Below are 182,499 nucleotides of genomic sequence, written 5' to 3' on the forward strand. Positions count from 1 at the left end.
ATTTTTTCTATCGAGTTATCTCTTCTACCACTTAGCAGAGCTTGCGGGCTCCGTCGGAGATGACAACGTCGTATACCTTGGGCATACGGCCATAGGTCTCTTTATAGCGGGCTTTGGCCGTTTCGATAAAGTGATCGTAGAGTTCGTTTTTCACCAGATTGATGGTGCAACCGCCGAAGCCGCCACCCATCACGCGCGAACCGGTCACGCCACATTCTTTGGCTATTTCGTTCAAGAAGTCGAGTTCTTCACAGCTCACCTCATAGAGTTTGCTCATGCCATAGTGAGTCTCGTACATCTTCTTGCCCACGGTCTCGTAGTCGCCGCACTCGAGGGCGTCGCACACGTCGAGTACCCGTTGAACCTCACCGATTACATACTCGGCACGCATGTAATCCTCGGCCGTAATCTCACCCTTCACCTCGTTGAGCATATCCATGTTGGCATCGCGCAGGAACTCTACGTGGGGGTGTCTCTTCTGGATGGCAGCCACTACATTCTCGCACGATTTACGACGGTCGTTGTAGGCCGACGAAGCCAACTCGTGTTTCACTACCGAGTCGAGCAATACCAGACGGTAGCCCTCGGGATTGAAGGGGAAATATTGATACTCGAGCGAACGGCAGTCGAGACGGATAAGGTGGCCGGCTTTACCGAATACCGAGGCAAACTGGTCCATGATGCCACAGTTTACTCCGCAATAGTTGTGCTCGGTAGCCTGCCCAATCTTGGCCAACTCGAACTTGTCGATACCACAGTCGAACATATCGTTCAAGGCATAGGCATAGGTGCTCTCCAAAGCGGCCGACGAAGACATGCCGGCACCCAGAGGCACATCGCCGGCAAATGCCGTGTTGAAGCCGGCAATCTTTCCGCCGCGTTTGATAATCTCGCGGCATACACCAAAGATATAGCGTGCCCAGCTTGCCCGGGGAGCATCCTCCTCGTTCAAACCGAACTCTACATAATCTTTCAAATCTATCGAGTAAGCCCGCACTTTGTTGGTTCCGTTTATTTTGAGCTCAGCTACCATGCCTTTGTCGATTGCGCCGGGAAATACGAATCCACCGTTGTAATCGGTGTGCTCGCCAATCAGGTTAATACGTCCGGGAGAAGCATATACCGACCCCGTAGAGCCATCGAAGTGTTTGATAAAACGACTTCTTACAAATTCTATATCCATAATACTAAATTAAAATGATTGTAATTTATATAACTGATTATTTTTGAATCGAAAACTTGAACTGGGTGTGACTTTCGAATTTCTCGTGCGGACGTAAAATGACCGACGGATAGTTCTCATGGTTGGGACTGTCGGGGAAGTGTTGGGTCTCGAGACAGAGAGCGGCCCGCATGGGATAGCGCTGGCCGTTCTTGCCGATGAAATTGCCCGTCATCCAGTTGCCGGTATAGAGCTGCACGCCGGGTTCGGTCGTATACACATCGAGCACGATGCCCGTCTTGGGCGATATGCACTCGGCACAGAAGGCAAACTCGCCCGGGTGTTTCTTGTTCAGTACGTAGGTGTGGTCATAGCCCTTGCCGTAGATGAGCTGAATGAAAGGCTCGTCGATGCGGCTCCCCACCTCGTAGAGTTTTCTGAAATCCATCGGGGTTCCCTCTACGGACGATTTCTCGCCATAGGGAATGGCTGTATCGTCGGTAGGCAGATAGTAATCGGCATCGATGCACAGCAGATGGTCGCCGATGTAGGGATCGCCCGCTCCCGAAAGGTTGAAGTAAGAGTGGTTGGTCAAGTTGAGAATCGTAGCCTTGTCGGTCTCGGCCAGATAGGTAATATCCACGGCGTTTTCGTCGGTGAGTTTGAAGGTGACCTTTACCCGCAGGTTGCCGGGGAATCCCTCTTCGCCGTCGGGCGACAAGCGCGAGAACTCGATGGTCTGGCCATCGATCTGGCGGGCATCCCATACCTGGAAGTTAAAGCCCTTGATACCGCCGTGCAGCGTGTTGGGGCCGTTGTTGATGGCCAGCTTGTCGTACAGCACACCGTCGATTGTAAACTTACCTTTGGCAATACGATTGGCATATCGGCCGCACGTAGCACCAAAATAAGGTTCTTCCGAAGAGAGGTATTCCTGTATATTGTTGTGACCGGTAACTACATCTGTCATTTTCCCCGTTTTGTCGGGAACCATAAGCGAAACGATACGAGCCCCGTAATTCGTCAAGGCCAGTTCGCATCCGTTCTTGTTCACCAATACATAGAGGGCTGTTTTCTTTCCATCGACAACTCCTTGGAAATGTGTCGGATTCAAGCCTGAAAGAGTCATATCCATATTCTTCTTTTTAAGGTTAACTGAATTATTGATTGATTGTGTAAAGTTAATGTTATCTTTTTTTCTTGCAAAAATTTTGGGCGGCTTTTACTTAAAATTATTCCGATTGTTAATATTTAACAAAATTTTATACACCAAATCTTGAAGGAACTTAGTTTCCTCACAACACCGATAGAGCTTCTCGGTCAAACGGCTCTATCTAAACAGCTTATATGAAAAGCTTTTCTCCGGGCCCATGGCCATGCCCGGTACTCTCCCACCCTCCTGACTCGGCAGAGATTGTTCTTCACGGAATATGGATGAGTTTGTGTGTCTGGAGCGAAAGTCGCCACTCGGGATGCTCCTTGATATAGGCCACGGCTCCATCGAGCAGAGAGGCATTGCGGTCTGCATCGCCCGTATCGCAGGGTTGCAGACTACGATAAGCCCCGTACGAACGGGCCATCGCCTCATAGGGAGCCATATCCTGCCCCTCATAAACCACCTTGAGCTCATCGACCCGCCCGATTTTCACGGGCAGAGCCTTGGGCGAACAGGTAATCCAGTCGATTGCGGCGACCACATCGGGCTCCAAAGCTATCGAGCCATTGGTCTCGATTTGTACGAATTTCCCCGCCTCATGCAGTTTATCGACCAGCAGGCGAGTAAGTTGCAAGGTAGGCTCACCGCCGGTAATCACCACATGCCGGGCCGGATACGAAGCAATGGCTGCCACAATATCGTTTTCGGTATAAAGAGTATAATCGTCGTGGCGGGTATCGCAGAAACTGCAACGCAGGTTACACCCCGACAACCGGATAAAGATGGCCGCCGTGCCGGTGAACCGACCCTCGCCCTGCAGGGAATAGAAAATTTCGTTGACTCTCATAGGGCAAAATCGTCATCGGCACAGTCGTCTACCCGATAGACGGCAATGTTTCCGCCGCTCTCCTGTACCTTGGTCTTATAACATTCGGGTATCTGCTCGGTTATCCAGCGGGCTATGTTCTCGGCCGTGGGGTTGAAGGGCAACAACTCGTTGAGGTTACCGTGGTCGAGATAGCCGTGAATCTTGTCCTTGATGTGCTTGAAGTCGCACACCATACCGTCGGCATTGAGCTCCCGGGCCTTGCAATAGACGGTAACAATCCAGTTGTGGCCGTGCAACTGCTCGCACTTGCTTTCGTATGAGAGCGTCAATGCGTGCGCTCCCGCAATCTCCATAGTCTTTGCAACGTAATACATATCGATGCTCTGTTCTTTTGTTATTCTTCGTATTCGGTAGGGTCGTCGATTCCGGCATCGCGCAGGGCCTCTTTGCGCTCGACACAGGTACCACACTTGCCGCAATGCTTCTCGCCGCCCTTGTAGCACGACCAGGTCGCGGCATAGTCGACGTGCAACTGCTTGCCCCGGCGGGCGATGTCGGTTTTGGTAATCTCGGTATAGGGAGCCAATATCTCGATGTGCTCGTAGGTTCCCTCGCGCATGGCTTCGTTCATGGCCCGAATGAAGGAGGAGCGGCAGTCGGGATAGATGGCATGGTCGCCACCGTGATTGGCGATGAGTACCCGCTTGAGCCCGTTGCTCTCGGCTATGCCGCAGGCTATCGACAGCATGATGCCGTTGCGGAACGGCACGACGGTGCTCTTCATGTTCTCGTCGGCATAATGGCCCTCGGGTATCGCCTCGCCCCCGCTCAGCAACGAACTTTTGAAATACTCCTTCATAAAGGCGAGCGGTATGACAATGTGTTTGATGCCCAACCGCTCGCAATGGAGCCGGGCAAACGGTATCTCTCTGGCGTTGTGATTGGCCCCGTAATCGAACGATACCCCCAACGCTATGCGGTCGGCATACTCGTGCAGCAGTGTGATGCTGTCCATGCCGCCCGAAACGACTATCAACGAATCTTTCATACTCTTCTTTTCATTAAATTCTCCCGGGTAAAAACTGCCTGTCCCCACAACCCGGATATAATCAGGAACTCGCGGCGAGCGACAACCGGGCCTCTTCTACATACCCAAACGGCTCACTTCAAACCTTGCCGAACGGCTGTCAACCTTCGTTATGTGCAAAGATAAACTAAAAATTGCAATACTCCCGGCAAATAGCTCATAAGCCTTTCAAAAAATAGTTATCTTTGTAGAAAAGATAAAGCGGCCAAAGCAAAGCATCACAGGCTCGTCAGACTTTTGCCGTCGGCTGCAGACATCGTTACAAAAGAAGGGGGATACTTTCGGCAAAAGGGTACCGACAGACGGGTCACCCGACCGACGACTTCCCCCCTTTTGCTTCATGTACCATCAAATTCAAACCCGCAATGAAAGCCAAGACACGCGTTCGCATCATATTCCTTACCCTCACCGCACTGGCCGTCGGTTTTCCGCTGCTGTTTCTCACGGCGCCGCCTGTCCCGCATCCGGTGGGACCCGAGGTGATTGCCATCTCGTTTGTCGAGAACCTCACCAACGCCAATTTCGACGAAGCCCGCAAACTGGTCACACCCGAATCGGTCGAGACCGTACACCTGTTCGAGACTCTGGTGGGAAGCCAAAGCGACGAATTGAAGAGCGAACCCACTCACTTCACCGTATCGCGTTCGGAGATGAATGCGACACAAGACACCCTCTTTATCGATGGGAAACTATTCTTTTCGAACAAGCATAAAATCATACGGCGCATCAGTCTCGTTCTGGTCAATCGCGAAGGACGTTGGTTGGTCGACTGTCACGACAACAACATCTTTTAGCACAACGAACCAAACGACTCGCACAGCCGTTACTTGCACGATTATATATCGATTGTTTAATACTTATTGCAATGGGAAAATTTCAGGAAATTATTGCCGGCAACACGCCGGTATTGGTCGACTTCTTTGCCGAATGGTGCGGCCCCTGCAAAATGATGAAGCCGGTACTCGAAGAGTTGAAACACAAGATGGGCGACAGACTCATTGTCCTTAAAATCGACATCGACAAAAACCAGCCGATGGCCATGGCCTACCAGATTCAATCGGTACCCACACTCATCCTTTGGAAAAACGGGCAGATTGCCTGGCGGCAGTCGGGGGCGCTTCCCCTGTACGAGCTGGAGCAAATTCTATCGTCCTATCTCTGAGAAGAGAGTCCACGGCGAGAGAGAGTTACCAAGTTTTCCATCACGGAAGAGTAGCTTTTTGTCGCGTGTACCATATTATTTCGTACCTTTGCAGCGCCTAAAAAAGAGGGGCCAGGCGATTGTGACCCATAGCCTGCCCCTGTTTTGTACTCATATCGAACAGAGCAAAAGCCTATGAAAGCAGGTATATATCTGAAACTATTTACGTCGTTCCTGAAGATAGGAGCCTTTACCTTCGGAGGCGGCTGGGCCATGATACCCATTATCGAACGGGAGGTTGTAGACAAGCAGCAGTGGATCAAGCGCGAAGACTTCATCGACGCTCTGGCCATCGCCCAATCGCTGCCGGGTATCCTGGCCGTAAACATCTCGATTCTGGTGGGCAACCGGTTACGGGGCCTGAAGGGCAGCCTGACCGCTACGCTGGGCACGATACTCCCCTCGTTCCTGATTATCCTGGCCATCGCCATCTGGTTCGTACAGGTCTACGACAACCCGGTAATCGAAAGCATCTTCAAGGGTATACGACCGGCCGTAGTCGCACTCATCGTGTCGCCCGTACTCTCGACCGCCAAGACAGCCCGCATCAACCTCAAAAACGTAATCATCCCTATCGTCGTAGCCCTGGGTATCTGGATGGGAGGCATCTCTCCTATCTGGTTCGTCCTGCTGGGTGGTATCGGCGGCGTCATTTATTACAATCACATCATCAGTCGCATCAAAAAGCGGTATAACGAGAAAAAGAAATAAGCCATGTGGATTGTCTATCTTAACTTGTTCTGGGCCTATTTGAAGATTGGCCTGTTCGGATTCGGCGGCGGATACGCCATGCTCTCCCTCATTCAGCACGAAGCGGTCGAGGTCATCCACTATGGCGAAAGCCAACCGTGGCTCACCCCTACCGAGTTCACCGACATCGTGGCCATTTCGCAAATGACCCCCGGCCCCATCGGTATCAACAGTGCCACCTATGTAGGCTATGTAGCCACGGGCAACAGCGTGTGGGGCTCGCTGGTAGCCACCTTTGCCGTGTGTCTGCCCTCGTTCATTCTGGTACTGATGATCAGCCACTTTATCCTCAAGCACAAAGAAAATCCTATTATCAAAAGCATATTTGCCGGTTTACGTCCCGTAGTCGTGGGGTTGATTGCCTCGGCAGCCCTGCTGCTTATGAACAAGGAGAATTTCCCCGACTACACGCTGAGTATCTCCATCGCGGTCGTCTCGTTCGTGCTGGTGCACTACACCCGGCTACACCCCATACTGGTGATTGTTCTGGCCGGTGTGGCGGGATATGCTCTCTATTAAACAGACGATCATGAACTACGAAGAGACTTTGGAATATCTATACCGGCAGCTCCCGGTGTTTCAGCAAGTAGGGAGCGCAGCTTACAAACCGGGATTGCAAAACAGCGAAGCACTCGACGAGTACTTCGGGCATCCCCACCGCAAATTCCACACCCTGCACATCGCCGGCACCAACGGAAAAGGTTCAGTATCGCATCTGCTGGCCTCGATACTGCAGCTCAACGGCTATAAAACGGGGCTGTATACATCGCCCCACCTGGTGGACTTCAGAGAGCGCATACGCATCGACGGCCAAATGATTCCCCGCCAGGAGGTCATCGATTTCGCCGAAAAGCATCTGGCTCCCACGCTCCACATTCACCCCTCGTTTTTCGAGTTGACCATGATGATGGCCTTCGACTATTTTGCCCGCCAGGCGGTCGACGCAGCCGTCATCGAGGTAGGATTGGGCGGACGTCTCGACAGTACCAACATCATCACTCCCGACTTGTGCGTGATTACCAACATCAGCTACGACCATGTGCAGATGCTGGGGCACACCCTGCCCCAGATTGCCCGCGAGAAGGCCGGCATCATCAAACACGGCATCCCCGTAGTCATCGGTGAGGCACAGGGCGAGGTCAAACAGGTATTCATCGACAAGGCCAGCGAGGTGGGTGCCCCTATCTTCTTTGCCGAGGAGTGCGTGCGCTTCGACTCGGCCCGGCAGAGTGCCCGCGGATGGGAATTCGACTCGCCGGCATATCCCCACCTCTTCGGCGAACTGGGCGGCCTCTGCCAGGAGAAGAATGCCGCCACCGTGCTCACAGCTGTGGCTCGTCTGCGCGAGCTGGGCTATCGCATCACCGACCAATCGGTCTACGAAGCCTTTGCCCACGTCACCCGGCTCACCGGATTGATGGGCCGCTGGCAGCAGTTGCAGGCATCGCCCCGACTCATCTGCGACACCGGCCACAACACCGGCGGCATGCAGTATATTGCCCGCCAACTACGCAACGAGCACTACGACACGCTGCGCATCGTCATCGGTATGGTCAACGACAAGGATATTTCGGGGGTACTGGCCATGCTGCCCAAGGAGGCTACCTACTACTTTACCCGGGCCTCGGTTCCCCGAGCCCTGCCGCAAGACAAACTCGAAGCGCTGGCTACCCAGGCCGGGCTGAAGGGGCGGAGCTTCCCCACGGTAAAAGAGGCGGTAACGGCCGCACAAAAAGAGAGCCGCCCCGAAGACCTTATCTTCGTAGGCGGCAGTACCTTTATCGTGGCCGATTTGTTGCAGTTTATGCCTTTACCGCAATAACTTCGATTTCGACCAGTGCCAGCTTGGGCAACTCTTTGACGGCGAAAGCCGAACGGGCCGGGAAGGCTCCCGAGAACTGTTGGGCATAGACCTCGTTCATGGGGGCGAAGAGCGACATGTCGGCCAGGTAGACCGTGGTCTTGACGATGTGATCGACCGTACAACCGGCCTCGGCCAGTATGGCCTTGATGTTTGCGAACGATTGGCGGGTTTGCGCCTCGATGCCCTCGGGCATGGTGCCCGTAGCCGGGTCGATGGGGAGTTGTCCCGAAAGGAAAATCATACCGCCGGCTTCGATAGCCTGGCTGTAAGGCCCGATGGCCTTGGGTGCTGCAGTCGTGGAAATTACTTTTTTCATATGTCCGTAGTTTATTTTTGCGGGAGTTCCACACGGCTCTCCTCGATTTCTAAATCTTTCAAACCAACCTTGTCGCCGGCCTCTTCCATGAGCCGACGGGTATCAACGATAACCCGCCACTCGCGGGGAAAGTCGTCCTTCAAATTATTGATGAAGTCTTCATCGCCCTCGCGATCGATAGCCCGCAACAGATAGCCTACCGACAGTTTATTGATGTCGATAGCCGGCTGGTAGGCAGGCACCCGCTCCTCCTCCGAGAGGGTTTGCGACACGACACCGGCCTCTTCCAACGTCTCGACTGTCCGCTCCACCAACTGTATGGGTATGGCATAACGGCGCGAAATCTGCCCCTTGGTCAGGGGCGGCAGCCCGTCTCTGAAACGATGCACGATGACCGTAGCAATAACCAGCACGATGTAGTCGGAGTAGCGGCGCGAAATCTGGTTGGTCTCCTTCTCGAAATTGAAATTGACTACATTCTGAGACGAATAGGTAAGCACCGCCCCGAACAGACAGATGAGCCACGAGAACTGCATCCAGATAAGCAACAGCGGCAGAAATGCGAAGCTACCGTAGATGGCATTGTACTTCGACACCCATATCTGTCCCGATATATATATGTATTGAAATATCTGGAAAGACGTTCCGCAAATGAGACCCGAGATAAAGGCATACTTGAACTTTACCTTCGTGTTGGGGATGAAGATATAAATGGCGGTAAAAAAGAGGGCCGTAAGGATGTAGGGGGCCAATCGGAAGACCCAGCGCAGCAGCGGCGTCATGAACTCAAACACCACCGACGAGTTGAGCATGGTAGACATGAAGAGGGAAAAACCGCTCGAGGCCACCATAAGGATGGGCAGAATCAGAAACATCGAGGTGTAGTCGGTCACCTTGCGATAGAACGAGCGACCGCCCTGCACCTGCCAAATATCGTTGAAAGCCTTCTCGATATTCGATAGCAGACTGATAAGCGTCCACAGCAGAAAACAGAGGCCTATCCCCACAAATACCCCACCCTTCATCTGGTCGAGGTATTGGTCGACAAAACTCAACATATACTCCAGCGCCTGACGCTGGGCCGGGAAATAATCGAAGAGCTGGCTCTGCATGATGTGCTGGAAACCGAAACCCTTGCAGATGGCAAAGAGCATGGCCAGCGCCGGCACAATAGCCAGGATGGAACTGAAGGTCAAAGCCGAAGCCTTCTCCTGCAACTTCTCGTTCAGGAAGCAGCGGACCGACAGGTTCAGGGTTTTGAGTATATGGATGTGCAGTTTATACTCGGTAATATGCCATATATCGACCGAGACAAATTGCCAAAACCACCTCACCCACGAACTGACTCGAGCAAAAAACGAGGGTTTCTTCTTACGCTTAGCCATATATTTATATTGCTCGGAACATATTTCACAAAAAAATACAGCAGGCCTGTAAGCCGGGTTATGTACTCCCTTGCGGGAGCGTCTGTCATTTATCTCGACCCTGTGTCACCACAGGGCTCTAGCGGTTTACCCCCCGGCATCGGGCGAGCAACCCTACAACGCCGGTATACATAACCTTACAACCCATAAGACGTACGGCACTCTACATTGCTGTAAAGCCCGGTGAGCTCTTACCTCACCTTTTCACCCTTACTGCTTGCGCAGCGGTTATTTTCTGTTACGCGACTCTACCCTCACGAATAGCTTCCCGTTAGGAAATATGGTGCTCTGTGTTGCCCGGACTTTCCTCCCGCACAAGGCGAGCGACAGACCGTCCTGCTGTACGAGACAAAGATAAGCATAAAAATGGCAAAGAAGGCAAAAGTGTCAGCCGATTTTTGACAAATAGATAATTTAACAGTCAATCTGACATACCAATCACCCCCTCAAGTTCGTTTTTTACTTGTGCGCCGCGTTAACCCCTGTTAAGCCGCTATCCCGCTTATTAAAAGAGCTTAAAAAGAGGTTGGCACGATTATAATGGCACGAGAAATGTATTAAATTTAACGTCACAAAAACTTAAATACAACAGAATATTAACACTTAAAACAAATAGATTATGAATTCTTACGGAAAAAAATTGATGGGTATTGCTTTAGTGGCAATCCTAAGTTCCGGGGTTACCATCGGAGCATTCAGTTTAATCAATAGATCCGCCAATTCAAAAATCGAGGATCAACCACTCGAAAGCGGTTATGCACAGCCCACCCGCTTCACACGAGTTGCCAACCATCCGGCTGTCGAGACCGACTTTACCATAGCGGCCGAAAACACGGTCAATGCCGTGGTGAGCATCAAGTCGACCTCTACCCCCAAGCAAAGCCAGATGGGCGGATTTACCGATCCCTTCTTCGAATACTTCTTCGGACAGGGCGGCCGTAACATCGAGCCTCAACCCCGTACGGGTCTGGGTTCGGGTGTAATCATCACCCCCGACGGATATATCGTGACCAACAACCACGTGGTCGAAGGGGCCGACAAGCTCGACATCACCCTGAACGACAACCGCACCTTCAACGGCCGGGTAATCGGTACCGACCCCTCGACCGACCTGGCCCTGATTAAAATCGATGCCAAAGACCTGCCCATCGTCAAATTCGGCGATTCGGACAATCTGAAAGTGGGCGAATGGGTATTGGCCGTAGGTAACCCGCTGGGACTTACCTCGACCGTGACGGCCGGTATCGTCAGCGCCAAAGCCCGTAGCATCAGCGCTCTCAACCCCCACAGCCAGAAGATGGGTATCGAGGCCTTCATCCAGACCGATGCAGCCGTGAACCCCGGCAACAGTGGAGGTGCCCTGGTCAACACGGCCGGCGAGCTGGTAGGTATCAATACCGCCATCTACTCCGAGACCGGTAGCTATGCCGGCTACTCGTTTGCCATTCCTACCTCGATCGTGAGCAAGGTTATCGCCGACCTCAAGGAGTACGGAACCGTACAACGTGCCGTGCTGGGTATCGGATATGTCGAAATCAACTCCGACGTAGCCAAGGCCAAGAACCTCGAGGTTCAGGAGGGTATCTATGTAGGGGAGGTCTATAACCGCAGCGCTGCCATGGAGGCCGGTATCAAAGAGGGCGATGTAATCACCTCGATCAACGATGTGAAAATCAAGAACGGCGCCATGCTCTCCGAGCAGTTGAGCAAATACCGTCCCGGCGACAAAATCAAAATCGGGTTGCTGAGAGGCAAAGAGTCGAAGACCGTATCGCTCACCCTCAAGAACAGCCAGGGTAATACCGAGATCACCAAAATCGCCGGTATGGACTCGCTGGGCGCCGGATTCAAGGAGCTCGACGCCAAGAGCCTGAGAGAGATGAATATCCGCTACGGTGTACAGGTTATCGGCCTGAAGAACGGCAAATTCAAATCGGCCGGTATCAGAGACGGGTTTGTCATCCTCGAAATCAACAACACCCCCATGAAATCGGTAAGCGATCTGGAGAGCATGTACGACTCGATTGTGAAGTCGAACCAACCCCAGAAAGTAATGTTCATCACGGGTGTATACCCCAATGGAAAGATGATGTACTACGCCGTAGATTTGGCTGACTAATCATACCGGGGATAAGGCTCGCGAGGGCCTTATCCCTGTTTCTGTATACAAATTCCAAATATCATTAACGAGGGAAACAGAACGAACCATCGAGCGTTGTATTGATGCGGATGATAAAGCCTCGGTTCTCAAATCGAGGATTTTACCGACACGCGTTCAAAATTAAACATTTTTTGTTACGTTATTAACAACAAATATACTATATTTGCAATCCCAAATCTCTATATTGCAAGATGAGACAATTAAAAATTACAAAATCGATTACCAACCGGGAGAGTGCATCTCTGGATAAATACCTGCAAGAAATCGGACGCGAGGACTTAATTACGGTAGAAGAAGAGGTAGAGCTCGCCCAACGCATCAAAAAAGGCGACCATGCAGCTTTGGAGAAGTTGACGAGAGCCAACTTGCGTTTCGTTGTTTCGGTTGCCAAACAATATCAAAATCAGGGATTGAGCCTCCCCGACTTAATCAACGAAGGAAACTTAGGATTGATCAAAGCCGCCGAGAAATTCGATGAAACCCGAGGTTTCAAATTCATCTCTTATGCCGTATGGTGGATTCGTCAGTCCATTCTGCAAGCCTTGGCCGAGCAATCGCGTATCGTACGCTTGCCGCTCAACCAGGTAGGCTCGCTCAACAAGATAAGCAAGGCGCTGTCGAAATTCGAACAGGAGAACGAACGTCGCCCGTCGCCCGAAGAGCTGGCCGAAGAGTTGGATATACCCGTCGACAAAATCTCCGATACGCTGAAGGTATCGGGCCGTCACATCTCGGTCGATGCCCCGTTTGTCGAGGGTGAAGACAACAGTCTGCTCGACGTGCTGGTCAACGACGACTCCCCCATTGCCGACCGCTCGCTTATCAACGAGTCGCTCTCGAAAGAGATAGACCGGGCACTGAAACAACTCACACCGCGTGAAAGCGAAATTATCAAAATGTTCTTCGGCATCGGTTGTCAAGAGATGACCCTCGAAGAGATTGGCGATAAATTCGGTTTGACCCGTGAGCGTGTACGCCAAATCAAAGAGAAGGCCATCAGACGGCTCCGCACCGCCTCGAGAAGCAAATTGTTAAAAACTTATTTGGGTTAACTGCCTGCCCGTAAAGACAGTAAAAAAACCGACCTGCATGCAAGTCGGTTTTTTTATTTTAAATTTTTTTCTTGCGCTTCGATTGCTTAATCGCCAGAAATCCTCTATCTTCGTTTTCACAAAGCATATCATTATGAACAAATACCTATATCGTATCTTATTGCCGGTTATCCTGTTCGTTTCGGTACAAAATGCAACAGCACAAGAGTCGACCACAGGTTTTGAAGACGGCAACAACCAGTATGTCATGCGGGAAAGCAACCTGGCCGACCTCGGTGAGGCCAAAAAGATAAAACCCTTTACCTTCGGAGCCGAGGTAGGCGCCTCGATCGACATGGCAGGTAACGACCTCTCGACCTTCGATGTCGACATCTTTGCCGGCTATCGCTCGTCGATGATCAAGTGTCTGGGGCTGGGTGTTGGTCTGCACAACTCCTTCTCGAGCAATCGCCAGTACCTCCCCATCTATCTGCTGTTCCGTAGCAACCTGCTCAAAAACAAGTCGCTCTTCTTTGTCGACTTTCGGGCCGGTTACTCAAGCAATCAGATGTGCAAGGGCGAGAATCAAGGCGGATTTTTCGGATCGGCCGGACTGGGTATCAACCTCTCGGTAAGCAAACGATTCGGGTCGCATCTGCTCATCGGTTACAACTTTTACCAGGTATCACCCTTCACCGACGAAAAGGGAGCCTTCCAGGACATCAACGGGAATCACTTGGTATCGGTACGGTTGGGGCTCAGTTTCTAAGAGCCCGGTTTCGAATTGCAAATAGATACGTTTTAGCGGAAATCGATTGCAAAAAACCAACCTATCTCAATAAAAACAGTCTTTTTATTTTGTTTTCTCGAAATAATAATTATCTTTGCAATCGCATCAATCCAATACGACATGACTATATCGCTGCTAAATAACCTGATTATTATTATTGATCTTCTATCGAACAGTCCCGACGAGAAGTGAGAATCAGTGTTGCGCAGTAAACCGATAAAGAAACGTATATAGCCTTTCTCACGAATATGTTGGGAAAGGCTTTTTTATTAACCTCATATATGTGTAAAAGTATGTCAGACAGATTGTACATTTTCGACACTACCCTACGAGACGGCGAGCAAGTGCCCGGCTGTCAGCTCAACACCGTAGAAAAAATACAAGTGGCCAAAGCGCTCGAAGCCCTCGGGGTCGACGTCATCGAAGCCGGATTCCCGGTATCCAGTCCCGGCGACTTTGCATCTGTCGTAGCCATATCCAAGGCCGTGACATGGCCCACCATCTGTGCCCTCACCCGGGCAGTCGAGAACGACATCAAGGTAGCGGCCGAGGCCCTGCAATATGCCAAGCACAAACGCATACACACCGGTATAGGCACCTCGGACTACCACATCAAATACAAGTTCAACTCGACTCGCGAAGAGATTGTCGAGCGGGCTGTCGCTGCCGTCAAGTATGCCAAACGATATGTCGAGGATGTACAATTCTACGCCGAAGATGCAGGCCGTACCGACAACGAATATCTGGCTCGCGTCGTCGAGGCCGTCATCAAGGCCGGGGCCACCGTCATCAACATACCCGACACCACCGGCTACTGCCTGCCCGACGAGTTCGGCCAGAAGATTCGCTACCTCATGGAGCACGTCGAGGGGATAGACCGCGTGGTCATCGCTACCCACTGCCACAACGACCTGGGTATGGCTACGGCCAACACCATGGCCGGCATCCAGAACGGAGCCCGGCAGGCCGAGGTGACCATCAACGGCATCGGCGAACGGGCCGGCAACACCTCGCTCGAGGAGGTAGCCATGATTTGCAAGTGCCACCACGACCTGCAAGTCGAAACCAACATCAACACCCAGAAGATTTACAGCACGAGCCGCCTCGTATCGAATCTGATGAATATGCCGGTACAGCCCAACAAGGCCATCGTGGGACGCAACGCCTTTGCCCACTCGTCGGGCATCCATCAGGACGGCGTGCTGAAGAACCGCGAGAGCTACGAGATTATCGACCCCAAAGAGGTGGGTATCGACGAAACCTCGATTGTATTGACCGCCCGCAGCGGACGAGCCGCCCTCAAGCACCGCCTTCACCTGCTGGGCATCGAGCTCGACAAAGAGGCGCTCGACAAAGCCTATGAGGCGTTCCTCAAACTGGCCGACCGCAAAAAAGACATCAACGACGACGATATACTGATGCTCGTGGGTAAAGAGCGCACGGCCAATGCCCGCATCCGCCTCGACTTCCTGCAAGTAACGGCAGGCGTAGGCATCAAGTCGGTAGCCAGTATCGGGCTCGACATTGCTGGCGAAAAGTTCGAGGCTGCCGCTTCGGGCAACGGACCCGTCGATGCCGCCATCAATGCCATCCGCTGCATCATCCACCGCAAGATGGTGGTGAGCGAATTTCTCATCCAGGCCATCACCCGAGGCAGCGACGACGTAGGCAAGGTGCACATGACCGTCGTCCACAACAACGCCTCCTACTACGGCTTCTCGGCCAATACCGACATCGTAGCCGCCTCGGCCGAAGCCTTTATCGACGCAATCAACAAATTTATCATATAAATCACACGACATGAACACGTTATTCGACAAGATATGGGACGCCCACGTAGTTACCTCGGTAGCCGGTGGTCCCGATCAGCTCTACATCGACCGGCACTACTGCCACGAAGTGACCAGTCCGCAGGCTTTCAACGAGTTGCGCGAACGTAAGTTGAAGGTATTCCGCCCGCAGAAGACCGTCTGCTCGCCCGACCACAACATACCCACGCTCCACCAGGACCAGCCCATTGCCGACCCCGTGTCGCGCAACCAGGTCGACACGCTCGCCCGCAACGCCCGGGAGTTCGGCCTCACCTACTACGGTCTGGGCAACGAGAAGAACGGCATCATCCACGTAATCGGACCCGAGTACGGGCTCACCCTGCCGGGCATGACTATCGTATGCGGCGACAGCCACACCTCTACCCATGGAGCCTTCGGCGCCATCGCCTTCGGTATCGGTACCAGCGAGGTAGCTATGGTACTGGCCTCGCAGTGCATCTTGCAGCCCAAACCCCAAACCATGCGTATCAACATCGAGGGACAACTCGCCCCCGGTGTCACCGCCAAAGATATAGCCCTCTATATCATCGCCCGGATGACTACAGGCGGGGCCACCGGCTACTTTGTCGAGTATGCCGGCGAGGCCATCCGCGCCCTCAGCATGGAGGAGCGCATGACCGTATGCAACCTCAGTATCGAGATGGGAGCCCGCGGCGGACTGATTGCCCCCGACGAAACCACCTTTGCCTACGTCAAGGAGCGCGAGTTTGCCCCCAAAGGCGAAGCCTGGGACCGGGCTCTCGCCTACTGGAAGACGTTGCACAGCGATGCCGATGCCACCTTCGACCGCGAGGTGACCTTCCAGGCCGCCGACATCGCGCCTCGCATCACCTACGGGACCAACCCCGGCATGGGTATTGCCATCGACGAGGCCATCCCTACGGAAGAGAGTATCGACGAGAGCGGCAAGCTGTCGTTCCGCCAGGCGCTTCGCTACATGGGCTTCGAGGCCGGAGAGAAGCTGCTGGGCAAAAAAATCGACTACGTCTTCTTGGGCAGTTGCACCAACGGTCGCATCGAAGACTTCAGAGCCTTTGCCCGACTGGTGAAGGGGCATCGGAAAGCCGACCACGTGACCGCCTGGCTCGTGCCCGGTTCGCAAGCGGTAGCCCGCCAGATCAAGGCCGAAGGGCTCGACCGCACGCTGGCCGAAGCCGGGTTCGAGATACGTCAGCCGGGCTGCTCGGCCTGCCTGGCCATGAACGACGACAAAGTGCCGGCCGGCAAATATGCGGTATCGACCTCGAACCGCAACTTCGAAGGACGTCAGGGCCCCGGAGCCCGCACCATCCTGGCCGGGCCGCTGGTAGCGGCAGCCGCAGCCATCACGGGTGAGATAACCGATCCACGAAAATTTTTATAACTTTACACTGCCATGATTGAAAAAATAAATATCATAACCTCGTCGTGCATTCCCCTTCCCCAGGAAAATGTCGACACCGACCAAATCATTCCGGCCCGATTCCTCAAAGCCGTATCGCGCGAGGGATTCGGCGAAAACCTCTTCCGCGACTGGCGCTACGACAAGGAGGGGAAACCTGTGGCCGACTTCGTGCTCAACAACCCCGCCTACTCGGGCCAGATACTGGTAGCCGGCAAAAACTTCGGCAGCGGCTCGAGCCGCGAGCATGCCGCCTGGGCCATCGCCGGGTATGGATTCCGGGTGGTGGTGTCGAGCTTCTTTGCCGACATCTTCAAGAACAACGCCCTCAACAACGGGGTGTTGCCGGTCGTAGTCTCCGAAGAGTTCCTGGCCGACCTCTTCCGCCATATCCAGGCCAACCCGAAAGCGACCGTGACGGTCAATCTCGAGGCGCAGACCATCACCGACAACACCAGCGGCGTGTCGGAACATTTCGAAATCAATCCCTATAAAAAGAGCTGCCTGCTCAACGGTTACGACGACATCGACTATCTGCTCAGCAAAAAGCCGCAAATCGAAGCGTGGGAAGCCACACACCAGTAAACGATTGCCTATGTTTATAGAAATCATGGATACAACGCTGCGGGACGGCGAACAGACCTCGGGGGTATCTTTTGCCCGGCAAGAAAAATTGAGCATTGCCCGGCTGCTCCTCGAGGAGTTGAAGATCCCCCGCATCGAAATAGCTTCGGCCCGAGTCTCGTCGGGCGAATACGAAACTGCCACCCAACTGTGCGAATGGGCCCGGAAACGAGGACACATCGACAAAATAGAGATTCTGGGATTCCTCGACAACGGAGCCTCGATCGAGTGGATACGCTCGTGCGGGGCCCGGGTGATGAACCTGCTCTGCAAGGGCTCGGAAAAGCACTGCACCTTCCAGCTCAAAAAGACGGTACAGGAGCATATCGCCGACATCAAGGCAGCCATAAGAAAGGCTCGGGAAGCCGAACTGAAAATCAACCTCTACCTCGAGGACTGGTCGAACGGCATACAGCACTCGCCGCAATATGTCTACCAACTGGTCGACGCGCTGAAGAACGAAGCCGTAGAGCGGTTCATGCTGCCCGACACGCTGGGCATTCTCAACCCGCTCCAGACCCTGAAGTATTGCCGGGCCATGCGTCGCCGCTACCCCAACCTGCGGTTCGACTTCCACGCCCACAACGACTACGACCTGGCCACGGCCAACACCTTCGCAGCCGCCCTTACCGGCATACAGGGGGTGCACTGTACCGTCAACGGACTGGGCGAACGGGCCGGGAACGCGCCTCTTACCAGTGTATTGGCCGTGCTGCACGACCAGGTGAAGGCCACGACGGGTGTCACCGAAAACATGCTCAACAAGGTGAGCCGCATCGTCGAATCCTACTCGGGTGTGCGGGTAGCCGCCAACAAGCCCATTATCGGCGAGTCGGTCTTCACCCAATGTGCCGGCGTCCATGCCGACGGCGACAACAAGAACAACCTCTACTACAACGACCTGCTGCCCGAGCGCTTCGGCCGCAAACGCGAGTATGCCCTGGGCAAGACCTCGGGGCGGGCCAACATCCGCAAGAATCTCGAATCGCTGGGCATCGAGCTCGACGAAGAATCGATACAGCGGGTTACCCAACGGGTGGTCGAGCTGAGCGACAAAAAAGAGATGGTCACCCCCGAAGACCTCCCCTACATCATCTCCGACGTGCTGAAGCACCAGACCATCGCCCAGCACGTGAAGGTGGTCAACTACACCCTCAACCTCTCGCAGGGGCTCAAGCCGGTAGCCATTATCGCCATCGACATCAACGGCCAGGTGTACGAGGGGGCATCGACCGGCGACGGTCAGTACGATGCCTTTGTAAAGGCCATCCGCAAAATCTACAAGGAACAGCTGGGCCGCACCCTGCCCCTGCTCACCAACTACACGGTGAACATTCCGCCGGGCGGTCGCACCGACGCCCTCGTGCAGACCGTCATCTCGTGGGACTACAACGGCGGCGTGCTGAAAACCCAGGGCCTCGATGCCGACCAGATGGAGGCCGCCATACAGGCCACCATCAAAATGCTCAACCTCATCGAAGATAAAGAACACAAGGAACACATCATAGCAAACTCTTAAAACACAACCGCATGAAGGAATTACATATCGCAGTATTACCGGGCGACGGCATAGGCCCGGAGATAGTGGAACAGGCCTTGAACGTGACTCTGGCCGTCGGTAAGAAATTCGGTCACACCATCTTGCACGAAACGGCCCCGGTGGGAGCCTGCGCCATCGAAGAGACCGGCTCGCCCTACCCCGACTCGACCCACGAGTTGTGCATGCGCTCCGACGCCGTACTGTTCGGTGCCATAGGCTCGCCCAAATACGACAACAACCCCAACGCCAAGGTTCGCCCCGAGCAGGGATTGCTCGCCATGCGCAAGAAGCTGGGGCTCTTTGCCAACATCCGCCCCATCACCACCTTCCCGGGGCTGATTCACAAGTCGCCCCTGCGGGCCGAACTGATTGACGGGGCCGACTTCATGTGCATCCGCGAACTCACCGGCGGCCTCTACTTCGGCCGTCCGCAAGGCCGCAGCGAAGACGGCAGCGTGGCCTACGACACCTGCATGTACAGCCGCGAAGAGATTACCCGCATCGTACAGCTCGCCTACGACTATGCCATGCGCCGACGCAAGAAGGTGACGATGGTCGACAAGGCCAACATCCTGGCCACCTCGCGGCTCTGGCGCGAAGTGACACAAGAGATTGCCGCCGAATATCCCGAAGTAGAGACCGAGTTTCTCTTCGTCGACAACGCCGCCATGCGCATGATTCAATGGCCCAAGAGCTTCGACGTCATCGTGACCGAAAACATGTTCGGCGACATCCTCACCGACGAGGGGTCGGTCATCACCGGCTCGCTGGGCATGCTGCCCTCGGCCTCGATCGGGCTGCACACCTCGGTATTCGAGCCCATACACGGCTCCTACCCGCAAGCCGCCGGCAAAGACATAGCCAACCCGCTGGCCACGATTCTGTCGGCCGCCATGATGTTCGAATACGCCTTCGATCTGAAAGCCGAGGCCGACCTCATCAGGCAAGCCGTAGCCGAGTCGATGAAAGCCGGCATCGTGACCGAGGATATTGCCGACCCGGGAGTCCCCACCTGCCACACCCACGAGGTAGGCGAGTGGATTGTAAAATGGATTGAGCAACATTAAGACCGAACCGAGTCGCACTACCGACATACAAAAAGCGGGTGACCTGCACACAAGGTCACCCGCTTTCGCATTAAAAACAGACTCTGTTGTCACTGGGCCGAACCGGCAAAGACGACGATGCGGTTCCAGTTATTGTTCTTCGGATACAGTTGCGAGTCGCTGCCGTTAGCTACGATTTGTATCCGTTTTTTATCGATGTTGTATTTCCCGGTGAGCAGCTTTACCACCGATTCGGCACGGCGTTGGCTCAGTTGCTTGTTATACTCGGGAGTACCCGTATCCTTGTCGGCATACCCTATCACCGAGATATTGCACGAGGGGTTGCTCTTGAGCCACTGGGCGATGTTGTAGACGTTGACCATCTCTTCGTCGGAGACCACGGCACTGTTGATGGTGAAGCGTACCACACCGGTCAACTCCTGGTTGCAGCCGGCCGGCTCAACAACCGTTACCTCCTCGACAACCGGTTCGGGACAGGGCGGGCACTCTACCTCTTGCGACTCACACTCCTCGAGCTGGCCTCTCAACCGGTTCACTTTGTTGTTCAGCTGGTTAATCATCATCTGGTCGGCATACGCATCATAAGCTTTGAAGCGCTCTTTACCGAACTTGATCGAGAAACCGCCGACAGCCGAAACGACACTCTCAACCTCTTTTCCCTCGACAATACCGTTGAAGTGGTCGCCAATGAGGTTGCCACGACCTTCGAGGAAGAAGTCGACATAGTGCGACAATCTGAAATTCAACTTGATACCGGCCGTAATGGGGAAAGCATAGGTCTTGCTGCCATACGGCGTATTGTGGAACGAATAGATACCACCGGCACCGGCAAAAGGAATAATCGAGAAGACACGACGCTCGTTATAGCCGTGGAAGGTGTTGAACATATCCCACATCAAATCGCCATAGACTGCAGCGTAACGCATGTGCGTCATCACCCCTTCGGAGAATGGCCAGTTGGTATGCAGGGCTCCACCCATAGCCGACAGACGGAATCCCAGATAAGGGCTTATCCACTTGCCTACGGCAAAGTTCATGGCCAAGGTATATTGAGCATCGCCCGTGTGCTCGGTCAAGAAAGTCTGACCACCGGCACCCAACGAAATGAACCAGTTGTTTTTATGGCTATCGGAGTAGTATCGAGGCTTGCCGGGCAGAACCTCGGTCACCGAAACATCTTCTTCGACGATAATCGCTTGTGCCGAAGCCGATTCGACATATCCGCAAAGCGATGTTGTAGCCGCAGCTACTGCTAAAAAAAAGAATTTTGTTTTCATCTTCATGCGTTTTAGTTATACAATTTTGCTGTTTACAGTTCAAAAAGAGAGCAGCCGGTCGTCGCTACTATCTGTTTTTGTAACCTAAAACAACCGGATAAAAGAATGTGTTCACCGGCCGAAGAGAAAAGAATAGGAAAAATCCATACTATTTAGCCCTTGTAAGCGTCTCATAAAAAATGAAAACAGCATATAGCGGTTGGTAATAAATTACTAAATTTGCACGTAGCCGATGAATATCATACCTTTATAGTAGCAAACAGAGTCATAGAATCTATGAAACGAAATAAAAAGAGTTCCGATTTCTTTCCCCGGAAACGCTCCAAATACAAACTGACCTTCTTCAACGAGAGTTCGCTGGAGGATGTGTGGACCATCTGTTTCTCGCGGACGGGAGCCATCATAACCGCCATACTACTCGTTGCCCTTATCGTCATAGCCATACTCTCGATTATCGTAGGTACCCCGGTGAGGAATCTGCTGCCCGGCTACCTGAAGGCCGAAGAGCGTATCGAGATGGTCGACAAAATCCTGCGGGTCGACTCGCTGGCTGCCGAGGTGCAACGGCGCGATGCCTACATCGAGAACCTCGCGGCCATACTCACGGGCGAAATCAAAATCGACTCCATCGGCCAGCAGGCCGACAGTCTGCTCTCGACCCGCAGAGATACCCTGCTGCCCCAGTCGCAACGGATGAAAGAGTATGTAAAGCAGTACGAACAGGAAGAGAAATATACCCTCAACGTCTTTACCCCCACCACCCCTATCGACGGCAAACTCTTCTACACGCCGCTGAAGGGCGAAATCGTGCAGGGCTACGACCCGCATGCGGGACACTTCGGCGTAGAGGTGCAGTGCCCGCGCAATACGGCTGTATCGTCGGTGCTCGACGGGACCATCGTTTCGGCCGGATACACTCCCGACTATGGCTATGTGGTGGCCATACAGCACAGCAACAACTATCTGTCTATCTACAAATACAACTCGGGCATCCTGAAAGCTATCGGCGAAAAGGTGCTGGGCGGCGAGAAAATTGCCGTTACCGGCTGGGGAAAGGGCAAATCGTCGAAACAATCGTGCACAGCCGAATTTCAGTTATGGCACATGGGACAATCGCTCGACCCCGAAAAATATATTACTTTCTGACCTCGATTCGCAGAAGATAGACTTTATTTTATACCTTTGCATAGTTTAACCCGAGGATTCTGACATCTTAACCCGAATGAAAAAACAATTAGCCATATTAGGTTCGACAGGCTCGATCGGCACCCAGACTCTGGACGTGGTTGCCGAATATCCCGACCTGTTCGAAGTATATACCCTGACAGCCAACAACAACGTAGAGCTGCTTATCGAACAAGCCAAACGATTCAACCCCGACTCGGTAGTCATTGCCAACGAGGCCCACTACCCCCGGTTGAAAGAGGCCTTGAAGGAGTATCCCATCAAGGTCTATGCCGGCGACGAGGCCATAGCCCAAATCGTCGAGGCTGCCCCCATCGACATCGTGGTTACCGCCATGGTGGGCTACGCGGGGCTGAGACCGACCATCCGCGCCATCGAGGCTCACAAGACCATAGCCTTGGCCAACAAGGAGACCCTGGTTGTGGCGGGCGACCTCATCAAACAGCTCGCGCTCGAATACCACGCCCCCATTATTCCCGTCGACTCGGAGCACTCGGCCATCTTCCAATGCCTGGTAGGCGAGTGGGACAACCCCATCGACAAGATTATCCTCACCGCTTCGGGCGGCCCCTTCAGAGAGTTGACAGCCGAACAGATGAAACACGTCACCAAAAACGACGCCCTCAAGCATCCCAAGTGGAACATGGGGCATAAAATCACCATCGACTCGGCCACTCTGATGAACAAGGGATTCGAGATGATTGAGGCCAAATGGCTTTTCGACGTCGACCCCAAAGACATAGAGATAGCCGTGCACCCGCAATCGATCGTGCACTCGATGGTACAGTTCAAAGACGGTACGGTGAAGGCTCAACTGGGCGTGCAGGACATGAGGCTGCCCATACGCTACGCCCTCTCCTACCCGGCACGACTCGAGAGCCCCAACTCGAAACTCACTCTCGAGCAGTATGCCCACCTCACCTTCGAGCGTCCCGACCTCGAGCGGTTCCCCCTGCTTCGCTATGCCTTCGACGCCGTAGCCGAGGGGGGCAACATGCCCTGCATCATGAATGCCGCCAACGAAATAGCCGTGGCTGCCTTCCTCCACGATGCCATCGACTACCCCAGCATTGCCCGCATCGTGGCCGAAACGATGGCTCACATCGAGTTCATCGCCTCGCCCCGATACGAAGATTACGTACACACCAACCAGCTGGCTCGCGACTATGCGACCACGCTGCTTCAATAACCCGCTAAAACAATTTGTATACGCCGATGGAAACATTCCTCATAAAAACCGTACAACTCCTGTTGAGCCTCTCGATACTGGTCATCGTACACGAGTTCGGACACTTCATCTTTGCCCGCCTGTTCAAGGTTCGAGTCGAGAAGTTCTACCTCTTTTTCGACCCCTGGTTCTCGCTCTTCAAGTTCAAGCCCAAAAACAGCCACACCGAGTATGGCGTGGGCTGGCTGCCGCTGGGCGGATATGTGAAGATTGCCGGCATGATAGACGAGTCGATGGACCGCGAGCAGATGAAACAGCCCCCCAAACCGTGGGAGTTCCGCTCGAAACCGGCCTGGCAACGGCTGCTCATCATGGTGGCCGGCGTGGTCTTCAACTTCATCCTGGCCATCTTCATCTACTCGATGATTGCCTACACATGGGGCACCACCTACATCCCGTTCAAAAATGCCTACGCCGGCATGGAGTATTGCCAGTCGGCCAAAGAGATAGGATTCCGCGACGGCGACATACCCTTGACGGCCGACGGGGCTGACCTCGGATTCATGTCGAGCGAGACCCTGCAGCAAATCGTAGAGGCCAAGCAGGTACAGGTGCTGCGCAACAACGACACGGTGACGATTGCCATACCCAAGGACTTCATGCTGCGCCTTATCGACAAGGAGGAGCAGTTTGCCATGTACCGCATTCCGCCGGTCGTTTATGAAGCCTCGGCCAATACGGGTGCCCAACGGGCCGGATTGCTGAAGGGCGACCGCATCCTCTCCATCGACAGCCTGGCCACCCCGTCGCTCGACGAGCTGCACCAGGTACTCTCGACTCGCCACGACACCACCGTGACCGTAGCCTACCTGCGCAACGGCGCGTTGCAGACCACGGCCGTAGCCACCGACTCGGTAGGCAACCTGGGCATTCTCATCTCGCCCCTGGTCGAAAGCTACGAAGTGGTAACCGAGCACTACGGCTTCTGGGAGTCATTCCCCAAAGGTATCGAACTGGGTGTGAGCAAACTGACAAGCTACGTCAACAGCATGAAATATGTCTTCACCAAAGAGGGAGCGCAAAGCCTGGGGGGCTTCGGAGCCATTGGCAGCATCTTCCCCGAGCGGTGGGACTGGGAGTCGTTCTGGAGCATGACGGCCTTCCTGTCGGTCATCCTGGCCTTCATGAACATCCTGCCCATACCGGCCCTCGACGGCGGCCATGTGCTCTTCCTGCTCTACGAGGTGATAACCCGCCGCAAGCCCAACGAAAAATTCATGGAGTATGCCCAAATGTGCGGCATGATTTTCCTGCTGGCCCTGCTCATCTATGCCAACGGAAACGACATCGTCCGCTTCTTTTTCAAATAACCGATTATGAACTATACGAAAATAACATTGAAACCGGGTAAGGAAGATTCGTTCCACCGCTTCCACCCGTGGGTATTTTCCGGCGCCATATACCGCTTTGAGAAACAGCCGGAAGAGGGAGAAATTGTCGAAGTGACCGACCACCAGGGCAACTTTATCGGTGTCGGGCAATATCAGATCGGCAGCATCGCCGTGCGCATCCTGTCGTTCAAACCCGAGACCATCGACGAGGCTTTCTATGTGAAGCGCCTGCAAGAGGCCTACAACGTGCGGCTCAGTCTGGCACTGCTCAACGAGCACAACAACACCTGCCGCCTGGTACACGGCGAGGGCGACAACCTGCCGGGCCTCATCGTCGACCTCTATGACCGCACGGCCGTCATGCAGGCCCACACGCCGGGCATGCACTATGCCCGCCACCAGATTGCCGAAGCGTTGAAAACCGTCCTGGGCGACCGCATCGACAACATCTACTACAAGTCGGAGACGACCCTCCCCTACAAGGCCGAACTCGATGCCGAGAACGAATATCTGCTGGGAGGCGACGCCCCCAACATCGCCACCGAAAACGGACTGAAATTCTATGTCGACTGGGTGCGCGGACAAAAAACCGGCTTCTTTGTAGACCAACGCGAGAACCGTGCCCTGCTCGAGCGGTATGCCCGCGGCCGTTCGGTGTTGAACATGTTCTGCTACACGGGTGGATTCTCGTTCTATGCCATGCGAGGCAATGCCAAGCTGGTGCACTCGGTCGACAGTTCGTCGAAAGCCATCGACCTCACCTGCCGGAACGTGGAGCTGAACTTCCCCGGCGACAGCCGTCACCAGGCCTTTGCCGAGGATGCGTTCAAGTTTCTCGACTCCATGGGCGACCAGTACGACCTCATCATACTCGACCCACCGGCCTTCGCCAAACACAAGAAGGTGCTGAACAACGCCCTGCAAGGCTACCGCAAGCTCAATGCCAAGGCCATCGAGAAGATTCGCCCGGGCGGCATCCTCTTCACCTTCTCCTGTTCGCAGGTGGTAAGCAAGGAGAATTTCAGGCTGGCGGTCTTCAGCGCGGCGGCACAGACGGGGCGCAACGTGCGCATCCTGCACCAGCTCACCCAGCCGGCCGACCACCCCGTAAACATCTACCACCCCGAGGGCGAATACCTGAAAGGGCTGGTTCTCTATGTAGAATAAACCAATTTCAAAATCACATTATATGAAAAAAATCGTTTGTACCATGGCTTCATTGCTAATCTTGGCCTCGTGTGCTACCCAAGAAAAGAAAGACGACTTCGACTACACCGTAGAGTCGTTTGCCGATCTGGAAATCCTGCGCTACAAAGTACCGGGATTCGAAGAGTTGACACTTCAACAGAAAGAGTTGGTCTACTACCTCTCCGAGGCTGCCGCCTACGGTCGGGACATTCTCTATGACCAGAACGGAAAATGGAACCTGGCTATCCGCCGTACCCTCGAAGCAATCTATCAGGACTATACCGGCGACCGCCAAAGCGAAGACTTCAAGAACTTCGAAGTATACCTGAAACGGGTATGGTTCTCCAACGGTATCCACCACCACTACGGATGCGATAAATTCGTGCCCGGTTTCTCGCAAGAGTTCTTTGTCGATGCCGTGAAATCGCTCGACCCGAAGAAACTGCCGCTCACCGAAGGTGCTACGGTCGACGACCTGCTCAATACGCTGGTGCCCGTTATCTTCGACCCCACGGTCATGCCTAAACGGGTGAACCAGGCTGCCGGCGAAGACCTCATCGCCACCTCGGCCTGCAACTATTACGACGGGGTAACCCAAGCCGAAGCCGAGGCCTTCTACAGCAACATGAAGGACCCCAAAGACGAGACTCCCATCTCTTACGGACTGAACAGCCGTCTGGTAAAACGCGACGGCAAGATTATGGAAGAGACCTACAAAGTAGGCGGCCTCTACACCGAAGCTATCGAAAAGATTGTATTCTGGTTGCAGAAAGCAGCCGGCGTAGCCGAGAACGACCAACAGAAACAGGTCATCGAGAAACTCATCGAATATTACCAGACAGGCGACCTGAAAGACTTTGACGAGTACGCTATCCTGTGGGTAAAAGACCTCGATTCGCAAGTCGACTTCGTAAACGGCTTTACCGAGACCTACGGCGACCCGCTGGGCATGAAAGCCAGCTGGGAGTCGATTGTCAACTTCAAGAACCTCGAAGCCTCGAAACGCACCCACACCATCAGCGAAAACGCCCAATGGTTCGAAGACCACTCGCCGATAGATGCCCGCTTCAAGAAAGAGGAGGTAAAGGGTGTATCGGCCAAGGTCATCACCGCTGCCATGCTGGCCGGCGACTGCTACCCCTCGACCCCGATCGGTATCAACCTGCCCAACTCCAACTGGATTCGCCACCTGCACGGCTCCAAATCGGTAACCATCGAAAACATTACCGAGGCTTACGAGAAGGCTGCCCAGGGTAACGGATTCAACGACGAGTTCGTATGGAGCGACACCGAGCGCGACCTCATCAACAAATACCTGCTCCAGGCCGACAACCTGCACACCGACCTGCACGAGTGTCTGGGTCACGGCTCGGGCAAGCTGCTCCCCGGTGTAGACCCCGATGCCCTAAAGGCTTACAGCTCTACGCTCGAGGAGGCTCGCGCCGACCTCTTCGCCCTCTACTACATGGCCGATCCCAAAATTCTGGAACTGGGTCTGCTCCCCTCGCCCGATGCTTACAAAGCTGCTTACTATCAATACATGATGAACGGTCTGATGACTCAGCTCACCCGCATCGAGCCGGGCAAGAATATCGAAGAGTCGCACATGCGCAACCGTCAGCTCATCGCCCGCTGGGCCTATGAGCACGGCAAAGCCGACAAGGTAATCGAGTTTGCCAAACGCGACGGCAAGACCTACGTGGTAGTGAACGACTACGAGAAACTGCGCACGCTCCTCGGACAACTGTTGGCCGAAGTACAACGCATCAAATCGGAAGGCGACTACGAGAGCGGCAAGAATCTGGTTGAACAATATGGTGTCATCGTCGACCCCGAACTGCACAAAGAGGTTCTGGCCCGTTACGAGAACCTGCACATCGCTCCCTACAAGGGATTTGTCAACCCCGTATACACGCCGGTTACCGATGCCAACGGCAACATTACCGACATCAAGATTTCGTACAACGAAGGTTATGCCGAGCAGATGCTGAGATACTCGAAAGATTACTCGCCGCTGCCCATCTGCACACCCTTCCCGGTTAAGAAATAAGTTCTTATCCCGATAACCCGCTCGGCCCGACATTTCCAAAATGCCGGGCCGAGTTTTTTTTGCCAACTATCTTGTGTGCTCCCTTGTTTTTAATTCGTATCTTGCGGAAAAATTCTGAAATCGTCATGCAACAAAAACTCAAAGAGATAAAAATCAAATTCCGGCATGCCATGAACGGCATCGTGTCGCACAACATGAGAAGCCAGGGTGCCGACTACAAAATAAACTTCGGGCTCACCCTGCCCCTGCTGAAACGGATTGCCGCCGAAACCCCGACCGATGCCCAACTGGCCAACGCCTTGTGGGCCGACACAGCCGTGCGCGAGTCGATGATGCTGGCCCCGCTGGTCTATCCGATCGACGAGTTCACCGAGGCCGAGGCCAATCGTTGGGTGGAGACCATGCCCAACACCGAGGTGGCCGACATCTGTTGCAAATTCCTCTTCAGCCGGCTTCCTTTCGCACGGCAAAAGGCTTGCGAATGGAGTTGCAGCGACCGGCCGCTGACCCAATACACCGCCTTCCAACTGGCTACCGCCTGGCTCGTCGCTCACCCCGAAAACACCGAAGCCTCGAACCTCGGGCCGGTCATCGATGCCGCCATTGCCCAGGCCACGGGGCAGCGCGACAACCGGGCTTTTGCTGCCGTCAACCTGCTGAAACAAGCCATGCACAACGACGCGTTGGCTGCCCACATTCTGCCCCTGTTACAGACCAAGGCCAAGGCCGACACAGCGGCCCAACCACTGCTCGACACGCTGACCGAAGAGCAGACGCTGTACCGCGAATTTTCGGGCCGCGATTCCCGCTGATTTTGTTTTGCTTGTAATGCAAAAATCGCTAAATTTGTAACATAGGTTTTTGATCATGCCAGAAGAAAAATCGAAAGAAACTGTAAAACAGTTGTTTATACAATTCTTGGAAGCCCGAAAATTGCGTAAGACTCCCGAGCGGTTTGCTATATTGGAAAAAATATATACCACTACCCAGCACTTCGATGTAGAGACACTGTACGAAGCCATGATCGAGAACGGATACCGGGTGAGCAAAGCAACCGTCTACAACACGATAGATCTGCTGCTCGAGGCCAACCTGGTGCGCAAGCATCAGTTCGGCGGCAACCTGGCCCAATACGAGCGGGTATACAATACCAACCACCATCACCTTATCTGCATCAAGTGCGGCAAGGTGCGCGAAGTGAAAGACCTGGACCTGATGTCGAGCCTGAACACCCGTAAATTCAACAAATTCACCACATCGTACTACACCCTCTATGTCTATGGCATCTGCAGCCGGTGTAACCAGAAGAGCAAAAAAGAGAAAGACAAAAACGAAAAAAAATAAACCCAATTTAAACATTCACGAAACACACTAAGTTATGAAAGTAGATGTTCTCTTAGGATTGCAGTGGGGCGACGAAGGCAAAGGCAAAGTCGTCGATGTATTGACGCCCAGATATGATATTATCACCCGTTTCCAGGGAGGTCCCAATGCGGGTCACACATTGGAATTCAAGGGCGAAAAATATGTATTGCGCTCCATCCCCTCGGGTATCTTCCAGGGTGGAAAAGTCAATATCATCGGCAACGGTGTCGTATTGGACCCCGTCCTCTTCAAAGAGGAGGCCGAGAGCCTGGCTGCCAGCGGTCACGACCTGACCCAATGCCTGTGCATCTCGAAAAAGGCACACCTCATTCTGCCCACACACCGCATACTCGATGCTGCCTACGAGGCCGCCAAGGGTAAATCGAAAATCGGTACCACGGGCAAAGGTATCGGCCCCACCTACTCCGACAAGATAAGCCGAAACGGTGTGCGGGTTGGCGACATCTTCCTCAACTTCAAGGAGATTTATGCCAAAGCCAAAGCCCGGCACGAGAACATACTGCGTTCGCTCAACTACGAATACAACATCGACGAGCTGGAGGCCAAGTGGTTCGAAGCCATCGAATACCTCAAACGCTTCCGCATCATCGACAGCGAACACGTCATCAACAACTACCTGAAAGAGGGCAAGTCGATTCTGGCCGAAGGAGCACAAGGCACGATGCTCGATGTCGATTTCGGCTCCTATCCCTTTGTCACCTCGTCAAACACCATCTGCGCCGGCGCCTGCACGGGTCTGGGCGTAGCTCCCAGCAAGATAGGCGAGGTATACGGTATCTTCAAAGCCTACTGCACCCGCGTAGGCAGCGGCCCGTTCCCCACCGAACTGTTCGACGAGACCGGTAAGACCATCCGGGCCATCGGTCACGAATATGGAGCCGTGACGGGTCGCGAGCGTCGCTGCGGCTGGATAGACCTGGTAGCTCTGAAGTATGCCATCATGATCGACGGTGTGACCAAACTGATCATGATGAAGAGCGACGTGCTCGACAACTTCGACACCATCAAGGCCTGCGTGGCCTACCGCATCAATGGCAAGGAGGTGACCGAGTTCCCCTACTCGATCGAAGAGGGCATCGAACCCGTATACGTAGAACTGCCGGGCTGGAAAACCGACATGACCAAGATTCACAGCGAAGCCGAATTTCCGCAAAGATTCAAAGAGTACATCGCCTTCCTCGAAAAAGAGTTGCAGGTACCTATCTACATCGTATCGGTAGGTCCCGACCGCGAGCAGACGATTGTCCTCTCCAATAAATAACCTATAAACTTATTACTATGGCAAAGATTAAACCGTTCAAAGGATTACGTCCGCCGAAAGAACTGGTCGAGCAAGTGGCCTCGCGCCCTTACGATGTGTTAAACTCCGAAGAGGCTCGCCAAGAGGCTCAAGGAAATGAAAAATCGCTCTACCACATCATCAAACCCGAGATCGATTTTGCCCCCGGTACCGACGAACACAGCCCCGAGGTATACCACAAGGCAGTAGACAACTTCAACATGTTCCAGCAGAAAGGGTGGCTGGTACAAGACAACAAGGAGCACTACTACATCTATGCCCAGACGATGAACGGTCACACCCAGTACGGACTGGTCGTGGGGGCTAACGTCGACGACTACATGTCGGGCGTCATCAAGAAACACGAACTTACCCGCCGCGACAAGGAGGAAGACCGCATGAAACACGTGCGCATCAACAACGCCAACGTCGAGCCGGTATTCTTCGCCTACCCCGACAACGACGAGCTCGACGCCATCATCAAACGCGAGACGTCGCGCGCGCCCGAGTACGACTTTATTGCCCCCGACGGATTCGGCCACCACTTCTGGGTCATCGACGACGACAAGACGATAGGCCGCATCACCGAAATCTTTGCCCATATTCCCAGCCTCTACATTGCCGACGGTCACCACCGTACGGCTGCAGCGGCTCTGGTAGGCAACGAGAAGGCCCAGCAGAACCCCGAGCATCGCGGCGACGAGGAGTACAACTACTTCCTGGCCGTATGTTTCCCGGCCTCGCAACTGAAAATCATCGACTACAACCGCGTGGTAAAAGACCTGAACGGGCTCACTCCGCAAGAGTTTATCGAGAAATTGAAAGAGCACTTCACCGTCGAGGAGAAAGGCGAACAGATTTATCACCCCGCCAAACTGCACAACTTTGCACTCTACCTCGAAGGTAAATGGTACTCCCTCACGGCCAAAGAGGGCACCTATGACGACAACGACCCCATCGGGGTACTCGACGTCACCATCTCGTCGAACCTCATCTTGCGCGACATCCTGGGCATTACCGACCTGCGCACCGACAAACGCATCGATTTCGTGGGCGGTATCCGTGGCCTCGAAGAGTTGAAACGCCGGGTCGACAGCGGCGAGATGAAGATGGCCCTGGCTCTCTACCCCGTTTCGATGAAACAGCTGATGGACATCGCCGACACGGGCAACATCATGCCGCCCAAAACAACGTGGTTCGAACCGAAGTTGAGATCGGGTCTCATCATCCACAAACTGGATTGACGCCAAAGACCCTGATTTCCTGAAATATAGAAATAGCGGTTCTTTGTATAATATTCTTTAACAAAGAACCGCTATTTATTTTTTTACCCTCATGCAGCAAAAAGAGCTCGAATTACGTCTACCTAATAGTAGTTGTTATTCGGGCCGAGTAAAATCGGTATGGACGAGAAAAAGTTGATAGAAGCTTGCAAAAATAACGACTCTCGAGCGCAAAGGCAACTCTATGAAACCTTTGCGCGTAAAATGATGTCGGTATGTTTGCGCTATGCCGGCAATCGAGAAACCGCCGAAGACTTTCTGCAAGAGGGCTTTATCCGTGTCTTCTCGTCGATACAGAGTTACAACTACGAGGGTTCTTTTGAAGGTTGGATGCGACGTATTTTCGTGAACACGGCTTTGGAAGCGCTGCGCCGAAACGACTTGCTGCGCAACGGAGTAGAGCTGGAGGCACTCGAACCTCAGCAAGAGGCCGACTACTCGGCCGTAGACCGTATATCGGCCGACGAGTTGATGGAGCTTATCGCCCAGCTACCGCCGGGATTCCGCACCGTATTCAATATGTTTGCCGTCGAGGGTTACTCCCACCGGGAGATTGCCCAGGCGCTGCACATTACCGAAAGCACCTCGCGATCGCAATATACCCGGGCCAAAAGGCTGCTTCAAAAATGGATTCAAGAACTGGAACAATAGGTATTAACGACTATGCAGATAGACGACCGACAATTTGAAAAGACGATACAATCGAAACTGGCAGGGCACGAAGCCGATGTCAGAGGCGATTTGTGGGCGGCTATCGAGTCGAAGTTACCCCAGAACGCTCCGCAGATTGCGACCCGTAGAGTTCCGCTCTACCGGCGTATCATCGCCTACTCGGCAGCCGCTGCGGCTGTGGGTATAGTCGTCGCTGTCGTATGGTGGCAGACGCCCGAGAAGCCTCTGGTTACCCCGATAGCCAACCAGCTATCGACTGAGGGGGTGGAGATGGTACAACCGGCAACAAACGACAGCGAGCAACCCCTCATTGCAGCAGCTACTCAACCGCAAACCACACACCCGGCACCCCGGGTTGCCCACAGCAAAAGGGCAACAGCTCCCGAAACTCAATCGTTGTTGGGTCACGAAGCTCTTGCCCAACCGGCTAATCCGACGACTCCAACCCAGGTTGTCGCTCAACCCGAAGCAGCTACCTCCTCTACCGCTGCACAAAAATCGAACAACACCGACGCAGACTATCGCCGCAAGCTGGACCAGTTTGAAAACGACGGTCGGGAACTGAAAGAGAGCGGACTCACGGCCGACGAGTCGACGAAGAGAAAAGGCTCCGGCATTCAGATAGGCGTGATGGCAGCTAATGCCACTACCGACAAAAGCCAGAATACGGCAACGGCAATCCGCACCAAGACACCCATGCTGTTGTCGCGACGCAATCCCGTCTACCACTTCGAGCACAGAATGCCCATATCGGCGGGTATCACCATATCGAAGACCTTACCTAAAAACTGGGAACTGGAATCGGGATTGGTCTACACCTACCTCTATTCGAAATACAGTTCGACCAACGGCAACGGCAGCCAAGAGCTGCACTATCTGGGTATCCCCCTCAACGCAGTCTACCGCTTTGCCCGCATCAAGCGCCTGTCGTTCTACGCGGCAGCCGGCGGACAGGTAGATTTCTACCTGGCGGGGAGACAAAAAGACGAGGGATACGACGAGGGTATATCGGGTTCGGGATATAAGGAGCTGAAACACGAAAACGTGCAATTCTCAGTACAAGCCAATCTGGGCGCAGCCCTCACGCTGTACAAGCAGACCGAGCTCTATCTGGAACCCTACATGGCCTACTACTTCGAAAACAAATCGGAAATACATAATATCTGGAAGGACAAGCCTTTCAACTTCGGCTTGACCTTTGGCATAAGAACCGGATTTTAATCATAACCTAACTACCAAAATAGCAAACCAAACAATCTACAAGAAAACAATGAAAGCATTGAAATTTGTATCGGCTCTATCGTTGCTTTGCGGCGTCTTAACCCTCTCAAGCTGTCTGGGCGAAGGTGGCAATACCTTGTCGGTATACACCACCGGCAGCATCTACAAAACCAATACGGGCACCTCGTATATGTACCTCGACCGTACCGGACTGTCGGTCACAAGTAGCGAATTGCAAAGCGAAGATTGGGAGGAGGGCGACCGCCTGTTGGCCACAACGACTATCGACTTCGACAACCAAGGTACCCAAGTGTCGAACTACATCTATAACGCCACCATCTCGGGTATTCATCAATTCGATTGCAAAGACTATCTGTACAATGGTGCCTTCGGTGCATTCCAGAGCGATACCCTCCCCTCGCTCTACTCGATAGAGCCCTTTATCAACTATCGCAAAGACGATACTATCCTCACCTTTGCCTATGTGAAATACGAGGTTGAAAGCGGTGAAGCCGGTTCGCTGGAACTGATTCAGCCCAAGATGTTCGACTTCGAGACCAAGACCGATACTCTCTATCTCGTCTACAACAAAGGAAATATCAAGGAGTCGAAAAGCTCGGACTACATCTCGTTCAAGCTGCCGCAATATCCGGTCAATACCGACATCAACGTGGTTGTGAGATACCAGGCAGCCAGCTCGAACTTCTCGACCGGTGGCAACGACAAGACCAGCAGATACTTCTCGTTCACCTACAACCGGCCCGAGACCTTGGAATAAAATCGAAAGAAAGCAACTTTTATTTTTGATGTTTATAATTTCAGACGGGGGTGTCCGTGAGGATACCTCTTTTTTTTATACCCTCTCGCGACCCGGGTTGCCATGAAATAGAGCAATCTTTAAGCCTATCAGCACAAGTCTGTCTTCAGAATTGCCGGCTCGACCCGGCGAAAGAATTGATTGCGCCATATCCCAGATGCGGTCTGCATCAATATAAGCACACACTACATCAACACCTCGAAATAAAAGCTCAACCTACTTATATTGGAGTTAGGCCGGTTTCCTCACGAATTGCCCGCCAACACGATCGCAACGAAAAGTACCTTATTCTTTTAACAGCCCGAAAAAACTTCTAACTTTGTACCATCAAAAGCAGAACGGGGACATAAAAAAACTTTCAGTATAAAATTATACCTGATGAACAATCACAGAAAAATCGTATACCTATTGCTCTGCATGGCAATTCTCGGGAATTCCTGCCGTCCGGAACAGCAATCAGAAACTCAGTTTATCGATAAGGCTCAACAGTTATTGACCCTGAATGACGAAGGTATCATACCCGATACGGCGGTAGACCAATTTTTTGATTTGATCCGAGAGAATCCTCAATCCTTGGATTCTCAATTAACCGATAGGAACCATAACATAGAGTCCATGGAGATAGCCACCTCGCCCGATGGCAATATGCGAACATACAGCATCGAACTATATGGCTTTGGCGGAATACCTTCGTATGGATTCGAGACTCGCACCTTGCTTCAATATCGGGCCAACGATTCGGTCGTTTGTTTGGAACTGGACAGCATTCAAGGATATGTATCCCAGATAATCCGAATAGAGCCTTCGAAATCGCTATATATGCTTGCCGACTGCGAAGAGTTTAACACGCAAGGGTCTCATGTTTACATGAATCTGTGGGGCCTGCAGATAACCGACCAAGGAACTATTGCTCCGGCTCCGATATTTAAGAAGGAGACACATCTATTGACACATCTCGATTGGAGATGGGACGAATATGGTTACAATGACGAAACCGACCAAATCATCTTCTCGGCCGAGTTGTCCAAGCCGTATGAAATAGCTTATGATACCGTTTCGAACGAATTACATCTTCCTTATATCGTAACACATGGCGAATATTCCATAGCTACAGAAGCACATCGGGTATACCGGTGGAATGGAAAATATTTTGTAGACAAAGGGGTTGCTCCCCTGTTCGATTTGCATAGTGACGACTTCCATATTATCATCGATATACAGGCCAATGGCAATTACCGATATAGGTGTTGGAATAAGGGACGCAAAATCGATGACAAACCCGACTTGCAAATTGAAAACGGCATTAGAAAATGTTGGGACCAAGACGGAGAAGTCTTTGATTACAATGCTTTTTGTGAAAATTTTCAAGCCAAGCCTGCCGGAAAAATATATCTATTTTATAACCAGGGCTTTCGATATGAATATCACATAGGAGATATTCAAGGTAAAGTCGTCAACAAGTTGTGTATCTATAATCCTCAGAACAATCTGATTTACGAGCAATCTTACGATTGACATCCATTTCTGAAAAATCGCAACAAAACAACGACAGCCAACCGATTCAGAAAGAACCGATTGGCTGTCGCTATATGACTGTATAGGAATTACGGATTACCGATACATCTCGGCATGATCGGCCGTGTACCAGTCGTACATCTTCTGTACGCCCTCCTCGATTTCGATTTTGTGGTGCCAGCCCAGGTTGTGCAGTTTGGTCACATCGGTGAGCTTGCGCATGGTACCGTCGGGTTTCTCAGGGTTGAAGCGAACCTCGCCCTTGTACCCGATAACCTCCTGGATGCGATGAGCCAGAGCGGCGATGGTAATCTCCTTGCCGGTACCGATGTTGATGTGGCAGTTGCGCACCTCGGGATTGTCGCCCTTAACATCGGCAAAATCGACATGCTCGAGAATATAGACCGAAGCGTCGGCCATCTCCTCGCTCCACAGAAACTCACGCAGCGGTTTGCCCGTACCCCACAGCTCTACCCGGTCGGGATAGATGCCATACTTGGCCAGCACGGCAAGGATAGCCTCGTTGGTAGCTTTACCGTCTACGCCCTCGACAGGTCGCAACGAGAGGTCTTTGCGCACAGCCTCCCAATCGTTTTCCATCAGACACTTGGCCAAATGTATTTTACGAATCATAGCCGGGAGCACATGGCTGCGCTCGAGGTCGAAGTTGTCGTTGGGCCCGTAAAGGTTGGTGGGCATCACGGCGATATAGTTGGTACCATATTGCAGGTTGAAGCTCTCGCACATCTTCAGTCCGGCAATCTTGGCAATGGCATAGGGCTCGTTGGTATACTCCAGCGGCGAGGTGAGCAGCGCATCCTCCTTCATCGGCTGCTGGGCATCGCGCGGATAGATGCAGGTACTGCCCAGGAAGAGCAGCTTCTTCACGCCATGACGGAAGCTCTCGCCGATGACGTTTTGCTGAATCTGCAAATTCTGATAGATGAAATCGGCCCGATAGATGCTGTTGGCCATGATACCCCCCACATGAGCGGCGGCCAGAATCACATATTCGGGTTGCTCCTCGTCGAAGAAGCGTTTCACGGCTACCCCGTCGAGCAGGTCGAGCTCTTTGTGCGAACGGCCGATGAGATGGGTATACCCTTTTTCCTGCAAGTTTTTCCATATAGCCGAACCCACCAGACCGTGGTGACCGGCTACATAAATCTTGGCATCTTTTTCCATGATAAATATCTCCTATTTAACAATACCTTTTTCCAAATATTCGGCCAGGTTCATGCGAATCTCGTCGCCGGCACGCTCGACAGCCACCTTGGCCATATCGGCATCAACCATAATCTTCACGAGCTCTTCGAACGAAGTCTTCATCGGGTCCCAACCCAACTCGCGCTTGGCCTTCGAGGGATCGCCCCACAGGTTCACCACGTCGGTCGGGCGATAGAAATCGGGCGAAACTTCTACGAGCACACGGCCGGTAGCCCGGTCGATGCCCTTCTCGTTCTCTCCCTCGCCTACGAAATCGAGCTCGATGCCCACGTGGTGGAAAGCCAACTGGCAGAACTCACGAACGGAGTGCTGCACACCGGTAGCAATCACGAAATCTTCGGGCTTGTCGTTTTGCAGAATGAGCCACATGCACTCGACATAATCCTTGGCATAACCCCAGTCGCGCAACGACGAGAGATTACCCAGGTAGAGCTTGTCCTGTTTACCCTGAGCAATACGAGCGGCAGCCAGCGTAATCTTACGGGTTACGAAGGTCTCGCCACGACGCTCCGACTCGTGATTGAAGAGGATACCCGAGCAGCAGAACATGTTGTAAGCCTCGCGATACTCCTTCACAATCCAGTATCCATACAGCTTGGCTACGGCATACGGGCTATACGGGTGGAACGGAGTCTGCTCGTTCTGAGGCACCTGCTCTACCTTGCCATACAACTCGGAAGTCGAAGCCTGATAGATGCGACAGGTCTCGGCCAATCCGCATTGGCGAACGGCCTCCAGAATACGCAATACGCCTGTAGCGTCGACATCGGCCGTGAACTCGGGAGCATCAAACGACACCTGTACATGGCTCTGGGCGGCCAGATTGTAAATCTCGTCGGGGCGCACTTTGCCTACGACCTGAATCAGACTCATCGAGTCGCCCAAGTCGGCATAATGCAGGTGGAAATGCGGACGGCCCTCCAGGTGGGCGATACGCTCACGATAATCGACCGACGAGCGACGAATGGTTCCGTGCACGTCATAACCCTTTTCCAGCAGGAACTCTGCCAAGAACGATCCGTCTTGACCGGTAATACCGGTAATCAATGCTGTTTTCATCTTGTATGCTTATGTTTGATTGTTTTCTTTTATTATAAAACTCTGTTATCTGAACTATATTCGTCGATTACACGACTGCAAAATTATCTAAATTCGAGAGAATTGTCAACCTCAATCGGGCTCTATTTACGACCAACGACGAGGATTCTATTCGACCTTGCCCGGCAACTTCTTGCGCCGGCGTTTGCGATTCCACTCTTGGACGAGCAACTTGGGCAACGACTCGATAATCAGCCAGCAACGACGCAACTGCTTCTTGGGCTCGCAATAGATGCGATGCAGGAACTCGAGGTGGGCCCGCACCATCCAATAGGGCGCCCGGTTCACATCGGTACCGCTGTAAAATTTAAAAGCAGCTCCCACGGCAATCATCACCCCACTCTTCAGGTAAGGCTTCAACTTGCTCATAAAAATCTCCTGCTTGGGAGCCCCCAGTGCTATCCAGATAATCTCGGCACGATCTTTCTCCAGCATCTGGGCAATGGCCGGATAGTCAAAATCGTCGACCGCCTTGTAGGGCAATGAGTAGAACCACATGTCGTTGATGCGCGGGTCAATCTCTGACAAATGACGTTTCAGCCCGTCCAGCGTCTGCTGTGTAGTACCCAGAAAGGCCATGCGATAGCGCCGCTGATGAATGATATCCATAAAAATCTCGCTACCGCAGTACTGCTTGCGCTCGATACCATAGATCCATCGCAAATACAACGGCACATAACCGCTGTCGCAAATCGAGAACATCGACCCGTCTACCACCTGACAATAAGCCGGGTCGCGATTTACCGTAGCCAGAATCACACCGTCGGATACACAAATATACCCTGGCTTCTTCATTAACAACGCCTCGTCGATAGCCCGAAAAACTGCATGCTTGTCGAACTCGTACCTGATGTTGAAATACTTCTCCATAAAAAATGATGTGTAAAGTTACCGTCGAGACTCCCCTAATCCCGACTACAAAACAATCTCGTCTCTTTTGGATGAAATCGAGTGAACAGATATTCGCTCCACTCGATATTCAAGTGAATTATACCTTATTTTTTTGAAAATATCTATTTAATTACCAAGATGATAATCCGAACTTATACCCTTATGTCCCTATACCACTTGTTCACGCAATCTTCAACCAACGGAACAGTATATCCTTTGCCCATGCCATCACAAACGAACCAGCGAAAAGAATAGGCACTATTATAAAGAAATAGATTCCAAACTGCGACTGATTGACAAAATAGCGCTCCATGAAATAGGGATAGACCAACGCATCAAATATATAACAACAGAGATACATATCGAGCGACAACAGCGAAATCTTAGTCAAACTCTTGCGCAACACCAGCGACTTGAAATCGGTCTGATAGAACAACAAGAAAAAGGCTATTGCCACAACTGTCCCGAATACTCCCCAAGGGCCACCGGCTATTTGAATCAAAGTATGATTGTGAACAAACAACACATTAAATACCGGATTGATCATACACAACAATAACATTATCAGCCACAACTTCCAACTATCTACACGAGGTCTATACTCGTGAATATAAGAACCAGCAAAGAAGAATGTCAACGGATAACAAGATGCCCAAAAGCCTGGGGCCAAATGCAATCCATATCGATTAAACAAATCGGGCAAGGCGGTCATCACATATAGAGTCAATATCAAAATCTGTTTCTGCCGCTGAGTGGGTATCGCCTTGTACATCATATTCAAGAAAGGGGTCAACAAAAACAACCCTATCCACATCTCGATGTACCAGGCATAAGGTATTGCCGAAAAATCGAATATCTTTAGAATCCACTTCAACCACGACAAATCTTCGTGCAAATAATACTTACGAAACAGAATCGTTATGATCGAAAAGAAGAGGTAGGCAACCAATACCCGTATACAACCCTTGTAATATCGCTTTGATACGGTCTTATTCGTATTCAAATAACCTGTCAACAAAAGGAAAAGAGGAACACCAATTCCAAAAAACATACGAAAGATTGACTGGATAAACAATGCCGTTCCTTCAAAAATTGTATTCTTAAATGGGGTATTCAACCAAAAGTGCCCAGATATCACAAACAAAATTGCAAAACTACGAATTAAATCCAATCCTATAATTCGAGTCTGGCACGATTTTTGCCCCCCCTAATTTGTTGTATCATATTGTATTATACTATTACTCTTTTACCAATTCTTGAAACAAACTATCCCACTTCTTATAAATTACCTCCGATGAGTATTCCCGTTGTAACTTTTCGAAAGCCATCTGCCCCAATCGTGCAATCTCATCTGTATTATTCCACAACGAAACGATTTGCCGTTCCAAATCGTCGAGATTATTAGGCTCGAACAATTTACCAATAGCCGAATCGCCCCGACCGATAATCTCGATAAATCCCCCATGTGCTGGCCCGATTGTAGGCTTACCATAGCAGGCAGCCTCGAGAATGGCCATAGGGAAACCTTCGTAGCAACGACTGGGCATCACTACAAAGCGAGCTTGACGGATAAAATTGGCCAACTCTTTTTTTTGTAAATACCCCATAAACTGTACATTATCGGGAATCTCAATATCGGTCTGCTCACGCTTGGCTCCGGCAAATCGGAACTGAATAGCCGGATTTCGACGGGCAACTTCTACCAACAGATCATATCCCTTTTCATAGCTTAATCTTCCAATATAAGCCACATAATTCCCATCGGTCGGCAAATAGGACTCTGGAGCATCTACACTATTGGGAATCACCCGTATCTTCTGTGCATCATACCCGGCAGCAATCAACTTCTGCCGCTGAAAATCAGTAATACAAGCAAAGGCATCTACATTCTTTCGATACGCCCCAGTCCAGCGAGCATAGACATTGCGAAGAGTATATCCCAGCGACTTCAAGCGACTATGTTCGCAGTTATATCGCACACAACTCCATTCATTCCCCCGCTCCAAACAAGTCTCACAAGGCATACCATTGCGCATAAACAAACCCGTAGGACAAATCAATCGAAAGTTGTGAACCGTCATTACTACTGGTACCCCAGCCTTTTTACACTCAAAGAGAGCCGCCGGGCTAATAAAGGGATAGAGATTATGTACATTCACCACATCGGGACGCTCCCGACGCAACGCATCTCGCATTCCATGCACCCCGGAGGGAGAATAGATACCCGATAAGAAGCCTGCCACCTTACCGACAGCCGACTCCCTCACCCCCTCGGTCGTTCGGCGATAAAACGCCACTTCATGACCGTGAGCCGAGAGCATTGCAGCCATCTTATCGACCACAGCCTCCTCGCCACTATACTTCCCATAATTGTTATGTACCAGTAGGATTTTCATTATCGGCCAATACAATGATAAACGAAACCTAATTCGCTCATCTCCTGTACATCATATATATTCCGACCATCAAACACCACAGGGAGTTTCATAGCCTTTTTAATAACCCCCCAACTAGGCATTCTAAATTGTTTCCATTCAGTAAGTAATACCAATGAATCCGCATCCAAAACAGCATCATACATATCAGGAGCATATTCTACAACCTCTCCTATTCGCCTTTTACATTCATCCATGGCAATAGGATCATAAACCTTTACTTGACAACCTGCCTGCAAAAGATTCTTTATCATTACCAATGAGGTTGCCTCACGCATATCATCAGTCTCTGGCTTAAACGAAAGGCCCCAAATAGCAATAGTCTTTCCATTTAGTTGATTCTCGAAATATCGTTGCAACTTCTCAAATAAAATCGATTTCTGATGCTCATTAACCTCTTCAACAGCTTTCAAGACTCGCATATCATAGCCATTAAGTTCTGCTGTTTTTATCAAAGCCTTTACATCTTTCGGGAAACAGCTACCTCCATATCCGCAACCTGGATATAAGAACTTATTTCCAATACGAGAATCAGCACCAATACCTTTTCGTACCATATTTACATCAGCCCCCACCAACTCACAAAGATTTGCTATATCATTCATAAAGCTAATGCGAGTAGCCAACATTGAATTTGCAGCATATTTAATCATCTCGGCCGACGGTATATCTGTAAAAATAACTCTAAAATTATTCAGTAAAAATGGACGATACAACTTGGTCATCAATTCTTTTGCGCGATCCGATTCTACTCCAACGACCACTCTGTCGGGGCTCATAAAATCCTTAATGGCAGCACCCTCCTTCAAAAATTCGGGATTACTTGCCACATCAAATTCTATCTTTACATTACGTTTATCCAACTCCTCTTGAATGGCAGCTTTGACTTTTTTAGCAGTTCCTACAGGGACTGTACTCTTTGTGACAACCAAAAGATATTTATTCATATAGGTGCCAATTGTATGAGCGACCTCCAATACATATCTCAAATCGGCACTACCATCTTCATCGGGAGGAGTCCCCACGGCACTAAATACAATCTCCACATCATCTAAGCATGTTGATAAATCAGTCGTAAACTTCAGACGTCCTTCCCGATAATTTCGAAGGACCATTTCGTCAAGTCCCGGTTCATAAATCGGAATCCGTCCATTTTGTAGATCTTCGATTTTCTGCTTATTGACATCTACACATATTACATTTGCCCCCATTTCGGCAAAACAAGTACCTGAGACCAGACCAACATATCCGGTACCAACAATTGCTACGTTCATAATAACTAAATATGTAAGATTTTTCTAATTTTACTATATATTCTCAACAACATCGAATGATAATGATAACACTCCTTTTCTATTTCCTTATTTGGTAAAATATTCCTATCAAAAGAGAATTCAAATGAAGGCTCCATATCCATATTGGTTTTAAAACGGGAATATCGTTGCTTACAATTCGTTGCATTCTCACCAAAGCCCTCATTATTCACTTTGGAAAGAAACGGACATATCGAATACTTACCCAACTTGAACTGATTATAACAGAATCGTATCGCCCAAGAATGGTTACGTTCCTCCATATAATCTTTCAACATGGCAAACATATCACTTCCATTCTTATTAAACGCCTTCTGTCTTTTCCTATCAACAGTCAATTGATTCCAGTCTTTAATCTCCCAATCTATCTGTTGCCACCGATCTTTCCATGTAGCCCATCCCCAAGACGAAGACCGACCAGATAAATAGACATCCCCAAGATAGTCTTTAGGACGCTTTATTTTAAGGCCATATCCACATATAGAAATAATACGATTATCCGTTTCATAAAAATCCAAAGCCGCATTCATATAAGACAGAAAATTGGGAGTAAAGACTAGATCGTCCTCTAAGACAATAGCCTTACCATATTTCTCGATAACAGCACTTACTCCTGCGATAATTGATTTACCCAATCCTTTATTAACCGATGATATGAACACATTCGGTGTGACTGCTTTTGCAATTACAATAACCTCATTGACCTTATCTCGATCATCATCTGTTCGAGGTCCATCGACATATATAAATTTCTCCGACTCTTCATACAAAGGGTTCTGCCTCAAAGAGGCTATCATCCTCTGTAATGAATTTGGTCTATTAAATGCAAAAATGACAATAGGAGCTAACATGATTGTTTATTCTAATAAGTATATCCGCTTATATAAATCGATATATTCCAAAGCCTTATCTCCCATTCTAAATAGATTGCTTTGTTTTATATATGTAATGGAATCACACGTCCCTGTCGTTTCCTTCTCTTGATAAAGTTCATCAAAACGTCTTACCATATTATCTATACTATCTACTATATTTCTCTTATCTCCAATAACTTCACAAATTCCGCCACCATCATTTAAACAAATTGTAGGCTTTCCTTTATGCAAACACTCTAATGCAGCCAAGCCAAATGTTTCTGTAGTTGAAGGAAATACACAAACATCCATAATTTTCTGATAATACGAAACCTGTTTTTTATGCCCTACGAATAAAACTTTTTCTTCTATCTTTAAATCTTTAGCAAGTTGCTCTAAATTTTTCCTTTCTCCCCCCTCTCCAACAATCAATAAACAAACATTTGTCTTATTCCTACACCATATAGAAAAAGCCTTTATCAGTATATCAACTCTTTTCAATCTAATAAGATTGCACGTGGTCCCTATTATAAACTTATCTTCCAGGGTAAATTTCTCTTGTTCTGTAACTTCACTTTGATCGAATGGAGGTTCTATAAATTTTGCCCCATTATATATTAAACAATTAAACCTGGCATGTAATCCATAACTTTGCCAAAAAGACTTCGTATAAAGAGAATTATACACCTCACAATCAACCCTATGATTAATAAACCATTTAAAAAGGTTCCATTTAATACAATCAGTTCTATGTCTTACTCGACCTTCACCCAACACACTATGATGAGTAAAAATATACTTTCCCTTATCAAAGAATGAAAAGTAGCATAGCCCAGGTATAAATACATGCCAATGAACTATATCATATTGTTTTTGTATATTTCTAAAATACCTATATTGTACAAAATTTATCCTCTTCGGTTTTATATTTCCCCAATAGATTGGGACTTCCAAATGGTTAAAAGCTTTCTCCCATTGGGCTTTTTCATGCGTACATATAAAAATAGCCACAGATACATCTGGAACTTCTTTTTGATACGATACAATATCTAAGACAAATCTTTGAATGCCTCCGATTTGTAAATTAGGAAGTATATGCAAAACTTTCATCCGATAATTCTTTTAAATAAATCGTTAACAATCCTTACTGGTAAAAACCATAGCACTAAATATATATAAATCCGCCACTCGCTCGGATTATAATAAATAGTTCTATAAATATTGACAATTGCATTTTTACGTTCACCCCCTCTCAAAAACAAACTAGCTCTTATTTTATACCACCTACCAATATATTTTTTCAATGATTTTTTTCTTTTCCCTAAAGAAGGATCAAATAAAAGGGTTTCCAGTCTTTCACCTACAATATTCCCCTGAGGTATATTTACAGGTTTAGAATTAACTCCATAATCGACTTTAAGACAATATATAGAACAGACTTGACGAGTATATGCAATTTCATTTCTAACCGCTAAATTTGCCCATGTCAATAAATCCTCTCCATGAGATACATCCGTTGGGAATCCTCCTATTTCCTGTATTGCCGATTTCCTTACCATAATAGAAATAGAACATATTGGAGGATGCGAGCAACTGGCTACCTCAAAATAATTAGAGAGGATTCCATCTTCACCTGTAAAAGGTAACTTACGAATAATCGTCGGAGTTACTTTCCCCTCCGTATCTCGAAATTCATAATTACAAGCAAAAACATTGCAATCGGGATATTTTTGAGAAAGCTGATACTGGGTCTCCAAATACTCCGGCTTCCACTCATCATCGGCATCCAAGAAAGCTATCAAATCACTTTTTGCCTCCTCAATACCCCGATTCCGCGCATCCGATACCCCGGCATTCACCTGATGAATCAATCGAATTCGTGAATCACTGAATTTTTCTACCTCGGAGACACTACCATCAGTAGAGCCATCATCAACTATCACGACTTCAAAATCTTGAAAAGTCTGATTAAAAACGGACTGCAATGTATGAGCAATCTGTTTCTCTTTGTTGTATAAAGGAATAACTACGGATATCATTATTATCTACCTTCACTTTTAATCAATCCCAACATCATACCATAAAAACCGAATGGATAGGAAAGTGTAGCCATCGAATAATTAACCACATTGTCACTATACAAAGTAAGGGCAACGCCAGCTATGCTACTTCCAGCCACAATAGCACATATTTTTATGGCTATACTAGAGGCCCTTTGATAAACAATAAAACTATGAACGAGTACAGCCAATATTACCAATAAATATAAAACGAGTCCTATAATTCCACTATCACATAACATTTGTACATAATCACTATGTGGCACTTTCAATCCTCCAAATACAAAATTACTATACATATAGCTCTGCACACTACCTATTCCAGAACCGATTAACTCTTTCTCCTCATAAAAACGATTCTCCAAATGCTCCCACATGGCAAAACGGGCATTACTCTCAATATCATCTTTAGAGAGTTCACCTTGCTGAAATTGCTCAATAGAAACATTTTTGCTATCCTTAAACATCTTTTCCTTTAGGCTAGGAATAGTAAATACAGCTATAACTGCAACCAACATAATACCCACGATAACTGGCAAAGATTTCAGTTTATACTTGAAGAAAAAGAAGGTCATCAGGGCCAATGTTGTTCCCATAATACTGGTACGGAATACCCATAATATACAAGGTAGCATAAACAAGATACATAACAAAAGATTCTTTTTCTTCTCTTGTGTATAATAAAACAGAGCCAAAGAGAAAACACACATGGATATATAATTGATAGCTCTTGCTGTTCCATACCAAAATACTCCCGGGAAAAGGCGACCAATATAAGGAATAAATGCTACTGCAATGGATATAATTGCTACCATACGAGCCCCTATTCCTGCCTTAAGGAATACTTCCTTATCACGCACAGCAGCCGAAGCAAACAGCATAATCAGTAGCGGATAGAGATACTTCAGAATAACCCGGAATCCATATCCGGGTGCCGGGGTATAGCTCAACCCTACCACCAACCAAATAATATAAATCAGATAAAATATAATGGCCGGACTCCATTGGGGAGTTCGTTTACAAATGAACAGTCCTACTAAGCAAAACACCTCCAAAACCATTAGGCGAATAGCCATCAAATCCAATCCGGCAGGAGCCGAAAAAGCCAACAATCCGGTCGAAAAGGTCAGTACCCAAAACATCTCGGGTCCATCCATCACCATCTTCTGCTCCCGATTCAGAGGATTGATCATTACCCCTTGCTTCATTGTCAGGAACTTTAACCCGACCAAAGTGATTATCAAGAAATATAGATAATTGAGTAGATACATATTTATCTATTCATCGGTATCAACCGCTTATACAAATCGTTAAACAACCGGGAATATCGGTCGAACCCATATCGGCCCACATACTCCAAGGCAGCCGTCGAATAGCGCTGTAACAAATCGACATTCCCCACCAACGATTCTATCTTATCGACCATATCGTCGATAGATTCAGGGGTATGCAACAGCCCGATTTCCCGATCTCGCACAACCTCGGGCAGGCCCCCCGTGCGCGAGGCCACTACCACACAACCGTTGGCCATCGCCTCGATTGCCGTAAGCCCGAATCCCTCGCTACGCGAAGGCATCAGCACAACATCCATATGACTGTACCAATCAGACAACCGCTCCTGAGGCTGCCGTCCGGCCCATTCAATGCCATCAGCACAACCCAATTCTTGAGCCTGATGCTGCATTCGTGCTCGTAATGAGCCATCACCTACTACAATCAAGCGAGTATCGGGATATTTGGCTCTTATTCGGGCAAAAGCTGGAACCACCAAATCCATGCCCTTAATCTCTTCCAATCGACTGACAACCCCTAAAGTCACAGGCCGGCTGAAACTGCGAGCCTCCCGCCGAATCGAAAATTCGGCAGGAAGAGCGTTGTAAATCGTAAAGTGATTACGTCGTTTCAATGGTGTATTCTCACTATACAGCTGCGAAGAACCGAAGAACGATTGCTCGGCCAGCTCGGTAATGCAAGTAAACGCTCTCACACAATGTCGCTGAATGAAATGAACCAACCGCAGATTGGGATATATATCGGCCGCCGTATGAGCCGTAGCAATAATTTGCCGAAACCCCAACAATCGCAAAAGCAAAATGGGAATAGCCCCAGGCGCCATATATTGCACATGAGCCACATCGGGCTTATATCGTTTCAATACCTTTCGCAGACCTTTATAAAGAAACACGATTCCTCGCCAGCCCCCAACCCGAGCACCCGTCGGACTAAGACAGACCACCTCACTGCCCGACCAACGAAACCGGGCGACCATATCATCGCTATACTCAAAATAGCAAACAGTCACCACCCGATGCCCCCCAGCTACAAGAGCCTGAACGAGATTCAACGTCTGTATCTCCGTTCCACCTGTCATCAAGCATGGTATGCAAACAAGGATTGTCATATTCTATGAATGCAGCTTTTGTCTAAATTTACATTTATAATAACACAATACAGGATTTAGATCCTTAAAATTGATATTGATAAAACATTTCGTTCTCAAAAAGTCTCTTATCCATGTCCATAATGAGATAGTACCATCCTTTACATAAAGAAAATCCAAAGAATAATTCATCATATATACTTCGTGGACTTTATTTTTATCAATTTCCATATCCGGAGTTAAATATAGGGCATGCAAATTTGCACCAGCTACTGTTGCAGCATATGCCAATCCCTCATTCCGAAAATTCACCTCCATAAAATAATTTTTATTGTCTTTATGTAAAAATTCCACACTAAAAGGGCCATAATAATTAGACCGTTCCAGGAAATGAGAAACGCCATGTACATCAATATCCAATTCCTGTATAGGTTTGAACAATCCATAAGCGCCAGCTCCTACTAACCATGGATAATGACGAATCTTTCTCACAGCACCGGCAATATAAACTTCCTTCTCTGTTCTCACTCCTATACAATCCAGTTCATACTCTTTATCAATAAACTCCTGCACAATAAAATCAGAACAATGACTTTCCTTGTCCAAAGCATCTTGAACTTCACTCCGATTCTGACAAATATGAATATCTCCTTTTTCTCCTTTCGTACTATTAAGAGGTTTTAAAAGAATCGGATACTTCACATAAAGGTCTTCAAAACGATCAGAGCGATGGAAATTTATAGACTTAGGGACTGTTAATCCACATTCTTCTGCCAATTTACACTGTGCATCTTTATTAAACAACCCTCCTATATGTTTTCCCCGTGCGGGAGTCTTATAATAAGGCGATAACTCAGACTCTTGACTGTCTATAAACACCGCGGCTTCATCAAAACTGCAAATTATATATTGTATCCATTTGTTATCTCTCAATTGTTGCAATATGGACAAACACTCTTCTATTTTTTGAATATGATAGGTCTTACTTTTCTTGAGATATTTACTTTTCGACACAAAACAAATATCCTCATCACATTTAAGAATCAAAATTTGGTCAATATGAGCTTCACCGAGGCTACGAACAACACTTAATGTATTATTTGTAGAATCACCTATAATAATAGCTCGCCGTCTAATTTCTTTCATTATTTTATTCTAAAATAAAGTTCTTTTCTCCATCGATTTGCCCAAACAAAGACAGAAGGTAAGACTCCTGACCAAGGATTGCCACAAGGAGCTTTCGGCTTTATGTAGGCATCGATTGCTTCATTCTTACGAGAGAGCTCCTCTTCAGTCATCGTTAAGACAAATGCCTTTTTTCTATCGATATTCCAAACATTGTAATACCAAAACCACACACAATATTCATAAAAAGAGACACCAGACGTCTCTCCTGCTAATTTTCGAACGATTCGTCCTGCTTCCAAATGATCGCTCCACCCCTCACCTTTATGAGGCACAAAAATCGCCTTTGGCTGTAACGTCTTAATCAACTTTTTCAGGAGATCTGTTTCTGAGCAATCAAAAGCGATACAACCATCTGGATAGTCTAGGAAATGAAGATGCTCCAACGATAGACCTAATATCTCAGCGGCTTTTCGAGAGAGATTACGTCGAGATTCTATCAAGGTAGATTCATCAATTTTACAACAACCGGCATGACTCTTGCCTCCTCCCGATAAGATAGCGACATCTACTTGCTTACCTTCATTCAACAATCGTTGTATTAACCCCGAGCATCCCAACACCTCATCATCGGGGTGCGGTGCTACAATCAATACGCTATTCGGCATTACCAATTTTGAAGAATCTTGGAATAATACACGAAAAAGTAAGACTCTTATTCGACGAATAAAATCTTTCACGACAGTAGTTCTTTATAAAGGTCTACAACTCTTTGTGATGAAAAGTTTTGATATAATAGATTTGTATCATACTCTTCAAAAAGTTTTCTCTGCTCCCAACTCTGATAAAGTTTCAATAACCCCGACTTGATAGACGTATACTTTTCGTTATTAACCGCAATACCACCACCATATTGAGATAGCATGTCTTTTGCAAAACCTTCTTGAGGAGAAACAGCTAAAATTGGTCTGTTTAGTTGTGCATAATCGGTAAATTTACTAGGGAAAAATATACCCTTGTTCATCTTAGCTTCCAACAAGACAAGCACATGATAAGACTGCATTTTTTCCAATGCTTCCAAATAAGGGAATCCTCCAATAAATGAAACATAACCATTTAATGAGTATTTCTCAATCAATTGTTGAGTATAATCATTTATATGCCCCATAATATCCAGTTTTATCAATGCATATCCTTCATCTATCAATTCCCGAATAGCTTTAAACAGCAACTCTGGATTTCGCTCCGAAGATAAATTGCCCGAGTGACACATATATAATTTATCATCGTTAGGAGAATTTTTCATTCCATGTAATAAACTATCGGGCATTGCTATATGTGGTATTACAGCATTCCTTTTATTCTTCAAAAATGGATAATACTCCTGAAAGTGATTCAATAACCAATTAGAGGGGAATGTATTGATTGTTGCATGAGACAGACAAAGCTTATTATATCTATCCAAAACACGATATACTCTCTCCGAAAAATGATGAGTATATGGTTCTGGCCAAATTGTAGAAGCAGGATCATTCCAGTTAGCCACCCATTTCACCCCTGTCTTTTTTGCAAACTTGTATCCCACAATATGAGGTATATCATTGGGAGATCTTGTAATTATCACATCGTAGTGGTTCTTTTTATGTAACTCTAATGCTTTTTGATATGCCCTTCTAGCCCAACGAATGCCATTAATGGGGAATCCACACATGACCATGCTCGATGTAAGCAAATCATACATTCTACTCAATTTTCCACCTAAAGGATAAGAAATTTCATATGTCTGTTCCTTCAATGCTAACCAAGGAGCTTGCCACTCTGTACTATATGTAGGACCTTCATCTTTCTTAGAAATAACATCTATATTCCATCCGGCCTCTTGCAATGCGTAAACAAGCTTACCATTACATAAGTTTTCTGAAAATGTATATGGTAGATAGCCAGTTGCTATAAATAAAACTTTCATCTATGCACGGTTTATATTATAACCTATAGAAATCACTTTATCAGTTGCTCTACGATTCTTTCACATGCCTTACCGTCTCCATAAGGATTCACAGCTTCACTCATAGTTTGATAGTATTGAGCATCCTCTATCAATTGTGAAACCTCTTTCACTATCTTATCATAGTCTGTTCCAACCAGTTTAACAGTCCCTGCCTCTAAAGCTTCTGGACGTTCTGTCGTATCGCGCATAACCAATACTGGCTTCCCCAATCCCGGAGCCTCTTCTTGAATACCTCCGCTATCGGTCAAAACGATTGCTGATTTTTCCATTAAATATACAAACGACAAATATTCAAGAGGCTCAATAAAAAACATATTTTCATACTGCTTCCCATCGAATGCTTCATGAATAGGCTTCCGCACATTGGGATTCAGGTGCATCGGATAAACAAAATCTACATTAGGATAGGTTTCTACCAATGTCTTTATGGCTCGACAAATTTGGGTAAATCCATCCCCGAAATTCTCACGACGATGCCCCGTAATCAAAACCATCTTCTTGCCTTGCGATAAACGGACTACATCATATCCGTTTTGCAAAAGCTCATTATTTAATGTTCGATCCAACTCATCGTCGTTTTTTATTCTATCCACAACCCAATAAAGAGCATCAATGACCGTATTCCCCGTCACAAATATATGATTCTCATCTACCCCTTCATGTAACAGATTTTCACGACTTAAAGGGGTCGGTGCAAAATGATAAGTAGCAATACGACCTGTCAATTGACGATTAATCTCTTCAGGCCATGGACTATATATGTTGTGCGTGCGCAAACCGGCCTCAACATGTCCAACTGGTATTTGTTGATAGAATGCCGCTAATGCTGCGGCCATAGACGTAGTTGTATCTCCATGAACCAAAACCACATCAGGTTTCACATCCCGTAATACGTCTCTTAACCCGACCAATACCCGAGCAGTCACATCATACAGATCCTGCCCTTGCTTCATAATATTCAAATCATAGTCGGGCTTAATATCAAAAATCTGTAAGACCTGATCTAACATCTCCCTATGCTGACCGGTCACACATACAACTGTCCTAAAATCGTTCGGGTATTGCTGAAATTTTTTTACCAAAGGAGCCATCTTGATGGCTTCCGGGCGTGTTCCAAATACCAATAATATTGTTTTCATTTTTTGCCTAATTAAGGAATTTATTATTCAGTAAAACATCTAATTTAAATATATAACCTTTTTTAGATCTCCCAAAATTTTATCCGATAAAACACGAGCTTTACTAAATAAAGACACTCCAACCTGATCAAGCTCAGATTCAATGTTATCAAGTTTATTCATTAATATTTCACTTGAAAGATTTTTATCAACTACACAATAAAAAGAAACCGAAAACTGCTTCATAAACTCCTCGGTTTTAGGATGATAAGCTATACCAATAAGAGGAGTTCCAGTAGCAAGAGCAAAAATTGTTGAATGAGTTTTGTGTCCGACAAAAATTTGACATTTCGCAACTTCTCGTAAATGTTCATCTGTAGGTAAATCTCTATCAATAAAATCGCACTGGTTTTTATTATCAATCCTACTTATAATATCCAATATGACAGGCCGATCATCGGGCAAAGAATTTTTCAACTCCATAGGGAAAAATCGAACCAGATACCCCTTATCTATCGCATAATTTACGAATGATGAAATACACTCTACATATTGTTCTCTATTTTCCTCTTTAAGTTGTGTACTATATATAGCTATTCCTATTCTCTTTTCTCTCGCACTAGGATACTCATACGTCTTAAACAAAGAATTCAAACTCAAAACAGACTCATAAGTATCTTTAATTTTAGAACTTGATATACCTAATTGGAGCAAATATTGTCGAGCAACATCCTCTCTTACATATAAAGATATACACTTTTGCAAAATTTTCTGCGTAAGAATCTGATTTCTTTTATTATAGAAAACAAATGGGCCAAATGATTGAGAAAAACAACTCAAATTTTTTCCCACCGAAAGAATAGCCATCGCATCAAAATTTATAGAAGAGACCAAGTCTCTCGACAGAATTGTCGTAAAATGATGACCTCCAACACTGATGACTACATCTGCTTTTTTTGCGATTCTATAAAATATCGGATTGATTAATAATGTATTAACTAATCTGGAACATCCATTTAAATAGCATTCCCGCATAAGTGTAAATGTATATTTTTTTAGTCGATTAATCTTATTCCAATACCATCGACATCTATCAATCCTCTCATAATCCCAAGCTGATGGAATAAATTCTATTTCTTGTTCCTTATAATATTCATAGTTATCCCACAATTCCGGAGAAGAAGTGGAAACACTAATATGAACCGAGTTGTCCAATGATTTTATCATAGAGCACATCGCGAACAAGACAGCTCTGTCACCCTTGTTCCCAGCATACTGATGAATTAATAATATATTCATTCTACATTTTTTCTTATAGGTGTTAAATAACGATATAAAGGATAACCAAGTACGGCACAAAAAACAATAATACAATCATCAGGAATAGACAATAAACTTTTTAATTGAAGTTCTTCTTGTTTATTTTTTTGAGCCCAAGACAAAACAGTTCCTGATACACCAAATGTTTCTGCTGCTAAAAAGAGATTCTGAGCCCCTAAACTCACATCAATATAAGGTAAATACATCTCACTGGGCCAGACATACCCTCTGACATTTGCAGTAAACACCCAAAAAGAAGGTATATAATCGCTAAAACCTGTACCGCCTTTACAACATGCCAAACACTTTTTTGATAAGTCAGGATTATTCGTAACAAATAGTTGTATCGGCTGTTTATTACAACTACTTGCAGCCCAATTTGCGACCTCTTTCAAATGTCTTATCACATCTTCTGAAATTCGTTGCTCCTTAAATACCCGATTAGACCGCCGTTGCTTAATTAATGAAAATAAATTTTCATAACTAATTTGCGATGTTACAGATTCTCCACAAAATGGTTCAAATGATTTAGGATCTCGCTGAAGCATTTCATACTTTTTCAACTTCGACTCTGCCCATATATATGTGGCATCTTTACTATATTTTGTTTTAGACAATTTTCCTATCAGTAATTTCAAGTTCTCATATACACTTTTACTATGTCCTGGTTCAGCATCTCTTCTATGCAAGCCCTTATCTAATATATGTGCATATTTACGCATCAAAAGCACATCTTTTTCAGGACTATCTAGCAAAGATAGATTCATATACTTTTCGGCATCCTCTATAATTGATTTATAATATGATGGAACTATAATAAATCCATTTGCAACCAATTTATAATACTTAAATGGTAACAATCGTCTTAATATTTTAGCAACAAATGATTTTAATCTTTTCATTTCTTTTTATTTATAAATCTATATAAAAAATTTTTCATTCCCGATGTAAATACAAATAATAAAATCATGCTACTAATCGAATATAACAATACGATTATACCAGCATACAAAATCCAAGAGAGAAAAGAGTGCGATGGATTTATATCAAGTATGGGTAAAAAGAATAACTCAATAGCAATCCATGGAATAAATATCAACATCACATATTTTATCCAAGTTCCCCAATAATAGAATACACTTTCTTTAAACCCACAATGATATAAAAAATAAGGCTTCCAAATTCCAACAATGAGTATTTGACTTACTATTCCACCCATTAGTACTCCTGGTAATCCATATAACTTACCACAAATAATAGCAGTCCCAAGATTTAACACAATCTCTGCAACAGGAGCCCAAACATCACGAAATAGACCATACCCATATAAGAATTGCATTACACCTCCTCGAGTATAACTTATAAATATACTAATCGTTATTAAAACAAGAATTATATGATCTAATATATACTCTTTTCCTAACCATAAAACAATAAACGGGTCTATTAAATGATAGATTGAGAAACAGATCGTTCCAGCAATAAAATAACGTGCACTGAGCAACTCCCAAAACACAGATTTTATTTTAGACTTATTCCCTTCTGCTATTAAATTTCCAATACCAGCCCCAGTACTTTCCAAAAATGTATTCACAAAAACAGCCAACTTATCTGTTATAATTGTATAATTACCATAGAAAGCTACTACTTTTAGATTTACAAATGTATATATCAAAAACGGAGTAGTTTGCCATTGAACTATGCCACTAATTTTTTGCACAAACAACTGCTTGGTGTATTTCATCACCTCCGGATACTTTTTGAACAACTGCTTACCCAAGCGGACTTCACTACGAAGCCAAGGATAAACTTGATTGATCTTCCAATTAAGTATAAAGGAGTAGATAATACCAAATGTCAACTCTATAGCGACCCACAGATAGTAGCTGCCCGTGTAGTAGGCACTTGCCATTTGGATAAGGGTCTTGATAATCGTTGCCGTTTGGAAATAGGCAGTGACCACGTAGTTCTTCTGATCGGCTCCTAAAAGGGTTTGCTTGTAGTTGGCAAAATAGCCGATTAGCGATGATGCCAAAAAGGAGAAATAGGCAAAGAAGATGATGCCCATCTCGAATTGGGTATTGGGAAATATCAGGGGGAGGAAACAAGCCAATACAAGACCAGCGCCCAAGATGATAAATCCTATCCAACGATAGAGATACCCAAAGACAGAAATAATTTCGGTGATTTTTTCTTCATCGTGATCGAATAGTGGTTTGTACAATACATACCCAATAGCTGTACTAATACCCAATTCGGCCAAGTTTAAGAATCCAAGGAGATTCTGCAGCGTTCCTGTGAGACCTACGAAGTCGGCACCCAGGGTATCGAGAAATATTTTCCGCGAAAAGAACGAAAGGATAAGAGTCAAAAAGTAGAATATGAGATTGACTCTCGCATTCAACAGTGACTTTTTGACCCGCGACTCTTGTTGAGGCATAGACTACTACTCTCTTACAAACTACGATTAAAGTGATACTACAAACAAGATTATCCTCTAAAAATACGGACTATCTTATGCGCCCATTTATAGACGACGTTACGTTTTTTCTTTCGCCCTTGATCGGCACCATAGCCATAGCCGTAGCCGTAACCGTATCCATAGCCATATTTCTTGCTCTCCATATCGATGCCATTGAGCACGACGGTGAGGTTTTTGAATTTGTTCTCTTTGTAGAGTTTCTCCAATTCGGGCAGATAGCGACGATCCAAGACACCAGAACGGATAACATATATCGTAAGGTCGGCTACACGACCAATGATACCAGCATCGGCAACAACCATGGCGGGTACACAGTCGAGGATGACATAATCGTACAATTTCTTCAACTCTTCGATCAAGGCCGGGAAACGGTCGCTCATAAGCAGTTCTGAAGGATTGGGCGGCATAATTCCGGCCGAAATCATATCGAACTGTTTGTGAATATTACTGGGTTGTATCAGTTCGGCTACGTTGTTGTTTTTGCCCGACAGCCAAGTAGATACGCCATTTTTCGTAGTCAAGTCCAACGTCTTGCTCAAGGTCCGTTTACGCAAGTCCATATCGAGCAGGATAACTTTCTTGTTGGTCATGGCCAGTGTTACCGCAAAGTTACGAGAGACAAAGCTCTTACCCTCACCGGGAATAGTCGAGGTGAACATAATCACACGGGCTTTGGGCGCTACAAAATCCATATTGGAACGCAACAGACGGAACGACTCAGCTACACTGCTGGTCTTATTCTCGGCCACGACAATAGCTTGCTCTCCCTTCTCCTCTTTCATTGATGGAATCTCGCCCAAGATAGGCATCGACGTATAGTCTTCCACATCCTTACGACCTCTTACGCTCGTATTCCACATCAGGCGCAGCAACTGGATAGCCAAGGGAATAATGAGACCTATGATAAATGCACCCATCAAGAACATTCTACGAGCCGGAGCTACGGGTGCCGACGAACCAAACGGAGTTTCTATCACTCGAATATTGGCTTCGGTAATAGCCAACTGCATGGCATTCTCTTCCCGTTTGTTCAGCAAGAAGGTATAGAGAGCCTCTTTTATGTTTTGTTGACGCATGATACCCAAGGCCTGCTTTTCCTGTTGGGGTACCGACTCGATATAATTCAAAGTTTGTTCCTCGACCTTGCGGGCCTTCTCCAGCTTCAGTTTCAACGTAGAGATGTAGTTGCTCAACGAAGAGGCCAAGTTGATTCTAACCGAAGCCAAGTTCTTGTCAAGATCACGTACCAAAGGGTTGTTCTCTCCCGAATTGGCAGCCAGGCGCTCGCGTTGCAGCAGCATCTCATTGTAGGCTTCTATCTGGCTTTGCAAACCAGCATCGCCCACCCCCGACACATTCGGTATCAGCTGTTTATTGTCTTTATCATTGGTGAATGCCCGCTGTACGGCTTGCGCGATAGCATACTCGGTTTCAAGTTGTACCAGTTCAGTACGCATCTGGCTGTTCTCACTCATAAACTGATTGGCTGAAGCATCGATACTGACAATACGATTTTTCTGTTTGAAATCGGTCAATTCATTCTCGACATCGCCCAACTCCCGGCTGATAATCTCAACCCGCTCGTTGATAAACTTGGCCGTACTGGTAGCTATGCGGTTTTTATCTTCGATAATGGTTTCACGATACACATCGATTAAGGCCATCAGAATAGCTTCGGCACGAGAAATATTGGAGTCGACACAGTTAATCTGGACCAATGTCGTACGCTCACCAGCCAAGGCAGCCGAAATCAACGAGTGATAAATATCGGCTGCCGTATTCAAATCCATACGGGAAACCTCGACCGGGACATTGTAATATGCCGGGAGGAACTCGGGAACCGACTCAACTACAATGCGACCTGCATCCGAAACAAGGGTATCGCCAAAAGCAATCTGCTGGTTGCCTTCGTTGGTTTTCTTTCCTCCTACATTCAACTCCTTCAACGCATAATGATTCTCATCAATCGGCGATACTTTCATCGAAACCGGCAACGTATAGGCATCGAGGAAATGGGCCCGAAGGGGGGACTCGGCATATAACTGCTTGTTATGTAAGAAATCTTTTACCTGATAGGTTACGTCAAGATTCAGACGCTCCACGACCTCGCGCATCAGTTGACGCGATTGCAAAATATAGATTTCGTTTTCTACACCGCTACCCGATATACCGCCATTCAACTCCAGGAGAGCCGACATATCGTTATTCGATTTATTTTCGGCTTTGACCAACATTACTGCACTCCGCTTGTACAGAGGTGTCTGCATGGACAAATAAATCCAAGCAACCGAGACACACACGGCAACCGATAATACAATCCAATACCAGTTGTCGAATATCAACTCGACGATATCACGCAGGGTTATACCCCCTTCATTCTTCTTCTCGTTTTTAGTTTCTTGAATGAGCTCCATATATAGAGAAATTACTTGTCTTTTAATACTATAATCATTGATACGATAGATAATACCGAAGCGATAACCGATAAGATACTGCTACTGGCCGAAACAAACGACAGGGTAGCACTACCCTTCACCCCTATCGACTTGTTGGGCTGTACATACACAACATCGTTTTGCTTCAAATAGTAACAGGGCGAAGTCAGTACCTTTTCGCTCGAAGTCAAATCGACAACATAGCTTACTCGCTGGTCACCCTCCTCGCGGACAACCAGAATATTATCACGTTTTCCCGACGGAGTAAGGTCTCCCGCCATTGTCAAAGCTTCGAGAATCGTCACCCGATCGCCTGATATAGCTTGAACTCCCGGACTGTTTACCTCACCCATTACCGTCACCTTGAAATCTTTAAGTTGAACTGTTACCGTCGGATCATTCAGATACTCACCTTCAATCAATTTGGCTTCAATAGCCTTGGCCAGTTCACCGCGAGTCAATCCGGCAGCCTGCATCTCGCCCAAAATAGGAACCTCGATTTTCCCTTGCTTGTCGACCCGAAGGCCTATTGCCTCCTGAATATTTGACGAAGAGCCCGAACTTCCCAACACCTGACTATTGGCAAAGAGCTCCAACAACTCTTCATCTTTGCTGCTGACCGTAATCAGCAACTGGTCATCGGGAACTATCTTCAACTCATAATTCTGCGCGATGGTTTGAGGCGTTCCAGACATCTCTTCGGCACCTTGCAGATAAATCATTTTCTTGGAAGGGACACACGATACCAGTCCTACAAGTATCATGCACATGAAAACTCTTGAAATATATTTCATCAGATAAAAAATAACTGTTAGCAAATCAGCGTTTCGAATCAGAAGCAGCCTTTACCTGTTTTATCCGATGGGACAGATAAAGTTGCATCACGGTCCAAATAAAGATGTCCAGGAACAACAGGACGTTGATATTTACATGAGTAAGCAACAACAAGTTCATGGCGGCAAATCCGGCAGAGATGAGCAGAATCGTAATCATGGCTGCCCGGTGTGTAAAACCTAATGCCAAGAACTTATGATGGATATGATTTTTGTCGGGACTGAAGATATTTTTATGAAAACGGGCCCGGTGCAAAATGACCCGAACCACATCGAATACGGGAGTAATCAATACCGAAAAGGCAATGACAATCGCATCAGGAACACGATGCAACACCGTGACATCGGACATACTGAAACGAATAGCCAGGATACTCAACACAAAGCCAATCGTCAAAGAACCGGTATCGCCCATGAAGATTTTACGACCCCGAGCAGGGTTGCCGAACACATTGTAGTAAAAAAACGGAATAAGTGTACCCAGTGTCACAATCGCAAGCGAAGCATACAACCACTCTCGCTGATAGGCAAAGAGTACGGTAAAGAAGAGAAAAGCTATACCACTCAATCCCGAAGCCAAGCCATCGATTCCATCAATCAGGTTAATGGCATTGGTAATAAATACAATTGCAAAAACGGTAAAGGGAATACCCACCGAAGCTGGCAACTCATAAATTCCGAAAATACCATACAGATTGTTTATCCACAATCCCGAGGTAACCAGCAATATGGCACAGAATATCTGAACAATGAACTTTTGATAATAGCGAACGCCTATCAGATCGTCGGTAATACCGGTCAAATACAGAAGCAACAAGCTACTCAAACCAAACGAGAGTACGGCTGTATCACTGCCGCTAATTATCGATGGGAATACTTCCGGACCGTAAATTCGATTCAGGCCAGTCATCAGCGCCAATGTAAAAATTACGGCCGGGAAAAACGAAACGCCTCCCAAGCGAGGAATCACGCCTTGGTGCACTTTTCGCTCATCCGGTATATCGAACAGATGCTTTTTAAACGAAATCAATAAAATTCTTGGAATAATAAATATGGAAAATCCCAAACTGATAAAAAAAGACAACAACAAAATCGAAATATAACCCATAAAAATATTAGATTTAATTCCTCATTTTACAATATATTTTCAACACATTGACCCAATTCTATGCAGAAATATTCTATGAGACATAGACTTATTATTATCCCCTTATCGTAGAAGGAAAGAATCAGCTCTAACTGATAAAAAGCATTTCAAACAACCATTATACCGTTATAAACCAAACGGTTAGGCTTAACGGCCTATTTAAACACTTTTACATTCTCTGGGGACACCGAGAAGAGAATTTCCCGGTCTTCTAAAAAATCCAACACCAGCCAAATTCTCCTTTCCCTATCGCAGAAGAGAGGAGGCAATTTGGGTTTTGCCGTATGTTCTTTCATCTACCCAATTGATGATTGACAAATCGATCAAATCTACCGATGTATAAGAACTTTATTCTCCAAAACAGGGATGCAAACAGTGAAACAATTAGGACTAATTATCTCATCTAATTCCCCTATTTCCAACAGCTGCAAAGGTAAGGACAATTCTAAAAACAGCCATAAAAAAACTTATAAAAATATTATTATTTTACACTTTTCTCATAAATATCTTATTTATAGTAGATTATATAATTCCCCCATTTCTTGCAAAGCACCAACATACACCTAATTCACAAAATCGGCAGGCTCCATATGCAATTTATTTAGTTTAATTTTGTTAATATTATTTATATGTTTTCTTCCCGAAACATCTCTCTTTTCCTCTCTTGTCCCAATTCTTTCTCTGTGAAGGCTACAGTAGCCCGACAAACTATTATCTTTGGTCTCAAATTTTACCGAACAAACAAATTCTCTACAATGAAAAAGATTATAAACCCCTGGATTCGACTCGAAAACGAGGGATACAACTGCTTCGGCTGTGCCCCTCACAATCCCTACGGATTGAGAATGGAGTTTTACGAGGATGGCGACGACATCGTTTCGTTCTGGACTCCGACCGACAACTACCAAGGTTGGCTGCACACGCTGCACGGTGGCATTCAATCGCTACTCATCGACGAGATTGCCGGCTGGCTCGTAGCTCGAAAACTCCAAACCTCGGGCATGACTACCCACCTGGATGTCAAATTCAAAAAGTCTATCCCCACGGGGAGCGATATTACTCTGGAGATACGGGCGCATCTCACCGAAATCAAACACAACTTTGCCTTTATAGCCGCCCAAATCAGTTGCAACGGCCAGGTTTGTACACAGGGCGAACTGACCTACTTCTGCTTTTCGAAAGAGAAAGCCCAGTCGGAGTTCCACTTTACCCATTGCCCCACGATCGACGAGATTGAATAATCCCCTTTGAAAGCGCACGGCCCCCACGAGTTGAAATTCTCGCGGAGGCCGTGTGTCATATTCTCGATGCAGTCACTCCTCTCCCATTTCCGAGAGAGATTAAGCGAACTCTTACAGTTGATAAATCAAATAACCGGTATAGATCACATAGGCAAGAATCATTACAATACCCTCGGCACGAGTAATCATGCGCTCCTTGTGGTACTTTCCTACGAAGAACATCAATACCGAAGCTCCCAACAGATAGAGCAGATCGAAGTTGGTGATGCCACCCAGAGGCAGCGGCGAGATAGCAGCACTGGCTCCCAACACAAAAAAGACATTGAACAGGTTGGAACCTATCACATTACCGATGGCAATCTCGGGATTTTTCTTCAAAGCCGCTACCACCGAGGTTGCCAACTCGGGCAGCGAGGTTCCCATGGCCACCAGCGTCAGACCGATAATCGACTCGCCTACTCCCAGCGAACGGGCTATCTCGCTCGACCCGTCGACAAACAGCCGGCCGCCGAATATCAGAGCCGCAAGTCCGCCTATGATGTAAACCACACAACGCCACACGGGCAACGATTTGATTTCGGCCGACTCCTCGTCGCTATAGTTATGGGCAATAGCAAATGTATAGCCCAGGAAAATCAAGAAGAAGCAGAGCATAAGTAACCCGTCGGCCCGGTTGATGACATTCTCGGTGCCGGTACCCAAAAACAGGTCATTGGCACAAATGAGCACGACTACCGACGAAAGTATCGCCAGCGGAATCTCTTTCGTCAGCGTACCCCGGGTAATGCGAATCGGTGCCACTACGGCCGTCACCCCCACAATCATCAGGATATTGAAAATGTTGCTTCCCACCACATTACCAATTGCCAGTTCGGCACTGCCATTGATGGCCGAAACCACGCTCACCGTCAACTCGGGAGCCGATGTCCCGAAGGCTACAATCGTGAGACCTATCACCAGCGACGATATGTTGAAACGCTTGGCCAAAGCGGCAGCCCCGTCCGTCAAAAAATTGGCCCCCGACAGAATCAAAACCAACCCCACAAGCAGGAGTATCACATGTATTATCATACCTATTCTTTTTTTATGTTTTATATGGGAACAAAGATAGCGAAAGGCGAGAGCAGAGGCAAATGGAAAACGAAGTTTTCAACATTTGACTATGCCAAGCCGCATCCTATCTTATGTAAAGATAGCGAAAGGCGAGAGGAGGTGAGAGGAGAAGCAAACCAAAATGAAATTTCGAGTTTGATTATTCCAAACCGCCTCCTATCTTATATACATAAAGCAGAGAGGCAAAAAGAAAACGAGAGCTTTCCGTGTCCGGCATTACCATTCTCCCCTCTCCCGATACTGAAAAAGGCCGGTCCTCCCCGCAGAAAGGGAGGCTCCGGCCTTCGTCCATCTAACCAAACTTAACTTATTTATCTGATAAAAAGCAGTTCGCGGTATTTAGGCAACGTCCACATCTGATCATCGACAATCAATTCCAGTTTGTCGATATGGTAACGTATCTGTTCCAACATCGGGGCAATCGTGTCGTGGTAGGCTATGGCCTTCTCACGCTCATCGGCAATCTTGTTGGCCACCTTGCGGGCATCGATCATCGAGTCGACATGCTCCTTGATGTAGCTGGTATGCTCGGCAATCTTGCGGATAATAGCCAGATTCTCGGCCGAGAGTTCTCGAGTCTCCTCTTCCGAGAAGAGTCCGCGCATCTTATACACGTTGTCAATCAACTTGGTCTGATACTCGGTAGCAACCGGTACAATGTGGTTCATCACCAGGTCGCCCAATACACGAGCCTCGATCTGAATCTTCTTCGTGTAGGTCTCCCACTTCACTTCGTTACGAGCCTCGAGCTCCTTGCGGGTCATTACTCCGGTCGACTCAAACATCTTGATGCTCGACATCGAGAGGTAGTTGTCGAAGATTAGTGGAACACTCGTCTCGCAATCGAGCCCACGACGTTCGGCCTCGGCCTTCCACTCATCGCTGTAACCGTTGCCGTCGAAGCGGATAGGTTTGCTCAGTTTGATATACTTACGCAACACTTGAATGATAGCCGGAATCTTCTCCTCGCCTTTTCCAATCAGTTCGTCTACCTCGTTTTTGAAGATGACGAGCTGCTCGGCCACGGCGGAGTTCAACGCTATCATAGCGCTGGCGCAGTTGGCCTCGGAACCTACGGCACGGAATTCGAAGCGGTTGCCGGTGAAGGCAAAGGGCGACGTACGGTTACGGTCGGTGTTATCGATAAGCAATTCGGGGATTTGCGGAATATCGAGTTTCATACCATGTTTGCCCGAGAGCACTACCAAATCGTCGGCGGAACTCTCTTCCATGTGGTCGAGTACCCGACTCAACTGCGTGCCAAGGAACGACGAGATAATGGCGGGCGGTGCCTCGTTCGCACCCAGACGATGGGCGTTGGTGGCACTCATGATCGAGGCCTTCAGCAAACCGTTGTGACGATAAACCGCCATCAGCGTGTTCACCACGAAGGTGATGAAGCGCAGGTTCTCTTCAGGCGTTTTGCCTGGCGACATCAGCAGGATGCCCGTATCGGTACCCAGCGACCAGTTGTTGTGCTTGCCCGAACCGTTGACACCCTTGAAAGGTTTCTCGTGCAGCAGCACTCTGAAGCCGTGCGTGCGGGCTACCTTACGCATGAGCGACATCACCAGCATGTTGTGGTCGACGGCCAGATTGCACTCCTCGAAGATAGGAGCCAGCTCGAACTGGTTGGGAGCTACCTCGTTGTGACGGGTCTTAACCGGGATACCCAGCTCCAGAGCCTGTATCTCGAGGTCTTTCATAAAGGCGGCTACCCGCGTAGGAATGGCACCGAAGTAGTGATCCTCGAGCTGCTGGTTTTTCGAAGCCTCGTGTCCCATCAGCGTGCGACCGGTCAAGAGCAAGTCGGGACGGGCAGCATACAGACCCTCGTCGACCAGGAAATACTCCTGTTCCCAACCCAGGTAGGCCATCACCTTCTTCACGTCGGGATTGAAATAGTGACATACATCGACCGCAGCCTTGTCGACAGCGCGCAACGCCTTGAGCAACGGGGCCTTGTAATCGAGCGATTCGCCCGTATAGGCTATAAATACAGTGGGGATACAGAGGGTATCGTCTACCACAAAGACGGGCGACGAGGGATCCCAGGCGCTGTAACCGCGGGCTTCGAACGTGTTGCGGATACCGCCGTTGGGGAACGACGAGGCGTCGGGCTCCTGCTGCACGAGCAACTTGCCCGAAAATTCTTCCATCATACCCCCTTTGCCGTCATGTTCGACAAAGGCATCGTGTTTCTCTGCCGTGCCTTCGGTCAAAGGCTGGAACCAGTGGGTATAGTGGGTTGCACCCAGTTCCATCGCCCACTTTTTCATTCCGCGTGCTACCTCGTCGGCCATATCGCGGTCGAGGGTAGCACCGTGGTCTATCACATCGACCAAGCGGTTGTAGATCGATGTAGGCAGATACTTGAACATCTTCTCCCGATTGAACACATACTTGGCGAAATAGTCGCTCGGGCGTTCGTTGGGTACCGATACCTCTACCGGTTTTGCCTGAAAGGCTTTCTCTACTACTCTAAATCTCAACGTTGACATACTGTCTTAAATTTTATGGTTGGTTATTTATATAGCTTTCGTTTTAGATTCTCCGGTTTTTACTTTTTCCCGTAGGCCTCTTCGTGCACACCGGTCACGGCCCGGCCACTCGGCTCATTCATGTGGGCAAACGAGGCATCCCAGGCCAGGGCTTCGGCCGTAGAGCAGGCTACGCTGGGTACACTGGGCACACTGCGGGCTGCACTTTCGCTGGGGAAATACTCCTCGAAAATCGAGCGGTAGTAATACTCCTCCTTGTTTTGCGGCGGATTGATGGGGAAACGCTCGGCGGCGTGCTGCATCTGCTCGTCGCTCACGGCCTGTGCGGTGACGGCCTTCAGGGTATCGATCCAACTGTACCCCACCCCGTCGCTGAACTGCTCCTTCTGTCGCCAGGCCACCGTGTCGGGCAGCATGTCGGCAAAGGCTTCGCGCACGATGCGCTTCTCGATGGTCTTGCCGGGGCACATCTTGGCCTGCGGATTGAGCCGCATGGCCACGTCGAGGAACTCCTTGTCGAGGAACGGTACACGTCCCTCCACCCCCCAGGCCGAGAGGGCCTTGTTGGCCCGCAGGCAGTCATAGAGGTAGAGCTTCGACAGCTTCCGCACGGTCTCCTCGTGGAACGCCCGCGCATCGGGTGCCTTGTGGAAGTAGAGGTAACCGCCGAATACCTCGTCGGCCCCCTCGCCGCTCAGCACCATCTTGATACCCATGCTCTTGATGACCCGAGCCAGCAGATACATGGGCGTAGAGGCGCGCACGGTAGTGACGTCGTAGGTCTCGATGTAATAGATGACGTCGCGCACGGCGTCGAGCCCCTCCTGTATGGTGTAGTTTATCTCGTGATGTACGGTGCCTATATAGTCGGCCACCTCGCGAGCCTTGGCCAGGTCGGGAGCTCCGCGCAACCCGATGGCAAAGGAGTGGAGCTGGGGCCACCAGGCCTCCTTCTGTCCGTCGGTTTCGACCCGTCGAGCAGCGAATCGCTTGGCTATGGCCGAGATTACCGAACTGTCGAGCCCGCCCGAGAGCAACACCCCGTAGGGCACGTCGCTCATCAGTTGCCGACGCACGGCTTCCTCGAGCGCTTCGCGCAACTCGAATATCGAGGCGGGATTGTCCTTGACGGCATCGTAGCGGGTCCATTCGCGTTTGTACCAACGGACCATCTTCCCCTCGCGGCTCGAATAGTAGTGGCCGGGCAGGAAGGGTTCGTAGCGCTCGCAGAAACCCTCGAGCGCCTTCAGTTCGCTGGCACAATAGAGGGTGCCGTCGCTGTCGTATCCGATATACAACGGAATGACACCTATGGGGTCGCGGGCGATGAGAAACTCGTCGCGCTCTTCGTCGTAAAGGGCAAAGGCAAAAATGCCGTTCAACTCCTCCAGAAAGTCGATACCCTTGTCGCGGTAGAGTGCCAGTATCACCTCGCAGTCGCTACCCGTCTGAAACTCGTATTGACCCGCATACCGTTGCCGGATTTCGCGGTGGTTGTAAATCTCGCCATTGACGGCAAGCACCTGCTTGCGGTCGGGCGAGTAGAGGGGCTGGCCTCCGCTCTGAGGGTCGACAATCGAGAGTCGCTCGTGGGCCAGGATGGCCGAGCTTCCGCAATAGATGCCGCTCCAGTCGGGGCCCCGGTGACGAATCTTCTTGGCCATGGCCAAGGCTTTCTTACGCCACTCGGGCGATTGGCTCTTAATATTGAATATGGCTGCTATTCCACACATGACAAGGGTTGTTTTATGCTGTTCTATACTCCTGTTTCTATCGTTGGCCGGTAGTGCAATACCGGTCTATCTCCTGCGCGGCACGATGTCCCGAGGCGATACATTTGACCACCAGACTGGCACCCGAGGCGGCATCGCCGGCCACGAATACATTCTCCGGCAGGTCGGGCAACTGAGGCTTGAGGAATCCCATCGCCAGCAACACCAGGTCGGCCTTCAAAATCTCTTTCCGACCCGTGGGCCGCATCTGCGGGCGACCGCCGTCGGGAGCCGGCAACCAGTCGACCTCCTCGACCTCGACGCCGCACACCCGCCCGTTCTCACCGATAAAGCGGGTGGACGAGAGGCTCCAGCGACGTACGCATCCCTCCTCGTGGCTGCTGCTGGTCTTCAGCACAACAGGCCACTGGGGCCAGGGTGTCGCGGGGTTGTATCCTACGGGCGGCTTCGGCATGATTTCTATCTGGGTCACGCTGGCCGCACCCTGCCGGTTGCTCGTGCCTATGCAGTCGCTGCCCGTATCGCCGCCACCGATTACCAGTACATCCTTGCCGCGTGCCGTGATGCGCTCTTCGTCGCTGAAGGTCTGGCCTGCCAACACCCGGTTTTGCTGGGCCAGCATCTCCATGGCAAAATGGATGCCGGCCAAATCGCGCCCCGGAATATTGAGGTCGCGGGCCTGGGGCGTACCCGTGCAGAGACAGTAGGCGTCGAAACCCTCGGGCAGATGGTCGAGCTCGACGGCATGGTTCACCTCGAAGGTGATGCCCTCGGCCTCCATCACCCGCACCCGACGGTCGATGATGGGCTTGTGCAGTTTGAAGTTGGGAATACCGAAACGCAACAGACCGCCCACATACTCCAGCTTCTCGAATACGGTCACGTCGTAGCCCAGCCGGTTGAGCCGATTGGCCACCGAGAGCCCGGCCGGGCCCGACCCGATGACAGCCACACGCCTGCCGTTACGCTTGTAGTGGTGAGGCTTGACGAGCCCCTCGCGGAAGGCGGCCTCGATGATGGCAGCCTCGTTTTCGCGAATGGTCACCGGCGCCTCCATGCTCAGGTTGAGCACACAGCTCTTCTCGCACAGCGCCGGACAGATGCGCCCCGTAAACTCGGGGAAATCGTTGGTCTGGGTGAGCAGCCTGTAGGCCTCGTCCCATCGGCCCCGATAGAGGGCATCTTGAAATTCGGGCGGGCGGTTGCCCAGCGGGCAGGCCCAGTGGCAGAAAGGCACCCCGCAATCCATGCAACGCGAAGCCTGCAGCTTGCGTTCGCTGGTGTTGAGGGTCTGCTCCACCTCGCCGTAGTCCGAAATACGGTCGTGTACGGGGCGATATCCGGCCTCCTGCCGGGGTATGGTTAAGAATGCTTTCGGGTTTCCCATAATGCTTTATATCTTGCTATATCTAATCGTTCGTTTTTTTCGATAGGGTTAATAATCTCTCTGTACTTCGGCAATCTTCTCCTGGAGCTTGCGCATCTGCTCTTCGGCCAGAACCTTCTTGAACTCGATGGGGGTTACCTGGATAAACTCGTCGACATAGCGGTTCCAGTTGTCGAGCATCGTGCGGGCCAGCGACGAGCTGGTGTAGAAGTAGTGCTGGCGGATGAGCTCGTGCAGCTCCTTGCGGGCAGCCGCGTCTTCCAGAAGCGAGAGCTCGACCATATCCATGTTGCAGAAGTAGTCGAACTTGCGGTTCTTGTCCCACACGTAGGCCACGCCGCCGCTCATACCGGCAGCGAAGTTGCGGCCCGTCTCGCCCAGAACGACTACCCGACCGCCGGTCATGTACTCGCAGCAGTGGTCGCCCACCCCTTCGACTACGGCAATGGCACCCGAGTTGCGCACGGCAAAACGCTCACCGGCCCGGCCGTTGATGTAGACCTCGCCCGAGGTGGCTCCATAGAGCAGCGTGTTGCCGGCTATCGTATTGTCTTCGGCAGCAAAGGTGCTGCGCACCGGCGGGTGTACCGCAATGCGGCCGCCGCTCAACCCCTTGCCCAGATAGTCGTTGGCCTCGCCCTCGAGCCGGAAGTTGATACCCCGGGTGAGGAAGGCTCCGAAACTCTGTCCGGCCGAACCTCTGAACTTGACCTGAATCGTATCGTCGGGCAAACCGGCCTCGCCATACCGCGAGGCAATGGCCCCCGAGAGCATGGCACCTACCGAACGGTCGGTATTGCCGATGGTATATTCGAGCGAAACCTCGCGTCGGTTCTCGATGGCTTCGCGAGCGGCTGCAATCATGGTTACGTCGAGCACCCCGTCGATGTCGTGCTGTTGGGGCATGACCCGATGCAGGGCCGTACCGTTGTCGACCCGGTGCAACATGCGGCTGAAGTCGAGCAGCGAGGATTTGCTTCCCGGTTCGGCGGGAGCTATCTCAATCAGGTCGGTGCGACCCACGATGTCGTTCAACCGGGTGAAGCCCATCTCGGCCAGATACTCGCGCACCTCTTGGGCCAGGAACTGGAAGTAGTTGACCACGTACTGGTAGTGACCTCTGAAACGCTCGCGCAACTTGGGGTCTTGCGTGGCCACGCCCACCGGACAGGTATTGGCATGGCACTTGCGCATCATCACGCAACCCAGCACAATGAGGGCGGCGGTACCAAAGGCAAACTCTTCGGCCCCGAGCAACGCCATGCTGATGATGTCGCGCCCGGTTTTGAGCTGCCCGTCGGTCTGCAGGCGCACCTTGCCGCGAAGGCCGTTCAGCACCAGCGTCTGCTGCGTGTCGCTCAACCCGATTTCGGGTGGGATACCGGCGTAGCGCATCGACGAGGCGGGCGAAGCACCCGTGCCTCCCTCGGCTCCCGAGATGACAATCAGGTCGGCCTTGGCCTTGGCCACACCGGCAGCGATGGTGCCCACCCCGCTCTCGGCCACCAGCTTGACGCTGATTTGGGCCCGGGGATTGACATTCTTCAGGTCGAAGATGAGTTGGGCCAAATCTTCGATGGAGTAAATATCGTGATGGGGCGGCGGCGAAATGAGCGAAATGCCCGGTATCGAATGGCGGGTGCGGGCAATCACTTCGTCGACCTTGAAGCCCGGCAACTGCCCACCCTCGCCCGGCTTGGCGCCCTGTGCCACCTTAATCTGTATCTCTTCGGCATTGACCAGATATTCGGTAGTGACCCCGAAACGACCCGAAGCCACCTGCTTGGTCTTGCTGCAGAGCGAAATGCCGTCGTAGGTCTCGTGGAAGCGGACCGAATCTTCGCCACCCTCGCCCGTGTTGCTGCGGGTTCCCAGTTTGTTCATGGCCAAGGCAAGCGCCTCGTGGGCCTCCTTGCTGATGGCTCCGAACGAGATGGCCCCCGTCACGAAATGTTTTACGATCGACTCGACCGGCTCTACCTGGTCGATGGAAATCGGGTTGCGTTTGAAGCGGAAGAAGTCGCGCAGGAAGATGGGGCTCTCCTTGTGGTCTACCGCCTGGGTAAACTGTTTGAATTTATCGTAACTGCCCAACCGGGTAGCCAGTTGCAGCAGACTGATGGTCTCGGGATTCCAGGCATGTTTCTCGCCATCCTTGCGATAGGAGAACTGCCCGATGTAGGGCAAGGGCTCGTCCTCGTCGTCGAGCCGATAGCCGGCATCGTGGAATGCCTCGTAGTCACGGGCAATCTCATCGAGACGGATACCGCCCACCGACGAACAACGGGTACCGAACCAGCGGTTCAGCAGCTCTTCGCTCAACCCCACGGCCTCGAAAATCTTGGCACCGCGGTACGAACGTATGGTGCTGATACCCATCTTGCTCATGATTTTGTAGAGCCCCTTGCACACGGCCTTGATGTAGTTCTTCTCGGCCGTCTCGTAGTTCATCTGCACGTCGCCACGCTTTACCAGATCGTCGAGCACGGCAAAGACCATGTAGGGATTGATGGCGCTGGCACCGTAGCCCAGCAACAGGGCGGCGTGCATCACCTCGCGTATCTCGCCGCTCTCGACCACCAGAGCCGTCTGCACGCGCTTCTGCACCGAAATGAGGTGATGGTGCACGGCACTCACGGCCAGCAGGGCCGGTATGGCGGCGTGGTCGGCATCGATGTCGCGGTCGGTGAGGACGATGTAGTTTACCCCCTCGTCGACCGACTCCTCGGCCTTGCGGCAGAGGGCAACGAGCGCCTCTTCCAGTCCGGTTTTTCCCCGCCCGGCCTCGAAGAGCATGGGCAGTTTCACCGTCTTGAATCCCTTATAGCGGATGTTGCAAAGGATATCCAGTTGGGGGTTGTTGAGGATGGGATGCGGCAACCGCACCATCTTGCAGTGGCTCTCGTCGGGCAACAGAATGTTGTTGCCCACAGCGCCGATATACTCGGTGAGCGACATCACCAGCTCCTCGCGAATGGGGTCGATGGGCGGGTTGGTCACCTGGGCAAACTGCTGTCTGAAATAGTTGAAAAGCGATTGCGGACGTTCGGAGAGAACGGCCAGCGGCGTATCGTTACCCATCGAGGCGGTAGGCTCCGACCCGGTGGTACACATGGGCGTGATGGTGCGCTCCACATCCTCGCGGGTGAAGCCGAAGGCGCGCAACTTGCGTTCGTAATCGTCGACGGTATTCACCACCTTGCGGCCGCTCTTGAGGGTATCGAGCTCGATGCGGTTCTCGGCCAGCCACTGACGGTAAGGCCGGGCCGAGGCGAGTTGCTGCTTCAGCTCCTCGTCGTAATAGATGCGACCCTCCTGCGTATCGACCAGCAGAATTTTACCGGGTTGCAGGCGGCCCTTCTCGCGGATGGTCTCGGGGGCGAAGCTGATGACTCCCGCCTCGCTGGCCACCACCATCATGTCGTTACGGGTAATCAGGTAGCGGGCCGGGCGCAGACCGTTACGGTCGAGCATTCCGCCGGCATAGCGGCCGTCGCTGAAGAGCAGGGCGGCCGGGCCGTCCCACGGCTCCATCAAAATCGAATGGTATTCGTAGAAGGCCTTCAGGTCTTCGCTGATGGGGTTCTTGTCGTTGAACGACTCGGGCACGAGCATGGCCATGGCGTGCGGCAGGCTCAACCCCGACTGCACGAAAAACTCGAGCACGTTGTCGAGCGACGCACTGTCGCTCATGTCGGGTTGCAGAATGGGACGGATGTCCTTTACCGGTCCCAACAACGGTGTGGAGAGCACACTCTCGCGGGCCTCCATCCAACCCCGGTTGCCACGGATGGTATTGATTTCGCCGTTGTGCGCCAACAGCCGGAAGGGCTGGGCCAACCCCCAAGTGGGGAAGGTGTTGGTGCTGAAACGGGAGTGGACAATGGCCAGACCGCTGGTGAAATAGGGCTGCGTGAGGTCGCAGAAGTATTCGCGCACCTGCACCGACGACAGCATGCCTTTATAGATGATGGTCTTGCTCGAAAGCGAGACGATGTAAAAATCCTTGTGCGAAACCCGACGCTCTATCTTTTTACGAATGAGGTAGAGCTTGCGCTCCAGGTCGTCGGCCTCGCCGGTGATAAAAATCTGCTTGATGTCGGGCTCGGTCTCGGCGGCGCTCTTTCCCAGAATCGACGAATTGACCGGCACCGAACGCACGTGCATGAGCGAGAGCTTCTCGCGCTCGATCTCCTCGGCCATGATGTCGAGTATCTCGGTCTGATCCTTCAGGCTCTTGGGCAGAAACACCAGCCCCGTGCCATATTTTCCCTTCTCGGGGACCGGGATACCTTGCAACAAAATGAACTCGTGCGGAATCTGCAACAGGATACCGGCACCGTCGCCGGTCTTGTTGTCGGCTCCCTCGGCTCCCCGGTGCTTCATGTTCTCGAGCACCTTCAGGGCCGAATCGACCAACTCGTGCGACTTGTTGCCGTGGATGTTGACAATCATACCTACTCCGCACGCATCGTGTTCGTTAGCCGGGTCATACAGACCGGCCAATCCCCTCTGTGCTGCTTTCTCCTTTATCTCTTTACCTTTGACAAATGTAGTACCCTTCATCGGTTTACAGTTTCTTTTTATTTCGTCTTTCAAAATAAGCATTTCAATTTGCTTGCAAAAATAAATAACAGCTTTCAAAAACACAAACATATTGTAGATTTATTTGCAAAATAATCTATTTACAGTAAAACCTCTTACTTTTTACTACACTATATAATAGCAAGATATAGAGCTCTTAATTTTTATTAAAACCCTGGGGTATATCCCTCGGGAAAAAAATAATAGCTAACTTTGTGGTGTAACAAAGGGGTGCCTAAAAGCGGCTGAGATCATACCCTATGAACCTGATACGGATAATGCCGGCGCAGGAATTGTTCATAGTCCTATCTGTTTCGATACGGTTTTAAGCTACCCCCGAAGATAAAGCGAACCGTATGAAGACTTATCCCGTCGTATTGACCATAGCCGGCTCGGACAGCAGCGGAGGAGCCGGGATACAAGCCGACCTGAAGACCATGTCGGCCATCGGTGTGTTCGGCACCTCGGCCATCACCGCCATCACGGCGCAAAACACCTGCGAAGTGCGGGCCATCCAGGGCATCGACCCTTCCATCGTGCGCCAGCAAATCGAGGCGGTGCTCGACGACCTGCCCTGCCGCACGGTGAAGTTGGGCATGCTCTACGCCCGTCCCACCATCGAAGCCATTGCCGACTGTCTGGCGCACTATCCCCTCGACCACATCGTGCTCGACCCGGTAATGGTATCGACCTCGGGCTGCCGGCTCATCGAAGAGGAGGCCATCGAGGCGGTCAAATCGCTGCTGTTGCCCCGGGCTACACTCGTCACCCCCAACATTCCCGAGACCGAAATTCTGAGCGGCCTGCCCGTCACCAACGAGCGGGATATGGAGCTGGCGGCCCAACGGCTCTTCCGCATCGGATGCCGGGCCGTACTCATCAAGGGAGGGCATCTGGAGGGGGCCGAGTCGTACGACCTGCTCTTCACCCCGCATGCCGACCCGGTGCGCTACACCTCGCCGCGGGTTGCCACGCGCAACACCCACGGCACGGGCTGCACCTTCTCGTCGGCCATTGCCTCGTACCTGGCCCTGGGCCGCACGCTGCCCAACGCCGTTGCCGCCGCCAAGCACTACCTGACCCAGGCTCTGCAAGCCGGGGCCGACGTGACAATAGGCCACGGCCACGGTGCCGTAAACCATCTGTTCGCCCCCTGTGTTTTAACCTCACGGGACAACGAAGCACTGAACGAAAAAGAGAAACCCACTCATTGATACAATAATGAAAGTATATATCAACCAAAACGAAACCGAGGTACCCGAGGGCATCACCGTAAAAGAGTGGCTCGACCGGCAGCAGATTGCCGCCGAGGGTACCGCCATTGCCATCGACAACAAACTGGTACCCAAGAGCGAATGGAGCAACCGCACACTGGCCGACGGCGACAAGATTACCCTCATTCGCGCCACCTTCGGCGGATAACCGGCAAAACCGAACGTAACGCGATGAAATACATAGGTATCACACCCGAAGGTTTCTTGCCCGGCGAGGAGTGCTTGATAGCCGCTCTGCTCGACCACGGTCTGGACCGCCTGCACCTGCGCAAACCCGGGGCCTCGCGCCACGAGGTGGAGCAACTGTTGCGCACGATTCCCGACCGCTGCTACAGCCGCATCGTACTGCACGACCACTTCGAGCTGGCCGCAACGTACCGGCTGGCCGGGGTACACCTCAACCGTCGCAACCCCGAGCCGCCCGCACCGGCTGCAGACTACACCCCCGCCCTATCGCGCTCGTGCCACACCATCGCCGAGCTGGCCCACGGCGAAGGGTATGCCTATCAGTTCCTGAGCCCTCTCTTCGACAGCATCTCGAAGCAGGGATATACCGCGGGCTTCATCCCCGACGAGCTGACGGAGGCCGCCAGCCAAGGCATCATCGGCGAGCGGGTAATCGCCCTGGGCGGCATCACCCCCGAACGGATGGCTGCCGTGCGGGCCTGGCACTTCGGCGGAGTAGCCCTGCTGGGCTACTTGTGGCAGGACCCCACCCCCGAGGGAGTGGTGGCCCGACTGAAACGAATACGAACTGTTTAACACCATAGTCATGTTACAATTCATTACACACCAAACCCTGCGCTTCGGCATTGTCGAAGGCGCTGTCGCCGCCCTGAACGGAGGCTGCAAATGGATACAGCTGCGCATGAAAGAGGCTCCCCTCGAAGAGGTCGAGAAGACGGCCCGGCAACTGATTCCGCTCTGCAAGGAGCACGAGGCGATACTCGTTCTCGACGACTATCCTCAACTGGCGGCCGACCTCGACGTAGACGGCGTGCACCTGGGCAAACTCGACATGCCCGTATCGGAGGCCCGCCTGCTCATCGGCGAAAAGTACATCATCGGCGGTACGGCCAACACCTTCGACGACATCCAGAACCTCGTACGTCAGGATGCCGACTATGTGGGTCTCGGCCCCTTCCGCTACACCGAGACCAAAAAGAACCTGAGTCCCATACTCGGGCTCGAGGGCTATGCCCGCATCATGCAGCAGTGCCGCGACAACGGGCTGAAGATTCCCGTGGTGGCCATCGGCGGCATCACGGCCGACGACATTCCGGCCATTATGGAAACGGGTGTGGCCGGCATCGCCCTGTCGGGCACCATCCTGCAGGCCGAAGACCCCGAGGCCGAAACCCGAAAGATTATAGATTTACTCAACCAATATCGTAAAGCATGAAAAAATTAGTGATTGGAGGACGGGAATTCTCCTCCCGACTGTTTGTCGGAACCGGCAAATTCAGCTCGAACGAATTGATGGAAAAAGCCATCGAGGCTTCGGAATCCGAAATGATTACCGTTGCCATGAAACGTCTCAACATGACCCACGAAGCTACCGACGATATGCTCGCACACATCGACCGCACCAAGGTGCAGTTCCTGCCCAATACCTCGGGCGTGCGGAATGCCGAGGAGGCCGTGCTTGCCGCCCAGCTCTCCCGCGACTGCTTCGGGACCGACTTCATCAAACTCGAAATCCACCCCGACCCCAAATACCTCCTGCCCGACCCGGTAGAGACCCTGAAGGCTACCGAACAGCTGGCCAAGATGGGTTTCGTGGTGCTGCCCTACATTCAGGCCGACCCCGTGCTGTGCAAACGCCTCGAAGAGGCCGGTGCCGCTACGGTGATGCCGCTGGGGGCTCCCATCGGCACGAACAAGGGGTTGCGCACGCGTGACTTCCTGCAGATTATCATCGAGGAGAGCAACGTGCCCGTCATCGTCGATGCCGGTATCGGGGCTCCGTCGCATGCCGCCGAAGCCATGGAGCTGGGTGCCGACGCCGTACTGGTGAACACCGCCATTGCCGTGGCCGGTAATCCCGTAGAGATGGCCATCGCCTTCAAAGAGGCTGTTCGAGCCGGCCGCCGTGCCTACGAAGCCGGACTGGGTGCCCAATACCACTTTGCCCAGGCCAGCAGCCCGTTGACTTCATTCCTGGACTAACCGCTTCGAAACTTCACACATTTATGGATACACAAAAAATCATCAAAGACTCCTACCCCGGTTCCGAGAAGGTATATGTACCGGGTAAACTCTTTCCCATTCAAGTGGGCATGCGCAAGATCAACCTGACCGACACCGTGACCATCGAGAACGGGAAACGGGTACATACCCCCAACCCGCCGGTCTATGTGTATGACACCAGCGGTCCCTATACCGACCCGGCCGTAGAGGTAGACATCAACCGGGGCATCCCCCGCCTGCGCGAGTCGTGGATTCTCGACCGCGGCGACGTGGAGCGGCTCGACGACATCACCTCGCAATACGGGCGTGCCCGTCGCGACGACCCGTCGCTCGACCCGATACGGTTCAAAAACACACCGCTCCCCTACCGGGCCAAACCGGGACACGCCATCACGCAGATGTACTACGCCCGCCAGGGTATCGTCACTGCCGAGATGGAGTATGTGGCCATACGCGAGAATATGATGAACGAGCAACTGGGCATCAAGAGCCACATCACCCCCGAGTTCGTGCGCGACGAGGTGGCTGCCGGCCGTGCCATCATCCCGGCCAACATCAACCACCCCGAGGCCGAGCCGATGATTATCGGCCGCAACTTCCTGGTGAAACTCAATACCAACATCGGCAATTCGGCCCTCTCGTCGGGCATCGAAGAGGAGGTGGACAAGGCCGTATGGAGCTGCCACTGGGGCGGCGATACGCTCATGGACCTCTCGACCGGCGACCACATACACGAGACGCGCGAATGGATTATCCGCAACTGCCCCGTGCCCATGGGTACCGTCCCCATCTACCAGGCTCTCGAGAAGGTGAACGGCAAGGTCGAAGACCTCACCTGGGAGATTTACCGCGATACGCTCATCGAGCAGTGCGAGCAGGGTGTGGACTACTTCACCATTCACGCCGGAGTGCTCAAGGCACACGCCGACCTGGTGGGCGAACGGCTTACGGGTATCGTGTCGCGCGGCGGTTCGATCATGACCAAGTGGTGCGTTATCCACAACCAGGAGAGTTTCCTCTACACCCACTTCGACGAAATCTGCGAGATACTCAAGCAGTACGACGTGGCCATCTCGCTGGGCGACGGCATGCGGCCCGGCTCGATACACGACGCCAACGACCGCTCGCAGTTCCTCGAACTCGACGTGCTGGGCGAACTCACCGAGAAGGCCTGGGCACACGACGTGCAGGTGATTATCGAAGGTCCCGGCCATATTCCCATGCAGAAGATCAAGGAGAACATGGACCGCCAGTTGAGCAGTTGCCACGGAGCCCCCTTCTACACGCTGGGCCCGTTGACTACCGACATCGCCCCGGGTTACGACCACATCACCTCGGCCATCGGTGCCGCACAGATTGCCTGGCTGGGCACGGCCATGATTTGCTACGTCACCCCCAAGGAACATCTGGGACTGCCCGATCGCGAGGATGTGCGCAACGGTGTCATCGCCTACAAGATTGCGGCCCACGCCGCCGACCTGGCCAAGGGATTCCCCGGCGCCCAGGTGCGCGACGATGCCATGAGCAAGGCCCGCTACGAGTTCCGCTGGAAAGACCAGTTCAACCTGGCCCTCGACCCCGACCGGGCGCTCGAGTATTACAAGCAGGGCTCGTTCCACGACGGCAACTACTGCACCATGTGCGGCCCCAACTTCTGCGCCATGCGGCTGTCGCAAGACATCACCAACTGCATCGAGAAGGAGTAACCCGCCCGGTGTACCCGCGAGTGCCGGTGGCGCAGCGCCATCGGCCTCGCCACAAGAGAGAGAATAGAAAAGAAATCGACCAACTACCAACGATTGAATAAAGAAAAAGAAGAAAGATGTTTTCCGAAGAATTAGAAAAATATTCCTGGGACGACATAACCGCCTGCATCAACTCGAAACAGAGCCGCGACGTGGAGATTGCCTTGGGCAAGGAGCACTTGACCATCGACGACTTCATGGCCCTCGTTTCGCCAGCCGCAGCTCCCTATCTGGAGTCCATGGCCGCCCTGAGCCGACGCTATACTCAGGAGCGTTTCGGTAAAACGATACAGATGTATGTACCGCTTTATATCACCAACTCGTGCAACAACTTTTGCGTCTATTGCGGGTTCAACCACAACAACCCCATCTCTCGCATCATCCTCACCGAAGAGGAGATCGAGAACGAATGCCGCGCCATACGCAAGCTGGGCCCCTTTGAGAACCTGCTCATCGTCACCGGCGAGAATCCGCGCGATGCCGGTGTAGACTATCTGGAGCGGGCTCTGCATGTAGCCCGCCCCTACTTTGCCAACCTCTCGATCGAGGTGATGCCGCTCAAGAGCGAAGATTACTACCGGCTCACCAAGTCGGGCCTCAACGGTGTGGTTTGCTTCCAGGAGACCTACCACAAGGATCGCTACAAGACCTATCACCCCAAGGGGATGAAATCGATTTTCGAATGGCGTGTCAACGGCTTCGACCGCATGGGTCAGGCCGGCGTGCACAAGATAGGCATGGGTGTGCTCATCGGGCTGGAGCCCTGGCGCACCGACGTGACCATGATGGCCATTCACCTGCAATACCTGCGCAAGCACTACTGGCAGACGAAATACAGCGTCAACTTCCCCCGCATGCGGCCGTCGGAGGGGCACTTCCAACCCAACGTGGTGATGAGCGACCGGGAGCTGGCCCAGCTGATTTTTGCCTTCCGTATCTTCGACCACGACGTGGATATTTCGGTATCGACCCGCGAGAACCCCAACTTCCGCAACCACATTGCCACGCTGGGAGCCACCTCGATGAGTGCCGGCTCGAAGACCGACCCGGGAGGCTACGCCACCTATCCGCAGGCACTGGAGCAATTTGCCGTGAGCGACGAACGCACCCCGGCCGAGGTAGAGCAGGCCATCAAGGCCATGGGCTACGAGGTAGTATGGAAAGACTGGGATAAAATCTTCGATTGATGAACGAGCGGTACAGCAGACAGACGATGCTCCCCGAAATAGGCGAAGCGGGCCAGGAGCGGCTGCGCCAGGCGCGAGTGCTGATTGTGGGGGTGGGCGGCCTGGGTTCGCCCGTCGCCCTCTACCTGACGGCGGCCGGTGTGGGCTGCCTGGGGCTGGTCGACGACGATGTGGTGTCGGTGAGCAACCTGCAACGGCAGGTGCTCTATACCGAAGCCGAGGTGGGAGCCCCCAAGGTGGAGTGTGCCCGCCGGCGGCTGTCGGAGCTGAACAGCACGACCCGCATCGAGACCTACCCCACGCGGTTTACCCCCGAAAATGCCGCCGAACTCGTGGCCAACTACGACCTGGTGGTCGACGGCTGCGACAACGCGGCCACCCGCTACCTCATCGACGAGGAGTGCGCCCGCCAAGGCAAGCCCTACGTCTACGGCTCCATCGCCGCCTTCGAGGGACAGGTGTCGGTATTCAACTACCGGGGAGGCCCCCGGTACAGCGACCTCTACCCGCGCCCGGCAGTAATGCCTGTGCCGCAACCGGGCGGCGTGGTCGGGTCCATTCCCGGCCTCATCGGTTGCCTGCAAGCCTCCGAAGCCATCAAGATAATTGCCGGGTGCGGCGAGGTGTTGAGCGGCAAACTCTACTGGACCAACCTGCTCACCCTGCAGCACCAGATTATCGAACTATGAGTTCTTCGGCTCATAGTCTGTTGTATGGCTCAAAAGAGGTTTTCCAAAACCAATAGAGCGTTGACATAGAAACAAAAACGACAGCCTCGGCGATTTTCTGCCGAGGCTGTCGTTTATAAGTCAATTCGATATTCGATCTTCATCGTTGCTTACCACCAAAATTAAAAAGCCGGAATCTAATAAAAAACAATCGCAGCACTCTGTATTTGCGCAATTTTTCGATGATTTTACTCATTATGGCTAAGAAATTTTCTTGATTACATACTTTTATTCTATCAATAAGCATTCGCCCAGTTGTTCTTGCGAATGTTCTCGCGTTTCCACTTATCCTTGGGAGCAGTCTCGCCCTGCGGATAACCCATGGGGATGACGTTGAGCGGAATAATCTGTGCCGGCAAACCGAGTACCGAGCGAATGGCTTTTACCCGGCTCATCACAGGATAGGCACCCGTCCATACGGCTCCCAGCCCCAGACCGTGAGCAGCCAACAGGATATTCTCGGTAGCGGCCGAGGCATCCTGTATCCAATAGGTAGCCCCCTCGCCCTCGATGGCTTTGCTCAAGTCGCCGCACACCACGATGGCCACCGGAGCCGATGCCAGCATCTTGGCATTGGGCAGCGAGTCGGCCAACTGGGTCATCAGCGCCTTGTCGTCGATAACCACAAAGGCCCACGGCTGTTGATTGCGGGCAGTAGGTGCCGCCATGCCGGCGCGCAGAATCTGCTCGATTTTCTCGGGCTCCACGGCCTGGTCGGTATAGGCCCGCACACTGGCCCGGGTTTCGATAGCCTCGAGTACCGGCATACCCTCGCCGCTGCTCTTCGAATCGCTCTTGGTGGTCGAGAAGAACATCACGAACACGACTACCGTGAAGATGAACCACACGGCCAGAAAAATAAATAAAACTCGTTTCATCATATCTTGTCTGTTTTTTTTTAAGTTTACAGCGTCAGCAGTCCCTCGGGAATACTCATGTAGAGCCGGCGGTTCTCCTCGTCGATTTCGCTCACAAACTCGTCGACGGCCGGCACCAGCAGCTCGCGGCCGGCGTGGTCTATCTCGAAGAGCACATTCTCGGTCGAGTCGTCGACGGCCACAATCTTGCCCAACTCGCCCAGCTCGCTGTCGACGACGGTAAACCCGATGAAGTAGTCGCTCGGGACCTCCTCTTCGGCCTCCGTGTCGTAGTAGGATTTGGGGAAGTAGACATCGAGCAGCGAGAAGGCCCGGGCCTCGGTCTCATTGTCGACATCCTCGAGCTTTATCAAGGCCGTAGTGTCGCTCTTGAAGCGATACTCCTCGATGAAAAAGGGGACGAAGATACCGTCGATTTCGCAGACGATATAGGGACAGTCGGTGCGGTCGAACACATCGTCGGTAAAGGTGAAGGAGAGCTCCCCCTTCACCCCGTGCGGTTTGTTGAACCGCCCTATCTTGATCAATTCTTCACGTTCAATCATTGTACGATTTCTCTTGTTTTACAACCGGGTGATGCGCGCGCCTATGGCATTGAGCCGCTTGTCGATGTCCTGGTAGCCCCGGTCTATCTGGTCGATGTTGTGGATGCGGCTCGTACCCTCGGCACTCATGGCGGCAATGAGCAGTGCGATACCGGCCCGAATATCGGGCGATACCATGTTGGCTGCCCGCAGCGTGTGGGCGTGAGCCTGACCGATGACGGCGGCGCGGTGCGGGTCGCACAGGATAATCTGGGCCCCCATGTCGATGAGCTTGTCGACGAAGAAGAGTCGGCTCTCGAACATCTTCTGGTGGATGAGCACGCTGCCCTTGGCCTGGGTAGCCACCACGAGGAAGACACTCAGGAGGTCGGGGGTAAGTCCCGGCCACGGCGCATCGGCGAAGGTCATGATAGAGCCGTCGATAAAGGTCTCTATCTCGTACCCGTCGTGCTCGGGGATGTGGATGTCGTCGCCGTTTTGCTCGACGGTGATACCCATCCGGCGGAAGCTGTCGGGGATAATGCCCAGGTCGTTGTACGACACGTTTTTGATGGTGATGTCCGACCGGGTCATGGCAGCCATGCCGATGAAACTGCCCACCTCGATCATATCGGGCAGAATGGTGTGCTCGCACCCCTTGAGCGACGACACGCCGTGAATCGTGAGCAGGTTGGAGCCGATGCCCTCGATGCGGGCACCCATGCGGTTGAGCATCTTCGAGAGCTGTTGCAGGTAGGGTTCGCAGGCCGCGTTGTAGATGGTAGTGTCGCCCTCGGCCATGACGGCAGCCATGAGGATGTTGGCCGTACCCGTCACCGACGCCTCGTCGAGCAGCATGTAGCTGCCGGTGAGTTTGTCGGCCTTGATTTCGTAGCGTTGTGCCTTGGGGCAATAGGTGAACGTGGCCCCCAGTTTCTGGATACCCAGAAAGTGCGTATCGAGACGCCGGCGGCCAATCTTGTCGCCCCCCGGCTTGGGCAATACGGCATAGCCGAAGCGGGCAATGAGCGGCCCGATAATCATCACCGACCCCCGCAGGGCAGCTCCCTTCTGCAGGAACTCGTCGGTGTCGAGATAGTCGAGATTGATTTTATCGGCCTTGAAACTGTACGCATTCAACCCGATATGCTTCACCGTCACACCCAGGTCGCGCAACAGTTGTATGAGGTTGTTTACATCGAGAATATCGGGGATATTGTATATCTTCACCTCTTCGGGGGTGAGCAACGTAGCACAAAGGACTTCCAATGCCTCATTCTTAGCTCCTTGCGGTATCAACTCTCCATTCAGACGATGCCCGCCTTCAATAATAAAAGATGCCATACTCTTTCTCTATTAAGGTTAATGAGGGAAAGATACAAAAAAAAGCGGTTATTTACCCGCTTTTTTCGAATTATTTTTCGACTTGTTGTTTCGCTGCGGCTGCACGACGGGTTCCCTCACATCGCGCAGGTGATAGGTGGCGGGATCGAGGTCGATTACCCCGTGGGTATACTCCCGCAAATCCTTCAAAATCTTTTCGTCCTCGACCGAGTCCTTGTTCCACTGATAGTAGAGTTTCTTCATGTGGTTGGCCAGCATCGACACGAGGGCATCGCGCTCGGGTCCGGCAGGCATCTCCTCGGCCTTCTTCAACATCCCCTCCATGATTTTACCGTAATGACGGTATTTGATGGGGGTCGTGTGGTAAGGTATAGCATCGGGGTGCGTATGCAGATTCTCCTTTTTGACAATCTCGTAGGGATAGTCGATGTCGAGCTTGAAGTCGGACATGATGGCCAGGTGGTCCCACAACTTGTGCTTGAAGTCGTCGATGTCGCGCAAGTGAGGAAAGAGGTTACCCATAATATTGATAATGGTATTGGCGCAACGGGTACGTTCGGCACGATCCTCGATAGTCATGCAGTGGTCGACCATCTGTTGCACATTACGCCCATACTCAGGCAGAATCAGTTTCTTTAAGTCCGAAGTATATTGCATAATCTCTCTATATGATTTTCTTTATTTACAATACTTTGTTTTTGGGAGTGGTGGCGATGAACTCTTTCAGGTAGAAGGGCTCGAAATAGGCCACATCCTCAAACTGACCTTGCCGGTAAGCCCGCTCGGCAAGTGCCAGCATATCGGTAGCCAGGGGTACGATGTCGTCGACAAAGATGGCATTCTCGTGGCGGATGACCTCCTTGCACTTGGCAGCTCCGTTGCCCGAGAAGACGACACGACGGTCGGCCAACAAGTCGGCAAAGGAGTTTTCGTCGACCACACAGGCCTGCACGGGACGCACGGCGTTGAGCGCATTGTCGTAGACGGCGGTATAGACCTCCATGCGACGGGCGTCGATCATGGGACAATATAACACATCTTCGTCGAAATAGGTTTTAAACATGGTGGCGCAAGCCAGCAGTTCGAGGGTGTGCACGGCAATAAGGGGCACCTTCAGCCCGAAGCAAAGCCCCTTGGCCTCGGAGACCCCGATGCGCAGCCCCGTGTAAGAGCCCGGGCCGCTGCTCACCGCTACGGCATCGACCTTTATCGACTTGTCGCGGGCAAAGGTCATCAACTCTTTTACATAGGCTCCCAGCAGCGAGGCGTGCGAGGGGCCGTCGAAGTTCTCGAAATGGCATTGTACCACTCCGTCGGAAGAGAGCGCGGCCGAGCAGACCGACGTAGAGGTCTCTATATGTAGAATATTCGGCATAATTTTATCGGTAAACATACTGCCTCTCTGCCCTTTCCCCGGGCAAAAAGGTAAACAAACGTATTACAATCGCGTTAATGAGTGTACAAAAATAGCTCTTTTTTTTCAATAATATTGCTTTGGCATCGGAAATAAGATTAAATTTGCAAAAACATTTACAGACATGATACAATCGATGACCGGTTTCGGCAAGTCCGTGGTGGAACTGCCGCACAAAAAAATAACCGTTGAAATAAAATCGTTGAACAGCAAGCAGCTCGATTTGTCGACCCGCATTCCCCAACAATACAGAGAGCTGGAGATGGAGATTCGCTCGGAGATTGCCCGGCGGCTGGAGCGGGGTAAAGTCGACTTTCTGGTATACAGCGAGTCGATAGGCAAAGGAACCTCGGCCCAGATAAACGTGCCGGTGCTGGAGGGCTACTACCAGCAGGTGAAAGAGGCTTCGGAAAAACTGGGCATTGCCATGCCCGAAGACTGTTTCTCGATTTTGCTGCGCCTGCCCGACGCCCTGAGTACCGATAGCCAGGAAATCGACGAAACCGAAATCAACGCTCTGAAGAAGGCGGTCGACGAGGCCATCACCCACCTCGAGGAGTTCCGCATCCAGGAGGGGGCCATGCTGCAACACCTCTTTGAAGAGAAGATTGCCAACATTGCCCAGCTGCTGAAGGAGGTGGAGCCCTACGAGAAGGAGCGCATCGAAAAAATCAAGGGACGCATCATCGACGCCCTGACCAAAATCGACAACTTCGACTACGACAAAAACCGGTTCGAGCAGGAGATGATTTTCTATATCGAGAAACTCGACATCAACGAAGAGAAGCACAGGCTCGACAACCACTTGAAATATTTTCTCGAGACCATGCAGGCCGGCAAGGGCCAGGGCAAGAAGCTGGGCTTCATCAGCCAGGAGATGGGTCGCGAAATCAACACGCTCGGTTCCAAGTCGAACCAGGCCGAAATGCAACGCATCGTCGTGCGCATGAAAGACGAGTTGGAACAGATCAAAGAGCAAGTATTAAACGTAATGTAATGGAAAAGAGAGGCAAACTGGTTATATTCTCGGCACCCTCGGGGTCGGGCAAATCGACCATCATACAATCGCTGCTGAATCGCGACCTGAACCTGTCGTTCTCGATCTCGGCCACCAGCCGTGCCCCGCGAGGCACCGAGAAGAACGGCGTAGAATACTACTTCATCTCGCCCGAAGAGTTCAGACAACGTATCGCCAACGGCGAGTTTCTGGAGTATGAAGAGGTGTATGCCGGCAAGTTCTACGGCACGCTCAAGAGCGAGGTCGAGCGCATACTCGACAGTGGCCGCAACGTCATCTTCGACGTCGACGTGGTAGGCGGGCTCAACATCAAGAAGTATTACGGCGACCAGGCACTGGCCCTCTTCATCCAACCGCCCAGCATCGAGGAGTTGGAGAAGCGGCTCAAACACCGGGCTACCGATGCCCCCGAGGTGATTGCCAGCCGGGTGGCCAAGGCCGAATACGAACTCTCGTTTGCCCCGCGGTTCGACCACATCATCGTCAACGACATTTTAGAAAAAGCCCAGGAAGAGGCCTACCAGACCATACGGCAATTCCTCGACAAACCCTAAACCCATGCAACCTATCCAGACAGCTTTCTTTTCAGGCACGTTCAACCCCGTCCACACGGGGCACCTCATACTGGCCAACTACCTGTGCGAGTTCGAGGGGTTCGACGAGGTGTGGATGTCGGTAACGCCCCAGAACCCCTTGCGGGAAAAGCTGTCGCCCGAGGCCGACCGCCAGCGCCTCGAAATGCTGCGGCTGGCCGTGACCGGCAACCCCAAAATCGTAGCGACCGACATCGAGTTTTCGCTCCCCCTGCCCTCCTACACGATTCGCACGCTCGACCACCTCAGGAGCCTCTACCCCGACCGCGAGTTCACCCTCGTCATCGGGGCCGACAACTGGCTGCTCTTCGACCGGTGGCGCGAGAGCCGGCGCATCGTCGACGAGTATCGGGTGTGCATCTATCCCCGCCGGGGCTACGACATCGACGAGGCGAAGCTCCCCCCTACCGTGCGGTACTGCCGGGCTCCCCTCATCGAGATTTCGTCGACCCAGGTACGGCAGGGAATCGCCGCCGGCAAAAACATGAACTATTTTGTACCCCAGTCGGTATATACATACATTATCAACCACAGACTTTATAAAAACAACGAGTAATGGACGAACGCATCTATTCCAAAGATATTATCGAATTTGTCACCGTAGGTGCCGAATATTGCGCTTTCCTCGAACGTACTCCCGAACTGGAAAAAGATGAATTTATCGATAAAATCATAAAAATACTTCCGCTGCTCTACCTCAAAGCTACCCTGCTCTCGCCCGAAGAACCCGAAGAGGAGGCCTATACCGAACGTTTCGTGACCGAAAGCATGTACGAGAGTGTGCGCATGAGCATCGAGAGCCTCCTGGGCGAAGACGACAACTACCTGGAGGTGTTCCAGTCGGGCATGGAATACAGCGAAGGCCCGTTGGCGGCCAGCATCTCGGAAGGGCTCGCCGACATCTATCAAGACTTGAAAGACTTTATCTCGGTATATCGCCTGGGCAACGAGCCGCAAATGCTCGAGTCGCTCTACATCTGCTACGAAAACTTTGTCTCCTACTGGGGGCAACAACTGGTCAATGTACTGCGGGCGCTGCACCATGTAAAATATTCGCAGCACGACGACGATGACGATCACGACGACACATGCGACTGCGGTCATCACCACCATCGGTCAACGGCTGACGACCATTACACCGATATATTCGGTCATCAACAAGGGGACGACGATATTTTCGACAAACTCAACGATGATGTGGATTAACGCTTATGGATAACGAGACTTCTGACAAAATAAAAATTAGTAAAGAAATCATTGCAACTTTACCTATCGAATCATTCCCCGGACGAATCGTCGTGGTCGACAACGAAGCCCAGGTAACCGAAGCTACCAAATGTCTGGGCCACGAGTCGATTATCGGGTTTGATACCGAAACCCGACCGACATTCAAGAAGGGACAGAGCAACCACGTGGCCCTCATGCAACTCTCGACCCACGACACCTGCTACCTCTTCCGCCTCAACCGCATCGGATTCGCCCAGCCCTTGAAACGGCTGCTCGAAGACGACCACCTGCTCAAGGTGGGTATCTCACTCAAGGACGACTTCTGCATGCTGGGGCGACTCAACAGCGGGCCATTCACCCCGCGCAACTTTATCGAGTTGCAGAAGTTTGTCAAGCCCTACGGCATCGAGGACCAGAGTTTGCAAAAAATCTATGCCATCGTCATCGGGAAAAAGATTTCGAAAGGACAACGCCTCTCCAACTGGGAGGCCGACCACCTGACCGACAGCCAACAACTCTATGCCGCTACCGACGCCTGGAGCTGCATCAAAATCTACGAGGCCCTCAAATCGAAAGATTTCCAATTTCCCTCGATATTACAACAACCCCCTACAACACTCTAACTATTTTATTACAAATGAAACGGTACGACATTATTGCATTGCTCCTGGTTATCTATCTGGCCGTCATGGCCTACTTCGGTCGAGGTATGTTGCTGAGCGGCAACTATTGGGAATACTTCGGCATCATCGGCTTTACGCTCCTGATTATTCTGGCCTTGCGATGGGCCTTGAAACGCCGCGAGAAGATTCGTAACGAGCGCCGCCAAAAGCAAGATGTCATGGATCGCCGTACCATGCGCGACGACCACCACTCATAAAAAAACTCATTTATCTCCACGACTATGGTAAAAAAAGTTCTTCTTATCCTGTCGGTTATCACAGCGTTATCGGGCACCGCATCGGCCCAGATTCTGAAAAATACCTGGATTGTCAACCCCCAAATCAGCGGATTCAACCTGGGCAGCACCCACACCCGCGAGACGGGTAACGAAACTTTCGACCTGGGACTGCAGGTCGAAACGGGTAATTTCATCGCCAACAACCTGCTGTTCTATGTAGGAGTCGGCGGCAACTTTTCGTGGAACAAGGAGTACCGAGACAACAACATAGATCTGAATGTGGGTATCCGATACTATACCCTCACCACCCTCTTCATCGGAGTGAATACGGGATATACCCACGCCTGGTACAAACCCAAGGACGAATCGTCGGCCTGCGACGACTATCTCTATGTGGGCGCCGAACTGGGTTACGCCATCTTCGTGAGCCACAACATATCGCTCGACCCGGCTCTCTACTGGAAACACAGCTTCACCGACCAGCTCGACCAGTATGGATTGAAGGTGGGCCTCTCGGTCTATTTCTAAACAGCGAATCGATAAATCAAAACACATAACACAATGACAGAAAAAATGACTCAACTGATGAAGGACATCCCGGCCGTACGATGGACGGCTCTTGTCCTGCTGGCGAGCGCCATGTTTTTCGGCTATATCTTCATGGATATACTCTCGCCTCTACAAGAATTGTTACAAAACACGAGAGGCTGGTCGCCCGATGCTTACGGCCACTACGCCGGTTCCGAAACTTTTCTGAACGTATTTGTATTCTTCCTGATTTTTGCCGGTATCATACTCGACAAGATGGGTGTGCGTTTCACGGCCATACTCTCGGGTGCCGTCATGCTGGTAGGTGCCTCGATCAACTACTACGCCGTGAGCAATGCCTTCATCGGCAGTGGAGCCGAGGCCTTTATGAACCGCTTTATGAACCTGCCGCTGGAGTGGTGGAACGTCACCCCGTTCTACGAAGGGATGCCCGCCTCGGCCAAAATGTCGGCCATCGGCTTCATGTTCTTCGGATGCGGTGTCGAGATGGCAGGTATCACCGTTTCGCGCGGTATCGTCAAATGGTTCAAGGGTAAAGAGATGGCTCTGGCCATGGGTGTAGAGATGGCTATCGCCCGTGTGGGTGTAGCCGTGGTGGTACTGGGTTCGCCGGTACTGGCCAACAAGTTTGCCCCGGTCGACGTATCGCGCCCCGTACTCGTGGCCGTGATTCTGCTGGCCATCGGCCTCATCTGTTTCATCACCTACGCCTTCATGGATAAGAAACTCGAGCAACAGATGGGCGAAAGCGGCGAAGAGAAAGACGATCCCTTCAAAATCTCGGACCTCAAATATATCTTCTCGAGCAAGGTGTTCTGGCTGGTAGCGCTGCTGTGCGTGCTCTACTACTCGGCCATCTTCCCCTTCCAGAAGTATGCCATCAACATGCTGCAATGCAACCTGGGCTATACGGCCGAACAGGCCGGCTGGGTGTTCTTCGTCTTCCCGCTGGGAGCCGCAGCCATCACCCCCATCCTGGGCAACTTCCTCGACCATAAAGGCAAAGGTGCCACCATGCTCATCTTCGGTGCCGTGCTCATGATTGCCTGCCACCTGGTATTCGCTCTGGTGCTGCCCGCCTTGAAAGGTACCGTCACCGCCGTGATTGTGGCCTACCTCTCCATCATCCTGCTGGGTATCTCGTTCTCGCTGGTACCGGCCTCGCTGTGGCCCTCGGTACCCAAGCTGGTCGACAACAAGCTGCTGGGCTCGGCCTACGCCGTTATCTTCTGGATTCAGAACATCGGTCTCTACTCCTTCCCCATGATTATCGGTGCCACACTGCGCATGTCGAACCCCGGTATCACCGACCCGCTGCAATACAACTACACCGTGCCGATGCTCATCTTTGCCAGCCTGGGAGTCTTGGCGCTCATCTTCGGGTTGTGGCTGAAGGTCGAGGACAAGAAACGGGGATACGGTCTCGAAGAGCCTAACATCCAAAAGTAACATAAAGCCTATTCAATCGGCTCATTCCAAACCCCATACATGCGGCAGTCGGCATCGAAACCGGCTGCCGCATCTTGTTTTCTTTTTTATTCAACTAAAAAATATAGTTATAAAACTACCCTGTTTAGTTTTATTAACTACAAAAATTAGTTGAATAACTAAAACTTTTAGTTTATTTGCAAAGAGAAAAACGAAAACCTATGAAAGGACTTACCGCAAAAGAAGAAGAAATCATGAACTACTTCTGGCAAAAAGGCCCCCTGTTCGTGAAAGAGTTGCTCGATTTCTACGACGAGCCCAAACCCCACTTCAATACCCTGTCGACCATCGTGCGGGGTCTCGAAGAGAAGGGTTACCTGGCCCACAAGGCATTCGGCAAAACCTACCAGTACTACGCCGCCGTGAGCGAAGAGTCGTTCCGTCGGGGGACCCTCCGTCAGGTGGTGCGCAAGTATTTCAACAGCTCCTACCTGGGCGTGGTCTCGTCGCTCATCGAGGAGGAGGACATCTCGCTGAAGGAGCTGAAGGAACTTATCGAGAAAGTGGAACGAGGAAGTGAAAAATAAAACCGCCCAGCCATGAGTGCATTTTTTGTCTACATACTCCAGTCGGCCGTCTGCCTGGCGATACTGTTTCTCTTCTACAGCATTCTGCTGAGCCGGGAGACCTTCTACCGCTACAACCGGGTGGCACTGCTCTGCCTCATCCCCCTCTCGTTTGTGCTGCCGCTGTGCCACTTGCCGCTGTTTACCGAGAACGAAAGTGTGGCCCCCGTCCCCGTCGTGATACTCGACAACCTGTCGGCCTTCAGCTACGTGACCGACGATGTCGAAGCCACAGCCGCCCCGGTGCCCGTGGCCCTCGTGGCGGCGATAGTCCTCTACTGGACCGGTGTAGCGTTTTTCGTTGCCCGCTACATCGTTACCATCGTGCGCCTGCTGCGACTCATGAGCAGCGGCCGCCGGGTGACCGACGACGAAGGTCGGCAGATTATCGTCCTGCCCCGGTCTATTGCACCCTTCAGCTGGTTCGGCCGGATTGTCCTCTCCGAGGAGGACTATGCCGCCCACAGCCGAGAGATACTGCTGCACGAGTCGGCCCACATACGCAAGCGCCACTCCCTTGACCTGCTGGTGGCCGACCTCTGTACCTGGCTGCAATGGTTCAATCCTGCCGCCTGGCTGCTGAAACGCGAGTTGCAAACCGTGCACGAATACGAGGCCGATGCCGAGGTAATCGACCAGGGCATCGATGCCCGGCAATACCAACTGCTGCTCATCAAGCGATCGGTGGGCTCGAAATTCTACTGCGTGACCAATCACTTCAATCACAACAAACTTAATAAACGTATTACTATGATGCTCAAAAAGAAATCCAACCGCAAAGCGACCTGGAAGTATCTCTATGTGATACCCGTCGCACTCTGTACCGTCACGGTATTCGCCCGCCCCGAAGTATCGGAACGCCTCGACGAAATCGCATCGACCGACCTGCTGGCCATGCTCGACAAGGTCGATTCGCAATCGGCCACCGACCAGAGCCAAATGGTCATCACCGCTGCCAGCAACTCGAACCAGACAAACACCCTGAACGTCAACATCGACGAATCGGGCGACTCGAGCCAGGGGAACAAACTGAAAATCAATATCACCGAGAACGGGAAACCGGCCTCGATGGATAGTGCACTCTGCATCGTAGACGGGAAGAAAGTCTCGCGCGAAGAGATCGACAAACTCTCACCCGACCAGATAAAGAGTGTCACGGTGCTCAAAGGGAAAATGGCTGTCGAGAAGTATGGCGACGAAGCCAAAGGTGGAGCCCTGCTCATCAGTACGAAAGAGTCGGACGATACCCAACCGATGAAGATAACCCTCTCGAACGACGGGAAACAGGGCTTCCAAACGAGCTACTATGTCATCAACGGGAAGAAAGTCCCGGCCGAAGTGATAGACAATCTCTCGTCAGGCAAGTTCTCCTATATCATCAACGGCAAGGAAGTATCGGCCGAAGATATGGAAAAACTCAACCTGTCGGGCCAGGTCGGAAACATCTCGATACTCAACGACAACGGAGAGAATACAATCATTATCCATTCGAAAAAGTCGTCGCTGAATAATTGGCAGCAACAGGTAAAAGCCCTGTCCGACTCCATCCGTGCAGAGGTGGCCGTCACCAAAGAGGGGAAAGAACTCTCGCCTGAAGCCATGGCTCGCATCGAGGCCCTCTCGGCCCGGATAAGCGCCAATGCCGACTCCATCACCCGAGCCATCGACGAGAAAGGCATCAATGCCCTCTCTACCCTCAACCACCACACCGATTCGGTGTCGGCTTACGTCAAACAGATACCCAATATCATCTATGTTGTCGACGGCAAAAAGGTTTCGGAAAAGAAGTTCAACAAGTTAAGCCCCAACGACATTGCCAGTATTACAGTGCTGAAAGGCGGAGAGGCTAATAAGAAGTACGGAGCTAAAGAGAATGATAATGTTCTCATCATCACGACTCGAAAGAAGAAATAAATAAACGATACCCCCGACTGAAAAAAGACCAGGGCTGTGCTCGTGAGAACACAGCCCTGATTGTTTTTGTTCCTGTCCCTCCAGACGGCAATGCCCCGCCCTATTGCGGCAGCGTCACCTTGAAGTAGGGATTATCGACGTGCTGCTCGAATATGATTTGCTTCATGGCCTCGACCCGCTCGGGATACTGTGCGGCCAGGTCGTGGTCTTCGTGAATATCGTCGGCCAGGTTGTAGAGGTGGCACTCGCCCTTCTCGACAAAGAGTTTCCAGTCGCCCTGGCGTACGGCTATCTGGTCGGTCTCGCAAAACTCCCAGTAGAGGAAGTCGTGCTGTTTCTGTTTTTTATCCTTCCCCAACAAGGTAGGTGCAAAAGTGAGGCCGTCGAAGTAGTTGGGGCGCCTCTGGGCATACCGTTTCTCATAATTCTTCACCCCCGAGAGGTCGCAGAAGGTGGGCAAAATATCGTAAAACGCCAGTTGATGGTCGTTGACCGACACCGGCACATGGCCCGGCCAGCGCACAATGAACGGAATGCGGATGCCCCCCTCGTGGCACGAACGCTTCAGCCCCTTCAGCTTGCCGTCGCGGCCGAAGAAGGTAGGGTCGGCCCCACCCTCCTCGTGCGGGCCGTTGTCCGACGAGAAGATGACCATCGTATTTTCGTCCAATCCCTTGGCTTTGAGCTTAGCCAAAATCTCACCCACATACCGGTCGAGCCGCTCGATCATGGCCGCAAACTGCGCATGCGTGTGAGTCACAGGATTGTAGCGGCTCCAGTAGCTGCCGTTGTATATTCCCTTGTCGCCCAACCGCTCGCGGTATTTGTTGAGCAAAGAGTCTTCGGGCTGTACCAGCTCGGCATGCGGCAAGGTGTAGGTGAAGAAGCCGAAGAAGGGTTGGTCGGCCGACTGCCGGTCGAGCCAATCGAGTGCCGCCTGGTGAATGAGGTCGGCCGAGTATTGTTTGCGCTGGCCATAACCGGCGCCCCACATGGGATACCGTATATTCTCGTCGAGCGTAACGCGCACCGTAGCCGTATCGCCCAGAGCCGGGTTGTAGCGATTCAAGAAGTTGGGATAGTACAGATGCGCCTGAAACTGGCAGATGTAACCGAAGAACTCGTCGACACCCCGCTTGTCGGGCGTAGAGACCGAGCCCTCGTAACCACCGGCCCATTTGCCGAACATGCCGGTCGTGTAGCCGTTGTCCTTCATCACCTCGGTGAGGATTACGTGGTCGGGGTCATACGGGTGCTGCCCCACCACGGCATAGTCGGTATTGATGCCATAGCGCACCTCGCCGCTCTCGGGCCAATACTCCTTGTTGCCACGCACCTCGCCGTGGCCCGAATGTTGGCCCGTCATAATGCTGGCTCGTGACGGAGCACTCACGGGACTGCCCGAATAGGCCTGCGTGAAACGCATACCCTCCGAAGCCATGCGGTCGAGGTTGGGCGTATCGATATATCGCTGCCCGTAACACCCCAAATCGCCATATCCCATGTCGTCGCACAGGATAAAAATAATGTTAGGCTTGTCGCTCTTCTGCGCCAATGCCGGGGAAACGGCGGTCAACAATCCACCGCCCAGGAATAAAAGTCTGCCGTATTTCATCTGTTTCCGGTATGTGTGTTAGGATGGGATAAAGATAGTGAAAGGAGAGCGCAATAAAGCCAAACTTGTTTGAGTTTTTTGGCAGGATTCGGAACTTTTCCGTAAAAAAATTATCTTTGCGACGATAGATTGTGAGACGGAACACACTCTCTATACACAAACACGAAACGAAAAAGAATATGTTCACGATCATTTGCATCACCATTTTAGCCTATATGATTATGGGCAAAGATATCAAACGGCTTCTGGCCCGAGTAAAAAATGTCGATTGGCGCGACAAGATAAACCGCATATACATCAAGTTGCAGCCCTATGCCCTCAAGGTAGGCCGTGTGGCGGCTCGCCCGTTGCTCCAGTTCTACTACGTGATGAAGGACGAGAAGACCTCGACCCTCGACCGCATTCTCATCTATGCCGCCATCATCTACACCATTTCGCCGGTAAGCCTCATCCCCAGTGCCGTGTTCAAGTTCATCGGGGTACTCGACGAAGGGGCCGCCGTGCTCTATGTCTACAAAAAGATAAAGGGCAAAATCACCCCCGAAATCAACGCCCAGGTCGATGAAACCCTCGACCAATGGTTCGGCACCCGCTACGAAATGGTGAGGGAGTAATCCGCTTGTAAGATATTATAAAAATATTTCGAGCGAGGATAGTTTTTCTATTCTCGCTTTTCTGTATCTTTACAGATGATAAGAAAAACGTCACAGAGACTCGATTATGGAAAAGACACTCTATACCCCATTCGACCGAATCATGTATATCATGGCCAAGCCGGTGGGATCGATTTGCAACCTGGCTTGTACCTATTGCTACTACACCGAAAAGGCTAAGCTCTACCACGATACGCCTCGCCATATCATGAGCGAGAGTTTGCTCGAGAAGTTTATCAAGGAGTATATCGAGAGCCAGGCGAGCGACCATATCCTCTTCACCTGGCATGGCGGCGAGACGCTGATGCGCCCGCTCGACTTCTACCAAAAGGTGGTGAAGCTGCAGGCTCAGTATGGCCGGGGCCGTGTCATCGAGAACAGCATACAGACCAACGGTACACTGCTGACCGACAGCTGGTGCCGCTTCTTCAAAGAGAACAACTGGCTGGTAGGGGTGAGTATCGACGGCCCGCAGGAGTTTCACGACGAATACCGCCTTACGAAACAGGGACGGCCTACTTTCGTGAAGGTGATGCAGGGTATCAACCTGCTCAACAAGCACGGGGTGGAGTGGAACGCCCTGGCCGTGGTCAACGACTTCAACGCCGATTATCCGCTCGACTTCTATCACTTTTTCAAGGATATTCACTGCAAGTATATCCAGTTTACCCCTATCGTCGAGCGCATCAATCCGCACACCGACGGTCGCCATCTGGCGGCTCCCGACGAGGAGACGCGCGACGGGGTGACCGACTTCTCGGTCTCGCCCGAACAGTGGGGCGAATTTCTCTGCACCCTCTTCGACGAATGGGTGCGCAACGACGTGGGCGAGTACTTCGTGCAGCTGTTCGATGCCACCCTGGCCAATTGGGCGGGGGTGATGCCGGGCATCTGCACCATGGCCGAAACTTGCGGCCATGCCGGCGTGATGGAGTTTAATGGCGACGTGTACAGTTGCGACCACTTCGTCTTCCCCGAATACAAGCTGGGGAATATCTACTCCAAGTCGCTCATCGAGATGATGAACAGCCCGCAACAGATTGCCTTCGGGCAGAACAAGCGCGACGGCCTGCCGGCCCAGTGCAAAGCGTGCGACTACCTGTTTGCCTGCCACGGCGAGTGTCCCAAAAACCGGTTTGCCCGCACCGCTACCGGTGAGCCGGGGCTGAACTACCTGTGTGCCGGGTATCACCGCTTTTTCGAGCATGTGGCTCCCTACATGGATTTTATGAAACACGAGCTCGACAACAAGCGGCCGCCAGCCAACGTGATGCAGTGGATTCGCGAAAACGAGAAGAACGAAAAGCGATGCTAACGCTCCTGCCATAACGACAAGCCCCGAAGTGCTGAAGACCAGACTCCGGGGCTTGTTCTATTTTCTTGATTCTGTTTCGCGATACTCTCCTACTCTTCCTTGCGCTCCAGCAACACCACATTCTCTACATGGTGAGTATGGGGGAACATGTCGACCGGCTGCACGCGCGCCACGCGATACTTGGCATCGAGCAGCGACAGGTCGCGCGCCTGCGTGGCGGGATTGCAACTGACATAGACGATGCGACGCGGCTCGGCAAAGAGGATGGTCTTGATTACATCGTCGTGCATGCCGGCGCGAGGCGGGTCGGTGATGATGACATCGGGGCGACCGTGTTCACCGATAAACTCTTCGGTAAGAATATCTTTCATATCGCCGGCATAGAACAGCGTGTTGTCGAGGCCGTTGATACGGGCATTCTCCTTGGCATCCTCGATAGCCTCGGGCACATACTCGATGCCGATGACCTTGCGCGACTGCCGGGCCACGAAGTTGGCAATGGTACCCGTGCCGGTGTAGAGGTCGTAGACCAGTTCGTCGCCGGTGAGGCCGGCAAACTCGCGGGCCACCTTGTAGAGTTCGTAGGCCTGCTCCGAGTTGGTCTGGTAGAACGACTTGGGGCCAATCTTGAAGCGCAGCCCCTCCATGCTCTCCCAGATGTAGTCGCGCCCGCGATAGAGATGCACCTCCTGGTCGGTGATGGTATCGTTGGGTTTCTGGTTGACTATATAGAGGAGCGAGGTAATCTGGGGGAACTCGTCGGCCACGTGCTGCATCATCGCCTCTATACGCTCCCGGTCGGGCTCGAAGAAAACGACGATAAGCATGATTTCGCCCGTCGAGGCGGTGCGCACGATGATATTGCGCATGAGTCCCGTCTGCTCTCGCAGGTCGAAGAAGGGGTAATTGTGGTCGATGGCAAACTGCCGTATCGAGAGGCGTATGCGGTTGGAGATGTCGTCCTGGAGCCAGCACTTCTTGATGTCGAGCACCTTGTCGAACATGCCCGGTATGTGGAACCCCAACGCATTGCGGCTGTCGAACTCCTGAGCCGACTGCAACTGCTCGTAGGTGAGCCACGACCGATTCGAGAACGAGAACTCGAGCTTGTTGCGGTAGAACTGCTGCTTGGCCGACCCCTTCGTGGGCAACACCTCGGGCAAGGGAATCTTGCCGATGCGGGTGAGGTTGTCCTCGACCTGCTGCCGTTTGAACTGCAACTGGAAGTCGTAGGTCACATGCTGCCACTTGCAGCCGCCGCACACCCCGAAGTGTTCGCAAAAAGGCTGCACCCGCAGCGGCGAATAGCTGTGAAATTTCACGATACGCGCCTCGGCGTAGCTGTGCTTCTTGCGCGTCACCTGTAAATCGACTACATCGCCCGGAGCGGCAAAGGGTACAAACACCACCAGGTCGTTCACTCGTGCCAAAGCCTTTCCTTCGGCAGCCACACCGGTTATCTCAATCTGCTCCAGCAAGGGGAGCTCTTTCTTCTTTCGTGCCAAAACAAATAAGTATAAGAATAATAATGGTGCAAAGATAATGAAAGGTGAGAGTAGAGGCAAAAGAAAACGCAGTTTTCAATTTTGACTCTGCCGAACCGCATCCTGTCTTCTGAAAAGATAGTGAAAGTCGAAGGTAGAAAAGCAAGCTTGCTTGATTTTTATACTGAGACGCATCCTATCTTCGTGTAGCAAAGATAGTGAAAGGTGAGCGACAAGCAAAGAGGCTTGCATTATTTGCTTGGCCGAACCGCATCCTGTCTTCTGAAAAGATAGCGAAAGGTGAGCGCAGAGGCAAAGGAAAACGCACCCTTTTCAGCTGACCATGCACAGGGGTTATTACTCGCGCAGACGGAACTCGTTGGGGGTGCAACCCACCACCCGCTTGAACATGCGGCTCATGTGCTGGGGATACTGGAACCCCAGGCTGTATGCAATCTCGCTCATCGACTTCGAGGTTGAGAGCAGCAGCTCCTTGGCACGGGCAATCAGTTTCTTCTGGATGTGTTCCGATACGGTCATTCCCGTCTGTTTTCGAATCATATCGCCGAAGTAGTTGGGCGACAGATATACCTGTTCGGCAAAATACTTCACGGTAGGCAGCCCTATCTCCTGCGGAGCCTTGCTGTCGAAATACTCGTCGAGCAAGCGCTCGAAGCGCACGATAATATCTTTGTTGGGGAGTTCGCGCGTAGTAAATTGCCGCTCATAGAAACGCATGCAGTAGTCGAGCAACAGCCCTATGTTGGCCGTAATGAGCCGGCGGCTGTGTTTGTCGATATTGTGCCGCAACTCGGCATCGATCTTCTGCAGGCAATCCATGATGGTATCGCGCTCGCTCTCGGAGAGGTGCAGCGCCTCGCGCGTCTCGTACGAGAAGAACGAATACTTCTTAATCTCCTGCCCCAGCATGGTGCCCCGAATGAAATCGGGATGGAAGAGCAACCCGTGAGCCTTGGGACGAGCATCCTTCGCCATATCTACCTCGGCCACTTGACCGGGAGCAAAGCAGACAATCGTACCCTCGCCATAATCGTAGGGCTGACGGCCGTAGGTAATATCGCCACATTTCGTCTCTTTCAAGAACAGCGCATATACGCCATAACTGATTTTAAGGTGTTCGGGCCATTGAGTAGCTTGCGACAAGTCGATTACCGCCACCATCGGGTGCAAGGTTTCCAAGCCAAAAATCTTGTTATACTGATCTACACTATCCAATTTAATCCACTCTTCCATAACACAAAATTTAATCGTTACGGCAAATATACTATTATAATTCGATATATCCTCGACTCGGCCGTGGTATCCATGATTCGGGTACAACTATCCGTAATCGGTATACAAGATTTTGTCCGAGAAGCTCCTAACTCTCTTTCTATTACAAATATAGCATCTCACGTCAAGTAAAGCCAACCGCCAAAATCCACGGTTCGGGTAGAAACATCCGTAAATCGTATACAGAAATTCAGGTACACCCCTGCTAATTTTGTACCGGAAAAAAATCGAAACCATAAAAACAGATAAGGTATGAAAAAAAGAGTAATCTTTGCGCTTGTCGCACTATGGGTATTTAATAATGGTATAACAATTATGGCACAAGAAAACACAAAACAAACGGCTGGCCGCGACCAGCTCGGGGAGTTTGCCCCCAAATTCGCGGAACTTAACGACGACGTACTCTTCGGCGAGGTCTGGAGCCGCACCGACCGTCTGGGACTGCGCGACCGCAGCCTGGTTACCATCACCTCGCTCATCAGCCAGGGTATTACCGACAGCTCGCTCACGTACCACCTGCAAACGGCCCGAAAGAACGGAATCACCCGCACCGAGATAGCCGAAATCATCACCCACATCAGCTTCTATGCCGGATGGCCGAAGGCTTGGGCCGCTTTCCGTCTGGCCAAAGAGGTATGGGCCGACGACACGACCGGCGAGGATGCCAAAGCCGCATTCCAGAAAGAGATGATTTTCCCCATCGGCGAGCCCAACACGGCCTATGCCCGATATTTCGTCGGGAACAGCTACCTCGCCCCCATCTCGCGCGAACAGGTGATTGTGTCGAACGTCACCTTCGAGCCCGGCTGCCGCAACAACTGGCACATTCACCGGGCCACCAGTGGCGGCGGTCAGATGCTTATCGGCGTAGCCGGCCGCGGTTGGTATCAGGAGGAGGGTAAACCGGCCGTAGAGATTCGGCCCGGCACGGTTATCCACATCCCGGCCAACGTCAAACACTGGCACGGAGCAGCCGCCGACAGCTGGTTTGCCCACCTGGCTTTTGAAATCCCGGGCGAGTCGGCCTCGAACGAATGGCTCGAGCCCGTCACCGACGACGAATATAACAAACTGAACCAATAAACCTAACCCTAAAAACCTAACCCTACAATGGAAACCAGACTGAAATACAACATGTTTGTTCCTACCCGCGTCATGTTCGGGGCAGGAGCACTGAATAAACTGGGCGACCAACCCATGCCCGGTAAAAAGGCACTGATCATCATCTCGAACGGTAAATCGACCCGGGCCAACGGATACCTGGCCCGCACCGAAGAGCAGCTGAAACGGGCCGGTATCGAAACCGCACTCTTCGACGGCGTAGCCCCCAACCCCACGGTGGCCAACGTCGATGCCGGAGCACAGGCTGCCCGCGACAACGGGTGCGACTTTCTGGTAGCTCTGGGCGGCGGCAGCGTGATGGATTGCGCCAAAGCCATCGCCGTGATGGCTACCAACGACGGCGTGCTGTGGGACTACGTAGCCGTAGGCTCGGGCAAAGGACATCCCATCGCCCACACCCCGCTGCCCATCGTCGCCATCACCACGACGGCCGGTACCGGGTCGGAGACCGACAACGCCGGAGTCATCACCAAAGAGGATACGTTCGAAAAGGCCTTCATCGGCGACCCCTCTCTGTATCCCCACCTGGCTATCGTTGACCCGGAATTGATGCTGAGCGTGCCGGCCGGATTCACTGCCTTCCAGGGATTCGATGCCCTCTTCCACAGTGTCGAAGGCTACATAGCCAAAGGGGCCAACCTGATGAGCGACATGTATGCCTTGACCGCCATCGAGAATCTGGCCCAATACCTGCCCCGCGCCGTGAAAGACGGCAACGACCTCGAGGCCCGCACCCACGTGGCCTTCGCCAACACGCTGTCGGGGGTAGTGATGTGTCTGACCCTCCTCACCAGCGAGCACGGCATGGAGCACGCCCTCTCGGCCTACCACCCCAACCTGCCGCACGGTGCCGGCCTCATCATGATCAGCCGGGCCTACTATGCCTACTTCGTGCGCAACCACGCTTGCGACGAGCGCTTCATCCGCATGGCCCGCGCCCTGGGCATGCCCGAGGCCGACAAGCCCGAAGACTTCCTGACGGCTCTCACCCGCCTGCAAGAGGCTTGCGGCGTGGCCGACCTGAAGATGTCGGACTACGGCATCACACGCGACGAGGCCGAGAAGTTCATGCGCAACGCCCGCGAGGTCATGGGCATCATGTTTACCAGCGACCGCATTGCCATGAGCGATGCCGACATCGTAGCCATCTACGAGGAGTCCTGGCGATAACGTCCCATCGTTTCTTTTGAATACAGGGACTGTACCCGAACTCGATACACGAGGGGTGGGTACAGTCCCGCTTTTTTTTACCGGAAGAAGACGTCACGGCCAAGTCAAAGTTGAAAACTGCGTTTTCCTTTGCCTCTGCGCTCACCTTTCGCTACTTTTGTAGCCAAATAAACGAATCGGCTATGAATCACAACGAGAAATTCGGCATATATACCGACCAAGCGGAGAAACAGATCTCTTTGCTGAAATACTCCAAGAGTTCGTGTGGCGTGGACTTCCTGCTCAACACGGCCGAGAGTAGCGAGAAACGGGGCTGGTTCGATGCCGACAAACGATACAAGACCGATTTCTTCGAGTTCTATTTCTTCCGGCAGGCCGAGGGCTACCTGTTCCTGACGGGCGAAAAGATAGAACTGCACCCCGGCATGGTGCTGATTATCTCGCCTTTTCAGTGGCAAGAGTGGCATGTCGACCTCGACAAGCTGGACTATACCTTCCTGATATTTCAAGAGGAGTTTATCAACAACTTCCTCTCCGACAAATACTTCATGTACCGCTTGCTGTACTGCTACCAGCACGACTACCCTACCCACTTCGACCTGGAGGTGACGGCCATGGCTCCCTACCTCGACCTGCTCTCGAAGATGAAGCACGAGCTGCACGAACCCGTTGCCGACAGCTACCACATGATCGTGGCCTACCTCTATCAGTTTCTGTTGCTCCTCAACCGGCTGTATGCCGGGTTATTCGGCCTGCCGTTCGATGCACCGCTCAACAACTATGCCTACCAGTACAAAGAACTGCTCGAAAAACACATCGCCGAGATGACTCACGTGAGCGACTACGCCGATGCGATGAACATCAGCCGCATATCGCTCAACAAGGCGGTCAAACGCGAGTTCGGGCTGTCGGCCGTCCACCTGCTGAAACAGCGTCTGCTGCAAGAGGTGAAGAACGAATTGCTCTTCTCGGGCCGCTCGGTGAAAGAGATTGCCTTCAGGCTGCACTTCTCGGAACCGAACCACCTGATGCGATTTTTCAAACAGATGACCGGGCAGACCATTGGCGAGTTCTTGGCCTCGCGATTATCATAACAGACCTGTATCGACCTCATCGCAGCAAATCCGTAATCGGGGTACATAATGCGAGGATTTGTATACCGCACACCCTCTTTGCATGCTCTACTTTTGTATCGTGATTCCTGTCGGCCCCGGAAGTCACCGGGCACTCAGGGAGACCATGAGGCTGCAAGGCTGTTGTGAAGATGAAACCACTAACTGTAAAAACGATTGCCCGATGCAACCAGCTGTTGTCGACCCAAACGTCCAACCCGCTGGTGAGTGTCATTCGGTTGTCCGAGACAACCGACCGGCCCGACCTGTTTCAATTCGGGTTCTATACCATATGGCTGAAAGCGTGGTGCGGCTGTTGTCCGTCGACTCTCGGATGGCTGGCGTGCGATTTCAGCGACGGGATACTCTTTGCCCTGCAGCCGGGACGCCCCATGGCTCGGGAGCTGTGGCAATGCGATGCCGGTAAGGCCGAAGGACGACTGCTCTGCTTTCACGCATCGGTCTTAGACCCGCTGCGGGCGAAAGGTGATGGTCATTATACCTTTTTCAACTACAATACCGATGAGTGCCTGCACCTCTCTCGACGGGAGCGACTCCTCCTGGAGCGGGAGATAGACGAAATCGAGGAAGAATTGAACTGGGGCATCGACGAATACAGCTACACGATTCTGGCCGAAAGAATCAAGTTACTGCTCGACTACATTACCCGCTTCTACCACCGCCAGTTTATCTTGAGGCACGATGCCAACCTGCGGCTGGTCGAATGGACCGACCGGTATGTCGACGACTTTTTCAGGTCGGGCCGGGCCCGCTGCCATCCGTTGCCCACCACGGCCACGCTGGCCAGCCAACTCGGTTGCTCGCCCGACTACCTCAACGACATGTTGTGCCACGAAACCGGCAAATGTACCGCCGACTACATCAGGCTGAAACAGATTGCCCGGGCCGAACAGCTATTGAAACAGGATACCCGAAGTGTAACCGACATAGCTCGAGAACTTGGCTTCCCCACGGGGCAGGCCTTCTGTACCCTGTTCAAGAAACTCAAAGGGCAGACACCCGAAGATTTCAGGCTCTGCCCGGGCTCAGGACCTTTGAACCTCAACAACTGATTCATCGTAAAAACAGGAGAGACAAATTACCGAGATGAATATCGGGATTCAACATCCCCACAGTTGGAGAGCCCGTAATCTTAGCGACTAAACAACTCTAAAAACATATAACCTATGAAACGCATCCAAAATACCGAATTCGGTGGCGAGCGCCCGTTGTTCGCTTCGCACGATTTACAACTCGACCATGTCACCATCCACGCCGGTGAATCGGCTCTGAAAGAGTGCAGCCACATCGTGGCCGAAAACTGCCGCTTCGAAGGCAAGTATCCGTTCTGGCATGTCGACGGATTTACCATAAAGAACTGTCTGTTCACCGAGGGGGCCCGCGCCGCCCTGTGGTACTCGCGCAATCTGGAGATGACCGACACCCGGGTCGAAGCTCCCAAGATGTTTCGCGAGATGGAGGGCATCAAGCTCGAGAACGTGGAGATACCCGATGCGCAGGAGACGCTGTGGCACTGCAACAACGTGCACCTGAAAAACGTACGGGTAGACCACGCCGACTACCTGTTCATGCACAGCGGGAATATCGAAATCGAAGACTACGTGCAGAAGGGTAACTACTCGTTCCAATACTGCAGGAATGTGGTTATCCGCAACGCGGTCATCAACTCGAAGGATGCCTTCTGGAATACCGAAAACGTGACCGTCTACGACTCGGAGATAAACGGCGAGTATCTGGGCTGGCACTCCCACCACCTGCGCCTGGTCAACTGCAAAATATCGGGTACCCAACCGCTGTGCTATGCCCACGACCTGGTGATGGAAAACTGCACCATGGCCCCCGATTGCGACCTGGCCTTCGAATACAGCAGCGTGCAGGCGACCCTGAACGGAGCCATTCGCAGCGTGAAGAACCCCCGCACGGGCAGCATCACGGCCGACCGCTTCGACGAGATTATCCTGGACGAGAACATCAAGGCTCCCGGCGACTGCAAACTCACGGCCCGGGAGACGACAGCCGATTCCAACCTGTAAGCCTATGTACTACGATTTCGATGAAATAATACCTCGGCGGAATACCCGGTCGTACAAGTGGGACAGCACGGACGACGACCGGGTGCTCCCCCTCTGGGTGGCCGACATGGACTTCCGCACGGCACAGCCCGTTGTCGATGCCCTGGCCCGACGCGTGCAACACGGCATATTCGGGTATGTGCGTGTGCCCGACGAATACTATGCGGCAGTGACCGGGTGGTTCGCCCGTCGCCACGGCTGGCACATCGAGCGCGAGTGGATTGTCTACACCTCGGGGGTAGTCCCGGCCCTCTCGGTCATCATCAAGGCACTGACCCGTCCGGGCGACGGCGTGGTGGTGCAGACCCCGGTATACAACTGCTTCTTCTCTTCGATTCGCAACAACGGTTGCCGCGTGGTGACCAACCCGCTCCTGTACGAGGCGAATACCTACCGCATCGACTTCGACGACCTGGAGCGCAAAACGGCCGACCCAAGCGTCAAGCTCATGCTCCTCTGCAATCCACACAACCCGGCTGGCCGGGTGTGGAGCCGCGACGAGTTGCGCCGCATCGGCGAGATATGCCGGCACAACGGCGTGAAGGTAGTCGCCGACGAAATTCACTGCGAACTGGTATACCCGGGTCACACCTATACCCCCTTCGCATCCATCGACGAGAGCCTCCTGCAAAACTCCATCACCTGCCTGTCGCCCAGCAAAGCCTTCAACCTGGCCGGCCTGCAGATTGCCAACATCGTCTCGTGCGACGAAGCGGTGCGCCAGGCCATCGACCGGGCCATCAACATCAACGAGGTGTGCGACGTCAACCCCTTCGGCATCGAGGCCACCATAGCCGCCTACAACGAGGGCGAAGAGTGGCTGACCCAGTTGCTCGACTACCTGAAGGTCAACTACGACTTCATGTGCCGGTTTTTCCGCACCTTCCTGCCCCAGATTCCCGTCACGAAACTCGAGGGCACCTACCTGGTGTGGACCGACTGTCGGGCCCTGCGCCTCGACTCGGACACGCTGCAGGCCCGCCTGCTGAAGCAAGCCGGACTGTGGCTCAACAGCGGCACGATGTATGGCGCCGAGGGCGAAGGGTTCGTGCGCTGGAATATCGCCTGCCCCCGCTCGGTACTGCACGAAGCCCTGATGCGCTTCCGCTCGTTTGTCGAATCGTTGTCTGCAAACCGTTAACCACATGAGACGCATGGCACATACACGACACGGAGCGGCCGTTGTGCTGGCCTACTTCCTCATCTATGTAGTATGGGGCTCGACCTACTACTTCATCGGTGTGGCCCTGCACGACATCCCCACCTTTCTGCTGGGGGCCCTGCGCTTCTCAGCAGCGGGGCTCCTGCTGCTGGCGCTCTGTGGCTGGCGGGGCGAGCGGGTGATGCGCCCGCAGCTCATCAGGCGGTCGGCCGTGAGCGGTATCGTGCTGCTGTTTGTCGACATGGCCGTCATCATGCTGGCCCAACGCTACGTGAGCAGCAGCCTCGTGGCGATTGTCGCCTCGTCGACAGCCATCTGGATCATGCTGCTCGACGTGCCCATGTGGAAAAGAAACTTTCGCAGCCTCCGCACGATTGCGGGTCTGCTGGCCGGATTTGCCGGTGTGGGGCTGCTCTACCTAGAACAGCTGGCTGCCGACTCCCACACCTCCATGCACCACGAGTACGGCATCCTGATTCTGGTGGCCGGCTGCATATCGTGGGCACTCGGCACACTCTATGCCAAATACCGGTCGGCTGAAGCCGAGGCGGTAAACGCCTTTGCGGGGGCGGCGTGGCAGATGATTTTTGCCAGCATCCTGTTCTGGCTCTGTGCCTGGGCTGCGGGCGACACGACGCGGGTCGACTGGGCAGCGGTCTCGACCGGCTCGTGGCTCTCGCTGCTCTACCTCATACTCTTCGGCTCGCTGCTGGCTTACACCGCCTATGTGTGGCTGCTGAAGGTGCGACCCGCCACCGAGGTGGCCACCCACGCCTATGTCAACCCGGTGGTGGCGGTGGTCATCGGGGTATATATCGGCCACGAAGAGGTGAGCCTGCTGCAACTGGCCGGACTGGCCATTATCCTCGCCAGCGTGATACTGGTCGAAATGCGAACTCCACAATCTCCGAAACGACATGACAAACAATAACCTCTCCCCCATACGTTCGTCCGAACGGTATGTGATACTCGACGCCCTGCGCGGCTTTGCCATCCTGGGCATCGCACTGGCCAACTTTCCCGAGTTTTCGCTCTACACCTTCCTCCCGGCCGACGATGCGGCCCAGTTGCCCGCCTCGGGTGGCGACCGCGGCCTTCGCTACCTGCTCTATCTCCTGGTCGACGGCAAATTCTACACCCTCTTCTCCCTGCTGTTCGGCATCGGCTTTTCCATCATCCTGAGCAACGTGACCCGCAAGGGCGGGAATGCCCTGCGCGTGTTTTACCGGCGTATGGTCCTGCTGGCTCTCATCGGCGGGCTGCACCTAATATTTCTCTGGAGCGGCGACATCCTACTGCTCTATGCGCTGCTGGGCATGCTGCTCCCGCTGTTTCGCCACCTCTCCGACCGCCGGCTGCTGGCCGCAGCTCTGGCTCTGCTCTTCATCCCCGTGTGCATCGATACCGTGTGCGAACTTACCCACACCAACCCCTCGGCCCGGGTGGTAGAGCTGCAGCAGATATATTGTGCCCGGTTCGGCATCACCGATGCCAACTTTGCCTATTGGCTGCACGATGCCACCGGCTACAACGAGGTGTTTCAATTCCTGATTCAGGGAGCCCTGGTGCGGATGCAGGAGTTTATCGACGGCAACCGCTACTTCAAGGTACTGGGGCTCTTTCTCATAGGCTACTACATCGGGCGACAACGACTCTATGCCCGACTGGAAGAGAATAAGCCGTGGCTGAAACGGCTCTTTGCCGGTGGTCTGATGGTCGGACTCCCCCTCTCGCTGCTCTACGCCTGGAGTTCGATGAACGCCCATCCCTGGGGGCTCTCCATCCACAGCCTGCTCTACTTCGTGAGCGTCTATCCCATGGCATTTGCCTACGCCTCGGGGTTTGGTCTGCTCTATCTCGCACGCCCCCGTCTGAAGGCATTCACCTGGCTGGCCGCACCGGGACGCATGGCCTTGAGCAACTACATAGGGCAGTCGCTGGCGGGCATGTTCATCTTCTACGGCATCGGGCTGGGACTGGGCTCCACCATCAGTCTGGCCACGACCGAGCTGATTGTACTGGTCGTGTTTGTCGTGCAGCAGGCCTTCAGCCGCATGTGGCTGAACACCTTCCGGTTCGGGCCGCTCGAGTGGATCTGGCGCATGCTCACCTATGGCCACTGGATAGCCTGCCGCAAACCCCGGTCGGGCGTGAAACCTTAGAAGCTCCACGCTATCCGAATGAGCCAGACTGTTAAAAAACAGGATATACCGCATCGATTCCACCCCTCGGACCTTCTGCCCGAGACCGTAATACAAATAAAAAATACATAGCGTTAAAATTTGTAGCAAAATATTTTTGTTGTTTGCGCGAATCCTATATTTTTGCATAATGTTTTATGCCGGTTTACCAATCGGGTCATGAAGCCGGACACGAAAACAATTATATAAATATCATATACTTATTTATCTATGAAAAGAGTTTATACTTTTGGCAACGGTAAAGCAGAAGGCCGTGCCGACATGAAAAACCTGCTGGGAGGCAAAGGCGCCAACTTGGCAGAGATGAATCTCATCGGTGTTCCTGTACCCCCGGGATTCACCATCACCACCGAGGTTTGTACAACATATACTCAACAAGGGCGTGAAGCCGTCGTTAAGGAGATCCAAAACGACGTAGAGCAAGCCATCGCCCACATCGAAAGCCTCACCGGCACGAAGTTCGGCGACGCCACCAACCCGCTGTTGGTATCGGTTCGTTCGGGTGCCCGCGTCTCCATGCCGGGTATGATGGATACCGTGCTCAACCTGGGTATGAACGACGAGGCCGTAGAAGCCATCGCCAAGAAATCGGGCAATCCCCGTTTCGCCTGGGACTCGTACCGTCGTTTCGTACAGATGTATGGCGACGTGGTACTGGGCATGAAACCCAAGACCAAAGAAGACATCGACCCCTTCGAAGAGGTAATGGACAAGGTGAAAGAGGCCAAAGGCATCAAGAGCGACACCGAGCTGCAGGTCGAAGACCTCAAAGAGCTGGTTCGCCTCTTCAAAGCTGCTGTCAAGGAAAACACCGGCAAAGACTTCCCCACCTCGCCCTGGGAGCAACTGTGGGGTGCCATCTGCGCCGTATTCGATAGCTGGATGAACGAACGCGCCATCCTCTACCGCCGCATGAACCAGATCCCCGAAGAGTGGGGTACGGCCGTGAACGTACAGGCCATGGTATTCGGCAACATGGGCAACACGTCGGCTACCGGTGTAGCCTTCACCCGCGACGCCGCTACCGGCGAAGACATCTTCAACGGCGAATACCTCATCAACGCACAAGGCGAGGATGTGGTTGCCGGTGTACGCACACCCCAGCAAATCACCCTCGAAGGCTCTCGCCGCTGGGCTGCCCTGCAAGGCATCAGCGAAGAGGAGCGTGCCAGCAAATACCCCTCGCTCGAGGAGTCGATGCCCGAGTGCGCCAAAGACCTCATCGAGACCCAACAGAAACTCGAAGACTACTTCAAGGATATGCAAGACCTCGAGTTTACCATCCAGGATGGCAAACTGTGGTTGCTCCAAACCCGTAACGGCAAACGCACCGGTGCCGCCATGGTAAAAATCGCCATGGACATGCTGCGTGCCGGCATCATCGACGAGAAGACCGCTCTGAAACGCATGGAAGCTCAGAAGCTCGACGAGCTGCTGCACCCTGTATTCGACAAAGACGCCGTAAAACGCGTGAAAGTCGTGGCTAAAGGTCTGCCCGCATCGCCGGGTGCCGCTACCGGCCAAATCGTATTCTTTGCCGACGACGCCGAAGCCTGGGCCGAGAAACGTAAAAAAGTGATTATGGTCCGTATCGAAACCTCGCCCGAAGACCTGCGCGGTATGAACGTGGCTCAAGGTATCCTCACCGCCCGCGGTGGTATGACCTCGCACGCTGCCGTTGTGGCCCGCGGTATGGGTAAATGCTGCGTATCGGGTGCCGGCGAAATCAAGGTCGACTACAAGGCCCGCACCGTAGAGATGGCCGGCAAGGTATACAAAGAGGGCGACTGGATTTCGTTGAACGGTTCGACCGGCGAAGTATACGACGGACAAGTTCCCACCGTCGATGCCGACATGAGCGGCGACTTTGCTGCCATCATGAACCTGGCCGACAAATATACCAAAGTAGACGTTCGCACCAACGCCGATACGCCGCGCGATGCAGCCGTAGCCCGCAAGTTCGGTGCCCGCGGTATCGGTCTGTGCCGTACCGAGCACATGTTCTTCGAAGGCGACCGCATCAAAGCCATGCGCGAAATGATTCTTTCGAAAGATGAAGAAGGCCGTCGCCACGCCCTCGACAAACTGTTGCCCATGCAACGCGGCGACTTCGAAGGCATCTTCGAAGCCATGGACGGTCTGGGCGTAACGATCCGTCTGCTCGATCCCCCCTTGCACGAGTTCGTACCCCATCAACTCGCTACGCAGAAAGAACTGGCCGAAGAGATGGGCATGAGCATCGAAGAGGTAAAACTCGCCTGCGACTCGCTGGCCGAGTTCAACCCCATGCTGGGACACCGTGGCTGCCGTCTGGGTTGCACCTATCCCGAAATTACCGAGATGCAGGCCCGCGCCATCATCGAGGCCGCCCTCAACGTGAAAGCCCGCGGTATCGACGTTCACCCCGAAATCATGGTACCCCTCGTAGGTGTGGTTGAGGAGTTGAGAATGCAGGCCGATGTCATCAACCGCGTAGCCGCTCAGGTATTCGAAGAGCGCGGCGATACGGTAGCCTACAAGGTAGGTACGATGATCGAGGTACCCCGTGCCGCCGTTACGGCCGACCAGATTGCCGAGGTAGCCGACTTCTTCTCGTTCGGTACGAACGACCTCACGCAGATGACCTTCGGTTACTCGCGCGACGATGCCGGCAAGTTCCTCAAGATCTACAAAGAGAAAGGTATCCTCAAAACCGACCCGTTCGAAGTGCTCGACCAGAAAGGCGTGGGCCAACTCGTTCGCATGGGTGTAGAGAAAGGCCGTTCGACCAAACCGACCCTCAAGGTAGGTATCTGCGGTGAGCACGGTGGCGAACCCTCGTCGGTTAAGTTCTGCGCCAAACTGGGCATGAACTACGTATCGTGCAGCCCCTACCGCGTGCCCATCGCCCGCGTAGCTGCGGCCCAAGCGGCAATCGAAGACAAACTCTAAAAATCTGCAACGACGTTGATATTTTGCTTCCATCTGCATTTTATATGCAAAACATTTGTTTTTCATTTGTTTTCCCAATGGAGGCTAATCAACTCAATACCAGTAAGGCATTAAAGCGGCGCAGGCTGCGATAGAGGACACTCTCTAAGACTGGAAGCCCTCAGGCAGAATAGCAATTAAGATTTGTATCAGGCTGTAATCTACCGATTTACGCGGTAATTACAGCCTGAGTTGCGTTAAGACAGTTCGTGCAGTTGACATCAAAAAATGAGCCAAATGAGCGTATTTGTTTTACTCTATGTTTACCCCAAAAATCATCATGTTTACCCCTGTTTACCCCAAAGAATTTCTTGTATTTATCTAAAAAGGAAATAGGTATGACAACATTTAAAGCAACGGTAAAAAAGCCGAGAAGCGATGGCTTTTACACAGTTTACATCAGGATTACGCACCAGCGCAAATCCAGTTATATTAAAACAAATAAAATTGTAGACGCTGCTCATATTACGAAAGGTGGTGATCTCACTGACCCTGTTGTAAATGAGTATTGCGCTATGCTCATCAGGCAATATACGGACCGCTTGAACCGCGTGAATGCGACTTGTTGGGAAATAAAGGAAGTAATAGAGTTCTTGTTGAAAGACGATGAAGAAGCGTGCTTCAGCGATTACGCGCGAAAGTTCATAGACAGGATGGAAGCGGATGGACACGAACGCAATGCAAAGAATTACAGACTTGCGGTAAACCATTTAGAACGCTTCATGGGGACAACCCGACTTCTGTTTAGCAACTTGTCATCTTCTGCAATAAATCTTTGGATAGAGAGTCTGTCAAAAACAAACCGAGCCAAAGAAATGTACCCTACATGTGTACGACAAATTTTCAAAAAAGCTATAGTCGAGCTAAATGATGAAGAGCGTGGTGTTATACGCATAAAGTTCAATCCTTGGCTTAAAGTGGCAATTCCCAAATCTGACAATACAATGAAACGTGCCATCAGTGCGGAAGCCTGCCGTGAGTTCTTCAACCGTCCTCTTCCAAAAACAAAGATGCTGTCTCCCCTTCCGGAACTTGGCCGGGATGTAGCACTTCTATCACTGTGTATCGGCGGTATCAACACCGTTGACCTTTACGAACTCAAAAAGAAGGATTACAACAATGGCATTATCGGCTATAAAAGGGCAAAGACACGTCACAGCCGCAGAGACGAGGCATATATGGAAATGAGAATAGAGCCATTTATCCAAGAGACCTTTAATAAGTATCTCTCCAAAGATGAGGATGATGAGTACCTGTTCGTATTCCACAGCCGTTACAGCAATTCCGACAGTTTCAATGCTAACGTAAATATCGGAATACGCAAGATATGCGCCGACATGGGCATGAAAAAGGAGGACTACTACTGCTATTATACGTTCAGGCATACGTGGGCAACCATTGCCCAAAACGATTGTGATGCAAACCTTTATGAAGTTGCATTTGGCATGAATCACAGTCATGGGTTCAATGTAACAAGAGGCTACTTAAAACTGGACTTTACTCCTGCGTGGGAACTTAATGCCAAGATTATTGATTTCATTTTCTTCAGCAATAAGAAGAGTAAACAAGGCAAAGCTCGTGACCTTGAAGCTCCAGAGGAAAAACTTTTCCGCATTTCAAAAAAGATGATGATATACGGACGCGCTTATTTCAAAGGAGATGTTGTTGGTGAACTAACAGATATCGGTTTTAGTAACGTTGACGAAGTTATCTCCGAACTAGTCAAACAGCTACCCAAAGATATTCCTATCGGTTGTACAGTCCAGTTCAGACTTAAAAATTGTGATAGTCAAAGAGAGGTTGTCTATGAAAGAAGCAAAGGCAAAGGATTTTAGCCTGCTTGTCAGTTAGGTAAACACCTGACATGAGGGAAGAACACCTTTCCACCCGACTACAACACGAAGCCGTACCTGCCCGTCCGAGACAGGTGCGGCTTTGCTGCTTCACCCTTATCTTGAATCCGGCGGACGGTTGACACAACACCGCCCCAGGAAGATGCCGACCAACAGCAGTAATCCCTTCCATACAAGGACGCACACCTTCTTCAACAACCATCCGGCAAGCCGCAGCACGTTCCTTACCAGCCATAACACCAACCGCCACAACAGCGAAAGTATGATGATGACAGGCACCAGGTATATTATCAGTAACAGTTCAAACATATACTCAAATTTAAGTGAAACCATAAGCCATACGAGGCTATTTTCCACCATAAATATACTAAAAATCAGCGAGATATGAAAATATTCCGGCAACTTTATCCTGACAAAATCATTGATTGACAAACGATTGCCCATTGTGCTTCCATATCAAGATAGCTTTATACATATCGTTTGGAATATACTGGTGACAAGTGTCTGTATTTCCAAAATCCGAAATCATCAGGTGCAAAAAACTAGTTTTCTCAGGTCTGATGAGTGACTATAAAGTAATGTCAAGGTCGTCTTAGCCTTGGTCGGCCATTACATTACTACATTATTGCATCATGTTGAAATATCCAAGCTCATTACCAATCTGAAAAATCTGATGCCTGTGCTTCCTTTTCCCTCTTGTTATCGAACAAACGGATAATGATTCTAATAATTCACGAATAGATGAACTAATATAACCGGACACTTGAAACCAAAGTAAGCCCCATTTCGCACCTTGGATTACAAGATAACTGGATGACCCGATACTCACAGACCGAGGAAAATCCTATTCGATACACCCGGCAATCGGATGCTCTCGATATCCCGGTCAAAATGATATGTTCCTTGAAGAATAGTGTTGTGCATTTTGTACGGAAGCCCCTTTTCACGGTAATTTTGGCGCAAGAAAGACCCCGGGATGACATTGCCCTGCGTTGCAGGATTTTCCAAGCAAGTTGTACTTTTGTGGCCACAAAACTCCGTTTGTTCTCCCAAAAAGTGACTTGCCGGATGCCATGCACCGGAGCGGCACCGCCGCTGTTTCGCCCTGCGAAATAAGGTAAGACAATCCCGGTTGCAAACAAACCGGAACATGAAGGAACATAGGAACAAGTACATCAAGGTAAGGATGACCCCGGAAGAAGTCCGGGAGTTCAAGGAGAAATCGGCTGAATACAAGACCGTAAGCCACTACGTGCGCAAGGCACTCGAAGAGTATTCAAACGTAAGCGTCAGGCAGCAGCTTGAACTCATGCAGGAACTCGGTTCGTTTTACCGAAGATACCAGGGCGAACTGTCCCATATAGGCGGAAACCTCAACCAGGCAGTAAAGCGCGCCAACGAGCTGGCGGTTGCAGGGTTGCTGCCCCCAAGCTATATCCGGGAAGTTCTGTTGCCGCTCATCCGGGACACACAGGAAACCGTCAACGGGATAAAAAGACAACTTGACATCCTCACATCAAGAATAAACAAGCCTTAGAACCAGACATATCACCAATCCAGATAACACCACCCCAAGATGATAGCGACCATATTACCCGGAAGCGCGGACTTCCATACCGTTGGTTACAACGAACACAAGGTATCGAAAGGGCTTGCCCGGCTCATCGAGATGCGGAACTTCGGGACAATCGGTCTGGCAGGCAGACCCACCACGGAGGAGCTTACCGGCTATCTCAAAAAATACAGTTCCACCAACAGCCGCATCCGGAAACCGCAGTTCCATGTGGCCGTCAGCTGCAAAGGCCGTGAGATGACGGAATCCGAACTGCTGGATTTCGCGCACCGATACCTCAAGGAAATGGGATATGCCGAACCCGGACAACCTTGGCTCATCTACGCCCACCATGACACCGACAACACCCACCTGCACATCATCACCTCGCGTGTCGCCCCCGACGGCAGGAAGATAGCCTATAGTCACGAGCGCAGGCGTTCCCAGGAAGTCATAGACAGGATTCTCGGCACGGACAGGCAAAAGAAGATTGCCGACGACATGGACGCGGCCAGGCAATATACCTTCTCCTCTTTCGCCCAGTTCAAGGCAATCATGGTTTCTATGGGATATGAGGTATATAAGAAAGATGAAAACGTATTTATCAAGCATGGCGGCAAGGTGCAGCGGCAAATTCCGTTGGCCGAAGTCGAACAGCTTTTCAAAAGCGGCTATAGGGAACGCGCCCGTTGCCGCCAGCTGCGGAGCATCCTCAAAAAATACCGGGACGTGAGCGGCGGCAAGGAAGAGCTGCAGAAAGAGCTGAAGGAGAAGTTCGGCATCGACCTCGTGTTCTTCGGCAGGAAGGATGCGCCCTACGGCTACATGATTGTCGACCACGCCCACCGTACCGTCATCAACGGGGCAAGGGTGCTGGCCACGGAACAGCTTCTGGACTTCGCCACCCCGGAACAACGCTTCGCACGCATAGAGGACTACATAGACCGGCTGCTCACCCTCAACCCGAAAATCACGCAGGGCGAGATTTTCCAGAAGCTGAGGAAGCAGCGTGCCTATATCAAGAAAGGCGTCATCCACTTTGACGGACAGACACGCCCGTTAAAGCCGTTCATGGCGGAAGCCATCGACCGGAACAACCGCATCCGTTTCATCGAGATGTTCCACCCGGCCACAGAAGCTGAACGCGATCTGCTCTGCAAAATCTTCAAGGTGAACCGTCCTGATCTGGTGGACCTGTCAGGCGAAAGGCCGCAGTCCCATACGGATGCCGTCAGCCGCCTGCATGAAATCTTCAATGACGAGAACGTCTTTTCCGTGAAAAGTGCCCTTCATGAGGAAGGCTTCATCATCCGCGAGGAAGCGGGCGCGGCATATGCCGTCAACTTTAAAAGACACATCGTGATAGACCTTGCGGCGGAAGGGCTTGACACGGAACGGCTGAAACCCCGGCCACGGAAGCAACAGGCCAAGCAGACACATTCCACCGGAAACGGCGGAAAGAAGATACACATACACGGACTGAAGGATTCCGGTGCCGGAAGCCATGCCGAAAAGCGTGAGTGGGAAGTCGGCGGCAAGGGAGGCTACGATGACATTGACGACGGACGCAACCTTAAACGGTAGACCATGAGGAAAAAACGGAGACTCCCTTTTGTCACCTGTCTGGCCGCATAAGCCGTCATACCTTTTAATCCGCTGCATAAAATACTTCGGTCAGGCTGACCTGAAACACAAAAGTGTTGTGCATTTCGTTACCGTCCTATCCGGTGCATACTTTTGCACCGAACCAAACGACCGTGGACAAAATGATACAGACACCCGTCATCGTGACATTCGCCAACCAGAAAGGGGGAGTCGGCAAGACGACCCTCTGCGTCACCTTCGCCAACTACCTTGTGACGAAGGGCGTGCGTGCCGTGGTCGTCGACTGCGATTTCCAGCACTCCATCATGAAGTGCCGCAAGGCCGACATCAAGAAATACGGCGAGGAAGCCGTACCCTACGACGTGCTGGCCTACGAGGCCAACGACAAGCAGGCCATGACCGCGCTCATGGAGAAGCTGCACAACGACCCCAGCATAGACGTGGTGCTCATGGACTCGCCCGGCAGCCTGAAGGCGGAGGGGCTGATACCCATGTTCGTCAACTCGGATATCATCGTCGTGCCGTTCCATTACGACCTGGTGACCGTCCCCTCCACCGCGAGCTTCCTCCTGTTCATCGACCGTCTGCGCAAGGCCGTGGGCGGACGGATGAAAGCCCGGCTCTTCATCGTCCCCAACCTCCATGACGGACGGGTGGGCAAACGCTCCGAGCTGGAACTGTGGGAGAACACGGGGAAGACCTTCGCCAACTACGGGCTGGTGACGGACAAGATTCCCAAGCGGGCCGACATGGAACGTTTCAGCACGGTGGCGGAACTGGATATGCAGGCCGGCATCGTCAGTCCGGTGTTCGACAAAATATACGCCGGAATTTTCGTTGACGGCACCCCCAAAGACATAAACCATCAATGACCATAGCGTAATGAACAAGGAATTACAAATAGACGACCTCACCAGAGGCATCAATGACGACGAACCTGCATTCAAGGGAGAAGGACAAGCGGAGCAAGGCACCGCACATCCCGGTGACAAGTGCTGGCAGGACTTCATGGCCTACCTTGAAGCGCCGACGGACGGGAACGGCAAGGCAGACCGTCTGGTATGCAAACTCGACCGCGACCTGGCCGACTCGCTTGACGACTGCGACATCCGTGGCCGCTGCCGTTCCGACCTCGTGAACGCCATCATCCGCTCGTTCTTCGAGAACCACCTTTCCCTACTGGCGCAATACCGCCGCGAGAAGAAATCATTGTTCAACAACTATAACCCCGAATCCCATGCGTAGAATCGACTGGACAGAAACCATGCTCTCCCGGCTTGCCGAGCTTTATCCCGTGGAGACCACCGCACATACTGCCTATATGCTCCAGATAGGCGTGACGGCCGTGAAGGAAAAAGCTCGCGAACTCGGACTGGAGAAGCTGGCCAAGAGCCGGTGGCTGGAACGTGCCGGACATATCAGCCGCCACTTCGACAACCGTTCCTACGCCGAGATGGCCGGCGACCTGGGCGTCAGCCGCACCACAGTCAGCCGCATGGCACGCAAGCTGGGGCTGAGCCGGAGCAAGGCAAAGGGTTACGCGATGTCGTCCCGTGTCCGCAATGAGCTGGTACGCCGCGAACGGCGCAGGGCTGTATTCGGTCTTGACCCCCTCACACGCCTCAAGGTTATCTCACACCGCGCCAAGGTCAGGATACGCTCCAGGCTGAAAGCCAACGGATACATCACCGGCGTACACAGGAACATACTGTACTTCACCGAAGCCACATGCCGGAAAGCCCGGCTGGAAGCCAAGGCCACTAGACTTGGACTATCCTTTCTGCCTTTTCCCGAAGACAATACACCATTATCCAATGCCATATAGCCATGCAGTACGGACAAATCGTTTTTATCCTTTTCGTGGCAATGGCCTGCTATTACGCCTTCCTCATCTTCACGGACATCAGGAAAGCGCAGGCGGCCCGGAACGCGGAAAAGGAGAATCATACGGAAGAAGAGATAGACATATCGGACGAGGCAAGGAGCTTCCGTCCGACCAGAGTCAGCAGGGACGAGGAGAAGAAAGAAGAAGCGGTTAACCACGGGCAATCCGAACCAGACCCTCGACAAGGAAAAGACTTCCGCCGCCCCGGCTACCGTGAGGCCATCATGACCGACGGCATCCTTGTGGACGACCTCATCCATGAAATCGACAGGCTGGCGGAAACCGGCACAAGCGACCTCGGCCTTGTCATATACACCTGCGAGAACGCAAGGTGAGCAAATACACGTTCCTTTAGCGACTCCTGTTCCTTTGGCGATGAAACAACTATTTAATGATTAAAGAAATGCAGACACTAAAAAGAAAATGCCTACGTGCATTCGTCCGTTTCAAACAGTCAGCGTTCGCCCGGAAGGGCACGCTCGCCCTCGTGGCGCTCACCCTCGCCGCCGGCGACGTCATGGCAGGCAGCAAGGGGGCGGCGGGCTTCACCAAGGCCACCCAGGAAGTAAGCTCCTACCAGACTCCCGTCTCCAACCTCATGAAAGCCATTGCGGCGGTCATCGTCCTCGTAGGTGCGTTCAATGTCTATTTCAAGATGCAGAACGGCGACCAGGACGTCAAGAAGACCATCATGCTGACCATCGGCGGTTGTATCGCGTTCATCGCATTGTCAGAGGCTTTGCCACTTTTCTTCACGTAAATCATGGAAGAGAATAAGAGTAATCAAGACGGTTTTCCCGTGTTCAAGGGACTCCAGAAACCGCTGGAGTTCATGGGCATCCGCGGCCGCTTCCTCACACTGGCGGCGGTGGCCATAGGCGTGTCCTTCGTGGGATTCATCGTCTTCTCCATCGCCCTTGGAAAAATTGCCGGGTTCATCGCCATGCTGGTGATGGCCGCCGCAGGGCTGGCCACCATCTTCGTCAAGCAACGCAGCGGACTGCACAACAAGAAACGGGCGAAGGGCATCTACGTCTATAAGAACATCCGGAAAACGGATTAAAGAGAATTGAAGAACTGATAAAAACAGAAAGCATCCTATGGCACAGAACAGGAAACGGGCATTCGAGGGGCTTTACGCCCAGCTGGAAGAGACGGACGGCCATGCCGTCCTCTTCTCCGCCAGGGGCGAGCCTTCGGTCATATTCGAGACGGCCAACCCCGTGCAGCAGCTATGCACGGACGCGGAGCAGTACCTGCGCTTCCAAGACGTGCTCTCCAACCTCGTACAGACACTCGGCGAGGGCTACGCCCTGCAGAAGCAGGACATCTTCTGCAGACAGGCCTACCACCACGACGTGCCGGAGGATGCGGAGTTCCTGACGCGGAGCTACTTCCGCTACTTCGAGGGAAGGGAGTTCACCGAGATACGCACCTACCTTGTCATCACGCAGGAGGCGCAGCGCGGCCAGTTCGTGCAGTACGACCCGAAGAAGTGGGCGGAGTTCCATTCCAAGGTGGCCAAGGCGGAGGACATCCTGAGCGAGAGGCACATCCGCCACAGGCGGCTGACAAGGGACGAGGTGGACGAATACTGCCACCGCTTCATGGCCTTCCGCTTCCGCCACGGCCCGTTCTCCATGAGTAACTTCAAGGCTTCGGACGAGTACCTGAAGGTGGGCGGCCGCGTGGTGCGCTCCTATCCGCTGGTGGACATCGACGAGATAAACCTGCCCTCACGCATCAGGCCCTACACGCAGGCCGGCGTCAACGGCTACGGCATCGCCACAGACCTTTTCTCGTTTCTGACAAGCGTTCCCCATGCGGATTGCGTGGTGTACAACCAGGTGGTGCAGATACCCGGACAGCGCAAGCTGCTCCGCAAGCTCCAGGCCAAGGCCAAGCGTCACGGCTCCATGCCCGACCCGAGCAACCGGATAGCCAAGGCAGACATCGAGGAGGTCTTGGAAAAGCTTGCCGTGGACAGTTCGCTGCTGGTCTACGCCAACTTCAACATCCTAGTGAGCTGCCCGGCGGACAAGGTAACGCCCGTCACTTCCTACCTGGAAACCAAGCTGTACGGGTGCGGCATCATGCCCTCGCGCACGGCCTACAACCAGCTGGAGCTGTTCACCGACAGCTTCCCCGGCAATGCCTACGCCTTCAATCCCGACTACGACCTGTTCCTTACCCTGTCGGACGCCGCCCTGTGCTTCTTCTTCAAGGAACACCTGAAGGAATCGGAGGACACGCCCCTGACCACGTACTACACCGACCGGCAGGGGCTGCCCGTCTGCATCGACATCACGGGCAAGGAGGGCAAGGTGAAGATGACCGACAACGCCAACTTCTTCTGTATCGGGCCAAGCGGAAGCGGCAAGTCGTTTCATATGAACTCAGTCGTCCGCCAGTTGTTGGAACAGCAGACGGATGTGGTCATGGTGGACACGGGCGACTCCTACGAGGGCATCTGTGGCTACTACGGCGGCACGTACATCTCCTATTCCAAGGAGAAACCTATCTCCATGAACCCCTTCAAGGTCACGGCGGAGGAATACAGGCTGAACTTCGGCGAGAAGAAAAACTTCCTCAAATCGCTGGTGTTTCTCATATTCAAGGGCAGCGCATTTCCGAGCAAGATAGAGGACATGATAGTCAACCAAACCCTCGTGGAGTATTACGATGCCTATTTCCATCCTTTCGAGAAATTCACGGAGAAGCAGCGTGCGGAGTTGCGGCAGAAGCTACTTGTAGACGCCAAGATGGATGACGATTACGAGAAGTACAACCATGAGATGGAAGATATTGACCGCCTGATAAACGCCAAGGATTCGCCGGAGGTGCCGGAAAGCCGCGCCCTGCTGCTCCCCTCGGAAGTTAGGCGCATGAAGCTCGTCCGCCAGTGCCGTTCGCTTATGGTCCTCATGCGCGACAAGGCCGCCTCGGAGTCCGAAAGGGAACACGCCGCACATATCGTGGAGAAATACCGCAAGGAGCTGTACGAGAATACCATGCTTGTCAAGATAGACAAGCAGATAGACCGCATGGAGGAGCAGAAACGGCGGTTGAAGGTCAGGGAACTTTCCTTCAACTCCTACTACGAGTTCGCCGTGGAGCGCATCCCGCAAATCACTTCCCTGGAGAAAATAACATTCGACATACACAACTTCGCAGCCATCCTCAAGCAGTTCTACCGGGGCGGCGAGCTGGAGACGACGCTAAACGCCGACCTGGATGTTGACCTCTTCAACGAGTGTTTCATCGTATTCGAAATCGACAAGATAAAAGATGACCCTGTACTTTTCCCCATCGTGGTGCTCATCATCATGGACGTGTTCCTCCAGAAAATGCGCATCAAGAAAGGGCGCAAGGCCCTGATAATCGAAGAGGCGTGGAAGGCCATCGCCTCGCCCACGATGGCGGAGTACATCAAGTACCTGTACAAGACCGTCCGCAAGTTCCACGGCATCGCCGGGGTGGTCACGCAGGAGCTGAACGACGTGATAGACTCGCCCATCGTGAAGGAGGCCATCATTAATAATTCCGATGTGAAGATACTGCTTGACCAGTCCAAGTTCAAGGACAGGTACGAACAGATAGCCGCCATACTGGGGCTGACCCCCGTTCAGCGTCAGCAGATATTCACCATCAACGCGCTTGACAACCACGAGGGGCGCAGCTACTTCAAGGAGGTGTGGATATGCCGGGGACAGCATTCCGACGTCTACGGCGTGGAGGAAGCCCCCGAATGTTACTGGGCCTACACCACCGAGCGGACGGAAAAAGAGGCGTTGAAAACATACCTGCGGCACTACGGCACGGTGCAGGAGGCCATCACGCGCATCGAGGCCGACCGTAAAAAAGCGGGCAGCCCCAAGTACCTGGAGTTCGCCAGACAAGTCAACCAACATCAAAAAGTAATGTCATTATGGGAAAGCTGAAAAACATATTGTTAGGAACATTCCTGTTTGCCGCGTCCGCCCCCACGTTTGCCGGATGGCGCATCGTCATAGACCGTAACTGCATCGCAACGGTGGGCGCCAACCTGGCCTCGCAGAAGCTCATCGAGGGGCAGCACAACCAACGGCTGGACTCCATCGCCTCCAAGAAGCAGAAGGTGGAACTCTACACCGTGAGCATGGCCACCATCAAGGAGCTGTACAAGCTCTCGATGGAAAACATCTCCGGTTTCGGTACGGAGAGTCTTTACTACAAGGAAATCGGAAGTTGCGCCTTCGATATCCTCAAAGACGTGCCGGAACTTATTGAAACGGTGGGCAGGGCGAAGTTTACGAACAAGCTGCTTTGCCTCAATGAACTCGGCAACCTCGTAGCCGAGACCCAACAACTGGTGGGCGACTTCGTGAACATCGTGAACAACGCCAGGGTGCAGAACCCGCTCAAAGGGGAAGCCACGGCGGAGAGGAAAAGCGACGGGTACAACCTGCTCGACCGCTACGAGCGGCTGACCCTGGCCAACCGCATATATACTGACCTTACGAAGATACGCTACAAGGTGGAGGGAATGATGCTCATGGCACAGTATGCCACGGCGGACGACCTCTTCTTTGCCATCGACCCGGAGGGCTGGGCAAACGTGGTGACCATGAAGAACCGTGTCGGTAGCCTTGTCCAGTCATGGAACGGGCTTGTAGCTTCCAATTACTGAACCAGACAACAAGAGCCATGGACTATAATATAAAAGGTATAGGAATTTACAGGGCGTTTTTTGTTGCCGCCTTTATGGCAATCGCCGTCCTGTCGCTTCCCGTCAGGGTATCGGCCGGAGTCATCCCCAAAGACCTCCCGACCATCGAGGCCCTGATTGCCTTGCACAAGGCCGTCAAGAAGGACGAGGACAAGGCCATGCAGCGTGTGGCCGCCAGCTTCGGCGAGCAGTCGCTCCTCACCAAGGGGGCCGGCAAGTTCAACGACGTGCGCACCACCCTGAACACCAAGCTGGACAATGCCCATTCCTACTTAGTGCTGGCAGGCGCCATCTCTTCCACGGCCAACGCGCTGTACCGGTTGGTGAAGGAATACAAGGACTTCACCTCCAACACGTTCGGCCATGTCAGCAAGAAGCCCTTCGTGGCGTGGTACTATGCCGACGCCAACCTGGCCATATCGAGGGAAGTGAAGCACTGCTACAAGCTTTATGCGTCGGTGGCCGCTTCCGGCATCAACCTGATGAAGGCTTCCATGGACGAGAAGCTGAACCTGGTGATGACGCTGAAAACCACCATCGACAGGGCGAGGTACATCATCGACAACGCGAACCTGTACTGCTACCTCATTACCGACTGCGGATGGAAGCCGGATTACATCTGGGAGATACTGAACTCCGAGGTCAAGGACGAGATAGCGAAAACGATAATAGACAAATGGAACAAAGGATATGAAAGTTAAAGAGGCCATATTATTGCTGTGTGTAGTCTTCGCCCCGGTTGTGGCGGAAGCACAAGTGCCCGTCCGTGACAACGAGAAGAAGAAACAGTGGCAGTCCATGGAGAACGGGCCGTGGGACTTCGCGCCCGACTGGTACTATTATTTCCTGCACAAGGGTTACTCCGGCGCGGAAATGTATTGGAAATGGGCGGGCTTCAAGTCCGGCTTCCGTGTCCGCTTCAAGGAATCCAAGTCGAACATCAAACGCATCATGCCCACACGGGTCATATCCGAGGAGACCCAGCGGCAGAAGCTGGAGAAGGTGGAGGAAGAACGCAAATATGTGGAAGAGCTGTACAAGGAGGAGCTTGTCCGGGAGGCCGACCGCGCCGTTGACCTGGTCTATCCGGCCTACAAGGACGAGTTCAACCGGATGCAGGACTGCATCACCGACGGCCTGCTCTATTGCATGACGAAAAGCGGCGGAAAGTTGAAGCCGCAGGTGGACGAACTGGGCAGGCAGAATGAAATCCTTTGCTCAGATATTGCCTATATCCGCAAGACGGGTGTGGGCTACGGACTGGAGAACGCCAAGCGGCAGCAAGCCTATGAGGAAGCCAAAGGAAAGATGGAGGCACTCGTGAAACAGACCGCCAACCTCTGCGCCGTGGCCGCCACACATTATTAGAATTAAAATGTATTACATGAAGATAAGAATACGATTATGCAACTGTCTGCTGTTTTATTGACCATAGGCCTTCCGGCCATCGACGAGAGCCTGGACAAGCTCCTTGTCGCCATGGAGACGTTCCCCAACGTGGCCGTGCTGGGCGACGCGGTGGGACTGGCCCGTATCATCGGGCTGCTGCTCGCCCTCTGCGTGGGTTCCTACGAGTGCTGGATGATGATGCTCGGACGGCGCGGCATGGACGTAATGAAGCTCCTCCGCATCGTCGGCATCTCCATCTGCATCTCTTCCTCCTCGTGGATATGTGACGCCCTGCAGGTGCCCGGCAAGGGACTTGAAAGCGCGAGCAAGGCGATGGCGCAGGCCAAGAACAAGGAGGTGGCCGCCTTCGAGCTGAAGGTGGCTCAAAAACAAAGCGAGTACCTTGACCGGCTGCGCACCGTACAGGATTCCATCGCGACCGCGCAGCAGGTGGCCGCCATCGGACAGGACGCCGCATGGTGGGACAAACTCATCTACAACGTGGAGAACCTTGGCAACACCATCAACAACTACGCCCAACGGGCGGTGGTGGCCACGGAGACCAAGGTCAGCGAATGGATAAACGATGTCATCCGCTTCGTGGGAGAGCTGATTTTCCAGATGTCCTACTACGGCATCCTCGTGGCGCAGCGCATCTTCATGGCCATCATGATGATATTCTGCCCCATCATGTTCGCCCTGTCCCTCGCCCCGCCGTGGAACTCGGCGTGGAGCCAGTGGATGTCCAAGTTCCTTTCCCTCTCGCTGTGGGGCTTCGTGACCTACATGTGCCTGTACTACGTTGACTTCATCCTGCTTTACAACCTGCAACAGGATTTGGTGGCCTACGAGCACCTGCTTCACGGTTCGGTCAACTCATGGTCGCAGATAGGCGCGTTGGGGCTGCAGGGCATCGGCTCCAACTGCATGTACGCCATGGGAATGCTGGTCGGCGCGTACATTATACGTTTCGTCCCGGAAGTGGCCTCGTGGCTCATCCCCGGCGGCGTAAGTTCGGGCGCGGCCACGGCGGCAGGCTCCACGGCGACGGGCATCGCTTCCATGGCAGGAGGCGCGGCCGGTTCGGTGGCCGGGGGCGCGATTTCCATGGTCAAGCCCAAATCAGGAAGATAAACCTAATATTTCAAGAATATGCTCATAGAATCACTGGCACAGAAAACAAGGCTCGCCATGATAACGGTGCTGGCCACCATAGGCGGTTGCGCCGTCATCTGCGGTTTCACCGTATGGTGCTGTATTTCCTTGGTGAACAAGGAAAGGGACCAGATATACATATTGGACGGCAACATCCCGTTCCTCGCAGAACGGGCGCAGCTGGAGGCCAACTTCACGATGGAGGCCAAGGCGCACATCCAGCTCTTTCATCAGTATTTCTTCAACCTGCCGCCCGACAACGACTACATCAAGTGGACGCTCGGCAAGGCCATGTACATGGCGGACGGCACGGCCTTGAAGCAGAAACAGGCGATGGACGAGAACGGCTTTTATTCCGACATCATCTCCTCGTCGGCGGTCTGCACCGTCATGTGCGACTCCATCGACTTCGACGAACAGGAACGGAAGTTCACCTACTACGGTACGCAGCTCATCAAGCGGCGCACCCGTGACCTGAAGCGTTCTTTGGTCACGACCGGATATGTTGAGTCCGTGCCAAGGACGCGGAACAATCCCCACGGGCTGCTGATTACCAACTGGAGGACGCTTGAAAACAAGGATTTGGACTACTAAATGCGATTTGGATATGAGAATCAGAAAGAAACTTCGGGAAAGCAGGCTAAGGACGCACCTGCAAATCCGCGCATGGCTGCAACCCAAACTGGGAAAGGCCGGGGAAAGACTCCGGTTGGCCGGTCGCATCCGTCTGGCGAACATCTGGGCCCGGAAGCATCCGAAAAGGACTTTTGCCTGTGTTACGGGAACATTGTCGCTCTTGCTGGTATGCTCCCTTGTCATGAACAATAGCAAGCCGGACGGGACGGACAACGCACACGGCATCGGCGCCATTGCCAGCATGGAACCCCTGTTCCAAGGCTTCCGCACCATACAGTCGAACAAAGGCCTGCACCGTGCCACGATACAGGAGCTGGCGGACAGCGGACGGGTCATCCGACGGGAACTTGACTCCCTGATAGCCATGCCTCGGAAAACGCACGGTGACTCCCTGCGGATTGTCAGGCAGTACAGGCGGCTGGAGAACATTGTAAAATTCATCAATAACGGAGAACATGATTAAAGTCAATTTCAAACAACCCAAGTACATCTTCCCGGCGGTCATCTTCATACCGCTGTGCGCCCTGGTGTATTTCGTGATGCAGACTTTCGGGAGCGGTGGAGAGCCGGAACAGGCCGTGGCCACCGACCGCATCAACACGGAACTGCCCGAAGCACACGCAGAGGAAGCAGGGGACAAGATGTACGAGATGTCGCGCCGCTTCGGCGACGAGGACGCCTTTACCGCCGTGGGAGGCATCGGCGAGGAGACGGAAGAAAAGGAAGAACCGGGACACGGCTACAGCGAGGAGGAACTGGACGGACTGGACGCAGCGGAAGCGGAGCGCATCCGGCAGCAGCAGGAAATGGAGGAACTGGAACGCTCGTTGGCGGAGTCCAGGCGGCACATCAATTCATACGCCTATGGCAACAATACACCTTCGGACCGTCCGTCTGATGGAAGCAGTGGCATGGGCTACACTTCGCAGGACGACTTCGCCCGTGACCTTGAGGAAATCCAGCGCCGCAGCTACGAGAGGCAGAAGGCCATCGGGCGCGGCCTTGGGTTCGGCAACCCGGAAGCGGAAGAGGCGGCCAAAAGGCAGCGTGCCGACTCGCTGGCGAGAATCCGCAAGGAAGAGGCGGAACGAAACCGCCCGAACCTTGTCATCAAGTCTGCCGACACCAATGCGGACAAGTTCCATACGGTGGCCGCTCCCGACGGTACGGCGGAAGCCAGGCTGATACGCGCCATGATAGACCAGACCACCAAGGCCAAGGAAGGCACGCGCCTGCGCTTCAAGCTGCTTGACGACGTGACGGTGAGCGGCACCAAGTTGAGGAAAGGCACTTACCTCTACGGCACGGTGACGGGATTCTCCAGCCAGCGAGTGAAGGCTACCATCACCAGCATACTTGCCGGGGACAAGTTCATCAAGGTCAAGCTGTCCGTATTCGACAACGACGGCATGGAGGGCTTCTACGTGCCCGAATCCTCGTTCCGCGATTTCGTGAAGGACGCTAGCTCCAACGTGGTGCAGCAGGACATCAACATCGAGTCCGACGGCGGCTACGGCTCCGGCATATCCGGCGAGGCCATTGCCTTGCAGGCCCTGCAGAACATGTACAACTCCGCCACTTCCGCCCTGTCGTCCAACATACGGAAGAACAAGGCGAAAATCAAGTACAACACCATCGTCTACCTCATCAACTCGGACGATGCAAGGTGAACATGATTTGAAAAACAAATACATACTTACTTATATGAAAGCAAGAACCATCTTACTGACTTTGCTCTGCGCCGTGGGCATGACTGCCTACGCCAACGAGAAAATCTATGTCAACCGGGACGTGACCACGCACATCGTCATGCCCGAACCCATCAAGCTGGTGGACATCTCCACCCCAAAGATTGCAGGCAACCAATGCACGGACAACATCGTCCGCATCAAGCCGTACCACGATGAGGGCGATTCCATACGGTCCGGCGGCTACACAGAGAACGAGCTGCTGGGCACCATCACGCTCATCGGGGAAAGACACATCGCGCAATATGACGTCCTTTATACCGAAGAGCCAGGACAGGCGGCCGCCATCTTCGAGGTGCCGTACACCCACACGCAGTCCTACATCAACCCTGAAGTCACCATGCCCATGTCCGAGATGGCACGCTATGCGTGGGCGGTGTACGGCAGCAGGCGCAAGTACAACCAGATCGTGACGAGGGCGCACGGGATGAAGGCCACGGTCAACAACATCTACGCCGTCGGGGATTACTTCTTCATCGACTTTTCGCTGCGCAACAAAACGAAGATTCCCTACGACATCGAGGAGATTCGCGTGAAGCTCACGGACAAGAAGGAAACCAAGGCGACCAACTCGCAGACCATTGAGCTGTCGCCCGTGTTCACGCTCAACTCCACGAGGAAGTTCAGGAAGGACTACCGCAACGTGATGGTGCTGCCCAAGCTGACCTTCCCCGACGAGAAGGTGTTGCGCATTGAAATATCCGAGAACCAGATCAGCGGACGGGTCATCGTGCTGACCCTCGAATACGAGGACATCCTCCATGCGGACGGCTTCGATGCCGACATCCTGAAGGATGCCGCCTATTATCCTTATTATTACATCTCTTATTCCGACAAGCAATGAAGAAGCTCCTGATTATCTTATGCTGTGCGGTAGTTGCCATTGGCGCGTCCGCACAGGGCAAGCTGGCGGTAAACGCCGGCTTCCTGTTCCCCTCCACCTTGAACGCGACCGTAGGTTACGAGCATCCGCTGTCTTACGGGAATGCCGTGGAACTGTACGGAGAGGCCGGCAACCACTGGCAGGAAAAGGATTTCTGGAAAGGCTACTATTGGGACGGCGGCATCGTCTACAAGCACCGGCTGGTGCGCTACAAGAACGGGATGCTCCGTTTCCGCTTCGGGCCACAGTTCGGCGCGGTGCAAAAACGGTTCTTCATCGGATTGGAGGGAGGGTTTGAATACAGCTATGTGTTCCAGAACGGCTGGGAGTTCGCCCTGATACAGAAGAACAACGTGAATTTCTTGCACGGGGACACGTTCCGTAACGGATTGCTTTTGGGAATTAAAGTACCGTTCTAATTTCTATACGAAGCCAACTCTTAATTCTTAACTCTTAATTTCAGTTTTATGGCGTTTGAGGAAACACGGGAACAACAGCAGATGTACAACTACTTCCGCAGCTGCATTTACATCTTCCTAATTATAGAGATTGTGATGAACCTGCCCGTCACGGCGGACAACCGCGTCACGCAGTTCATTCTCGACCTGCTGGCGCGCTTCAAGGTGTTCAACTCGGTGTCGGGCTGCAAGGTGGTGGAGCTGGTGTGCATCTGCATCGTCTGCATCGGGACAAAGGCGAAGAAGGCGTTGAAGTTCAACGTGCGCACGATGGTGGTCTATCCCGTGCTGGCCGGGCTTACCCTTGTCGGGCTGTGCTTCGTGTTCCATGGGATGTACTTCGGCGTCAGCTGGTTCGGCTTCCCGGCCAACCGCATCCTGTACGCACTCTGTTCGGTAGTAGGTACCATGCTAGTGCACCAGGGGCTAGACGGCATCGCCAAGTATTACAACAACAAGGTGGGCGAAGACCGCTTCAACTTCGAGAACGAGTCGTTCCAGCAGTCGGAGACGTTGGTCGCCAACGACTATTCGGTGAACATCCCCATGATATACTACTGGAAGCGGAGGATGCATAGGGGATGGATAAACATCATCAACCCGTTCCGGGGGACGATTGTGTTGGGTACGCCCGGTTCGGGAAAGTCGTTCGGCGTCATCGACCCGTTCATCCGGCAGCACGCCGCCAAGGGCTTCGCCATGATGGTATATGACTTCAAGTACCCCACGCTGGCCAAGACGCTCTTCTACCAGTTCTGCAAGAACAGGAAGGCCGGGAGGTTGCCCGTGAACTGCGGCTTCCGTACCATCAACTTTACCGACGTGGAGTATTCCGACCGCATCAACCCCATCCAGCGGAAGTACATCCCCGACCTTGCGGCGGCCTCGGAGACGGCGGCCACCCTGCTGGCCTCGCTCAACAAGGGAGGCGGAGAGAAAAAGGGCGGCTCGGAGGCGTTCTTCACCAACTCGGCGGAGAACTTCCTCGCGGCCATCATCTACTTCTTCGTGAACTTCCACCCCGTGGGCTTCAAGGACGGCAGGAAGCTCAGACGCTTCATCCTACACGAGGGAAAGAAGCTGGAAATCGTGATAAAGAATTGGGACGACTTCAACGCCATAGACAAGGACGGCAATGTAGTGCTGGACTTCGTGGACGAGAAGGGCAACGATGTCTCCACGGACGAGGACAGGATGTTCGTGGATTTGAACGGTTACAGCTATAAAGACCGCACGGGAAAGCTGGTACGCATCAACCGCTGCTGGTATGAGGACAGGGACGGCAACGAGGTGGAGCCGGACACCGTCACGGGGGAATACTCCGACATGCCGCATGTCCTCTCGTTTCTCGGCAGGCCATACGACCAGGTGTTCAACATCCTGATGCAGGATGACAAGATAGCCTCGCTTATGGCGCCGTTTAAGAGTGCTTACGAGAACAAGGCCAACGACCAGTTGGAAGGAATGGTGGGCACGCTCCGCGTCAACGCCGCAAGGCTCGTGTCGCCGGAGGCCTATTGGGTGTTCACCGGGGACGACTTCGACCTGAAGATTTCCGACAGGGAGCATCCGAGCTATCTTGTCATTGCCAACGACCCGGAGAAAGAACAGGTTATCGGCTCGCTCAACGCCCTTGTGCTGAACCGCCTGATAACCCGTGTGAACTCAAAGGGGAACATCCCGGTGAGCATCATCGTGGACGAGCTGCCCACGTTGTACTTCCACAAGATAGATCGACTTATCGGTACGGCACGCTCCAACAAGGTGGCCGTGACATTAGGTTTTCAGGAACTTCCGCAACTGGAGGCGGACTACGGCAAGGTGGGTATGCAGAAAATCATTACCACGTGCGGCAACATCTTCATGGGGGCTGCCCGTAACAAGGAGACGCTGGAATGGGCGCAGAACGACGTGTTCGGCAAGGCCAAGCAGACCTCGCGCTCCATATCCATCAACGACCAGAAGGTGTCCACCACCATATCAGAGAAGATGGACTACCTCGTTCCTGCCGCCAAGATAGCGGACATGGCCACGGGATGGCTGGCCGGACAGGCGGCGCGTGACTTCACCGCCACGGACGAGAAGATGCTGGACAGGTTCGACATCGAGCAGTCGGAGGAGTTCAAGACCACCAAGTATTTCTGCAAGACGCACTTCGACATGAAGAAGATTAAGGACGAGGAGGAACACTACGTGCCGCTGCCCAAAATCTACGAGTTCAAGAACGACCGGGAGAAGGAAATTCTGCTCAACCGCAATTTCAAACGGGTTAATCAGGAGGTAGAGGATATGGTCAAGGAACTGCTTGGAATGAGCTAAGTGATTGTCTAACTGTTTCTGATAACATATTGAAAGATAATGATATATGAATATTGGTTCGACTTCCTATCTGCCTGAACCGCTTCCTTTGTTGAGCGGAAGCGCATTGAAAATCATCGCCGTGGTTTCCATGGTTATTGACCATTACGCATATTATCTTATGGATGGCAATACAATGGCTTATGAGGTGATGCGGTGCTTCGGGCGTATCGCCTTCCCCGTGTTCGCTTTCCTGGTTGCGGAAGGTTTCGCCCATACGCGGAACAGGATGCGGTACTTCCTTTCCCTCATGTTGTTCGCAGTCGTCAGCGAAGTGCCGTGGTATCTGTTGAACGGTGCGGACGGCACGCACAACGTGATGTTCACGCTGGCCTTGGGAGTGGCGGCATTGGCCGCATTCGAGAGGCTTTGGGAACATCGTATCTTATGCTGTTGTTCCATATTGATGACGGCATGGCTAGCGGCATGGTTGGAAGCGGACTACGAATGGAGGGGTGTGCTGATGATAGTAGTGTTCTACCTGTTGAATATGGGCAAGAACACACCGGTCACTTTGCGCAGGATAATGCAACTGCTGTTTGCTTTTCCGCTGATGATGCACTACGGCATAATCGGTGCGCTGCTTGCCTGTGCGGTCATCTTCCTGTATAACGGCACAAGGGGTTTCATCCACGGGAATGTGGCCAAGTACTGTTTCTATGCCTTTTATCCGGCACATCTGTTCCTTTTATGCATCTGTTGAATGTTCACTTCAACAGGAAGTCAAATAAACGTCCGTCCGCATCCGGGAACAATCCTTGAAAGTGCTTTTCCATCCGCTGGCGCGACTCTTCGGGAGTGCGGTCGGGATGGCAGCTGTCCTTGCCCAAGAGGACTTCAGGCATGGTAAGCAACGACCATCCCCCAGCCGTAGTTGCGCCCGTGCCGGTCTTTCGAATAGACGAAATCCTCCGTGACGATATAACAGCCCATTTCAAGACGTGAGATATAGGTATCGAACTTGCCGCGCATCTTCGTTCCCGTAAAGCCGCAGGCTTTGCGCAGGTCACGGGTAATCATGCTGCCGTTTTCCTGCAATGTCTGAAGTATCATGTCCTCAATGCTGCTTTCCTCCGGATGTGGATACACATTTCGGCGCCAGTTGCAGAAGTCCGGCCACCATTCGCGGCTTATGAAGGCAGCTTTCCGGTCAAAGAACTTGCCGTATGCGCATCCGCTCTCCCGGATGATGTCGCCTTTCCATTCCCATAGCGGCCATTCCCATCCGCCGTCGGGCAACGTGACGTAACGGCATTCCTCGTCAACCGCTTCTTCCGCCGACCATCCGTCCAGTCCCATGTGCAGCAACGGCAGGAAGCCGATTTCGTTGATGTATTCAACCAATCCGCTGCAATTATATATCTCGTTTATTTTCATGGCAACTTTTTTATGTATTCGGACAAGAGTTCCTTAGAATCTTATCCATGCTCTTCCCTTTGGCAAGTTCGTCAACGAGCTTGTCAAGATACCTTATCTCACGCATCAGTGGTTCTGCAATGATCTCAACCCGAACACCGCAGACCGTTCCCTTGATAAGCAGGCGGTCGGGATTCAACTGTGGGGCGTTCTGAAAAAAATCACCGTATGTAATGTCGGTGGCGAGAATTTCCGTAAGCTGTCCGGGCGTGTACCCTGTGAGCCATTGCACAATCTGCCGCACCTCGCTTTCCGACCGTCCCTTCCGTTCGGCCTTGGCAACCAGCAAGGGATAGACCTTGGCCAACGGCATCTGATATACTTTGTTCGTTTCCATGACACATTTATATGATGGCTGTTCACGTTCGTTTATATTGGGACAAAGTTGCTGTTCTTTTGCTAATCAGGCAATTTCCAGCTCGTTTCTTGTCATATTCTACAAAATTTTAGGAAAAGGCGTCGGAAATCATAGGTTTATGCACTTGTAATTATCTATATTCCGCCATAATTTGGTTTATGCTATTCGCCATATTTCACAATGCTGTAACCGTGATGAAACATCAAGATGCTATTTTTGTCATCAAATCCATTAAACATTCGTATCATGAAAGAAAAGGACCTGCGCAAAGAAGCCTATAAAGAAAGCAAGAAGAGCCAACGAAAGGAAACGGTTATTGTCTTTGCAGTAATAGCCGGGGCAGGTGCTCTTTTCTGGTGCGCATTGATTCCGATTAATTTTTGGTTTGGCTGTGGATTAGGCCTTTTCTTAATCGCAGTGGCTTGCTTCTTTGCCCATGCTACCTGGAAGAGGCATCAGACGGAGCTTCACGCGGTTGCGCAAGGTATCTTGACGGAAGCCGAAGTGGTGGAACTGAAGGATGAAAAGGACTCTGACGGCAAGCTGACGACAATGGCCGTCTATGAATTTGCCTTGCCCGGAGGCTCGAAGTACCGCTTCAAGGAATCCGTTTCTTCCTCGATGGCAGGGATTTTGGGGCTGATACGGGTGGGCGTCAAGCTTCCCCTGTTTGTTGACCGGAATAATCCGGACATTTTCTATAAGATGAAACACCGCCTTACGGAACAATCCGTTCCGGATATGGACGATGCCGTCATCAGCCAATACCTCGGAAAGTATGGGAATAGCTTGGACAGGCTACGGCCTGAGGAGGTTGTCCGGGGATACAAGATGTTCGGGCGGATATGGAGGACATTCTTAGGGCTCGTCATCGCCGGTGCGTTGGCAGGCATCGGTTTCGTGGTGTACAATAACTGGCGGAATATGCGCCATGACGACATCGGGCTTCCTCCCGGCGTGTTTATTTCCCTCATAGGCACTACGGAGGTCTACCAGTATTTCCCCGAAACCAATGAGTGGAGCTACTATGCAGATGATTTTGGTGTAGCGCGGACAGCCCGTTGGCGTTATGACAGCAAATGCCGCAAGCCGCTCCAACTGGGCTACACCGGTGCCTCTTTTACATCCCAAGGGGCGAGCGACTGGCCGGAACTGCTCATTCCCGAAAGTTACCGTGATCGGTTGGACGAGTTTGCCGCAGACAAGACGGACAACAGTTTGACTCCTCCATGATTTATCATTTGTCCTATTCACTAAAAAACATATTCATTATGTATCCCGACAGAGAGAAGGCATTGGCCAAAGGCAGACGGAAAGGCAAAACCTTTATCCGCGTATTCTGCGGCATATTTATTTCGGTAGGTATTATCCTGCTCATCGTCGGCATCGCCGTTGGTGTCAGCGGCCACACATTCCGGCAAAAGGCTGAACCGACGGATGCCGTTATCTTGGCCATGCGCGGAGCGAGCAGCGAATCGTTGGGTACTCCTGTCGTGGAATATACCGTAGACGGAAAATCCTATACGGCCATGCTCAACATGGCATCCTCGTCCATGTATCCGGGCAAGCGGATAACCATATATTATCAGAAAAACAATCCGCGGGAAGTGCGCTATCTGGACGATAACGGTTGGCTGATTCTCATCTTCGCGTTTATAGGAACCGTGTTTACCGGAATAGGGACGGCCTTCTGGCTGGTGAAACGCAGCCATGAGCGGAAAGCCCGTCAGCTGTTGGCAACGGGGGAAGTGGTGGAAGCGGAAATTACAGGCATCGGTGAAGATACAAGCAGTTCGATGAACGGACATCATCCTATCATGGTCAGTTGCCGCTACACCGCACCGGATGGACGGGTGTACTTCTTCCGCAGCGGTTCCTTCTGGTATGAAAGCTACGAGATAGCCCCGAAGAAGAAGGTGCGCGTGTATGTGGACCGCAACAATCCGGCAAATTATTATGTAGATGTGGACAGTGCCGTAGGATAAAGAGTCATCCCTTTATGCAAAGAATTATGCGGCTATTGAAATCATTTATCGTTTGGATATGCTTCATCCCTGTGGCAATACTCAATGGCGGATTGCGTGAATATGTACTGGTCAAGTTTATTGGAGAAGAAACGGCATTACCCGTGAGCGGGATATTGCTAAGCGTATTCATCTTTCTGGTAACATGGCTGATGCTTCCCCGTTTGGTAAAAGACTGTGGCATGAAAGGCTGTCTGGCAATAGGTGTTTGCTGGGCGTTATTGACCGCAGCCTTAGAGTCTGCCGCCGGAATTACCGGAGGCAGTACCATTACGGAAATTCTTGCCGCCTACAATCCATCGACGGGCAATCTGTGGGTGCTTGTATTGGCGACGACATTACTGTCACCTGTGCTGCTGAAAATGTTCAAACAGATTTAATTTAGAGGTATTGCTCCAATATACGGCTTAGCGAACGGACATACCTTGGGTCTTCCGCATAGCCGATGTTCTTCAGCCATAGCAGGTAGTTCCCTCCATTGTACTTGTACTGCACTTTTGTATAGTACGCCCTGACGCTTTCCGTCCAATGCCCAAACTCGAAATATTTTCCTGTCCGTGGATTGGTCAGGCCGAACAGGTTATGCTTGTTCCTGCATACCGGGGAGGTGAACCATCCGGTTTCAAGGATAGCCTGCGCCAATACGATTTTCGGATGTCGTATGCCGTTGCGCATGATTTCCGCATAGAGGTTGGGGATAGTCAATTCGGGAGGCATGGATTTTGGGGATGTCCTTTTGTCACCTTTTTGGCCTATTCCCTTCTTCTTTTCTTTTGTCGCCACATGAATATGCAGGGTGTCATTTCTGACACTTTGCGCATCATTGTTGATTGTATCATTCTCTTTTCCAGTCGTTTTCATCATTCTGTTTCCGGAGCCGGGTATTAACTCCGACTCTTTGGTGATGGTATAGAACTGTGCCGATGCGCTAAGGGGCATCAGCAACAGCATCAGGAACGACAGAATAGTGTTGTGCATTTCTTTTTCTCGTTTGGGTGAAAATACTTTTGCAGGGTGTTCAAGCGGTTCCGGCCGCAAAATTAACCCGTAAAAACAAGTATAACGAAATGGACAACAGAAATTTATCCGAAACGCTGCCCTACGGGAAGCTGGCGATGCTGGGTATCGACAAGGAGAAGGCAGACCTTCTTCCGCAAGAGGTGAAGGAAAAGCTGCTCTCCGGCGAGGTCACGCCCCTCATGCAGGTCTCCATCCGCGCACAGAACGGCAACGCCGTCACGCTGCCGCTCAAACTCCAGCTGGTGACAGACCGGCAGGGCAACCCGGCCCTGATGGCCTATCCCGTCAGGGCAATTCTTGAAACGGAACGCAACAAGGCTCTCGGCCTGACTGAACAGGAAGCGGAACGCCTCAAAAAAGGCGAAGTCATACAGAAAGCCGTGGATGTGGACGGCGAAAAGACCCGGCAGTACCTCCAGCTCGACCCTGAGACCCGTTCCGTCATCCACCGCCGTGTGACCGAAATTCGGCTGGAACAGAAGCTGAAGGACATGGAGAAGGTGAACGACATCGAGCTGGGTACGCAGCAGAAGCAGCAGGTGCGCGACGGCAAGCCCGTGGAACTCAATGTCGGCGGCGAGAAGGTGTCGGTCGGCGTTGACCTGAGGGAGCCGCAAGGCTTCAAGATCATCAAGGGCGACCTGAAGGAATGGGAACGCCAGCAGAAGCTACGCTACGATGAGTTACACCCGGAATACCTCGGACTGGTGCAGACCGACAGCAACCGTTGGGAATACCGGAAGGTCGTGGACAGGCAGTCGCAGGAACGTGCCATGAAGCTGCACTCCCCCAAAGAGAATGCCAGCCAAAGTCTCAAACGCTAAATTTATCCGCTTATGGCAAAGAAACAAGAACAGGAAACTGCCGCTGATATGTTGCGGCAGTTCGACTCGCTGAAACAGAAGCATCCCGACGCGATGCTCCTCTTCCGCAAGGGGGATTTTTACGAGATGTACAGGGAGGATGCGGTCAAGGCCGCCGCCGTACTTGCCATCACGCTGACCAGCAGAGTTCTTCCCGGTGAGAAAGACCCCGTCAAATACACCCTGTTTCCCTATCACGCCTTGGATGTATATCTTCCCAAACTGATACGCTCCGGGCAGAGGGTGGCCATCTGCGACCCGATTGAAACGCCCAGGCAGAAAAAGGAAGAAAAAGCCGACCTGAAAGCCGGAGAAAAGTCAAAGGTAAAAGAAGAAATCATACCCAACAATACCGATATGGCAAAGAAGAAGAAAGAACAGGCCGTGCAGGATAAGCCTGTCCAAACTGACCCCAATGAGGTGAAGGAGAAACCTGCCCGTCAGAAAAGCACGGAACAAAAGGCAGGTACGGAACAGAAAGCTGAAGCGAAGGCGGATGCCAATGTGGAGCAACAGGCCGAGGCGAAGAAGGAACGCAAGCCGCGCGAGCCGCAGATGGTGACGGCCGACGGCGGCAAGGTGACCCACGGCCATGCCTACCAAGGCAAGGACAACCCGGAGGACTGGTACTTCACCGCAAAGATTGACGGTCAGCAGCTCAAGCCGCAGAAGATGGACGCCGCTGACCTCGCCGCTTACCAGAAGAAGGAGCTGACCGTGCCGCAGCTGATGGAACGCTACTACCCGACAAAGCTGATGCCGAAAGTGTCGGAGGACACCTACAGGTTCCCCCGGCAGATGGAGGGTGCGGAAGGTTCCGTCGCCATCGAGAAGTTCAATGTCTACAAGGAGAAGGACGAGCAGCGTCCCGACTTCGGCAGGTACAAGTTCTATGCCCAAGTGGGTGACGCAAGGATGTCCGCCGTGGCCTCGCGCCAGGACCTGAACGCTTACTTCGATCGGGTGATGACACCCAACCAGCTCATCGAGAAGAACTTCGGCGAGCGGCTGCACCTGAAGTCCGCCTACGAGAAGTACCGGCTTCCCGAAGGCGTTGACCCAAAGGGTGTCCGTGTGGCGAAAGACCACACCGACAACAAGTGGAAAGTGTACGTGGACATGGGCGACAAGGGCAAGACCGCCCGGCACGAAATCTCCTTTGACGACGGCTATTCGCTTTTCAAGACCCGCACCGCCACACGCGAGCAGATTGCGGCCAAGTACCTCACCCCGGAAATCAACGGGCTGCTCTCGGCCCAGACCAACAGGCTGGAGAAATCAAACTCAATGAAAATATAAGACGAATCATTTTTGAATCAGAACCGACAAGTATTAACATCAAAAGAACAGGAATATGTCAGCAACAATGAATCACGAGGAGCTGGTAGAACTCCTCCAGGAAGGCAAGATAGGCTATCTCCGCTTCGTGCTGGAGGGCGAGAACGGACAGGACTATCTGGAGTGGTGCCGTGCGCACGGCACGGACCCTTCGGACGAGTCCGCCGAGTTTTATGTGGAACAGACGGACATCATGCAGATGGAACGCCAGCTAATCGATGACGGGGACTATGGCATCTGGAACTAACCCTTCATCTGCCAGTTCCGGACAGGCGGCCATAGACCGCTTCGCCGAGATGATGATCGGGCGTATGGAGCAGATGAAGGCGTCCGACTGGAAGAAAGGCTGGATTGGCGGTGCGTCGGGGTACGCCGGACTGCCACAGAACGTGGGAGGACGCAACTATTCCGGCTCCAATTCCTTCTTCCTGCAACTCCACACGGCGGCCAATGGCTACGACCTGCCCGTTTACCTGACCTTCAAGCAGGCGCACAACCTGAAAGCGCACGTCCTGAAAGGTGAAAAGGCGTTTCCCGTGGTGTATTGGGACATGATGGTCAAGGACAAGGACGGGAAAAGGATAAGCAGCGACGAGTACCGCACCATGACGAAGGAGGAAAGAAAGGATATGGAGGTTATCCCGTTCGTCAAGGCGTTCCCCGTGTATAACGTGGCACAGACCAACCTGGCCGAAGTACAACCCGAACGGATGCAAAAGCTCATGGATAGGTTCAGGCTGCCCGAACTCCGCGACACGGAAGGCATGTACGCCCACGCCGCACTCGACAGGATGATAGAAACACAAGGCTGGGTCTGCCCGATACAGGCCGACAAGCGTGTGGACGGGGCCTATTATTCCCCCTCGCACGACATCGTGGTGGTTCCCATGAAGGCGCAGTTCAACACGGGCGGCACGCCGGAGGAAACGTACCGTGGCGGCATGGAGTTCTACTCCACCATGCTGCACGAGATGGCCCACTCCACCATGACACCGGAACGGCTCAACCGTGACGGCATAGGCAGGTTCGGCGATCCGAAGTACGCCAAGGAGGAGCTTGTCGCCGAACTGACGGCGGCGATGATAAGCCACTCGATGGGCTTCGACTCCAAGGTGACGGACAACTCCGCCGCCTATCTGGACTCATGGATTGGCGTATTGAAGCAGGAGCCGAAATTCATCGTCTCGGTCATGGCGGACGTGAACAAGGCTTCTGACATGATACTCGACCATGTGGACAGGCAGCGGTTGGCACTGAACGATCAGCCCTACCTGGCCAAGAACGACCCGCTCGCTCCGCTTGACCCAGGCGAGGAAGTGCCGTTTCGGAACGCTGCCATCGTCAAGACACGCGGCGGAGACTATGCCATCCGTGCCTCGTATGACGGTGTGGAGCTGGGCCTGAAGAAGGTATCGAAAGGCACGGCAAGGACTTACTTCCAGCTTACGGACTACAAGGACAAGGTGGCCTTCCTGAACATGACGGCACGTAAGACATTCGGGCCGGAGATTGCCATGATGGGCAGGACGCAGACCGTAAGTGCAAAGATGGGTATTTAATCCTAAAAGTAATACGGAATGCCGGACTACAAGGTAAACTTCAAGGAACTCAAAGCGCGTGTCGGTGTGACCGATGTGGCTTATGCCCTCGGCTACCGCCTTGACCGCAAGGCCGGTGTGGGACGTTACATCGAACTGGTATTGGGTGACGGACAGGAGAAACGTGACACCATCATCGTCAGCCATCCCAATGACAGGAGTGCCCAAACGTTCTTCCGCCGGGACGGCTCCAAAGGGGATGTACTTACGCTTATCCGTGAGAATCTGGATGCCTTTTTCGTCACCGGCAAGGACGATTGGCAGAAGACTGCCAAGGTGATGGCGCGTTTCGCCAATATGCCGGAACCGGAATACCATGAGGATTGGGAATACCTGAAATCTGCCAAAGCTGCATCAGTTTTTGATGCCTCACGCTATGAAGTGAGGCAAATAGACGTGGAGCGCATTCCTCAGATCTTCCGCCAACGGGGCTTGTCCGATGAGACAGTCAGGCGTTTCGCGGCGTTCATTTTCCTTGTCCGGGACAAGCGGAACGGGAATTTCGACGGCTACAACATCGGTTTCCCCTATACCGGTGCGGACGGCCAGGTGAAGGGCTACGAGATACGCGGCTACGGTGGCTACAAGTCAAAGGCGGCAGGCACGGATTCCTCTTCGGCGGCATGGGTGGCCGACTTTTCCGGCGGTAATCCGGAAGCGGTCAGGTGCGTATTCTTTTGTGAGTCCGCCTTCGATGCGATGGCTTTCCACCAGATGAACAGAAACCAGTTGCACCCGGATGTGGCATTGGTCTCCCTCGGAGGGACATTCTCCGACAACCAGATAACCGGTGTGATGAATCATTTTCCTAACGCCAAGGCTTTCGACTGTTTTGACAACGACATTGCCGGGCGCATCTACGGTCTTCGCATGATTGGCTTGCTGGAGGGCATCCCGATGAAAATCAGCAAAACGGAGGGCTACCTGCAAGTAGAAGCCGGAGGCAAGAATTTTACCGTCAATCCGGGAAAGGCGTTGCCCTCACAGCTTGCCGCACATCTGCCCGTCCATTATCGCACCGGACAATGGCTACCGCCCAAGGCGTTCAAGGACTGGAACGACTGCCTCTTGAACAAGCCGGTGGCTCCGGTTCTCGTCCCACGCAAGGAGGAACGCGACCGGAATCTGGCGGAGCGGAGAAAAGGTAATCTCAAAATGTAACGTAACATGGAACATATATGAAAGCAATCAGACTGAAAATGGCCGCCGGGGCGTTGGCCCTGTGGTTGGCCGGAGGCCATACCGTTCCGGCGTTCGCCCAACAGATAGATCCGGCACTGGCCGGTGCGGTGACGGCACAGACGCTGGAACTGAAAAGCCTGCACGACAAGCGCAGGAAGACGCAGGAGAAGATAATCGCCGCCGAAGCCGCCGTGACGGTCGCCCTCGACCGGGTGCACAGCGTGGAGAATAAGATGCTGGAATACCTCTCCAATGCGCAGGGTGCAGTACAGAACCTTTACCAGATCAAACGTGCAGGGGAACTGGTGACGACCGAGATACCGCAGAACTGCAACCTGTTGCTCAAATCGGTGGGGAGCAACCTCAAGGGCACGGCGATAGCGGCCATCGTGTCGGACGAGCTGACGGACGCGGCCACGCAGATGGCGGCGCTCTATCCGTTCATGAAACAGCTCGTGACTTCGGGCAGTTACGATGTGACAGGGGCTGACGGGAAGAGCGAGAAGCACAAGGTCAACCTGCTGGACTCTTCAGAACGCTATTACATCGCCAACGAGGTGGTGACCAAGCTTGAAACCATCAACACCGATCTGTTCATCCTGGCCTGGCAGGTGCGCACGCTCTCGTGGAACGACCTCTGGTTCTCGCTCGACCCGGAAGGATGGGCCAATGTGATGTCCGGCAAGAACATTATCGGAGGCATCGTGGCCGACTGGAAGCGTGGATTCAATTAGGATTTTATCATCAAAATAGTGTACCATAATCATACAGCAATGGAAACAGAAAAGAAAATCATCGGCCGCTGCCCCTTGTGCGGCGGCAACGTGGTCAAGACCTGCAAAGGGTACCGCTGTGAGCATAACATCGGCGACAGCCTCTCTTGCGTACTGAACATCAACGCCATCATCGGCAACCGCAAGATGGCGGACGCGGAGGTGGCGGTACTGTTGGAGAAACGCCGCATCCTGCTGGACGGCTTCGCCAGCAAGGAGGGCAAGACATTCCCGACCGTGCTGGAACTGACCGACGACGGCAACATCCTGATGCAGCCGGTCATCGGCAGGTGTCCGCACTGCGGAGGGGAAATCCGTGTGGGAAGCCGGGCATTCAACTGCTCCAACTATGCCAACCAAAACGCTCCCTGCTCCTTCGCCATCTGGCGCAACATCGGCGGACACCAGCTCACTCTGGAGGAAGCCGGGGAAATCTGCGAGAAGGGCATCACTTCTTCGGAACTGGAGATGTACCGTGAGGACGGCAGCATCTACCGCAAACGGCTCGGCGTGTCGCCGGACAAACTTCAAATTGTGAAGATATGAGACCGGGGATGAAGATTGGGATAATACTCGCCTCCATCGTGCTGTTCTGGAGCGGCGTGTTTTGTCTTGTCTGCTGTTCGGACAATCTGAATGACCGTGCGGCGGACATGGCCGAAAAGGCATTGAGGGCATCGGTGGACAATCCCGAATCCATACGGATATTGGCTGTCAGCAAGCCGGATTCCGTGTTCGGGCATACCTACATCACGCAGGAGGAGAAGATGGCCCTTTCCATGGCCATGGTGGAAATCAACAGGAAGGTGATGGAAGCGACAGACGGGCTTGAGGACTTCGACCCGGACGACAAGGAGACGGCCGCCCTGATGGAGCGGCAGATGTCGGCCATGTCGAGCCTGAGGCGGCTGATGGACTTCGGCGGCCCGCTTGACGGGAGTCCGCAACCGTTCAGCGGCTGGAAGATCAAGGTTGACTTCGAGGGCGTGGACACGGACGGCCGAAGTTATCATTCCGAATACTGGTTCATCCTGGACAAGGAGGCGCAATGCGTGGTGAAGTCGTTTGAGATACCCTTGCCGTAGAAGGCTAAGAATTTTATTCCTGGATATATTGAAATCTCGGTGTCATCGGTTATGGCATCGGGATTTCCTGTTCTTGAACCTATGGGCGTTCCGCTCCGGCAGATTTTCCGCTACAAAGCAACGGAAGGCCGTGGCGGCGGCGAACGACGCTCCTCTTGCCTGCGTGGAAAGCGTCCGGCAGCCTTCCGCGATTTGTGCCAAATCGGGTATTCCGGCCTCTTTCCACTGGTCACGTCCGCCTTTTGCCCCTTGCGCCTTCCGTCATGCCGTACCGTAAAATCCCGGAGCGGAAGCCGCAAGGCTTCAAACAAAAGGGAAAAAGATTAGAACTTCAAAATTCAGACGTTATGGCAATAAAACTCATTGACAGAGAGGAAAGTGTCAGCTACAAGGGCTGTATTTATGAGCTTACCTTGTTGTGGGACAGGGAAAGCGTCCGCAAGTGCTTCTGCGGTATGCCGCCGTTTTTCGCCCACATCCGCAAGGACGGAGCAAACTTCGCTATAATAGATTGTTATTCAAACGACAATGAGCGGTTTATCGTAAAGAAGTTCATGCCGTCCTTACTGGCAAGGCCGGACTGGCAGGTGCGCTTCGACAGGGACATCAACACCATACCATTTTTGGAACTGCTGGCAGGACTGCCGATTTAACCGTATGGATTTTATCAACGTAAAAACAAGGACATATGAAAGGAACAGAACATTTCAAGGAGATTATCAAGAGTTATCTTGACCAGAGGGCAAAGGAAGATGAGCTTTTCCGTGCCAAGTATGAAACCACGGCACGCACCATTGACGATGTGGTGACTTTTATCCTACACGAAGTGAAAAACTCCGGCTGTTGTGGTTTCTCGGACAGCGAGATATATTCAATGGCGGTACACGCCATAGACGAGCCTGACCTTGAAATAGGCAAGCCGTTGCAGTGCAGTGTGGTGGTTAACCATCATATTGAACTGACGGAGGAGGAAAAGTCGGAACAGAGGGCACTCGCGCTCAAACGCTATCAGGACGAGGAGCTGCGCAAGATACAGGCACGCAATGCGAGGCCGAAAGCCCACAAGCCGCAACCGGAGAGCCAACCGACATTATCACTCTTTGACAACTTTTGAGCATGAAACCGAGGAACAGATTTGAAAAGGCGGTGGCGGCTTCCAATGGGAAGCTGACCGCCCTCAGCCCCAAAGCTGTTGAATGGGCTGTAAGTAATGTTATTGTACATATCGCATTCCGCACGTCCGGCCATAACTGCACGTGCGGTGACTGCGGAGCGAAGTTTGACCATAAAGGGAAAGGCAAAACGGTATGTTGCCCTCATTGCGGACACCGCTTGCAGGTAAGGGACACGTTGAAGCGCAAGGAAGTGCAGTCCGCCTATTTCTCTTCCCTTGAGGTGGTGGACGGCTTGCAAGTTCAGCGTGTGTTCCTGCTGAGAGCCGTATGCCGGAAAGGAATGATGTTGAAAACGTCCTGCATGGAGGTGTGCCGCCTGTGGCTCAATGCCGAGGGCAGAATTGCGGTGACATCAAGGGCGAGGACTTTGGGCTGGTATGTGGACAGCTTTAATTGGTGTACAGATATTGACTTGAAACTTTTGTCCGAGGTGCATTGGGTGATTTCCGACACATACGTTTACCCCCGTTACAAGGTGCTTCCCGAACTGAGGCGCAACGGCATGAGAGGCAGGCTTCCCGATGATTGCCATCCGGCAAGGCTGATGAAGGCGTTGCTGACGGACAGCCGGATAGAGACGATGATGAAGTCCAAGGACTTGCAGGCCGTGGCTTACTTTGTGAGCCGTCCGCTGGATTTGGACACGTGCTGGCAGTCGTACAAGGTGGCCGCACGACATCATTACCACCCGTCCGACTACGGCCTGTGGTGCGATACCGTCCGCTTGTTGGAGCAATGCGAAAAGGACATCCATAATGCTAAGTATGTCTGCCCTATAGACCTCAAAGCCGCCCATGACCATTGGCTGGACAAAAGGAACAAGGCGGCGGAGAAGCGCAGGAGTCAGGAGCAGATGTTGAGAGCCAAGGCGAAAGAGACGGACTTCTATAGGGAAAAGTCCCGCTACTTCGGGATTGTCATCAGCGACGACGACATTGAAATATCTGTGCTTGATTCCATAGAGGCTTTCCAAGCAGAGGGAAGCAGCCTTCACCATTGCGTGTTCCAATGCGAGTATTACGCCAAGGTGGACAGCGTTATCCTGTCGGCACACGACCGCCAGGGCAACCGCATCGAGACCGTGGAATTCTCGTTGAGCCAGGGCAAGGTCATACAGAGCCGGGGGCTGTGCAACTCCAACACGGAATACCACGACCGAATTGTAGGACTTGTAAACGCCAACGCCTACCGCTTCCTGGAGGCGAGGACACCGGCATAATTCCTTGAAATGTTCAGACCCCGACCTGCGCCGTGAGGTGTTGGTCGGGGTAATGTATTCCTTTGAGGTAAGAATTGTGCCGTTCTACTCCTTACTATTGTTTTCCTCCTCTATCAGGGCATTGCGATGATAACCGTGCCGCACAAAAGAGTCCACAAAAATCAATTCCTTGTACCATTCCCCTTTTTCATCCTTTTTATTTTGGAAGCGGAAAAATCCTCTGACGAATATTTCATTGTCATTCACAATCTTGCGGAACCACCTCGAATCCATTACAATTACTTCCTGACCGCTCTCATTCCTGACCTTTTCTTTGCTTTTGTACCCCAAAATCTTATCATCCAATTTAGCGGTTGTTCCAACGGGTACGATGATTGTTTCTACCTTTACATATTTTTTAACGGCAAGATATACCATCAATTTGTTAGCCAACCTCTCATAAATTTGTTCCCGTTCCTCCTTATTCCCGGCAAAAAGCTGGTCATCTGCCGTCAATGTCGGCCACGTGTATATATGCCGTACATTGTCCTTGGTTGATTCTATGTAAAAATACATATACAGGTTGCTAATGCCGCCATCCTCCCTGAACAGCCACACATGCAATGTGTCTTCTCCAAATCCATAAACAATCGTCCCGCAGTCTCTGGAAAGGAGTATGCCACAGACATTATCCTTGTAGAACTCTTGGAAAAGCTGATGGTCAATGCCGTAAAATGATTTTGCGCTTTTCTTCATGACTACCTCAAAAGAGGGCATGAGAAGTTCGGGTAAGCCCCAATCCGGTTGTGTCTGGCGGACATCAGACAGGAATTTCAGGCCATTGGCCAAATATCCAAAATGTTGCTTCTTGCTCAGCATGGGCACGCCGAATTTTCCTTCATCTTCCACGTTGTCAATATTGAGCAGCCAAGATATGATAGGTCGTTTGCGGATTATCATAAGCTATTTATATTATAGGTTCAACTTGCAATGGCAGGAATAGGTTTAATCTTTCCTGTAAGAGTTCGCCACGGTTTCTTTTAATTCTTCGTCAGGAACTTCCTTGCAAAAAATGTAATATACTGTTGTGCTGGTTGAGCTTGCTCCTCCATATGCGCCTACAAATCCGCCCCCAGTGGTAACAGATTTCGTATCGACTAATTCCCATCCTTGAAGAGACATATAATTCAATGCCCCTATCAGGGAGTTGAATTTCAAATCTTTGCCATCAGTTCCCTTGACAGTTTGCGGCTTTCTGTCTGTGCCATCATCAAGTTTTATGGAATTTTTCTTGTATTCCATCTCTACATACAGTTTTTTAGCACATGCAAGCTGTGCTGTCAAAAGTAACACTGCCAATAACACGAAAACCTTTCTCATAATGAATTTAATTTAATGGTACATTTATAATTGAATGTTGTTTTACTCATATATCTTTGATTTTCAATGGTAAGTATAATTTGTAGAGAACACGTTATTCTTGTTGTAGCTTTTCTATCATCCCTCCTGAGATTGATAAGATATTGTCAATCAATAGGATTTCATTTGTCTCTAAAATGACAGTTCTTTCCAACTCATCGTACCTCCGTATTACTCCGGTAATTGTGATATTTCTGCCGCCGTCTTTTAACGTGTCAGGAATAAAATAGATGAATGTAAGATTGGAACGCTCACCGATATGGCCAATGGCATAGGTCAGACGCCTGGACAGTATCTCCTGTTCGTCCGATGACAGTATCTGCCTCGGTGTGGTCTGCCGTGCGGTCTCAGCTATCGCCTCGTCATGGCCGGTCAGAGCGGCGAAGGGCGCAAACTGGGCGGCACGGTTTATCATCGGCATCGGCTTCCGGGTCTTGGAGACATGGTGCGGCAGGTGGATGATGTCGTCATATCTACTCATGGTGTCCTCCTATCTGCTGGTTGCGTTCCCGCTGGGTGGCTCCGTCCGCATAGTTCAACCCTTTGAGGATGGCGTTCTTGCCGAACTTCTTCTTTATCTGCAGCACGGCTTCCTGGCGGCGGCGTTCCCTAGCCAGCATCTCTTCTTCAGCTTTCTGTTCCTTTTCCTGCTTTTCGTAGTCGGTGAAAAGGTCGAGCTGCACCGCTTTATTGTCTGGCTGTATATCCGCCTCGTGCATAAGATGGTTTGCCGACAGGGTGATGCGGCGTACCAGCAGGTCGGGGTTTACGATGCGGTCGAACAGTCCGCCGGCCTTTTCCATGAGGATTGTTTCGGAAGAGGTCGGACGCTCCATGTTTACTGTTCCGTGAGCATGAACCGGGACTTGTCTGCCGTAGCGGTCGGTCGCTATTTTGCCTTGATACTTTTCCCGGATATCCCTGTCCGTCAGCGATTCGGTGTCATAGCCGATGGTCAGCACAAGCTGGTCGGTCACCAGTTTCTTGTCAACCAGGTCGAGTGAGACACTGTCCGCCATTTCCAGTACCACATTCCGTGCCTTGACTGCCGTATAGGGCGACTGGAGCACCTGTCCGCTGCTGACTGAGTTTGTTTCCGGACGGTATGCCTTTATCAAGTCCATAGTCACAGGTTCCCATCCCCAGGCATGGTCTATCAGCAGTTCCGCATTGACCCCGAACAGTTTATACAGCAAGTCCTCACGCTCAATGGAACAGCGGGCGATGTCGCCCATTGTCAGGATGCCGTAGGTGGCCAACCGTGCGGCAATTCCACGCCCCACGCGCCAGAAGTCCGTAAGCGGTGTATGCTCCCACAACAGACGGCGGTAGGTCATCTCGTCCAGTTCCGCGATGCGCACGCCGTCCTTGTCGGCGGGCATTTTCTTGGCCACAATATCCATTGCCACCTTGCAGAGATAAAGGTTCGTGCCGATTCCGGCGGTGGCGGTGATGCCTGTCTCGGCCAGCACCTCCCGGATGATTTTCATGGCCAGCTCGTGAGCCGTCATCCGGTAATTCTTCAGGTAGGATGTCACGTCCATAAAAACCTCGTCGATGGAATAGACATGGATGTCCTCCGGGGCGATGTGGCGGAGATATATTTCATAAATGCGTGTGCTGTATTGGATGTAATGCGCCATGCGTGGCTGTGCCACCAGATAGTCCACGGCCAGCTCCTTGTGTGCGTCCAGTTCCTTTTTCGAGTGCGATTTCCCGGAGCGTCCCCGCTGCCGGTTCACCTCACGCACCCTCTGCACCACCTCGAACAGCCGTGGCCTGCCGCCGATTCCATAGCTTTTCAGCGCAGGCGACACGGCCAGACAGATGGTCTTTTCCGTCCGCGACGGGTCGGCCACGACCAGGCACGTGTTGAGCGGGTCAAGTCCCCGTTCCACACATTCTACCGAGGCGTAGAATGACTTCAGGTCAATGGCTATGTATTGGCGTTCGGTATTCATGTTTATTTGTCTCCTTTGTCATAACCCACCGTAGGTTCGGCGGCAATGGCTGTTTCATCCTCCGGATTTCCCAAGATGTAGGGGCGTATCTGTTTGGGTGATACGGATTGCCCCAATGCCGGGTTCAACCGTTCTTTCAGCCTCGTGTTGCGTTTCAGCACCGTCATGTTGCGGATGGCAAATGCGAGTGCTTTCTTCGTGCCGATGAGCACGCATATCTTCTTGGCACGGGTGATACCCGTGTAAATCAGGTTGCGTTGCAGCATCACATAGTGGGTCATCAAGACGGGCATCACCACGATGGGATATTCCGAACCTTGCGACTTGTGGATGGTGGTGGCATAGGCCAGTGTCAGCTCGTCCAGTTCGGAAACATCGTATTCCACGATGCGCCCTTCAAAGTTGATGTATAAGGTGCGCTCTTCTAGATCGACTGATTCTACGAAGCCCAAGTCCCCGTTGAAGACGTCCTTGTCATAGTTGTTCCGCAGCTGCATCACCCTGTCGCCCTGACGGAACGAATAGCCGCTGCGGTTTAGCGACACGCCCGAAGGGTTCAACGCCTGCTGCAAGGCCATGTTCAGATTGGCCGCGCCTACTATTCCCCGTTGCATGGGTGTCAGCACCTGGATGTCGGCTGTTTTCCGGTGATAGGCTTTGGGCAGGCGGTTCTTCACGAGGTTCACGATTTCCTCGGCTACCTTCTCCGGGGCTTCCTGTTGCATGAAGAAGAAGTCGGTGTCCTTGCCGTTGCTGGTATCGGGGAAACGGCCCTGGTTGATGGCGTGGGCACTCATCACAATGCGGCTGGACTGTGCCTGCCGGAAGATGCGCGTCAGGCGGATGACGGGTATCTTTTCACTGTCGATAATATCGCGGAGTACGTTGCCGGCTCCCACGCTGGGTAATTGGTCGATGTCGCCCACCATGACGAGGCGCATGGAAGTGGAGACCGCCTTCATCAGATTGTTCATCAGGATGATGTCTATCATGGAACATTCGTCCACGATGAGCGCGTCGCCTTCCAGCGGATTCTCTTCGTTGCGTTTGTAGCCGTCCTTCGGATTGTACTCCAGCAGGCGGTGAATGGTTTTGGCCTCCATGCCCGTAGCCTCGCTCATCCGCTTGGCAGCCCGTCCGGTGGGAGCGGCCAGCAGGATGCGTAGCCCCAGATGTTTCAGTGCGGCGATGATACCTTGGGTCGTAGTGGTCTTGCCTGTGCCGGGCCCGCCAGTCAGCACCATAACCTTGGAGCGAAGGGCTTCCCCGATGGCCTGCAACTGCACCTCGTCATACGTGATGCCCGTTTCCTTGGACAGTTCCGCTGCATTGAACCGGGTCGCAAAGAGATTGCTTTCCGACTCACGGAGCAGGGCAAGCAGACGGTTGGCCGTGCCCACCTCGGCAAAGTAGAACGGAGGCAGGTAGATGGCTTCATCCTCTATCTTCAGGTCTTCCGTCCGTGCCATGTCGGTCAGGGTTTTGCGGATGGAGTCCTCATCCGCTTCCAGCAGACAGATGGCGGCTTTCACCAGCTGCTCCTCCTCGGCATACACGTGTCCCTCATTGGCCAGTTGGTTCAGGGTGTAGATGATGCCGCTCTTGCAGCGACGCAGGTCGTTCTTCTCATATCCCATCTTCCCTGCGATTCCGTCAGCTGTCTTGAAGCCGATGCCCCAGATGTCATCCGCCAGGCGGTAAGGGTTCTCTTTCACTTTGTCGATGCTCTCCTTGCCGTATTGGCGGTATATCTTGGCTGCATAGGCCGTGCTTACCCCATAGCCTTGCAGGAAAAGCATCACGTTCTTGATGTCCTTCTGCTTCTCCCAGCTCTCGCGGATTTTTTCCACACGCTTCCTGCCGATGCCCGGCACTTCATACAGCCGTTCGATGTCGGTCTCTATCACCTCGATGGTATCCAGCCCGAACTGCTTCACAATGAGTTGGGCGAACTTCGGCCCGATTCCTTTCACCAGACCGCTTCCCAGATATTTCTCAATGCCATAGACAGTGGCAGGCATCACTTCCTCCCAAGTCTGACAGACGAACTGGCTGCCATAACGCTTGTCAACCTTCCAGTCACCTTCGCACAGCAGCACGCTTCCGGCAGGCACCTCCAACAGGTTGCCCACCAAGGTCACAAGGTCGTCATAACCTTTCACCTTGACTTTCATGACAGAATATCCGTTCTCCGGATTCTGATAGGTGATGCGTTCCACTACACAGCGAAGTTTGGGCATAGGCGTTATTTTTTGAAGAATAAATCTTTTAATTTGGCAATACAATCTTCAGACAGTTCTTCTTCCGGTTGGCAAGAACCGATTTTACAGTTGCTCAAGAAGTTTAGTTCCTGCAAGTCAACTATAATCGGCCCTTTGACCAACGTCAGTACATACGGGGCGCAATCATCAACCATGTTCAGCTCCTCTTCCGGATTCTCCAAGAAAAGCATGGCATCCTCGCCTATGGCAATTGTGTGCATCAGGTAGAGTTCAGCATCCGCTCCACATTGGTGAATGAATACCACCTTGTCACCTTTTCGGGGTAAATCTCTTTCCCAAGGAGGGAAACCACCCCAACGGAAATGTGTGATACCATCTTGATAAAGAAATTCCAAAAGGTTTTGGCAGGAACTGTTATCCATCTTTTGTACATACCAACTTTCCGTACTCTCTATCTTGCTTTTAATATAGATGGTCATACGTAAGCGTTCATCGTAAGTTCCATTATCCTTGACAGTGGTAAGTTCCGCAGTAAAGGCGTCACCCCATCCCATATCCATCATTTTCGCCACCATTTCGTTTTCCTTTCGTGGTACATAGCCGATGATGCAATCAAAGTCAAAATTTTCCGTATCACCTTCCATATCATCGGCTAATGCCACGGCCACCGCATTGCGGTCATGCTTATTGGCGCGCTCGCGAATCAAGACTAGCTCCGCACCTTCATACAGCTCATCCCAAAAGTCTTCCGGATGATGGAAGTTCCAGCCGGCAACAGCACATTCCTTGAAAAACGCCCTTTTCTTTTTGGGTTCGGGAAAATTGGACATTCCTTCAGGAAGCGGTACAGGCATACCTTCTGTAATTTCTATTTTGTCATTGTATTCGGGTGGGGCAACATCACCTTGTAGGGCAATGAGGTCATTGTCCGTATCACCGCCCGGATTGAAGGTGTCAACCATCTCCTTCATCTGTCGGTCAAGTTCAATATTTTCAATACCTTTCTCCTTTAATTGCCTTTGCAGGTCTTGCAGTTCAGTGTCACATTTGGGGCATGTGCCAGCGCAATCCCCTTCGTGGCGGCATTCTGCTGGCTGATAGGTCAATCCATACTGCGTGGCTATCCGCTTTCGGATTTCTCTGAGCAAATTGCATTTATCCTTTCCGTTCATGTTGCAGTCCTTTTGTTTGAGGGTGATATTTTGATTCTCTTTGAAGGTAGCGTACACATTCAAAATTCGTAAACCCCATTCTTTCCAGTTCATCAAGGCTGTAGTCCACATCCTTATCCGTATTATAACCAGGAATAAGGGGGACTTTCACGGTGATATCCTTCACCCGGCAGGTCTGGAGCAGTACGCTCAGTGAGTGGTCACGGATACAGCTCGGTTGCCCGGTATATCGTTCGTAGATGACATGGTTGATGTCCTTTATATCCACTATCCAATGGTCTACTATCGGTGCGAGTTGTCGGATGGTGTCTTCAGGACAGTAAAGTGAGGTTTCCAATGTGATTTTCCAGACATTACCGCATATCCGACGAAATTCCTCTATGAAACTGGCGTATCGGGTCGGCTCGCCGCCCCCAAAACAGATGCCACCTCCCGTTGCCTGAAAGTAAAGGTCGTCTACCTTCACACGGTCATAAAGTTCATTGACATCCAATTGTATGATTTCTTTTTTCAACGAAAGGCCATTGTTGCCATACGAATAGATTTCCTCATGACAGCGGTTGTTCAGACAGTAGGCACACCGAAGCGGACAACCCATGAAACAAACCAACGTAGTGATTCCATGGCCGTCCGTTCCCATCCGTAGACGGTCTATGGCAAAGATGTGAGCCAGACGAAACGCTTGATGCTTGTCCGATGATTTCATAGTGAATGCTACTTATTTTATCTTATTGAGTTTTTCTCTCACATCCATCAATGCGAACCCAAGCAGGTTTTCTCCTTTCCATGAACGGGGGTTCCTGCAGTCTGGGTCATCTTCTTTCATGCCAATCCCCCAAACTGTATCGTAGGGGCTGGCTTCCACCAATATCTTATCTCTTGTGCCAAGCAGAAAGACTTTCAGCTCTTCATTATCCATGAATTTGTGCAGATTGCCGGTAATGACAATTTCCATACGATGCTTTTGCCATTTGTATTCGTCAAAATTCCGCACTTCTCTACCTAATGCCTTAATCTCTTTCGGATCTGTAGATGCCAAGATTCTTTTTCTTGTATCTTCATCGCCCATGATTCGTGCCTTTTCTGCCATCATGAACTGTTCCGCACAGTTGTAATGGATACCATTTACGGTAAACCTGCAAGGGAACCATTGGCTGAGACAGGCTTTGGTCGTTTCACCCGGCTTGCCGTGATGTCCCCAAAAGAACAAGAAATCCGGATTGGAAATATCATAGAGGTCTTCTTTCCTTAATCCTCCATTCACATTCGTATAGTCTAAAGTGCGGTACCATTCCCTGAAACTATCCAAATTCGCGAAATCACCTCCCCAATGAAGCCAGCGGTTAAGCAACAGGGCTTTCATCGACATGGGCACACCGTCATCCGGGCATAAGTCGGCAAGTCCGCAATGTTTGTAATAATCCAAATCCTCTTCTATGTGAGGATGGTCTTGTGGAAATAGATTGAACTTCACCCAGCATCTTTCATAATTAAACAACATGCCCTTCATCTGTGAACGAAAAGGACATAATCGCTCTCCTTTATAATAATGGCACTGTTCCAGCAGCATCAGCTTCTGTGGTGGAAACTCGGCCGACATATACATTCCGAACACCCATTCTTTATTGACCGGTTGGTGCATGAGGTCATCAGTAAGTACCACTCCTCTTTCAAAGTCTTCGCACAGACCATACTTTTCAAAGTGTTCGTGCCAATCATAATGGTCATAACTGCCCCACAACAGTTCAAAATAGTGCTGATGTTCCCAGATACCGTGAGAAAGCGTACCTACGGAATAGGGGTTCTTTGCTTGCATCCGCTTTGCCAACACGTCAATAGCGGCCTTGCTTAACGGACGGCTTTGCATGATTACCTCCTCAAACGATTCCGGCAACACAATGTTTTCTTCCACTATCGCTTCTTTGAACAAGGGAGCGATGTCCTCCGCCTTGAATCCGGCTATTCCGCAACCAATGGGAGTCACCAGAAAAGTCAGTTCCTTGTGTTCCTTGGCAAAAGCAATGAACTCATCCACATAGGGGCGAATGGTTTCCACGCCACCTTGCATGGTCGGTATGGCATAGCATTGACCTTGCAACCCTACACCATTGCCCCAGATGGCACCGAACTTTTCGTATGCCATACGTGCCGCTCCTCCACCGTGCATTCCTTGCAGATTACTTCCGAATACAAAAATCTCATTCGCCCTTAGGTTCGTGATTCTTTCTGGTGTATATGTGGGTCTGAAGTATTCCATATTTGTTCAATTATTGGTTTCGTTTTGGGTATGGTTGATGGACACATTGAATGCCTTGCAACGGCGGTTCTGCTGGTTGGCCCGACTTAGGGAGAAACGGCCGAACTTTTCATAGATGTCCAGTCCGCGCCCCAAAGTGATGGTCCATCCCGTGTCGGTCTGTATCATGCGGTCGTGGTCGGCCTTGAAGTCGTAGGTGAACTCAATGCCCAGGGGCAGCAGTTCATCGGCCAGGTCGTTGAAGCTGTCTATTACTTCCGCCACCTTCTCATCGTCCTCGTTCTGTGTACTTAGGTGAATCTTGATGGTGTCCTGCACGGATGTCACGTCGCGTACCATCTGGATAAAGTCCACCAAGTTGTCTATCTGGTAGGGTTGTCGAATAAACGGGTCGGTCAGCCAGATTTCCTTGGCCGTGCGCAGATAGTCGCCAAACAGCCCCTTATAGGTAATGCCTCCCTGGTTCTCGCGGACGGTGATTACCTTGGAAGCCAAAGCGGGGATGCGAGGACGTTTTCCCTTGACGGCAGCGGATGAGGTTTCGGATGCAGCTTCCTCCGTGCTTTCCTCTTGCTCCGAAGACGGATGAGTGTCGTCTTGATTTTGGTCCGGGGTATTTTGAGGACCAAACTCCAGACCCTCCAGCGTTTCCACTTTCACGGTTTCTCCCGTAGGCAGCCAGGTGTAGACAAACTTGGCCGGCTCGGCATTGAACGTCTCGTCAATGGCATACAGCTGGTCCTTCACACGCTTGCGTCCCTCGGTGGCAAAGTCGATGATTTCCCGTGCCTCCTCATCGGTCATCCGTCCGTCGGGATAGAGCAACTTGCTGAATCCGGAAAAGGTCTTGCGGATGGCCAGATGGTCGCGTTCGGACAGCGAGCCGTCAAATCGGGCGTACTCCTTCAGTGCCGATGTGCGGTCGTCATTCCGCAACTCGTGCAGCACGGCGGCTATGTAGTCCGTTATCAGCCCGTATCCGGTTGAAAAGCTGTTCTTCTTCAGAATCCTGATTTCCCATCCGGGATTATACAAGTGGATGCGGTCGAGGAAGGCTCCTTTGATGAAAGACGTGGGAATGGACTCAAACAGGTGTGAGTTTTTCAGCATATACGGCACGGTGTGCTTGGTGTTTCCCACGAACACCATCGATGCGCTGGCTTCATGCGTTCCCTTGCCCCGATTGAACGACTTGTTGGCCAGGTAGTTCTGCATGGTGTCTATCAGCACGGCATCCACGTTGCGGCCTTTCTGCTGCTCAAATTCGTCCCATGCTACCACGTCCCAGTAGCCCACCAGTCCCAATATCTCCTTGTTGCCCTGCATCTTGACAAACAGCCGGGCAGAGGTTACATCACCTCCGCTGACCAGCACACCGTAGGGCGACAGTTCCTGGAACACGTGGCTCTTGCCCGTGCCTTTGGGTCCCAGCTCCACGAAGTTGTAATTGTTCTCCACATGAGGCAGCAGCCGTGCCAGCGTGATGAATTTCTCGCGGCGGTTCATCACCTCCGGGTTCAGGCCGACCGTGTGCATCAGGAAGTCCAGCCATTCCTCTGTGGTGAAGTTCCGGCGTTGCTCGATGTATTCTTCCAGGTCGATGTGGGAAATCTGTATGGGTTTCAGGTTCTGTATCTCCCAACGTACCTTGACCTCTTCGCCTGACACATAACCGATGGTGACAATGCACCACACGCCGTTGCCCGACAGCAGCTTGGGGTTTTTGCGGACATATTCCGTCCCGATGGGCACTCCCGACAGACCTAGATTGGCGAAGGTGGCGTTGTACTCATCACTCCGCTCGTTGAGGGTGACGGTCACCTTGTCTATCACCCTGTGCTTGCCATGTTCGCGGATGACGCCTTTGATGCTTTCCGCCTCCGCACGATGCACATAGTTGTTCCGGATCACCTGCTTGACTTTCTCCAGTCCGTCGTTGATGATTTCCTCGTCATCGCTGGCGCAATACTGTCCCAGCAGATACTCCAACACGTAGGTAGGCACCGGCAGTCCGCCTTTCACGAGGAAAGCCAGGTCCTTCCGCACCACCTTGCCGATGAAGGCATCCAATATCTTTTGCTGCAGTTCCATCATTCAAAGTCAAAATCGTTTTCAATTAAGGTATTGTTCGTCACATTCTCTTTGATGAGCGGATTCAGGTCGTCCGCTGCGTCAAACACTTTCAGTTGGAGCACCTTGGCGTCCACGTTCCGGTTCAAGGTCAGGTCCACCTGAATCTTCCGGTTGTCCAGCGACGGGTCGGTCTTGTCCAGCAGGATATCCTTGACAGGTGTGACCGGCTCGTCGTTGTGATACAAGGCCACGCGGATGTATCTTTCCTTCATGTCCATGGAAACAGCCTCCGTCTGCAACAGCTTGAAGCGCAGCCGGGATGCCTGGATGGACAGTTTGCGGTCGAGCACCATCACCCCCACAGGCTGTTTGTTGTCATCGCGCTCCTGATGACATATTATAATAGGTATGATTAGTTCCTGCATGGAAGCTCCGCCATGCGTGAACATATATCCCCCGGAAGGTGCCGCCAAGCGATTCGTTCCCTGCGGCACGGCCACATACATATCGCTTCCGTTCAAGATACCCGACACTTCACTGAGCGGAAACTTCACCATCCCCGTGGCTTCGGCATCCGAGCGGGTCAGATAGTAACGGGTGCTGCGCTCAATGGTTTCCTCTTCTATCTTGTGCTTGTCTTTTTCCGCAAAGTCGATGTCATTGAACAGGAAACCGTGGTCGCTGGTGACATACACTTCCGTGACGTTGTAGCTTGCGAGGATTTTGGGAATCATCGTGGCCAGTTCGTTGATGGCTTCCCGGCATGCCTGCGTCACTTGCTTGGCCGTACCGTCGTGTCCGGCCTTGTCTATCGTGTCGTGGAAGATATACACCAACGGATGTTTGAATATCTCGCGGTTCTTCTGTTGGTTGTATTCCGCTACGGTTTCAAACGGAACACAGATGGCTCCGTCCTTGTATCTTTGCAAGTGTTCCGAGCGTTTTTCGGTGGTGCTCAGTATATGGTCGTCTACTGACATATTCTGACTGTCCTCTTGTCCATAGAGTTTCAGCTCCCGGTGGGGTAAAAGCGCCGGTTTGCCGTATTTGGTCTCCGTGGGCAGCATGGCCAGCATGGCTTTCAGCGTGGCGACATGCTTGGACCGGGCCAGTTCGCCTATCAGTTCTTGCGCCACCTCGTAGCGCAGGGCGTCGCTCACGATGACGGCCACTTTCTTCTGCATGGGCCGGATGCGCTTCTCATAGAAATCTTGCTGACGGGACAGGTGTACTCCGCCCATGCCTCCGGTTTCCTGAATGCAGCGAGTCCATTCCTGATTCATGCGGTTGTTGAGCTTGCTGTAATGCAGGTCAAGACTGTGCTTGGCCTGCTGGATGTCGGGGAACAATCCGCACGAAGGGTCCACCTTGAAATACTGTTCGGTGGCCTGCCGGTAAAGCTGGTCCAACACGTAATAATCCTCCTGATAGCGCATCACGTATTCGTTGGGCGTGTTGAGCGTGAGCGAGCCGAGTGCCAATGCTTTCTGGTAGTATTGCGCCACGGTCAGGCAATAGTCCATGGCCGCTGCCGTCATGCCGCGTCCGTTCAGCTTCAGCATCAGGTCTTCTATCCGTCTGATGACCGCCTCCGGCTCGGTTTCCATCTTATCCTTGAGCAGTCCGGCCACGATGGGCTGGCAGAGGCGTGGCGGCACGAAATAGTAGTTGGCGTCCGTTCCGTACCAGCGTATCAGTTCATCATCGCGGACGGCATCGCCCAGTTCGTCCATCACCTCCAACAGCGCGTCCGCCGTCTTTTCCTGACTGAGTGCCAGTTCCAAGAGGCGGTTCATCTGTTGCAGGGCAAGGGTGTTGTCTATGCGCCATTGCTTATAGTTATCCGCTGCCACGGGGGCAAGATTCTGCACGATAGCGTTGTATTTCAACACCTTCACCACATCAGCCACTTTTTCTTCCGTATTGTCATCGATGGTTGTGCCGAAAATGTCTGCCAGCTTCCGTCCCAAGGCTTCGACTGCATCCTTGCATTTGCGCAGCTTCACGAAGAAGTCCGTCCGCTTCTGTTGCTCCGCGTCCCGTCCCAACAAGATGACGCGCAAAAGGATAGCATCCCATTCCAGGATGCGCTGCACGCCCATGTAGCTGCTGATGAATCCTCGGACCAGCTTGTCGGTCGTGATGCTCCGGTCCTGGTAATAGGGGGCGAACAGGCGCAGCATCCTTTCCGACTGCAACGCCATGATGTTCCTTTCCACAAAGCGCATCATCGGCTTGTCCGTGTCGGGTAATCCGTACTGTTGCATAAAAGCGGTATAATCTTGGCTTTTGTATTCCATATTGGCCGTCAGCACGTCGAGCAGCGGAAAATTCTCCCTCAACGATTTCTTTTGCAAAGGGGACTCCTGATGGAAGTATAACACCACCCGGTCATCGGCCCAGGCGTTGTCCAGATTGTACTTCACAGTGAACCAATCCCCCTGGAAGTCCACAAAGCGGTAGCCTTCCTTCCACTGCACCTCGCGAAGCTCGTCGGCCAGGAACTCGTCATTAAAGATAAAGAGGACTTTCAAGTCAGGCTCTCTATCAAAGTAATTGTATATTTTGTCTATCGCGCTCATTTCTTCCGGTATTTTTGGTTCATGTCGGAAGGTCTTTCTGGTATTGTTCTTTCCAAATACCCTGCTTCAACCAAGTCCGTAATATAAGTTTGGATATTCTTGCTATGATAACTTACCCCGGCTCTTTCAAGTATTTCACGACTACTACGAGGTACGTTGCAATAATTGACCACATCCTTTTGCTTGGGAGTGAGTTTCATCCGGCGAGTGTCAGGGGTCACACCAAAAGTGTCAGGGGTAGCCTCATTTTTGCCAGGGCGAGTGTCAGGGGTCACATCAAAAGTGTCAGGGGTAGTCTCGTTTTTGCCGGGAATAGTGTCAGGGGTAGCCTCGTTTCTGCTAAGGATAGTGTCAGAGTCCGCCTCTAAATTAGGATTCCTTTTTATCGTAATCAAAAACTCATGTGTCCTTTCGTCATTCTTGAACTCTACTTGCAGTCCATCTTCCAAGGCACGCTGGATACCCGTACCAGCTCCCGTATAAGGCAGGAGATAGATGGCATTGTTGAAAAGGAAATTGTTACGGGGCATGGAGGTGCCGTTGGTTATGTCTTCCACTTGCAAGCCGTTGGGCAGGATGCCGGGACTGTGTATCTCCACCCGGTTGTCAAAAATGAATATACGGATAGGTGCATTCCAGTTCAGAGAGCGGTGAACAAGGGCATTGACCACAAACTCAACCAGGCTGCTATAAGGAATTTCGAGCCTGCCCAACGAATTAAATTCTTTCTCCACCTGTACGTTTTTAAGATTCCGGGTAAAGAAAGCCATGATGGTTTCAAACTGATGCAGCAGGTTTCCCTCCATATCCGCATCGTTCACTTTGTCACGGAATTGCTTGCCGCCTATATGGTTCCCGACAAAACTGATGCACTTAGCCGTCATGACCGGCAGCCAACGCTGGGTGTATTTACCGAACAGCAGCATGGCGGCTACGGTCAGACTTCCGTCCGGACGAATAAATCGCAAATTACGCATCAGTTTGTTCAGGTCATGTCCCTTGGCAATGGCATTGGCTATGTCGTCAAGAGAAGCCTCATGGAAAGCGTCGCCGACCAGACCTTTCTTTTCCAATACAATGGAAAAGCGGTTTTGCAGGAATACTTTGAGAGTGTCTTCATCCAAGTCGTCCAGCGTAGCATCTTTCACCACCGCTTCGTCCGGAGCGAAACTGCCACATTCGGACATCATCTCCGCCAGTTCAGCATTATCAAACACCTTGCGCTTGTCTGCACCGTTCTTTATCCAGACTATGCCTTTATTGTCGTGGTAAGGCTTGTTGTTTCCCTCTTTGATGGTAGCCACCACCACGCTGCCGCCTTCCACTTGAGCCGTGTCAATATCGAGCAAGATGCTTGGAACGACATTTTCCGAAGCGATATTGCCGAGCATGTTGGTCGTTTCTTGCACCTCAGCATACGACAAGGGGTTAAATTCCCCTGTCTTGTCATTGATGCCAATTACAAGCTGACCTCCGCGATAATTACTCATAGCAACTAGTTCGCAGCCTATGTCATATTTGTCCAAGATGCGTTCCTTGAACTGCACCTTGCTTATTTCACCGAGGTCTCTGAGCCGTAGTATATCTTCTGTTGTCATAATCAATTCATTTTAATTATTGCATCCAATGGTTTCATGTCTGGGAACTCTTCAGACATAGATTTTCCTGAAAGTAGTAACAAAAATGTTGGTCTATCGTAGTGAAACTCTATAAAAATTAGACCATTCTCTTCTTTTTGAATATTTGTAATTTGGCAAGAATTAAGTATTCTATATCCAAATGGAATATTAAAGGTTCGATTATTCAATTCATACTTAAATACCCTTTCGTCTGTTGTTACAATAGAAATATGGTCATTTACTTTGAATGATTCAATAAGTTCTCCTCCTTTTTCTGTTTTCGTAGAAAAATTGAGTCCATCTTTATCATCACAACGAACATTTATGGGTTCTCGGTACAGATATGAACATATGTATGCTGCAATCCGCCAACTTTGTTCGGTACATTCATTATAGACTTTGAATTTTTTTCCGATAGCCAGTTCTATTCGTTTTATATCTTTGTAATACCGTTTAAAACATTCATAATTATTATCCTCAAGACTTTGTAGTGGACTTGTTAAATTTAATGGAAATTTTGAAAGCTCTTGAATAATAAAAGCTTCATTTGCAAATAAAGCACATGGCACCTCTATCCACTTTATAGCATTATCGTTATTCTTATATTGTTTCTTGAAGTCAAAATTAAATGTAACTGTTGCAGGAGAACCTTCTTGAAAAACATGAAGTTCTATTCTCATAAAATAAACGTCGCAATCAACATAGAATCTTATCGCTTTATCGTTCAAAAGATAAACCTTTGCCGTAACTGTTTCAAGAAAGTCTCTCGATGGAATTTGGAAAGTTAAATCAAATTTTTTTTCAACAGGAGAAACAAGAATTTCTTTAATATCACTTGTGAGGACTACGCCATTAACAAGGTGTTGACATTTCAGTAGATTTTCTCCCGCAATTCTAAAACAAGGTCTTTGTGGGAAGAATTGATTCGATACAAGTTCTCCATCCTTTTCAAAATCGAGATTTTTCAGTTTTTCACCAATTTCAGCCTTAACAGACATCTGTATTTGATGTAGCAACGGCTTTTCGGTTGTCGATTCTACATTTTTTATAGCATTATTTCCTTGAACAGGAGTTTGAACTGTGGGAAGAATCTGATAGGATTTTAAGAATCGTGTGCAAGTTTCTCCGGAAATATATTTATTTTTGAAGTCCTCAGTAATATGCTCTTTCAACTCCTCTATAAGTTGCGTCAAAAAAACATTGGCTACGGCATCAAAATAATGCACCTTCAATTCTTTCAGCTTTTCCTGCTTTTCTGGTGAAATGCCTGGAGCAATTAAAAACATTTCATTTTGATTGTTTCCTTGTGCATCTGAAACCTTTTGGATTATGTCAAGTATGTTATTGTCTTCAAGGCTATATCCAATAAATAGAATATTCTTTGTTGCAAACTCAGTCTTTACCAAATCCCACATTATCGGATTTTTACTGGCAGTAAAAAACTGTTTATAGTCATCGGAAGTAATAACTACCGAATCAGGATCTGTAAAATCTCCATGGACTTTTACAACGGTAAAAGGCTTATTCATATAAGCACAATCAGCATCATTTCTGACCACGCAAACATCATTCTTTGCATAAGAATCTTCTAGTAGGGTGTCATAATTTGTAGTAAAGATTCTTCTAAAGTGTGGAATCTTTGCTAACAAATTATGGTCATCCATACATGTAGGCTCAAAATCAAAAGCCTTTCTCAATATCCTCATCAGCGGATTCCTACTGCCTAAATGGATTTCATTAACAAAAAAGTTTGATAAATCAGCAAGACTATCATTTTCATGGGATTTTCTTTTTTCTGTATCGTAAATTCTTTCTAAAATAGACTTTTGGAGATCCCAAACAGATGGGGCACCGGCTTCCTTAGAGAAACCAGCGCCTATAAATAGCGATACTTGTTCGCGTCTAACTAATGAGATAAGCTCTTCAAACATACTTTTTCCTATTTATTTCAATTTCGCCAACACATCTCCGAACTTGGCATAGTTCACCACCACACCATCGTCCAAGTCGAAAGCTATCTGCTCATCGGCCACGGTGTGCAGGCGGTCGTGATACTCGCGGCACTCTGCAAGCTGCCGTGTGATACTGTCTAACTGCTTGCGCTCACGGGTATTGAGGTTGGCGGCATTGGCTTCCATCTCTGTTTGCTGCTGCACCAGCCACTCGATGTGAGGAAGGAGGTATTTCGTGCGTATGCGCTCTGCTGTGTAGGCGTTCATGCGGTGCATGTAGGCCAAGCATTGGAAAGCACCTTTCTTTGAAGAGAACAGCCAGTATATAGGGCGGTTCTGGTACATCTTTTTGTGGTCTTTCCAGAAGTCTTTCACGAAATAGTCGTCAAGGCTCTTGCCTAAGGCGGCTTCTACACAGTTGAGATTGTCCACCAAGGTATCTTCGCCGAAGGCCACCACGAGCCAACGCTTGAACATCACCGTGGCATTATCTGCAAAGTCTGTATCGCTGGGCATCAACGGCAAAATGCCGTCCTCGTCAATGCTCCATTGCTTCCCGTTGAAGGTATAAGCAGCTATTTCTTCAGCTGTAGGTTCAGGATGGGCTATGTGCAAACCGGGCTTGTCAAGACGATAGCGGCCCAGCATACAGCCTACGGCATAGCTGATAAGCTGTTTCACGATAACATCATTTTGCCATACAATTTGCCCGTTCTCAATGTATATCTCTCCTTGTTGCAGGATGGTGATTTCCTCCAGCGGCACGTCGGGCGTCAGTTCATCCTCCAGGCCGTATATCTCGATAAACTGGCGGTTCAGCTCCTCCTCGTTGGCATGAAGCTGAAGGAACTGCTCCGTCCAATGCTCCCGATAGGCATCCATCAGGTCGGACAGGCGGTGCGAACCTTCGCCCTGCTCCTTGCTGAGGCGGACAAGTTCGTTCTCTTGGAAGTCCCAAGAGGTTTCGTGAGCGTCCCAGTCTTGCTTGGAGATGGAGATGTTGGTACTTACAATATTCCCAATTTGTTTATTGTTTAGCACCGCCTTTGCTAAAGGTAAGTTTCCAACATCACCAGGTTGATAATTTATAGTAGGTGCTAAAAGTACAAAATACTTTTTTGCAACAACCGAATTTATAAATCCCCCTATAGCCAAAAGATTATTATTTGCAAATAGTGAACTTCCTCCATTGTCGAATAAGGCACCTTTAGGGCTATACCGTGAAGAGAATATACCTGACGAAATAGAGTTCCATGTAAAAGACTCCTTAAACCACTTATTTCTATTGCGTAAAGTTGGCTTTTTAATTTTCCATGTTAAACGAGAAGATAATTCAGTATCAGAGCCATTCCAACGTAATAAATATTCTCTATTTCCATACCATCTTCTAAATGCACCGCCTTTATTATAGGGAACCCACCTTCCTAACCCATCATTCACATCAATGTTATTTAAACTTACTTCTTGCCATAATCGTAAAAAATATTCATTTTCGCCTGTATCAATGCCCTTGCAAGGATTAGCAAAATCAGAGATTGTCCCTTGGTAAAATGCCTCAATCATCTTCTCACTCACCCAATACCCAATCGGGCATCCTGGAATCTTCTCGAAGTTCTGTTGGGAGACGTGGGGGTAGCAGATACGGTTACCTTCTTCTGAATAAGGCAGAGAAGTAACATCTTTTGTATATTCCTTAAAGTTGTACTTAAAGTCATGGTCTGCCAATGTCTGCTCAAAGAGCATACGAAGGTGTTGTTGGTCGAACTCTTGGAATGTGCGTTCAATCAATCGGAAATACGTACCGTATGTCTCCTTGCTCTCTGCATTGACTATCACAGCCGATGATGCGCCAAAGTCAGCCCCAAATACACCTCGACTAAGATGCAGAAGCGAGTCAATCGTTTGATGTTCTATGATTTGTTTTCTCAAGCCTTCAAACGTACTGAGAAACATCCACGATGGCGGTATGATAAAGCTATACCGTCCGTTCTTCTGCAAGAGTTGCGGCATCCTTTCCACAAAGACAGTAGCTAAATCGGCTTTGCCTTCCGGGTAGTTCTTCTTCACATAATTAGAGAGCACGGCATTCATATTGCCACCACCCATATAGGGGGGATTCATCACCAAAGCGTGATACCGTTCCGTCAATGCCAGGATGATGCGCATGTAGGGCAGCAAGCCACTTACACTCTCACCGGGCATCGTTTGCTGTTCGTACTCCTCCGTGCGGACAGCAAGGATGTTGCGTGTGCGCTCCGAGAGGCCGAACTTCATGATGCTGCCCAAGTTGTCCGCCTCGTCCATCAAGCATACAGCATCGGCCAGTTCCGCAATGGCCTCGCCGTTGTCCGTCATTATATAGTCGGCCAACGCACGGGTCAGATGCTCCTTATCGGGATAAGGCTGCGGCATGTCCAGCACACGCGGCATGCAATGGCAGTCGGCAAAGGAGGCATCGCGCTGGCAAGCCTTCAACAGCAGGGCGAACTGTGCTAACTGCTTGGCGCGGGTGTCGATGTCGACGCCCGTCAGGTTGCGGCGGAAGATATTTTCTATGGCCTCGCGGCGGCTGTAGCCCTCATTGATATATAAGGTATAAAGCATGTCGAACATCTCTCCCAGGATGTGGCCGGAACCACAGGCCAGGTCGGCCAGGCGCAGGTCGGTCAGGTCGCCGTAACGGAGGATGCGGTCGTCCGGGGTAGGCTCGGAGGGATTCACCAGATATTTCCAGTCCTGCGCTGCTTCCGTCTCGTAGGGATTGTTGTCCAAATAGATGCGTCCCACGGTGTTCTGCACCATATACTTCACAATCCAATTCGGCGTGAATATCTGCGTGGCGGCAGGAATCTCGCTGGCGGTGAATTTCCCCTTCGCGGCAAACACCTCGTCCTTCTTCTCGGCGATGTAGAACTGGTAGAGCCAGCCGATAAGTTCGCTGGAGCGGTAATCCTCCTCGGCGATAAAATCCGTGTGGTTGATGAGGTCTACAAAACCGCCCTCGGCCAGAATATTGGCCGGCAACAGCAGCTCGGTGTAGTCGGCGATATGGCCGAAGCAGCGGTGGAGGATGGGCGTGGCATGACAGAAGGCCACGATGAGCAGGCTGAACTGTTCCGTCGTCCGACTGTCATCGTCGAGCAGCGGCATCAGGCGGCTCCGCTCCTCCTCGTTCATCTGCGGCAAGCGTCCCTGCCGTGCCTCGCTCACGATGAGCGGCACGTAGACACCGGGACTTTCGTATTGGAGTACAGGCGGTATCAGTCCGTTCTTGGTCATGATGCGGATGGCCATCAGGCGGTTAAACCACGTATAGGCAGCTTCCTCCACCACGTCCTTCAGTCCGTGCCGACGGATGGCGGCGGCCAGTGACTGCCACTTGTGGTAGAAATCTTCCGTCACGGTGTCGCCCATGAAGGTGGCGCCGCCGCCCAACAGTTGCGGCTCTTCCACGGGTGTGCCGTCCGGTTGGAAGCCGAGGGCGGTGAAGCGATGTGCCACACCCTGCATCAATATATTGCGTGCTTCGGTTGCGAAGCGTTTCAGTTTGTTCGTTTCCATACTTAGCTTACTATGATATCGTTGTCATCATTGATATACCGCATCAGTTGCGCCTTGAGCGACTGCAAGTAGCGGTCTACATCGGCCTCGGTGTGCATCGGTTCGGTGGTATGCGTATTCAGACGGACAATCTTCCGCACACGCGGCCTGGGCTGTGGAGGTGCTGGTTGTCCGCCGTCATCGTGTACCGAGCCGCCCCCATTGTCAGGCGGTGTCGGAGGCGTATAGGGCTTCGAAGGAATGGCGGCATTGATGCGGTGCATCTGTTCCTCGTAGAAAGACGACGTATCGGCATTGGCCTGCAGGGCATAGAAGTTGTTAGTGCCCGTATTCAGGGAAATGGTGGTGTCGCGACGAGCGAACTTGTCGCGGCTCACGTGCATCTCTCCGGCATACTTCTCCAGTTCGTCGAACACGGCGTTGTAGCGGGCGGTGACGGTTTCCACCAATTCCTTGCGTTTCTGCTGCAGCTGTGCCTCTATGGCCTTCCTCATCTTAATGTAGGCAGGCATCTTCGTCCAAGGTTCTTCATCGGTACAGATGGCACGCAGAGCGGCGACAGCCTCTTGTCCCTCAGCAGGAAGAAAGTCGAAGTTGTCGCGGTTGTCATCAATGAATTTGCGTACCCCGTTGTAGCGGTCGAACTGCTCGCCGTAGAACATGTTGATGCTCTTGCAGCGGTCGAACAGACAGGCGGCTTCGTCACGGGCGGCAATGATGGTCTCGAAGAACTTTTGAGGGTCGCGCACCGTGAGCCATTGCTCCATCAGCATAATGGCCTCGTCGATGGTATGCGCGAAGGGGCATCCGTCGATTTTACGTGAAAGGTCGCGATAGTTCTTCAATAGCTGGTTGAGCGCACTGTCATCGGTCTCCTTGCAAGCCCGGAACAGCTCCGTGCTGTCGTTGCTGCCCTTCACGGAGACCACGTTGAAGATGTGCTTCCACGCCTCGATGAATGCGTTGAGCAGTTCCTGCGAGATGGCCTTGGCCCGTTCGACGGTGAACTTCGCGGCATCGCGTACAATGTTCCGGGCCGTGTCCTCACGGCTCACGTTGGGGTTGCCCATGTAGTTGTAGGCATAGAGATGGCGGCGCACCAGCTCGTTCAAGAAATAAATGGTGGCGAAATCGCTCCAGCCGTAAGGTACACGGGCAAACTGGCGCAAGGTATCGGCCACAGTGACATCGTGCGGCTGGCGGTCGAGCCAGTTCTTCACCTTCTCTTCCGCCGCAGTGGGAGTCACAAGCAGACCCGGATCTATCGGGCGGAGTATCTTGGCTGACAGTTCGGGGTTGGTGCGTGGCACTTCCCGATTGTCTGCGAGCTTGGCGAATGGATAAAGCGTCTCCATGTGTCGAGCCAGGAGGGTTTTGTAACGCTCAGCCTTCCGTGCCGTTCCCGTCTCGGAAGGAGAGAGGGCATTGGCGCAGGAGATGACGGGACAGGTGTCGAGCATCTGCTGGAACTGGGGTTTGATTTCCTTTTCGTAAAGTTCCTTGGCACGTTGCTTGAAGATTTCCTTGGTGCGCTGGCGTTCCTCGCTGATGGCAGGCTCTTGGGCGAACCGTTGCACCCGGCAGTAGTAAAGGAAATTGGCGCGGAGTTCCTGGTTCTCCTTGAACAACGGGTAAAGGAAGAACACCAAGTGGGTGCCTTGCGGACTGTTGTTCAGGCTGAAGGCATACTGGTCGGGGTTGTCCGTGCTGGCCGTTGTCACGAAGTCCACTTGGATGTCCGCATTATTACTGAGGTAATTCCGTCCGTCGATGCTGATGCCCACCGTGAAGGAACGGGTGGCGAACTGCTCCTTGTTGGACGGATTGCCGAAATGGGCGAAGAAGATATTGCGCAGCTCGTCGCTGTAGGTGTTGCTGTCCACCTGCTGGTTCTTGATAATCTGGGCCACCTTCGACTCTTCCTCGGTAAAGAACTCGTAGATTTCGCTACCTGCGTCGGTCTTCACCTTCCGGATGACGGCCTTGTCGATGAGATAGGCCAGGACGGCAGACACTTCCTGCTTGATGGCCGCCTTGCTGGCATCCATTTTCGACATGAGCAGGGTGACCACATTGTCGATGGTGGCGGAGAACTGCTGCTTGTCCTCCTCCTTCAGGTTGCATATCATGAAGAGGATGTAGACCACGCGGCGATAGAACGCCTGTTTCTTCTCGTCCTCGATGACATCGAGTGCCTGGCGTGCGTTCTCGAAAGCCCGCTGTCCCAAGTGCTGCATGGAGCCTTGTACCATCGCGCCAAAGAACTTGTCGAACGGGATGAACTCGCCCACCTCCATGTCCTGCGTCTCACGGGCGATGGAATAGGTAATGTTTATGAGCGAACGCTCGTTGCCCTTCACCTGCTTGTCCACATAGTTCATGGTCTCGAAGGAATCGAGCACCTTCTTGATGAGCTGGAACTGATAGGGTACGAACGGATAGTAAGCCACGAAGTTGTCCTTGTCGCGATAGGTCTTGTAGGTGCTGGGCAGGACAAACTGCGCGTCGAGCTTGGCCTTGTCCTTCGCATACATGTCGGCCAGCATCACTTCCGCTTCGCCTTTCTTGTCGAGGATACGCTTCTGCGTGATATATTCCGGCGAAGTGCCTTGCAGGGAAGCGCGTACCTCGAAACGTCCGAGAATCTTTCCGACCTCATCCTCCGGGTTGGTGGTGCTGCCGCCCACGTGGCTCACCACCTCTTCCAGTGTCTGTTGGGCGGTGCAGGCTATCCATACCCGCGACTCGCAGACTTCTTCCAACCGCTTGACCAGCGATTGGAGTTGTAGCAGGAGGTCGCGGTGCTCGCCAATGAACTGGCTCACCTCATCGACAAAGAAGAGCAAGCGGAAGTTGCGGTTGTGCTTGGCGTCAATATATTCCTTCATCTCCGCCGCAAACGATTCCACAGATACGTTGATGTCGTTGTTCAAAATCTTAGTGCGGATGACGTCGGTGGCCAGCGTGGGGTCTACCTCCTTGGCCATCTGCAAGGCCAGGTCTAACCGCCCGGCGGCAAAACGTGAGATGTTACGTTCCCAATCATAACCTTTGGATTTCAGATAATCCTTGAACTCGCCGAACTTGCCGTCATCGTCCAACGCCTTTTCCAGATACTGCGCCAAAGCGAGGTTGAACGAATTGTAGCCACGCTGCGCGTTGAACTGGTTCCAGAAGATAGTGGTGAATGCCTGGGCCTGGTTGGCGTTGGCATCGTGTACGTCGCCGATGTTGAACATCACCATCTGCACATCGGCCTGCGTGGAATACCATTTCTTCAACGCCTGGATTTCAGAAAGGGAAACGCCGTGGTCGTCGAGCTTGGTCATGCCATTGGAATTGCGCATGATTTCCTCGATGGCTTCTTCCAGACGCATGAAAGCCATTTCGCTGTAATGGGCATTGAGGCAGTAGCTGACATATTTCAGGAAGTGGGACTTACCCGTACCGAAATAGCCGTTAATCCAAATGCCTACGTGGCTGCCTTGGTTCTGGCGGATATTGACCAGAATGTCATAGAGGTTGATGACGATTTCTTCGGTGAACACGTATTCCACGATTTCAGTCATCACGGTATCTTCACTGAGGTCGGATGCCGACACAGCCGGATTCACTTTGCGATCGAGACCTTTTGAATATAGTTCTTTGAATTTCATATCGGAAGCGTTATTTGTTGACTAATAAGATGGCACGGTAGGTATGGGAATCCTCCAGTATGTCGAACAGACTGAAGGAATTTCCCTCCTGATGTCCCGGATAGAAGAGGATAATCTTATACCGCGAGGTATCATTGTATTTCTCGTACCGGGTGAGAAACACGTTGGTACGCAGGTAAGGGAACATCTTGCCGATGCCGTGGATGAACACGTAAGGCTTGTTGTAGCCGTCGTTCAGAGCCATGTGGGCTTCAATCTTATCGCGCACAAAGCGGATGAAGTTGTCGGAATTCGCCTCCGAAGTCAGTTCCGTGGTCACCATGTCGGGATGGAGTTTGTCGCCCTCGAACGTGTCTTCCAGCAACGACGTATCGCCGAACTTCTCATTTTGGAGATACTCGCAGAACACACGGAACAAGTCAAGCACTAGGGCGTTGACAAAGTTGGTGGGACGCTCCAGCTTCTGCTTGAACTCCTGTATCTGCCGGCGCATCTCGTATTCCTGGCTGGCAGGATACTGGTATATGTAATAGTTGTAGAAGATGTTGCCGCTCTTTTCATCGAGGAACAGCGGCGAACAAAGATACTCATACAACTCGTCTACGGTCATTCTCTTCATGGCAAATGGGATTTGATTTCGTTAATCTCATACGGATAAAGGAAACAGGCTTCCAGAAACCATTCCTCGCCCGTATGGATGTAATAAGCCGATTCTTCCGGACAGGGCCTGACCGGAGTCAGCTCGTCCGTTTTCTCCTGCAGCAGTCCGGTCTGCCGCAGGATGGTCAGATAGCAGCTGGCACATTTCTTTTTCGTGGCAGCTGACCAGCCGTCCACAAAAGCATCGTGCGCGGAGATTTCGTTGAACTCCATCTGTATGTCGTCAGCCGTGAGCTTATGGTCAATGGAGTTCCACTTCTTCATGGCCACATTGACATGAAAGTCAAATACGAGCTTATAGGCTTTCAGGATGGCATAAAACAGGCCAGCCCTTTGCCCTGCTTCGCTCCAATGCTGCCATTCTCTCCAGAATTGTGCCGGTACGGCTGCATAACGCCGCTTGAATTCCACAGCAAAACGCTGGCGCGAGGTGCGGGAATTGACTTGAAGGATCTGGTTGTTTTCAACCTCTTCCTTCAACAGCCTTTCAGCATCCGCACTCATTAGGACGGGAAGGATGCGTTTGAACTCATAATAGAGAAACGTGCATCCCGTCAGGGAAGTATATGGACTATTGTTCTTTTGCATACAAATCATTCCTGGCGTATTAAATCATTTACTGTCACACCGAGGCATTTGGCAATCTCGATGAGGGTTTCCAAGTTGGGTTGTGCACTGTTGGTACACCACTTTGAAATGGTTGCCGGGTCTTTGCCTAACTGCTCTGCCAGCCATTTATTGGTACGTTTTTTTTCGGCAAGCACCACCTTCAACCGATTTAAGTCTTTATTTTCCATATTGCATCAGTATGTATATGGCTACAAAGATAATAAAGTTACTACAAGAACATTCTAATATTGGAAAGAAACATCTGAATCAATCAAGAAAATGCTAATTTCGTCAATTATCTATCACTCGCTACTTCTTGTTTCTTTTCCCGAAACTGCAGTCAATAACATTTTGCGGACTTCTTCTGTCTTATGAATAAAGCCATCCGACTTACTCCGTGTCAATGACACCAAGCAAGTTCGTCTGACAGGAATTTACAACGGTTTGGGTGTCCCAATCCGTTGCTATAGAGAGAGCCTGCAAGACTCCACTACATTCCATTTCGCAGGCTCTCACAATGGCAACGGTATTTGGAAAACAGATTGGACAGGGATGCTATCCTATGAATAGGACTTGCTTTATGGAGTTTTTCTTAGCCACCTTTGGGCATCTTAGCCGGGTACGTTTTACCGTGCAAAACTACTGCGGACGGGAGAAATGTCAAGCACCGCCATGGGCTTTCGGCTGGAGGGCTTGACGGAAGCCTTCCGCAAATTTTCTCATTCCTCCAAAATTGGGGTATTCCGTCCGCACTCTCCGGCCTCATGCTTGCCTTATTCTCCCTTGTGTCCGCAGTGGCTGTTTGCACGTAAAAACGATCTTCCCGACCAAGAAGCTCAAAAGAGTTTCACAAAAGGGAAAAGTATCAGATTTCACCAACTCTTAAAAACAAGGATTTATGCGGACAAGAAGAATGACTATCGAGCAAGGCCGGAGAGTAGGCATAGACCGCTTTCCCAACTTCCACAAAAGCGGAAGCGTCAGGGGCATGAAACGGCTGTACTACGGCAAGGACTGCCTGTTGGTACGTTGTGGCAGCTACATCTACAATGTTTCCGCTGAACTGAGAATTTACTATCAAGCAACCATCTAAAACTTTTCAATTATGTATGAAACAGATTTTCCCGAATACGGGCAGCAATGCGAACTGGTCACACCGTGGCGTGGCTACCATCGCGGAACGATTGTGGGCAGGACTGCAAAAGGCTTTATCGTGCAGTTCAGCAGCGGAGCGGAAATAGAAGTGTATGACGACGAAATAGAATTTGACTGATATGAGCAGACTGATGACACCTCGGTTGGAGGAAGCCTTGGAAGGCTATCCCCTTTATTCCCAGGACGGCAAGGGAAAAGAAGCGGTTTGCCGTGCCATCTTCGCTCTTGGAGCGGTACGCTGGTTCATCCTTGAAGGTGAGAGAGAAGAGAACGACACTATCCTCTTTGGCATCGTGGTAGGACTTGCGGAGGACGAATACGGCTATATCTCTCTTAACGAATTGTCGGAAGTGGAGCTTGACCTTACGGCACAAGGCTTGGGTAAGCTACAAGTAAGGCTACAGGAGAATTTTACTCCTACGCCGTTAAAGAACTTGCAGGACTTCCGTCTGCAACAGTTCTTAGCCAGATTTGAACATTAAAATAACCCGTCAGCCGTGGTGCAATCAACCGAGTGCCACGGCTGACATAAACATCAATAACCATGCGAACGAGAAACAAGATTATAAAGGAAGTCATCAATGTGCAGAGGCAAACGGATGGCATGTGGATGCAGAGAAGCATCAGGACAAGAATATCGTCATTTTTGAGTTTTCCCAATTCACTCCTGCCGGACAGGATTTCTTCTTTTCTGCCACGATGCAAGGACGCAGCCTTGAAAGTCTGGTAAGCGATATGGAAGAGTATTACGAGGGTTTTGACGCTGATTCGGAAGCCTATCTATGGCTGGACGGTAACGGACACGGCAAAAATGGCGCACCTTACCGAATGAAGGATGTACTGGCCGACATGGAAGCGGCGGAGGGTATGGTCTGTAAACTGCTTGAAGCGGTCAGGGGGCTGGCAGATTGACCACGAATACAAACATGGCCTGCTATATCTCTATTGGTGTGGCAGGCTATGAAATTTTCATCCTATCTCCGTTTGCGCCCTTTCTTCGGGAGGCCGGCAGTCTTGTAGGCAATCAGGTCATCACCACGGAATTGTATTCTCTGGTTGTCCTGCATCCGGAAGAACGGCAACGGCCTTTCCGTATGGGTAATGTAATCATAGATGGTACATCGGTGTATGCCAAGGAAACGCGCCGCTTCACTCACCGAATACGACTGTTCCGGCTTTATCTCTGAAAAATGTTTGCATATATCCATATCCACTTTGTTTTGGCATTAAAGATACAATGCCGAAAATCAAAATGAAACAGGTTAAACATGGGAATACCACGTAGTTTGTAGGATTTTCAGGGAATATGTGTCCGTCTGTTCAGAAAGGTAATCATCTTTACATGAAATGGCAACGGGACAAAAATCTAAAAAACAGATAGGCATATATATTTCAGCGTTGACAAGGTTGACAAGAAAGCCAATGTACAAACTTGATTATACAGCTTACCAGAAATGCTTATTATTCAATACTTTATCTTTTTTTATAGAAATAAGAATAAATATAGATACGTGTGTTTTTGTCAACCATTGGCTACAAAATTCATAGGATTTTCAAAAGCGTCAACGCTTGTCAACGTTTGTCAACGCATCGTTTTTGATGCAAGTAACTGATACGATGCAACTTGTATCTTGTCAACAACGTCAATCCTGAAATGTGTGCAGATTATATTTTGAAATATGCCATAAAATAAAGGCCATCCATAGGATGACCTTAACGAGCATAATCAGATAAACTTGTTCAATTCTTCTACCAACAGATGTACGGTAGTGGAAGATTCTTCCATAGCCGGATTACCATGTGAGACATCGGCAAGAACGGCAGAGGCATTCTTAATGGCCTGCGACTGCAAGTGGAGCAATCGGTTATACATAATAGCCCCGAATCCTTCCGTCTTGGAATAGGGTATTCCTGAAAGCCTTGACAGCATGTCGGCATAACTGTTCCTGTGCAACGCCCCTTTGTAGAGATTGAAGTGCAGCAGGAACCAATATTCAAACGCCTGGTTGCTATAGGCCACCTTGAAACCGTTTTTTTCGGCCAGTGCAATGGCTTCATTGAAGTCCTTTGCAGGAAAATCGTCCTTGTCGAACACTACCCAGCACTGGTCATAAGTCCACTTCTTCTTTTGGTCGGCGTCACGGATACTAATGGCCTTGCTCACAAGACTGGTCGTGTTCATTGCCTGGCCTACCGCCTTTACCGTGGCGGCGGTCATTCTGAAGGCCTTGAAATAATCCGGCTCCGTGCGGACACCTTCACATACGATGAGAAACGACTGCTTTACTTCTCTCGTGCTTTGGCGGCGTGTCAATGAAGCGGAACGATGGTCTTTCGTTTTTGTCTTTCCCATGGTCATCCCTCCGCCGTAAATATTGTTTCCATATCACCTATAATGGGCGTGGCACCGAACTTACCTTGCAGGTAATCCCGCTCGAAAGGTGAACTGCCACGCACTTTATACTCGGCCAGCGAATAGGCTTCTGTCGCGCCGAAACTATCCTTTTGAGTGAACCATACCTGGTCTCTGCGGAACAGACCTGCACTGAGCAGGAACGTGTCATGAGTGGTAAACAGCAGTTGCGCTCCTTTGGGATTTGTCTCCGCCGAGTTGAAAAGCGTGATAATCTTGCGCACAAGCAACGGATGGAGTTTGGAGTCAAGCTCATCCACCACCAGACGTTTGCCATTGTCCAGCGCATCTATGATAGGATATGCCAAGGAGAAATATTTGATGGTTCCCTCGGATTCGTTTCCGTTAAACGAAAAGGCTACATTATGGGTCGCTTTTCCTTCATCATCGTACTGACGATGGCTGCTCACAATGCGGTTGTCAATCTTGGCTATGCTGTCTATGCCCAAATCCGCGTACTTGGCGAAGCGTACAATACGCTCACGCATTTTTTCATCGTCCAGATGCCTGATGGCTTGCGACCACATTTTCTCGTCCTCGCTACAGAACAGGACTTGTGTGTCGCCAAGCCAATGCAGGATATTGACGGCGGTCGTTTCGTTGAACTGGGCGGCAGTGGAGAGAAGAAGCGCGTTGCCGCGAACCATTTTCTTGTTGACCAAATCCTGTATCAACGGGCTTTTAGCATGAACGGTGGTTGTTTCCCCTTCGCGGTAGAATATCTCTACCTCTTTGGCACGTTTCCTGTTCATACGGCGGTAAAGCCATTCGGCATGTATAGCTTTGGGGGCTACCTCAAAGCCGTAACGGTAGATGTATTCACCGACGGCGAAGGTGGCCTCCATCATGGTCGGTTCATGGACGGTGGAAATGTTCAGGCGGAAGTTCTCCACGTCTATGCTTTCACCAGCCTGGCTGTTCTTGAACGAATCCATGATGAAGCGCTTGTAAAAAGCGATGGCCTTCAGCACATTTGTTTTTCCAGAAGCGTTTGCCCCATAAATCACCGCACTGCGCACGAGTGACAATCCCATGTCGGAAAGCGGAATGACATCGTTAGGTTCCGAAAGGGATTCCTTTAGCGTAGTGGCCACAAAGGATAGTTTAAGCTCATCCTTTACGGACAGGAAATTACTGACACAAAATTCGAGAATCATACATTTAACCTTGTTATTTGCTGATTTTTTGCAAATATACAAGTTTTCTTCCGTATTTGGTAAAGATAGCTGGATTTTCATATCTTCTGGATTTAATTATTTCCTTACTTTGAATTATTCAAAATAGACCCAATCGGGATTTTGCGGCATTCCAATCGGTATTTTTGCACTATTTTGGTCGGTACTTTTGTGGTAAAATGCTTCTCGAAACGCCTGTAGGCCACATATCCATTAAAATGGCAGTTCTCCTTGTGGCAGTTCATCCGTATTGCTGTTTGGCTTATCGGATTCAATATCCAAAACCTCCGTGTCGGCAACAACTTCCATTTCCAATTCTAAACCGAAGGCCTCCTTTAACTGTAAGTAGTCGAAACACAACGCTTTCGGACGGTTGACCTTGACTTTCTTGACCTGTTCGCCGCCTGATATCTCTATCGCGTAATCCGGCAGGCCATTTGGTAACAGTATGGTGAACCTGTCCTGCTTCAGCCCAAGGAATGACGGATGCGATTTGAGGTAGGACATGATGGTTGACCAGTTGGAGCGGTTGGCCGTGGCATTTTGGTTACGGCTATTGAACAGAGAGGCCACGGCTGCCATATTCAAGTAAAGAATGGGACGTGCTTCCATAAACTCGATTTCTTCCTTGCCCCCTAACGGACGGAAACTCTTCAGGTAACGGATGCGGTAATGCGCTTTCTCTACGCACTTACCCATCGTCTGGAAGCCTTGCAGCATGTTCCAGAAATCGGCAACTTCGGAACTTTCTTGGGCAAGCTCGTTCTGGACGCACATTCCTTTGACTGCGGTATCGAACAGGTCGGTATAGCTGAAAGGCACATCCAGCACGGTTTCCAACGTGCGGAACGTGGCCAAAGGAATTACCCAATTGCCGAAAATTCGGTCATGTATCGTCTCCTCTTCCATCTTGGTGGCCAGTTCCCGTTTTACGATGGAATAGGTGTCCGAAAAGTTCTTCTCGAACAACTCCCGGTGATTCAGTATCTCTATGGTCATGTGTGTCAGTCCCAAGTTGCACAAGGCTACCAAATCTTCATAGCGGCTTTTCTCCTTTTGGCTGAACGAGGTCTTGGAAAAAGCGAGAAACAGGACACGGGTGTAGAGTGCCATATCCTGCGTGGGCTTGTCCTGTCCGCAAAGGACCACGCCCGTACTGACTATAGTCTGTGCCGCCATACCGTCCGCACCCGTGTTTTTCTTTGTCTGGCCACCGCCTCCCCAAAGACCTTTCAAATAAGCAATCTTACGGATGTCGAGATCGTTCTTGTACTCGTCAAGTACCACGAGCGTATTGACCGCTTGTGAAACCCGGTCGTTCATGGCCGGTACGGAAGTGACACCGAGGTTAGGAGGGTCAACGCCGTGCAGGAAAAACGCCTGCAATGAAGTGGCAAGCGTTGTCTTTCCTGTTCCCTTCTCGCCGAATAGGTTGAGAATGGGGAAATGGCGTGTCCGTTTGAAAACGATGTCACGGAACAAAGTGGAAAGCAGGTAGCAGAAAGCAACGGTAGCGTTCTCGCCGAATACCTCCATCAGTTGTTTCACATAATCGTATAGCTTTATGCCGTTGCGGTTCTCGTGTACCATCAGACGCTCAAACTGGAAAATCTCCGGGTTATGAATGTAGATTTTGGACATGGCAGGAATGTAGTACGCCTTTCCGCTGACACCACGGACAATGCCTAGGTCATCCACAGCTTGAAATTTTCCATCAGCAAGAAGTCCGTTCCCAAAGGCGAAGAAGCCCTCTGTAGCGTTCCATCCTAATTTGCGCACACGTTCCGCCGTGTCTGTCTTAGAATACAGGTACTCCTTGACACGGTTGAGCTTGTCTATCTTGGCCAGCCACACATAGTTGCCCACGGAGCCGACCTTCTGTTGGAAGCTGTTCAACGAACACAATTCGGACTCCCTCAGCTCAATGACACGGCATATATTATAGGTGTTGCGCATACGGAAGATGCGTGTGCCGTTGTTCTCGTCCTCGATGTGAAACAGCGGTTCCATGATGAAGTTGGAAATCCTTGACGGCTCCTCATCGTCATCCCCGGTGGCGTAATAACAGTTCTCCCTGATGAACAGCCCATGCTGGCGAAGCAGTTCCACTTCACGCTGTCTCTCGTCCATTGGCGTAAGTTTATCCTGCCTTTTCCGCGCCTCTCCACGGGCTTGCGTTACGGCATCACGCCACAATTTGGCTTTTCCGTAGATTTTGGCCAGTTCGTCAATACACTGGTTAAACACCAGCTGGTCTTTCACATAGCGCATCAGGTCGGCTATCTCTGACACGCATTTCCGTTCTTCCATCAAAGAGTCCGCAACAAGAAAGCGTTTCTGTGCCAGCCAGACAATAAACAGCCTTTCTTTCAGTGAAGTGTAATCCTCCCGGCAATGAATGAAATTGTCTGCATCGTTCTTTCCAGGTTTCACATCCCAGCTGTTTTTACCGACGGGGATTTCGGCAAACGGCAGTTCCCTTACGGTTACATGGAAACCTTTCCTGACAGCGGCTGTCCCGTTTGCCATGACTGCCTCGAATCCCGGTCCGAAGGGTTTGCCTTCACTGACATCGGAATCAGGGATGAAGCATAATGAAGTGGTGTACTTTTTCAGTTGCTCAAACTGGCTGTCCGTCCATGCTGTACCCAATGCGGCCACGGTATTGTCGTAGCCGACGGACTGCATACGCAACACGTCAGGCGCCCCCTCCACGATGATGAAGTATTCCGCATTGCGTTCCCGACTCGCCCGGTCTATGCCGAACAGACATTCTCCCTTGGCATAGATCGCACTGTTTGGCGAATTGATGTATTTCGGTGCTTTCGGATTGTTCCCGATGTAACGGGCGGTATAAGCGATGATGCGCCCCCATCTGTTGCGTATGGGAATCATTATCCTGTGTCTGAACATGGTATACATACGACCGTCATCTCCGCGCCGGAGCAGCCCCAGCTCGAAAAGTACATCCTCGTCCAGTCCTTTTGTCCGGCAGAACTCCATGAACGCACCTCCGTCACGCGGCGCGTACCCGATGCCTGCGACCGAACAGAACTCTTCCGGCCATCTTCCGTAAGCATATTCACGGGCAAGGCGGCTTTCATCATTGTCTGGTGCCAGCAGACTACTTATAAAGAAGTCTTGTACATAGCCGAGCGTAGCAAGCAGCATTTCTTTGTGCCGATTTTTTGTAACTATCTCCTTGTCCTGCTCTTCCACATACTCAATAGTAATATTGTGCCGTCTGGCCAGGAACTCGATGGCTTCCATGAAGGAAAGGTTCTCTTTCTCCATGATAAATGTGATGGCATCGCCGCCACGGTTGCAGCTGAAACAGTGGAACAGGTTCTTTCCCGGACTGACAGAGAAAGAACCTGTCCGCTCCTCATGGAACGGACAAATGCCCATCAGGGTCGAGCCTTTCCTTGACAGTCTGACATACGGCTCCAATACATCCTCGATAGAAAGCTCCCTGACCTTGTTGATTGTTGACTCGCTTATCATAGGGTTGTCAGGAGTTTCCAACAATCAATTATGGACTGGCCGGAATATTTTGGCCGGCTGGCATTATCGGGATTAAGCGGCTTTATCAAGCCGCTGGCCTTATATTTTCTAAGCGTCTTGTAACTGACACCCAGTTCTGCGCAAGTACGCTTGACCGAATAAACCCCTTCCGGGTCACATGTTGGCACTAATTCTCTCATTCGCTATATTTTTTTCGTATGCCAGTTCCGTAGGTCTCATAAGTTACAGCACAGGCATATCCTGATATTGTTTTCTTATTTCTTTGCATCTAAACTATTTCTGTTTATACCAGAAGAAGTGTTGTCGAAATAGTCCTGTACCGTGCGTTGCAGGAGGCGGAGGTCAGCCGTCCTGTATTCCACTTTGCCGGGTCTCTTGTAGCACACCACTTTCCCTTGCCATCTCCATCTTTCGACATTCCGGCGGCCGAACATCTCATAAGCCTTTCTCTGGCTGACAAATTCCGGATCGGCATTGTCGGATTTCAGGTACTTGACAATCCTTGCCGCAAGGTCATTCAGAAATGTGTCATAAGGGATTAGACGGTCTAAAAACTGGAGGAACTGCATAGATCCAGGATTTACAAGGTACGCATTACGGTAATGGTCTGTTTCTCCCTGTCCGTCCGTGTCTTAAACTGACGGTTGTAGATGGCACCAAGTTCTGAGGCTTGGGTTCGGACGCTTTTCAGCCTGGAGATGTGGAAGGTGATTTCATCGCCAACTTCGAGCGCGACAAGCGCAGGACGGATTTTTTCCATGTTTTCTGCCATAATATTTGTTTGTTTAATGATTAATGTTTAACTTTGTAGTCGCTAATTCAATTTATATCATCGGCAAAATAACATAAAAAGGTTTATATAGCCAAATATTTGTTTGATAATTGTTGATTTAATATTGCAATTTAAGGTTTGACCCATGAATATAGACATAAAAGACGTACATGTGGGGCAGGCTATTGACCAACGCCGCAACGAACTCGGTCTTTCTAAGTCCGAGCTTGGGCGCAGACTTGGCATCCCCCAACAGCATATCAACCGCCTTCTGGAAAGGGAGACGATGGAGACCAAGCGGCTTGTCAAGGCTTGCAAGGCGTTGGACTTTAATTTTTTCGCCTTGTTCTGCCCGGTCAACCCCCAGATATCCGCATACCTCGCGGCAGTAGCATTGGACGGGGGAGATGCCAATAACAACATTGGCGATAGCGGACTTGCAGCCCAGCTTACCGCCGAACAGACCAAGGTGGAAAACTTGAACGGCACTATCAAGCTACTGAAGGAGCAGATAGATAGCCTGAATGCACAAATTATCCGTCTGGACTCCAATCTGAAGGACAAAGACGCAATTATAGAATTACTAAAAGAAAGGAGGCAAAATATGTAACATTGAATACTGTGGTCAATATGATGATTGGCACATAGTAGCGCAGAATGTTTACACCAATATCGGTAGTTATCTGGTTTTCAAATATATATTGCTATCATTTCGACAGCTATTGAGTTTGGATATTCGATGGGAACTCGATAAGAGAAATCAAATTCACGAGACTGTTTGCTATTTGTTTTCTACATAGTACATAACTCATTGAATATGAATATCTAATTAGAGTGGCGCAAGCTGCCATCGAGGATTAAGCGATTGTAGTAATTACTAAATAAAATTAGGCGGTAGGCTTTCATAGCTTACCGCCTGTTTTTATAACAACATGAAGTAAAGAATAAATGGAGAAAACTTTAATCATATTAGGTAATGGATTTGACTTAGATTTAGGGCTTAATTTATCTTTTGAGGCTCATTGTAACAATCCTCTTTGTTTTGCATACAAAGGAAAACGATGGAGTGATTTTGAAAACTATATACGAAAAAAAATTTTAGATTGGAGCTGCAATACACCCTATGATTTGAATCAAGCTAAAGAAATTAACAACGAATGGCATGCTTTCAAAAAAAGACTTTCTTATTTCTTTACTGACGAAACAACTAAAGAGCTACATATAAACGCCTCGTCTTGTGCGTACACGTTTTTGAAAAACATTTCGGAAAAAAGTAAAGTTTATACTTTTAATTATACTTATCCCTATGAATTCGTAGACCTTGCAATACGAAAAGAATTTATATTTGTTCATGGTCGATACGTTTATGATACATTCAAGGATGATTTCATGACATGGTCTCAGTCTCAGAACATGATTGTAGGTATAGATTATAAACGCATCCCTAATAACGTAAAAGACAATGAGAATCTTAAATGTATAATAAAGCAATTGAACAGTTCCTACACAAAAACGAACCTTGAAAATGATATTTTAGAACCTGAATATGTAGTTTTTTTTGGATTCTCAATGAGTATTCCAGACTCTGATTACTTTGACAACTTCTTCTCTGCAATATCAATTAGGCACACAAAATGTAAACAAATATATTGCATTACAAAAGATAAAAAGGCATTTAATCAATTTATAAGGAACATAGAAGAATTAGGCTTTAGCACAAAAAAAATCTGTTCTCAGGTAAAGATAACTCCTATCTACACACAAGATGGAATAGAAAATGAAAAGTTTAAACAT

General features: G+C 51.4%; 167 protein-coding genes, 1 other RNA gene, 1 pseudogene and 1 riboswitch. Of the genes and pseudogenes, 97 read left to right on the plus strand and 72 right to left on the minus strand.

From position 1 onward, the window contains the following. Window positions 1–31: 31 nt before the first annotated feature. From galK to queC, 5 genes are all read right to left on the minus strand, one after another. A complete protein-coding gene (galK, locus tag NW211_RS05610) occupies window positions 32–1,183 on the minus strand; it encodes a galactokinase (RefSeq protein ID WP_087407500.1) in 1,152 nt (383 codons plus the stop codon). Between the two features lie 37 nt (window positions 1,184–1,220). Further along, window positions 1,221–2,297: an aldose epimerase family protein gene (locus NW211_RS05615; RefSeq protein WP_087407501.1), complete on the minus strand. Its 1,077-nt coding sequence runs from the start codon at window positions 2,295–2,297 to the stop codon at window positions 1,221–1,223. Between the two features lie 286 nt (window positions 2,298–2,583). Then, complete coding sequence (locus tag NW211_RS05620; protein ID WP_258327219.1) at window positions 2,584–3,165, minus strand: 7-carboxy-7-deazaguanine synthase QueE; 582 nt, start codon at window positions 3,163–3,165, stop codon at window positions 2,584–2,586. Continuing rightward, complete coding sequence (locus tag NW211_RS05625; protein ID WP_087407503.1) at window positions 3,162–3,521, minus strand: 6-carboxytetrahydropterin synthase; 360 nt, start codon at window positions 3,519–3,521, stop codon at window positions 3,162–3,164. Before NW211_RS05625 ends, NW211_RS05620 begins: the two co-directional genes overlap by 4 nt. Before the next feature lie 20 nt (window positions 3,522–3,541). Further along, window positions 3,542–4,195: a 7-cyano-7-deazaguanine synthase QueC gene (queC, locus tag NW211_RS05630; RefSeq protein ID WP_258327220.1), complete on the minus strand. Its 654-nt coding sequence runs from the start codon at window positions 4,193–4,195 to the stop codon at window positions 3,542–3,544. 404 nt (window positions 4,196–4,599) lie between these two features. Between queC and NW211_RS05635 the strand changes: the two genes are divergently transcribed. From NW211_RS05635 to NW211_RS05655, 5 genes are all read left to right on the plus strand, one after another. Then, on the plus strand, window positions 4,600–5,028 hold the full coding sequence (locus NW211_RS05635) for a hypothetical protein (protein ID WP_258327221.1): 429 nt from the start codon (window positions 4,600–4,602) through the stop codon (window positions 5,026–5,028). A 71-nt stretch (window positions 5,029–5,099) separates the two neighbouring features. Beyond that, the gene (gene trxA / locus NW211_RS05640) at window positions 5,100–5,396 is read left to right on the plus strand and encodes a thioredoxin (RefSeq protein WP_258327222.1); all 297 of its coding nucleotides are present in this window, start codon (window positions 5,100–5,102) and stop codon (window positions 5,394–5,396) included. Between the two features lie 174 nt (window positions 5,397–5,570). Next, entirely contained in the window at window positions 5,571–6,146 is a 576-nt protein-coding gene (locus NW211_RS05645) for a chromate transporter (protein WP_087407507.1), read from the plus strand. A 9-nt stretch (window positions 6,147–6,155) separates the two neighbouring features. Next, the gene (locus tag NW211_RS05650; RefSeq protein ID WP_258327313.1) at window positions 6,156–6,704 is read left to right on the plus strand and encodes a chromate transporter; all 549 of its coding nucleotides are present in this window, start codon (window positions 6,156–6,158) and stop codon (window positions 6,702–6,704) included. 10 nt (window positions 6,705–6,714) lie between these two features. Further along, window positions 6,715–8,007 (plus strand): folylpolyglutamate synthase/dihydrofolate synthase family protein, encoded by a 1,293-nt coding sequence (locus NW211_RS05655; protein ID WP_087407509.1) that lies wholly within the window; start codon window positions 6,715–6,717, stop codon window positions 8,005–8,007. On the opposite strand, the gene NW211_RS05660 is transcribed toward NW211_RS05655, so the two are convergent. The 3 genes from NW211_RS05660 to rnpB all read right to left on the minus strand — a co-directional run bounded on the left by NW211_RS05660 (window position 7,988) and on the right by rnpB (window position 10,132). After that, on the minus strand, window positions 7,988–8,365 hold the full coding sequence (locus tag NW211_RS05660; RefSeq protein ID WP_258327223.1) for a RidA family protein: 378 nt from the start codon (window positions 8,363–8,365) through the stop codon (window positions 7,988–7,990). The two genes, NW211_RS05655 and NW211_RS05660, sit on opposite strands and share 20 nt — an antisense overlap. 11 nt (window positions 8,366–8,376) lie before the next feature. After that, a complete protein-coding gene (locus tag NW211_RS05665; RefSeq protein ID WP_258327224.1) occupies window positions 8,377–9,750 on the minus strand; it encodes a YihY/virulence factor BrkB family protein in 1,374 nt (457 codons plus the stop codon). Window positions 9,751–9,783: 33 nt separating this feature from the next. Next, window positions 9,784–10,132: RNase P RNA component class A (gene rnpB / locus NW211_RS05670), an RNA gene on the minus strand. A gap of 276 nt (window positions 10,133–10,408) precedes the next feature. Between rnpB and NW211_RS05675 the strand changes: the two genes are divergently transcribed. From NW211_RS05675 to leuB, 8 genes are all read left to right on the plus strand, one after another. After that, complete coding sequence (locus NW211_RS05675) at window positions 10,409–11,908, plus strand: Do family serine endopeptidase (protein WP_087407512.1); 1,500 nt, start codon at window positions 10,409–10,411, stop codon at window positions 11,906–11,908. Between the two features lie 233 nt (window positions 11,909–12,141). Beyond that, on the plus strand, window positions 12,142–13,002 hold the full coding sequence (locus NW211_RS05680; protein ID WP_008862117.1) for an RNA polymerase sigma factor RpoD/SigA: 861 nt from the start codon (window positions 12,142–12,144) through the stop codon (window positions 13,000–13,002). Window positions 13,003–13,135: 133 nt separating this feature from the next. After that, a complete protein-coding gene (locus NW211_RS05685) occupies window positions 13,136–13,750 on the plus strand; it encodes a hypothetical protein (protein ID WP_258327226.1) in 615 nt (204 codons plus the stop codon). A 314-nt stretch (window positions 13,751–14,064) separates the two neighbouring features. Continuing rightward, window positions 14,065–15,561 carry a 2-isopropylmalate synthase gene (locus tag NW211_RS05690; RefSeq protein WP_087407514.1) on the plus strand — a complete coding sequence of 499 codons (1,497 nt, stop codon included), beginning with the start codon at window positions 14,065–14,067 and terminating at the stop codon, window positions 15,559–15,561. 10 nt (window positions 15,562–15,571) lie between these two features. After that, entirely contained in the window at window positions 15,572–16,966 is a 1,395-nt protein-coding gene (gene leuC / locus NW211_RS05695) for a 3-isopropylmalate dehydratase large subunit (protein ID WP_258327227.1), read from the plus strand. Window positions 16,967–16,978: 12 nt separating this feature from the next. Further along, entirely contained in the window at window positions 16,979–17,569 is a 591-nt protein-coding gene (gene leuD, locus NW211_RS05700) for a 3-isopropylmalate dehydratase small subunit (protein ID WP_087407516.1), read from the plus strand. 10 nt (window positions 17,570–17,579) lie between these two features. Then, the gene (locus NW211_RS05705) at window positions 17,580–19,127 is read left to right on the plus strand and encodes an alpha-isopropylmalate synthase regulatory domain-containing protein (RefSeq protein ID WP_258327228.1); all 1,548 of its coding nucleotides are present in this window, start codon (window positions 17,580–17,582) and stop codon (window positions 19,125–19,127) included. A gap of 11 nt (window positions 19,128–19,138) precedes the next feature. Next, on the plus strand, window positions 19,139–20,215 hold the full coding sequence (gene leuB / locus NW211_RS05710; RefSeq protein ID WP_258327229.1) for a 3-isopropylmalate dehydrogenase: 1,077 nt from the start codon (window positions 19,139–19,141) through the stop codon (window positions 20,213–20,215). Between the two features lie 89 nt (window positions 20,216–20,304). Here the strand turns inward: leuB and NW211_RS05715 are convergent, their stop codons facing one another. Next, the gene (locus NW211_RS05715; RefSeq protein WP_087407759.1) at window positions 20,305–21,492 is read right to left on the minus strand and encodes an OmpA family protein; all 1,188 of its coding nucleotides are present in this window, start codon (window positions 21,490–21,492) and stop codon (window positions 20,305–20,307) included. Between the two features lie 276 nt (window positions 21,493–21,768). Here NW211_RS05715 and NW211_RS05720 point away from each other — a divergent pair, with 276 nt between their 5' ends. From NW211_RS05720 to NW211_RS05780, 13 genes are all read left to right on the plus strand, one after another. Continuing rightward, complete coding sequence (locus NW211_RS05720; protein ID WP_258327230.1) at window positions 21,769–22,638, plus strand: murein hydrolase activator EnvC; 870 nt, start codon at window positions 21,769–21,771, stop codon at window positions 22,636–22,638. A 76-nt stretch (window positions 22,639–22,714) separates the two neighbouring features. Continuing rightward, on the plus strand, window positions 22,715–23,866 hold the full coding sequence (locus NW211_RS05725; RefSeq protein WP_087407519.1) for a 1-deoxy-D-xylulose-5-phosphate reductoisomerase: 1,152 nt from the start codon (window positions 22,715–22,717) through the stop codon (window positions 23,864–23,866). 26 nt (window positions 23,867–23,892) lie between these two features. After that, window positions 23,893–25,215, plus strand: a complete 1,323-nt coding sequence (gene rseP / locus NW211_RS05730) for an RIP metalloprotease RseP (protein WP_258327231.1) — start codon at window positions 23,893–23,895, stop codon at window positions 25,213–25,215. Window positions 25,216–25,221: 6 nt separating this feature from the next. After that, window positions 25,222–26,403 carry a class I SAM-dependent rRNA methyltransferase gene (locus NW211_RS05735; RefSeq protein ID WP_087407521.1) on the plus strand — a complete coding sequence of 394 codons (1,182 nt, stop codon included), beginning with the start codon at window positions 25,222–25,224 and terminating at the stop codon, window positions 26,401–26,403. Window positions 26,404–26,425: 22 nt separating this feature from the next. After that, a complete protein-coding gene (locus NW211_RS05740; RefSeq protein ID WP_258327232.1) occupies window positions 26,426–28,474 on the plus strand; it encodes a dipeptidyl peptidase 3 in 2,049 nt (682 codons plus the stop codon). A gap of 125 nt (window positions 28,475–28,599) precedes the next feature. Beyond that, window positions 28,600–29,286, plus strand: a complete 687-nt coding sequence (locus NW211_RS05745; protein WP_087407523.1) for a DNA alkylation repair protein — start codon at window positions 28,600–28,602, stop codon at window positions 29,284–29,286. Between the two features lie 55 nt (window positions 29,287–29,341). Next, on the plus strand, window positions 29,342–29,818 hold the full coding sequence (locus NW211_RS05750; RefSeq protein ID WP_087407760.1) for a Fur family transcriptional regulator: 477 nt from the start codon (window positions 29,342–29,344) through the stop codon (window positions 29,816–29,818). A 34-nt stretch (window positions 29,819–29,852) separates the two neighbouring features. Further along, window positions 29,853–31,121: an adenylosuccinate synthase gene (locus NW211_RS05755; RefSeq protein ID WP_258327233.1), complete on the plus strand. Its 1,269-nt coding sequence runs from the start codon at window positions 29,853–29,855 to the stop codon at window positions 31,119–31,121. Between the two features lie 17 nt (window positions 31,122–31,138). After that, window positions 31,139–32,383 carry a DUF1015 domain-containing protein gene (locus NW211_RS05760; protein ID WP_087407525.1) on the plus strand — a complete coding sequence of 415 codons (1,245 nt, stop codon included), beginning with the start codon at window positions 31,139–31,141 and terminating at the stop codon, window positions 32,381–32,383. A 159-nt stretch (window positions 32,384–32,542) separates the two neighbouring features. Continuing rightward, window positions 32,543–33,073, plus strand: coding sequence for an RNA polymerase sigma factor (locus NW211_RS05765; protein ID WP_087407526.1), 531 nt, complete (start codon window positions 32,543–32,545; stop codon window positions 33,071–33,073). Between the two features lie 12 nt (window positions 33,074–33,085). After that, window positions 33,086–34,315 carry a porin family protein gene (locus NW211_RS05770; RefSeq protein ID WP_258327234.1) on the plus strand — a complete coding sequence of 410 codons (1,230 nt, stop codon included), beginning with the start codon at window positions 33,086–33,088 and terminating at the stop codon, window positions 34,313–34,315. Window positions 34,316–34,364: 49 nt separating this feature from the next. Further along, window positions 34,365–35,093: a hypothetical protein gene (locus tag NW211_RS05775; protein ID WP_087407528.1), complete on the plus strand. Its 729-nt coding sequence runs from the start codon at window positions 34,365–34,367 to the stop codon at window positions 35,091–35,093. 417 nt (window positions 35,094–35,510) lie between these two features. Further along, window positions 35,511–36,647 (plus strand): hypothetical protein, encoded by a 1,137-nt coding sequence (locus NW211_RS05780; protein WP_258327235.1) that lies wholly within the window; start codon window positions 35,511–35,513, stop codon window positions 36,645–36,647. A gap of 96 nt (window positions 36,648–36,743) precedes the next feature. Here the strand turns inward: NW211_RS05780 and NW211_RS05785 are convergent, their stop codons facing one another. The 21 genes from NW211_RS05785 to NW211_RS05885 form a co-directional block, all read right to left on the minus strand. Further along, the gene (locus NW211_RS05785) at window positions 36,744–37,832 is read right to left on the minus strand and encodes a GDP-L-fucose synthase (RefSeq protein WP_258327236.1); all 1,089 of its coding nucleotides are present in this window, start codon (window positions 37,830–37,832) and stop codon (window positions 36,744–36,746) included. A 12-nt stretch (window positions 37,833–37,844) separates the two neighbouring features. After that, window positions 37,845–38,933 carry a GDP-mannose 4,6-dehydratase gene (gene gmd, locus NW211_RS05790; protein WP_258327237.1) on the minus strand — a complete coding sequence of 363 codons (1,089 nt, stop codon included), beginning with the start codon at window positions 38,931–38,933 and terminating at the stop codon, window positions 37,845–37,847. 147 nt (window positions 38,934–39,080) lie between these two features. Beyond that, the gene (locus NW211_RS05795) at window positions 39,081–39,842 is read right to left on the minus strand and encodes a WecB/TagA/CpsF family glycosyltransferase (RefSeq protein ID WP_258327238.1); all 762 of its coding nucleotides are present in this window, start codon (window positions 39,840–39,842) and stop codon (window positions 39,081–39,083) included. 202 nt (window positions 39,843–40,044) lie between these two features. Then, window positions 40,045–41,034: an acyltransferase gene (locus NW211_RS05800; protein ID WP_258327239.1), complete on the minus strand. Its 990-nt coding sequence runs from the start codon at window positions 41,032–41,034 to the stop codon at window positions 40,045–40,047. Between the two features lie 67 nt (window positions 41,035–41,101). Continuing rightward, window positions 41,102–42,259: a glycosyltransferase family 4 protein gene (locus NW211_RS05805; protein WP_258327240.1), complete on the minus strand. Its 1,158-nt coding sequence runs from the start codon at window positions 42,257–42,259 to the stop codon at window positions 41,102–41,104. Continuing rightward, entirely contained in the window at window positions 42,259–43,572 is a 1,314-nt protein-coding gene (locus NW211_RS05810) for a UDP-glucose/GDP-mannose dehydrogenase family protein (protein ID WP_258327241.1), read from the minus strand. The genes NW211_RS05805 and NW211_RS05810 overlap by 1 nt, the downstream gene beginning before the upstream one ends. A gap of 5 nt (window positions 43,573–43,577) precedes the next feature. Continuing rightward, window positions 43,578–44,462 carry a glycosyltransferase gene (locus tag NW211_RS05815; RefSeq protein ID WP_258327242.1) on the minus strand — a complete coding sequence of 295 codons (885 nt, stop codon included), beginning with the start codon at window positions 44,460–44,462 and terminating at the stop codon, window positions 43,578–43,580. Window positions 44,463–44,468: 6 nt separating this feature from the next. Then, a complete protein-coding gene (locus NW211_RS05820) occupies window positions 44,469–45,575 on the minus strand; it encodes a glycosyltransferase (protein WP_258327243.1) in 1,107 nt (368 codons plus the stop codon). Beyond that, window positions 45,572–46,504 (minus strand): glycosyltransferase family A protein, encoded by a 933-nt coding sequence (locus tag NW211_RS05825; protein WP_258327244.1) that lies wholly within the window; start codon window positions 46,502–46,504, stop codon window positions 45,572–45,574. Before NW211_RS05825 ends, NW211_RS05820 begins: the two co-directional genes overlap by 4 nt. Window positions 46,505–46,506: 2 nt before the next feature. Beyond that, on the minus strand, window positions 46,507–47,796 hold the full coding sequence (locus NW211_RS05830; RefSeq protein ID WP_258327245.1) for an O-antigen ligase: 1,290 nt from the start codon (window positions 47,794–47,796) through the stop codon (window positions 46,507–46,509). A gap of 2 nt (window positions 47,797–47,798) precedes the next feature. Beyond that, a complete protein-coding gene (locus tag NW211_RS14170; protein WP_258327246.1) occupies window positions 47,799–48,926 on the minus strand; it encodes a glycosyltransferase family 4 protein in 1,128 nt (375 codons plus the stop codon). Between the two features lie 3 nt (window positions 48,927–48,929). After that, window positions 48,930–50,051, minus strand: a complete 1,122-nt coding sequence (locus NW211_RS05840) for an ATP-grasp domain-containing protein (RefSeq protein WP_258327247.1) — start codon at window positions 50,049–50,051, stop codon at window positions 48,930–48,932. Further along, window positions 50,051–50,770, minus strand: coding sequence for a PIG-L deacetylase family protein (locus NW211_RS05845; protein WP_258327248.1), 720 nt, complete (start codon window positions 50,768–50,770; stop codon window positions 50,051–50,053). Before NW211_RS05845 ends, NW211_RS05840 begins: the two co-directional genes overlap by 1 nt. Then, a complete protein-coding gene (locus tag NW211_RS05850; RefSeq protein WP_258327249.1) occupies window positions 50,767–51,996 on the minus strand; it encodes a glycosyltransferase in 1,230 nt (409 codons plus the stop codon). Before NW211_RS05850 ends, NW211_RS05845 begins: the two co-directional genes overlap by 4 nt. Window positions 51,997–52,028: 32 nt before the next feature. Then, window positions 52,029–53,177, minus strand: a complete 1,149-nt coding sequence (gene wecB, locus NW211_RS05855; protein WP_258327250.1) for a non-hydrolyzing UDP-N-acetylglucosamine 2-epimerase — start codon at window positions 53,175–53,177, stop codon at window positions 52,029–52,031. Between the two features lie 39 nt (window positions 53,178–53,216). Continuing rightward, on the minus strand, window positions 53,217–54,455 hold the full coding sequence (locus tag NW211_RS05860) for a polysaccharide pyruvyl transferase family protein (RefSeq protein ID WP_258327251.1): 1,239 nt from the start codon (window positions 54,453–54,455) through the stop codon (window positions 53,217–53,219). Next, complete coding sequence (locus NW211_RS05865; RefSeq protein WP_258327252.1) at window positions 54,452–55,378, minus strand: nitroreductase family protein; 927 nt, start codon at window positions 55,376–55,378, stop codon at window positions 54,452–54,454. Before NW211_RS05865 ends, NW211_RS05860 begins: the two co-directional genes overlap by 4 nt. After that, window positions 55,375–56,916 (minus strand): lipopolysaccharide biosynthesis protein, encoded by a 1,542-nt coding sequence (locus tag NW211_RS05870; protein ID WP_258327253.1) that lies wholly within the window; start codon window positions 56,914–56,916, stop codon window positions 55,375–55,377. Before NW211_RS05870 ends, NW211_RS05865 begins: the two co-directional genes overlap by 4 nt. 50 nt (window positions 56,917–56,966) lie before the next feature. Continuing rightward, window positions 56,967–59,372, minus strand: a complete 2,406-nt coding sequence (locus NW211_RS05875; RefSeq protein ID WP_258327254.1) for a tyrosine-protein kinase — start codon at window positions 59,370–59,372, stop codon at window positions 56,967–56,969. Window positions 59,373–59,383: 11 nt separating this feature from the next. Then, window positions 59,384–60,157, minus strand: coding sequence for a polysaccharide biosynthesis/export family protein (locus tag NW211_RS05880; RefSeq protein ID WP_258327255.1), 774 nt, complete (start codon window positions 60,155–60,157; stop codon window positions 59,384–59,386). Window positions 60,158–60,212: 55 nt separating this feature from the next. Beyond that, window positions 60,213–61,334, minus strand: coding sequence for an MraY family glycosyltransferase (locus tag NW211_RS05885; RefSeq protein WP_258327256.1), 1,122 nt, complete (start codon window positions 61,332–61,334; stop codon window positions 60,213–60,215). 794 nt (window positions 61,335–62,128) lie between these two features. Here NW211_RS05885 and NW211_RS05890 point away from each other — a divergent pair. Then, window positions 62,129–62,614 (plus strand): PaaI family thioesterase, encoded by a 486-nt coding sequence (locus tag NW211_RS05890; RefSeq protein WP_087407548.1) that lies wholly within the window; start codon window positions 62,129–62,131, stop codon window positions 62,612–62,614. Between the two features lie 111 nt (window positions 62,615–62,725). On the opposite strand, the gene NW211_RS05895 is transcribed toward NW211_RS05890, so the two are convergent. From NW211_RS05895 to gltB, 5 genes are all read right to left on the minus strand, one after another. Further along, the gene (locus tag NW211_RS05895; RefSeq protein ID WP_258327314.1) at window positions 62,726–63,679 is read right to left on the minus strand and encodes a calcium/sodium antiporter; all 954 of its coding nucleotides are present in this window, start codon (window positions 63,677–63,679) and stop codon (window positions 62,726–62,728) included. A 359-nt stretch (window positions 63,680–64,038) separates the two neighbouring features. Next, the gene (locus NW211_RS05900) at window positions 64,039–66,228 is read right to left on the minus strand and encodes a glutamine synthetase III (RefSeq protein WP_258327257.1); all 2,190 of its coding nucleotides are present in this window, start codon (window positions 66,226–66,228) and stop codon (window positions 64,039–64,041) included. A 59-nt stretch (window positions 66,229–66,287) separates the two neighbouring features. Then, entirely contained in the window at window positions 66,288–67,961 is a 1,674-nt protein-coding gene (asnB, locus tag NW211_RS05905) for an asparagine synthase B (RefSeq protein WP_258327258.1), read from the minus strand. Between the two features lie 37 nt (window positions 67,962–67,998). Then, window positions 67,999–69,348, minus strand: coding sequence for a glutamate synthase subunit beta (locus NW211_RS05910; RefSeq protein ID WP_258327259.1), 1,350 nt, complete (start codon window positions 69,346–69,348; stop codon window positions 67,999–68,001). A 48-nt stretch (window positions 69,349–69,396) separates the two neighbouring features. After that, complete coding sequence (gene gltB / locus NW211_RS05915) at window positions 69,397–73,914, minus strand: glutamate synthase large subunit (protein ID WP_258327260.1); 4,518 nt, start codon at window positions 73,912–73,914, stop codon at window positions 69,397–69,399. Window positions 73,915–74,149: 235 nt separating this feature from the next. Continuing rightward, a riboswitch (TPP riboswitch) is annotated at window positions 74,150–74,242 on the plus strand. Between the two features lie 46 nt (window positions 74,243–74,288). Between gltB and thiD the strand changes: the two genes are divergently transcribed. The 8 genes from thiD to NW211_RS05955 all read left to right on the plus strand — a co-directional run bounded on the left by thiD (window position 74,289) and on the right by NW211_RS05955 (window position 81,017). After that, a complete protein-coding gene (thiD, locus tag NW211_RS05920; RefSeq protein WP_258327261.1) occupies window positions 74,289–75,146 on the plus strand; it encodes a bifunctional hydroxymethylpyrimidine kinase/phosphomethylpyrimidine kinase in 858 nt (285 codons plus the stop codon). A 7-nt stretch (window positions 75,147–75,153) separates the two neighbouring features. Next, window positions 75,154–75,354: a sulfur carrier protein ThiS gene (gene thiS / locus NW211_RS05925; protein WP_087407553.1), complete on the plus strand. Its 201-nt coding sequence runs from the start codon at window positions 75,154–75,156 to the stop codon at window positions 75,352–75,354. Between the two features lie 23 nt (window positions 75,355–75,377). Further along, on the plus strand, window positions 75,378–75,968 hold the full coding sequence (locus NW211_RS05930) for a thiamine phosphate synthase (RefSeq protein WP_258327262.1): 591 nt from the start codon (window positions 75,378–75,380) through the stop codon (window positions 75,966–75,968). A gap of 4 nt (window positions 75,969–75,972) precedes the next feature. Beyond that, the gene (locus NW211_RS05935) at window positions 75,973–76,608 is read left to right on the plus strand and encodes a thiamine phosphate synthase (protein WP_258327315.1); all 636 of its coding nucleotides are present in this window, start codon (window positions 75,973–75,975) and stop codon (window positions 76,606–76,608) included. Next, the gene (locus NW211_RS05940; RefSeq protein ID WP_087407556.1) at window positions 76,605–77,375 is read left to right on the plus strand and encodes a thiazole synthase; all 771 of its coding nucleotides are present in this window, start codon (window positions 76,605–76,607) and stop codon (window positions 77,373–77,375) included. Before NW211_RS05935 ends, NW211_RS05940 begins: the two co-directional genes overlap by 4 nt. A gap of 23 nt (window positions 77,376–77,398) precedes the next feature. After that, complete coding sequence (gene thiC / locus NW211_RS05945) at window positions 77,399–79,102, plus strand: phosphomethylpyrimidine synthase ThiC (RefSeq protein ID WP_258327263.1); 1,704 nt, start codon at window positions 77,399–77,401, stop codon at window positions 79,100–79,102. A gap of 116 nt (window positions 79,103–79,218) precedes the next feature. Next, on the plus strand, window positions 79,219–80,328 hold the full coding sequence (thiH, locus tag NW211_RS05950) for a 2-iminoacetate synthase ThiH (protein ID WP_258327264.1): 1,110 nt from the start codon (window positions 79,219–79,221) through the stop codon (window positions 80,326–80,328). Next, the gene (locus NW211_RS05955) at window positions 80,328–81,017 is read left to right on the plus strand and encodes a HesA/MoeB/ThiF family protein (protein ID WP_087407559.1); all 690 of its coding nucleotides are present in this window, start codon (window positions 80,328–80,330) and stop codon (window positions 81,015–81,017) included. The genes thiH and NW211_RS05955 overlap by 1 nt, the downstream gene beginning before the upstream one ends. A gap of 275 nt (window positions 81,018–81,292) precedes the next feature. Here the strand turns inward: NW211_RS05955 and NW211_RS05960 are convergent, their stop codons facing one another. The 5 genes from NW211_RS05960 to tsaB are packed head-to-tail and all read right to left on the minus strand — an operon-like array spanning window position 81,293 to window position 85,177. After that, window positions 81,293–81,937, minus strand: coding sequence for a nitroreductase family protein (locus tag NW211_RS05960; protein ID WP_258327265.1), 645 nt, complete (start codon window positions 81,935–81,937; stop codon window positions 81,293–81,295). Between the two features lie 23 nt (window positions 81,938–81,960). After that, on the minus strand, window positions 81,961–82,479 hold the full coding sequence (gene rimM, locus NW211_RS05965; RefSeq protein ID WP_258327266.1) for a ribosome maturation factor RimM: 519 nt from the start codon (window positions 82,477–82,479) through the stop codon (window positions 81,961–81,963). 18 nt (window positions 82,480–82,497) lie between these two features. Beyond that, entirely contained in the window at window positions 82,498–83,802 is a 1,305-nt protein-coding gene (murA, locus tag NW211_RS05970; protein ID WP_258327267.1) for a UDP-N-acetylglucosamine 1-carboxyvinyltransferase, read from the minus strand. 48 nt (window positions 83,803–83,850) lie between these two features. Next, a complete protein-coding gene (locus NW211_RS05975; RefSeq protein ID WP_087407562.1) occupies window positions 83,851–84,459 on the minus strand; it encodes a DUF4290 domain-containing protein in 609 nt (202 codons plus the stop codon). Between the two features lie 25 nt (window positions 84,460–84,484). After that, complete coding sequence (gene tsaB / locus NW211_RS05980; protein WP_087407766.1) at window positions 84,485–85,177, minus strand: tRNA (adenosine(37)-N6)-threonylcarbamoyltransferase complex dimerization subunit type 1 TsaB; 693 nt, start codon at window positions 85,175–85,177, stop codon at window positions 84,485–84,487. Window positions 85,178–85,340: 163 nt separating this feature from the next. On the opposite strand from tsaB, the gene NW211_RS05985 reads away from it, so the two are divergent. The 10 genes from NW211_RS05985 to NW211_RS06030 all read left to right on the plus strand — a co-directional run bounded on the left by NW211_RS05985 (window position 85,341) and on the right by NW211_RS06030 (window position 93,472). After that, window positions 85,341–86,213, plus strand: a complete 873-nt coding sequence (locus NW211_RS05985; protein ID WP_087407563.1) for a YicC/YloC family endoribonuclease — start codon at window positions 85,341–85,343, stop codon at window positions 86,211–86,213. After that, complete coding sequence (gmk, locus tag NW211_RS05990) at window positions 86,213–86,788, plus strand: guanylate kinase (RefSeq protein WP_087407564.1); 576 nt, start codon at window positions 86,213–86,215, stop codon at window positions 86,786–86,788. The genes NW211_RS05985 and gmk overlap by 1 nt, the downstream gene beginning before the upstream one ends. A gap of 4 nt (window positions 86,789–86,792) precedes the next feature. Then, entirely contained in the window at window positions 86,793–87,383 is a 591-nt protein-coding gene (nadD, locus tag NW211_RS05995) for a nicotinate (nicotinamide) nucleotide adenylyltransferase (RefSeq protein ID WP_087407565.1), read from the plus strand. Further along, window positions 87,383–88,033, plus strand: a complete 651-nt coding sequence (locus NW211_RS06000; RefSeq protein WP_258327269.1) for a DUF5063 domain-containing protein — start codon at window positions 87,383–87,385, stop codon at window positions 88,031–88,033. Before nadD ends, NW211_RS06000 begins: the two co-directional genes overlap by 1 nt. 5 nt (window positions 88,034–88,038) lie before the next feature. Continuing rightward, window positions 88,039–88,677 carry a 3'-5' exonuclease gene (locus NW211_RS06005; protein WP_258327270.1) on the plus strand — a complete coding sequence of 213 codons (639 nt, stop codon included), beginning with the start codon at window positions 88,039–88,041 and terminating at the stop codon, window positions 88,675–88,677. A 14-nt stretch (window positions 88,678–88,691) separates the two neighbouring features. Further along, window positions 88,692–88,934: a hypothetical protein gene (locus NW211_RS06010; RefSeq protein ID WP_258327271.1), complete on the plus strand. Its 243-nt coding sequence runs from the start codon at window positions 88,692–88,694 to the stop codon at window positions 88,932–88,934. Window positions 88,935–88,958: 24 nt separating this feature from the next. Beyond that, window positions 88,959–89,483, plus strand: coding sequence for a hypothetical protein (locus NW211_RS06015; RefSeq protein WP_087407569.1), 525 nt, complete (start codon window positions 88,959–88,961; stop codon window positions 89,481–89,483). Window positions 89,484–89,516: 33 nt separating this feature from the next. Continuing rightward, window positions 89,517–90,953: an MFS transporter gene (locus tag NW211_RS06020; RefSeq protein WP_087407570.1), complete on the plus strand. Its 1,437-nt coding sequence runs from the start codon at window positions 89,517–89,519 to the stop codon at window positions 90,951–90,953. 200 nt (window positions 90,954–91,153) lie between these two features. Then, window positions 91,154–91,519, plus strand: a complete 366-nt coding sequence (locus NW211_RS06025) for a BlaI/MecI/CopY family transcriptional regulator (protein ID WP_087407571.1) — start codon at window positions 91,154–91,156, stop codon at window positions 91,517–91,519. 12 nt (window positions 91,520–91,531) lie between these two features. Further along, window positions 91,532–93,472: a M56 family metallopeptidase gene (locus tag NW211_RS06030; RefSeq protein ID WP_258327272.1), complete on the plus strand. Its 1,941-nt coding sequence runs from the start codon at window positions 91,532–91,534 to the stop codon at window positions 93,470–93,472. Window positions 93,473–93,572: 100 nt separating this feature from the next. Here NW211_RS06030 and NW211_RS06035 read toward each other — a convergent pair whose 3' ends face one another. Then, entirely contained in the window at window positions 93,573–95,087 is a 1,515-nt protein-coding gene (locus NW211_RS06035; protein ID WP_258327273.1) for an arylsulfatase, read from the minus strand. A gap of 179 nt (window positions 95,088–95,266) precedes the next feature. Between NW211_RS06035 and NW211_RS06040 the strand changes: the two genes are divergently transcribed. Together NW211_RS06040 and NW211_RS06045 are read left to right on the plus strand one after the other, a co-directional pair. Further along, window positions 95,267–95,701: a YkvA family protein gene (locus NW211_RS06040; protein WP_258327274.1), complete on the plus strand. Its 435-nt coding sequence runs from the start codon at window positions 95,267–95,269 to the stop codon at window positions 95,699–95,701. Window positions 95,702–95,807: 106 nt separating this feature from the next. Next, entirely contained in the window at window positions 95,808–97,055 is a 1,248-nt protein-coding gene (locus NW211_RS06045; RefSeq protein WP_258327275.1) for an anaerobic sulfatase-maturation protein, read from the plus strand. 89 nt (window positions 97,056–97,144) lie between these two features. Here the strand turns inward: NW211_RS06045 and rlmD are convergent, their stop codons facing one another. Together rlmD and NW211_RS06055 are read right to left on the minus strand one after the other, a co-directional pair. After that, a complete protein-coding gene (gene rlmD, locus NW211_RS06050) occupies window positions 97,145–98,560 on the minus strand; it encodes a 23S rRNA (uracil(1939)-C(5))-methyltransferase RlmD (RefSeq protein WP_258327276.1) in 1,416 nt (471 codons plus the stop codon). Between the two features lie 336 nt (window positions 98,561–98,896). Continuing rightward, window positions 98,897–99,793, minus strand: a complete 897-nt coding sequence (locus NW211_RS06055; RefSeq protein WP_087407577.1) for an AraC family transcriptional regulator — start codon at window positions 99,791–99,793, stop codon at window positions 98,897–98,899. A 354-nt stretch (window positions 99,794–100,147) separates the two neighbouring features. Here NW211_RS06055 and NW211_RS06060 point away from each other — a divergent pair, with 354 nt between their 5' ends. The 10 genes from NW211_RS06060 (at window position 100,148) to NW211_RS06105 (ending at window position 113,497) form a co-directional block, all read left to right on the plus strand. Then, complete coding sequence (locus tag NW211_RS06060) at window positions 100,148–100,915, plus strand: carboxymuconolactone decarboxylase family protein (protein ID WP_375379576.1); 768 nt, start codon at window positions 100,148–100,150, stop codon at window positions 100,913–100,915. 27 nt (window positions 100,916–100,942) lie between these two features. Beyond that, a complete protein-coding gene (locus tag NW211_RS06065) occupies window positions 100,943–102,124 on the plus strand; it encodes an iron-containing alcohol dehydrogenase (RefSeq protein WP_258327277.1) in 1,182 nt (393 codons plus the stop codon). A gap of 182 nt (window positions 102,125–102,306) precedes the next feature. Further along, the gene (locus NW211_RS06070) at window positions 102,307–103,218 is read left to right on the plus strand and encodes an AraC family transcriptional regulator (protein ID WP_258327278.1); all 912 of its coding nucleotides are present in this window, start codon (window positions 102,307–102,309) and stop codon (window positions 103,216–103,218) included. Between the two features lie 170 nt (window positions 103,219–103,388). Further along, window positions 103,389–104,309, plus strand: a complete 921-nt coding sequence (locus NW211_RS06075) for an AraC family transcriptional regulator (RefSeq protein WP_258327279.1) — start codon at window positions 103,389–103,391, stop codon at window positions 104,307–104,309. 114 nt (window positions 104,310–104,423) lie between these two features. Next, on the plus strand, window positions 104,424–105,290 hold the full coding sequence (locus NW211_RS06080) for a DUF3737 family protein (RefSeq protein WP_258327280.1): 867 nt from the start codon (window positions 104,424–104,426) through the stop codon (window positions 105,288–105,290). Window positions 105,291–105,294: 4 nt separating this feature from the next. Then, window positions 105,295–106,470 (plus strand): MalY/PatB family protein, encoded by a 1,176-nt coding sequence (locus tag NW211_RS06085; RefSeq protein ID WP_258327281.1) that lies wholly within the window; start codon window positions 105,295–105,297, stop codon window positions 106,468–106,470. A gap of 13 nt (window positions 106,471–106,483) precedes the next feature. Continuing rightward, a complete protein-coding gene (locus NW211_RS06090) occupies window positions 106,484–107,422 on the plus strand; it encodes an EamA family transporter (RefSeq protein ID WP_258327282.1) in 939 nt (312 codons plus the stop codon). Then, window positions 107,409–108,653: a DUF418 domain-containing protein gene (locus NW211_RS06095; RefSeq protein WP_258327283.1), complete on the plus strand. Its 1,245-nt coding sequence runs from the start codon at window positions 107,409–107,411 to the stop codon at window positions 108,651–108,653. Before NW211_RS06090 ends, NW211_RS06095 begins: the two co-directional genes overlap by 14 nt. Before the next feature lie 249 nt (window positions 108,654–108,902). Further along, window positions 108,903–111,623 carry a pyruvate, phosphate dikinase gene (gene ppdK, locus NW211_RS06100; protein ID WP_258327284.1) on the plus strand — a complete coding sequence of 907 codons (2,721 nt, stop codon included), beginning with the start codon at window positions 108,903–108,905 and terminating at the stop codon, window positions 111,621–111,623. Window positions 111,624–112,000: 377 nt separating this feature from the next. Then, entirely contained in the window at window positions 112,001–113,497 is a 1,497-nt protein-coding gene (locus NW211_RS06105) for a phage integrase SAM-like domain-containing protein (RefSeq protein ID WP_087330307.1), read from the plus strand. A gap of 114 nt (window positions 113,498–113,611) precedes the next feature. Here the strand turns inward: NW211_RS06105 and NW211_RS06110 are convergent, their stop codons facing one another. Continuing rightward, a complete protein-coding gene (locus NW211_RS06110; RefSeq protein ID WP_087330395.1) occupies window positions 113,612–113,824 on the minus strand; it encodes a hypothetical protein in 213 nt (70 codons plus the stop codon). An 841-nt stretch (window positions 113,825–114,665) separates the two neighbouring features. Between NW211_RS06110 and NW211_RS06115 the strand changes: the two genes are divergently transcribed. The 20 genes from NW211_RS06115 to NW211_RS06210 all read left to right on the plus strand — a co-directional run bounded on the left by NW211_RS06115 (window position 114,666) and on the right by NW211_RS06210 (window position 132,595). Then, entirely contained in the window at window positions 114,666–115,052 is a 387-nt protein-coding gene (locus NW211_RS06115) for a plasmid mobilization relaxosome protein MobC (protein WP_087330311.1), read from the plus strand. Between the two features lie 39 nt (window positions 115,053–115,091). Beyond that, window positions 115,092–116,651 (plus strand): relaxase/mobilization nuclease domain-containing protein, encoded by a 1,560-nt coding sequence (locus NW211_RS06120; protein WP_258327285.1) that lies wholly within the window; start codon window positions 115,092–115,094, stop codon window positions 116,649–116,651. A 182-nt stretch (window positions 116,652–116,833) separates the two neighbouring features. Continuing rightward, complete coding sequence (locus NW211_RS06125) at window positions 116,834–117,544, plus strand: ParA family protein (RefSeq protein ID WP_087207586.1); 711 nt, start codon at window positions 116,834–116,836, stop codon at window positions 117,542–117,544. A gap of 10 nt (window positions 117,545–117,554) precedes the next feature. Next, window positions 117,555–117,917: a hypothetical protein gene (locus NW211_RS06130; RefSeq protein ID WP_087207491.1), complete on the plus strand. Its 363-nt coding sequence runs from the start codon at window positions 117,555–117,557 to the stop codon at window positions 117,915–117,917. Further along, window positions 117,910–118,497, plus strand: coding sequence for a MarR family transcriptional regulator (locus NW211_RS06135; RefSeq protein WP_177607989.1), 588 nt, complete (start codon window positions 117,910–117,912; stop codon window positions 118,495–118,497). The genes NW211_RS06130 and NW211_RS06135 overlap by 8 nt, the downstream gene beginning before the upstream one ends. A gap of 2 nt (window positions 118,498–118,499) precedes the next feature. Next, on the plus strand, window positions 118,500–118,892 hold the full coding sequence (locus NW211_RS06140) for a hypothetical protein (RefSeq protein WP_087249858.1): 393 nt from the start codon (window positions 118,500–118,502) through the stop codon (window positions 118,890–118,892). Window positions 118,893–118,960: 68 nt separating this feature from the next. Further along, on the plus strand, window positions 118,961–119,317 hold the full coding sequence (locus NW211_RS06145) for a DUF4134 domain-containing protein (protein ID WP_087330397.1): 357 nt from the start codon (window positions 118,961–118,963) through the stop codon (window positions 119,315–119,317). A 3-nt stretch (window positions 119,318–119,320) separates the two neighbouring features. Beyond that, window positions 119,321–119,620, plus strand: coding sequence for a DUF4133 domain-containing protein (locus NW211_RS06150; protein ID WP_258327286.1), 300 nt, complete (start codon window positions 119,321–119,323; stop codon window positions 119,618–119,620). Between the two features lie 37 nt (window positions 119,621–119,657). Continuing rightward, entirely contained in the window at window positions 119,658–122,498 is a 2,841-nt protein-coding gene (locus NW211_RS06155) for a TraG family conjugative transposon ATPase (protein WP_258327287.1), read from the plus strand. Continuing rightward, on the plus strand, window positions 122,486–123,226 hold the full coding sequence (locus tag NW211_RS06160) for a hypothetical protein (RefSeq protein ID WP_087249863.1): 741 nt from the start codon (window positions 122,486–122,488) through the stop codon (window positions 123,224–123,226). The genes NW211_RS06155 and NW211_RS06160 overlap by 13 nt, the downstream gene beginning before the upstream one ends. Before the next feature lie 74 nt (window positions 123,227–123,300). Then, window positions 123,301–123,966 (plus strand): hypothetical protein, encoded by a 666-nt coding sequence (locus NW211_RS06165; RefSeq protein WP_125105360.1) that lies wholly within the window; start codon window positions 123,301–123,303, stop codon window positions 123,964–123,966. Next, on the plus strand, window positions 123,956–124,633 hold the full coding sequence (locus NW211_RS06170; protein WP_125105085.1) for a DUF5045 domain-containing protein: 678 nt from the start codon (window positions 123,956–123,958) through the stop codon (window positions 124,631–124,633). The genes NW211_RS06165 and NW211_RS06170 overlap by 11 nt, the downstream gene beginning before the upstream one ends. Window positions 124,634–124,669: 36 nt before the next feature. Next, window positions 124,670–125,788: a hypothetical protein gene (locus tag NW211_RS06175; RefSeq protein WP_087207503.1), complete on the plus strand. Its 1,119-nt coding sequence runs from the start codon at window positions 124,670–124,672 to the stop codon at window positions 125,786–125,788. A gap of 18 nt (window positions 125,789–125,806) precedes the next feature. Continuing rightward, window positions 125,807–126,403: a conjugative transposon protein TraK gene (traK, locus tag NW211_RS06180; protein ID WP_087207505.1), complete on the plus strand. Its 597-nt coding sequence runs from the start codon at window positions 125,807–125,809 to the stop codon at window positions 126,401–126,403. Window positions 126,404–126,626: 223 nt separating this feature from the next. Next, window positions 126,627–126,908 (plus strand): hypothetical protein, encoded by a 282-nt coding sequence (locus NW211_RS14175; RefSeq protein WP_375379577.1) that lies wholly within the window; start codon window positions 126,627–126,629, stop codon window positions 126,906–126,908. Beyond that, on the plus strand, window positions 126,901–128,115 hold the full coding sequence (locus NW211_RS06190; protein WP_258327288.1) for a conjugative transposon protein TraM: 1,215 nt from the start codon (window positions 126,901–126,903) through the stop codon (window positions 128,113–128,115). Before NW211_RS14175 ends, NW211_RS06190 begins: the two co-directional genes overlap by 8 nt. Before the next feature lie 34 nt (window positions 128,116–128,149). After that, a complete protein-coding gene (gene traN / locus NW211_RS06195) occupies window positions 128,150–129,037 on the plus strand; it encodes a conjugative transposon protein TraN (RefSeq protein ID WP_258327316.1) in 888 nt (295 codons plus the stop codon). Beyond that, entirely contained in the window at window positions 129,034–129,495 is a 462-nt protein-coding gene (locus tag NW211_RS06200) for a hypothetical protein (protein ID WP_087207512.1), read from the plus strand. The genes traN and NW211_RS06200 overlap by 4 nt, the downstream gene beginning before the upstream one ends. A 48-nt stretch (window positions 129,496–129,543) precedes the next feature. After that, the gene (locus tag NW211_RS06205) at window positions 129,544–131,853 is read left to right on the plus strand and encodes a type IV secretory system conjugative DNA transfer family protein (protein ID WP_258327290.1); all 2,310 of its coding nucleotides are present in this window, start codon (window positions 129,544–129,546) and stop codon (window positions 131,851–131,853) included. 46 nt (window positions 131,854–131,899) lie between these two features. Beyond that, window positions 131,900–132,595, plus strand: a complete 696-nt coding sequence (locus NW211_RS06210; RefSeq protein ID WP_258327291.1) for a conjugal transfer protein TraX — start codon at window positions 131,900–131,902, stop codon at window positions 132,593–132,595. A 134-nt stretch (window positions 132,596–132,729) separates the two neighbouring features. On the opposite strand, the gene NW211_RS06215 is transcribed toward NW211_RS06210, so the two are convergent. Next, window positions 132,730–133,269 (minus strand): hypothetical protein, encoded by a 540-nt coding sequence (locus tag NW211_RS06215; RefSeq protein ID WP_309249697.1) that lies wholly within the window; start codon window positions 133,267–133,269, stop codon window positions 132,730–132,732. 10 nt (window positions 133,270–133,279) lie between these two features. Then, window positions 133,280–133,645, minus strand: coding sequence for a DUF2200 domain-containing protein (locus NW211_RS06220; RefSeq protein ID WP_125105091.1), 366 nt, complete (start codon window positions 133,643–133,645; stop codon window positions 133,280–133,282). Between the two features lie 267 nt (window positions 133,646–133,912). Here NW211_RS06220 and NW211_RS06225 point away from each other — a divergent pair, with 267 nt between their 5' ends. Genes NW211_RS06225 through NW211_RS06235 form a run of 3 tightly spaced genes read left to right on the plus strand, consistent with a single transcriptional unit; the run spans window position 133,913 to window position 136,070 of the window. After that, complete coding sequence (locus tag NW211_RS06225) at window positions 133,913–134,899, plus strand: DUF3592 domain-containing protein (protein WP_258327292.1); 987 nt, start codon at window positions 133,913–133,915, stop codon at window positions 134,897–134,899. 38 nt (window positions 134,900–134,937) lie between these two features. Then, window positions 134,938–135,651 carry a DUF3592 domain-containing protein gene (locus tag NW211_RS06230; protein WP_177608005.1) on the plus strand — a complete coding sequence of 238 codons (714 nt, stop codon included), beginning with the start codon at window positions 134,938–134,940 and terminating at the stop codon, window positions 135,649–135,651. A 14-nt stretch (window positions 135,652–135,665) separates the two neighbouring features. Next, window positions 135,666–136,070 carry a hypothetical protein gene (locus NW211_RS06235; RefSeq protein ID WP_239466059.1) on the plus strand — a complete coding sequence of 135 codons (405 nt, stop codon included), beginning with the start codon at window positions 135,666–135,668 and terminating at the stop codon, window positions 136,068–136,070. Window position 136,071: 1 nt separating this feature from the next. Here the strand turns inward: NW211_RS06235 and NW211_RS06240 are convergent, their stop codons facing one another. Beyond that, on the minus strand, window positions 136,072–136,668 hold the full coding sequence (locus NW211_RS06240) for a glucosaminidase domain-containing protein (protein WP_204428670.1): 597 nt from the start codon (window positions 136,666–136,668) through the stop codon (window positions 136,072–136,074). Between the two features lie 89 nt (window positions 136,669–136,757). On the opposite strand from NW211_RS06240, the gene NW211_RS06245 reads away from it, so the two are divergent. From NW211_RS06245 to NW211_RS06295, 11 genes are all read left to right on the plus strand, one after another. After that, on the plus strand, window positions 136,758–137,534 hold the full coding sequence (locus NW211_RS06245) for a DUF4099 domain-containing protein (RefSeq protein WP_177608007.1): 777 nt from the start codon (window positions 136,758–136,760) through the stop codon (window positions 137,532–137,534). A gap of 12 nt (window positions 137,535–137,546) precedes the next feature. Continuing rightward, complete coding sequence (locus NW211_RS06250) at window positions 137,547–138,872, plus strand: DNA mismatch repair protein MutS (protein WP_177608009.1); 1,326 nt, start codon at window positions 137,547–137,549, stop codon at window positions 138,870–138,872. Between the two features lie 55 nt (window positions 138,873–138,927). Further along, the gene (locus NW211_RS06255) at window positions 138,928–139,158 is read left to right on the plus strand and encodes a hypothetical protein (RefSeq protein ID WP_177608012.1); all 231 of its coding nucleotides are present in this window, start codon (window positions 138,928–138,930) and stop codon (window positions 139,156–139,158) included. After that, a complete protein-coding gene (locus NW211_RS06260) occupies window positions 139,142–140,470 on the plus strand; it encodes an ArdC family protein (RefSeq protein WP_258327293.1) in 1,329 nt (442 codons plus the stop codon). The genes NW211_RS06255 and NW211_RS06260 overlap by 17 nt, the downstream gene beginning before the upstream one ends. A gap of 18 nt (window positions 140,471–140,488) precedes the next feature. Beyond that, window positions 140,489–141,670: a DUF3991 and TOPRIM domain-containing protein gene (locus NW211_RS06265; protein ID WP_258327294.1), complete on the plus strand. Its 1,182-nt coding sequence runs from the start codon at window positions 140,489–140,491 to the stop codon at window positions 141,668–141,670. Between the two features lie 17 nt (window positions 141,671–141,687). Beyond that, entirely contained in the window at window positions 141,688–142,425 is a 738-nt protein-coding gene (locus NW211_RS06270; RefSeq protein ID WP_258327295.1) for a hypothetical protein, read from the plus strand. Window positions 142,426–142,464: 39 nt separating this feature from the next. Then, window positions 142,465–143,010 carry a topoisomerase C-terminal repeat-containing protein gene (locus NW211_RS06275; RefSeq protein ID WP_258327296.1) on the plus strand — a complete coding sequence of 182 codons (546 nt, stop codon included), beginning with the start codon at window positions 142,465–142,467 and terminating at the stop codon, window positions 143,008–143,010. After that, window positions 143,007–143,549 (plus strand): hypothetical protein, encoded by a 543-nt coding sequence (locus NW211_RS06280; RefSeq protein WP_125105101.1) that lies wholly within the window; start codon window positions 143,007–143,009, stop codon window positions 143,547–143,549. The genes NW211_RS06275 and NW211_RS06280 overlap by 4 nt, the downstream gene beginning before the upstream one ends. A 347-nt stretch (window positions 143,550–143,896) precedes the next feature. Then, window positions 143,897–144,202 carry a hypothetical protein gene (locus NW211_RS06285; RefSeq protein WP_258327297.1) on the plus strand — a complete coding sequence of 102 codons (306 nt, stop codon included), beginning with the start codon at window positions 143,897–143,899 and terminating at the stop codon, window positions 144,200–144,202. 35 nt (window positions 144,203–144,237) lie between these two features. Then, window positions 144,238–144,663, plus strand: coding sequence for a PcfK-like family protein (locus NW211_RS06290; RefSeq protein WP_087207535.1), 426 nt, complete (start codon window positions 144,238–144,240; stop codon window positions 144,661–144,663). 2 nt (window positions 144,664–144,665) lie between these two features. After that, window positions 144,666–145,943 (plus strand): PcfJ domain-containing protein, encoded by a 1,278-nt coding sequence (locus tag NW211_RS06295; RefSeq protein ID WP_258327298.1) that lies wholly within the window; start codon window positions 144,666–144,668, stop codon window positions 145,941–145,943. Window positions 145,944–146,027: 84 nt separating this feature from the next. Here NW211_RS06295 and NW211_RS06300 read toward each other — a convergent pair whose 3' ends face one another. The 18 genes and pseudogenes from NW211_RS06300 to NW211_RS06385 form a co-directional block, all read right to left on the minus strand. Further along, window positions 146,028–146,882: a hypothetical protein gene (locus tag NW211_RS06300; protein ID WP_258327300.1), complete on the minus strand. Its 855-nt coding sequence runs from the start codon at window positions 146,880–146,882 to the stop codon at window positions 146,028–146,030. 45 nt (window positions 146,883–146,927) lie between these two features. Next, window positions 146,928–147,302, minus strand: coding sequence for a hypothetical protein (locus tag NW211_RS06305; RefSeq protein ID WP_125105104.1), 375 nt, complete (start codon window positions 147,300–147,302; stop codon window positions 146,928–146,930). 94 nt (window positions 147,303–147,396) lie between these two features. After that, a complete protein-coding gene (locus NW211_RS06310) occupies window positions 147,397–147,822 on the minus strand; it encodes a hypothetical protein (protein ID WP_204428654.1) in 426 nt (141 codons plus the stop codon). Continuing rightward, window positions 147,815–149,302: a DNA methylase gene (locus NW211_RS06315; protein ID WP_125105106.1), complete on the minus strand. Its 1,488-nt coding sequence runs from the start codon at window positions 149,300–149,302 to the stop codon at window positions 147,815–147,817. Before NW211_RS06315 ends, NW211_RS06310 begins: the two co-directional genes overlap by 8 nt. 2 nt (window positions 149,303–149,304) lie before the next feature. Beyond that, window positions 149,305–151,542, minus strand: coding sequence for an ATP-dependent RecD-like DNA helicase (locus tag NW211_RS06320; protein WP_258327301.1), 2,238 nt, complete (start codon window positions 151,540–151,542; stop codon window positions 149,305–149,307). 5 nt (window positions 151,543–151,547) lie between these two features. Beyond that, window positions 151,548–152,696 carry an HIRAN domain-containing protein gene (locus tag NW211_RS06325; RefSeq protein ID WP_164511762.1) on the minus strand — a complete coding sequence of 383 codons (1,149 nt, stop codon included), beginning with the start codon at window positions 152,694–152,696 and terminating at the stop codon, window positions 151,548–151,550. Next, window positions 152,680–153,402, minus strand: a complete 723-nt coding sequence (locus NW211_RS06330) for a radical SAM protein (RefSeq protein ID WP_172774769.1) — start codon at window positions 153,400–153,402, stop codon at window positions 152,680–152,682. Before NW211_RS06330 ends, NW211_RS06325 begins: the two co-directional genes overlap by 17 nt. 12 nt (window positions 153,403–153,414) lie before the next feature. Further along, entirely contained in the window at window positions 153,415–154,563 is a 1,149-nt protein-coding gene (locus tag NW211_RS14135) for an NADAR family protein (RefSeq protein WP_309249700.1), read from the minus strand. Further along, a pseudogene (locus tag NW211_RS06340) lies at window positions 154,564–154,953 on the minus strand (hypothetical protein); the annotation flags it as partial. It abuts the gene before it with no gap. Window positions 154,954–154,959: 6 nt separating this feature from the next. Beyond that, a complete protein-coding gene (gene brxL, locus NW211_RS06345) occupies window positions 154,960–157,047 on the minus strand; it encodes a BREX system Lon protease-like protein BrxL (RefSeq protein ID WP_343212122.1) in 2,088 nt (695 codons plus the stop codon). Continuing rightward, a complete protein-coding gene (gene pglZ, locus NW211_RS06350) occupies window positions 157,044–159,560 on the minus strand; it encodes a BREX-1 system phosphatase PglZ type A (RefSeq protein ID WP_258327302.1) in 2,517 nt (838 codons plus the stop codon). The genes brxL and pglZ overlap by 4 nt, the downstream gene beginning before the upstream one ends. A 44-nt stretch (window positions 159,561–159,604) precedes the next feature. Beyond that, window positions 159,605–161,206: an RNA-binding domain-containing protein gene (locus NW211_RS06355; RefSeq protein WP_204430313.1), complete on the minus strand. Its 1,602-nt coding sequence runs from the start codon at window positions 161,204–161,206 to the stop codon at window positions 159,605–159,607. A gap of 2 nt (window positions 161,207–161,208) precedes the next feature. Then, complete coding sequence (locus NW211_RS06360; protein ID WP_125105111.1) at window positions 161,209–163,158, minus strand: SIR2 family protein; 1,950 nt, start codon at window positions 163,156–163,158, stop codon at window positions 161,209–161,211. Window positions 163,159–163,170: 12 nt separating this feature from the next. Next, window positions 163,171–166,740, minus strand: a complete 3,570-nt coding sequence (gene pglX, locus NW211_RS06365) for a BREX-1 system adenine-specific DNA-methyltransferase PglX (RefSeq protein WP_258327304.1) — start codon at window positions 166,738–166,740, stop codon at window positions 163,171–163,173. A 2-nt stretch (window positions 166,741–166,742) separates the two neighbouring features. After that, window positions 166,743–170,396, minus strand: coding sequence for a BREX system P-loop protein BrxC (brxC, locus tag NW211_RS06370; protein ID WP_258327305.1), 3,654 nt, complete (start codon window positions 170,394–170,396; stop codon window positions 166,743–166,745). A gap of 10 nt (window positions 170,397–170,406) precedes the next feature. Then, window positions 170,407–171,015 carry a DUF1788 domain-containing protein gene (locus tag NW211_RS06375; protein ID WP_258327306.1) on the minus strand — a complete coding sequence of 203 codons (609 nt, stop codon included), beginning with the start codon at window positions 171,013–171,015 and terminating at the stop codon, window positions 170,407–170,409. Beyond that, a complete protein-coding gene (locus NW211_RS06380; protein WP_249093420.1) occupies window positions 171,012–171,644 on the minus strand; it encodes a BrxA family protein in 633 nt (210 codons plus the stop codon). The genes NW211_RS06375 and NW211_RS06380 overlap by 4 nt, the downstream gene beginning before the upstream one ends. 5 nt (window positions 171,645–171,649) lie before the next feature. Beyond that, complete coding sequence (locus tag NW211_RS06385) at window positions 171,650–171,853, minus strand: helix-turn-helix transcriptional regulator (RefSeq protein ID WP_022384501.1); 204 nt, start codon at window positions 171,851–171,853, stop codon at window positions 171,650–171,652. Window positions 171,854–172,563: 710 nt separating this feature from the next. On the opposite strand from NW211_RS06385, the gene NW211_RS06390 reads away from it, so the two are divergent. From NW211_RS06390 to NW211_RS06405, 4 genes are read left to right on the plus strand one after another with little or no spacing between them, the layout of a single operon-like run. Continuing rightward, on the plus strand, window positions 172,564–172,758 hold the full coding sequence (locus tag NW211_RS06390) for a hypothetical protein (protein WP_087250977.1): 195 nt from the start codon (window positions 172,564–172,566) through the stop codon (window positions 172,756–172,758). A 12-nt stretch (window positions 172,759–172,770) separates the two neighbouring features. Continuing rightward, a complete protein-coding gene (locus NW211_RS06395; protein ID WP_022384503.1) occupies window positions 172,771–172,938 on the plus strand; it encodes a hypothetical protein in 168 nt (55 codons plus the stop codon). Window position 172,939: 1 nt separating this feature from the next. Further along, window positions 172,940–173,302 (plus strand): DUF2958 domain-containing protein, encoded by a 363-nt coding sequence (locus NW211_RS06400; RefSeq protein ID WP_087207570.1) that lies wholly within the window; start codon window positions 172,940–172,942, stop codon window positions 173,300–173,302. Further along, window positions 173,292–173,732, plus strand: coding sequence for a hypothetical protein (locus NW211_RS06405; RefSeq protein WP_258327307.1), 441 nt, complete (start codon window positions 173,292–173,294; stop codon window positions 173,730–173,732). Before NW211_RS06400 ends, NW211_RS06405 begins: the two co-directional genes overlap by 11 nt. Before the next feature lie 62 nt (window positions 173,733–173,794). Here the strand turns inward: NW211_RS06405 and NW211_RS06410 are convergent, their stop codons facing one another. The 7 genes from NW211_RS06410 to NW211_RS06440 all read right to left on the minus strand — a co-directional run bounded on the left by NW211_RS06410 (window position 173,795) and on the right by NW211_RS06440 (window position 180,705). Beyond that, the gene (locus NW211_RS06410) at window positions 173,795–174,028 is read right to left on the minus strand and encodes a helix-turn-helix domain-containing protein (protein WP_258327308.1); all 234 of its coding nucleotides are present in this window, start codon (window positions 174,026–174,028) and stop codon (window positions 173,795–173,797) included. Between the two features lie 518 nt (window positions 174,029–174,546). Next, entirely contained in the window at window positions 174,547–175,173 is a 627-nt protein-coding gene (locus NW211_RS06415) for an RloB family protein (RefSeq protein ID WP_309249698.1), read from the minus strand. A 2-nt stretch (window positions 175,174–175,175) separates the two neighbouring features. Next, on the minus strand, window positions 175,176–176,390 hold the full coding sequence (locus NW211_RS06420; protein WP_258327318.1) for an ATP/GTP-binding protein: 1,215 nt from the start codon (window positions 176,388–176,390) through the stop codon (window positions 175,176–175,178). A 231-nt stretch (window positions 176,391–176,621) separates the two neighbouring features. Beyond that, window positions 176,622–179,912, minus strand: a complete 3,291-nt coding sequence (gene dnaG / locus NW211_RS06425; RefSeq protein WP_258327310.1) for a DNA primase — start codon at window positions 179,910–179,912, stop codon at window positions 176,622–176,624. Further along, window positions 179,909–180,112 carry a hypothetical protein gene (locus NW211_RS06430; protein WP_022384515.1) on the minus strand — a complete coding sequence of 68 codons (204 nt, stop codon included), beginning with the start codon at window positions 180,110–180,112 and terminating at the stop codon, window positions 179,909–179,911. Before NW211_RS06430 ends, dnaG begins: the two co-directional genes overlap by 4 nt. Before the next feature lie 75 nt (window positions 180,113–180,187). Next, window positions 180,188–180,502, minus strand: coding sequence for a hypothetical protein (locus NW211_RS06435; protein WP_258327311.1), 315 nt, complete (start codon window positions 180,500–180,502; stop codon window positions 180,188–180,190). Between the two features lie 11 nt (window positions 180,503–180,513). Beyond that, window positions 180,514–180,705 (minus strand): hypothetical protein, encoded by a 192-nt coding sequence (locus NW211_RS06440; RefSeq protein WP_087207580.1) that lies wholly within the window; start codon window positions 180,703–180,705, stop codon window positions 180,514–180,516. 145 nt (window positions 180,706–180,850) lie between these two features. Between NW211_RS06440 and NW211_RS06445 the strand changes: the two genes are divergently transcribed. Beyond that, complete coding sequence (locus NW211_RS06445; RefSeq protein ID WP_022384518.1) at window positions 180,851–181,315, plus strand: helix-turn-helix domain-containing protein; 465 nt, start codon at window positions 180,851–180,853, stop codon at window positions 181,313–181,315. A gap of 338 nt (window positions 181,316–181,653) precedes the next feature. Continuing rightward, window positions 181,654–182,499, plus strand: an 846-nt coding sequence (locus tag NW211_RS06450; protein WP_258327312.1) for a bacteriophage abortive infection AbiH family protein, incomplete at its 3' end; no start/stop codon positions are given.

Origin of the sequence: Barnesiella sp. ET7, assembly GCF_024733785.1 — a bacterium.
Taxonomy (GTDB): Bacteria; Bacteroidota; Bacteroidia; order Bacteroidales; family Barnesiellaceae; genus Barnesiella; species Barnesiella merdigallinarum.

What these genes read in the sequence shown, in the direction of transcription:
- NW211_RS06395 (WP_022384503.1), top strand. Translation starts at nt 172,771, where the DNA reads ATGTATGAAACAGATTTTCCCGAATACGGGCAGCAATGCGAACTGGTC.
- NW211_RS06170 (WP_125105085.1), top strand. Translation starts at nt 123,956, where the DNA reads ATGAAAGTTAAAGAGGCCATATTATTGCTGTGTGTAGTCTTCGCCCCG.
- NW211_RS06400 (WP_087207570.1), top strand. Translation starts at nt 172,940, where the DNA reads ATGAGCAGACTGATGACACCTCGGTTGGAGGAAGCCTTGGAAGGCTAT.
- NW211_RS06070 (WP_258327278.1), top strand. Translation starts at nt 102,307, where the DNA reads ATGAATCACAACGAGAAATTCGGCATATATACCGACCAAGCGGAGAAA.
- NW211_RS06105 (WP_087330307.1), top strand. Translation starts at nt 112,001, where the DNA reads ATGACAACATTTAAAGCAACGGTAAAAAAGCCGAGAAGCGATGGCTTT.
- NW211_RS05645 (WP_087407507.1), top strand. Translation starts at nt 5,571, where the DNA reads ATGAAAGCAGGTATATATCTGAAACTATTTACGTCGTTCCTGAAGATA.
- NW211_RS05615 (WP_087407501.1), bottom strand. Translation starts at nt 2,297, where the DNA reads ATGGATATGACTCTTTCAGGCTTGAATCCGACACATTTCCAAGGAGTT.
- NW211_RS05765 (WP_087407526.1), top strand. Translation starts at nt 32,543, where the DNA reads ATGGACGAGAAAAAGTTGATAGAAGCTTGCAAAAATAACGACTCTCGA.
- NW211_RS05660 (WP_258327223.1), bottom strand. Translation starts at nt 8,365, where the DNA reads ATGAAAAAAGTAATTTCCACGACTGCAGCACCCAAGGCCATCGGGCCT.
- NW211_RS05690 (WP_087407514.1), top strand. Translation starts at nt 14,065, where the DNA reads ATGTCAGACAGATTGTACATTTTCGACACTACCCTACGAGACGGCGAG.
- NW211_RS06355 (WP_204430313.1), bottom strand. Translation starts at nt 161,206, where the DNA reads ATGACAACAGAAGATATACTACGGCTCAGAGACCTCGGTGAAATAAGC.
- gmk (WP_087407564.1), top strand. Translation starts at nt 86,213, where the DNA reads ATGGAAAAGAGAGGCAAACTGGTTATATTCTCGGCACCCTCGGGGTCG.
- NW211_RS06035 (WP_258327273.1), bottom strand. Translation starts at nt 95,087, where the DNA reads ATGAAATACGGCAGACTTTTATTCCTGGGCGGTGGATTGTTGACCGCC.
- NW211_RS06330 (WP_172774769.1), bottom strand. Translation starts at nt 153,402, where the DNA reads ATGAAATCATCGGACAAGCATCAAGCGTTTCGTCTGGCTCACATCTTT.
- thiC (WP_258327263.1), top strand. Translation starts at nt 77,399, where the DNA reads ATGGATACACAAAAAATCATCAAAGACTCCTACCCCGGTTCCGAGAAG.
- NW211_RS06435 (WP_258327311.1), bottom strand. Translation starts at nt 180,502, where the DNA reads ATGCAGTTCCTCCAGTTTTTAGACCGTCTAATCCCTTATGACACATTT.
- NW211_RS06255 (WP_177608012.1), top strand. Translation starts at nt 138,928, where the DNA reads ATGTCAGCAACAATGAATCACGAGGAGCTGGTAGAACTCCTCCAGGAA.
- NW211_RS06145 (WP_087330397.1), top strand. Translation starts at nt 118,961, where the DNA reads ATGCAGACACTAAAAAGAAAATGCCTACGTGCATTCGTCCGTTTCAAA.
- NW211_RS05805 (WP_258327240.1), bottom strand. Translation starts at nt 42,259, where the DNA reads ATGAAAATCCTACTGGTACATAACAATTATGGGAAGTATAGTGGCGAG.
- NW211_RS05675 (WP_087407512.1), top strand. Translation starts at nt 10,409, where the DNA reads ATGAATTCTTACGGAAAAAAATTGATGGGTATTGCTTTAGTGGCAATC.
- NW211_RS05735 (WP_087407521.1), top strand. Translation starts at nt 25,222, where the DNA reads ATGAACTATACGAAAATAACATTGAAACCGGGTAAGGAAGATTCGTTC.
- NW211_RS06380 (WP_249093420.1), bottom strand. Translation starts at nt 171,644, where the DNA reads ATGCAAAAGAACAATAGTCCATATACTTCCCTGACGGGATGCACGTTT.
- NW211_RS06250 (WP_177608009.1), top strand. Translation starts at nt 137,547, where the DNA reads ATGGCAAAGAAACAAGAACAGGAAACTGCCGCTGATATGTTGCGGCAG.
- rseP (WP_258327231.1), top strand. Translation starts at nt 23,893, where the DNA reads ATGGAAACATTCCTCATAAAAACCGTACAACTCCTGTTGAGCCTCTCG.
- NW211_RS05785 (WP_258327236.1), bottom strand. Translation starts at nt 37,832, where the DNA reads ATGGAAAAAGATGCCAAGATTTATGTAGCCGGTCACCACGGTCTGGTG.
- asnB (WP_258327258.1), bottom strand. Translation starts at nt 67,961, where the DNA reads ATGTGTGGAATAGCAGCCATATTCAATATTAAGAGCCAATCGCCCGAG.
- NW211_RS06325 (WP_164511762.1), bottom strand. Translation starts at nt 152,696, where the DNA reads ATGAACGGAAAGGATAAATGCAATTTGCTCAGAGAAATCCGAAAGCGG.
- NW211_RS06190 (WP_258327288.1), top strand. Translation starts at nt 126,901, where the DNA reads ATGATTAAAGTCAATTTCAAACAACCCAAGTACATCTTCCCGGCGGTC.
- NW211_RS06215 (WP_309249697.1), bottom strand. Translation starts at nt 133,269, where the DNA reads ATGAAAATAAACGAGATATATAATTGCAGCGGATTGGTTGAATACATC.
- NW211_RS05880 (WP_258327255.1), bottom strand. Translation starts at nt 60,157, where the DNA reads ATGATACTTGTAGGACTGGTATCGTGTGTCCCTTCCAAGAAAATGATT.
- rimM (WP_258327266.1), bottom strand. Translation starts at nt 82,479, where the DNA reads ATGATTGAACGTGAAGAATTGATCAAGATAGGGCGGTTCAACAAACCG.
- NW211_RS06115 (WP_087330311.1), top strand. Translation starts at nt 114,666, where the DNA reads ATGAAGGAACATAGGAACAAGTACATCAAGGTAAGGATGACCCCGGAA.
- galK (WP_087407500.1), bottom strand. Translation starts at nt 1,183, where the DNA reads ATGGATATAGAATTTGTAAGAAGTCGTTTTATCAAACACTTCGATGGC.
- gmd (WP_258327237.1), bottom strand. Translation starts at nt 38,933, where the DNA reads ATGAAAACAGCATTGATTACCGGTATTACCGGTCAAGACGGATCGTTC.
- NW211_RS05680 (WP_008862117.1), top strand. Translation starts at nt 12,142, where the DNA reads ATGAGACAATTAAAAATTACAAAATCGATTACCAACCGGGAGAGTGCA.
- NW211_RS06220 (WP_125105091.1), bottom strand. Translation starts at nt 133,645, where the DNA reads ATGGAAACGAACAAAGTATATCAGATGCCGTTGGCCAAGGTCTATCCC.
- tsaB (WP_087407766.1), bottom strand. Translation starts at nt 85,177, where the DNA reads ATGCCGAATATTCTACATATAGAGACCTCTACGTCGGTCTGCTCGGCC.
- NW211_RS05810 (WP_258327241.1), bottom strand. Translation starts at nt 43,572, where the DNA reads ATGAACGTAGCAATTGTTGGTACCGGATATGTTGGTCTGGTCTCAGGT.
- brxC (WP_258327305.1), bottom strand. Translation starts at nt 170,396, where the DNA reads ATGAAATTCAAAGAACTATATTCAAAAGGTCTCGATCGCAAAGTGAAT.
- NW211_RS05655 (WP_087407509.1), top strand. Translation starts at nt 6,715, where the DNA reads ATGAACTACGAAGAGACTTTGGAATATCTATACCGGCAGCTCCCGGTG.
- NW211_RS06205 (WP_258327290.1), top strand. Translation starts at nt 129,544, where the DNA reads ATGGCGTTTGAGGAAACACGGGAACAACAGCAGATGTACAACTACTTC.
- NW211_RS05745 (WP_087407523.1), top strand. Translation starts at nt 28,600, where the DNA reads ATGCAACAAAAACTCAAAGAGATAAAAATCAAATTCCGGCATGCCATG.
- NW211_RS06235 (WP_239466059.1), top strand. Translation starts at nt 135,666, where the DNA reads ATGCAAAGAATTATGCGGCTATTGAAATCATTTATCGTTTGGATATGC.
- NW211_RS05910 (WP_258327259.1), bottom strand. Translation starts at nt 69,348, where the DNA reads ATGGGAAACCCGAAAGCATTCTTAACCATACCCCGGCAGGAGGCCGGA.
- NW211_RS05740 (WP_258327232.1), top strand. Translation starts at nt 26,426, where the DNA reads ATGAAAAAAATCGTTTGTACCATGGCTTCATTGCTAATCTTGGCCTCG.
- NW211_RS05780 (WP_258327235.1), top strand. Translation starts at nt 35,511, where the DNA reads ATGAACAATCACAGAAAAATCGTATACCTATTGCTCTGCATGGCAATT.
- NW211_RS06360 (WP_125105111.1), bottom strand. Translation starts at nt 163,158, where the DNA reads ATGTTTGAAGAGCTTATCTCATTAGTTAGACGCGAACAAGTATCGCTA.
- NW211_RS06075 (WP_258327279.1), top strand. Translation starts at nt 103,389, where the DNA reads ATGAAACCACTAACTGTAAAAACGATTGCCCGATGCAACCAGCTGTTG.
- NW211_RS05865 (WP_258327252.1), bottom strand. Translation starts at nt 55,378, where the DNA reads ATGAAAAGATTAAAATCATTTGTTGCTAAAATATTAAGACGATTGTTA.
- NW211_RS05720 (WP_258327230.1), top strand. Translation starts at nt 21,769, where the DNA reads ATGAAACGAAATAAAAAGAGTTCCGATTTCTTTCCCCGGAAACGCTCC.
- brxL (WP_343212122.1), bottom strand. Translation starts at nt 157,047, where the DNA reads ATGATGGAACTGCAGCAAAAGATATTGGATGCCTTCATCGGCAAGGTG.
- NW211_RS06030 (WP_258327272.1), top strand. Translation starts at nt 91,532, where the DNA reads ATGAGTGCATTTTTTGTCTACATACTCCAGTCGGCCGTCTGCCTGGCG.
- NW211_RS06275 (WP_258327296.1), top strand. Translation starts at nt 142,465, where the DNA reads ATGGAAACAGAAAAGAAAATCATCGGCCGCTGCCCCTTGTGCGGCGGC.
- traK (WP_087207505.1), top strand. Translation starts at nt 125,807, where the DNA reads ATGCTCATAGAATCACTGGCACAGAAAACAAGGCTCGCCATGATAACG.
- NW211_RS06025 (WP_087407571.1), top strand. Translation starts at nt 91,154, where the DNA reads ATGAAAGGACTTACCGCAAAAGAAGAAGAAATCATGAACTACTTCTGG.
- NW211_RS05625 (WP_087407503.1), bottom strand. Translation starts at nt 3,521, where the DNA reads ATGTATTACGTTGCAAAGACTATGGAGATTGCGGGAGCGCACGCATTG.
- NW211_RS05840 (WP_258327247.1), bottom strand. Translation starts at nt 50,051, where the DNA reads ATGAAAGAAATTAGACGGCGAGCTATTATTATAGGTGATTCTACAAAT.
- nadD (WP_087407565.1), top strand. Translation starts at nt 86,793, where the DNA reads ATGCAACCTATCCAGACAGCTTTCTTTTCAGGCACGTTCAACCCCGTC.
- NW211_RS06160 (WP_087249863.1), top strand. Translation starts at nt 122,486, where the DNA reads ATGGGAAAGCTGAAAAACATATTGTTAGGAACATTCCTGTTTGCCGCG.
- NW211_RS06165 (WP_125105360.1), top strand. Translation starts at nt 123,301, where the DNA reads ATGGCAATCGCCGTCCTGTCGCTTCCCGTCAGGGTATCGGCCGGAGTC.
- NW211_RS05975 (WP_087407562.1), bottom strand. Translation starts at nt 84,459, where the DNA reads ATGCAATATACTTCGGACTTAAAGAAACTGATTCTGCCTGAGTATGGG.
- NW211_RS06320 (WP_258327301.1), bottom strand. Translation starts at nt 151,542, where the DNA reads ATGCCCAAACTTCGCTGTGTAGTGGAACGCATCACCTATCAGAATCCG.
- NW211_RS06060 (WP_375379576.1), top strand. Translation starts at nt 100,148, where the DNA reads ATGGCACAAGAAAACACAAAACAAACGGCTGGCCGCGACCAGCTCGGG.
- NW211_RS05940 (WP_087407556.1), top strand. Translation starts at nt 76,605, where the DNA reads ATGAAAAAATTAGTGATTGGAGGACGGGAATTCTCCTCCCGACTGTTT.
- NW211_RS05665 (WP_258327224.1), bottom strand. Translation starts at nt 9,750, where the DNA reads ATGGCTAAGCGTAAGAAGAAACCCTCGTTTTTTGCTCGAGTCAGTTCG.
- NW211_RS14135 (WP_309249700.1), bottom strand. Translation starts at nt 154,563, where the DNA reads ATGCAAAGCCGTCCGTTAAGCAAGGCCGCTATTGACGTGTTGGCAAAG.
- NW211_RS06135 (WP_177607989.1), top strand. Translation starts at nt 117,910, where the DNA reads ATGCGTAGAATCGACTGGACAGAAACCATGCTCTCCCGGCTTGCCGAG.
- NW211_RS06280 (WP_125105101.1), top strand. Translation starts at nt 143,007, where the DNA reads ATGAGACCGGGGATGAAGATTGGGATAATACTCGCCTCCATCGTGCTG.
- NW211_RS06290 (WP_087207535.1), top strand. Translation starts at nt 144,238, where the DNA reads ATGAAAGGAACAGAACATTTCAAGGAGATTATCAAGAGTTATCTTGAC.
- NW211_RS05860 (WP_258327251.1), bottom strand. Translation starts at nt 54,455, where the DNA reads ATGAATATATTATTAATTCATCAGTATGCTGGGAACAAGGGTGACAGA.
- murA (WP_258327267.1), bottom strand. Translation starts at nt 83,802, where the DNA reads ATGGCATCTTTTATTATTGAAGGCGGGCATCGTCTGAATGGAGAGTTG.
- NW211_RS05820 (WP_258327243.1), bottom strand. Translation starts at nt 45,575, where the DNA reads ATGAAAGTTTTGCATATACTTCCTAATTTACAAATCGGAGGCATTCAA.
- NW211_RS06415 (WP_309249698.1), bottom strand. Translation starts at nt 175,173, where the DNA reads ATGGGAAAGACAAAAACGAAAGACCATCGTTCCGCTTCATTGACACGC.
- NW211_RS05775 (WP_087407528.1), top strand. Translation starts at nt 34,365, where the DNA reads ATGAAAGCATTGAAATTTGTATCGGCTCTATCGTTGCTTTGCGGCGTC.
- NW211_RS05725 (WP_087407519.1), top strand. Translation starts at nt 22,715, where the DNA reads ATGAAAAAACAATTAGCCATATTAGGTTCGACAGGCTCGATCGGCACC.
- NW211_RS06090 (WP_258327282.1), top strand. Translation starts at nt 106,484, where the DNA reads ATGGCACATACACGACACGGAGCGGCCGTTGTGCTGGCCTACTTCCTC.
- NW211_RS06015 (WP_087407569.1), top strand. Translation starts at nt 88,959, where the DNA reads ATGGTAAAAAAAGTTCTTCTTATCCTGTCGGTTATCACAGCGTTATCG.
- NW211_RS06110 (WP_087330395.1), bottom strand. Translation starts at nt 113,824, where the DNA reads ATGTTTGAACTGTTACTGATAATATACCTGGTGCCTGTCATCATCATA.
- NW211_RS06265 (WP_258327294.1), top strand. Translation starts at nt 140,489, where the DNA reads ATGCCGGACTACAAGGTAAACTTCAAGGAACTCAAAGCGCGTGTCGGT.
- NW211_RS06120 (WP_258327285.1), top strand. Translation starts at nt 115,092, where the DNA reads ATGATAGCGACCATATTACCCGGAAGCGCGGACTTCCATACCGTTGGT.
- NW211_RS05900 (WP_258327257.1), bottom strand. Translation starts at nt 66,228, where the DNA reads ATGTCAACGTTGAGATTTAGAGTAGTAGAGAAAGCCTTTCAGGCAAAA.
- NW211_RS06420 (WP_258327318.1), bottom strand. Translation starts at nt 176,390, where the DNA reads ATGATTCTCGAATTTTGTGTCAGTAATTTCCTGTCCGTAAAGGATGAG.
- NW211_RS05620 (WP_258327219.1), bottom strand. Translation starts at nt 3,165, where the DNA reads ATGAGAGTCAACGAAATTTTCTATTCCCTGCAGGGCGAGGGTCGGTTC.
- NW211_RS06210 (WP_258327291.1), top strand. Translation starts at nt 131,900, where the DNA reads ATGAATATTGGTTCGACTTCCTATCTGCCTGAACCGCTTCCTTTGTTG.
- NW211_RS06445 (WP_022384518.1), top strand. Translation starts at nt 180,851, where the DNA reads ATGAATATAGACATAAAAGACGTACATGTGGGGCAGGCTATTGACCAA.
- NW211_RS05875 (WP_258327254.1), bottom strand. Translation starts at nt 59,372, where the DNA reads ATGGAGCTCATTCAAGAAACTAAAAACGAGAAGAAGAATGAAGGGGGT.
- ppdK (WP_258327284.1), top strand. Translation starts at nt 108,903, where the DNA reads ATGAAAAGAGTTTATACTTTTGGCAACGGTAAAGCAGAAGGCCGTGCC.
- NW211_RS06300 (WP_258327300.1), bottom strand. Translation starts at nt 146,882, where the DNA reads ATGATAATCCGCAAACGACCTATCATATCTTGGCTGCTCAATATTGAC.
- gltB (WP_258327260.1), bottom strand. Translation starts at nt 73,914, where the DNA reads ATGAAGGGTACTACATTTGTCAAAGGTAAAGAGATAAAGGAGAAAGCA.
- pglX (WP_258327304.1), bottom strand. Translation starts at nt 166,740, where the DNA reads ATGGAAACGAACAAACTGAAACGCTTCGCAACCGAAGCACGCAATATA.
- NW211_RS06230 (WP_177608005.1), top strand. Translation starts at nt 134,938, where the DNA reads ATGTATCCCGACAGAGAGAAGGCATTGGCCAAAGGCAGACGGAAAGGC.
- NW211_RS06225 (WP_258327292.1), top strand. Translation starts at nt 133,913, where the DNA reads ATGAAAGAAAAGGACCTGCGCAAAGAAGCCTATAAAGAAAGCAAGAAG.
- thiS (WP_087407553.1), top strand. Translation starts at nt 75,154, where the DNA reads ATGAAAGTATATATCAACCAAAACGAAACCGAGGTACCCGAGGGCATC.
- NW211_RS06040 (WP_258327274.1), top strand. Translation starts at nt 95,267, where the DNA reads ATGTTCACGATCATTTGCATCACCATTTTAGCCTATATGATTATGGGC.
- NW211_RS05850 (WP_258327249.1), bottom strand. Translation starts at nt 51,996, where the DNA reads ATGAAAGTTTTATTTATAGCAACTGGCTATCTACCATATACATTTTCA.
- thiH (WP_258327264.1), top strand. Translation starts at nt 79,219, where the DNA reads ATGTTTTCCGAAGAATTAGAAAAATATTCCTGGGACGACATAACCGCC.
- NW211_RS05955 (WP_087407559.1), top strand. Translation starts at nt 80,328, where the DNA reads ATGAACGAGCGGTACAGCAGACAGACGATGCTCCCCGAAATAGGCGAA.
- NW211_RS06270 (WP_258327295.1), top strand. Translation starts at nt 141,688, where the DNA reads ATGAAAGCAATCAGACTGAAAATGGCCGCCGGGGCGTTGGCCCTGTGG.
- thiD (WP_258327261.1), top strand. Translation starts at nt 74,289, where the DNA reads ATGAAGACTTATCCCGTCGTATTGACCATAGCCGGCTCGGACAGCAGC.
- NW211_RS06020 (WP_087407570.1), top strand. Translation starts at nt 89,517, where the DNA reads ATGACAGAAAAAATGACTCAACTGATGAAGGACATCCCGGCCGTACGA.
- NW211_RS06410 (WP_258327308.1), bottom strand. Translation starts at nt 174,028, where the DNA reads ATGGATATATGCAAACATTTTTCAGAGATAAAGCCGGAACAGTCGTAT.
- NW211_RS06390 (WP_087250977.1), top strand. Translation starts at nt 172,564, where the DNA reads ATGCGGACAAGAAGAATGACTATCGAGCAAGGCCGGAGAGTAGGCATA.
- NW211_RS05795 (WP_258327238.1), bottom strand. Translation starts at nt 39,842, where the DNA reads ATGGAGAAGTATTTCAACATCAGGTACGAGTTCGACAAGCATGCAGTT.
- NW211_RS05750 (WP_087407760.1), top strand. Translation starts at nt 29,342, where the DNA reads ATGCCAGAAGAAAAATCGAAAGAAACTGTAAAACAGTTGTTTATACAA.
- NW211_RS05885 (WP_258327256.1), bottom strand. Translation starts at nt 61,334, where the DNA reads ATGGGTTATATTTCGATTTTGTTGTTGTCTTTTTTTATCAGTTTGGGA.
- NW211_RS06315 (WP_125105106.1), bottom strand. Translation starts at nt 149,302, where the DNA reads ATGAATACCGAACGCCAATACATAGCCATTGACCTGAAGTCATTCTAC.
- NW211_RS06095 (WP_258327283.1), top strand. Translation starts at nt 107,409, where the DNA reads ATGACAAACAATAACCTCTCCCCCATACGTTCGTCCGAACGGTATGTG.
- NW211_RS06140 (WP_087249858.1), top strand. Translation starts at nt 118,500, where the DNA reads ATGCAGTACGGACAAATCGTTTTTATCCTTTTCGTGGCAATGGCCTGC.
- NW211_RS14170 (WP_258327246.1), bottom strand. Translation starts at nt 48,926, where the DNA reads ATGACAATCCTTGTTTGCATACCATGCTTGATGACAGGTGGAACGGAG.
- NW211_RS06065 (WP_258327277.1), top strand. Translation starts at nt 100,943, where the DNA reads ATGGAAACCAGACTGAAATACAACATGTTTGTTCCTACCCGCGTCATG.
- NW211_RS05825 (WP_258327244.1), bottom strand. Translation starts at nt 46,504, where the DNA reads ATGATATCCGTAGTTATTCCTTTATACAACAAAGAGAAACAGATTGCT.
- NW211_RS06175 (WP_087207503.1), top strand. Translation starts at nt 124,670, where the DNA reads ATGCAACTGTCTGCTGTTTTATTGACCATAGGCCTTCCGGCCATCGAC.
- NW211_RS06440 (WP_087207580.1), bottom strand. Translation starts at nt 180,705, where the DNA reads ATGGCAGAAAACATGGAAAAAATCCGTCCTGCGCTTGTCGCGCTCGAA.
- NW211_RS05870 (WP_258327253.1), bottom strand. Translation starts at nt 56,916, where the DNA reads ATGCCTCAACAAGAGTCGCGGGTCAAAAAGTCACTGTTGAATGCGAGA.
- traN (WP_258327316.1), top strand. Translation starts at nt 128,150, where the DNA reads ATGAAAGCAAGAACCATCTTACTGACTTTGCTCTGCGCCGTGGGCATG.
- NW211_RS05715 (WP_087407759.1), bottom strand. Translation starts at nt 21,492, where the DNA reads ATGAAAACAAAATTCTTTTTTTTAGCAGTAGCTGCGGCTACAACATCG.
- leuB (WP_258327229.1), top strand. Translation starts at nt 19,139, where the DNA reads ATGAAGGAATTACATATCGCAGTATTACCGGGCGACGGCATAGGCCCG.
- NW211_RS06295 (WP_258327298.1), top strand. Translation starts at nt 144,666, where the DNA reads ATGAAACCGAGGAACAGATTTGAAAAGGCGGTGGCGGCTTCCAATGGG.
- NW211_RS06080 (WP_258327280.1), top strand. Translation starts at nt 104,424, where the DNA reads ATGAAACGCATCCAAAATACCGAATTCGGTGGCGAGCGCCCGTTGTTC.
- NW211_RS14175 (WP_375379577.1), top strand. Translation starts at nt 126,627, where the DNA reads ATGAACAATAGCAAGCCGGACGGGACGGACAACGCACACGGCATCGGC.
- leuD (WP_087407516.1), top strand. Translation starts at nt 16,979, where the DNA reads ATGATTGAAAAAATAAATATCATAACCTCGTCGTGCATTCCCCTTCCC.
- NW211_RS06305 (WP_125105104.1), bottom strand. Translation starts at nt 147,302, where the DNA reads ATGAGAAAGGTTTTCGTGTTATTGGCAGTGTTACTTTTGACAGCACAG.
- NW211_RS06260 (WP_258327293.1), top strand. Translation starts at nt 139,142, where the DNA reads ATGGCATCTGGAACTAACCCTTCATCTGCCAGTTCCGGACAGGCGGCC.
- NW211_RS06430 (WP_022384515.1), bottom strand. Translation starts at nt 180,112, where the DNA reads ATGAGAGAATTAGTGCCAACATGTGACCCGGAAGGGGTTTATTCGGTC.
- NW211_RS06155 (WP_258327287.1), top strand. Translation starts at nt 119,658, where the DNA reads ATGGCACAGAACAGGAAACGGGCATTCGAGGGGCTTTACGCCCAGCTG.
- NW211_RS05635 (WP_258327221.1), top strand. Translation starts at nt 4,600, where the DNA reads ATGAAAGCCAAGACACGCGTTCGCATCATATTCCTTACCCTCACCGCA.
- NW211_RS06240 (WP_204428670.1), bottom strand. Translation starts at nt 136,668, where the DNA reads ATGCACAACACTATTCTGTCGTTCCTGATGCTGTTGCTGATGCCCCTT.
- wecB (WP_258327250.1), bottom strand. Translation starts at nt 53,177, where the DNA reads ATGAAAACAATATTATTGGTATTTGGAACACGCCCGGAAGCCATCAAG.
- NW211_RS06005 (WP_258327270.1), top strand. Translation starts at nt 88,039, where the DNA reads ATGGATAACGAGACTTCTGACAAAATAAAAATTAGTAAAGAAATCATT.
- NW211_RS05755 (WP_258327233.1), top strand. Translation starts at nt 29,853, where the DNA reads ATGAAAGTAGATGTTCTCTTAGGATTGCAGTGGGGCGACGAAGGCAAA.
- NW211_RS06045 (WP_258327275.1), top strand. Translation starts at nt 95,808, where the DNA reads ATGGAAAAGACACTCTATACCCCATTCGACCGAATCATGTATATCATG.
- NW211_RS06150 (WP_258327286.1), top strand. Translation starts at nt 119,321, where the DNA reads ATGGAAGAGAATAAGAGTAATCAAGACGGTTTTCCCGTGTTCAAGGGA.
- leuC (WP_258327227.1), top strand. Translation starts at nt 15,572, where the DNA reads ATGAACACGTTATTCGACAAGATATGGGACGCCCACGTAGTTACCTCG.
- NW211_RS06055 (WP_087407577.1), bottom strand. Translation starts at nt 99,793, where the DNA reads ATGGAAGAGTGGATTAAATTGGATAGTGTAGATCAGTATAACAAGATT.
- NW211_RS05815 (WP_258327242.1), bottom strand. Translation starts at nt 44,462, where the DNA reads ATGTTAGCTCCTATTGTCATTTTTGCATTTAATAGACCAAATTCATTA.
- NW211_RS06375 (WP_258327306.1), bottom strand. Translation starts at nt 171,015, where the DNA reads ATGAAGAGAATGACCGTAGACGAGTTGTATGAGTATCTTTGTTCGCCG.
- NW211_RS06130 (WP_087207491.1), top strand. Translation starts at nt 117,555, where the DNA reads ATGAACAAGGAATTACAAATAGACGACCTCACCAGAGGCATCAATGAC.
- dnaG (WP_258327310.1), bottom strand. Translation starts at nt 179,912, where the DNA reads ATGATAAGCGAGTCAACAATCAACAAGGTCAGGGAGCTTTCTATCGAG.
- NW211_RS05960 (WP_258327265.1), bottom strand. Translation starts at nt 81,937, where the DNA reads ATGATGAAACGAGTTTTATTTATTTTTCTGGCCGTGTGGTTCATCTTC.
- NW211_RS05830 (WP_258327245.1), bottom strand. Translation starts at nt 47,796, where the DNA reads ATGTATCTACTCAATTATCTATATTTCTTGATAATCACTTTGGTCGGG.
- queC (WP_258327220.1), bottom strand. Translation starts at nt 4,195, where the DNA reads ATGAAAGATTCGTTGATAGTCGTTTCGGGCGGCATGGACAGCATCACA.
- NW211_RS05930 (WP_258327262.1), top strand. Translation starts at nt 75,378, where the DNA reads ATGAAATACATAGGTATCACACCCGAAGGTTTCTTGCCCGGCGAGGAG.
- NW211_RS05770 (WP_258327234.1), top strand. Translation starts at nt 33,086, where the DNA reads ATGCAGATAGACGACCGACAATTTGAAAAGACGATACAATCGAAACTG.
- NW211_RS06000 (WP_258327269.1), top strand. Translation starts at nt 87,383, where the DNA reads ATGGACGAACGCATCTATTCCAAAGATATTATCGAATTTGTCACCGTA.
- NW211_RS06010 (WP_258327271.1), top strand. Translation starts at nt 88,692, where the DNA reads ATGAAACGGTACGACATTATTGCATTGCTCCTGGTTATCTATCTGGCC.
- NW211_RS05890 (WP_087407548.1), top strand. Translation starts at nt 62,129, where the DNA reads ATGAAAAAGATTATAAACCCCTGGATTCGACTCGAAAACGAGGGATAC.
- NW211_RS06285 (WP_258327297.1), top strand. Translation starts at nt 143,897, where the DNA reads ATGGCAATAAAACTCATTGACAGAGAGGAAAGTGTCAGCTACAAGGGC.
- NW211_RS06125 (WP_087207586.1), top strand. Translation starts at nt 116,834, where the DNA reads ATGATACAGACACCCGTCATCGTGACATTCGCCAACCAGAAAGGGGGA.
- NW211_RS05705 (WP_258327228.1), top strand. Translation starts at nt 17,580, where the DNA reads ATGTTTATAGAAATCATGGATACAACGCTGCGGGACGGCGAACAGACC.
- trxA (WP_258327222.1), top strand. Translation starts at nt 5,100, where the DNA reads ATGGGAAAATTTCAGGAAATTATTGCCGGCAACACGCCGGTATTGGTC.
- NW211_RS05685 (WP_258327226.1), top strand. Translation starts at nt 13,136, where the DNA reads ATGAACAAATACCTATATCGTATCTTATTGCCGGTTATCCTGTTCGTT.
- NW211_RS06245 (WP_177608007.1), top strand. Translation starts at nt 136,758, where the DNA reads ATGGACAACAGAAATTTATCCGAAACGCTGCCCTACGGGAAGCTGGCG.
- NW211_RS06385 (WP_022384501.1), bottom strand. Translation starts at nt 171,853, where the DNA reads ATGGAAAATAAAGACTTAAATCGGTTGAAGGTGGTGCTTGCCGAAAAA.
- NW211_RS05985 (WP_087407563.1), top strand. Translation starts at nt 85,341, where the DNA reads ATGATACAATCGATGACCGGTTTCGGCAAGTCCGTGGTGGAACTGCCG.
- NW211_RS06085 (WP_258327281.1), top strand. Translation starts at nt 105,295, where the DNA reads ATGTACTACGATTTCGATGAAATAATACCTCGGCGGAATACCCGGTCG.
- NW211_RS05760 (WP_087407525.1), top strand. Translation starts at nt 31,139, where the DNA reads ATGGCAAAGATTAAACCGTTCAAAGGATTACGTCCGCCGAAAGAACTG.
- NW211_RS06310 (WP_204428654.1), bottom strand. Translation starts at nt 147,822, where the DNA reads ATGAGTAGATATGACGACATCATCCACCTGCCGCACCATGTCTCCAAG.
- NW211_RS06200 (WP_087207512.1), top strand. Translation starts at nt 129,034, where the DNA reads ATGAAGAAGCTCCTGATTATCTTATGCTGTGCGGTAGTTGCCATTGGC.